This is a genomic window from Paenibacillus sp. FSL R7-0198 (assembly GCF_038000415.1).
Classification (GTDB): Bacteria; Bacillota; Bacilli; order Paenibacillales; family Paenibacillaceae; genus Paenibacillus.
In genome coordinates this window covers 5,478,790-5,709,475 of record NZ_JBBOCB010000001.1, presented here as the reverse complement: position 1 = coordinate 5,709,475, position 230,686 = coordinate 5,478,790, and the positions used below count along the sequence as shown (strand labels likewise).

Sequence of the window (230,686 nt, the reverse complement as noted above, 5' to 3'; positions counted from 1 at the left end):
ATCAGAAACCACATTTCCTGGGTGGCAAATATACGACTATGATTTTGCAGCATTACGGTGGATAAGGAACTACCACTGCGGGGAACACATAGTAAGAAAACAAGTCCGTTACCTTGAGCGTCGATCAATGGCAGCCTCTCCTCTGTTCATTAGTATCAATATGTAGCTGGGATAGACCAGACTCTACCTTTGTGTTTGGCAAAACGAGTAATATGCAAGCTATAGGTCAGCATTTTGCAATATTCCGTCGGAAGCTCCCCCCGGAATGAGGCAAAACACATGGTTACATTCGACAACTCTCAGATACAATATGTATTTATAGTTTTACTCTATGATACAAAATGTATCATGTCAATCTTTTATTTTCACCTTTTCATAAATTCATACTCTTTCACTGTATTCTGCTGTCTGTCATTTAAGCACTTATTCATAATCAATTATGTTCTGATTGCACAAACGCGAATAAGCTCCAGACATGTTCTGTGAGGAACAATGCCTGAAGCCATACGTAATCCGTTGAGAAACTTAATATGAAAACGGGTGAACAACCATCAGGTAAACCTTACATTTGAACTCCTCCCAGGAGCTCCAGCGCTACTATTTCGCTCTTCTTCCTGATCTGCCCGTGTAGCATCCTGCATTCCCTCCTGTACCTTCACGGTTAACAATACGGCAATACCCGCGACGAAAAAGAAAATTAACGACAGAATACCCCAACGTGTGGAACCTGTTATTTGCCCAACATAACCAAACACAAATGGACCAAAGATCGAAGAGAATTTGCCTGTAATATTCACAAAACCAAAATACTCTCCTGTTCTGCCTGCCGGCATCAGATTGCTAAATAGGGAACGCGCTGTGGATTGACTCACACCCTGCACAACACCAACCAACCCGGCGAGCACATAGAAGTGGATCGCTTGTGTCATGAAATAACCGAGAATTACAATACATATGTAGACCGATAAGCTAACGATTAATACCTGCTTTGCTCCCCAACGCTGTGCCCATGCTCCCAGTAACAATGTACACGGGAACCCGATGAACTGGGTTAACAGTAGCGCGAGCATCAGGTCGGCTGTGCCTATGCCTATACTTGTCCCATAGATCGTAGCCATCAGAATGATGGTATTAATGCCGTCATTAAAAAACCAGAAAGCCACCAGCATGCGGATTAACTGGGGAAAACGCCGCATCTGACGAAAGGTTTGCCGCAGTCTGCGCACGCCCACCGCAGCATACCCTTTCCACGTTACGGGAAAATCCGGTGAAGCAGGCCGTCTCGGAGCATGACGAAAGATCGGTATCGAGAACAATAACCACCACAGCGAGACGGAGATAAATGCAAGTCTTGTGCCTGCCAGTGTATTGCTCATCCCGAACCAGCCCGGTTGCTGAATCATCAGCAGGTTCATCGCAAGCAGCAAACCTCCTCCAATATAACCATAGGCATAACCTTTGGAGGATATCATGTCCCTTCGTTCTACAGGTACCAGATCCGGCAGCATTGCATCGTAAAAGGTATTACCACCCGCAAAACCAATCGTAGATATGACCAGCAACGCGGAAGCAAGGAACCAGTCCCCTTCACCGATTGCGCTGAATCCCAATGTGGCAAGGACGCCTATAATTGCAAATACACGCAGGAAGTCGCCTTTCCGTCCAGACAAATCAGCCAGCGTGCCTAGCAACGGTGTTAGCAGAGCTACGCACAACATGCCAATGGAGTGTGTATAAGCCAGGTAGGAGGCGGCGGTATCCGTATCCAGTGTTGCGGCAGCCACCGAAGCATAGAATACGGGCAATACTGCCGCCAGTACTGTTGTTGCATAAGCCGAATTGGCCCAATCATACATAATCCAAGCCTTGATCGCCTTTTTATTCACATAAATCCTTCCTTTTCATGCATCTCTATAGTCTGTGTTCAGAAAGTGTAATTGGCCTTTTTAAACAACCTCTATCAGATGCCAGATCGATGTCTTTCTCCTATTGTAAAGGAAGGATATCACACTTGTTCACTGTTTCTGTAAAAAATGGAGCAGTTCTGTTCTTACGACACACCTTACCTCTGAGGTGAACTTGCGTAATTGTATCATTTTATATCCACTCTCATCACATATCGTCCTCGCCCGTGAATATACTTAATTACCGACAGGCCAAACTGTGCCGCGTAATAAATGGGGGGTGCCTACATGTCAAATTCACACCAGCCTTACTCGTTCGTCGTGTCGAAGGAAGATTGGTCGCTTCACCGCAAAGGGTACCAGGACCAACAGCGCCATCAGCAAAAGGTGAAAGATGTCATCAAGCAGAATCTGCCTGATCTGATTACGGAAGAAAACATCATCATGTCTGATGGAAAACAAATCATCAAGGTACCAATCCGCAGTCTGGATGAGTACCGTTTTGTGTATAACTACCAGAAGCAAAAACATGTCGGTCAAGGAGACGGTGACAGTCAGGTCGGAGACGTCATCGGTCGTGATCCCTCTGCTTCGCAGAAACCCGGCAAAGGCGAAAAAGCTGGCGATCAGCCTGGTCATGATATTGTGGAAGCCGAAGTTAGTATTGAGGAATTGGAAGATATGCTCTTCGCTGAGCTGGAATTACCCGATCTGAAGCAGAAAGACAAAGACCTGATTGAGACACATACCGTAGTTTTCAACGATATTCGCAAAAAAGGCATGCAGTCCAATATTGACAAGAAACGTACCATTCTGGAGAATCTGCGTCGCAATGCAACGACCGGTACGCCAGGCATCCATCACATCAGTCCGGATGACCTGCGCTACAAGACATGGGAAGATAAAATCATTCCACAATCCAATGCCGTTATCATTGCCATGATGGATACATCCGGGTCCATGGGTTCGTTTGAGAAATACTGCGCGCGCAGCTTTTTCTTCTGGATGACCCGTTTTCTACGCCGTCAGTATGAGAAAGTTGAGATTGTTTTCCTCGCCCATCATACGGAAGCCAAGGAAGTAACCGAAGAAGAGTTCTTTACCCGTGGCGAGAGCGGAGGCACCATCTGCTCCTCTGTATATATGAAGGCACTAGATATTATTGACAGTCGGTATCCACCTTCAAGCTACAACATCTACCCTTTCCACTTCTCTGACGGGGATAATCTGACCTCGGATAACGAACGGTGTGTGAAGCTGATCGGCGAGTTAATGAAGCGTAGCAATATGTTTGGATACGGCGAAGTGAATCAGTACAACCGCAGCAGCACACTGATGTCGGCTTACCGTCATATCAAGATGGATCAGTTCATGTATTATGTGATCAAAGAAAAAGGCGAAGTGTACAAAGCTTTGCGCAGCTTTTTCCAGAAAAGGGAAGGAGGCAGCGTTAGATGACAGATGAGATCCGCGACCTAGAATACGCTATTGCCGAGATAATGGAGATTGCCAATGGTTTTGGCCTGGATTATTACCCCATGCGGTACGAAATCTGCCCATCGGATATTATTTATACATTTGGAGCTTATGGCATGCCGACCAGATTCAGTCACTGGAGCTTTGGTAAAACATTTCATAAGATGAAAATGCAATACGATTTTGGACTCAGCAAAATTTATGAGCTTGTCATCAACTCTAACCCTTGTTATGCCTTCTTGCTGGATGGCAATTCCCTGATTCAGAACAAATTGATCGTAGCCCACGTATTGGCACACTGCGATTTTTTCAAAAACAATGCCCGCTTCTCCAAATCCAACCGTAATATGGTCGAAAGCATGGCCGCTACGGCGGATCGGATCAGCAATTATGAGATGGAGTATGGAACGGAAGCCGTTGAAGCATTTATCGATGCCGTGATTGCAATTCAGGAACATGTAGACCCACAGCTGATTAAACCCCGTCATTTGGACAAACAACGCTATATGGAGATGAAAATGCGGGAGCAGCGCGGTGAGAAAGCACCACGGCCGGAAGGTCGCTATGATGATCTGTGGTCACTTGATGACGTGCAGACCGAAGAAGCACCCGCGGAAGGTATTCAGGTTCATCACTTTCCACCTGAACCGGAGAAGGATATCATGTGGTTTATTCAGGAGTTCTCGGAAGTGTTGACCGACTGGCAGCGGGATATCATGAGTATGATGCGTGAAGAGATGTTATATTTCTGGCCACAGATGGAAACCAAAATCATGAACGAAGGCTGGGCCTCCTACTGGCATCAACGCATTATCCGTGAACTCGATCTCAACAGTGAGGATACCATCGAATTTGCCAAACTCAACTCCTCCGTGGTGCAGCCATCCAAACAAAGTCTGAATCCGTATTATTTGGGATTGAAGATTTTCGAGGATATTGAACGGCGCTGGGATAACCCAACCCGTGAAGAACAGGAACGCTGGGGCCGCAAACCGGGCCAAGGTCGTGCCAAAATGTTCGAGGTGCGTGAATTCGATTCCGATACCTCCTTTATCCGCAATTACATGACCAAACAATTAACCGAGGATCTGGACCTCTACGTATTTGAGAAAAAAGGCCCGGACTGGAAAATCACCGACAAGTCCTGGGAGAACATACGGGATCAGCTCGTATTTTCACGTGTCAACGGCGGCTCTCCTTACTTAGTCGTGCAAGATGCTGATTATCTGCGGACCGGGGAACTCGTGCTCAAACATCAATATGAAGGCATCGAGTTGGATCTGAAATATATGGAACGTACCCTGCCTTATCTGTATCGCCTCTGGGGACGCACCGTACATGTGGAGACACGTGTCGAGGATAAACCGATCTGGTTTACGTATGATGGCAAGAAACACCACCGCAAGTTTTTGTAAGGTTCCAACAGCCCTTTCCCTTTTAAAAAAGAGAACCTTCGTATCACGTATGAAGGATGGCGACATACCATAAAAAAACAAAAAAAGCGGCAAGCTCCCGACATACACGGGGACTTGCCGCTTGGCATACATAAAATCAGGATGGTACCGGCGGTGTACCATTACCCTGCAATCGCAACGGCACAAAAAAATCATGCTCCACTTCACTTGCCGGCAGTGGGCGACTGAAATAATATCCCTGAATCTCGCGGCAATCATTCTGCATCAGAATATCCAATTGGCCTTTCGTCTCAATGCCTTCGGCAATCACTTCCATCTTGAGATTCTGTGCCATCGATATAATGGTCGCCACAATGGCTTGATCACTGTGACTCTCTGTAATGTCCGTCACAAACGAACGATCAATCTTAAGCTTGTGAATCGGGAAATGCTTCAGATAACTGAGTGAACTGTATCCCGTACCGAAATCATCCAGGCTGATCTTGACACCCAGTGCTGTCAGTTCATTAAGAATCGCCGTGGATACGGCTGCATCCATCATCATGCTCTCTGTTATTTCCAACTCCAGATATCGAGCATCCAGCCCTGTCTCCAAGAGTGCATTCTTGACCTGTTCTACCAAGTTGGATTGGTGGAACTGCTGGCTGGACAAGTTAACCGATACCGGAATGAGTGGTCCGCCGCTGGCATGCCAGAGTTTCATCTGCCTGCATGCTTCCCGCAGCGTCCAATTGCCAATCTCATAGATCATGCCTGTCTCTTCTGCAAGCGGGATAAACACATTGGGTGCGAGCAGACCTTTGAGTGGATGGTTCCAACGTATAAGAGCCTCTACACCAATCATGCGGCTATCCTCGGTACGAATCTGTGGTTGATAGTACAGGACCATCTCATCGCGTTCCAAAGCTTTACGAAGATAACCCTCCAGCTCAATGCGTTCATATAGTTCGGAATCCAGTTGGGCAGTGTAGAATTGGAAACCATTTTTGCCGTTTTTCTTCACTTCATACATGGCGGAGTCCGCATGTTTCAGCAAAGCATCCACGCCCACTCCATGATCCGGATACATCGCAATTCCAATGCTGGCGGTTACGTAAAAGTCGTTCTCCTTCAGTCGATAAGGTAACTGAATGGCCTCAACAATCTGTTTTGCAAGTTCTGACACTCGTACTTCTGTCGCTTGATCCTGGGTCACAACGAGTGTGAACTCGTCACCGCCCATGCGGGCCAGCATGACATTCTCCATAGCCAAGGGATCAGAAGCTTCTATGGCTTTCATGATCCGGCTGCTGACTTCTCTTAGAAATACATCTCCAATGGAATGTCCCAGCGAATCATTAATCATCTTGAAACGATCTATATCCATCACCATAACGGCAAAAGTATTCCCTTTTTCTGCTGAATCGTGAATCGTACAAGCCAGCACATCATCCAACTTGCGCCGATTGGGCAGCCCCGTCAACGGATCATGCAAAGCTTGGTGACGAATCTTCTCCTGAGCCTGTTTCTCCTCCGTAACGTCTTTGATCAAAATGTGACTTCCCACATGTCTGTCATCAATGACAACAGGAACTACAACAATACTAAGGTCCAGAAGTTCACCCTGCACGTCTCTCATTTTGGCCATGTAGTGCGCCTGCTCCAGCCCATGATCATTCCAATCGATGGAATCAAATTCACTTATCCACTTTATATCGATTTGCTGAGCAATCTCATCAATGGAACGATCCATGACCCCTTTTTCAGGATATCCGGTGATTGTTGTTACAGCAGCATTAATCCCTTTGACAATACCTTCCTTATTCACTGAAATAATAGCATCCGAATGGTTATGATACAGGGCCTGATACCATTGCTCATTCTCATGAATCCGTCGATCTTTCTGTGACATTCGCTGATTGATAAATATGCCAAACAACGTCAAGCCCAAAGCAATAAATGTGCCCGATGCAATCAAGTAGGCGAGAATGCCTGGCTCAATCTGCATACCTGAACTTGCCATCGAGCCATGTGAATGATGGAAATGTGCAGCTGACATCCCGGTATAATGCATACCAGAGATTCCAACACCCATAATGAGACCGCTGCCCATCTTGTAAACCCAGGTATGTCTTGATTGATGATAACGGAAGAAAAACATGAGCCACAATGCCGCAAATGAAGCAAGCGCTGCAATCAGAATGGATAACACCACTCTGCCTGGTTCATACGTAACCGGAGTCGACATCGCTGCCATTCCTACATAATGCATCGAGCTGATCCCCACTGTCATCAGTACTCCAGCAATCATGAGCTTGCTTATCTTGCCGGATTGTCTACCCGCAATGTTCAAGGCCACCCCCGATGCGACAATAGCAAGTAGAACAGATAAAACAACCTTACCGGTGGAATAGGAGACTTGCGTAGGCAGAACAAAAGCCAGCATACCTACGAAATGCATGGACCAGATTCCCAGCCCCATCGAGACTGCACCGCAGGTAAGCCATACATTCCGCGCCACCCCGCTAGCCTGACTTACACGGCCTGCAAGGTCAAGGGCTGCGTATGAAGCTAACGATGCAATAATATAGGATAAAATAACAAGTTCTAAGTTGTACGTACCATGTAGGTGCTCCACTCACTCTGTCCTTTCAACCGGGAAATGCCTTGTATGTATGCAAAAATGTAAAAAAGAAGCGAGTGCGCTGTCTGGATGACAGGCACTCCCTCCGCATCATTTGACTCGTGACCACAGACTTAGTTGAAGCCGTTGTCATACATTGGAACCCGTTTATTTGAATGTATATAGTCTAAACGTCCCAGCATTTAAAATCAACACTTATTTCCAGATATACGATGTCGAATAGCTAACATTCTCATATTCTAATTCACAACTGAATATTCTATTTGCGAGTCAGTAACAGACTGCCAAAACCGGAAGTATCTTGATAAGAATTACCTGATGAATCGCTCCAGATGGACACACTGCTTCGCTTGCCATCCCCCGCACCATCATCATTAACTTGCAGATCGAATCCAATCCATCTTTGGCCTTCAGCACGAACGCTATCTAGTGGGATTGCCACTTCAACTGTATACCCTCCGCTTGTTAATCGGGTAGCTGATTTGAAGCTTTCTTTCCGTGCATTTCCTCCAAAAGAAGCCTCATTATCAAAATTGACCCGATACTGGGCGTCATCCTCCTGATAGAATGTTGTCTGATCTTTGCTCGGGTCGATAAAAATCTCGATCGAATCCTGCTCATGTGCATTAGAACTTAATTTGCTTCGCAAAGGATCTTTCACATCTGCCAATACGTACAGGAATTTCTCATCCCATAACAGCTGTGCCGTTGCCGTTGCACCGGAGTTTCCGACCACCCAGACATCCGTTTTAACAGATGCAGCGTTTTTCCAGATGTTATCCTTTTTCGCATCAATTACAGGTTTGCCATAAGTGACTTTGGTTTGTTTCAATACAGAACCCAGCTTCAGTTTGCCCCGGTTGGCTGGTTTGTCGGGCTGTTGATTGGAAATATCATTCCAAACGATGGTCGCTGTCTTTCCAGCAGCATATTCATCCGTAATCCGAAAATCCAGAGACAAGACCTGGCCTTCGGTAAGTAAAGTAGCTGACATAGGAAGTGATGCGTATACAACATAACCGGTTTTTGTTTCCTGTACGTTGTAAGTATTTTTGTCTTGGCCTTTACCGCCGTCCCGTTTGAACGTATATTGACCATTTGCAGACGGCGGATTTTTCTTCTTGGCAGACAGATCAGCTTCAGAAGTTGCAGCGCCTGTCCCCTTGACTTCTTCCGCGAGGAAAACCTGCACCTGATCCCCTTTGCGACGTGTGGTATCCTTCACTTCCACTCGTAAATTCACCTTTTTGGCATCCCACATCATACGAGCCTCACCCGTAACCGCAGATGTACCATCTGCCAGATGATTAATTTCAAGTCCTTTCACAGCACCCCAAAGAATATCTTCCTGTCCTTTGTGATTCGGGAAAGAAGGGCTGGCCTTCAATGCTGTCCATTCATTACGATAGATCGGAAGGGTGGTAGGGTCCACCAGTGCCCAAAATGCCGGTTTTGCTTTTAATTTACGATCAAATAACAATGGTGCATCTTTGCGTCCTTTGACTGGATGATTATCAAGCCATGTACCATCATCCGCAAGTCCCCATACTGTAACACTGTCCATTACGCCGCGTTTTCCCAGCTCGTCGAACAGGTCGAACAGTTCACGATAACGGTAAGCTTGTTGCAGCATTAATTCATCTGTGACAGGCATCTCCAGTTCAGAATTACTCGAATAGATCGAAACGTCCAGCTCTGTAACCTGTACATTTACACCAAGAGCGATCACTTTCTCAAAAGCCTCACGAATAAGCTTTACATCCGGTCCGTACATGGATACATGCATCTGGAATCCAACCGCATCAATCGGTGTTCCTTTGGCAAGCAGCTTCTCTACAAGCTTCACCATATCATTCACCTTGTTTCCATTGCCCTCCATTCCATAGTCATTAATCACCAGTACAGCATCAGGGTCAGCCTCACGTGCATATCGGAAAGCCAGCTCAATGTAATCACTGTCATCTCCGTCGCCATCCACATCCCCAATAATATCTCTCCACTTGGAATTACTGGCCTCATTCCGCAAGCCGCCTCCGTCTGAGATGACTTCATTGACGACATCCCATGTATGAACCTTTCCTTTGTACCGGGTCACGATGGTTTGAATATGGGTTTTCATCCGTGCAAGCAACTGTTCCCGCGTGGCAGGTTTCGATGCATCATTTGGATCTGTAAAGAACCAGTCCGGCACCTGACTATGCCATAACAGCGTATGACCTCTGATTTCCATGTCATTTGCTTCGGCAAACTTCACCAGGCGATCTGTCTCTGACCAGACAAACTGTCCTTCCTGAGGTTGCATCGCATCCATTTTCATAAAGTTTCCAGCTGTAATACTATTAAAATGTTTCGTCAACAGCTGGGAATGCGGATCTTCCGCATCCAGTGCAGACTGGTCGATAGCCGCTCCCATTGCATAGTGTTGTCCCACAACATCCACGAGATTCGGAATGTTCGGCTCTATTTCAATTTTTTCGGCTTCCGTAATCAGAACATCATCCACGTAAAAAGTAATCGTATCCGCCGGCGTCACTTCCGCTGACGTCTTCCAAGGTGTCTCTGCATACATGCGGAATCCGGTGATGCCGCTATTTTCTCCAGGGATCACCACATCTGCCTCGATTTTTTTCCACTGTCCTTTGTTCAGCGTTGCAGAGGCAAACGTAGCATATTCTCGACTTGAAGCGTCGTTATTGTACTCTTTCTCCAGTGAACCGTTAATGACCTGACTGTCCGGTCCTTCATCGTACATGGCCCAAAACGAAATATGAACCGTGCTGCCCTTCTCTACATGGTCTATTACTTCAATTAAGGGTCCATGAAACGTTTCGGTACGGGAAGAGGTTCTCAGGCTGCGTGTACTGTCGTGACCTACTTGCGTTACGATATCAAGCTTTTCACTCGCACGTGGACGCCATTGTCCCAACACACCATCTTCAAAATTAGCCTCGAACAGTACTTCATCCTCGCCAGTCTTAACGTCCGCAGCCGCAGCACGTGTCCCTCCTGTTCCCACACTTGGGAACAAACTGAAGATCAATACAGCCGATAAGCACAAGCTCCACCATTTTCTCAAATGCATCCGATCTCCTCCTTGGTTCGTTGTTTGTGAAGAATAACCTTTACTCTGCCATGTGCCAGCCCTTTACAAGATCGTTATACAGGATGGATAGATGCTAATGGACAGAAAATTGTAAGCACTTTCATTATACGATTGCCAGTAAACTTTGTTTACCCGTTAAACTATAGGACTTGCACCACTCCATAAACCATATGTTTCCAAATGAGATATAGAACGACAAAAAGCACAGCTTATTAGCTGTGCTTCGTGTAAACATCTTTACTATTTACGTTTTTAGGCTTTTAAGGGTGCTGTCGTCTGACGAATGACCAGATTGGAAGGTTCCGTCACCACAGGAGGAGAATAAGATGGATTCTCGATCATGGCAATCAGATATTCGATGGACTTAATGCCAATGGAATAGATATTCTGATTCACCGTGGTCAACCCCGGTTTGAATACCTCAGCATAATACGTGTTATCGAACCCGACAACCGAGATATCTTCTGGTACACTCAATCCATGCTTTTCAATTTCATGAATCGCACCAAAAGCAGACATGTCTGATGCACAGACAATTCCCGTTGGTTGATCCTGAAGTGCCAGCAATCGTCGGGCAGCCTTGCTTCCTCCGTCGAAGGAATAATCGCAGACTTCCAGATATACCGTAGAATACGGGATGCCGCATTCTCGCAGCCCTTCCCGATATCCTTCCAATCGCAGATTAGCTACGGCAGGTCCTAACGTCCCTGAGATATAAGCAATCTTGCGATGTCCTAGCTCATACAGATGTTTGACACTCATTGAGATCCCGTTCGCGTTATCCGTAGTAATGTAACCGGCACGCTTGCCCAACATATCCGTGTCGATAAACATCGTTGGAATCTCTGCATCCACCAGTTCCTGAATACTCGCGTTTTCTCTGCCTTCCCCGAATACCACAACGCCATCCACATTACGACTGCGGCAATGTTTGATGAACGAGTACGCCGGATCATCGAATCGAGTAGACAACCGGACCAGATCATATCCACTGTTCTCCAGCGCTGTTTTGATCCCTTCCAGCAACTCCGACACAAAAGGGTTCGTAAACGGAACCGTTAACAGCACTCCCACCGTCCATGAACGGCGTTTGACAAGTCCACGTGCGACCACATTGGGTTGATATTTCAATAATTCGATGGCTATATTGACTTTTTTGCGTGTTTTTTCACTTACATCAGGATAATCGTTTATCACTTTGGAAACGGTTGCAACAGATACTCCCGCTTCCTTGGCTACATCATGGATAGAAGCCATCTGATCACCTCAACCTCTTTCAAATCCCCTGTCTCCGGCTGCTTTTCTATAACATCGGCAGGTTTGTCTACCCATTATAGCTTAAAACAGCCTGAAACGGTATGGAAGGTTCCTAATGCTTTTAAGCTCTATTCCTGCTGTTCCAGATTCTTCAAATCCAGAGACAGTTTCTCCATTGTTGTTGCAAATACAGCGAGTTCAGCCGAGCGTGAAGCTTGGCTACGTGCTCCGCGAGAGGTATGATCTGACTCCTGCTGCACACTGCTCAGTTTCTTCATGATCTGCTCCAGATTAGACTGAATTTTACCCTGGGCGTCCCGAGAACTGGCTGCAAGCTTGCGCACCTCACTGGCAACCACTTCGAAGCCACGTCCGAACTCTCCTGCATGAGCAGCTTCAATCGCTGCATTCAGACCGACAAGATGACTCTGATCCGATATCTCCCGAATGAGTTCACCCATTTTTCCGATCTGCTGGATCTCCCCTGTTAATTCCGTGAGCAGAACTTGAGCCTGATCCTGAGAAGCCGCTGTTTCTTTGGCTACACTCGATATAGCCATTGCACTCTCATTTAATTCACTAATCATGCCTGTAAGCTCTTGGGTAATCTGCGTAATCGCCTGTAACGTATGTTGTTGGTCATCGGCAAGCTGATGTAACTTTTCTTTTTCTTTCTTCTCATAGGCTTCAAGGACAAGCTGTGAATCCAGATTAAACATTTTGCTGAGCGCTTGAATGACAAGATGCCAGGAATCAGGGATAACCTGTTGGAATATGCTCGTTGCAATATCCAGGTAGACCATATAGGTACCCAGATAATAATCTTCAGACAGACCAATCCGTGAATGCACAAGTCCAATCGCAATCCGTTGCTCAATATATGCGTCATCCACGATTCCGTCAGTCATTGATAACCAGTACATCTTCTGTGTTTCTTTTAGACGATCAATGGTAGAGAATCTTGCGATCAGATCTACCAATTCAGGATAATTTCCCACATGATTGTAGAAATGATCTACCACTTCATTAACGACTTTTTTAAAAACAGGCCGATGATCGGCAAGCAGTTTTAGATCCCCTGCGGTTAATCCCATGTAATCAAGTTGCTTCTGTCTTGTTGCGGAAATACTGCTCATATCTGGTTCAGTCAGCTCCTTAATAAACACTAAATTACTTTAAATTGTAAATATATGTATTGATTATAGACTAAAATACCTAAATATACATATACCATTAGAACTAATTCTCTTTAAAATTAACCTTATTTGTCAGCTTTTTTAGATTAATATGACCTTCATGTAATTAAAAAGGCCCTGACCCTGCTGTGAAGGAGCCTCACAACAGGCATCAGGAGCCTGATCCGGAATGGTTCGTTGCCGATTAGCGGTTAAGCAGACTGCCCACATAACGTAACAGTTCATTCGCGCTGGCTGCGGTGTATCCATGTTCCTCAATTAAGCGTTTAATGACTTCATTCATACGTTTCAATTGGGTTGCATCCGGTGTTTTGGTTGAGGTTGTGATCTTGACGATGTCTTTCAGATCGGTGAACAACTTCTTCTCAATCGCTTCACGCAAACGGTCATGGCTGCTGTATTCGAACTTGCGCTCCTTGCGGGAGTATGCCGAGATTCGGATCAGAATCTCTTCTCTGAACGCTTTCTTTGCATTCTCGGAGATCCCGATCTGCTCCTCAATGGATCGCATCAGACGCTCATCCGGGTCCATCTCTTCATCCGTGAGCGGGTCACGAATCTTGGACCAGTTGCAGAATGCTTCAATGTTATCGAGGTAATTCTCGAATAGCGTTCTTGCGGATTCCTCGAATGAGTACACAAATGCTTTCTGTACTTCCTTCTTGGCCAGTTCATCATACTCCTTGCGTGCAAGAGCAATAAAGTTCAGATAACGCTCCCGCTCTTCCTTTGTGATCGAAGCATGTTGGTCCAGACCGTCCTTGATGGCCCGCAGAATGTCCAACGCGTTAATGCACTGAAGATTTTGCTTGATCAAAGCACTGGAGATCCGGTTAATGACATACCGTGGATCAATGCCGGACATCCCTTCATCCAAATACTCATTTTGCATCTCGCGCAGATCGGCTTCTTTGTATCCTTCCACTTCTTCACCATCATACATGCGCATCTTTTTAACGAGATCCATGCCTTGTTTTTTCGTTTCCTTCAAGCGGGTAAGTATGGAAAAAATGGCTGCAGTCCGCAGTGCATGCGGTGCAATATGAACATGCTTCATGTCACTTTGCTGAATGAGCTTGGCATAGATTTTCTCTTCCTCGGACACTTTCAGATTGTACGGAATCGGCATGACAATCATCCGGGATTGCAGTGCCTCATTCTTCTTGTTGGAGATAAAAGACTTATACTCCGATTCATTCGTATGCGCCACAATCATCTCATCCGCACTGATTAAGGCGAAGCGTCCTGCTTTGAAGTTCCCTTCCTGCGTGAGCGACAGGAGATTCCATAAAAATTTCTCATCACATTTCAACATCTCCTGGAACTCCATTAACCCACGGTTCGCCTTGTTCAACTCCCCATCAAAACGATAGGCACGTGGATCGGATTCGGAACCAAACTCGGTAATGGTGGAGAAGTCGATACTACCCGTCAGATCGGCAATATCCTGTGATTTCGGATCGGATGGACTGAATGTTCCTATCCCCACCCGATTATCTTCGGAAACAATGACTCGTTCCACCGGCACCTTGCTGATATCACCACCATATTCGGTACGGAGTCTCATCTGGCAGGATGGGCAAAGGTTACCCTCAATACGGACTCCAATTTCCTTTTCCACTTCAGGACGAAGCTCCAGTGGAATCAGATGCAGCGGTTCCTCATGCATCGGGCATCCATCAATGGCGTATATGGCACCTTTCTCTGTCCGCGAGAACTGTTCAAGCCCCCGCTTCAGCAGCGTCACCAGCGTCGATTTCCCTCCACTTACGGGACCCATCAGGAGCAAAATCCGTTTACGTACATCCAGACGACGTGCTGCCGAGTGGAAGTATTCTTCAACCAGCTTTTCAATCGAACGATCCAGTCCAAAGATCTCCTGTTCAAAAAACTTGTACCGCTTATGCCCACCTACTTCTTCCACCCCAAACGATTCAATCATCTCATACACTCTGGCGTGAGCCGTCATTGCCGGAGTCGGGTCCTCTCTCAGCAGTGCAATATAATCTTCAAATGTTCCGTTCCATGTCAAACGGTCACTCTCTGCCCGATGTTCCGCAACGCGTTCAAAAATATTCATGCTTGGTACCTCCCATGGCTCCTTTAGTGTGATTGTCAACCATTCCGAATGGTATGAAGAAATCAATAGAATTGCGGCTCCTGCTTGAATACCAATCTTGCGGTCCTGTGTAGTCCCGCCACCCTCTGTCCAAACGTCTTGTTTTGTTGTGAAAAGTGTATTACATACCTATGCGGCAATTCGGATAAGTTGACCTCTTTTTTTCAATCAACCGCTTCGAATTTTGGCTTTTCCCTGTTCTATCAGACATCTTGTGCCTTCAGAAAAAAAAGAACGAATATGATATAATGAGGGTTCTAAATTCAGGAAACCGGACAACACATGGTCAGAGACAGGCCACTTCAGGAAAGGAGCACGGACGATGGCAGTGCAATACGAAACCGAATTATATTCGCCTGTGAAGGCTTTCTTCGAGCAGCGCGGCTTCGACGTCAAGGCGGAAGTCAGACATTGTGACCTCGTCGGAGTCAGATCGGACCAGGACGAACCACTGATTGTGGAGATGAAAAAAACATTTAACCTCTCCCTGTTGTTGCAGGGCATGCAGCGTTTGAAGCTTAGCCCGTTCGTGTATCTAGCCGTCGAGCGCAATCGCAGCAAACGCGGTGCCGTGAACCAACGCTGGAGCGAACTGACTGCACTATGCAGACAACTTGGTCTGGGGCTGCTGACTGTCACATTTTACAAAACCAAAGCCCCCCTGATTGATGTACTGTGCGAACCTTCCGCCCAGACGCCCCTTACTAGCGCCAATCAATTTGCCCGCAAAAGCGGTGTTCGGCGGAAACGATTGCTCAAAGAATTCGACGAACGCAGCGGAGACTACAATACGGGAGGCAGTACACGAAGACAGCTGGTCACAGCATATCGTGAGAAGGCTTTACGTGTCGCATCCGCTCTACGAACGAACGGAGAAGCCTCCCCGGCCAACCTTGCCAGACAGACAGGCGTAGGTTCTGCAGCAGCGATTCTGCAAAAAAATTATTATGGCTGGTTTGAACGCCTCTCCCGTGGAAAGTATATTTTGACGATTAAGGGAGTACAGGCGTTAACCGAGCATGCACACATGCTTGAGGATAATGATATGATCGAACGAACCATTAATGAACTTGATGTAACGTATTCTGTATCTGGTGAAAATAACGACGACCTTGCACACATTGCTGAAGCAGCGGAGTTTTACTTAAAAAATACAGGCAAGATCTGAACCGAATCATCTGAAGTAACGGATGTGAAAAAAATGAGAATGCAAAAAACACCTGTAATCTCCACTGGAGACTACAGGTGTTTTGATGTGTTCTATATAGAAGAGTGTTATTAGAATTTTACTGCTACTTCAGAAGCCAATTTCAGACCTGCAGTAACGATTTCTTCAGCACGATCTGCAGAAGCGTTATGTCCTTCAACGATAACCACTTCAGGGTTTTGAATGCCCCACAAGCCGATAACTGTTTTCAGGAAGTTCAGGGACATTTCAGCAGCTGCCATTGGGCCTTCGGAATAAACGCCACCACGTGCGTTAAGCAAAGCTACTTTTTTGTCGCCAGCAAGTCCTACAGGACCTTCAGCAGTGTATTTGAATGTTTTACCAGCTTGGCTCAGGTAAGCAATGTAGTTTACCAATGGAGCTGGAACAGTGAAGTTCCACAGTGGGAATGCAAATACAACTTTGTCAGCTGCCAGGAATTGATCTTGCAATTGTGCTGCAAGTGAAGCTGCTTTTTGCTCGTCAGCTGTCAGTTCAAAACCGTTAGCTGCTTTGTAAGTACCTGTGATAGCAGTGTTACCATAGAATGGGAATTCTGTATTGTAGAGATCCAACTCAGTAACTGTGTCACCTGGGTGGGACTCTTTGTATGCGCTCAAGAATGCATCGTACAATTTAACGCTGACTGCTTGATCTGCAGGACGGTCATTTGCTTTAACAAATAAAATATTAGACATGTTGAATTTTCCCCCGTTAGATAAAATATATGAGTGCTTTTTCTGAACTGGCCACCATTGCAGCTTATATAAAGAAACCAACAACTCATTAATTCATATTATATATAAAAATGTTAGTGGATGCAATAACGTAATCACTTTGGTCATGAACCAATTTTAATTTTTGCTACAAAATCTAATTTTGATCTGACTTAGCTACGAGCCGTAAATTCGGAAATGGCTTCACTGATCAGGTTCATGCCGAGCAGCAATTCATCACGGCCCGGATGGCTAAAGTTCAATCGAATGTAACGTTGATCCTGTACACCTGTGGAGCATAGTGATCCAGGAAGAAAAGATACACCTTTGGGCAAAGCCGCCTTAAGCAGAGCGCCACTATCTAATCCTTCCGGCAACTGTACCCACAGATACATTCCGCCCTCAGGGATATTGTACTGACACCCTTTCCAGCCCGGTCTTTTCAACAGTTCAAGCATCAGTTTGAGTCTTGTCTTATACTCCCGATTCAACATGGATAGGTGATCACTCCAACGAAAAGGGGAATGGGCAAGCAGTTGATATAACAGCCGCTGATTCATCGGACTAGACTGACCATCTGCAATCCGTTTAACCGAGGCCATTGCCTGAATCAGCGCAGGATGTCCAGCGGCCCATCCGGTTCGAAGAGCGGGCGCTACCGTTTTGCTAAATGAACCAATGTAGAGAACATGTCCACCCTGATCGGCAGTATCCAGTGCAAAGAGTGAAGGATATTTACGATAGAATTCCGTTGGCTCAAGGCCATCGAAATGGAGCTCTCCATAAGAATCATCTTCCACAAGCAGTACACCATAGCGCGAACACAGCTCAAGGACAGCCTCCCGCCGTTCCATACTCCACAAAGCACCGGTCGGATTCGAGAAACTGGGTGCAGCAAAAAGCAGCTTCGGTCTAACCTGCTGCATGTGTTGCTCCAAAAGGTCTGGCAATATGCCGTCCCGATCACCCATTACGGGCACAATCTTGGCTCCTTGCATCTCCAGAACCTCAAGACAGCCTGGAGATGTGGGATGTTCAACCAGTACAGAATCTCCGGGCTCAAGTAATAGACGCATCACCAGATCGATGGCCTGCTGGGTACCAGTGGTCAACAGAATCTGCTCGGGTACCGTTCGTATGCCTTTGCGTGCATTCCAGTCTTTGTTCAACCACTCTCTTAGGGGCGTATAGCCTGCTGGCTCTCCATATTGCAATGCGGAGGGGCCTGAACTAAAGACAGACACGGCTGCTTCTTCCAACAATTTGAAAGGAAACAACTCCTCCGCAGGCAATTCTTCTGCCAGAGAAATGAAATAATCCCTGCCAGACATCTCACGTATATCCCTCAGTGGTGATGACAAAAGCCTGTTGGTACGGGAAGCAAAGAAATATTTCATCGATCCGTTCCCCTTTCGTCCCTATTCCGAAACTGTACTCGCAGTCCGCAGCCCTACAACCTATTCCTGCGCGCCATCGAATATGACCGGATGCATACCGAACTGTTGTGATCATGGGAAGAACAAACCTGTTTCGTCAGGATCCCGTCTTCACTTGTCTTGCATGCAAGGCATAACGTTCAATGGCCTGTGCTCTACTGCTGACTTCCAGCTTCACGTATATTTTACGCAGGTAATTATCAATGGAACGTCTGCTAACGTTGATCTCATTCGCTATTTTATCATAGGTTACACCCTGAACAATTCTTTCCATGATAAAAGTTTCGGTTTCTGTTAATTCAATGACACGTGCTTCTGTCGGAGACTCCACAGGTTGCGCCCACTCCGCACTGTTTAACCACGACAATGGAATGGACACATGGCCCTCACGTAACCCAGAGATCAGATGAATCAGCTGGCTAGGGGAAGCCTGTTTGGATAACATGCCGCTTGCACCAAGACTCATCAGATGACGAAACAACTTCACATTGTCTTCATCCGTCAAAATGATGATGTGACTGTGAGCTGACAGATTCTTCATCTGGGCAATATATTGATCTGCCTGACCCTCCGGAAGACGATAATCCATAAGAATCAGATCAGGCTGGTGAATATTCACCAGTTCGAGCCCTTCTGTTCCGGTCGAAGTCATGCCACGTACCGTCAGATCTTGCTGCTCTTCCAAAATCAATTTTGTACCGAGCATGCTGGTGGGGTGGATATCTATGATGACCACCTGCCATACTTTTTTCATTGTTGTTCCCCCTGTTATGTATTGGACAAATAACTTCTAGCTTCTGTCATGATAATTCCATTGTCTATGCGACAGTCCGAGTATAGAAGAAGCATAGGTCGGATTATGTCGAAAAACAGAAAAATACAGGAGGAAGCCGATAAAAAAGCTCTATTTTCACTGTATTTTGTTATAAAAACACCATGACGTCCCTCTTCCCATCCCCGGAAAGGTCAAAATATAGTATAAATTTCCTGCATTTCTATCTAAAAAAGTCGAAAAACCTGCCCAAAGTTCCTACTTATTGCATCTATAAGAAATTGTATCCTAGGACTTCCTTCCGATGCAATCTCTTTTTACTCTATTAAGTAAAGAATTTCATTTTTGCGTAATCAATAGGGGCATGATAGAATGAGGACTGGAAATTTTTTTGTACCTATAAATGACCAGGAGTGATGATATGAAACCATCTGCCCCGTCCTCTGACATCCATCACACCCGGAGCGCCAAAGGCAAGGCTGGATCTTCAATCAAGCTGTTTCTGGTAATGTGGATTGTCCTCATTGCACTAGGAGTAGTTGGAACCTACTATTATAGTAACCATCTCCAACAACAGATGATTAACCAGCTTCAAGCCCATAATCAGCAGCAGATTGCAGCGCTAAAAACCGACTACGAAAATCAGCTAACAACGATATCCAAGGAAGTAGAAGACCTGCAGGGACAGGTTCAATCCTTCAATGAATTGCTGACTTTCACCAAGGATAATGCAAGTGACAAAACGGATAACAGCAACAAACTGTATACCCAGCTGAGCGAAGTCAAAAAACAACTGGAGACACTCCAGAAAAAGATGGACCTGCTCAAATGATTACACCCGTCAAACAGGTTAATCGTTTTTTTATGCTTGCACTCGCTCCTTTTGTTGGATTGATATTATGCCTGCTGCTGCTTCGTCCCCCACTTGAACCCGGAGGTTTGATGCCTACCGAACTGTCAGAGGATACGATTACACCCCGGACCCAAGCAATTAGCCAAGAGCTTGCGGGGGCAAAAGATGCTGCTGTCCAGACTTCTTCTTCTATTAAAAGAACGACACAGCTCTATAATAAAACAACAAGTACGATGTCTACACTTGTGCAGAAGGCTTCCGCCCAAGCGGATCGTCCGGAAACGATCTACAACAAACGGATTTCATCCAAGCTTGGCGTTCCATTTGAACGGGTAGACAGTGACCGGCTAACGATTGAAATGTACAGAGTGAATCCTGGCAGCTATAAGGGCTATGCCATGAAGATCAAGCTAAAAGACCCTACGGCCATGCAGATGGCTCTAGACAGTGAGCCTGGGCGTTCTGAGACGACCATGCAGGCTGTGAAGCGTAACGGCGCAATTGCCGGGATCAACGCAGGTGGATTTGCTGACAGTGGCGGCAAACGTTATCCACTTAGCACAACCGTCATGGATGGGAAATACGTGAACGGTTTCCAGGCCAGTTTCAAAGATCTGTTTTTTGTAGGACTTAACGATGCCGGCAAACTGGTTGGAGGCAAGTTCTTCGACAAAAACTCACTGGATCGCCTGCAACCACAATTTGGGGCTACGTTTGTACCCGTGCTGCTACAGAATGGACGTAAAACCGCAATTCCCGACAAATGGAAAGTATCACCCAAACGAGCACCACGTACAGTCATTGGCAATTATAAGGATGATCAGTTATTGATTATTGTAGTTGACGGATATAATGAGGGCGGAAGTTCCGGTGCTACCCTTGAAGAGTTGCAAGGGCGGTTGTACAAGCTTGGGGTGATCGACGCCTATAATCTGGATGGCGGTGGATCATCCTCGCTTATTCTGAATAATCGGGTCGTTAATAACCCTTCAGATGGCAGCCTCAGACCGGTGCCCACACACTTTTTATTTTACAAATAATAGGGTGAAGCATTTCTTTTCTACCTATAATGGTTATAATAGAAGAAAATGAGCTTGTGCAGGAGGTGCGAAGGGTATGTCATTTTCACTGACATTCTGGATTATTGCAATCGTATTGACTCTCTTCATTACAGGCATTCTCACTTCATCCTACAACAATGACAAAACAAAAGGCTTGTAAAGGCCAAGCCTCTCTCCGGAGAGGCTTTTTCTATTGCTTCATCCTCGAAATAGCAAGAGACAAGGCTTAAAAGAATGATTCAATTCTTCTAAGCCTTGTCTCTTGCTGTATTCGGGATCAATAGCTAACCGCCCGGTCATTCCGCATAGATATAACCGAATCAGATGGAATAGGCCCACTCACCGACCCACCCTCAACTAATGTCACATAAATTCGTTCATGATCGACGGGTTCTCCAGCAATAATTTTGATCAATTGTTCAGCAGCGAGTGATCCCCACTTGCGTTTGGAATAATCAATGCTTGCCAATCTCGGCTGGACGTACTTGCTCAATTCAATATTGTCGAATCCGATGACGTCAATCTCCTGACCAACGCCAAGTGTACTGTCTGCCAGACGATCACACAAGCCAATAGCCATCTCATCATTGAGGCAGAATACCGCTGCGGGTCCATCATACACCTGCACAATCTGATCTGCGGCTTGTTCTCCACCACTCTTTTCAAAATCTCCCGTAATCTCAATCCATTCCACATCGGCTTCACGTTCAGCAACCTGTCTCACAGCCTTTAACCGCTGCACAGAGTCAAACGAACCTTCCGGTCCGGTCACCACGTAGATTTTCTTATGTCCCTGTTCAATCAGATGTTCCATCGCAAGTGTCGCCCCGGCTTTGTTATCCAGCAGAACCTGATTAATGTTGGGATGATCCATCTCACGGTCCAATACAACGATTTTGTGCCCACGATCGGCATACTGCATTAGTTCCTCACTTGCAAACGTATGATCCAGAATGATCGCACCATCAATCATTCTCTCTGGAAGCATGCGATGGGATTGTTTACCACTGCACACGATCAGGTCATAACCTTGAGCATTACATACGGCTTTCATGCCACTCAGCAAGTCTCCGTACACATCTCCTCTAAAATCGGTCAAGAATACACCTAGAATTTTGGATTCCCTCTTCTTCAGTGTTCTTGCTGCGGCATTTGGAACATAGTTCAGTTCTTTGGCAATGGCCAAAATTTTGGAACTCGTCTCATCGGTCACTTTGTTGCTGCCATTCAGCGCATATGACACAGTAGAGATGGAAACTCCCGCCTGTTTGGCGATATCCTTGATACTGACCACATTCTTCGCTCCCCTGTTATGTTTATCAGGCCTTTCATAACAAAAGGCCTGACACATTACTCTTTCCATTCACCGGATTAAACAAGTCTGAATGATTTCTTCTGAGTATCCCGACTGTTTGCACCCACAAGAATATGGAACTCGCCTCGATCACTGCGGTGGCTTAAGTCGGAATGGTGATAACGAAGCTGTTCTTCATTTAACGTAAACGTCGCTGTACCACTCTCGCCTGGCGCCAGTGCAAGCTTCACATATCCTTTCAGCTCACGCATCGGACGAACGACTTCACCTGTTACATCACGAACGTACAACTGAACGGTCTCCACGCCTGCGCGCTCACCCGTGTTTGTTACACGTACTTGAATGCTCAGGGACTCTTCGGCAGTCATCTCATTACTTGACACTTCAAGATCACCATAAGAGAACGAAGTGTATGAAAGACCATAACCGAACGGAAGCAAAGGTTCATTCGGGCTGTCAATGTATTTGGATACGTAACGTTCTTCCGTCTTCTCCGGGTTCAGTGGACGACCTGTATTGAAACGGTTGTAATAGACCGGAATCTGACCTACGGACTGCGGGAAGGACATCGTCAGACGTGCGGATGGATTCACTACACCTGTCAGAACATCTGCGATCGCTGCTCCGCCTTCACTACCTGGGAACCAGGCTTCAAGAACGGCATCCGATTCATCGATTACACCATGCAGATCCAATGGACGGCCGTTGAAAATAACGGTGGCAATCGGTTTTCCCGCTGCTTTGAGCTGTTTAACCAATTCCAATTGGGCTGCTGGCAGACGGATATCCGTGCGTGAGCCACCTTCTCCGCTCATCTCAGAGTCTTCACCCAGAGCGAGAACAATCAGATCTGCTTTGCTTGCCACTTCCAGGGCTTCGGCAATCTGCTCAGCTGTAATCGTATGAACATTACTGCCTTGAGCAAATTGAACTTTCCCACCTGTCAGGCGCTCTTGCAGAGCTGTTCCCAGCTTAACTGCATCTTCCTTAACCCCTTCACAGGACCACCAGCCCAGAATGTCTGGACTCTGTGCAAAAGGACCAATGAGGGCTACATTAGCTTCCGGTTGAAGTGGAAGAACATTGCCATCATTCTTCAAGAGGACAGCTGATTTTGTTGCCAGTTCATACGATACCTGACGGTGCTCTTTGGAGAAAACAATTTCGCGCTCACGTTCCGGATCGGCTGCACGCAGCGGATTGTCGAACAATCCCAGCTTTTCTTTCAGTTGCAAAATTCGCAGAACGGCTTCATCAATGAGCTCTTCTTCCACTTCACCGCTCTCAATCAGCTCAGGCAAATGATGAACATAACACGGTGTCATCATCTCCATATCTACCCCTGCACGAATGGCACGATATGCCGCTTCACGATCATCTTCTGCAGCACCATGTGCAATCATCTCGCGAATGGAAGCCCAATCCGAGATTAATACACCATCAAAGCCCCACTCGTCACGCAAAATGCCGCGCATTAACTTCTCATTGCCACTTGCCGGAATACCGTCAACCGTATTGAACGAAGTCATGACCATCTCCACGCCCGCATCCAATGCTGCTTTGTACGCTGGCAAATAGTACTCACGCAGGTTACGCTCAGACATGTCCACCGTATTGTAATCCCGACCACCCTCAGCCGCCCCATACGCCGCAAAGTGTTTAACACAGGCTGCAAGACGATCTGGCTCATCCTTCAAACTATCGCCCTGATATCCACGTACAAACGCAGCCGCAAACAAACTGTTCAGATAAGGGTCTTCTCCTGTCGTTTCCATCACACGACCCCAGCGTGGGTCACGAACCAGATCCACCATAGGTGCAAAGGTAACATGCAAACCGGATACAGCTGATTCACGTGCTGCAATTTCAGCACTTTTCTCAGCCAGTTCTGTGTCCCATGAACAACCGATCGCCAGTGGAATCGGGAAAATGGTTTTGAATCCATGAACTACGTCAGCCATGAACAAAAGCGGAATGCCCAAACGGCTTTTTTTCATATAAGCTTGCTGTACATCAATGATGGCCTGCGCACCGGACAACCCCAGAATGGACCCACTGGCATCCACGGACTGCTCCGTAATTCCCATCTCTTCCATCGGCCCTGTGATCTGACCTTCAACATTTGTTCCTTCATAAAAGTTGGCAGTCAACTGAAGAAGCTGAGCTGTTTTTTCCTCCAACGTCATCTGTTTTACCAGATCTAGCAACTGCTCGTTATTCATCTGATCGTATCCTCCACTATAAGTTGTTGAAATAAAGAACCCGGCTGCGTTCGGGGAGAGACCGCGCACCGGGTTCAAAATGAATTACTGAATGATTACTAGAATTTATCGTTTAGCTCATCCAGATAAGGTTGAACCAGGGACATTTTACTGTTTACCCATTCTTTCCAGTTCGCCTCTAGATCTCCGTTTTTGAGGATCAAGTTGGCATATTCGTTCTGGTAGTCGAATGAAGCCTGACTCTTAGCTTTGGAATCGTACAGGTTGACATCCCAATCGTATGGTGCAAGCGATTTGCCTTCTGTACCAAGTTTTGCTTTTTCTTCGAACAATTTCACGGCTCTATCACGGTAATCTTTTTTGATTGCAGGGTTTACAACACTGAAGTCGTCACCGAGCAGATACAGACCTTCGAAACGTGCTGGGTATTTATCTTCCAATACCGTTCCTTCTGGCAACAAGCTAACGAGTTCGTTGTTTTCATCATATTTCCAATCTTTTCCTTCAAAGCCCATGTTGATGAGCAACTGTCCTTCTTTTGTTGCAGAGTAATCGATCAGATCCATGATCCGTTCGAATTTCTCGTCACTGATGTCCGGATTGAAGATCAATGCAGACCAGAAGTTGGCTTGCTCCATGTTACGGTATTTCCCGTCATCGCCTACTACGATTGCTGTGTGTACCAGTTCATCACTATCTACACCCAGATTTTTTTTCATATCGGAATCCAGACCTTGTCTGTACGAAGCCAGTCCGCCCAGACTTGTTACAGCAGCTGTACCTGTTACTTTGAAGTTGTTTTGACCTTCATTGTTTTTCCATGTGTAGAACTCAGGATTGAGCAGTCCATCTTTATAGGCTTTTTGCATCAATTTAAGTCCTGTCAGCGTTTCAGGATCTGCTGGTCCCCAGTGGAATTGGCCATCTTCACCTTTGTAGAACGGAGAGTCAGTCATGGCATGCACACTGTTAGGCATAATCATGTTTGTCATGGCATCTGCCGCATTATAGGACAGAGGTACAAGTTTGTTACCCACTTTGCCTGGATCTTTTTCTTTCACTAGCGCAGCATATTCGTTCAATTCGGTTGTTGTATAAGCATCTTTCAGTTCAAAACCAACCGCTTCAGCCCAGTCTTTACGAAGCGCAATGACACCAATTTGGTTCGTCAGTGGGTCAGCTGGTTTGTTCTCGAAATAGATTGGTCTAGGCAGGACGTATGTTCCACCTGTCAATTCTTCCAACTTGTCTCCAAGACCCGTCAAATTGTAAGCTGCTGCCACGTTAGGCCAGCGTTCTTTCCAGTCATCCGGGAATTTGTAGAACAAACCTTGTTCAATACTGTTAATGGCATCGCCATGTACGTAGTTCCATACCGCTACATCCGGCAAGTCGCCAGAGTTGATCCACAGACGAAGCTTCTCGCCCCATGAATCCCAATCGATATAGTTGTAGTCCCAAGTTACATTGAATTTGTCTGTCCAGAACTTGTGGAAGTCATTATCCAGGTTCCCGTTTTTGATTTCTGTCAGGTTAGCTACAGAGATGGTCAGGTTGTCTTTGTAATTTCCCTCTGCATCTTTTTCGTTACCACCTGAAGCTCCTTGGCTGGAACAAGCGGTCACCATCAGCATAACTACACTAAGCGTGATGGCAAAGAGAGCTCTTACTGACAACTTTTTGTTCGTTTTCATGTTTTACCCCCATGTTTTTAGTAGAATTTTATTGCAAAATCCTATACGTATAATCAGGTCTTGATTGCCCCTGTTAATACCCCTTTGGCAAAGTGTTTTTGCAGCATTGGGAAGAAACACATAATTGGTACCATGGTGACAAATACGGCTGCCATCTTCATGCCCATTGAGAAGTTGCTTGCCTGGGCAGCATCCACACTGGATGCATTGGATGCATTCGTCGTAGATGTCACGATAATATTTCGGAGTACATTCTGGAGCGGTAACTGATCCGCTTTTCGAAGGAATATCATCGCATCATACCAACTGTTCCAGTAAGCTACACCGTAGAACAACGTGATTGTAGCCATAATTGGTGTAGCCAGCGGAAGAACAACAGAGAACAAAATTCTCCACTCTCCGGCTCCATCCAGTCTCGCCGATTCCATCAGCGATTCAGGCAAGGTGTAGAAGTAGTTCATCATCAGAATCATGTTAAAAGCACTAAAGCTTCCCGCCAGGATAACAGACCACAGCGTACCAGTAAGATGAAGTGATTTCATGATCAGGTACAGCGGTACGATACCACCATTAAAGATCATGGTGAACAGTACCAGGAAAAATATAAATTTCTTAAATGGAAATTTGTTGCGACTAAGGCCATATGCCATGCTTGTTGTCAGGAACAAGCTGAGTGGCAAGCCGATGACTAGCAAAATAATTGTATTTTTGTACCCCGACAGAATCGTTCCGTCAGCGAACAATGCCTTATAGGAATCCAATGTCCATTCTTTAGGGAACATCAAAAATGGATTGTCAGCATATTCTTTTTGTGTTGCAAACGAGATCATGATGACATTCCAGAACGGAATCAGGATCATCAGGGCAAGCACTAGTAATACGGCAAAGATAATGTAATCGAGAAGTGTCATTTTTTCTGTACCAATTCTCGGTTTTTTGTTAGCTTTCTTGCTCATCTCATTTTTCCTCCTCTCTTATCGGAACAAACCGTCTCCGCCAAGCCACTTGGCAAATCTGTCAGCAAGAAGCAGCAAGGCCATATTCACCAGGGAACGGAACAAGCTGACCGCTGTCGAGAATGAGAAATCGGTTGATGACTGGAACGTAATCCGATAGATGTATACATCGAGTACTTCCGATACATTTTTGGTAGCGGCATTTGCCAAGTTGAAGATCTGGTCAAACCCGGAAGACATCAATCCACCAACCGACAGAATAAACATGATTGTGATGGTTGGAAGGATGTTCGGTAAAGTAATTTTGAACATCTGTTGCATACGAGAAGCCCCGTCAATCTGTGCTGATTCATACTGATCCTGATCAATACCGGAAATGGCAGCCAGGAATATAATCGCGCCCCATCCACTTGATTTCCAAATATCAGTCAACAGCAACATTGGTACAAAGTTGGATTCGGATCCCAGGAAGTTAATCGTTGGCAATCCGAGTAATCCGAGCGCGCTGTTTACCAGTCCGTCATATGCCAGCACATTGATGACCACCCCGGATACGATGATCCAGGACAGGAAGTGCGGGAACGTAAGAACGGTTTGGAACAATTTTTTCCCTCTGCGCATCCGCAATTCATTCAGCAACAACGCCAGAATGATCGGGAATGGGAACTGAATAATCAGTTTCAGAATATTGATGTACAGCGTACGCCATACTGCGTCGATAAAGGTTGGATCACGGAAAACATATTTGAAGTTCTCGAATCCGCTCCATGGACTTCCCCAGATGCCCAGGTTGGCCTTGTAATCTTTGAATGCCAGAGACAGGCCACCCATCGGCATGTAGGCAAACAGGATTAGCCAGACAAGCCCCGGAATAAGCAGGGTGTATGTCATTCGGTGCTTCCAGATTTCAGTCCAGAGCGAATTGCCCTTCACGTTTCCCTTCAGCTTTTTGCTAGGTCCTTCGGCTGCAGGTTTCACATTGCATCTCCTCACTCTACTTTGGTCTTGTCGTTGTACAGAAAATCAAACATCGTTCTCAGGTGGTGCTCCCAAAATCTCCATTCATGAGCCCCTGGCGTCTCCACATACCGAAAATCAAAGGCAGTCCCCTGCATGTATTTCGCATAGTCGCGATTCATCTCTACGAAGGGGTCACTATCGCCACAGCAACTGAGGATATCCGGTAAAGGAACACCCTGTTCCAGCAGCTTGGCCGACAGTGCGTAAATATCCTGATCGGCTTTTACCTGTAAACGTTCTCCAAAAACCGCTTTCATTTCCTTGATCATGGTCGCTGGCATATGGGGATCATGAAGTCGTGTCTGGATATCCGTTACGCCGGATAGAGACACGACTTTGCGATATCGCTCTGGATAAGTTAGTCCACATTTCAGTGCACCATATCCACCCATGGATAAACCGGCGACGTACGTTTTCTCCGGATCAGGATTCAGATTGAGTAGACGCTTGCATACTTCAGGTAACTCCTGAGTGATGTAGTGGAAGTAATTCAGGCCGTATTCCATATCCGTGTAATAGCTTCGATTCGCTTCCGGCATAATGATGGTACAGCCATATTGGGCTGCATACATCTCAATTGTGGTTAACCGCTGCCAGGTACTCGCATTATCGCCTGCCCCGTGCAACAGATATAGTGTACCGCCTGAAGTCTCTCCGGAGTCACTGGACACAACATGTATGCTGGTATTCATGCATAAGGTTGGCGATCCAGTTTCGATCGTTATATGTGCCATAATGTAACCCCTCTCATCATCGCCTGCTGTCTTACTCATTCGTTTCTCTGGCGTTGGATCGCAGGCTGTTGTAGATTCCCTTGTATTACGATGGGTTATCGAAACGATTTTCTCGAATCGTTTCAAAACATAGCCAACGTTGATTCACATGGACTTCATTACAACACTTTTAATGTGGAAGCGATTTCTTCGAATCGTTTCGAATAAATCATAAGCCCGATGAGTAAATCCTGTCAATAACCTTTTTACAAATTTCGCGTTTTTTTCTCGAAAAAATGCTGTTTCAAGTCTAAATTTGCGTCGAAAGACACTATTATTACGAAAAAATGAAAATTTAGTCAGTGCTATTACAACTTTAATTGACACCAAACCAGGTTTATACTAACATGGGTTCTGATTTTGCATTCGAATTACGGAAACGTTTCACCAACCGATTTTACTCAGGTTTCACCTGATATTAGGGAGGTTAATATGTCTGAGCAACTCAAAGGATTCATTCATACGATTACTGAGCAACAATTGAACGTTTTTTCCATTCGCATATTACAAAAAGGGCATCTGCTTGCCCATTGGGACCGGGATAAGGATCAGCGCAGGGTACAACATTCCATCAGCAAATCCTTCACCTGTATGGCCGTTGGACTTGCGCTTAAAGAAGGTCTGTTACATCTGGATGCGACACTTGGTGATTATTTCTCTTATGATCATGTACTCATTGCACAGCACAATCTCCCCTCTCCACGGGAATTGAAGTTACGTGATCTGCTCCGAATGTCTTCGGGCCATGACTCTCCCCCTCTTTGGGCTGATGAACGAGCTTCATTGACCGAAAAGGACTGGGCGAAATATTATATGTCTCTGCCTCTGGACCGGGTACCTGGAGAACAATTTACATATAGCAGTGGGGATACATTTATGATCTCAGCCATGCTACAGGCTGCTACCGGCCAAACCGTGAAAGATTACCTGACTCCACGATTATTTGATCCACTTGGCATCCATGATGTAGAGTGGGAAACCTCTCCACTGGGGGTAACTCTTGGCTGTGCAGGTCTTTGGATAAGCAATGAGGAACTGAGTCGGTTTGGACAGTTACTGCTGCAGGAGGGCCTTTGGGAAGGCACACAGCTTGTACCTGCAGATTGGATCAGACAGGCTACGTCCCAGCAGATCGAAACGACTGGAGACGGAGATTGGGGAAAAGGCTACGGCTATCAGTTCTGGATGTGTTCTCATGGCGCTTATCGCGCCGATGGAGCCTATGGTCAATTGTGTATCGTAATTCCCTCAAAGGAAGCTGTCATAAGTATTAATAGTGAGGAAGAAAATATGCAAGGCATCCTGAATGCTGTATGGGATAAGATTTTACCCCTTTACACCCGGCGTTAGTCTACGTATTTTATCTTTTTTTCAATTTGCAATTATGCCATCCACTTGAGAATAAAACAAAAAAAACGCCACGGGGTTAATAAACCCCATGGCGTTACTTCTTATCCGTGTTGTGGAAGCTGAGTCATTTCATCTAAACATTGTGCGCATATGTAACGCTCTTTGAACTCGTTGACTTCCTCGATGGATCCGCAGAAAATACATTTTGGACGATATCTCTCCAAGATAATATGGTCCCCTTGTACTAAGATTTCTACAGGATCTCCCTCATTCATTTGATACCTTTTACGCAAAGATTTAGGCAATACGATCCTACCTAATTGGTCAACTTTGCGAACTACTCCAGCTGGCTTCATAGCTACGGCACACCTCTCCTATCTTACTCTAAATTTCTAGGTACATTTGTACTATGTTTATAGATTCGCCAAGATTTTGTCGAATCCTGCTGGAAATAAACATTTTTTGTCCTTTTTTTTGAAAAATGTTTTTTTACCGAATTCTAGCCGTCATTTATACCCTGAATCTATCCTTCTAATCCTGGGAAATTGAGCTGGCGTAACGCTTCATATACAATAATTGCTGCCGAATTGGACAGATTTAATGATCTAACGTCACCAGTCATTGGCATTTTCATGCATGTATCGGGATTCGCAGCAATTAATTCAGGTGGCAGGCCTTTAGTCTCTTTACCAAAAACGAGGAAATCTCCATCCTGAAAATTAAAATCACTGTATCGGTTCTTGGCCTTCGTAGTTGCGTAGAAGAAACGACCTTCCGGATATTTGTCCTGAACCTCAGCAAATGAGTCGTGGTATTCAATATGAACAGCATGCCAGTAGTCCAGCCCTGCACGTTTCAATGTAGCATCATCTGTTCGAAATCCAAGTGGACGTACGAGATGCAGATGGGTCCCGGTTGCCGCACAAGTACGCGAAATATTGCCTGTGTTCGCCGGAATTTCTGGTTCAACCAGAACGATGTGTAAAGCCATATGTGTTCAATCTCCTTTTCATTTCATGTTGACGACAACCCTCTAATCTTAAAGAAAAGCCCTCCACACGTCAATGTGGAAGGCTCTGGTAAGGCACAGGATTAGACACGAAGGTCCATTACACCGTACCTATACTAATTATCCATTTGTCTTCTGGAAGTGGCTCATGAAGTCTGTCAGTGCCTTAACACTCTCATAAGGAGCAGCATTATAAATGGAGGCACGGAGACCACCCACACTGCGATGTCCTTTCAGACCTACAAATCCTTCTTCCTCCGATGCCTTGATGAACTTTTTCTCCAGTTCCTCAGAAGCAAGACGGAAGGTTACATTCATAAGGGAACGATCTTCTTGTTCAACACAACCACGGTAGAAATCACCGGAAGCATCAATTGTGTTATAGAGCAATTCCGCTTTTTTCGTATTTTTTTGCTCAATACCAGCCAGTCCGCCCTGTTCTTCAATCCATTTCAATACTTCATTCACCATATATACCGAGAAGGATGGCGGCGTATTGTACAGGGAGTTGTTATCAACATGTGTGCTGTAACGAAGCATAGTTGGAATCGTTTTAGGCGATTCGCTCACCAGTTCCTCACGAGCAATTACAACTGTAATTCCGGATGGACCCAGGTTCTTCTGTGCACCCGCGTAGATCATGCCGAACTGATTAAGATCAAATGGTTTACAGAAAATATCACTCGACATGTCCGCAATCAGAGGTACTGAACCGGTATCCGGGAACGACTTGAATTGAGTACCTTCGATCGTTTCGTTGGAGGTCAGATGTACATAAGCCGTACGTTCTGGCAAACTCAGATTCGAAACATCCGGCAATTTCATAAACTTCTCTGCTTCTGAAGATGCAGCAACATGTGTCTCGCCGATCAACTTCGCCTCAGACAGAGCCTTTTTGGCCCAGCTGCCAGTCATTACGTAACTAGCTGTCTGTCCTGCTCCGAGCAGGTTCATTGGCAACATCGCGAACTGAGTGCTTGCACCGCCCTGCAGAAAGAGAACCTTGTATCCTTTTGGATTGCCTAGAAGCGACAACAACCGCTCCTGAGCTTCATTATGTACAGACTCGTACACCGCTCCACGGTGGGACATCTCCATAATCGACATGCCTGTATTACGAAAATCTACAAATTCCGCCTGTGCACGCTCCAGTACCTCAAGTGGTAACGCCGCAGGTCCTGCATTAAAGTTATACGCTCTTTTTGTCACAAAATCCCCCGCCCTTTCCATCCGTAACTCTGACATACAAACAGCATTTTACACAATTCGATTAGAATCGCTCACGGGTATAAGATATAGACAAATTGAATCATTTTGATCTATATCTTACTTATTGAAAGTCGCTCTATGGATTTGTGCAAAATGCACTCAAAGTAAATATTATCGCTATGATATCAGTATTCTCTATCTGCTTCAAGGGCAATATGCACTGAAGTATTGAATTCAGGTCATCAAATTCCTTTATCACCCTGCAAAGTTAAAGCACTACATTGTTTAATTCAAGGAAAAGCCTCCGAGAGCGTGTCCCGGAGGCTTTAAGTTGGAACAAGAACTGTTCCGACCCCGACCGATTAGCAGTCGAAGTAAAGGCTGTACTCGTGCGGATGAATGCGGATCGCTACTGCTTTTGCTTCATCACGTTTGAGGTTGATGTAGTTTTCAATGAATTCTTTTGTGAATACGCCGCCTTCAGTCAAGAACTCGTTATCAGCTGCCAATGCATCAAGTGCTTCTTCGAGGGAAGCTGGCACACTGCGGATGTTTTCTTTATCTGCATCAGACAGGTCATAGATGTTTTTATCGAGAGGACCATATCCAAGCTCAGTTGGGTTGATTTTGCGTTTGATTCCATCCAGACCAGCCATCAACATTGCGGAGAATGCCAAGTATGGGTTAGCTGTGGAGTCTGGTGTACGGAACTCGATACGACAACCTTTTGGTGTCACAGCTGCAACTGGAATACGAACTGCTGCGGAACGGTTACCTTTGGAGTAAACCAGGTTTACTGGTGCTTCGTAACCAGGTACAAGACGTTTGAATGAGTTTGTACTAGGGTTAGTCAAAGCGATCAGTGCCGGAGCATGGTACAAGATACCTCCGATGTAGTGCAGTGCCATTTCACTCAGGTTAGCATATCCCGCTTTGTCATAGAACAATGGGGAATCGCCATCAAAGATGGATTGGTGAACGTGCATTCCGCTACCATTATCACCGAACAATGGTTTTGGCATGAATGTTGCTACTTTACCATATTGACGTGCAGTGTTGTGCACGATGTATTTGTATGCAAGCAGGTTATCTGCTGTTTTCTTCAGTGTATCAAAACGGAAGTTGATTTCGGCTTGACCCGCTGTCGCCACTTCATGGTGATGACGCTCGATCGACAGGCCTGCTTCTTCCAAAAGACGACACATTTCGCTACGAATATCTTGTTGTGTATCCACTGGCGCTACTGGAACATATCCACCTTTAGTGCGAACTTTGAAGCCCAGGTTACCGCCTTCTTCTTTGCGGTTGGTGTTCCATGAAGCTTCTTCGGAATCTACATAGTAGGAAGAGCTGTTCGTTCCGCTCTCATAACGTACATCGTCGAAGATGAAGAACTCGGATTCAGGTGCGAAGAATGCCGCTGTACCTACACCGCTCTCTTGCAAATAAGCTTCTGCTTTAACAGCGATGCTGCGTGGGTCACGCTCATAACGCTCGCCATCCGGAGTGAAGATGTCACACATAACATTCAATGTAGGGTGTGCAGTGAACGGATCGACATAAGTCGCTTCAGGGTCTGGCATCATAACCATATCGGACTCTTCAATTCCGCGGAAACCTTGGATAGAAGAACCGTCAAAAGCTACTCCATTTACGAACGTGTCTGCATCAACAGCCGAAGCTGGCAACGAGATGTGATGTGCACGACCAGCTAAATCTACAAAACGAAAATCTACCCACTCGATGTTGTTCTCTTGAATTGATTTCAATACGTTTTCAACCGACATGTATTCGTCCTCCCAAATATTCCGAACATTAAACAACCCCACTAAGAAAATGTCTAAATTCGAATTTTTTTCTGTCGTCATTATAAATTTTAAAACCTGACATCGTCAATACTTATGTAAGGTATTTTTTGCGAGTATGTTAGCTATACTCACATTTTATAAATAACCTAAATTCATATAACAACTATAATTTTAAACATTTAACTGGTTTAATGCGGTAAAGCGACCCCTTTTTTATCCTAAATCATGGGAAAAACTTCACATCATAAATGTTTCTTATCACCATTGATTAATAAATACGTTCAAAACTGCAAAATATGCAAAAAACCGAGCATCTATCTGATTCCGTTGCAATGAACGAGACCAGAGGAGATGCCCGGATGATGATCCAGACCTTGCCTATGAAATTCTTATTATACGCCTACACGTGCCGGGAAAAATTCTGCCGGTTGTTTGGCTGTGCTGAATGATTTACCCACGATTGGTGCCAATTTCTCCAGATCCTGCAACAGGTTGGCGAATTGGTCAGGGAACAAGGATTGCACACCATCTCCTGTCATGGAGTTATCCGGATCAGTATGCATTTCAATGATCAGGCCATTGGCACCCGCAGCAACGGAAGCTTTTGTCATCGGTTCTACCAGTTCACGGCGTCCAGTACCATGGCTCGGATCGGAAATAACCGGCAAATGGCTCAGAGACTGCAGAACAGGGATCGCTGACAGATCCAGCGTATTCCGTGTGTAGGATTCAAACGTACGAATACCACGCTCACACAGCATAACATTTGGGTTACCACCCGCAAGAATGTATTCAGCCGCATTCAACAATTCATCGTATGTCGCACTGAAACCACGTTTCAACAATACCGGTTTGCCACACTCACCCAATTTGCGGAGCAGGTCAAAGTTCTGCATGTTACGTGTACCTACTTGCAGAATATCGGCGTACTCGGCGCAAATATCCACATATTCGGGTGTCATGACTTCTGTAATGGTCAGCAGATCATGTTTCTTTCCTGCTTCCGCCATCATGATCAATCCCTCTACGCCCGTTCCTTGGAAGCTGTAAGGACCCGTACGAGGCTTAAATGCTCCCCCACGTAACACTTGCCCACCAGCAGCTTTCACAAGCCCGGCAATCTCATCAATCTGTGCAGCGGATTCAACCGCACATGGTCCACCCATGACAACAAGTTCTTTTCCGCCGATATCTACACCCTTGATGGAGATTACCGTATCTTCCGGATGGAAGTCACGGCTTGCCAATTTGTAGGACTTCGAGATTTTAACGACATTCTCGACACCTTTCATTTGGCGAAGATGCTCTTGCATTTTAGGTTCAACTTTACCAATCAAACCAATGATGGTACGATCCTCTCCGCGAGAGATATGCACCTGAAGCCCTTCTTTTTCAATAACTGCAACGATATCCTGAATCTGTTCCTCCGGTGTAGCTTTGCCTGCAATAACGATCATATTAATTCCCATCCTTCCTTGTATGAGAGCACCATAATTTCTTAACGTGCGTCTGATTAAATATAAAAACTCTGTCGCGCTTAAACGCTTGTTCGCTTTTAAGCTTTTATCCGTTAAAGTGAATATACCATAGTTATCTTATTGCGTCAAGGTACACATTCCTTATCCATATACAAAAAGAACCCTGCTCCACAAGCTCCGACATTCGGATCTGCATAACAGGATTCTTCTCATTCACATCTCGTTTATAATTCACATACACTTAGACTTAGGCTTAGGCTTACTTTTACATTAGCCGTGCCCTACGGTGTACGTGTTTTTTCTCTAACTGGAGGCAGCAGTTTGCTCATGTTCACGGTACGTTTGATCTCCCACGTCTCCGGCTTGTCATGTTCATACTGTTCCAGGTAAAGGATGACTTCCTTCGTGATCGGTGTTGGTGTTGATGCACCCGAAGTAACCGCCACCTTATTTACACCTTTCAGCCATTCTTGCTGAATCTCGGAGACATCGGATACACGGTAGGCCGTAACCCCGGCGATCTCCTCCGACACTTGTGCCAGACGGTTAGAGTTATTGCTGCGAGGATCACCCACCACGATAACCAGGTCCGCTTGACCTGCCTGTTCCGCGACAGCTTCCTGACGAACCTGAGTAGCGAGGCAAATCTCATTATGAATCTCTGCGCCCGGAAACTTCTCCAGCAGACGGCTCATAATGTGTTTGATATCCCACTGGCTCATCGTTGTCTGATTTGTAATAAGGATTTTGCCTGGAGATACGTTCAGTTCTTCGATCTCTTCTTCCTTCTCAATCAGATGAACGAGATCCGGTGCAACACCTACGGCACCTTCTGGTTCAGGGTGATTCTTTTTGCCGATATAGATGATCTGATAACCCTCTGCCGTCTTCTCCCGAATGAGATCATGGGTCTTGGTGACATCAGGGCATGTTGCATCCACTGTTGTCAACCCTTTGTCCCGTGCCAACTTGCGCACTTCAGGAGATACACCATGAGCTGTGAAAATAATCGTGCCACTCTCCACTTGGCTCAAAATATCCATCCGGTTCGGACCATCCAATGTAATAATACCTTCATCTTCAAAGGAATCCGTCACATGTTGGTTATGCACAATCATACCCAATATATAAATAGGTCGTGGTAAATCCAGATTGCGTGCCGCTTGACGCGCGAGCACCATCGCATCCACAACGCCGTAACAATATCCACGCGGCGAAATTCGTAGTACTTCCACTTGGTTGCCACCCGCTTTCTTTCTCGGCAACGTTGCCGATGTAATTGCAGTCCTGTCTATTATACCTTTATTCGATAGGCGGAGCAAAGACAACCGGCAACCAGATAATAAAGGTGGTTCCTTCTCCACGTCTGGTCACAACCTCAACCGATCCATGGTGTTCCTCAATAATCCACTTTGCAATCGAAAGTCCCAGACCGATGCCCGGTGTAGCCCCACGGGATTCATCTGCCCGATAGAAGCGATCAAAGATGAACGGCACTTCGTCCCGATCCATCCCAATACCGGTGTCGCTGATGCGTAGTCCCACCTGACCTTTGTATAATACGGCATCCAGCGTCACAGAGCCTTCAGGTGTGTATTTAAACGCATTTTCGATGAAAATAAACAACATCTGTTGCAGATAGTCCTTGCTACCGTTCACATAAATGCCGTTAAGGATGGAAAAATCTCCTGGAAGCCAGTCTGCCTGACGATCCAGAAATTTTGCTCTGCGTGCCACTTCCTGTACGAGTATCTGCAGCGGGATCGGATTCAGTTCAATTTTCTGACCCGTATCCGCTCTCGCCAGCGATAACATGTCGCTGATCAGCCTGCTCATACGTTTTCCCTCGTCCGCCATGTCTTCAATGGCTTCCAGCGACATTTGTTTGACAGTCTCCTCATCCAGATTCGGTCGGTCGGTTCCCTCCTGATCCCATAACTTCTTCAAGAAGTCTACGTTCCCGCGAATGGTGGTCAGCGGCGTACGCAGTTCATGTGATGCATCGGATACAAAGCGGCGCTGGGCAGCATTCGTCTCCTCTAAACCACGGAATGACAATTCTGTACGTTCAAGCATATTATTCACCGTTTCAATCAGACGCCCGATCTCATCCTTCGGCCCAGCATATTGAATACGTACACTTAAGTCATCTCCAGATTGAATCTGATTGGCGGCATCAATGACAGTCACGAGCGGACGCATCGACTTGCGAGCCAAGACGAGACCTGAGGTAATAGCGAGGGCCATCGCTACCAGCCAGCCAAAAACCAAAATATTAAGCAACGCCTCCAGCAAGCGCTCCTGTGAACTTACATTCGCACCTACCTGAAGAATCCCACGTACTTCATTGGTTCCCTGAAGAGAAAGGGGAAGCTGATTCACCAGAAAGGGTGTACCATCCACATAGATCTTGGATATGCCTCGCTTTTCAAGAATTTCATTGGCTTTTAATACCGGAAACTGAATCTCCAGTTTTTTCATATTGCCGGAAATTATGCCTGAGCGACTCTGATAATCCCAGAGTTGAATGTAAATTTGTGCCTCCTGAAGCTGACTCTCTGTAAAGGGGTCCAGATCCAACGACTGTGAAAGAGGATTAACACCAATCTGTTCCGTAATCCGGGTACTCTTCACCTTCAATTGCTGTTCGACTTCCTGATAGGAGTTAAAATACACAAAGGCATAGATTACAACACCCCAAAAGATAAGAACAGCCGCCAAAATGCCAGAATACCATGCGGTTAGTCTTAACCGGATGGACATATCAAGAGTCACCTCTCAGAATATAGCCGGCTCCCCGGATGGTCTGGATTAGACGCTTGCCACCGTATTCTTCGGTCTTCTGTCTGAGCATGGCAATGTACACTTCGAGCACGTTAGACTCACCGCTGTAATCATAACCCCAGATTTTGTCCATAATCAGATCACGGGACAGTACCCGTCTTGGATTTTGCATGAACAGATTCAACAGTTCGAATTCTTTGGCAGTCAGCTCCAGCCGCTGCCCATCTCGCAATACTTCACGTGAGTCATTGTCCAAAATGATATCTTCATACATTAAGCGGTTGTCCGGCGTACCCGTACTATCTGACTTGCGGCGCAGCAATGCACGGACACGTGCCAACAATTCTTCCAGTGCAAAAGGTTTTACAAGGTAGTCATCGGCTCCCGTGTCCAGTCCGGTCACCCGGCTCTGTACTTCATCCTTGGCCGTCAGCATCAGCACAGGCACTTTACTGCCTGCTTCTCTCAATCTGCGACATACCTCAAATCCGTCAATCTGCGGCATCATCACATCCAGCACAACGATGTCCGGCTCCTTGTCCATCAGTTTGCTGAGGCCTTCGGCTCCATTGGAAGCCGTCTGTACCTCATATCCTTCAAAAGCCAGCCCCCGGCGGAGCATGGATACAATTTTTTCGTCATCATCCACAATCAAAATAGTTGAGCGCATGGTGGTCTTTCTCCTTTATCCTAACGTTTTATCCCATTGTAACAGGCAGAAGCACAATCTGCATCTTCAAGTAGGCGTCTCCAATCCGTCCTGGTCCATTGTAACCTTGCTCCATCAGGGCAAAAAAAACGGAAGGGCCTTCAAACCCTTCCGTTCTGTTAATCCTTGCCCGATATTTATGGTTGCTGCTGTTGTGTATCTGTTGTTTGTGAAGTATCAAAATCATTTTTGTTGCCGATTTTGATTTTCAGATCCATCTTCTTACCGTCACGTACCACGTTTAATGTCACTTCACTGCCGATTTCCTGTTTCTTGATAAAATCAATCAGATCTTGACTTGTCGCGTACGGCGTACCGTTGGCACCTGTGATGATGTCATATGCACGAAGATCTGCTTGGTAAGCCGGTGATTGGAAGATCGTGCTGGCTACGACAGAACCTTCGGTAACGTCTGTTCCCATTTGTTTAGCAACTTCAGGCGTGAGAGCCATCAGAGACGCACCGATAAAGGGTACTGGCTCTTTGGGAACTTCTTTGTTTTCTTTAAGATATTTAACAGCTTCAGAGATGACGCTCGACGGGATTGCAAAACCAATACCCTGTGCATCTGCGCTTACTGCAACGTTCATTCCAATAACTTCCCCATTTAGGTTAAGCAACGGACCACCGGAGTTACCCGGATTAATGGAAGCATCTGTTTGCAGCAAGTGGCTGTACTCACGTGTTTTTCCTGTTTCTTCATCTGGAATGCTGATCGTACGTTCTTTGGCACTCAATACACCTGCTGTAACCGTGTGTTCGAATCCTTCAGGGTTACCAATAGCTACAAGCCATTCACCGACTTGAGTACTGTTGGAATCACCCAGTGGAGCTACAGGGAACGCATCGTCACCACTGTTTTTCTCAATTTTCAATACAGCCAAATCCAGATCAAAGCTACTTCCCAGAAGTTTAGCTTCATAAGGTTTGCTGTTGTTCTCCAGGGTTACCTGGATTACGTCTGCACCCTGAACCACGTGTTGATTCGTCAGGATATATCCTTCTTTGTCAAAAATGAATCCGGAACCAATGCCCATAGGCACAAGCTGATTACTACTTTGTGGTTGCTGGCTTTGGCCTTGATTGCCTTCTGTTCCGCCGCCATTACCGAAGAAGTATTGGTACAGCGGATCACTTGTATTTGATCCACCCTGACCCAATCCTGTACGTGAGGACTGCTTCGCGAGTGTTTCAATTTTGACGACAGCCGGACTTGTACTTGTTACTACGGAAGACACATCTTCTTTGCCTGTTGGCAGTAACGACGCTGTGACATTGTTGCCTCCGCCTGTGTTTGTGGACGCTTCCTGTCCTGAACTTTGATTTTCCGTGTTCGTGAGTGCCGTCTCCGGTGTAAACATGTTTGTTCTGTCAGCTGTGTACATGAGAACTGTGATGACCAGCATACCGGCAATAAAGGAAAATAGAAGTGATCTTACGGAAGAGCGTGGCTTGCGGTTATTATAGTTCCAGTTGCCTTTGCCACCATTCCCTTGATCTCCACCGTTACCTGAGCCGTTTCCGCCGCCTGCTGATGATCTTTTCGCTTGTTCGGATGATTCACTGTTATAGTAAGTAGGTACGGGTCTCACCGGATCAGGTTTTGTAATCTCTACATTTCCTTCTTCACGCTGATTATTGCTTCCCATGTGATTTGCTGTATCTTCCTGATTCACGGACTGAAAAGGTCCATAAGAATAATAATAGGAGGATTCGTCCGTTCCGGAAGAATTGCGGTTCTCCGTTTGTTTGGTTTCGTTTTCCTCGTCTTGACGGTTCGATCTATAGTTGCGTTCGTCCATGCCTCTCTACCTCCCAATCTCTTATTCCCAAGAGATATTCTTTAACTGTCCTTATTTTGTACTTTAAACCTTAACCGTACCTTAAAAACAATTAAAAAGGAGATAAAAGCACGTAAGAATAGACTCTTTTCCCCGTCATGACAGCATTTTACCCTTTCGTTTTCACCCATCCCTGACGATGCGCATAGATTGCCAATTGTGTACGATCGTCCATCTCACATTTCATCAGCAGGTTACTCACATGTGTTTTGACGGTTTTGATACTGATATGTAATTCTTCTCCAATGTCTTTGTTGGTCTTCCCCTCTGCAATAAGCAGCAGCACTTCCTTCTCCCGTTCAGTCAGACCCGATTCACTCTCTCTCGCTGTACGTTGTCTGATTCCCCGGGTTAACGCCTGCGACACATCACCTGTCATAACAGGCATGCCTCTATAGGCCCCTTGCAGAGCATAGATCAGTTCTTCAGCAGAGACTGTCTTCAGTACATAACTTACCGCACCCGCTTCAATCGCTTGCACAACCAGATCATCCTCCAGGAAACTGGTAAGCATCACAATTTTCATCCCTGGAAATTCAGTCATAATGGCTTTTGTTGCTTCAGCGCCATTCATTACCGGCATCATCAGATCCATTAGAATCAGGTCCGGCATTTCACTATCATTTAACTTACGTAACTGATCAAGTGCATCCTGCCCATGGCCCGCTTCTCCCATCACATGAAAAGTAGGTTCCAGCATTAGATATGTTTTCAACCCCATGCGCACCATATCATGGTCATCCACAATCATCACGTTTACTTTACCACTCATTCCGTCTCCCCCTCTGGTTCACTCAGGAACGTTCGGGAATTTCGGGATCAATACCCGCACCGTCGTTCCCGCTCCCGGTTTCGATATAATCTGAACTTGCCCCCCAAGCTTCTCCGCCCGTTCACGCATGGTAGATAACCCGTATGAACCCGGACGCTCCGCTTGCTGCAAAAATCCCTGACCATCATCGCTGATGCTCATGCTGATCTGATGTTCACTCTCCCGTATGGACAGACTAACCACTCCCGCCTCTGCATGCTTCACAACATTGGCAACTGCCTCCTGAATAACAAGAAACAGCTGGTGCTCAATGGCATCCGAGATTCCGCCATCCAGTTCCAGCTCTTTCACACCTTTAAGACCATTCTGCCTGCAATAATCAGGAAACCAACTATCCAGTGCTGCGGTGAGGTCACGCCCTTCCAGCTCCACCGGTCGAAGTTGGGCAATCAGTCCTCGCATCTGACGCTGTGCAATATGTGACATCTGGATCAACTGGTCCAGTACTTTACCACCATGTTCCGGATTCATCTCCAGCAGTCGCGGTAAGGACGAAGCCGACATATGCATGGCAAACAGCTGCTGGCTAACCGTGTCATGGAGGTCCCTTGCCATTCGTTTGCGCTCTTCAAGCACAGCCCGCTCCGAGGCTTGCTCCTTCTCAATGACTTCCTGCTCACCGAGGCGCTGAAGCAGTCTCATCTTTTTCTCAATTGAATCCATCATGACATTGAACTCCTGATAGACACGACCAAACGAAGCGTCATCCGCTTCAGGCATACGCACTGCCAGATTACCCTTGGATACTTTTAACATGTTGAGATCTAGCAGGTCGATCTTGCGCTGAAGCCGTAATGCAGCGATATATCCGGTAATAACGGTGGCCAGCACAACAACGGCTACATAGGTCCATGCCCGCTGACGACCAGCCCCCATCAATACCTCTCCATACAATAGATAGAAGCCGCCCAGCGTAATCAGACCAGTTAGCGCAAAATACATCATCAGTTCCCATTTATTGGCCTTGAGAATTGTTCGAATCATGCGTTAACCCACCTTATTCACTTTGACGTCTCCGATAAACACACTTACAATAACGCGTACCTTTTTGCTTGCTTCACGATAATGAGCCGTTTCAGCTTGAGCACTGCTCAGGAATCCGCCGCGTTTCTGGTTCAACAGTGACATATCTCCAATGAAGGAATTTGTCGTCACCGTCACACCCAGATCCATATCTTCTGGAACAAATACTTTCACATCCCCAATAAATGAAGAAATGACAATCTTCGTCTCCCCATAAGGAATCTGTGCCTTGGTCAAATCAATTACAGTATCTCCGATAAAAGCCGAGATGTTCATTGGTTTCAACGAGAACACTTCCTGCCCCATGTACAGATCACCAATGAACGCCGATTTGTTAATGGTATTGCCACTGCCATAATCCCCATAACCATTTCCGTAGCCATCATCATAATGTTCTCCATATCCGATATCGTTAGAGTTATACGATTGATGTTTCTTCTTATATTGATGCCCTTGTGATGATGAATCCGTTGATCCTGTGAAATGAGGGCCATGTGGATCGTTCTTCTGTTCCTGTTTTGGTTTGCCAAATGTTTTCTCGAATTGTTCGTCAAACGACGACGGCATCTCCAGATCCTCAGGGGACAACGGTTTATAAGGTTGCTCAGGTGCTGGAGGTGGCTGCATCTTGTCATGATGTTTCCGATCACGACGTCGTGGCCCAATCAGTACAAACAATCCTCCGCCAATCAGCATAACCGGGATCAGATAACGAATGAACTCCCCCATGGAGTAATCAATCCATCCCAGGTTACGGGCAAGAAAGTAACCACCTATCGCCAGTACAATTACCGGTCCAATAAAGGCGTAACCCCCGTTGCGACGAATCTCGGATATTCCTTTGGCCCCCCACCAGATTAGAAATAACGGCCAATATGTTCTGAAAATATATCCTACATCAATGTCATATCCCAATTGTCTGAACAAGATCATCGCACCAATAGCAATAAGAGGTATGCCAACCCACCAGCGGTCACGCGTCGATCGTTTCATCGCTCATGTCTCCTTTGTCTGTATTATGTATCCAGTGTAACTCAGACAAGACAATGCGAACAGCGGCGGCAGATGGAATTCATCTCGGTCTCGAGACTGAGATGGGAGGATATTAATGTAAAAAACTTCGCATATGTAAAACACCCCGGAGCTGCTGCTCCAGGGTGCTGAATCATCATTTGATTAATGAATCTTCAATTATTTTTTGTATTTTGATGCTTTGCCTTGACCTTGGCCAGTTTGGCCTGTGTTTTCTACACCGAACTCGGCATTGTATTTTTCATCAGGTGTTTGGAAATTATCTTGTACTTTGTTTTGAGCGGATTGCTTCACTTTTGCTGCTGCATTCTCTTCTCCAAACTCTGCATTGTACTTCTCGTTTGGCGTTTGGTACCCTTGTGATTTCTTAGCCACAACGAATCACCTCTCTCTTCATATTTACGATGCATTGCTGCACCGCGGGGTTCGTCCCCAGTCAATATTATGTGGAGAGAGCACTTCTGTTATTCATGTTCACATGTGAAATTAAATGGCTTTGTCCAGCCAGGAATCCGGTACAGATTTGTACACATCGATCGCATCGGCCAACTCGCTGAGCATCTTTTCTGTACACTTTCCAGCGCCTTGCCTGATCACCTGTACCTCCACATCCTTTTTGCCCCACTCTTTGTACACTTGCTTGGTTGTCGGGAAATACAGATCGATTTTATTGCCTTTGATCGCTGAACCCGTATCTGCAACAATTCCGTAACCATAGCCCGGAATATACAGAATGGAACCCATTGGGAATAATTTTGGATCAGCTGCAATCGTGGAAACTGTTTCTTTATCACGGCGTACTTTGACACCGGAATACGTAATTCCGTATTGAGGATGTTTGGGTCCTTTTCCTGTAGACTCCACACCTGCCGTATATCCCGTTGCTGTAACCTTTTGTGTACCCAGAATTTGTTCTGAACGCGGAGCAAGCACCGGCATAGAAGGATCTGCCACTTGTTTTTCTGGAAGCTCAGGTCTTGGAATGACCATTGGTTGTGGTGACCACAATAAAGCCATATACACCATGGTTGTCAGCTGGGCCTCATCGCTGTATTGATGGCTGACCTGTTCCGGAAATTCTTGATCAGACTTGCTCGAAGTTTCAATCATCAGACCTTCACTGCCGCTGCTCTGACTCTCGACATGCAGTACTGTACTTTCCTCTTCAAATGTATAGGCATTCGCCTGATTCAGGTTAATCATCATCCCGGCGAACATCACACAGCCAACCAATAAACCCCGTATATGTTTCTTTTGAATTGAGAATTGCTTTTTCATTGTATAACCTCCCCCTCACTGCAAAGGTTTTCCAAAAAGCAATTAATCTATACTTTTTACTGCAAACACTACGAAAAAACGCCTGGATAACATAGGTCAATCCCATGTTATCCAGGCGTTATGCAGATGATCAGCGCAGCTTATGCGCTGGTTATCTGATAGATCATTTGTTCATTTATACCAAACGTGTTGCAATTTCTTCTTTCAATTGAGCAATAATTTCATCAACCGGTTTCATGCCCAGATCGCCTTCTCCACGCTTACGCACGGATACTGCTTCTGCATTACGCTCATTCTCACCAACAACAAACATATAAGGCATTTTCTCAAGCTGCGCCTCACGGATTTTATATCCAAGCTTCTCATTCCGCAGATCGGCTTCAGCAGAGATTCCCGCACGTTTCAGCTTCGCTTCCACTTCACGCGCATAATCGTCGAAGTTTCCGGATACCGGGATCACTTTAGCCTGAACCGGAGACAACCACAGCGGGAAAGCTCCTGCAAAGTTCTCCAGCAAGAATGCTGTGAAACGTTCCATTGTACTAATTACACCGCGGTGAATAACGACCGGACGATGTTTCTGTCCGTCATCTCCCACATATTCAAGTTCAAAGCGCTCAGGCAACAGGAAGTCCAGTTGAACTGTAGACAATGTCTCTTCTTTGCCCAGGGCTGTTTTGATCTGCACATCCAGCTTCGGACCGTAGAACGCCGCTTCACCTTCAGCTTCATAGAAAGGAAGGTCAAGTTCTTCCACAACTTCACGCAGCATGCGTTGGGACATCTCCCACATCTCGTCGTTCTGGAAGTATTTCTCGGTATCCTTCGGATCGCGATAGGACAGACGGAAACGATATTCGTTGATACCAAAATCCTTGTACACGGTTTGAATCAACTCGATAACACGAGCGAACTCTTCTTTGATCTGATCCGGCCGAGCAAAAATGTGTGAGTCGTTCAGTGTCATTGCACGTACACGGTGCAGACCTGTTAACGCCCCCGACATTTCATAACGGTGCATCATGCCAAGCTCCGCAATACGGATTGGCAGATCACGGTAGCTGTGCATGCTGGACTTGTACACCATCATATGGTGAGGACAGTTCATTGGACGGAGAACAAGTTCCTCGTTATCCATTACCATTTTCGGGAACATATCTTCCTGGTAGTGCTCCCAGTGTCCAGATGTTTTGTACAATTCCACGTTACCCAGAACTGGTGTGTATACATGCTGGTATCCCAGGCTTTCTTCCAGATCCACAATATAACGCTCCAGAGTACGGCGCAGCTTCGCACCGTTAGGCAACCAGATTGGCAAGCCTTGACCGACCAGTTGGGAGAATGTGAACATTTCCAGCTCTTTACCCAACTTACGGTGATCCCGTTTTTTAGCTTCTTCGAGGAAGTGCAAATGCTCGTCCAGCTGTGCTTTTTTCACAAAAGCCGTACCATAGATACGTTGAAGCATTTTGTTTTTGCTATCTCCACGCCAGTAAGCACCAGCAACATTCATCAGTTTGAACACTTTGATTTTGCTAGTCGATGGAACGTGAGGGCCACGACACAAGTCGAAGAATTCACCTTGCTCATAAATCGTGATCACGCTGTCCGCTGGCAAATCACGAATCAACTCAAGCTTGTAAGGATCGCCCACTTCTTCAAACGTTTTGATCGCGTCCTCGCGGCTAACTTCCTTACGTACAATTGGCAAGTTCTCGTTTACAATACGTTCCATTTCCTTCTCGATCTTTTGCAGATCTTCAGGATTAAGCGGGTGTTCGAGGTCCATATCATAGTAGAAACCATCTTCGATGACAGGGCCAATACCGAGGCGTACCTCTTTGTTACCATATAAACGTTTCACTGCTTGAGCCATCAAGTGAGCTGTACTATGACGCATCACTTCAAGTCCTTCTGGTGAATCCAGAGTTACGATCTCCACCAATGCTCCCTCATGAAGTGTTGTGGACAAGTCCACCACGATACCATCCAGCTTGCCGGCTACGGCATTTTTGCGCAATCCGCTGCTAATCGAAGCGGCTACGTCCTCAATGGTGCTGCCATCCGCGTACTCACGTACCGAACCATCCGGTAGTTTAATGTTCACTGCCATTTGTCTCATTCCTCCTGTTAATGTAACCTTCGTGTCCAGATATTTATGGACTGATTATCTATTGCTGTTCCAGTCATTTTGCAAAGGAACGCAAAAAACACCCGTCCCGGCAAAGGGACGAGTGTTATATACTCGTGGTTCCACCCTAATTCAGCTGATTCATCCTATTCGCAAATACAGCCCTCATTGGCATGACGATAACGGGCATGACCCGGCAGATCCTTACTCGCGGATAATCCCCAATAAAGGCGATATTCTAACTCCACTTTCAAAATTGCAGCTACAAAGGGGTAAACCATACGTGATATCCGGAGGAAATTTCAGCCTAGGTTCCTCTCTCTGCACTGATCTAGCGTGTGGTCATTGTCTTTGTCAACGCTTTTGGTTCAATGGTTCACATGAAAAATTCATGGATCAACAGTTATTATAATTGCCGAGATCACTTGCGTCAAGACCTGTCAACAATCCTGAGCGCAGCACTTCGCATTCCGGGCAATGATGACATATTTGCACTTTGTCTTCAAAGATCTGGCATATGGTCGAGATGATTGGCAGATCCGGGGTACGTGTATGAAGCATGACTTTCTCAGGAGAGATAGAGATGAGTGTACTTACAATCATATCTTCAATATCCATCTCCAGTTCCAGACCCGGCATTTCCACAACAACCTGTTCATCCTTTTGCACGGGTAACAGATTAAGTCCAGCATCCAGCACCTGAAATTCATGCATTCCCTTGTGTACAAGATGGACCAGAGGTACTTTGGCTTCTTGAAAAAACACAAAATATTTCAACAGCCCCATAAACTCTTCATACTGCCGATCCATCCAGAACTCATCGAGCGCATACTCCACTAATTCCTGAAGCTCCTGCTTATATGGCCGTATGCGGAAGTTGATAATGCCTTCAAGGTGAAAAAAGTGAACATCCTCCAGGTCCTGCCTTAGTCCACTGGCTAATGTAGTACGTCGGCGCTCCCGAAGTCCGGGCTGATCCAGATCACCATTTAATAGAAGTGGCATGCAGATTCGATTGACCTTCTCCACCTCATGCTCATCCATGACAGAACATGCCTTGGCGATCATATCCTCCACCATGTTCCGTTCTTGTGTCTCCATAATGAAGTCGGCGAGTCCAAGGGAGAGCAGATCACTGATCCGGGGAAGCCATTGCTGGAAGTCTTCGTGATTCTCATTCCCTCTGCATACCCAGGTTGCTCTTCCATCATTATGTTTGAAGGTGAGCCGAAATCCTCTTTTACTTATATGTAAACCTTTGGTTTTTTCCTTGACACAACGATAAAATTGATCCGCTTCCTCTTGCCCCGATACATCGGTCCATACAGCAAACAGTTCCACAAGAATCACTCCTTTCCTTCCTGTTCAAAGTATATGGCAAGGCCGATGGGGATATACGAAGCGGATTGATGGAAAGCGTGTCATGATTTCTCAGTATATTATGAAGAGGTTTGGAGTTAAGACAAAAATGTGTTATTATTTTAATAACAGTATGTTTCACGGAAAAGGAGGGAAGCCAAAATGAGACAACAACCTAGAATACTCCACTACACTATCATTATCATTTTGTGCGTTTTCCAAGCCTTGTGCTTCCCTATTCCGATGCAGTCCGAATCTGCCGTTGGGGTGTCTGTTGACGCAACTTCCAACAAGGAAGTGCTGTCGCAAATACCCGAATCCCAGCAGAAACCTGTTATTCGCAAATACCCACAAGTTATGTCCAAGCTGATTGCGGTTACGCATAATAAGCCTGTCTTTCTTGTCCTCGCATTGTTATTGATGCTGCGAATCCCTACAACGGGTCTGTCCTTTAAACCGTGGTATTGTCTGTTTAAACGCAGATTATTTCTGCTACCTATTAAGTTTACCAGCATGTATGTATCCCTCACCCCTATAGCACCAAAATACGTGAACGCTCTTCACTAGCCGTTACACCGTATTTACAGGTTGCTTTTGCATGGAGACACCTCTGTATTTAAGACGGTGCGCTTGTGCATAACTTATAACCCTTTTAGCACACGTTAGATAAACCAATGTTTACGACAGTACCTATTTTTGTTGTACCCACATCGACAAATTCAAATCATATGGCTGTGTCAGGAATTTCTGGCTCTGTTTACCCGCATCTTTTGATGTTCCTTTGAGCAGCAGATTTATCATTTTCGGGAAATAAGCCTGTCTTCTGTGGCCAGCCCCTAATTATAAGGAGGCAACAATCCATGGATGTACGCGAAACAGACTTGCCGGGAATCGGCAAAAAATTTCAGATTGAAACAAGCAGCGGTGATAAAATTGTCATTATTATTCACGATGACGGTCGCCGGGAAATGTACCACTTCGAGTATGATGATCCCGATCAAAGCATCTCGATGATCACACTTGACGATTACGAAGCACGACAAATTGCTGCTATTGTTGGTGGATTAACTTACAAACCAAAGCAGCTTGAAAATATTGAAGTAACGTTTGACGACCTGATTATCGAGTGGTACAAAATCGAACCTTCCTTTGGGAGTATCGGCAAATCCATCGGTGAATTGGACGTGCGTCAAAACTCTGGGGCAACGGTTATCGCCGTTGTAGAGAAAAATCACAAAAAACATATCAGCCCAGGTCCGGAGGTAGTTATCAGTGCAGAATCCACGGTAGTAGCCGTTGGCGAACGCAATCAGCAGAAACTGTTTAAATCCCTCCTCCTGACTGGAAGGGGGTAAATAGATGGATCATTTGATATTCGAAGTAGGTCTGGCCCTTGTGCTCATTGCGGCAGCCGGCCTTTTATCGGCAAAACTAAGATTTTCGGTCGTTCCGTTTTATATTCTGATCGGGATGGCCGTTGGGCCACATGCCATGAAAATCTGGCATCTGGACTTCCGCTTTATTGAGAGTCAGCCTTTTATTGAATTTATGGGTCGGATCGGTATCCTGTTCCTTCTCTTCTACCTTGGACTTGAATTCTCGGTAGGTCGTTTAATTAAATCGGGTCGCTCTATTGCAGTTGGCGGCTCGATCTACATCGGGATTAACTTTACGCTGGGATTAATATTCGGATTTATGTCCGGTTTCCCAGTTGCAGAAGCACTTATTATCGCAGGTATAACTACCATCTCTTCCAGTGCCATCGTGGCCAAGGTACTCGTTGATTTGAAACGAACGGCCAACCCGGAAACAGAGATGATACTCGGTATTATTATGTTCGAAGATGTATTCCTCGCTGTATATATCTCGATCTTGTCCGGACTTGTGCTTAGTGATTCATCCTCCATCGGAGGCGTCATCATGTCCGCACTTATTGCCCTCGGATTCATGCTTATCGTGATTATCCTTGGACGCAAAGCAACACCACTACTAAACAAATTGCTTAAAATTCGATCGAATGAGCTATTCTCTCTTGTTGTATTTGGAGCCTTGTTCCTGGTAGCCGGTTTCTCTGAAACCATTCATGTTGCCGAAGCGATTGGTGCATTACTGGTTGGACTGGTGCTTGCTGAAACAGAACACGCGAAGCGGATTGAGCACTTGATTCTGCCGTTCCGTGACTTCTTCGGAGCCATCTTCTTCTTCAGCTTTGGATTGTCCATTGATCCGTTGTCCTTGGGTGGCGAAGCCGTATGGTTAGCTCTGATTGCAGTTGTTATTACATTGTTCGGTAACTTCCTGGCAGGTATGATGGCCGGACGCAGTGCAGGACTATCGCCCAAAGCATCGGCCAATATTGGATTAACCATTGTGTCACGGGGTGAATTCTCCATCATCTTGGCCAACATGGGTAAAGCAGGAGGACTGCTGCCAATGATTCAACCGTTTGCCGCACTGTATGTCCTAATTCTGGCCATTCTGGGTCCTTTATTAACCAAAGAGTCCAAACATGTATTCCGTTTATTGGATAAAATATTTAAGTTCAAAGATCCTCGGAAAAAGAAAGAAGAACCGAAGGTTCTGCAGAAAGAAGGATAATCCCTATGTCTGTGCAGAACAGACATACTATCGTACTTCGCGGCTCTACGCCGATCTTTCTGTGACTAACCCAGGGGGATGGCTCGAAAGCCGCACTAAGGAGGATGACCTATGAAAGCACCTCTGATATCGGCTAATCCGGTGCCAAACACCGCCAAGACCAGAATCTCGTCTTCCCGCCGCTGGTTAAACCTGTTACTTGTGATTGTCGGTGGAATTCTGGCCTCCGTGGGACTTGAATTGTTCTTACACCCCAATAAGATCATTATTGGAGGCATTACAGGCATTTCCTCCCTGTTCGCCCACTGGACCGAAATGAGAATTGGATTATTCCTATTTTTATTCAATGTTCCGTTTATATTTCTGTCCTACAAGATTGTGCAGAAGAAATTTGTACTGGTTACTGTTCTGGGTCTGGTTGTCTTTTCGATCGGTGCCATTGTGCTTCATCCCATGCCGCCACTTGTAGAGCATCCGCTGGCTGCCGCCATGTTTGGCGGATTATGCCTCGGACTCGGAATTGGGCTCGTCGTGCGGTATGGTGGGACACTGGATACGCTGGAAATCGGTGATCCGTCTTCCCGCCCACCTGAACGTGTATTTAGCGGAAAACGGATGCTTATCGAAAAAATAATCATGCTGCTTAATTTGTTGATACTGACAGCTGCTGGTGTTGTCTTTGGTTGGGACCAAGCGATGTATTCCGTAATCGCCTATCTTATTGCTTATGAAATGGTGTACATTGCGTTCAGGGGTTTCTCTTCCAAACGCAAAGTATGCATTTTGACCACACAAAGCTCTCAAGTTGAAAAAGCTGTACGCAAACGGCTGCGCCGTGAACCTGGAACGCTGGAAGCCACTTCTGACTCAACACAACTCGCGATGGCGGAAGGATGGATCAGGCAGATCCCGGGTGCACTTTATTATGAGGTACATGTTCTGGAGATGATCTGGTTGAAGTCCATTGTGCGTCACATTGATCCACATGCGGGTATTGTGACAAATCCGGAAAAATAATAGCTCATGTAAGTTGAACTAAAGATATTTACACTGACACTACGATGACAGAACAACCTTCCAATCGCTGTTATCCCCAGATTTTTTCAATTCCCTTTTCTGAAGGGAAAAATCCGGGGATAGCGTATGCTTTCGAAGCAGCTTTCTTTCAGAAATCTTTCAGGCGAACGCTTCGCTTTTTCAGGTTTTTTCTGTCCTCTTCGTTATCGTGTAATTTTAATTCAACTTACAAAAAACGCTCTCTTCCCCTATGGATGGACAGTATTGTCCACCAAGGTCAGAGAGCGTTTTTTTCTGTTATTATAATTAATTGTTATTATAGTTCAACAATGGCTTTAACGACATGTGAATCTGGCAATAGCCATTGGTCTATTGCAGAAGGTAACTCCTTAAAGTCCACTCGGTGTGTGATATACCCATCCATGCTTAATTTCTTTTGACGCAAGGTCGACAGGACCTGTTCAAAATCTTCACGGGTTGCATTTCGACTACCCAGGATACTCATCTCCCGCTTGTGAAACTCAGGGTCATGAAAGGTAATATCCGCTTTCACCAGCCCTACAAAAATGAGTTGACCACTATGCGCCACATATTGAATGGCATCATTCATGGAATTCACGTTACCTGTTGCATCGAAGACAGCTGTAGCATAGTCGCCTCCCGTGATGTCAGCCACTTGTTGTACAGTATGTTCATTGGCCTGTACCAGGTCATCGGCTCCAGCCCAAGTCCGGCTAAGCTCCAGTCTGTCCAGATTACGATCAACGGCGATAACACGTGCTCCCGCCTGTTTGGCAAATGCCATCACACCCAATCCAATGGGGCCAGCTCCAATCACAACCACATGCTCACCTGGCTTGATTCCCGCTCTCCTGACTGCATGGGCTCCAATGCTCAATGGTTCAACCATTGCTGTCTCATCCAGTGTCAAACCTTCTGCTGAGAGCAGATGTGAGACAGGCACGCTGATTTTTTCTCTCATGCCTCCGTCTACGTGCACACCCATGACTTGCATGGACGCACAACAATTGGTTTTTCCACTGCGACATGCAATACAATGACCGCAATGCAGATACGGAATAATACTTACCTGATCCCCTGGCTGTAGCCCTGCATCGTTCGGACCGATCTCTTCAATAACAGCCGCCAGTTCATGACCGAGTACGCGAGGGTAGGTAAAGAATGGCTGATTGCCTTTGTACGCATGCAGATCCGTTCCACAGATCCCAATTCGTCGAATGGCAACCAATGCCTCCCCTTCTGCTCGTTCCGGTTGAGGCAGATCTTGCAGCTCCAAACGGTCTATTTGTTCACATACAATGGCTCTCATCCTTGTTCCCCCTTAGACGCTTCTGATGTCATGTTGTTATTCTTTGTATTATTATATTCAGGACGTCCGCTTGACCACGTCTCGTTATGCAATGGAGCCAGAATGCGCAGCACTTCATCCAGCAGATCCTGATCTATCGGTTCCTCTATCCAGGCTGCGTTATTAACAATATTGCGCTGGTTGGCACTGCTCACCAGTGTTGTTGGTATACGTTCATTCGCCGTTGAGAATTGCACGGCCAGCTTGGCAATGTCACTGCTTTGTTCTGCACAGAAGCGGGCAGCCTTCAGGCAGAGCTCTTTCACACGATCATCTGCCGGATGCCAGGCAGGAGCACCTCGGGTACTTAACAAACCCATAGAAAGAGGCGAAGCATTCACAAGGCCAATTTCTTTTTTTTCTAACAGCGGTAACAGCGATAACAATGAAGTATCATTTAATGAATAATGACAATACGAGATGATGGCATCTGCATCGATCTGTGGCAGAACCTTCTCGAACAACGGCAAGGGCAATCCACAAATGCCCGCATGTCGTATAACTCCCTGCTCTTTCAAACGCAGCAACGTTGGAAAAGCTTCTTCGATAATAATCTCTGCTGGCACAAATTCAATATCATGCAGGAACAGAATGTCGATATAGTCTGTATGCAGTCGATCCAGGCTCTCTTGCACACTATCCAGAATCCGCTGACGTGAAAAATCAAACTCATTTTCCCCATACCGTCCGGCTTTGGTTGATAACATATATGAACTACGCGGCAAGCTACGGATGGCTTCACCCAACACCGTCTCTGCCTTTGTCAGTCCGTAGTAAGGCGAAACGTCTATGTAATTCATCCCCGCATCTACGGCCGCATGTACAGTGCGAATCCCTTCGTTCCGGTCAATGTCACGAAATACAGAACCGAGAGAGGATGCTCCAAAGCTTAATACAGGTACGTTCAGTTCTGTCTTGCCAAGTATTCTTCTCTTCATTGGTTTACCCCTTCCAGCGTGTCTGACTACACAAGTTCCCTTTCATTGTAACAGTTCAATTTCAATATAAAATATCGCCAATTGCGTAACATGTACTGTTTGATGACCTCGAACCACAGAAAGAAATCAAAAAGCCCGCCGTCTCTCCAAACGGAGTAGTCAGCGGGCTTGGCTTCATAAATACTTATCTAACGATCAAAGTTTATAAAGAGTAGTATTGAATTAATTAGAATTAGTTCTGCATTACGAAATCTTCATGCACGGAATTTTCTTCGTCGAACATACGAACGATGTCATATCGCGTGTTACGTTGTGCCGGAATATAACCGGACTCCCGAATCAAACGCAGAATGGATTCAATGTTAACTTTGTAGGTTGCACCAGCAGCAGATACTACATTCTCTTCAATCATGGTGCTACCGAAGTCATTGCAGCCAAATTCAAGCGACTTCTTACCAATCTCAGGACCCATCGTTACCCAAGAGGATTGAATGTTCTTGATATTATCCAGCACCAGGCGGCTGATGGCTACAGTCTTCAAGTACTCTTCCGGAGTCTGACGCTCCAGCTTCAGGTTGGTATTGTCTGGCTGGAAAGTCCACGGAATGAACGCCAAGAAACCTTCGGAATCATACTTGTTCGCAATACATTCGTCCTGAGCTTCACGTACACGGAGCAAGTGCAATGCACGCTCTTCCATCGATTCACCAAGGCCGATAACCATTGTTGCCGTGGTGTTCATACCGATGCGGTGTGCAGTTTGCATAACGTCCATCCAATCACGCCATGAACCTTTCAAACGGCTAATCTTCCGACGTGTGCGGTCATCCAGAATTTCAGCGCCGCCACCAGGCAAGGAATCCAGTCCAGCTTCGTGAATGGCACGAACAACCTCTTCCAATGTAAGGCCATCGGATACTTCAACCATTTTCATAATCTCCGCTGGGGAGAAAGAGTGCATCGTGATGTTTGGGAAACGCTCTTTGATGGCTTTCAACAGGTCTGTATAATAGCTGAAAGGCAAGTTTGGATTCGTTCCACCTTGCATCAAAATCTCGGTACCATTCACATCTTCCGTTTCCTGAATCTTCTGGAAAATAACTTCGTCCGGAAGCACATAACCTTCATCCGAACCAGGTCTGCGGTAGAAAGCACAAAAACGGCAGTACACATCACACACGTTTGTGTAGTTGACGTTACGCCCAATTACAAATGTTCTGTATGGTTCAGGGTGCATGCGTTTCATAATGACATTAGCAGCTGCCCCGATTTTGTCCACTTCATTGGATTCAAATAACTGAATCGTGTCTTCCAAGTCCAAACGTTCGCCCCGAAGGGCTTTATCTAAGATACGGTCTACCGTACTCATCGTAAAAAAGCCTCCCTCATGAAGAGAAATTATATAACGATCCGTCCCAACTTGTTCAAGAGAAGCAAGTTCTGGTGGCAACATCGTATTTCTGTACTCCACATATCGTAACACAGGTTACATGTGAAAAAAAGCACCTTATGTTCAGGTGCTTTAAAAATAAGTAAAAATTTTTACATATGGAAAAGAATTAGTTCGAACTTAAGTGATACGCATCGGCGTATTCGGGCATCCACTTTTGCTAGGATTCCTGAAGTGCTTGCTCCAAATCTACAATGAGATCTTCGATATCTTCCAGACCTACGGAGAAGCGCAGCAACCCGTCTGTAATGCCACGGTCACGGCGAACCTCAGCTGGCATTGCCGCATGAGACATCATGGCTGGGTAGGACAGAATACTCTCCACAGCTCCCAAGCTTACAGCAACAATAGGTAGCTTCACCCGGTTAAGAACTGCTTTTGCGCGATCACCTGAACCGACGTCAAATGAAACGACAGCTCCATATCCTGTGGATTGACGCTCATGTGCCTCGCGGCCCGGATGATCCTCCAGTCCAGGATAAAAGACAGCGGTAATATCACTGCGCTCATTAAGCCATGCCGCAAGTTTAGCTGTGCTCCGTTCACTATGAGCCATACGAGCCCCCAAGGTTTTCATCCCGCGCATCAGAAGCCAGGATTCTTGTGCCCCGAGTACAGTTCCGAGTCCATTTTGCAACTGTTTCAGTTGTACGCCAAGTGATTCCGTGCGAGCAACTGCTAACCCCGCTAACACATCACTGTGACCTCCAAGAAACTTGGTAGCACTATGTACAACGATATCCACGCCAAGCTCAATTGGACGCTGATAGTACGGTGTCATAAAGGTGTTATCCAGAATCGTGATCAGGTCATGTTCCTTCGACCAGTCAGTCACTGCAGCGATATCCGTAATACGCAGGGTTGGGTTGGATGGTGTTTCCATATAAACTGCCTTGGTGTTTGGCTTGAGCGCCGCTTTTACTTCATCTATATTGGTCATGTCCACAAAGGTCGTCTCGATCTGCATACGGCTTAATATGGAAGTAAGCAAACGATACGTTCCTCCATATACATCTTCCGTTACAATCATGTGATCTCCTGCGGAGAACATCATGAACACGCTGGAGATCGCCGCCATTCCCGATGAATAGGCGAATCCCCGTGCTCCGCCCTCCAGCAGTGTGATGTAATCTTCCAAAGCCTGGCGTGTCGGATTACCAGAACGACTGTAATCATGTTGAGGCGGATTGAAGATATCAAAATGATGGAAGGTTGAAGCTTGATAGATTGGTACACTGGAGGCTCCAGTTGTTTTGTCGATCTCATCACCAAAATGAAGCAATTTGGTATCAAATTTCAACTCGGAATTCGGCTTGTTGTTGGACTCACTCATGAGTGCACGCCTCCTTCAACTTCCTGTTGTGCAGCAGTAAGAGCATTGCCAAGATCTGCAATCAGATCATCCGCATGTTCAATGCCTACGGAGAACCGGAGCAGTCGATCATCCACACCTACAGCATCACGAATTTCAAGCGGAATATCCGCATGCGTTTGTACCGCTGGGTAGGTCATGAGGGATTCCACTCCACCGAGACTTTCGGCAAAAGCAATCAGTTTGATATGACGCAGCAATGGTTCAACATAACGTGCATCCTTCACTTTGAAAGAGAAGATACCTGTGTTACCCGTGGATTGTTTATTCTGCACCTCATACCCCGGATGATCCGACAGGCCTGGATGGTACACTTCACCCACCGCTGGATGCTCAAGCAAATATTTGGCAATGGTAAGCGCATTGTATTCATGACGCTCCATGCGAAGAGCCAGCGTTTTCATACCTTTCATCAACTGGTAGGAGTCACTTGGTGACAATACCGCTCCAATGGAATTATGCAGGAATGCCATCTCTGCAGATAATGCCTCACCCTTAGTTATAATTAGTCCGGCCAGCACATCATTGTGTCCGCCCAGATATTTGGTAGCGCTATGAATGATGATATCGGCACCGAGTTCAATCGGACGTTGGAAAAATGGAGTCAACAACGTGTTGTCAACAATGGTCAACAGGTTGTAACTTTTCGCCCAGGAAGCAACAGCTTCCACATCAGTGATCATCATCAGTGGATTGGTTGGTGTTTCAATGAATACAGCTTTGGTATTCGGCTGACGAACCTTCTCCAATGCTGCAAGGTCATTTGTGTCCACATAACTTGCAGTTACGCCGAAACGGGACAAGATGCGTTCAAGCAGACGATAGGTTCCACCATACAGATCCAGCGATACAATCAGATGATCCCCTTGACCAAACATGGCAAAGATCGTTTGCAGTGCGGCCATACCCGAGCTACAGGCGAACCCTGCATCACCGGACTCCAGCGCTGCAGCCGCTTCTTCCAACACTTTACGGGTTGGATTAGTTGTACGAATATAATCAAACCCCGTGCTTTGTCCAAGCTTCGGGTGGCGAAACGCAGTGGATTGATAGATCGGAAAGTTAATGGCGCCTGTTACCGGTTCATTGATGGACCCAATTTGTGCTAAGCGGCTTTCGATTTTCAACTTGTTGTTGTCTTCCATTGCTGCATCCTCCTGTAATCTCGATTAGATTTGCGGGCCAATATCGTAAGGTGTTTCTTGATACACATAGTAATTGAGCCAGTTAGAGAATAATAAGTTGGCATGAGCGCGCCAAGTAGCCGGTGGCACACGGGAAGGATCGTCATTCGGATAATAATGTCTAGGCAATGCGATATCCAACCCTTTGGCTGTATCCCGGTCATACTCCCACTTTAATGAGAACGGGTCATACTCGGCATGTCCTGTGGCAAAAATCTGTTTGCCGTCTTTGGTAGCAACCAGGAAGATCCCCGCTTCCTCGGATTCAGCCAAAATCTCTAAATTCTCATTCTTTTCAATATCTTCGCGTCTCACTTCCGTATGACGGGAATGTGGAACGTTGAATACTTCATCGAATCCACGCAACAACGGAACATGTGGTTTATTGATGGTATGCGGGAAAACGCCAAAACACTTTTTATCCAGTGCAACCTTAGGTACGTCAAAATGATGGTATAAACCTGCCTGGGAAGCCCAACATATGTGGAGGGTTGAAGTCACATTGGTTTTGGTCCATTCGAAGATTTCCTGGATTTCATTCCAATAGTTCACGTCTTCGAAATCCATCTGTTCCACCGGGGCACCCGTAATGATCATTCCATCGAAACGACGGTGCTCAATCTCATCAAAGGTTTTATAGAACAGATCCAAATACTCCTGAGACGTATTCTTCGACGTATGGGATTTGGGATGTACGAGAACAACATCCACCTGAATAGGCGTGTTTCCCACCAGACGAAGCAATTGTGTTTCGGTCGTTTCCTTTGTGGGCATCAGGTTTAATATAGCGATACGGAGTGGACGAATATCCTGCTGATATGCAGAAGTTTCATCCATGACGAAGATATTCTCTCCTTCAAGTACTTCTTTTGCTGGTAGAGTATCGGGTATTTTGATTGGCATGGTAAGTCTAACTCCTCCTTGTGCATAGATAGATGCAGCCACCTCTGGCTTGATGTCTTCACATCAATACAGTTATAGTCTGCCTTGAGCTTGTAAAAACATTGAATTGCTCTTTCATCCAACGTTACAAACAACCTCAAGTTCCCTTAGCGAAAATCACTGCTGAGAAGTCGGGGCATATGACAAAGACCTTCCTCGGATTTCGAGAAAGGTCATATGTAAATAGATATGCGCCTCTCTCATCTCTCAGTTACAACAGTGCCACTTGACACTTGGTCGCTGCAAGAATTAGCACCGTGCGGTATACCGCCGGTTGCCGGGTTTCATCGGGCCAGTCCCTCCACCTACTCTTGATAAGATTTCGCTGTATTAGATTGTAATTTAATATGGTTCACCGTCTACTTTATTACATTAATGCCCTCACGTCAAGTTGCAGTTCTCCGTCTGCTGTCCAGATCGGAACCGTTCATCATCCGTTGTCATACACTGCCTCAGGGCGCGAAATAGACACATTTTTGCGCTTGAAAGCACCTTGTACCAGCGGTATACTAAACAAGGTGTTATAAACCCTTATGTGAGAGGTGACATATTAAATGGATGGCGACCCGAGGCCTGACTGGCAGCCGAATTCCGACAAACTGCATAGAGAATTGACATCAGCATGCCGGCAGCGGGACGTGACTTCCGTTTGATTATATAGTGAACGCAGCCCTGATCTCCAGGCTCCGCTGCCGACCGGCTGATTTGTTCTTTTTGCGCCCATAATGATAATATCCGCCAAGTTGGCGGGTGCAGAAGGAGTAGATTAACGATGAAAATCCGGTTGGTAAACAACGGTGTATTTATTCCGGTGGACGACATTCAGCAGGCGCTGACTCCACCAGCGGAAGGATTTTACTGGATTGATGCAGACGTAGACGATTTGGCGGTACTTCAGCCGCTGTTCTTGATGCATGATCTGGCTGTGGAAGACTGTCTCAGTGACGAAGAACAACGTCCGAAGATTGAAATTTATGAGAACCATTATTTTATTGTAATTAATAGTATCCGTTTCGATGATGAAGAAATATTTCTACGTGCGGTGAACTTGTTCCTCGGCAGACATTTCATTATTAGTGTTACAAAGCAAAAGGTCAGCGAATTGCGTACACTGAAACCAATCCTGTGGGAACAGGAAATCAGTACACCGGATCGTCTGCTGTATTTGCTGGTTGACTTGATTGTTGATAATTATTTCACCGTAGGTGACCGAATTGAAGCACGGATCGAGAAGCTTGAGGAAGACATTCTGATGCACACCAAAAAGTCACATCTGAATGAAATCATCGGGCTGCGCAGTGAGATTCTGTGGCTGAAGAAAGTGCTCGGACCTCAGAAAGAGGTCATTAACACCCTGAACAAAAAAGATCTGCGTCTCATCGATGATCAACTGCAAAAGTATTTCAGTGACATCTATGAGAATGCTGTAAAAATATCTGAAACCTTTGAGACTTATCGCGACCTGATGGGCAACTTGCGAGAAGCCTACCAATCCAGTATTGCGAACCGGGCGAATGAGATCATGCGTGTATTTACCGCCATTACCACGGTCTTCATGCCGCTGACGGTCATTACCGGTATATACGGCATGAACTTTACGAATATGCCAGAGCTTAACTGGAAATACAGCTATTTTGTTGTGATTGGCCTGATGGTTACACTGGGCCTCAGCATGTTCTTCATTTTCCGCAAGAAAGACTGGGTATGAACTCGTATGAAATAACAAAGACGAAGCGCTCCTCCGGGAGAAACGCCTCGTCTTTTTTCATTTCTAATCATTAACCAACATTCTTCTCTGTCTCTGCGTGCCGACGGAAGCGGATTCGAATCATGCGCAGTCTTTCATAGACCTGCTCCAGACTTCCTCCATCGGGTTTCTCTCCTCCATACACCTTATGTAATACTGGCTTCAGGAACGTATCTCCCAGCTCCTCATACGCACTCCATACGGCCTCTTGTTCGTTCTCTGGCATCACTGCCAGCTCCACATCAAGTAGACAATCGGTGTCATAACCTTCGTGATCCAGTGCCTCTAACAGCTCAACCAACTCGCGTCGGGATAATCCGGATCGATTAACAATCTCCTCTAAAGTATACCCTTCCTTCATTCCTTCAAGCACCTGCTTACGCGTGGTGAACTTATCAAGTTCCTGCTTGTACTTCTGCTCTCTCTGCTTGTATAACCAACTCTCATACTCTTCTTCCTTCAGCGCCGTGTATACCCAGTCCAGCGGGAATGTCGTTGAACGCTCCAACCCGTTTGTAATCTCCATCCATTCCGTACCGTACTCAGTCGCTTTGCTCTCTCCTACGCCCGGCAGTTGCATCAGTTCATCCAGCGATTGCGGAACAAAAGCACTGATCAAACGCAGCAGACGATTCGTTGCAATAAAATACGGTGCCTTCCGGTCAGACACAGCTCTCTTCCTGCGCCATGTGCACAGATCCGTATATAATTGCTCATTGCCGTATAACTCACTGTAACAATGGAGCCGCTGTCCACCATAACTGCGTGATTTCAGATCATCATTCTCATGAAATAACCCCTGCAACTGCGGTCGGTACCCCTCACTCATCTGTATGGCAAGCTGATGACGGTAAATATGAAGCAGCTCCTCCCAAGAAGTCCCTTCATACCAGATGCTGTCCTCACGCTCTCCTTCCTCGTAGCGACTCCAACCCAGCTGCCAACTATCTTCCTCTTCCCCAATCCATAGCTGTGCATACTCTGCATTCTGATCTGACATTCTGGACAATCTGTTCATGAAAATGACTTCCATTTTCGTTCCCTCCCTTTGAATATTCAGCTTATACGAGTTAAAGATACTACCTATAGGCAGCACAAAAAAAACACCCCTCCTGCAAAATCCATGCAAGAGAGGTGCTTCCTCATTAACCGTACTATGCTGTTGCCCATATCATACCACAATGGTAAAATTCGTCAATCCCTTAATGAACTACTTATTCAATGCCAACTTGGCAAGCGCCAGCGAACCACACAGACCCGCATTGTCACCAAGTCCTGGTGAAACAACATACTGGTCAATGTCGGATTGAAGTGCCGGATGCTGAACGTATCCAGCCAGCAACTCCTGCAGTTTGCTACGCACCATCGGGAAGAGATGCTCCTGCTTCATTACTCCGCCACCCATGACGATTTTCTGCGGAGAGAGAATCAGAACATAGTTCATCAGTGCATGTGCCAGGTAATGTGCTTCGATCTCCCAAGCTTTATGATCTGCCGGCAGTTCATAAGCCGGTTGCTCCCAACGTTTGTTAATGGCTGGTCCTGCTGCAAGGCCTTCGAGGCAGTCACCATGATACGGACAGAAACCCTCGTATGTATCCTCCGGATGTCTGCGTACAATGATATGTCCCATCTCTGGATGTGACAATCCATGGACCATTTTACCGCCAACCACAGCACCTGCACCAATACCTGTACCCACAGTGATGTACAGACAGCTCTCAAGACCTTGTGCAGCGCCCCAGGTTGCTTCTCCAAGTGCCGCACCATTCACATCGGTATCAAATGTCATCGGCACATCAAAATGCTCCTTGAGCTTGCCAATCACGTTATACTGTCCCCAATGTGGTTTTGGTGTTGTTGTGATATAACCATATGTTGGGCTTCCTTCAATCGGATCAATCGGACCAAATGAACCTACACCCAGAGCTTCAATGCCTTTGCCTTCAAAAAATGAAATCACTTGAGCCATTGTCTCTTCCGGTGTTGTTGTTGGAAAACTTACGCGTTCCAGAACTTCTCCGTTTTCTGTGCCAATACCACATACAAATTTGGTTCCGCCTGCTTCAATTGCGCCTAAGATCGTCATGTTAGTCACACTCCCAAGTTAGTTTAAAAAAGGAATTCGGATTATTTTACTTGATGACACTATAATTACCCTGCTACTTGTTCTCCAGCTTGGACAATCGTTTCATTAACGTTTGCCTCCAGCTGTCTGACAGCGCAGGAATGGCCAGCAACGCCTGGATACCATCGACATTTTCTTTCCCCTGATGCATAATTCGATTGGCTTCAAGAACTGTCATTGATGTTGGATCGGTGCTGATCCGTCGAAATATCGATGAAGGCCCTACCTCACCTTCTTGCAGTACACGAAAGTAAAAGCCGGTATATCCACTCTCCTGAAAATAAACAGGCAGCTCCTTATAGTCATACCTCGCACCCAGCTTGAAGCAAGGTTGTCTGGGCTGACTGACCTGCACTGTGGCTTCGCCCAACTCGTACACATCACCAATCCGTACGTCTTCTTCGGCACAGCCTTCAACCGTCAGATTTTCTCCACAAGCTCCCCAATCCAGCTTGCGATCCATCAGTTGTTCCAGCGCCGGATAACGACTGTAATCGTATACACAAACGGCTTTGTCAGGGCCGCCATGATGCACCAGATCCGCCTGCGCGTCCCCTGTCATTCCAGTGAATGACAGGAAAACCACGTCGGATACAGGATGTTTCACAATGCCGCTCAGCACTTCACGCTTCTGCCCAGGGAGCGGCTGCGGCAGGCCTACATTAATGGCCAGAACAGCTGTATCGCCCTCCCCTGGCTTTCGATCAGATGCGAGTGTCATTTGCGTCATACCTCCCATAATCACTTTCTTTTAACGCACAGAGCCGCCAAATACGAGTGTATTACTCAATAACCGACCTGGAGAAGTCAGCATTTTGCCCCCGGCATACATACCCGAGGAAGCACCGCCATCCAGATTCATGGCCTGTTTGGCACCAAGCTTCTGCATCACCGCTGCCCACTCCTTGATTGTTGCTCCGGAAACGGTAGCCAGCATAACAGAACCGTCCGTCATGATTGCAATACCACTTCTGGCTCCGGAAGCATTAAGAATCTTGGCATCCTTGAAACCTTCGCTCGTCGGATTTACAGCTACCTTGCCGTCTTTCACCAGACGTGGTCCTGCCCCAACAGCAGTCACTACATCTTGCCAAGGGATCTCTTTGCCTGCTGCGTTCGTATACTTATAATTCATTTCTACGGTCGAACCAACGGTGAAACGATCCGAAGAAGACTTCTGATTACCTGTGAAGACCAACACCGAGCCATTCTTAGGAATCGCTACATTTGTATTGGGCACTTTTTTGGTCACAATACCTTTCTCCATGACTACTGCAGTACCACCTTTGAACCCAACTGTGGCACCTCGTTCAGGCGTATACAGCATCGTAATGCTTGCATTCGCAGAGGGTGTTCGATTAATAAATGTCGCATACCAACTGCGTGATTTGCCTTTTGTATCCGTTACTTTACCTGTTAAACTCACCTGAAGTGAATCCATAATCGCCGAGCCATCTTCCTTAAATCCGATGGATGTTCCGTATCTTCCAATATGTATGACCTTACCATTTGCTATTAACATACCGTATGGATCTGGTGCTCCGTTATATGCTTCAAAAAATGCTCCGTTAATGGCTGCTTGTGCACCATAGGCTTTCACAATCGATGGCAATGTTGCCGTCTGGCCAACTTGCTTCTTCGCGAGTCCCACGGTAACCGGTGTTCCCTTCGGAATTGAAACGGTCTGTACGGTAAAATTACGTCCTGCTGCTTTTACTTTCTGTACTTTGGTGCTGATTGCTGCTTTGGCATCCACTGTCTGTGGTGCACTTACTGCTCCCGAAAGAATTACGGGCAAGGCCAGGACGAGGGCCATAGCCCCTGTCCACCACTTTTTGCCTGTTCGTACGTTCTTCATGTTGCTCACCCTATTGCCACTCCCATCCAAGAGCCAAGGCTCTTCATCTCAAGTTGTTCAAACTTGTCCATCACCATATCCGGATCAAGACGCAATTCACAGATATCCAGCGCACAGGCAACCGGAACAGCACAATGAATCTCTGCCAGTTTGCGGGACAGATGAAGCATGTCCAGATCATTTTCAATCTTGTTACGCACCGAAGGGGTCAGTTTATCCATGTTGCTCAAAATCCCTTCAATGGAGCCGTATTCCTGTACAAGCTTCAACGCTGTTTTCTCACCAATTCCCCGTACTCCGGGATAATTGTCACTGGCATCTCCCATCAGACCCTTCATGTCAATCACTTGACGAGGTGTCAGTTGTTTCTCTGCCATCAGCGTTTCAGGGTTGTACACCATGTAGTTGCCATGGCCTTTTTTCATAATAATGATACTCGTGCGGTCATTGATCAGTTGCAACATGTCGTGGTCACCCGTCAGCACCATAACATTCATATCGGTCTCTTCGGTATAATACTTCGCAAGCGTCCCGATGCAATCATCGGCTTCGAATCCTTGTGCACCTATATTGGGAATACCCAGGCTATCCATAACTTCACGAATCAGGGCAAACTGGGGAATCAGGTCATCCGGAGCTTCGGCCCGGTTGCCTTTGTAGGCTGCATATTCTTCACCGCGGAACGTCTTACCGCCCATATCCCAACAACATACGACATGACTTGGCCCAAAAGTCTGAACCGCATCCCAGAAATAACGGATAAATCCGTAGACTGCGTTGGTAGGCAATCCTGCCTTTGTACGTCTGATATATCCGCTTGCAGATGTCGCATAAAAAGCACGGAACAACACCGCCATACCGTCTACCAGCAACAAAGTAGGTTCATTACGTTGATTCACTTGAATTTGTTCTCTCCTGTCCTGATTCTATAGAAATTAAACTAAAGTATATTTACACTTACCATTCCGATGACAGAACAACCTTCTGATCGCTGTTACCCCCAGATTTTTTTGATTCCCTTTTCCAAAAGGGAAAATCCGGGGATAAAGGCGAACGCTCCGCTTCTTCAGGTTATTTCTGTCCTCTCCATTTTCGTGTAAATCTTTAGTTCAATTTCTATAGCAAATAAAATATCGAACTAATTCTATCATTATAGCATAGTTCCGCCAACCATCGATCAGCCAAAAAAGCCCTGAATTTTGAACAATTCAAGGCTGATATTCAGCGCGTTTACGCGTTATTCCATTCCTGCTCGTACGTTTCTTCCTTGAATCCAACCGTCACCTTTTCTCCATCCGTAACGATTGGACGTTTGATCAGACGACCATTGGAAGCCAATAAACGAATCTGTTCATCAGCTGACATTCCCGGAAGTTTGTCCTTCAGTTGTTGTTCTTTGTACACTTCCCCACTCGTATTAAAGAACTTCTTCACTTCCAGTCCACTCTTTTGGATGAGTTCTGTTAGTTCAGATTCTGAAGGCGGTGAGTCAAAAATAGGGATTAACTCCAGCTCATGTCCCTGAGCTTCAAGCCATTTTACAGCTTTGCGGCATGTGCCGCATTTGGCATATTGATATACTTTTAAGTTACTCATTGATTTTCCTCCTAGTGTGTGGCTCCGGTTTCGATTTCTCGCTTCCCTTGGTTTGCTTCGCAAATCCAAAAGTCGCTCCAAATCGATACCATCGCCATGCAACTTTACTGACTTTTGCGAATGAGATCAAAACACATTCGCTATATTTTTTGGATCAAGACCTTACTACTTTAATATTTTTCAAAGCTTAAAAAATTAATAAGCTTAAAAGATTTAACATGAAAATGCTAAACACCCATACATGAAACCATACAACCATAATGATTAGCCTACGGCATATTGTTCGGGTGCAGGAAGCATTCCTCGCACCACATCAAAACCAGTGTTGCTGCCAAGCACGACGGGCTGTGCAGAAAGCTGCGACACACGGTTCATATCTAAGGAAATCTAAGAGCCCCGTCGCAGCTTCCTACAGTTCTTCTCTGGGAGCTGCCTCATCATTCAAACGCTGCTCTAGCGCGGCCATATCCACTGGAAAAGGAGCTTGGAACGTTATGCGTTCCTGTAGAATTGGGTGTTCGAACGTCAGCTCACAGGCATGTAATGCCTGGCGTTCGATCCAGGTATCCCGTTCCTCACGAACAGCCATGGTTTGCTCATCGATCTCATGCACAGGTAGTGTCTTGTACATGCGATCACCTATCAACGGGCATCCGATAGAAGTCATATGTACCCTGATCTGATGGGTTCTGCCACTTTCCAGCTTGAGACTTATCGCGCTGGCACTGCCCCCTGACCAACGTGTTACGGTCGTGTACAACGTTCTTGCAGCGTAACCATTAGGTGTTACGATTCGGCGGTGTGGCTCTTCTGGATCGCGGTCAATCGGTCCATCTACCGACCCTTGTTCCGGGGCTGGGCTGCCGTGTACAAGTGCAATATATTTCTTATCCACTGTTCCCGCGATCATCTGTTCAGACACATGCTGATGCACATAAGGGTTCTTGGCTATTGCGAGCACACCTGACGTTTCCTGATCAAGTCGATGAATCGGTCTGAACCGGAAGCGCTCACCCTTGGATTTCCAATAATGAACAACGCCATTTGCCAAAGTACCCGTGTAATGTCCATGTGTCGGATGAACGATGATGCCCGCATCCTTGTTTACAATAAGCAAGTGCTCATCTTCATACAGAACGGTAAATGGAATAGGTTCAGGCAATATATCATCCGATTCCTCTTGCTCCATCCGAACTTCAACGACATCACCCGCAGCTACCTTGACGCTAATGTACACGCGCTCTCCATTAAGCATGACACCTTGCTCCGTCAGCTTGATTTTGGACAAAAGCTTACGTGACACCAGCAGCCGGCGCTGAAGCACGGTCTTCAGCAGCCAGCCATCTTCTTGTTCGGTCACCGTGTAGACAATCGGCGAATAATATTGGCTCATTCTTTGCGGCGGAAGACTTTTTTGCTCCGCACATATTCAATATCCGCCACCTGTTGTCTCGCGTTGGCCGTCCGTGCAACCACGAAGAAGTAATCAGAAAGTCGGTTTAGATACCGTCGTACAGACGGGTTAATGTCCGTATGTTGTCCGAGTGTTACCGTGCGACGCTCTGCGCGACGACATACAGTACGGCACACATGAAGAGCAGAGGACAGCTGACTGCCACCAGGAATAATGAACCGTTCCACTTTTGGATTCTCTGCATCATACTGGTCAATCCATTGTTCCAGACGTGTGACCATTTCATCTCTCACCTTATATCTGGTCTCACTAATCTTCACGAAGGCCAGATCCGACCCGCAATCAAACAGTTCCTGCTGAACTTCCAGCAGATGTTCACGCAGATCTTCAAATTCCCCTTGAGCCGAGTCAATAAGGCTGATCGCCTGGCCTACAAAACAGTTCAATTCATCAATCGTGCCATAAGCCTCAACTCGGTCATCATCCTTGATGACGCGTCCACCGATGACCGAAGTCTGTCCTTCGTCACCTGTTCGTGTATATATGCCCATCGTTATCCCTCCAATTGGTAATATAATAATGAATACGGGAATGCCATTTTTTCAGAAACCCGTCTATCGCTTTACACGTATATAAGAATTGGTGTGCTCTGCCGAGTATACGACAAATCGAAGGAAACCAAAAGTAAAGGAGACGATTATGCAAAACTGGATAACCGATTTCATGGAACAATACGGCTACATAGGCATTGCACTCATTATTGCTCTTGAGAACGTATTTCCCCCGATTCCATCCGAAATCATTCTACCGTTTGGCGGATTCATGACCACCTATACCAGTCTCACTCTTCCAGGAGTTATTATCGCCGCAACCATTGGTTCTGTCCTTGGTGCTGTTCTCCTGTATGGTATTGGTCTACTCATTGACGTCGAACGCCTTGAGAAAATTGTGGAACGCTGGGGACATGTTCTGCGCATCAAAAAAGAGGATATTCACCGTGTCGATGCATGGTTTGACAAATATGGCATGTGGACCGTATTATTCTGCCGAATGGTTCCCCTCGTCCGTAGTCTTATCTCCATTCCCGCAGGCATGTCCAATATGAAATTTGGTTTATTCCTTCTCTTTACAACCATTGGTACATTGATCTGGAATGTCATTCTGGTCTGCGTTGGTGCTGCGCTTGGCGCATCATGGGAGAGCATTTTGCACTTCATGGACGTCTATTCCATTGTAGTGTACGTCATTCTGGCCATCATTGTCATCGGATGTATCATCTGGTGGATCAGACGTAGCAAAAAGCAGAAATAAAAAGGATAACTTAATAAATAAAGCCTCCTCGCCACCAATTCGTGGTTAAGGAGGCTTCTTTATGTCACCCGTTTATGTCATCTCGCTATCGTTCATCTTCATTTCGCATGCCCTGACTCTTCAGATCGATAGCCAGACCAGATACCAGCAAGTACATCTTTTCAGCATGTATCTGCAGCATCCGATTAACCGAAGCCATTCTCGCTGTAAATATTCGTTCTTCCTCGGTAGGATGCAATGTGCCATGCATTTCATTGGTAATCACAAGCAACTTCCCCTGATAAGACAATAAAGCATCAAGCAAAAGCTGTGTCTCTGAACGCTGATGATCCAGATCCTCTGTTGCCCTGAAACCGGCAGCCATCCAGGAGGTCAGACTGTCTACAATTACAATTCGCTGATCCGCCAAAAACAGATTGGATTCCCGATTAATCTGGGTGATCACCTCTGTCAGATGCTGACCGTTCCCGGCATGAATGGCACGATAATGAGCGGATGGCAATTCGGGAATAACGGGATCATGATCACCAGTGGATAAATATACACCCTCCCGGCTAATCCCGGCTGCGTACTTGAGGGCAAACCGGGTTTTACCACTACCTATGCCGCCTGTGACCGTAATCAACAATCCGCTTCCCTCCTTCCATAGCCATTCTGAATTTTCTTTACTCTGTCAGCGCCTTCAGCACTTTTTTGGATTCTTCGACATTGGAAGATGACACTGGAATGGTGGCGAACAAATTGCTCGCAGCATATTCTACATCTTTAAACATTTTCATATCTTCGAGTGGAATGCCGTAAAGATGTGTTTCTTGCTTGAGATCTGAACCTCCATCTCCTTCACCCTTCTCTACCAATACTCCCCCCTCAAATACACCCCGTTCAAACTTCTTGGGATCAAAAGTATCATCCAGCGGAACATTGGAGCCATTACTTCCGTATTGTTTCATGTCGGACTCAGGCAAAATGAAGATATCATGTCCTCCAGCCGCATATTCTACCATAATTTTCTGAACATCATACATTGCACTGGTAATCACTTCCACCTTGGGTTCCTCACCCAGTTTCTGTTGCAGATTGGCCTGTAACTGCTCTGAGATTACAGATGGATTTCCTTGGTTATCAATGATGAATATGGAAAAACCATCTTTACCTCCACAACCAGCAAGCAGAAAAACGATAGAAATGATTGCAGTAAGCCCCCAAAATCTCTTCATTCCAGTTCCCCCTTTAGTCTCCTATGTCCAATATATCACAATTGTTCCACGCAAAAAAATAACCTGGCTTATCGGCGGATCACCCTGCCTTTACACACAAAAAAAGAAGACCCTCTCTCAGGTCTCCCTTTTTAATTCCGATTAATGAAACGTTTCACTCCAGCATAAACGTTATTTTCCTTTAATCGGGTTAGCCTTCATATATTCATTAATCTTTAAATCAAGCAAACTGCTGATTTCAATTACAATATCGGATGTGAATGATTTCTCTTCGAGGAAGATCTGTTCCATCTTGCGACGAAGCATATGAATTTCATCTTCCAAGGAAATGTCATGCAAAGATGCGTTATCGGGTTTCACCGACCATCGGTCGCCATGATCGCCTTCTGCCAGAACGTGCCCACGATTCGTCGGTAAATCATATTCAACACAAAACAAAGCTAACCCCTCCTTGGAAAAATGGTTTCCAAATTTATGAAAACTTATTTCAAATTGAAATTATATCACATTATTTTGTAAAAGAAAGTTATTTTTTTCCAATGATAACAATGTCACATTTGTAAAAAGATTCTACTTTAGTATTAACCCTCTTTTTGAAGTTTGTAAACAAAGTTTCCGATTCGTTCCAAAGCTTCATTTAATTGGGTTACGGAAGTAGCATAGGAACAACGCAAGAAGCCTTCACCCTGAGGGCCAAAAACATTGCCCGGAACAGCAGCCACTTTATTCTCCGTTAACAATCGCTCAGCAAACAGGTCGGAACTCATACCCGTCTTTTGAATGCTCGGGAATGCATAGAATGCTCCCTGAGGTTCATGACAATCGAGTCCAATATCTCTGAATCCCTGCACAATTAAACGTCTACGCTGATTATATGATTCTACCATCCGATCTTTCTCACCCAAACCATTTGTCAACGCCTCAAGTGCAGCAACCTGACCCATGGCCGGCGCACACATTACCGTATACTGATGGATTTTGAGCATGGCTGCAATAAGCTCAGGATGACCACACATGTAACCGATCCGCCAACCTGTCATTGCAAAAGCCTTTGAAAATCCGCTTACGAGAATAGTCCGCTCCTTCATGTCAGGGATAGCTGCAAAACTAACATGTTTTTGCGTATACGTCAATTCAGCGTAAATTTCATCCGCGATCACAATCAGATCATGCTTTTTAATCACTTCAGCAATAGGCAGCCACTCTTCATACGTCATGATGGCTCCAGTCGGATTACTCGGATAACACAGAATAACCACTTTCGACTTCGGTGTGATACCAGCTTCAAGTGCTTCGGCCGTTAACTTGAACTGATCTTTCGCGTAGGTTTCAACACCAACTGGTATACCGCCACCGATTGAAGCGATTGGTGAATACGCCACGTACGAAGGTTCAGGAATGAGAATCTCGTCGCCAGGTACGATTAATGCGCGCAAAGCCAGGTCAATCGCTTCACTGCCACCCACGGTAACAATAATCTCATCCTTGGGATCGTATTTGGTATCAAACTGAGTATCCAGATATTCACTGATGGCTTCTCTCAACTTCGGCATACCTGCGTTGGATGTGTAGCTGGTCATACCTCTTTCCAGCGAGTATACACAAGCTTCACGCATATGCCAAGGGGTAACAAAATCAGGTTCACCTACACCCAATGTGATAATATCCTTGTTGTCTCCAACCAGATCAAAGAATTTACGAATTCCGGATGGAGGTATCTGCTGCACGAGGGGTGCCAGATAAGATGTCATTTTCTTGTTGTTCCCGGTTGTCTGTTCATTCACTATCATGACACATCTTCCTTTACGGCGAGATCATGAGACGGTTGTCTTCCTGATGGTCTTCAAAGATAATCCCGTCCTGCTTATATTTTTTAAGAATAAAATTCGTTTTGGTTGACAGTACAGAGTCTATCGGAGACAGTTTCTCCGACACAAAATTAGCGACTTCACGCAGGTTGCCACCTTCCACTTCAACGAGCAGATCGTATGCACCGGACATGAGATATACGGACTTCACTTGCGGATAGAGATAAATCCGTTCGGCAATCCCTTCAAAACCACGACCACGCTCCGGCGTGATCTGCACCTCAATCAGGGCCGTTACTTTTTCATCATCTATTTTGCTCCAGTTCACGACGGTTGCATATTTCACGATGACGTGGTCTTGTTCTAGCTGTGCCACGGCGTTCTTGATCTTGTCTTCCGACTCCCCCAGCAGCGTCGACAGCAGTGCGGGAGTCCTTCTCGCGTCTTCCTTCAGCAGATCCAGAACTTTTAATTGCAGATCGTTCAAATCTTTCATGGTTTTCCCTCCAGCGTCATCCAGGTTCCTGAAAATGAATTAATACTTATATTACATGAATTTGACGTTGATGCATAGACAAAAGACCGCCTGCCCTGAATTCAGGCAAGCGGTGGTATGGTCCTTTAACGATAGGTGCTTCAAACCTCTTTTGCAAAGGTTACATGTAATAAGGGTTACCGTAATTCGGTTGATGCTGAGGCACATTAGGAGCTTGGCTATATGAACTGTTCTGCGTATTCTTTTCCTGAATGAATTGCTGACACTTTTGTTGGGTCTGGTGGGCGGACTGAATTTGTTTGTCCACATCCTGACGAAGTGCCTTGGACGAGACAGAATACATGTTGTTTTGCTGCATCAGATTGAACAGTTCCCCTTGTAATCTTAGGGTATCGTTCGTCAGGTCTGTGAACATCCGACGTGTCATGGGGCAGGAAGCTTCCGTTGTCGCAGTCGTATATTCGCGCGAGGTTCGTCTTAAATCTGCAAGAATCGACTTCAACAGATCCTGCTCCTGCATAAAAGCGCCATTAGATGATAAAGATTGAGAATACATGCGTTTTCCTCCTATACAGTTAGAGTTGTCTCAATTACTGACTTGCGCCGGTGCAAGAGACTGATGTTGCTGCAGTGCATTGACAAGCGTGTTCAGATGCTGTTCATGTGAGCGAACATAGTGATTCAGAGCTTGTTGAATTTGTGGATTATGTGTGATGGAAGCTGTGGCTGCACACTGCTTAATCAGCAGTTCTTCATTGGTGATCGAGTCCGCAATGTAGTTCAATTCCTTGGGACTCAGCGCTTGCATAGTATGATTCTGCATGTTTCGATGGCCTCCTCGGCATAAAGTTTATGCGCAATTATTGTTAACCCGGTCACACAAAAGTATACAAATTTAAATTATAAAGGAGATGTTTCTAATGGATCTGGTCTATGGCACACCTTTCTGGCCCTCCACTTTCAATTCAACATTTAATTATTCTGCACTACAAGAAGACATCTCTTGTGACTGCCTCATCATTGGTGGGGGCATGGGGGGCGCATTGACATCTAAACTACTCACGGAACAAGGTGTCAACACTGTTGTGATTGATAAGCGAGACATTGCCCACGGCAGCAGTTCTGCCAATACAGGTCTTTTACAATACACCAATGACAAGACACTAACCTCATGTATCCACACTTTTGGTGAAGCAACAGGCGTACGTTTTTATGAGCTTTGTCGTGAAGCCATGAAACAACTTGCTCAAATTGCAGACAGCCTGGATACAGACCCTTGGTTTATCCCACGAACAAGTCTTTGTTTTGCAAGCAGTGAAGATCATGTAGCCCTATTGGAGGAAGAATATCAGACCTTGAAGCGTTATGGTTTTGAAGCTGAACTGTGGGATGCCGACAAAATAAGCCAGCATTTCCCCTTCAGCAAACCCGCTGCACTGTACACAATGGGAGATGCGGAAGTGAATCCCTATCGTTTTGTTCATGCCTTGTTTGAATCCGCAAATAAGCGTGGCGCACGAATCTATGGTCAGACAGAGATGATACATTGTGAATACGATGAAGATGGTGTAATCTGCCACACTGCCAACGGTAAAATCCGTGCCAAGAAGGTCATATTTGCTGCCGGTTACGAGACACAGGACATCAAAAAGGATCGCGGAGCCTATCTGAAAACGACCTACGCGATTGCTACCAAACCGTTGTCTGATCTTAGTGCATGGTTTGAACACAGCATGATTTGGGAGACAGCTCGTCCATATTTGTATATGCGAACAACACCGGACGGAAGAATCATTGCAGGTGGTTTGGATGAAGAAACACCTCGAGAGGATCAACGTGAAATACGTTCAAAACACCGGGGAGACACACTCCTGGAAGAGGTCCGTTCCTATTTCCCTTTAGATGATCTTGAAGTCGATTATGCCTGGGGTGCTGTGTTTGGTAATACGAATGATGGCCTGCCTCTGATTGGTACACATCCCGATTATCCGCATTCATATTTTGTAGAAGGGTATGGAGGTAACGGGACCGTATACAGCATGATTGCTGCTTCCTTAATTGCGGATGCTATTACTGGCAAACAAAACCCTGATATGGATCTGTTCTCTCTCACACGTACAAGTAAACCATCTCCTGTATAACATCAAAATAAATCAATACAAACAGGGTACAGCACACGGAAAGTTCTCTTTCCCGCCGCTGTACCCTGTTCTATATATTTGGAAGCCTGCTAAGCCGAGGGCTCTTGTCCTTCCGTTCGGTTCAATAACTTGCGCATAAAGATCCATCCAATTAGCGGAGAAGCACCAAGGACAATAATAAGCCAGGTCAACATGCGTAGAGACGGAGCATTTAAGACCGTCACAATAAATATGGCCAACCCACATAGTCTGCCAAGCATCAGGCATAACTCTCTCAAAACGACAAGTTCAACCCTTTTCTCCACATTTTCGCCACTTGTGCCCATCATGTCGAATCCCGCTGATATCATCGGTAGTACATATAACGGCATCGCAACAGCACTCCCAATCCCCATGATTAACAGCGTTCCATAGGTCACTTTCCAGAGAAGAGGAAGAAGCACAACGAGCAGAATGAGGGCTCCGATGAACATGCCTTTTGATCTATACTGTGGTTTGAACCATTTCCCAGCTGCCCAATAACTTACTAGTGCCACAGCTGAAGTGATGAGTGAGAACTGCCCCAATTTGTACTCCTGTGCGGTGGCTAAATATACAAGTAGTGCAATCAGGAAGGCAAAGACACCTTCCCTTGCGCCCTGAGCGAACAAACCCACGGCTAGGGTCCTCCAGGGACTCTCTGGCTTGGATAGCTGTATCCAGGGTTCAGCCCAGCGGTATGTACCGCTCACCTTTCTTTTTTTCAGAAAAAAACTGAAGACTACCGCTATGACATAAATAACGAGTGATACCGTGAAGATGAGCCGATATCCTGTGTTGTCTGTCATGCGAGTAATAATCAGACCGGAGAACCATGGACCTATAATTCCTGTCATCGAACCAAGTAACCCAACCCAGCCATTAAATAGATCCCTGTTTTCCCGATCCGTTATTTCAAAATACACAACATTAAATGCGATCCAGAATAGCCCCAGGGAACAACCCAGTAGTATACCCAGAGGCCATATCCAGTCTACAGCTTTGGAACCAGCCCAGAGGACTATCATATAAAATATACCTGACAGCGCAGTACCTAATCGTAGTGCACTCATTTTATTGTGTTCCTTGACCCATTTGCCAGCAAGCCAGAATGTCAGTCCAATGGCCAGTTGCTGGCTGAGAGTGAACCACCCCAACATGGCATAATCCGGACGGCTTTTCCACAGAAACACATTCAAAAAGGTTCCCGACAACGCTCCGGCTAACGCAAACAATCCATTCACGCCCAAAAGCAGAATGGATTGTCGGCCTAAAGTAATCTTCATCTGCTCCTCCTTCATCCACCTGAAGTGAACTGTGTACAGGTAGGTCTCAGGGTTAACGTGCCCCAAGCAAGAGGAAAACATGATGAATCTTCAGGATTGCTATGAAATTGGTTAGAATCTCCGAAATGTCTATTCCTGCGTACTCAGGTTCTTGATCAGACGCAGACGATCTTCCTCAGACAGACTGTATTGAACTTGGAAACATCCCGAACATACATAGGTCAATACCTTAAAAGGTGGTGACAATAGTGACCCTTCGCCTGAAGCTGCGTTAGCAACTGGCACGAAGTTATCCTGCGTTGCAGCTTGCGTACCTGCGAGAATCATGAATTCCCGGCAATTCGGGCACTCCGGCACTTCTTCCTGATGATCAAGTTGCTTCTGGACACCTTGTTCATACTGAATGAGGTCATTACCTTCATCCGCATATTTGGTTAACGTTCGCAACTCCGGCAATTTGAGTTCGACTTCATCCCCCCACAGATCAGAAAGATCCGTAGTCTGTTTCTCGTTCGTTACATCGTCTACATCATAGATGTCGTCCTCAGCTTCATCGTTCTCTTCATCATCGATGTTGATGTTGAGTGTACGGTATCCTTTTAACTCATTGTGACAATAAGGACACTCTTCTTCAGGACCGAGTTCCTCATCCCATACAATCTCCGTCTGACACCAAGGGCATACTGTTGTTTCCATACTGATCAACCTTTCTCTTTCATATAATCATGTATTCATTACATAGATGACACCGATGGCAAAAAACACGATCGATGCCGCAAACAGAATCCGTATCAATATCTTCATGACCGGTCCCCCTAGATAATGCTCGCGCCAATAACAAACGACAGCGAGACTGAAATAATCATGGATATCAATCCGACAGCTCGGTTATCCGATTCGATCTCCTTATCAATGGAGAACACGGGTGTCAGGAATTCGAACAAAAAGTAGGCAATGAGCAGAAGGATAAACCCTACAAATGACCACGTCATGGCTTCATACACCGAAGATTTCGCTTGTATGCAGAACCGCAATACGTTGCAGATCCCGAAGATCTTACCTCCTGTAGCCATCGCAACGGCCACATTGCCCTTCTTGATCTCCGTCCAGCATTTATACTTGGTCACCAGTTCGAAGCAAGCCAGAAATACAAGCAGCTCCATAATCGCTACCGAGAAAAAACCGAGTACCATCCCCAAGGGATGAGACAGCAATTGGTCAATGCTTTCTATCACGCACCGTTCCCCTCTCCCCATCTGCGACCTTCATGAATAAGGTCACAGAATATCATTGATTCATGGACCGGCTATTCCAATTCTGCGACGGTCACACCGTTCCCGCCTTCTCCGTAATTGCCCAGCCGGTAGCTTTTAATATGTTTATGCTTACGCAGGTAATCCTGAATACCGGAACGTAAAATTCCTGTACCTTTACCGTGAATAATATAAACTTGACCCAGGTTGGCAAGGAAAGCTTCATCAATGAACCGGTCTGTCTCCATCAGGGCTTCTTCCAGGTTGGTACCACGCAGATCCAATTCACTTTTCACATTGTCATCACGTGTGCGCTTCATACCCGTTACCGGTTTTTGCTTTGGTTTGGCTGCGGGAGCCGATTGCTGCAGTTCCAAGTCATCCAGGGATACTTTCATTTTCATAATCCCCAGTTGTACCATAGCGTCTTTGCTGCCCGCCATCTCTACAACATGGCCTTTTTGATTCAAACTATAGACAAGCACTTCATCACCAGGACCGATGGCACGCGTCTTCGGCGCTGTTGCCGTCTTCTTGACCGTTTTCCTGCGTTTCTCAGGTTCTGCCTCGTCCAACTGTTTGCGGGCAGCAATGAGTTTGTGCTCCTTCACGGAAGCACCTTCTTCCATAGCCAACAGGCGAAGATCTGCTATAATCTTCTCCGCTTCCGCGCGAGCCTTGTCCACAATGCTGCGTGCATCTTCTTCTGCTTTTTCAATCCGGCGATCACGCTGCTGTTCCAGCTTCTCCAGTTCGGTCTGATGACGACTGCGTAATTTCTCCATATCCTGGCGCAAGCTCTCTGCCTTCTCACGCTCTTGTTCAGCCGTAAGACGGTTCTCTTCAAGAGAAGCAATCATGTGCTCAATCCGTTGATCCTCTTCCTTCACTTCGCCACGGGCGTAGTCGAGAATGTAACCCGGCAGTCCCAGTCGCTCTGCAATGGCAAATGCATTACTTCGTCCAGGTACACCCACCAGAAGGCGATAGGTTGGACTCAGTGTGTTGATGTCAAATTCCATGCTGGCATTAATGACACCTTTACGCTCATATGCGTATGCTTTCAGTTCACTGTAGTGAGTGGTTGCAACCATGCGACATCCCGTCCGGTGCATATGCTCCAGCATGGAGATCGCCAGTGCGGAACCTTCAGCCGGATCTGTCCCTGCTCCAAGTTCATCGAGCAATACCAAACTTTTCGGCGTCATGTTTTTCAGAATACGAATGATGTTGGTCATATGACTGGAGAACGTACTCAGATTCTGCTCAATACTCTGCTCGTCCCCAATGTCTGCATAGATCGCATCAAATACACATAGCTGACTGCCATCCTCAGCCGGAACAAATAAACCGGACATAGCCATCAGGCTCAGCAATCCAATCGTTTTGAGCGTTACCGTTTTACCGCCCGTATTCGGACCTGTCACGATAATGGATGTGTAATCATTGCCCAGCTCAATGTCGATTGGAACCACGTTTTCGATCGCAATCAGTGGATGCCGACCTTTTTTAAGTTTGAGGAACCCACGATCATTCATGCGAGGCAATGTTGCTTTCAGTTCACGAGCCAGACGTGCTTTGGCAAAGATAAAATCAAGTGATCCCAGCAAGTCGACATCATACAACAGCCACTCTCCCTGCTCACTGACAAGTGCGGTCAATTTCTGCAAAATAATTTCTATTTCGCGCTCTTCCCGTATCCGGGTTTCGCGTAATTTGTTGTTCATTGCAACAATCGATTCCGGCTCAATGAACAATGTCGCACCCGAACCGGATTGATCGTGCACAATCCCGCCAAAGTATGAACGATATTCAGCTTTCACCGGGATAACAAAACGGTCTCCTCTGATGGTGATGAGCTGATCCTGAAGCATCTTGGATACGGTAGAGGATCGTATCATGGAATCCAGTTTTTCGCGAATCCGTGCTTCTCCGCCTCGCAGCTCACGACGAATCTGCGCCAACGTTACGCTTGCACTGTCGGCAACCTCTGCATTATCGTCAATACAGATTTTGATGGCATCCTCAAGCGTTTTTTGCTCTGACAGTTGATCACTGATATAGAACAAGGATTCGATGGGCTCATCTTCATGCAAAGTACCAATTTGACGTTTCAATCGCCGCGCCGCAAAGGTTGTATTGGATATTCCCAACAGTTCGTGAGGGTTAAGTGTGCCTCCAATTTCAGCACGTTTGATGGAAGCCGTAATATCGACAATTCCCCCAAACGACGGTGAGCCTTTCAGGCGATCAAATGTGAAGGCTTCATCGGTTTGCTGCAGCAACCGCTTCACTTCTTCAAGTTCACTGCTTGGTTCAAGTTGCTCCGCTTTCTTTTTTCCCATGGTTGTCTGGGCAAAGCTAAGCAATGTATTTAAAATTTTGCGATATTCCAATGTGTGTAAAATTTTCGTGTCCAAGTGTACAACTCCTTCCAAACTATATCTGTATTATAACGAAAGAAACTTTCTTACGCTATTTAACGAATCCTTCCACACATAACTTCAGCCATAACACCACAAACTACAGGTGTCAGGATTGTGCAACCTCTCCATCCCCTTGGAGTTGCCCTGCTCAGTTCAATCCGAATAAAAGGAGGTATACACCATGAATTTCCTGGGACATGTCGTGCGATTTATCATCGCCGCAATTGTATTAATGGTGGTTAGCTGGATCGTTCCCGGATTCGCCGTTGGTGGCTTCTGGAGCGCCCTGTTGCTTGCTCTCGTCATTGCCCTGCTCGGCTGGATCGTTGAAGGTATCTTCGGCAAAAGAGTCAACCCGTTTGGTCGCGGTATTGTCGGATTTATCGTTAGCGCACTGGTGATTTGGCTTGGTCAATATGTTGTAGATCATGTTGAAGTCAGCCTGCTCGGTGCCATTCTCGCTGCGCTCGTTATCGGGATTATCGATCTCTTCATCCCGGTATCCACCCCTTTTGATGCCGGACGAAGCTCCAAAAGTTAATCTCCACTTCACCTTAACATCCCCATGAATTTTCCTAAACCTCTGAAGGCCCTGGGCCGGAAGGGGTTTATTTCATTCGGGCAGTATGCACGCTCTGACGTACACGTACAATTTTCAAAAAAACGACATACGCAGCGTGTACAGGCATCCACATATTGCGGTATGATGACTGGAGCAATCATTCAAATTTTATCCATATCACGCTTTAAGGAGGCACATGATGAAGAAAGGCATAACATGGCTTGCTGCCTGTATGTTAATTCTGGTCCTCACTGCCTGTGGAGGGGCGAAACAGTCCGCAGAATCTGGCAGCAATGGATCCGATGCTGAAGTTACAGCCAGTGAAGAACTGGTCATCAAGGCAAGCAACTATGAATTCGATCAACCTGAGTACCATCTTAAAAAAGGCGTTCCGGTTAACATTGTTTATGAAAATGAAAACGGAAATCACGGTATCCTTGTGCCTGAGCTGAATCTTCAACTGGATACCAGAAATAGCTCCAAAGTCATAACCCCGGACAAAGTTGGTGAGTTTGAAATGTCCTGTTCTGTCTTCTGTGGTTCAGGACACAGCAGCATGATCTCCAAAATTATCGTTGAAGAATAGTATTCAAGACAAGGAGCCCCCGCAGCGACGGGAGCTCCTTCTTTAGTATAACAAATTGTACCAGAGTACGTTGCCCACGAACCAGTTCTGCTGCATTCATTCCGCTAGGTCTGGTCCTGTTCAATCAATTCAATCCATTCGTTATATTCCGTCTGCAATTTCGTATATTCATCATGCAACTGACGATATTCCGTGTTCAGCTGCTCTGCCTTTTCCTGCTCCATTTCACGTTCAACCTGTAACAAACGTAATTGATTGGCCGCTAGTTCGTAACGCTCCCCCATCTCAAGCAGTTCAGTTTCCATGATTTCTTTCTCTTGGGTCGCTTCTGCACGTAACTTGTCCAGCTGCTGTCGTTCTTGCTCCAGTCCCTCCAGCAACTCACTACTTGCCGCACTTTCGCTCTTCCAAACCGTCAGTTCATTCTCAAGTGCAGCCCAGCGTTCCTGCCAGGATTGTTCCTGAGCCGCCCATTCATCTGCACGGCGTTGCCACACCTGGTCGTTCTGCTCTGCTTGTTCAACGCTGGAGCGAAGTTCTTCTTCACGTCTTGTCAACTGCTCCAGACGGGATGCCAACTCGGCCTGTTTGGCTGACAGTTCTTCGTGTTTGATCTGCCACTCCAACGCTTCTTCCTCAGTCTGGGCTAGCCGGCTCTCTTGCTCCGAGTAACGCTCGGAAAGTTTAGCCGAAGACTGTCTCGCTTCTTCAAGTGCGCTCACAATCTCTTGCTTCTCCTTGCTCAATTCATCAATCTTGGAACTGTAATTCTCTTCCCGTTGTAATGCATCACTGTAATCATTACGGATTTGTTTATAGTTATCCTGAAGTCGGTTCAGCTCTTCCCGAACAACATTCAGCTCAACTTCAAGTTGATTGCGTTTCTCTTCCAAAAGCTCTGCATCCTTCTGGTATTGCACAGCCTCTTCATGGTTGAAACGAGACTCTTCCTTCACCACGGACAATTCATCATGAAGGGATTGCACACCAGACTCCAATGTTTCATTCTGTTCAGCAACTTCAAGAATCTGATTCTCCAGGTCTCCGATCTCAGCCAATCGCTGCTCAGCAAGGTCCTTCCAGGACTGCTCACGTTCCGTAAGCGTGCCGATCTCATTCTGCAATGTACGCACCGCGGCATGAGCCTGTTCAAGCACCTTATGCAACCTGCGCTGTTCCTCTTCCGACTTCACTTCAGCCTCACGAAGCTTTTGCACTTCCTGTTCAAGCTGTGCATGCTGCTCCTGAAGTTTGCGTAGCTGTGCTGTGAGAGAGGTTTCTCTATCCACAGTTTCATTATACTTCTGCTTCCATTGTTCCTGTGAATCACGGGATTGCTGGGCAGCCTGTTCCGTTTCACGCAGAAGTTCCTGCAACTGGGAACGGTCCTCTTTCAACTGCTCCAGTTGTTGCTCCAGTTCCGTAATTCGGCGAGTCTGAACTTCCTGCTCCTGTTTACGGACCCCATGCTCATGACGTAACGATTCCAATTGACCGCGCTCGTGCTGAAGCTGCTGTTCTTGCTCTGCAACCATGTCCTGTGCACTGATGAGCTGGGTCATTACTTCTTCCAATTGTTCTTCGACATCTAATAGTCGAGTCTCCGCCTGTTTACGTTGTTCCTCAAGCTGCTGCTTGAGCTTGCCCTGTTCTTCTTGCAATAAGGCCTCTGCCGCAGCTTCGGCTTCTTTCGCCTGGGACGCTGCTGCTTCCTTGGCTTGCTGCAATTGTTCCTCGAGGGCTGCTTCTTTCTCCATCCATTCGAGTTCCAACTGCTCGGATAACGTCTTGAACTCCGCATTCAACTGATTTATCTCAGTCAGGCGCTTCTGCTCCGCTTGTTCCTGCAAGGCAGCCCGCTCCTGATTCGCTTGATCCGTCAGAGCCTGGGTCTGTTCCAGCGCTCTTTCTTCAGCCTGCTGGAGCCGAAGTTCCATCTGTTGCTGAAGTTCGTTATATTGCAGCGCTGCTTCTTCCTGAGCTTTCTTCAGGTTGTTCTCAGCCTGTTCCAACTCTAACAGAATGGCGGACTCGGCTTCTTCCTTGGCTGTCTGAACCTGCTGTGCAGCCTTGGCCTCAATTTGTTGACGTTCTGCAACGGCACGGCTTTCGGCTTCTTTTAATTGAGCTGCAGTCTTGTCCTGCAACTCTTTATATTGCGCCGCAGCTTTGGCCTGCGCCTGCTGCAATTCGGCTGCAGAACGGTTCTGAGCTTCTTTGAGCTGGGAAGCAGCCTGTGCCTGTGCATTTTTAAGCTGGTTAGCCATCTTCTCTTCCATTTCCTTCAGCTGTTTCGTTCCCTTGGCTTCTGCTTCCTTCAATTGTGCCGTCGCTTGGGCCTGCAATTTCTGCACTCGCTCCGTTGCTTGGGCGCGTTCTTGCTCGAGCAGCGTATTCAACTTGGCTATCTCTGAATTTTTGTCCGATTCGGACTTTTGCAGCGCCTGCTCTGCTTCAATCTTCAGCTTTTGCAAATCAGCAAGAGCCTGGTCACGCCGTTCCAATTCTTGTTGATGTTCATTTTGTATGGCGTTTAACCGATTCAATTCGTTTCTCAGTTCTGTACGTTCTCCAGTAAGCATCTTCAGTTCATTACGGATTTCCTGAGTCTGAAGAGACTGTTCAGCCATATGTACAGCCGCCAGTACCGCAATACGCGGAGTATCCAGACGGGAATTTTGCTTGGAGATCGCGCTCATACGCTCATCTACCAGGTTAGCTACTTGTTTCATATAGTCGGCACTGCTGCCAACCAGTTTATAGGAAGTCCCGTAGATCTCTACGGTGACGCGTGTACGATCAGGTGTAGTCACAGTTGTGCCCTCCTTCAAGTCTGTATGTTGATTCTAAGCTGTAATCACAAAAAAGTCACATCGATCCTCTAATGCTAAGGATTCGATGTGACTTCAAACAATTCCTGCTAATCTTTGTTCAAAAAATCTTCTTCTGTCCTATTTACGCAATTCCGCTCCGAATTGCTCTTCCAGACGAGCCACTACACGGGCATGAACTTCAGTAACTTCCTCATCGGTAAGTGTACGTTCACGATTCCGGTACACCAGGGCCATTGCCACGCTTTTCTTGTTTTCACCCAGTTTACTGCCAGTAAACACATCGAATACCTGTACGTTTTGTAACAATTCACCCGCCGATTCACGAATGGCGCGCAGCATATCTCCAGCTTCAATATCTTCATTCACAACAACTGCGATATCACGTTCCATAGCCGGGAAACGCGGAAGTTCACGATAACGAATATCAGCGTCCGCTTCACTGTAGATTGATTCAAGTGCAATCTCTGCGATATACACATCATTCAGATCATACTGCTGTTGCAGTTCCGGATGCAATTGACCCAATGTACCGATCAGAGTGCCTTCCCCGCCATCTTTGCCTTCCAGGTAAACCGATGCGGAACGTCCCGGATGGAATCCTTCAGGGCTGTTTGCTACCAAGCGAATGCGTTGTTCCAGACCTACATAAGCGAACAGTTGCTCAAGGGCACCTTTCAGATCGAAGAAGTCTACTTTCTCCGCTCCAACATTCCACTGCTGGCTTGCACGATTCCCGGTGAGCAGCAGCCCCAGTACTGGGATCTCATGCGGTTGCTTGGTCAACTGATCTTCTTCGGTGAAGAACACATTGCCCACTTCAAATACAGCCAGTGAATCCTGTTTACGGTTCATGTTATACACCGCTGCATCCAGCATTTGCGGCAAAATACTCGTACGAAGCACACTGCGGTCCTCACTCATAGGCATCGCGAGTTTCACGGCTTTACTGCCTTGTGTCAATGCCGGGAACAATGTCGCTTTATCCGGGTGTACAAAGGAGTAACTGATCATTTCCTGCCAGCCACTGCCTGAGAGCAATCCACGAATGGTGCGACGCATCGCTTGAGAGCGTGTATATGCCCCCGGAGTTGTCGGTCCTTCAATCCATGTGGTTGGAATGTTGTCGTATCCGTACAGGCGTGCAATCTCTTCAAACAAGTCTACATCGAGCGTAATATCCCCTCTGCGTGTTGGCACTTCCACATCCAGCAATCCTTGATCAGCATCACCACATGCAAAGTGCAAGCGAGCGAAGATCGTTTTCACCTCAAGCAAAGACAGATCAGTTCCCAGATAACGATTCAGTCTGTCCAGCGACAATTGAATCACACGTTTCTCCGCAGCTTCTGCTCCAGCTTCCACGATTCCCTGGTGCACATCACCTTCAGCATAACGCTGAATCAGTTCAGCCGCACGATCCAAAGCCGTAATGACCGCACCCGGGTCTACTTCCTTCTCAAAACGCATGCTTGCTTCGGAACGCAGCCCCAGTTGGCGCGACGTTTTCCGAACGGTTCCGCCGTCGAACTTGGCGGACTCCAAGAGCAGATTCACCGTGCCTTCCGATACCTCGGAATTCTCGCCACCCATAACCCCAGCGATGGCTACAGGTTTCACGCCGTCCGTGATGAGCAACATGTGCGGCTCCAGCTTACGCTCCTGGCCATCCAACGTAACAATCGTTTCGCCTTCGTTGGCCATCCGCACTTCAATATGACCCTTTTCCAACTTATCCGCATCGAATGCATGTAGCGGTTGACCGTATTCCAGCATGACATAGTTCGTGATATCAACGATGTTATTGATTGGGCGAACACCTGCCGCCATCAGACGGTTTTGCATCCACAGCGGGGAAGCCCCCAGCTTAATGCCGGTTACATAACGAGCTGCATAGTGACTGCATTGCTCCTGTGCCTTAATCTCTACAGAGATATGATTCGCAGCTGCATCTCCAACTTCAACCAGTTGGTCTTTGGGACTCGGCAGCTTCACTTCACGACCCAGGATCGCCCCCACTTCATAAGCCGCACCACGCATGCTGAGACAGTCGGAACGGTTTGGTGTCAGGTCCAGTTCAAGCACATGATCGTCGAGACCAAGAACCTGGCTGATTGGCGTACCAACCTCTGTTTGTTCTGGCAGAACGAGAATACCTTCCTGCTGATCTTTCGGCAGCAATTTGTCGTTCATGCCCAGCTCTTTGGCGGAACAGATCATGCCAAGGGAGACAACACCGCGCAGTTTGGCTTTTTTGATATCCAATCCACCAGGGAGCTTCGCTCCAACCAGGGCTACGACTACTTTTTGGCCTGCATCCACATTTTTCGCACCACACACGATCTGCAGATCTTCTTCCTGGCCGGCATCGATGACACATACATTCAGTTTGTCTGCATCGGGGTGTTTCTCCTTGCTCTTCACATAACCTACAACAACTTTATTCACGCCCTTGTTGCGGTTCTCCACTACATCAATCTCGACACCCGCACGGGTGATTTTCTCCGCCAATTCTTGTGGCGTCACACCTTCAAGGGAAATATAATCAGACAGCCAATCTGTCGATACTCTCATGGACGTTCACTTCCTTCATCTATAAATTGGTGTTCCCGGTTCATTCGCTTGCTCTATATGGTTAATCTTTCTTGTCTTAAAGTTACAGCCGTCCGAATTGCTTCAGGAAGGTCAGATCGCTATTGTAGAAATGACGGATATCATCGACTCCATACTTCAGCATCGCGATACGCTCTACGCCCATTCCGAATGCAAAACCACTGTATTTCTCCGGATCATAGCCGCCCATTTCCAGTACTTTCGGGTGAACCATACCGCCGCCCAGAATTTCAAGCCAGCCTGTTTGCTTACATACCCGACAGCCGCTGCCGCCACATTGTACACAGGTTACATCCACTTCCGCACTTGGCTCCGTGAACGGGAAGAAACTTGGACGAAGACGAATTTCCGTATGGGAACCGAACATTTCGCGCACGAATTGCAGTAGGGTTCCTTTCAGATCGCTCATACGAATGTTTTCGCTGATGACCAATCCTTCAACCTGGTTGAATTGGAAAGAGTGCGTCGCATCGTCGTCATCACGGCGGTATACTTTACCTGGGCAGATGACTTTAACAGGCACTTCGCCCTTCATGCTCTGCATGGTACGTACTTGAACCGGAGACGTATGGGTACGCATCAACAAGTCTTCGGTAACATAGAAGGAGTCCTGCATATCCCGCGCCGGGTGATTCTTCGGCAGATTCAATGCTTCAAAGTTGTAATAATCCATTTCGACCTCAGGACCTTCCGCAATGCGGTATCCCATGCCGATGAAAATATCTTCGATCTCCTGTACCACTTTGGTCAGTGGATGCAGTCCGCCTTGGCGTCCACGACGTCCTGGCAGAGTTACATCAATTTTCTCGGATTGCAGACGCTTCGCTGTCTCTTCCTTCTGGAACTGATCCTGCTTGCTGTCGATAACTTCCTCTATGGCAGCCCGAACATCATTGGCTACTTGACCAATAACCGGACGTTCCTCTGCACTAAGTGCACCCATACCTCGCAAAATCTCAGTCAATGCACCCTTTTTCCCCAAATACTTTACACGCAGATCACCGAGCGTCTGCGGATCATTCACACCAGACAACTGCTCCAGCGCTTCGATCTTCAATGCCTCTAAACGTTCTTTCATGTGTAATTGCCCCCTTTTTGTGGTGTTTTTGCAACAAAAAAAGGCCTTCTCTCCCCTGAAGGGACGAAAAGACCGTGGTACCACCCTTGTTAGACATCCATTGCTGCGTGGCCCTTCTGGCCTGCAACCGGTTCTGTCTCACTTTGTACGGAATAACGACCGTTAACCGTTTGCCCCTACTGTTGCCTCTGTGTCTACACACAAACAGGTTCAGGGAACCGCTTCGGAGTGAATTTCGGCAGCCTTGTTCTACAGAAACGCTCTCAATCTACGGCGTTTCCTCCCTGTACAGAGGCACTGCTTACTTATCTCCATCATCACGTTTGTTTAGTTTACCCATATCGATGTAATCATCGATGATCGTTCATAATTATATGCAAAATAGATTGAAATAGCAAGCCGTCCATCTTCTAATTTATGCTTGCACCCTTATCTTTCAATTGTTTCAGGCGCTGCTGGATTTCGCGAATCTCAGCTGCCTCGACTGCTCGCTCATTCGAATGCTCGGGCTGTGTCAGACTGTCTTTTCCAGCAGTGCTTACAGGAGACAGCAACTCCGATAGTCGCATCTCCAATCGTAACCGCTCATCATCGGATTCCCGGGTCTCCAGCGCCACCTCCCGAAGTTTGGTGGACTGCTCCCAATCCGACACACCTCCTTCAAACAGAGTTGCTGTGCCACCAGTCTCCAGATCGCATAACCGATTCGCGAGTGTCTTTGTCAGCATCCGGTCATGGGATACAAGCACCAAAGCACCTGAAGCCTGTTTTAATACATTCTCCATGACTTCCTGGGTATCAATGTCCAGGTAGTTTGTCGGTTCGTCCAACACCAGCAAATTCGCTCCGCCAAAATACAGTCTCAGAAATGCCACTCTACACTTTTCCCCCATGCTCAAATCCCCAATGCGCTTGAACACATCATCTCTGGAAAATAGGAAACATCCCAGAATGGTACGTGCCGCACTTTGTGTCATGGATGGAAGGGTAAGCAAGCTGTCCAGCAGCGTCAGGTTCTCGGGTAGCCCTTCCAGCTCCTGTGAAAAGTAACCGATTCTCAGCTGTGGATGCCGTGTGACCTTGCCTTGCGAAGGTTCCAGCTCACCAATCATCAACTTCAACAGTGTTGTCTTGCCCGTTCCATTAGGGCCTCGTACGGCAAGCCGATCTCCACGTTCCACAGTAATTCGAAGATCACGCAGCAATAGTTTTTCTCCCGTATATGAAAAACTCACCTCTTCCAGCGCAAGCAGCTGGCGTGCAGCCAGTGGATTCATCTGTAATTCCATGTTCAACTTTGCAGCTTCACGAGGTTTATCCACCCGTTCCCGCTCCAAACGTTCCAGCTGCTTTTGTTTCGCATGGTAACGTGAAATATTTTTGTTGGCTTTGGCTTTGTAGAAGCTCTGGGTGATCTTCACCTCCACATCAGTCGCCGAATTATGCGCTTTATGGAACCATTCCTGATAATTTCGAATCGTTTCTTCCAGCGCCTTACGTTCCAATTCCTGCCTGCGGTAGATCGTTTCCTGTTCGCGTAATTCACGCTCTTTGTGGAGCTTGTAGTCGGAGTATCCGCCCTTGTATTTGGTCAGGGCATCTGGACTGAACTCAATGACGCCTGTTGCTACCTGATCAATAAACGTACGATCGTGTGATACAAATAACAGCGTACCTTCATATGAGGATAACCACTCTTCAAGCCAGCGCATGCTTCCCTCATCCAGATGATTCGTAGGTTCATCCAGGATCAGGAATTTGGGTTTGCTGACAAGCAGCCCCGCCAAACGAGCCTTTGTTTTTTGTCCACCGCTCAAGGAATGATAGGGTCTATTCCAATGCTCTGCGGATAATCCAAGACGAGTCAGTACTTTCTCTACCTCAGTCTCCCACATATAACCGTTCAACTGTTCATATTGCTCCATCACTTGTGTATAAGCTGCAAGCAGTTCTTCATCCGCTTCAGTGCTGATGCTCAGACGTTGTTCCAGTTCTTCCAAGTTCCGTTTTACTTCATAGATCTGACCGCTCTCACGCCGGACCGCATCCAGTACATTCATCCCGGCCTCAATCTCCGAGCGCTGGCGCATGAACCCCCATTCCTGCTGAGGGATATGACGTTCTATCCGTCCGCCACCATGCTCCTCACCCAAAATGATGCGTAACAACGTTGTCTTGCCACATCCGTTTCGACCCAAAATGGCGAGTCGTTCGCCCTCATTAATCTCCAAATTCAATCCTGTAAACAATTCATTACCGTTCCACTCTTTTGATACTTCATGTAAGCGTACCAATGTCATCATGAGGCCTCATCCTTCCTGCATCCTTTTTGCTGAACAAAAAAAACCGCTGGCATCAGCCGGCGGTTTGGCAATTCAGGGTTGGATCAAGCATTCAAAGACAGATCTAAGGTAAGCTACGGCATGAACAAAGAAACCCAAAATACAGGGTACACGTAAACCTTCAAGGCTTACTTGCTCCATACCTTTTCCCATAGCTGAATTTGGACACACGAATCCCCTCATTGCTCAGCCGCTCTGGCTGACTGCGTTATAAAACCGTCTGCAGTTAACTGGGGTTCAATTCATGTGTTTTACTTCATGGGACGTATGGTTACCTCTCATTCATGTGTAGTATCAATTTCTCCGTTATTGTAACAGATCATTGTAAAAAAGCAAAGGGTATATAAATTACACTAAAGAATACTTACTACTCGTAACTACGAAAACAGAACAACCTTCTGCTCGCTGTTACCACGGGATTTCCTTTAGCGCAATAAAAAAAGCCCTTGCATCGCAAGGACTCCGGTACTACTTCGTTAAGCGGGTGATGGGAATCGAACCCACGCTATTAGCTTGGAAGGCTAAAGTTCTACCATTGAACTACACCCGCATGATTGAACATTTAATTGTTAAGTTCCTTAGGAATTTAACAATGATTTTACAAATAATAATATACCATGATCCTCTATAGCATGCAAGTCATATTTCCCATTTTTTTCATTACGCACCCATCTTAAAAAAGCAGGAGTACCCTCGCACCCCCGCTGTTTCCTATCCTGTAGGCTTATCCACATCTCTCAAAAACTGCTTTTCAAATTCAGCGGCTTTAATCGGTTTGCTGAAGAAATAACCCTGAGCCTCGTGACAGTGTTGATTGCGAAGAAAGACCATCTGATCTTCGTTCTCCACACCCTCAGCTGTCACTTTCAGTTGTAAATGATGCGCCATTGAAGTGATGGTAGATACGATCGCAGCGTTATTGCTGTCCTCCATGACTTCATTGACAAATGAACGGTCAATCTTGAGTCGATCAATCGGCAGATCCTTCAGATAGTGCAACGAGCTGTATCCCGTTCCAAAATCATCAATACTGATATGCACACCAATTTCTTTGATTTTGCGCAATTGTTCGAATGACCGATCTTTATCAAATGTCATGCTCTCTGTAATCTCCAGTTCAAGCCATACAGGCTCTAGTCCTGTCTCTTTGAGAATGCCATTGATATTGTCCAACAAATGGGAGTGTCTGAATTGTCTCATCGACAGATTTACCGAAACACACAGTTTACGATAACCGGCTTCCTGCCACTGTTTGTTCTGTGCACACGCTTCACGAAGCACCCATTCACCAAGTGGCACAATGAGCCCACTCTCTTCTGCCAGAGGAATAAATTCCGCCGGAGATACCGAGCCTCGCTGCGGATGCTGCCAACGCACCAATGCTTCCATGCCAACGATTAGCCCACTTTGCAGATTAACCTGCGGCTGGTAGACCAGGTAGAACTGACCTCGATCCAACGCCTTGCGCAGATCATTCTCAAGCTGCAAACGCTCCTGTGCCTTCATCTGCATCGCATGGGCAAAACGATTCAGTTCCATTCCTTGTTCCTTTGCACTGTGCAGAGCCGTATCGGCATTCTGAATAATCTCCAATGGTGACTCACCATCATGTGGGAAAATGGCCATCCCGATCCCAAGTGTAAGATGATACTCATTGCCATCAACCAAGACGGGTTTCTCAAAAAGTTGCAAAATGGATCTTGTCCGACGCAACGCTGTATCGGTTGAACTGAAATCTGTCATCATTAATGCAAACTCATCTCTTCCCAATCCAAAGACTTCTTCTCCTGGAAGTGACGAATGTTTCAGTCGTTGACCTACCTGACGCAAAACCCGGTTAGCTGCTTGCTGTCCGAGCGAATCATTAATGGTCTTGAATCGATTAATATTCAGGACCAGTACACCAACAAGCTGTTCCTGCACCACGGCATCATCCATCATCTTTTTCAACCGCTGTGAAAGGCGACGACGGTTTGGAAGTCCCGTTACATCATCATGATGAGCAATATAGTTCATCTTGGCTTCCGCGACCTGCTGTTGCAGGAAAGGTGTGTCCACTACGGACGTATACAGCCCTTTTTGAATGAAAAAATATGCCATACAATTACTCAGCAATCCTAACAGCAAATTGAGGTCGTTCACCCCAGTTGCTGAAACAAAATAACATTCACCAAAAAAGAAACACAGAATGCCACACAGAATGGTTGGTAGATCACCATCTTTGGTTTTTTTCCATTGTACAAACAAAAGAACTGCAATCATGCCATAGAGCAATCCAACCATAAAATGAACGCGGGTGAAGATTCCACCAAGCACATCCCCATCAAGCATACTAGGCAACATACTCCATTCCTGAATAGCCAGTATGTACAAAATAACAAAGGTACCCAATGTCCCACTGAACAGTAAGAATTTGCGTGGTAATGCAATTTCTTTCTCATTTAAGGTATACACGAGCAGTAAACCTACGGAACATACCAAAGATCCCATGGTTGACATCATTAAGGAGAACTCCGATTCCATCATGGCTCCATTTGGAATCTCTTCTGCAAATGAAACGATATGAACCAGTTCAAACAGACCAATCAATAAAAAGAGTGTTGTCAATAATGTTCTCCGAAGAGTTAGCTTCTGTGTCCGAAACAACCAGCTTTGATTATAGATGCCGATACAAGCTGCTGCCGCAGCAAATCCACCCAAGAGTGTCAAAACCGGGTAACCCGATATGGTCAGATCAGAGCTTGAAGAAGAACGAAACCATTGACTTGCGAGGAAACACAATAAGCCGCATACAGCGACCCAACTTATTTTTCTCTGATCTTGCAGATTAACCTTCATGCCGTGTTTTCCTTCCCGGGATCACCTATCCTGAATTACATTAACCAAACTTAACAGCTTACTACACGATTCGACAAAAAAACATATTAACCAACGTTCAATTCACATGCATACACATGCTATCTGGTACATAATAACATTTAATTTTGTATACGTGAACTAAAAAATAGTCACTCCTAGGAATATTTATTCATAAATATAGAGAAAAACAAGGCATTAAGAACTAAAAAAACATGGATCTCCCGTTAGAGTCCATGTTTTCCTATTTTGCAACTGTATTTCAGACTATATTACTTATCAAAATTCACTTCTGGTGTTGTTAATTTATCATAGAAATCAACAACCTTATCCTTGTCTTCCGATGAGCGAATCGCCATCGCTGAACGTGGATGCTCGTCCAACGCACCTGTAATCATGTAAGGCAGAATGTAACCCCATTCTTCTTTTTCTCTCAGTGGAACCATCAACTGTTCCAATACACCAAGTACTGGACGCAGATTGTATTTTGTTCCTTTCAGATGAGCTACGAGCAATTCGGTTGGACAGTTACCTGCCGCACGGCCCATACCATACACAGAAGCATCAAGCAGCTCAACGCCAAGTTCCGCCGCAACCAATGTGTTAGAAAACGCAAGTTGCATATTATTATGTGTGTGAACACCAAGACGTTTGTTAGGCAAGTGAGTCTTGAACTTCTCTACCAGATATTTCACATCATTATGGTCCAAGCTACCGTAGGAGTCTACAATGTAAACAACATCCACAGCGCTTTCTTTGATCAATTCAAATGCTTCCAGCAATTCATTCTCCATAACATTGGAGAGTGCCATAATATTAAGTGTAGTTTCATATCCACGATCGTGGAATGTTTGAACCAGTGCAAGTGCCTTGTCCACATCTTTGCTGTAGCAGGCAACCCGGATCAGATCCAGCATGCTCTCGCTGCGAGGCAAGATATCATTTTCGTCCACACGACCTACGTCAACCAGAGCAGACAGTTTGGTATTTCCTTTTTGAGGAATAACTTTACGCAGGAAATCATCGTTCAGGAAACGCCATGGTCCTGCTTCCTCGGCGCCTTTAAGCAACTTCGGAGAGTTTTTATATCCAATTTCCATATAATCAACGCCAGCTTCATTCAATCCAGCATATAGCTGTTGAACAAAGTCCACGCTAAAGTCCCAATTATTCACCAATCCGCCATCACGGATCGTACAATCTACAATTTTGCAATGATTTGTCTTCATTAATGTCTGCTCCTTTTCTGACCAACTTGTGTATTCCTCTCATGATACTTGAACGTGACAAGAAAAGTAAAGGGATTCCGGACTTATTTACTTCGATAAGATCTCCAGATTCGGTCAATCTCAACCATATCGGAACGATCGGGAGCTTTCTCTCCATAACGGACGGCATTATACGTATCTGGCAATCTCGCAGACAGCTCATCTTCTTCTACCTTCACACCATTCTGAATAATGGTCTGTGCAGCCTCCAGTGGAGTGTGCGTGCCCTGTATTTCCACGCCTCGATGAGCGGCTCTTTCAATCCAAGTCCGGTAGTAATAGCGAACACGTTCAGCATCCTGCGCAGGTGGCGCTTCTTTTTTCCGAAACCAATTCTTTCGGACTTTTGCTGGCGCATCAAGCGTCTCACTGACATCGATATACTCCGTCCGTGGTTCTGCCTTCTTTTCACCTGGTTGTAACATCCCCTTGAATCGGTCCATAAGTCTGTTTATCGTTTTTTGTCCCAACCTCAGAAGCAGCCACAGGATTGCTCCTGCTACAGCACACATCACTACCCAACCGAGGATGTTCCAAAAGATTGAGGGCTCGGATGGCGGCTCTCTCCAGTCATTCGGTAAATTTAACGGCTGATTGGGGTTGTCCATTGGTAATCGAGGCTCCTCACCGGAAATCGCACCAAACCATCCCCTGATCCATGCAAGCAAGCGGTCACGTAGCGGCCCCAGCCAGGCAGCCAGGCTTGGGAAAGCACCGATTGCAACGATAACAATAAACATCCACATGAACCGCTGATGATTCGCACGTGCAAAATCTCTTAATACCAATCTTCTCTTGCCGTCATTGAGTATTGCCTGATCCAGTTGCAGCATATATCGTCCCACCAGCCAAAAGGCAAAGCTGATCACTCCCGCAACATAGATCCATAGGGTATAGGTTCGTATCGGCTGCATGAATTCCAGCGAGTTCGAAGCAATCATAAGCACGATCGCACTGATTACACCCATAATCTGCAAGCGCCATAACAACACAGAATGAAAGACTGGCTGGAAGGTCAGACCTGCATAAGCCGAGATGACTCCACACAGTACCAATGTGATGATATCCGGCAACGGGAGAATGAGGCTCATCCCAACAACGAGTGCGAAGAGAAATCCTATGAAGAGTGCCGTTACTCCACGAATGAATGTACTCTTCTCGCTAAAACCTGGAATTTTATGCTGAATGAACTGTCCCAACCAACCTACAAAAACGACCAGGATGAATAATGTGAACAGCAAATGTTCCATTGCGTAGAATGAAGTGATCGTAAATATGGGAAAAAGGTATATGCCCGCCATCAAGACGGCAAGCATCGCTATGAGTCCTTTGGTCGTCGCTTCCTGTCTGCTCCTCATGCACTCACCGCCTTTGTATTACCCTTCACTTCCTCTACCGGGAGAATCGTTACACGATGTCCTTGTTCGTGCAGACGTGCAATCTCGTGCTCCATAGCGGCAGATACATAGGATGTAATCAGCAGATAGCTGCGGATTTGCTGCGCTTCTTCATTCAGACGTACTTCATCATTCAGGAATTGCTCCATGGGCACCATGCATTTCAACTCTGTCTCAGCCATAGCTTCCAGTAACCGTTCCAGATGGGGCGTGCCATAATCCGGCTCAATCCGAAGTGTATCGCGGCCTCCACCCACATGATAACCATTATGGGCGAAGCCTGCCGGCAACCCTCTACCGATGGCATCCACTGCAGCCGTGGCAGCGTATCGGAGTGCACGTTCAATCTTTTCCGGTCGAGTAACCACACTCCACATATCTGCTGATTCTTGAATGTTCACTACAATCCAGGATTGCGGATCAGCCGTCCATCCCTGTTTGTAGACTTGTAATTCACCTGTACGTGCACTCGCTTTCCAGTGAATACGATTCATGGGGTCGCCTGCACCATAAGGCCGAACACCCAGGATCAAGAAAGGATCTTCAACGATCCATCGTGATACTTCCACTTCTCCCTGCCATACTTGATAAATTGCAGGAAGATCCTCTGCATTCACTAATGAAGGATACACGATCATCGACATTTGCAAAGGAATCGGTTTGGTGGAACGCCACACACCAAAGAGATCCCCACCTGTCATCGTTGCTGTATTTAATGGATAAATCCCACGCTGAGTACATGTAAAAGGATGCTTGCGCGTAATACGAGTAAACGGTTTTAACGTAAAAATACTCTTATGGTTCTGATAGATTTCTCCTTGACTAATATCCATTCCTGAGCCGGAACGAAATACAAACGACACTGGCATCATCGATTCAAGTCTGAGCCACGGTACGGAGACTCGTTTCTCATTCGATATCGTCTCCACCATCTCAAGTTCATCTCCAGCGTAACAACGCAGCTTGCTGAATTGTCTGCTGTACTTGAGTTTTCGCAGTGCAGGTCGTCCAAACCACACACCATGTATAACAACGACAATGCCTCCAACAAGGACAAGCCATAATAATGCCATAAGATTAACGCCCGCTTGTAGCGAGATTCTCCGTAGGCACTTCTGTCTGATTCAGAAGTTCCTGGATGATACGCTCCGCCAAGCCCTCTTGTTGTCTGATCCGATTACGAAATACCAGTCGATGGGCCAGCACAGGTTCCGCCAGAACTTTAATATCATCAGGCAAAACAAAGTCTCTGCCATGCAGTGCAGCCCAGGCCTGACTTGCCTTAAGTAATGCCTGAGCCCCTCGTGGACTTACGCCAAGCGAGAGCTCGGGATGTTGCCTTGTCGCTTCGGTTAACTGAATGATATATCGTAACAAATCTTCGTTGATTTGCACTGTTTTATACGTATCCTGCGCCTTCAAAAGTTCTTCACGACTGATCACTGCCGAGAGATCATCAACAGAACGACTGGCTACCGTACGTCTCAAAATTTCTACACTCTCTTCACTGCTTGGATAACCCATACGAATTTTCATCATAAAACGATCCATCTGAGCTTCAGGTAGTGGAAAAGTTCCCTGGTTATCTATAGGATTCTGGGTAGCAATAACGATAAATGGCCGTTCCAGTTGTCTCGTTGAACCGTCGATACTGATCTGGCGCTCTTCCATGCACTCCAGCAAGCTTGATTGTGTACGCGGTGTAGCCCGGTTAATCTCATCGGCTAGTACAAGATTGGCAAACAAGGGGCCGGGTCGGAACTCAAAATCCCCTTCTTTTTGATTAAAAAAATGAATCCCTGTTAAGTCCGAGGGCAGCAAGTCCGGTGTGAACTGTATCCGTTGGAATGTGCAGTCCAATGAAGAGGCTACCGATTTGGCAAGCATCGTTTTCCCGGTACCCGGTACATCCTCCAGCAGCACATGTCCTGACGCTATGATCGCTGTCATCACCAGTTCTATGGTATGCTCTTTTCCCACAATCACTTGTCCCACGTGATCCATCAATTGTTGATTCATTCGTTCCATTCCTTGGATTTCCATCTGCATCTCATCCTTCCGCTATGGAGCTTATGTATTCGCATTCATTACTAACTATAACCGTTATTGGCAACATAAAACAAAGGAGTTGGCAAATGACCAACTCCTTAACTCCCCGCTTTTCTCAATATACCAAGGGTAACATAATCATAAACCGCGTGCCTTCGCCCTTTTTGCTATCCACAGAGATGGTGCCTCCATGGTTCTTGATGATTCGGTAACTAACCGAGAGTCCAAGCCCCGTTCCGCTCTCCTTGGTCGTGAAGAATGGATCAAACAGACGTACAAGCGTGTTATGGTCCATCCCATGACCGTTATCCGCGATGGAGATCTGCACGAACTTGTTTTCCGTGGCGGTAGATATTCGAATTAGACCCGTATGTTCTTCGCCGACTTCCTCAATGGCATCCATTGCGTTTTTCACCATATTCAAAATAACCTGCTTAATCTGTTTGACATCAATGGACACATTCAACGGGGCATCCCCTTCATCCAGTACGATCTCGCATCCCTTCATCAAACCTTCGCTTTCGGTCAGCAAGACCACCTCTTTGAGCAAAGAGTCGACGGATATCACGGTCTTCTGTGGAGCTGACGGTTTGGAAGAATTCAAAAATTCGTAGATGATGTCATTCGCCCGATCAATCTCCGTCAGTATGATTCGAGCGTACTCGTCTTTGCCGAGCTGCAGCAAATGGGGCCTGAGCAGTTGGATGAACCCACGGATTGCAGTCAACGGATTACGAATTTCATGAGCAATAGATGCTGAAATTCGCCCCAGCATCGCAAGTTTGTCATTTTGATAAGCGGTCTGTTCAATTTGTTTATAATCAGATACATCTTTGACGCTGAACAAGAAGTCGCCATCCATCTGATCACCGTACGTCACAGTAACCAGCCAATGCCTTCCGTATTCATCAATCAATTCATGATAGCGCTTACGGTGAAAAATGGTTTCCCGATAGATTCGTAAAATTTTCTTTTTCTTGAATCGGCTCATCTGTGGATGATGCAGCATTTGCATCAGGGTGCAGCCGCTCAACAGACTTCTTGGAAGTTCCAACAACTTTGCCATCTGAACGTTAATAAACGTCAATACACCGTGACTGTCAAACAACATAATACCGCTATCCAGATGTTCCAGTACATTCTCGTACTTGTTGTTATCCAGATGCACAGGCGGGAATCCATCCGTTGGTTGAGGCACTGTATCCTGAAATTCACTAATCATGTCAGGTTCCTCCTTTTCACGTAAATGATAAACTTGCCATTCGGACATCATATCATCACAGAAACAGGAAGGGCCGATTTTATTTTTCATTACCGGTGCCCTTTCGTTGGGGGGCTGAGCCGAAAATATGGATGGCATGGCCGGAACTCAAGCTGGTCTATTCCCGGTAACCAACAGTCGATCCGGAAAATCATATACGTTTGTCCCATTCTGACCTTCTCCTATTCCCAAACACGAACATTTTTTGCTCCGCCTCTTTTGCAAGTCTGTTTTTATCATAGACAAGTTTATAGAAGAGAGTCAATCGGAGAAAGTGTCGAATGGAAATTATTTTAAAAAAAACCTCGAATTAGTTCCAGAATACAGCACAAAAACGAAGCCGTTTCACCCAATAGGCAAATCAGCTTCGTTTTTAATATCTTTAATTGGTGATATATCCGAGTTCATCTATAGTCCGGTCTTATTATGCTGAATTTTCAGTCTGCGCTGACTCATCACAGCTAATCGACGTTTAAGTTCGCTTTCCCACTTCTCGTCTTTGGTTTCTTTGGCGAGCCTGAGCAAATCCAGAGCCATATCAATCTGGCGCTGCACAATGACCATGGCATCCTCGCTCTCACGGTTTACACAGTTTTCAAAAATCGCATCTTCATCTTCTGTCACATAATCTTGAAAATCGATCTCGGATGCACCGTCTCCATGCGCATATTCAGCCAGAATTTCGTATTCGTTTTCCACTTTATAATGCACCTCAACCCGATGACACACCGGGCAAAACAGCAGGGGAACATTATGAACCTGGGTGCGGTAATGCTTCAGCGTGCCCTTCGTTCCAACCATACTTGCCCCACAACAGTAACTCATTTTTGTTCACCCTCCTTATTACGTGCCGGGACTTTTTTGTTAAAATGCCATCCCGTACACTTCCAGCACTTCCGAAAAGGAATAGTTCCATCAGTGTATCACATTCATGTACAGATTATAAATGCAGAGCACCGGAATATTTACCGGGTTTCCATACCCTATTCGCCTTTAAGGCCATCAATTCCTCTTTCAACAGATAAAAAGAAGACTTTCTTCTAATATATTATTAACACGCTTAGCTGCTTGTTCAAACACTTTTGATTAACTTCGTAATAACTTTTGGCAAAAGGGTGCAAAAAGCCCTCAATCCCTAACGGGATGAGGGCTTGAACAAAAACCGTTCAAGTTAACCTGGCTTACAGGTTAGTGTCGCCTGGTTTCCAGTTCATTGCACACAATCCGCCGGATTGCAGTGCTTGCAGTACGCGAAGTGTTTCTTCAACACTACGGCCTACATCGTTGTGGTTAACCACTTGATATTTCAATTCACCTTCTGGATCGATGATGAACAAGCCGCGCAATGCTACGCCTTCTTCTTCGATCAGAACGCCGTAATCTTTAGCCACTTGCTTCGTGATGTCAGAAGCCAGCGGGAAGTTCAATTGACCCAGACCATTGCTGTCTACAGGTGTGTTGATCCATGCTTTGTGGCTGTGTACGGAGTCTACGCTCACGCCAAGGATTTCAGTATCCAAAGCTTTGAATTGCTCGGAAGCAACGCTCAAAGCTGTAATTTCAGTTGGGCACACAAATGTGAAGTCCAAAGGATAAAAGAAGAATACAAGCCATTTGCCACGATAATCGGACAGTTTAACGGAACCGAAATCTTGTCCGTCTCCCGATACTGTTTCCATTGCGAAATCCGGTGCTGGTCTACCAACCAAACGTTCTGCCATAACTAAAAATTCCTCCTTTGGGATTATGTAAGCATCCTTGCGGATTGCTCATCATCAAGAAAAACGCGAACGCTTTTCCTGTAATTAAAATGATTTGATACTTGATAACAAGTACAAGTAAAATGTTATCATCCGGACTTCCCAAAGTCAAGATTATAAACATTATTTTTTTATAATAATTATAAATAAGGATTTTTCGTGGCAAAAACGATAAAGGAACAGCCCTCTGTACATTCCATAACTGGAAACAAAGGGCTGCCTGTAGTTGATAATATAATTACGCCTGTTTCTGAATAGCCGCTACGATCAAATCGCCCATTTCGGTCGTGCTGATCGCTGTACTCTTGTCTACAGCAATATCACTTGTGCGGTGTCCTGCGTTCAATACATCCGACACAGCTGCTTCAATAGCATCCGCACCTTCTGCATAACCAAAGGTTGTGCGGAACATCAATGCCAAAGATAGAATGGTTGCAATCGGATTAGCGAGGCCTTGACCTGCGATATCCGGTGCAGAACCGTGTACCGGCTCATAGAGTCCAAAGCTGCCCTCTCCCAGTGATGCAGATGCGAGCATACCGATGGAACCTGTCAACATCGCTGCTTCATCACTCAAGATATCTCCGAACATGTTTTCCGTTACGATGACATCGAAGCTAGACGGACGACGCAGCAATTGCATCGCGCAGTTGTCTACCAGTACATGCTCCAGTTCAACATCCGGATAATCCGGTGCTACCCGGTTCACGACTTCACGCCAGAGACGGGAAGTTTCCAATACGTTGGCTTTGTCTACAGAAGCCAGCTTTTTGCGACGTCCTTGCGCAATTTCGAACGCCTGACGAACGATCCGCTCCACTTCCGTTACATTATATGCACAAGTATCTACTGCCTCTTCGCCCTGTGCACTTTCACGTCTGAACTTCTCTCCGAAGTAGATACCACCTGTCAACTCACGTACCACCATCAAATCTGTACCTTCAAGTACTTCCGGCTTCAGAGTTGAAGCATCCTTCAGGCAATCAAATACGACAGCCGGACGAAGGTTGGAGAACAATCCGAGTGCTTTACGAATACCCAGCAGGCCTGTTTCCGGGCGAAGCTCCTTACTGTTGTTATCCCATTTTGGACCGCCAACCGCTCCAAGCAGGACTGCATCTGCACTTTTACATACAGTCAATGTTTCTTCAGGAAGAGGTGTACCCTTCTCATCAATTGCGATTCCACCAAACAGCGCATGCTCTGTCTCAAAACGATAACCGAATACTTCCTCCGTACGTTTAAGCACTTTCTCAGCCTCAGCTACGACTTCAGGGCCGATTCCATCACCAGCAATAACTGCAATTTTTTTCACGTCTGCCATTGGGTTGTCCACTCCTTATATTTCATTCATTAATTATTCATAAAGTAACGTCTCATATTAACTCTCTCTTTTGTATCATATTCCAAGGTCATTTGACCAAGATATACAATCTATGACTTTAATAGATTTTACCTATAAGCTAATAGAGATTGGCCTTTCCAAGTTGTTCCTGACCTCCCGGTGGGGTAAAATATAGCTGAATTCAAATCAGGTACGCAGGAGGGATAAGCAACATGCAATATTCGTATTTGGGTAAATCAGGCCTCAAGGTCAGCCGAATCTGTCTCGGTACTATGAATTTCGGGCCTGCTACAGATGAAAAAGAAGCTTTCCGCATTATGGACGCAGCACTTGATGCAGGCGTGAACTTTTTTGATACCGCTAACATCTACGGCTGGGGTGAGAATTCCGGTCTTACCGAAGAAATTATCGGACGCTGGTTCAATCAGGGCGGGGGCAGACGTGAAAAAGTGGTTCTGGCCACCAAAGTCTATGGCTCCATGCATGATGATACAGATGGCCCCAACAACGAAGCTGGCCTTTCCGCCTACAAAATCAGACGGCATCTGGAGGGTTCCCTCCGCCGCTTACAGACCGATCATATCGAGCTGTACCAGATGCACCATGTGGACCCTGCCGTATCGTGGAACGAACTGTGGGGCGCATTTGAGAATGCCGTTCATCAAGGTAAGATCGGTTATGTAGGATCGAGTAACTTTGCTGCATGGCAGATTGCAATCGCTCAAAGCGAAGCCAAGAATCGCCATTTCCTCGGCCTGGTTTCCGAACAACATAAATATAGTCTCAACTGTCGTTTGCCTGAATTGGAAGTACTGCCCGCAGCCAAAGAGCTGGGCCTCGGCGTCATTCCATGGAGTCCACTGGATGGTGGATTACTGGGACGTAACGCTCTGCAGAAGCTGGAAGGAACACGCAGTGGCGGCATCGCTGGACGGATCGAGCAGCAGCAGACTCAGCTTGAAGACTTTGCCGCACTCTGTCGTGATCTCGGTGAACCACAGGATACGGTGGCTTTGGCATGGGTTGCAGCCAATCCGGCAGTGACCGCCCCGATTATCGGACCGCGTACGCTGGAGCAGTTTGAGACCGCACTCAAATGTCTGGACGTGACTTTGGATGAAGCTGTGCTCAAACGTCTGGATGAGATTTTCCCGGGTCCAGGTGGACATGCACCTAATGCATACGCGTGGTAATAGCTTGATAGCGTAAGCCAATGCAATAGGTAAGCGTAGAAAATGTACTGTATTTCACTGCCATAATTATATAAATCAGCATTTTGCATAATTCGAATTATACCGCTCACGGGTACAAGATATAGACGAACAGAATCATTTCGATCTATATCTTGCTGATTGGAAGACGCTTAGAGGATTTATGCAAAATGTTTAAATACAAGCAAAAGAGTCTGACCCTCCACAGGAGAGTCAGACTCTTTACGTCCCTCACTAAACGTAACAAAGCAAGCCGAAAGATCTACCACATCAATTCAGATCAAGATAGATCTTCCTGGCAGCGTACATACGTCCCAGCTTAAAGTTCAGTTCAAAGAAGAGGGCGTGCTTCTTTCATCGGAGCCTACAGGTTAACGTTTACACGGTTCGTATATGTTTTGCGTTTCTCAATCAATTGGTTCAGACCGTCCACATAAGCACGTGCACTTGCACCAAGTATATCCGTACTTACACCACGTCCTCGTACCGACACCTGATTTTGAGTCAACACAACATGTACTTCACCCAATGCATCCTTACCATGCGTTACCGATTTGATGGAATAGTCAGACAACGTTACGTCTTCCCCACTCACCTGGTCAATCGCGTTGTAGATTGCATCTACCGATCCGTTACCCTCTGCTTGCTTCTCGATCGTATCCCCGTCAAGCGTCGCAATGCGGACTTTGGCCGTTGGTACCGATTCATCTCCGTACGTTACGAAGATGGATTCCAGTTTATACACCTCAGGTGCATCCTGCAATTTCTCTTCAATTACAGCGAGCAGATCTTCATCAGTAACTTCTTTTTTCTTATCAGCCAGATCTTTGAACTGAGCGAAAGCACGATTCAATGCTTCTTCTTCCAGCTCATACCCCAGATCAATCAACCGTTCACGGAAGGCATGACGACCAGAATGTTTACCCAGTACAAGTTTGCTTTCCTTCAGACCGATGGACTCTGGAGTCATAATCTCATACGTTGTTTTTTCCTTCAACATGCCATCCTGGTGAATCCCGGATTCATGTGCGAAGGCATTCGCCCCAACAATGGCTTTGTTTCCGGGCACAACCATCCCTGTCAAACGGCTAACCAAACGACTGGTCCGTGCAATCTCAGACAACTGCAGCGATGTTTTCGCTTGGAAAAATTCCTGACGTGTCTCCAGCGCCATAGCAATTTCCTCGATCGCCGTGTTCCCGGCACGTTCACCAATACCATTGATCGTACCTTCGATCTGATCGGCTCCGTTGAGAATGGCTGCAAGTGTATTGGCCGTCGCCATACCCAGGTCATTATGACAGTGGGCACTCAGCTGTACCTTTTCAATGCCGTGTACATTCTCCTTGAGATGTTTGAAAATGTTTCCGTATTCATATGGGCTCAGGTAACCAACCGTATCCGGAATATTCACGACGGCTGCACCTTCTTCCACAGCCATATTCACCATTTCCACGAGGAAATCATACTCGGTACGACCTGCATCCTCAAGTGAGAATTCAATCTTCGAGAATGTTTTCTTTGCATAACGAATCGCGGAACGAGCTGTATCCAGTACCTGCGCTTTGTCCATGCGCAATTTATGTTGGCGGTGAATAGGTGAAGTTGCCAGGAAAACGTGAATGCACGGGTCCTGTGCACCTTTAAGTGCTTCTTTAACCGCATCAATGTCTTGCTCTCTGGAACGGGACAAGCCAATTACAGTCACATTTTTGACCGCATTTGCTACTGCATTGACAGCTGCCAGGTCACCTGGAGATGCCGCCGGGAAACCCGCTTCCATCCGGTCAATGCCCAGCCGCTCGAGCTGATGGGCAATTTCCACCTTTTCACGAGTGTTCAGATTGACTCCCGGGGATTGCTCTCCATCACGCAGCGTTGTGTCAAATACATAGATTTTACGCACGCTTCGCACCTCCTGTACTTGTTATTATATGTTTCTCTGAACCAGCAATAGCGGCTCACGCATAAAGCACGGCCGCTATTCCCAGTTAAAGCTCTAAGTTTACTTGAATACCTTAAAGTACATGTTCTAGAAGTTAATGCTTACTTCTTGATCCAGTGCATCATCTCACGCAATTGTCCGCCAACCACTTCGATTGGGTGTTCAGCTTCGTTACGACGAGTTGCTGTCAAGAATGCACGTCCGGATTGGTTTTCCAGAATGAAGTCGCGTGCGAATTTACCTTGTTGGATATCCGTCAGCACTTCTTTCATTGCTTTCTTCGTATCTTCAGTTACCACGCGAGGTCCAGTTACATAGTCACCGTACTCAGCTGTGTTACTGATGGAATCACGCATGCTTGAAAGTCCGCCTTCATACATCATGTCAACGATCAGCTTCAGTTCGTGCAGACATTCGAAGTATGCCATTTCAGGAGCGTAACCCGCTTCTGTCAATGTTTCGAATCCAGCTTTTACCAATGCACTCACACCACCACACAGAACAGCTTGCTCACCGAACAGATCTGTTTCTGTTTCTTCACGGAAGGAAGTTTCGATAACCCCTGCGCGTGTACAACCGATACCTTTAGCATAAGCCAAACCGATTTCTTTAGCTTTACCCGTTGCATCTTGCTCAATCGCGATCAGGCCTGGTACACCAAAACCTTCCACATAAGTACGACGTACCATGTGACCAGGGGACTTAGGAGCTACCAGCAATACATCGCTGTTTTTTGGAGCAACGATTTGACCGAAATGAACGTTGAAACCGTGTGAGAAGAGCAATGCAGCGCCTTCTTTCAGGTTTGGTTCGATTTCGTTTTTGTATACAGAAGCTTGAGTTTCGTCTGGCAGCAAGATTTGAACTACATCTGCGCGGCTTGTTGCTTCAGCCGGGGACAGAACTTCAAATCCGTCATTTTTTGCAGTGTCGAAGGATTTACCTTCACGAAGTCCGATGACTACGTTCAATCCGCTATCACGAAGGTTTTGAGCTTGGGCGTGGCCCTGGCTACCATAACCGATTACCGCGATCGTTTTTCCTTTCAATACGTTAAGCTCTGCATCCTGTTCATAATAAGTAGTTACTGGCATGTTTATAAGTCCTCCTTTGTATTGTAAAGAACCCTTCATTAATGAGCGGGTGTCTCAAGGGACCGACTCACTTGGCGTATCAAAAGCATCTCTGGTCTGATCCGATCCGTTCAGACACCCGCCCATTAATGCGGGAATGTAGCTATATTTTCAAGCGTTACATCACTAAAATGTTAAATTACAACTGTTAAGGGACTGACACTCACATAAGATCAACTGTATATGTTAGCTAACCGTCGTCCCTCTTCATTCATTATAGCTTTATACGTTGCCGCGTACCAATGCAGTTATGCCTGTACGGGACAATTCGCGAATGCCATATGGCTTGAGCAATTCAATCATAGCATCAATTTTGTCCGTATCTCCGACTACCTGCACAATCAGGCTGCCTGGACCTACATCTACAACGGATGCGCGGAATGTTTCTACCACACCCAGAATCTCAGGACGCTCGGAAGGCTCTGCTTTCACTTTGATCAAGGCAAGTTCCCGGGCTACCATCGGTTTCAGGCTGAAATCAACCACTTTAATAACATCGATGATTTTGTACAATTGTTTCTCAATCTGCTCCAGCGTTTTATCGTCACCAATGGTGACAATAACCATCCGGGAGAGTCCAGGTTCTTCCGATTGACCTACTGTAATACTCTCAATGTTAAATCCGCGTCGACCGAACAACCCTGATACCCGCTGAAGGACGCCAGGCTGATCGTTTACCAGTATCGAGATCGTATGTCTTATCATTCGTCAGCATCCCCCATCAGCATTTGATCAATTGTCGCTCCTTGCGGAACCATTGGATATACATTTTCTTCCTTGCGTACTACGAATTCAACAACGACTGGTCCTGGTGTATCCAAGGCTTCCTGCCAAGCACGCTGGGCTTCTTCCTTGTTGGTTGCACGCAATCCTTTTACGCCATAAGCTTCAGCCAGTTTTACAAAATCCGGACTTCCTGCCAGATCAATATGGCTGTAACGGTTCTCATAGATGATCTCTTGCCATTGGCGAACCATTCCGAGTACCTGATTGTTAATGATTACGATTTTTACCGGTATATTGTTAATGGCACAGATCGCGAGTTCTTGGGAACACATCTGCATTCCGCCGTCACCGTTAATGGAGATAACGAGTCTGTCCGGATTGGCCATCTGAGCACCTATGGCAGAAGGGAATCCAAAGCCCATCGTTCCGAGACCACCCGAAGTTACCCAGGAACGCGGTTGATTAAATTTATAATATTGTGCTGCCCACATCTGATGTTGTCCCACATCCGTAGTTACAATCGCTTCACCTTTGGTTGTATCATTCAGCATTTCAACAACCCACTGGGGTTTCAGCACTTCGTCTGAATCCGTGTAACTGTAAGGTTTCTCTTGTTTCCACTGTTTGATCTGGTCTCTCCATGCATCTGCACGCTCTGCACGTCCAACTTCTTTGTTGGCTATTTCCAGTACCGTCTTCACATCACCAACGATTGGAATGTCGGTTGCAATGTTTTTACCAATCTCAGCCGGATCAATATCGATATGAACGATTTTGGCATGTGGAGCGAATCCATCCAGCTTGCCTGTTACCCGATCATCGAATCGTGCGCCGATATTAATCAGCAGGTCCGCTTTTTGAATAGCCTGATTGGAAGTGTACGTTCCGTGCATACCTGGCATACCCGTCCATAATTCATGACCGCTTGGGAATGCGCCTAGACCAAGGAGAGTAGTCGTAATTGGAATGCCTGTCTTCTCAACAAACTCGAACAGTTCTTCATGTCCTCCCGAGTATACCACACCGCCACCAGCCAGAATCATTGGGCGTTCTGCTTCCTGAATGGCTTGGGCCAAACGGTCAACCTGCAGTTTGTTTGGTACTGTCCGTGGATTGTACCCTCTCAATATAACAGGTTCAGTTGTTGGTTCAAACAATGTTTTGTTCGCTGATACATCTTTTGGAATGTCGATCAGTACAGGACCTTTACGACCGGTATTGGCAATATGGAATGCCTCATGAATTACGCTGGACAGATCTTTTACATCTTTCACCAGGTAACTGTGTTTGGTGATTGGCATTGTAATCCCCGTAATATCCGCTTCCTGGAAAGCATCTGAACCGATCAAGCTTGAAATAACGTTCCCCGTAATGACTACGAGTGGTACTGAATCCATATACGCTGTTGCAATACCTGTAACCAGATTCGTTGCTCCTGGTCCGGAAGTCGCGATGCAGACACCAACTTTGCCGCTTGCACGTGCATATCCGTCAGCTGCATGTATTGCACCTTGTTCGTGACGAGTGAGAACGTGTTTGAAATCCTCGAAACCATACATCGCATCGTAAATGTACAACACTGCGCCGCCCGGGTAACCAAATACGCACTCGACACCTTCAAGTAACAAGCTTCTCAGCAGAATTTCGGATCCGCTAATGACCTCCGGCTTCATCCATTTTTCACGTAATTCATCTGTTGACCGTACTTCTGGAATTTGAGCTCCCATCAGTCATCCTCCTCTCGAAATTTACACCATTCTGACATTTAAAGTTACAAAAAAAACCTTCCATCCCTGCAAACAAGTTCATGCTTGCGAGGGACGAAAGGTTATCGCTTCCGTGGTACCACCCAACTTTGCCCGAAATTTCGCAATAACGGACCTTACCAGGTACAACAAAACGAATAGCTCAAACGAACATAGTCGTTTCCCATACCTGTTGTCTGTAACGCAGACATACGATTTTCCCTAATACGCGAAAGGAGTGACATCCAGTGCTTTTCAGGAAAACAGCTCCGAGGTGAGCTCGTATATAAGGGATAATGGTGGTGGTTTCAGCAATTCCAGCCACTCTCTGAGCAAAAGAGCCCTTAAAACTTCGTCCTCTTCATAGCCGATGAAATATTCTCGTTAAATGTTAGGAACATTATATGATTCCTCCAACCGATAAGTCAATACCTGTTTTGCATAAAAATTCAGAGAACCTTCCTTCCTCCCTCTTCAGCCTATAAGGTTGCCCTAATCCCAGCGCTTCATTCAGTCACCTTTTATCTTGCTTCGGGCATAGGATATACGAGCAGCACGACTGGTCCTGAAAGGAGGCTCCGCATGGTGATTCGGCAACGCACATCCAAGCTGGATGATGGCGCCATCATGAAGCTGATTGACACTCAACTTGTTCCTTTATCCCATATGAGCGAAAAGGAAATTAATAAAATCCGCAAAGAAATACCCCTGCGAATGAACAGGGGCATGACCTTTGTTGTCTCGCCGGAGCCAGACAAAGCTGCTGTGGCATTCATCCATTTTCTCATGCATGGGGAATTGCTCTATGTCGATATGATGGCCGTTAGTCCGAAAGAACAACGCAAACGTTACGGGCAAACTTTGTTGCTCAAAGCAGAGAGCTTTGCGGCATCCCGAGGTTGTCGAAGATCTAAAGTAATGGTGGATGAGGGCAATACCAAAGGGCTTCAGTTTTATCAAAAAAATGGATACAGCGCGATTCGATACATCATGATAAGCCGCTGCTACGAATTGGAAAAAACATTATAGAATGTCCTAGAAAAATCCTGGTGGGCGTGGACCTGGACCATAAGGGCCGAATCCAGGACCAGGTCCATATCCGCCACCAGGTCCTCCAGGTCCATATCCCGGTCCGTAGCCTGGACCATATCCAGGGCCTGGTTTTGGTCCAGGTCCATATCCGGGACCGAAGCCGGGACCACCTCCATAAGCATAAGGCAGTGTGGCAATAGCGAGCAGATCAAACAATACCAGTGGCAGAATCGCTTTTGTACGTACTTTTTTCCCATTCAGACGCTTCAGTACCAGTTTGTTGCCCGATACTTTCAACAGCTTTCCCGTAACCCGAGTGCCGTCTTTTTTGATTGCAACAATATTTTTGCCTATTAATTTCATCGCTTCATCACGCGTAACTTGTTGTTTCATACTTTCCCCTCCTCCTCGGATCGTTCAAAACAGTGTATTCGTCCATCACTGAATTCGCCTGTTTCTTTGTCCCTACCTGAAAATATGGGTATCTGCACGAGAACCAAGTTAAGCATGTAAAAGTCGATGGGCGTTTAAGAAAACAAAAAAAGGCCCGCACAAGGCGGACCCTTTATCAAAACTCTGAATAGCTAACCTGATATGGGAAAGGTTGTTACCTTTTACCCGGATCATATGCTTCACCGAGTGCAGACGGAGCCGAAGAACGTCCAACCGCTGCAACGAGAACGATGATGGTAAGCAGGTAAGGCAACATAAAAATAATTTCCTGGGGAATACTTTGTGACCACTCAAACAACTGTACATAGTTTCGGATCGCTTGTGAGAATCCAAAGAAGACAGCCGCACCAAAGGCACCAATCGGATTCCACTTACCAAAGATCATAGCTGCAATGGCAATATAACCTTGGCCGGAAACCGTATTGTGTGAGAATGTACCCGTAGTCGTCAACGTAATCGCAGCTCCACCAATGGCCGCAAGCGCACCACTGATCATAACGCCAATATAGCGATAACGAAGCACTTTAACACCAACCGTATCAGCCGCACTTGGATGTTCACCTACAGAACGAAGGCGTAGACCAAATGGCGTTTTGAACATGATGTAATACGTCAGGAATACGAACAGAATGGCCAGATATGTCGTTGGATATACGTTCTTGAAGAAGGCTTCTCCAAGCAAAGGAATGTCTTTCAAGAATGGCACATCAAACTTGCTGAAGCCTTGAACCAACGGTGAATCACCAGAACCTTCAAACAACAGTTTAACCAAGTACAACGTACTTCCTGCTGCCAAAAAGTTAATGACGATACCACTGATAATCTGGTCTGCCTTAAATGTGATGGACGCAACGGCATGAATCAGCGATACCAGTACGCCCAATACAATCGCGAGCAAAACCCCCATCCAGGCCGATGTCGTTCCACCCATGCCCGCTTCTTGAGCATAATGCGCCCCGATTCCAGCTGCAAAGGCACCAAAGACCATAAAGCCTTCAAGTCCAAGGTTTGTTACACCTGATTTTTCCGAAAAAATTCCGCCGAGTGATGCAAAAATCAATGCCGTAGCAAAGACAAGCGTCGTATTGATAATTTGCCCAATTGTCAACAAGTCCATCTACAACACCTTCTCTTTCTTACGCTTCGAATAGAACGGTTTAAGTATCCAGCGCACGATGCCTTGTGCCGCAATGAAGAAGATAATCGAACCGATCACAATCCGAATAATCTCAGGCGGAACATCCGCAGCAAAACTCATACCTGCAGATCCGTACGTGAGGGTACCGAACAGCACTGCACCCAATAACACTCCAAATGGATGATTCAAACCAATCAGTGCAACCGCTATTCCGTCAAAGCCTGTACCTGGTGAACCCGACATTACGGTCTGGTAATGGAACACACCAAGAACCTGGAAGGCACCACCAAGACCGGCAAGCATACCACTGATAAACATCGCTTTTACGATATTCCGGTTAACATGCATACCTGCATATTCAGCCGCATTAGGGTTGTAACCTACCGCGCGGATTTCATAACCTTGTTTTGTTTTCCACATATAGATATAAAAGAGCACAGCCATCACAAGGGCAATCAACGTCCCCATGTGTACACGGGAATTGCCCATCAGTTCAGAGAGCCATGTCAAACTAATCGACGCCGATTCGCTGATATCCACGGAACGATTCTCGCCCTTCAACAGCAAGAATTGGCGTACGATAAGGTTGGCCAGATACAGACCAATCCAGTTCAACATGATACTACTGATAACTTCATTGACCCCACGTGCCGCCTTCAGATAACCAGCAATAGCGGCCCACAGACCACCAAACAATGCACCGGCAATCAAAGCCAGTGGCGCATGAAGGTAGATCGGCAAACCTGCAAATTTAACACCAACAAATGTTGCAGCGGTCATACCAACGAGAAATTGACCTTCTCCCCCGATGTTAAACAACCCTGCACGTGATGCAAATGCAAATGCAAGTCCAGTCATAATTAGTGGTGTCATTTCCCGTACTGCTTCACCAAAGTTGTACATGTCGCCAAATACCTTGGTGAACAATGCACCATAGGCTTCAATTGGATTGTAGCCACCAATCAGCATGACAACTCCACCGAGAATAAGACCCATAATAATAGCTACTACAGGCAAAATAAATGAATCTCGGGTAAACCATTTCAATACGTTATTCATGCGCAGTACCTCTCTTTTGGGTGCTGCCCGCCATCATCAAGCCGAGCTCCCTGTCATTGGTTTCTTCCGGCAGCACCTCGCCAACGATCTGTCCTTCATAAATAACTGCAATTCGGTCAGATACATTGATAATCTCATCAAGCTCAAATGAAATCAGCAGAACAGCCTTCCCTTGGTCGCGCTGTGCAATCAGTTGCTTTTGCACGAACTCAATAGCCCCTACATCCAAACCACGTGTTGGTTGCGCAGCGATAAGCAGTTCAGGGTTTTTATCTACCTCACGGGCGATAATGGCCTTTTGCTGGTTCCCTCCGGACAAGGACCGAGCTTTGGTCTCGATGCTTGGTGTACGCACGTCAAATGCCTCAACAAGCCGCTTCGCCTGCTGTTTGATGGCATCGAAGTTAAGGAACCCTTTACGGGTGTATGGTGCTTTATAATACGATTCCAGAACGATATTTTCACTCACTGAAAAATCAAGTACAAGTCCGTGTTTATGTCGATCTTCCGGAATGTGGGCTACACCCGATTCCGAGATATGGCGAGGAGAATGATTGGACAGCTCCTTGCCCTCCAAAAGAATCGAACCACTCTCTACTTTACGAAGTCCGGTAAGAGCTTCGATCAGTTCACTTTGCCCGTTACCATCCACGCCTGCGATTCCGACAATCTCTCCTGCACGTACGTTCAGGTTAAGTTGGTTCAGAACCGAAATACCTTCTTTATTTTTGGCCGTTAATTTACTGACTTCGAGCACATTGGCTCCAGGTGTAGCCGGCTTTTTGTCCACTTTGAATGTGACATTCCGCCCCACCATTTTCTCTGCCAGCTCATTCGGATTGGTTTCCGATGTTTTAACCGAATCAATTACTTTACCCCGACGAATAATGGTCACCGTATCGGAGATTTCCATAATCTCTTTCAGTTTGTGTGTGATCAAAATAATGGACTTTCCTTCAGCAGCAAGCTTCTTCATGATGATTATCAATTCTTTAATCTCTTGAGGAGTCAATACGGCTGTAGGCTCGTCAAAAATCAGAATATCTGCACCGCGATACAACGTTTTAACAATCTCTACACGTTGCTGCATTCCGACAGAAATATCATGAATTTTGGCATGAGGATTCACCTTCAGTCCATACTGTTCGGAAAGACGCTGAACTTCAGCGGCTGCTTTTTTATAGTTAATATTGAGACCCTTCGTTGGTTCAGATCCCAAAATAATGTTCTCTGTTACCGTGAACGGCTGTACAAGTTTAAAATGCTGATGCACCATGCCTATGCCAAGATCGATCGCTCGGTTAGGACTGTCGATGATGACAGGCTTGCCATTCACTTCAATGGAACCTTCATCTGGCTGATAGAGACCAAAAACAATATTCATCAACGTTGACTTACCAGCGCCGTTTTCGCCCAGTAGCGCATGGATCTCGCCTTTACGAAGCTGAAGGCTGATGGCGTCGTTGGCAACAATGCCTGGGAAACGCTTCGTAATTTGTTTTAACTCAACGACGGGGGTTGCTGCACCCATGTAATCACCCTTATAACTGATATAGTGTGGTTCCGCAAACGTAAAAAAAAACGTCTATCGACGTACTTTCAAAGAAGACAGACCTCGCTTAGCTGAAGTTTTTCTTGCGATAATCGAATGGTGCAACTCAATTAAGAACATATACATTCCATTATCTTAAGAAAAGCTCCTACCGGAGCGTTGGTGCACAGTGTGACCTTGTACAATTGTTATGATGACTTGATCAAATGTTCCTGTTCTTGCAATCATAAGGCCGGTCAAGACCGGCCCCAATGATTATTCTTTTGCAACGAAGATCAAATTACTCTGTAGGAACTTTGATTTCGCCGCTGATGATTTTTTCTTTGTACTCGTCCACTTTTGCAAGTGTATCAGCAGAAACATTTTTCGTGGAAGTATCAGCGACACCTACACCGTTGTCTTTCAAAGTCAGATTCTCAGCTCCGCCTTTGAAGGTACCATCGATGATTTCTTGGTTTACGCGCTTAACAGCTTCGTCAACTTTTTTGATCATGGAAGTCAAAGTGATCTCATCACCAAACTCAAGAGATTGGTCTTTGTCAACACCAATAACCCATACATCTTGACCTTGTTTCTTGCGAGCACTTGCTTCGATAAACACACCGTTACCTGTTGCGCCAGAAGCGTGGAAGATAATATCTACGCCTTCATTGTAAAGTGTTGCTGCTGCTGCTTTACCCAGGTCAGGTTTATCAAATGCACCTGTGTAGTTAGAAATGAATTTAGCGTCAGGGTTAACTGCTTTAACACCTTCTCTGAATCCAACTTCAAACTTTTTGATCAGTGGGCTTTCCATACCGCCAACAAAACCAATTTTGTTCGTTTTTGTTGTCAGACCCGCAACAACACCAACCAGGAAAGAGCCTTCTTCTTCAGCAAAAGTTACGGATTTAACATTAGGGGAATCCACTACGCTGTCAATGATCGCGAGTTTGGCATCCGGGTTTTGGTCAGCAACCGTTTTGATTGCATCAGCCAATTGGAAACCGATACCCCAAGTCAGATCATATCCACCTTTAACGAATTCGTTCAAGTTAGGAATGTATTCTTCATCGGATTTACTTTGCAGGTATTTAACAGCAGCACCTGTTTCTGTTTCAGTCGCTTGCAGAGCTTCCCAAGCGGATTGGTTAAAGGATTTGTCATTAACTCCACCTACGTCAGTAACCATACCGATTTTGAGGTCGGATTTCGCTTCAGTGGATGTGCCACCTGTATCTCCTCCGGCATTTGTTTCTTCTTTCGGTTTGCTACCGCAACCTGCGAGCATAACCGATACCGCCAGCAACATTACCAAAGACAAGCTGAGCATCTTTTTCATTTCTCTTTTTCCCCCTTAATGATATATCCCTCATTCCAATCCAGCCTACAATTGAACGGTTAACAGATAGCAGGAATGACTTTTATGCAGAATGTATGGTTTCTTCGACATTAAAAGCGCATTCTCACCCTTGAAGCATCCTATCATCTGTCGAAAAACCGAACATTATGACATGGAGAGAAAAATCTAGGACTAGCCTACTAGAGGTGATTATACAATCAACCAGTGTTAAAATCCAGATGTTTCATCACCAAATATCACATATTTTTGTTCTTTTTTTATTGAAAACGCTTAATAATTTAGCGATTTAACACACTAACGTTACAACGATGTGATGTTATATAACAAAAACATATCGTGAACTTTAGTGCTAAGTGGAATTTACCTGTTTTCTTTTGTATTATTTCACCGTTCGTATTTTATGTATTGCCATGGTCTGTTATTCAACCAGTTATCTGGTTTCATTGTTCCCTTCCAGACCATAGCCTATTCGCCTACTCTTTCAGAGATTGGGCTTCGGATTTCTTCCAAGCCGTAAAAAAAGCCGCCATATAGGTACGGCGGCTTGTATCATACAATTTAAGCGTTAATTTTGCCTTTAGCTACAGTAGCCAAAGAGTTGAACGCATTGATGTCGTTAACGGCCAGATCAGCCAACATTTTGCGGTTCATGTCTACTCCAGCAAGTTTCAAACCATGGATCAGTTTGTTGTAAGACAAACCATTCATACGTGCTGCAGCATTGATACGAACGATCCACAGTCTGCGGAAGTTACGTTTCGTGTTGCGACGGTCACGGTATGCGTATACCAGGGATTTCATTACTTGCTCGTTAGCTGTTTTAAAAATACGGTGTTTGGAACCGAAATAACCTCTTGCCAGTTTCAAAACCTTTTTATGACGACGACGTACTACAAAACCGCCTTTTACTCTTGCCATATTAAAGAACCTCCCAAATAAATATAAATGTATCCGTGGTATGTGTACGGCCGTAGCCGATACCCCATACGGAATGTACTAATTAGAATTAGCCTTTCAAGTTAGCCAAACCTTGTTTCAAACGTCTAACATCCCCGGCAGCCATAACTGGGTTACCGTTCAGAACGCGCTTAGCACGTTTAGATTTGTGGGAAAGCAAGTGGTTTTTGTGAGCTTTGTAACGAAGGACCTTACCGGAACCGGTAATTTTGAAGCGTCCTTTCAAACTGCTGTGTGTTTTCATTTTAGGCATTTTGTGTTTCCTCCTCCAATGTTATCAGGCTTTAGGAGCCAAGATCATGATCATACTGCGGCCTTCCAATTTTGGTTGACGTTCAACAGTACAAAGTTCTGCAACTTCTACCTTAACGCGCTCCAAAATCCGTTGACCAATCGCGGCATGTGCAATTTCACGTCCGCGATAACGAACAGAACATTTCACTTTGTCGCCTTCGTTCAAAAACTTAACTACATTACGAAGCTTCGTTTGATAATCGTGCTCCTCAATATTGGAACGGAACCATACTTCTTTAATATCAACAATTTTCTGGTTCTTACGGGCTTCTTTATCTTTCTTTTGTTGCTCATAGCGGAATTTGCCATAGTCCATAATACGACACACCGGCGGTTTAGCCTGTGGTGCCACATTGACCAGATCCAAATTCAGGTCAATCGCCATTTGCAGTGCTTCGCGAATGGGCGTAATCCCAATTTGTTCTCCTTCAGCTCCGACAAGGCGTACTTCCTTCGCCCGAATCTCATCATTAATCATGTGATCTTTACTAATAATCGTCCACCTCCAGGTCATTTTGAATATCCAGTTAAACAAAAATAAAAGGGATGCCGGTCAAGCTACCGACATCCCTGTAATCAACACAATTCTTCATGAGTATACACTTCATAAATTATTGGGATCGTTGACCAGCCAACATGTTTGTTGATCAGGTGAGAAGTCGGACTTCTGCTTGTGATTCCATTGCTATTCGTTTTAAGGCACTCAAATACTATATCATCCACAAAACATATTGTCAACATCTTCACAACTTTTTTTTGTAAATTATACATTTGTTATATCAGATGTCAACAAAGTCTCATATGCATGTTCCTTACCCTTGTTTGCTCTGCACCTCATCCAACCGTACAACACGTGTATGTTGAGTATGGCTCCACTGTTTGTTGTTCTGCGTAAAGAAAGCGTAGAACGTAATCGGGTACCAAGACAGCAGGTAGATCGGGAACAAAATCAGATATAGATAAACTTTGGCAAAGGTAACCTTCTCCAGCGCCATGGACAGTAGGAACGTCAGAATGTTCAAACCAATAGCCACGAACCCAACCCATAACGGGAAGTATCCATAAATATTAGCAATGTGCGGACCGCTGAATACAGCCATGTCTACCCACATCACAGCCGTCATCAGGAACGTAAGCAATACCACATAGACATTGGCTCCATAGATAGCAAGGTCAAATTTCACCAGGCTTCTTTCCTTTATGGACTGCCAGAGCAGCGGGAAGAAGTATCTACGTGCAACTGTAAAGTGACCTTGCATCCAGCGCAGACGTTGTCTCGCTGAAGCTTTGAATGTCAATGGCTTCTCATCAAATACTTTGGCGTCATAGTTGAAAACAGGATACACATTACGTTGCACACTGCGCATCGTAAACTCCAGATCTTCAACCAGACTTGTTGCACCCCAGCCAATTTCCTTCAACAGGTTGGTCTCGAAGCACATTCCGGTTCCTCCGAGGAAATTCGCCATATTCAAGTTATGACGAGACAACTGCCACAGACGGTTGATGTACCAGTAAGATACACCGTAAGCTGCAGTAATCCAGGAATCCTCCGGATTTTTCGTATCAATGTATCCTTGGATAACACGCGAACCATTGTTCAAGTCATCATTCATCTCAAGCAAGAAGTTACGGTCAACCAGGTTATCCGCGTCAAACATAACAACTGCGTCATACTGACGCGGCAATTTCCACAGGTACTTAAGCATCCATTCGATGGCATACCCTTTACCTCTTAAATCGGCATTGGTACGTACACATGCGTTTAATCCATGCTCTCTGACAATTTGAGCCGTTCCATCCGTACAGTTGTCACAGATGACAAACACATCGTACAGATCTTCCGGATAATCAAGTTGTTTCAAGTTCTCCATCAAGGCACCAATGACTTGTTCCTCATTGTGTGCTGCGACGAGTACAGCGAATGATTTTGTCGCCGGATAATGTTTCTTTTTCTTTTTCTTAATCAGACCGAACAGCGAAAACGTGAATTGGTACACGGCTAGCAGTGCCAGAATGACCTGCATCGTGACGAAAATAGCGTCCAACATCGTTCTCTGTTACCCCCTTTTTTTCAAAACCCAGTTTACTCAAGCATTTCTCTTCCTGATTCTGCAATTTATTTTTTTTTGATCTGCAGAATATGACCCTGTTCTTTTGTGTACTACGTGATTATATCAGGCAATGTTTCAAAGCTTGGTTGCTATCAGTTGGCTGCTTTATCGATTCTGTATCCTTTTCAGTCATTTGTCAAAACCCCAATTCCACTTTCTGAAGCAGAAATGTGATCTTTAAACGCTGAATAGACACTTCGTGATACCACAACCTCGCATTCATGCCTGTTATATCTTATTTTCAGCCGTTTACTTGATTTTTATTTCTAAAGTCCCTGCTTTTTTCATCAGCATGTTATTCTTCGTCAGAGGCTCTATAACAAATAACGCAAACAGACCTCAAAAAGTTTGAAACAGAACTCACATTTTTTTACCTCATTTCAGCCATGTTGAATCATTGTATCTTTTTTGGCTGACCCAAGTCAAAAAGTTAAGATGGGTATATATCCACTCTTTAACATGAATTTCACGTTCTTTACATGGGTTCTTCTTGAAAAGGACAACATTTAAAAATATGATAAACATATACCTGAAATAACCTCAAGTTCATGAAAAACGGTTATATACTAATCAGGACGAAACCGGATGCAGAAAATCACCGGAAATAATGCCGCCATTACGGGCGGCCTGACTGGCAGGAGGCCAATATGAGCCGTTTATTCTTAAAGTTTCAAGATTATGATCGAAATGTTTTTATGTGGATCAACGGCCGACTTCATAATCGTTTTATGAATTTTTGGCTGTATTATTTCACCCATCTGGGTGGAGCAACTTCTTCTATTGCAATATCACTGTTAATCTGGCTGCTTGCTCCAGCTCCATGGAGCACAACAGGACTCCAGGCATGTATCGCCCTTGCGGTCAGCCACATCCCTGTAGCCATCGCGAAAAAATTGTATCCCCGCATTCGACCTTACCTGGCCTTGCCGGATACAATTACGTTCCGTAATCCGCTGACAGATCACTCGTTTCCTTCAGGGCACACAACTGCCATTTTTTCGGTCACGGTTCCCTTTATGACCACTGATCCGATCTTATTGCTAATATTGTTGCCTGTGGCCCTTATTGTCGGATTCTCTCGAATTTATCTGGGGTTACACTATCCTTCCGATGTTCTGGCAGGTGCCACAATAGGTACTTTAGTCGCACTTGCAACAGTTGCATTCTGGTCTTAAAGCCGATATGTTAGACTCAGAAAAACCTAGCAGGAACAGGTGAAGCAAGCGTGGAGAAAAAAAGAGTATTACTATTATCTGAAGGCTTTGGTACGGGTCATACTCAAGCCGCCTATGCATTGTCCAGCAATTTGCGAAAGCTTTCGCCAGACGTGCAGACAAAAGTGCTTGAACTGGGAAGTTTCTTAAATCCAAAGGTTGCACCTCTGATTATAACAGCATACAAAAAAACGGTTACCAACCAACCCAAACTTTTCGGATACGTATACAGACACCAATATAAAAAATCATTGAACAGGCTGACAACACTGGCGTTGCATAAATTGTTCTATACACACACACGCAGCGTTGTGCGCCAGTTACGTCCCGATGCGATCGTCTGTACACATCCGATTCCAAGTGCTGTCATATCCAGACTGAAGCGTCTGGGTGTACAGGTTCCCCTATGCACAGTCATCACCGACTATGATGCACATGGGACGTGGATTAACCGTGAAGTAGACCTTTATCTGGTTTCTTCAGATGAGGTTAAGTCCAAACTAATGCTACGCGGCGTACCTACAGACAACATTCGAGTCACAGGCATTCCGGTGCATCCAAATTTCTGGGAGCATCCCGGGCGAGAAGAGATTCGAAGCAGATTCAACCTTAAGAACATGCCTACTGTACTGGTGATGGGTGGCGGCTGGGGAATGCTCAGCGACAAGCTGGTCCATCCGCTGCTGACACGCTGGCATGAAGATATTCAGATCATTTTTTGTCTGGGTCGCAATGATAAAGCACGGATTAGCATGGAACAGAACCCCATGTATCGTAAAGAAAACATTCATATTATGGGGTACACCAACGAAGTGGACAAATTAATGGAAGTATCCGACCTGCTGATTACCAAACCTGGGGGAATGACATGCAGTGAAGGTTTGGCCAAAGGAATTCCAATGTTGTTCCACAACCCTATACCTGGTCAGGAAGAAGAAAACGTCCATTATTTTACGGCAAGAGGGTTGGGAGAACCCATAACTTCGCCCGACGTAGTGGTTAAATGGATGAACAAGCTGTTGCATCACTACCCAGATGTTGTACGTAAACGCAAACGTCATCTGGCGGAAATCGCCAAGGTTCATCCGATGCAGAGCGCTCAAAGTATTATCGATCTGCTGGAGGACGTTCGTCCTTCATCCGCAGAAGAGGCCCGTTTATGAATTTATCGAATAAGGTGCTGCTTCCCGTATTCTTCGTCCAATCACGCCTCTAACCAACGGCTTCAAACAAGCCTGCAACCACATTGAAAAGGTGCCTTCGAATTTGAAGGCACCTTTTCTTTATGAAGAAAAGTACAAACTATTGAATGCCTGCTGACTTCAAGTACTCCTGCCACTGCTTGGTGTATTCTGCCTGAATTTTTTCCAATCCTGCTTGTTTAGCCTTCTCCATAAATGTGTTCAATCCAGCCTCTACGTCTGCCACCAAACCTACATTAAGCGGATACAGATATTGTTTTTCCACTTGCTCCAATGCAGCCTTCTCGGCTTGGTACGGAGTCCAGTCTTCAGCAAATCCGGTATAAATATCAGGCTTTTTGATTTTGTCCAGATCTTCAAACATGGTCAGGACATCATCAAAGGTTTTATCATAGAGCATGAATTCCGGATTACGCCAAGCCCAACCATTCATACCCTCACGTGGGAAGCCGTTTGTTTGTGCGTCACCCACCATTTTGTAGTATCCATTGTCCACCTCGAAGTTTTTGCCCTCCACGCCATATTCAGTTAACCAATTATATCGTTTGTCTGTCACCAGTTTCTCATAAAATGCCAATGCTTTTTCCGGGTTTTTACTGCTACGCGGAATCGCAAAACCATTGTGGATCGGGTGAACCGGTTGTGCAAACCCTTTCGCATTCGGGTATGGGAAATAAGCCAGTTTCCAATCTGGATGCGTAGACTGCACCTTGATTACATCTGCATTAAATTTGTTCGGGTTTTCCCCGGACAGAACAACAGCCGCTTTTCCATTTTGCAGCAACGAGTTGGATGTATCCTTTACATTCAGTACGTTTTTCGGGAAAAATCCTTTGTCCATCCAACGTTTGTATGTTTTCAGGTCTTCCAGGTGTTGCGCGGATCCCCAGTAGGACGTCACGGTCGATGGTGAGTCATACATAATATCCAGTCCATATGGAAGTTGACCTGCTGTATTAACCAGCTTGGATGTCAATTGACGAATACCATGGGTATGGTTGGCATTGCTATCCGCAATCGGAATCATATTGGGTTCGTTGGCTTTGATGCCCTCCAGATACGCTTCGAGCGTCTCCAAGGATTCCGGTTTCGGAAGATTGTACTTCTCACGCAAGTCCTCACGGTAAGCAATCCCCTCGGTTACATACTCAATCCAAGTTGATGGAACAGTATAGATTTTGTCATTGATTTTGACAGCATTCCACATGTCATCAGGTACATGAGCTTTCAGTGCTGGCGCTGCTGTAGGCAGCATTTCATCCAGTGGCAGGAACGCGCCCTTCTTCGCATAGGACTGGTAGAATGTCCAATCCGCTGTGAAGATCAGATCGATCGGCTGTCCGGAAGACAGCAACAGTTTATATTTTTGATCCCAGTCGGTCCATGAGGTGTAGTTGAATTTCACATTGACGTTCAGATCAGTCTCAGCCAGCTTATTGATCTCGGATTCAATAACAGGCAGATCTTTCGGAGCATCCCCAAGCATGTAAAATTGAAGCGTGACTTTCTCGCCTTTGTTCCCGGAGGTTCCTCCCTGCTCACTTCCTTGCGTCGATCCCCCCGAACCGTTATTACATGCGGCAAGTACCCCGGCGAACAACATCAGGGCAAGTACCAGAGACAGGTGCCGAATTGTTTTGTTACGCATACGCATCCTCCCTTTTTGTGGTGAACCTTTATATGTTAGCGCAGACTCGCCATGTTTCAGACCGGAAATGATGCTAATGGCCTAATACCCACAGCGTGCTCACGTTCTAACCTTTCACTGCACCAATGGTGAGTCCTTTGACAAAATAACGTTGTACAAACGGATACAGAAACAAAATCGGTCCCGTTACAACGATCGCCATTGCCATCTTGGTTGATTCGGTAGGCACATCCTGACTGAGCGTGATCCCTGTGCCAATCGCCATCTGGTCAATGAATGTAATCGTGTTCATCGTGTTGTAGAGATAAAATTGCAGTTGGTACATATCCGGGTTGTTAATGAAGAGGGATGAGGTAAACCAGTCATTCCAGTAACCGAGTGCCAGGAACAGACCTACGGTGGCGATACCAGGCATCGCCAGTTTCAACACAATGCTGAAATAGATGCGAAAGTCATTCGCTCCATCAATTTTGGCGGACTCAATCAATTCATCCGGCACTGCCGAGCGAATGAAGTTTTTCATCAGGATAATGAGGAATGGCGTCATCAACCCCGGAAAAATAAGCACGGTGTACGTATCTGTGAGATTGAAGTAGTTCGCCAGCATAATGTACCAAGGCACAAGTCCCCCACCAAATAGGGTTGTGAAGTAGATAAAAAACGAGAACGTGTTCCGATATTTAAAATCCTTACGCTGGAGCACAAATCCGGCCATCGTGATGAGGAACAGCCCTAGCGTAGTCCCCACCACCGTTGTAAAAACCGTTACCCCATAAGCCTTGAGTACCTGAGTCGGGAATTTGAACACCATTTTGTAACCTTCCAGGGAAAAGTCCGTTGGAAAGAGGTGATAACCATCCCTCACAATGGACTCGTTGCTGCTGAATGAACCGGATAGAATCAGCAGAAACGGTAGCAAGCACATGATTGATAAAATGATGATGAAGCTGTAGGAAATCAGTTGAAACATAAAAGTGAATTCCGAATCTCTGAGACGAGTATTCGTACGCGTGTGAGTATTCATTGGAGTGTTCATGATCGTTCTCCCTCCTGCCCTGCGGGCGTTCTAGAACAAGGCGTAGTCCTCATTTACTTTGCGAATAATATAGTTGACAGTCATGATCAAAATGAATCCGAATAACGACTGATACAAACCAGCTGCCGTTGCCATCCCGATATCAAACGTTACTTTCAGTGAACGATACACATACGTATCAATAATATCTGTAGCGTTGTACAGCACCCCGTTGTTACCTATCAGTTGATAGAACAGATCAAACTGCCCCTTCATAATGCTGCCGAGCGAGAACAACAACAATATGACAAAGGTTGGCTTCAGCATCGGTACCGTAATGTACCAGATCCGCTGAAATATATTGGCCCCGTCGATTCGGGCAGCTTCATAATACTCGTCACTGATACCCGTTATGGCGGCCAGATAAATGACCATGCTGTATCCAAGATTTTTCCACAGATAAAAGATGATGATCAGGAACACCCAGATCCAGGGTGTGTTATAAATGTCGACCGGGCCGGCCTCAAAACGTTTGAGCACCGTGTTCACGAAGCCCGACTCGTAGTTAAACATGTTGTAAGCGATTACACTTAATAGTACAAATGAGATGAAATACGGCAAGAACATGACGGATTGCGTGATTTTTTTGAATAACCTCCCCCGGATTTCGCTAAGCATGATCGCACAGAAGATCGCCAGACCGTTTCCTAATATAATGAAAGCAAGATTGTAACCCACAGTGTTGGTTGTGAGCTTCAGCAGCATTCCGGATTGCCACAGGAACTTAAAGTTCTCCAGACCGACAAATGGACTACCAAATAATCCGCCTTCAAAATCATACCGGGTGAACGCATAATAGATGCCGACCATCGGAAAATACGAGTTAATCAGAAAAAAGATCAGCGTGGGCAACAGCATCAGAAACATGATTTTGTTTTTGTTCAATTCTTTGAGCATGGCTCGATCCCTCCCGAATTTCTTGCGGTGCTGCGTGGTGGAGCTCTCTTTTTATTGTAGATGCTCTCTTCGCTCACGGATACTGAAGCTTCCCGTCAGAAAATGAACGATTCTGCGAAATGAACTATGAACAAAACAAACGAACTCTGAAATGAACAGACCTTCACACACATCCGTTCACAAATATTGATATCGTGCATAGGCTACACCTAGTGAACAATCCAGCGAAAGTTGAACTTTATGTAGACAAAACAGGTGAAATGGCTTGTCCAGCATTGATGTAAACGCATACATAATATATAATTCAAGATACTCTTGCTCTTCTGCTCATCCATATATGAAATCTAGCGTATGTATATGAAGTTCTACGTTGTTCACCCAAAACAGGAGGTCTGAGGGGGAAGAAGAATGCGTAAACGTTCAGAGGACAGTCAGAAGGTCTTCACACGGATTCTGATCGGCATTATTATCAGTACGGTCGCTACCTTACTTGTGGCTTCTTCTATTTTGTACGTCAACTATAATCGGATTGCTCTTCGCCAGGTGTATCGTACAGATATGAACAGTCTTACACAAACCAGCCGTGAAGTGGCGAAAATGACCGAGACTGCGAAATCATTGTCATATCAGATCTATCAGGACTACACCATCTCTTCATTACTGCTTTATTCCAAACCAAATATCTATGAGATCACATCGGCGATGGAGCAGCTAGACAACTACCGTATGTCCCTTCCCTTTATCGAATCCATCTATGTATATAACTCCAAAAGTAATGAATTCTTCATCAGTTCCAACGTGCGCAATGGGCAGCAGTCCATCTCGGAGATCGATGATCAGGGGATTACAAGCATCCTCCAACGCTTCCATGACTATAAACCTTTTGTGCCCATCCCGCGTACATATCAGGTCGGGTCTACCGAAGCAACAGAGGTTAACAGCTACACCTATCTCTGTTATGACACGATTAATGATAACGCGAAGCTAAACTATGCTGTCATCGTTAATATCAAGGATGATTGGCTCAGTCCGAATATGAATGCTGTGGATCAACCAGGCAAGACCTTTATCGTGAATGAGAATGGAGACCTTTTATCTGACTTTGGCGACCGTGCATTGATGAAAAATCTCTCCAGCGAAGCTTTTATGAAGCCAATTATGCAGGATACGGAGCAGTCAGCTTACTTTACCGAGAAGGTCGACGGAGAAAAATCTCTCATCACCTATACCGCTCCCGATGACCTGGGTTGGCGTTATGTGAGAATAACACCTTATGATCTGATTACCTCAGATATACGGAGTATGCGCACACATACCGTTCTGTTTTGTGTTGGACTTCTCCTGGCAGGGTTACTGCTCTCTTACCTTGTGTCCCGAAAACTATATCACCCTATTGATAAGGTGCTTGTTCGTTTACGTGTGATGGAAGCAGAGCGACGTGGCAGTCTTCATTTGTTACGGCAGGATTTTCTGCGGGGGGCGCTGCAGGGCCGTGAAACAGTAACTGGAGGTATGCTGGAAGAACGAATGAAGTTCTATGGTTCCTCTATTGACGTTCAGCGTACATCCAGGCTGGTATTGCTGCGTATTGACCATTTTACCGAATTCTGCGAAACGTACCGTGATGAGACCCAGCTTGTAAAATACGCCATGATGAACATATGCACTGAGACAGCCGATCTCCACTACAACGCAGAAGCTGTGGACATGGGCGGTGATCTGATCACACTCATCTTCAATGAAAAAGCGGAAAGCCATGAACTTGGGCAACCTGGTCATAACCGGATCGAAGAGCTGCTACGTATGATGCAGGCAGCTGTAATGACCCATTTGAAATGCTCCATCTCCTGTACGATCGGCACGGAAGAAGATTCATTGGAAGACAGTATTGCATCCTATACCAGATCAGCCGAAGCCTCACTGCATCGCTTGTTCATGGGACCAAGTTGTCTGATCTATACCGCTGACATCATGGCTTATCACGCCAAGGAGTACGCATTTCCAGCAGGTAAGGAAAGACAACTTGTCGATCACTTAATGACAGGTAAGACACGAGAAGCAAAACAAGTCTATGCAGATATCGTCGGCGAAACAGCTGCATATCCGTTTACCGTCTTCCAGCTAGCCTTATCCCATCTGACGATGACACTGAACCATGTACGAAATACCCTCAAGAAGAATAATCAACTCACGCTTGATTCAGTCTCGGATGGTCTAATGCTGCCTGTCAAAGACGCCGAAGACATCAGTGAAGTACATGAACACTTCTATCGAATGTTTGATGAGCTTGGTTCCAAAGTTGAGGAGAAACGTACACTGAAGCACGAAGAGTTGATTCGTAAAATCAATGGCATTATTGAGCGGGACTATGCGGACCCCAATCTATGTCTAACTTCTATCGCAGATGAGTTGGGCATGTCGCCCATTTATGTAAGCAGGCTCTACAAACAGCTCACCCTGAAAGGGCTCACGGACGTGATTAACGAAACCCGCATAGCCAAGGCCCAGCATCTGCTGGTGGAGACAGAAAACTCCGTTGCCGATATTGCCGAGAGAACCGGATTCTCCAACAGTTCATATTTCTATCGCATGTTCAAAAAGTTCAACGGTGTTACACCAAACGATTATCGCCGCAAAGAGTTTCATTCAGAGAACTTTTGAAATCATCCCTGACTTGAGTTTATGGAGTATTGCACATCGATTGTTAATGCAAAAAAAAGAGCGACCTATGAGAATGAATCATTCACCTCATGTGTCGCTCTTCTTTAATGAGTTTAAGTTAAATTTCGATTTATTCCTGTTCCTGATCTTCGCCGGACTCATCAGAAGCTTCACGAACTTTATACTTGTCCAGTCGTGTCTGCTGATACTCACGCAGGGCCTCTTCGCCCACGATCACTTCAACCCGGTGAATGTTCATACCTTTACCCATGAATTTCTGCTCGTACTCCGTCATCACATGTTCTTCATTCAAACCATCACGATGCAGATTCAAAGAAATATTGGTCATTTGCAGGCCGAAGTCGGCAATAGCATTGAGCGAGAAATCAAACAGCGTCTCCGAATCGGTTTTGAAATGAATCTGACCTTTGGGATTAAGCAATTCCGTGTATTTCTTCAGGAAGCGCGGGTGCGTCAACCGACGACGTGCATGCTTTGCTTTTGGCCAAGGGTCACTGAAGTTCAAATAAATGCGCTCCAGTTCTTCCGGTTCAAAAACTTCTTCGATCTGTTCGATATTTGCCAGCGCAAGCTTCAGGTTAGGGGGTGTCTCCACATCAGCCTGACTCCACGCATTACGAGCTTTCTCACTGGCACGACGCACCAGTTCATCATACATATCAATACCGATGAAATTAAATTCCGGATATTTAAAACTCATTTGGCTGATAAATTGACCTTTACCCATACCAAATTCCACGAAGATCGGGTGATCATTGCCAAACAGTTCAGACCATTTTCCTTTATGTTGCTTGGGGTCCAGTACAACAAGATCAACTTGTTGCTCCAGATTTTCTCTTATCCCTTTTCTGCCACGTAAACGCATTTTATTCCTCCGTTTGTCCCATACTTGTCTCAGACTTATTTTGCCGAAGAACTGGCAAATTGTAAAGAGCAATGAAAAGGGAATCTTCGGATCTGCCACTTTGGGCAAATCTCAAAGATTCCCTCTTCGATTTATTTGGAATTGGGGTCCAACTACTTTAGTAGTTCATAGTCTACCTTATCTTGGTGTGAAAAATCAAATGTCTTTTCGAAAGCATCGCGAACTTTTTGTCTTGCAGCCGCTTTCACTTTCGGATTTCCATTAAAACGAACACCTGTTAAAGCCAGTGCTTCTTCTGCCGTCAATTCAACAGACACATGATTCAATTCATTGTTTTTAACTTGGGAATTCATTCATATCACCTCACGGTATAGTATGGTCCATGACGTCAATCTTGATTCAAATGCTATGATGAATAATACCCACTAGATGGTGTCTGACGCTGATTTAAATATAACATAAGGTGTAAACTATAGCAAGGAGAAAACCTTGATTTTACGGCCTATTTTTGCGTTTCGATTCCCTTTTTTTTTAGTTTTTTGATACAATGATAAAAGTTCATGAAGACATCTATAATCGCTATCAATCGTCTATGACGGAAATCGCATAGCGCTTCTTCTTTTGTTCACGTATGATTACTGTAATTCGACAGCCAAAGGAGTACCCTGAAGATGAATGCACCTGCATTACAGTCCCCTCTGTTGTGGGGAGATAAACGATTCCATACCTGGAATTATGAGATGCGAAATCAATTTAACAATAAGGTTTTCAAAGTGATGCTGGATGCTGGATTCACCTGTCCCAACCGCGACGGTTCCATTGCCAAAGGTGGTTGCACCTTCTGCAGTGCGCGTGGATCAGGCGATTTTGCTGGCAGCAGACGTGAAGATCTAGTCACCCAGTTTAATACAATTCGAGATAAACAGCACCTCAAGTGGCCTACAGCCCATTATATTGGCTACTTCCAAGCCTATACGAACACGTATGCTCCGGTTGAGGAGCTGCGCGAATATTTTGAAGAAATTCTTGAGCAACCCGGTGTTGTTGGTTTATCCATCGCCACTCGCCCGGACTGTTTGCCAGATGACGTTGTTGATTATTTGGCTGAACTGAACGAGCGAACCTACCTGTGGGTTGAGATGGGGCTTCAAACCATCCATGATTCCACATCAACATTGATTAATCGGGCGCACGACACAAAGTGTTACGAAGAAGCGGTTGAGAAACTGCGCAAACGGAATATACGTGTGTGTACACATATCATATATGGTCTGCCTCAAGAGACACATGAGATGATGCTGGATACTGGACGTGCCGTCGCCAACATGGATGTGCAGGGCATCAAGATTCACCTGCTGCATCTGATGCGTAAAACGCCGATGGTTAAGCAATACGAAGCCGGGCTTCTACGTTTTTTGGAACAGGACGAGTATATCAAACTGATCGTGGATACGTTGGAGATGCTTCCACCGGAAATGATCGTACACCGTCTTACAGGGGATGCACCGCGTGATCTGTTGATTGGACCGATGTGGTCCATGAACAAATGGGAAGTGTTGAACTCCATTGATCGTGAGCTGCGAGAGCGGGATTCATGGCAAGGTAAGTATTGGAGGCGAGCATAGATGGGCTTTCTTTCAGTTCTCAGCTGTGCACATCAGTGGATTGCTTCCCGTCTGCAGCCAGGTGATCTGGCCATAGATGCAACGGTGGGTACAGGAGCAGACACACTATTTTTGGCACAACAAGTAGGCAGGCGTGGTCAAGTCATTGGATTCGATATTCAAAGTGAAGCCCTCACGCTGGCACAGGCCCGGATTCGAAAACAAAACGATGAAGCCAAACTTGGCTCCATCTCCATGCTTCAACTAAGCCATGCTCGAATGGCAGAAGCGGTTCCTGAGTCATGGCCTGGTGCGGTTGGTGCAGTTATGTTCAATCTGGGGTACCTGCCTTCAGAAAGTGCAGATTCCTCCATCATAACCGAGACTGACAGCACGATTGCTGCACTCGAGGCTGCACTCGCTTTATTACGCCCTCGCGGAATCATTACGGTTGTGCTTTACCCTGGTCATAACGGAGGCGCACAGGAAGCAGCAGCCGTATTGGAATGGTCCTCTGCCCTGCCGGTGGAACAGGCACAGGTTGTGATGTATCGCCAATTGCAGCGAGAAACTTCTCCTTTTCTGATCGGAATCGAGAAAAAATAATTTCCTTTGTTCACCAAATACAATAAACTAGACACAATCGCAAAGCGAGCTATTAACGGCTTTTTCTTCCGGCGATCTGTGTTCTAAATCTACATATGCAAACGTATTCACTTGTTTGTTCATGGCGATTACACGCCCATGACTGATTAAAGCGATCCACCATTTCATATACTAGAGGAGAGATTACTGATGTCTACGCCATACCCATTACAATTCCAACCTGAATTCAAAGAACGTGTATGGGGCGGTCGTGCGCTGGAGCAATTCGGCCTTACGCCCCCTGAAGGACATATCGGAGAAGGATGGATGATTGCGGATCATCCAAACGGTACAACCAAGGTATTAAATGGAGCACTGGCTGGCAAGGGTCTGGATGAAGTTCGTGAACAACTCGGCACCGAATGGCTTGGAACCAAAGGCGTTTCCGAAAAAGGCGGCCGTTTCCCCCTTCTGATTAAGCTGCTTGACTGCAACGATGACCTGTCCGTGCAGGTTCATCCAACAGACGAGTATGAGGCACTTCCTCCTGGCGAGCTTGGCAAAACAGAAATGTGGTATGTACTCGATGCAAAACCGGGCGCACACATCATCTATGGCTTGAATGAAGGCGTTGATCGGGCAACATTAAAAGAAGCATTGGAAAACGGAACGGTGATGGATACCCTTCGTCAGGTACCTGTAGAAGCTGGTGATACGTTCTTTATCCCTGCCGGAACAGTACATGCGCTCTGTGCAGGTGTCGTTGTCGCTGAGATTCAGCAAAACTCGGATACGACGTACCGAATTTACGATTACAATCGTCCAGGGCTGGATGGCAAACCACGTGAGTTGCATGTTGAAGACTCATTAAATGTTACCGCCTATGAGGGCGCAGGTGCCTCAACGATGAAAACAAATAACGCTACTCCTAGTGAATGGCTCAAGCTTGCGGAATGCCCTTATTTTGTGGTGGAAAAAGGGATTGTGACTGAACGGTGGGAACTCTCCACCAATCCTGACAGCTTCACGATTCTCGTTGTCTGTGAAGGCGAAGGAACACTTTCGTGGGCACATGCTGATTCAGACAACATTGAATTGAAAGCTGGACAATGTTATCTCTTGCCAGCCAATCTGGGTTCTTATACATTAGATGGAAATACCACTGTTCTTCGCTCTTATCTGCCATAAATCAAGCTTATATGTAACCTGTGAAGGAGGAATTACACGAGATGCAGGAATCTACCTTTGCCTTGGTCGCTAGTGAAGGTACCCGTATTCATGTGTACCGCTGGCTTCCCGATCCGGAATGCAACGTTAAAGGTGTAGTGCAAATTGCACATGGCATGGGCGAGACGGCAGCCCGATACGCAGAATTTGCCGGCATTCTTACCCAAAATGGCTATGCGGTTTATGCCAATGACCATCGGGGTCATGGCAAAACTGTGGAGAATGCCAAGTTGCTTGGTAATGCTGGTATCGATGCCTTCCGCTGGATGGCGAGTGATATGATCAATTTGGGCGAAGTAGCCACCAAGGAGAATCCTGGGGTGCCCCTGTTTCTTATGGGACATAGCATGGGCTCATTCTTGGTACAACATCTCATGTACGCTGGTCATGAGCAGTACCATGCCTTTATTTTATCCGGGACAAACGGCAGACGCGGTCTGCTCCGATTTGGAGAGAAGCTGGCCTTCTTGCAGTGCGGCATTCAGGGCGCTACCCACCCCAGCATGCTGCTCAACGCAATTGTATTTGGTGGATTTAACCGCTCTTTCCGCCCTGCAACGACACCATTTGATTGGTTGTCCCGGGACTCACAAGAGGTTCAGCGATTCATTGATGATCCCCTGTGCGGAGCAGTCTGTACAGCAGGCTTTTTCCGCGACTTCTTCAAATTGCTGCTTGAAGTACATCTTCCACACAATATGGAGCGCATACCCAAACACAAACCCGTTTACCTGTTCTCAGGTGAGAAGGACCCTGTCGGACTTCATGGCAAAGGCGTTCTTAATCTGGTCTCCCAGTATAAGAAGCTTCAGCTGGAGAATATTGAGTATCGCCTGTATCCGGATGGACGCCATGAAATGCTGCATGAGATCAACCGAACAGAAGTCGCTCAGCACGTTGTAGACTGGCTAGAGCGGAATACACCTAACTCTAGTGAACACGACGATGCAGTGAGCCCTGCTGAGATGGCTGACTCTATATAATAGAGTCGGAGATAACATACCAAAATCCAAAAGAAACCCCTGAATCGGATGGACAGCTCACGCTGCGCTCCAGTTCAGGGGTTTTCTTGTTAAGCGATATGAATAATAGCTATAAACAAACTTTATGGGCTAACCTTCAATTAACAGGGATTCCGGGTCTTCAAGCAGTTCTTTTACGGTCACGAGGAAACGAACAGCCTCACTACCGTCGATAATCCGGTGATCGTAGGATAACGCGATGTACATCATTGGACGGTTCTCCATCCGTTCTGCATCAATCGCCACTGGACGAAGCTGGATCTTATGCATCCCCAGAATACCCACTTGAGGCGTATTCAGAATTGGCGTAGACAACAAGGAACCAAATGTTCCACCATTGGTGATGGTGAACGTTCCACCTTGCAGATCAGATAACGCCAGCGTGTTGGAACGAGCTTTGGATGCCAGGTCCGCAATACTCTTCTCGATCTCGGCAAAGCCCAGACGATCGGCATCACGTACAACCGGTACAACCAGTCCTTCCTTCGCTGATACGGCAATGCCGATATCATAATACTTTTTGAGAACAACATCTTCGCCATCAATCTCTGCGTTAATTGTAGGGAATTTTTTCAGAGCTCCCACAACCGCTTTAGTGAAGAAGGACATGAATCCCAGGTTAATCTCATGTTTCTCTTTGAACTTGTCCTTACGACGTTTACGTACATCCATGATCGCAGTCATATCAACTTCATTAAACGTGGTCAACATCGCTGCTGTCTGCTGCGCCTCTACCAAACGTTTGGCAATGGTCGCACGGCGACGAGACATGCGTTGACGCTCCACTGGTTTGGTATAGGTAGAACTTCCAGCTGCCGGAGCACTTGGTGCTGCTGGAGCTTTACTCGCAGGTGGAGCAGCAGGAGCAGGCGCCTGATTGTTATGGCTCTTCACATCATCCTGGTATACCCGTCCAATCGGATCTTTGCTCTGAACCTGATCCAACTCGATACCACGTTCACGTGCAAGCTTGCGGGCAGACGGTGAAGCCGTCTTGGCACTATCGGATGACTCCGGTGCTGCCGCAACAGGTGCTGGTGGTGGTGTTGGAGCTTCAGGTGCAGGAGTAACGGCCTTTTTCTCTTCAGCTGCTGGTTCGGAAGCGGGTGCACCGCTTCCTCCTCCAGAACCAGCTGAGAGTGTACCGATCGTTTCACCGATCTCGACCGTCTCTCCTTCCTGACGAATGATCTTCTCCAGCACGCCACTTTCTTCTGCGCTGATTTCAATATTTACTTTATCCGTTTCCAGTTCAAGAAGCACATCACCCTGATTAACGGTATCCCCTTCTTTAACCATCCATCTGGATACAGTTCCCTCAGTTATTGACTCACCCATTGCAGGTACTTTAATTTCACTCACAGCTGTTACCTCCCCAGTGGAATATTATTCTTCGTCGTTTGTTTCAACGCAGATGTAATAATCTGTTGCTGTTCCATACTATGCACAAGCTGATAACCGCTGGAAGGACTTGCGTGTTCCGGGCGACCTTCGTATCTAACGGTTGTGCCTTCCGGAGCAACTTCACGAAGACGAGGCTCCATGTATGTCCAGGCACCCATGTTTTTGTTTTCTTCCTGTACCCATACCAGTTCTTTTACATTGCTGAAACGTGCGAGTATACGTTTGATCTCTTCTGCCGGGAAGGGATATAGCTGTTCTACGCGAATGATGTGAAGCCATGACCAATCTGCTTTATCTTTTTCAAAAGCATCTTCCAGGTCAATGGCAATCTTGCCACTGCACAAAATAATGCGCTCTACGCGATCCGGCTGTGTACCCAGTCCAGCTTGCTCCAGCACAAGCTCAAACTTGCCTTCACTGAATTCGACTGCCGGTGAAGCAACACGCGGATTCCGAATGAGACTTTTCGGTGACATCATCACAAGTGGACGAGCATCTTCCGTTTCAGTCAACGAAGCTTGACGACGCAACAAGTGGAAGTACTGAGATGCACTCGACAAGTTGGCAACCGTCATGTTGTCTTCTGCACAAAGCTGCAGGAAGCGTTCAAGACGAGCACTTGTATGCTCAGGTCCCTGACCCTCATTCGCATGTGGAAGCAACATAACCAGACTGGATTTCTGAGACCATTTGGCGCGACCCGCTGATACAAACTGGTCAAATATAACCTGTGCACAGTTGGCAAAGTCACCGAATTGAGCTTCCCAGATGACCAGTGTATCTGGTGAATATACGTTATATCCGTATTCGAATCCAACAACGGATTCTTCAGACAACGGACTGTTATAGATTGCAAAAGATGCTCTTGCCTGTGGCAAGTGATGTAATGGGCAGAACTTTGCTCCATTCTCCGAATCGTGCAACACCAGATTCCGATGAGCGAATGTAGCGCGCTCGGCATCCTGTCCACTAATCCGAATTGGCTTACCATCTGCCAGAATGGTTGCAAATGCGAGTGTCTCCGCAAGGCTCCAATCCACTTTTTCCCCTTCGTTCAGGGAAGTGCTCCGGCGTTGCAAAATCCGCTGTAACTTCGGATACACGTTGAAGTTCTCAGGCCATTTCAGCAGATCGGCATTAATGCTGCGCAGATTCTCCAGTGGTACCGCAGTCGGAGTAATCGTAACAGCCTCCGGCTCACTGATTTTCCGTTGGTAATATTCATGTACTTCATTTTTCTTCATCTGGTCATAAGCTTCTTTTAATTTGTTCGTTACTCCATCGCGAATGCTCGTAATGGATGCATCATCGATAATCGATTCCTCTTTCAACTGATCCTGATACAAGTGGCTTACCGTTGGATGGTTTTTCACCTTGTCATAAACGATAGGTTGAGTTGTTTCGGGATCATCGGTTTCGTTATGGCCGTAGCGACGATAACCGATCAAGTCGATCAGGAAATCCTTTTTGAAACGATTGCGATACTCGGCTGCCATACGAATGGCTGCAATACAAGCATCCGGATTGTCCGCATTCACGTGTACAATCGGAATCTCGTACCCTTTAGCAAGGTCACTTGCGTAGTACGTTGAACGGGAATCACTGCTATCTGTAGTGAAACCCAGACGATTGTTGACGATAATATGGATGGTTCCACCATTCTGATATCCTGGCAGAGCTTTGAAGTTAAGCGTCTCTGCAACGATCCCTTCTCCAGGGAATGCTGCATCACCATGCATCAAAATGGTAGCTGCCTTCGTCACGTCTTGCTTCGGATATCCAGGGTCACGACGGTCATCCTGAGCCGCACGTGCAAACCCTTGTACAACCGGATTAACGTATTCCAGATGGCTCGGGTTATTCGCCAGAGTAAGGCGTGCCTGTACAGTTTCCCCGTCTTTTACAAAACGGTTGGCACCCATATGATATTTGACATCCCCCGTCCAACCGTAGTTGATTCCAGTCGATCCTTCCGATGGAACCAAATCTTTGTTCGGAGCATGATGAAATTCAGAGAAAATTTTGCTGTACGGTTTGCCCAAAACATGAGCCAGTACATTTAACCGTCCACGGTGGGCCATACCCATCAGAATGTGGCTTGATCCGGCTTCTGCCATGATGCGAACAGCTTCATCCAGCATCGGTACAAGCACATCGTTACCTTCGATGGAGAAACGTTTCTGCCCAACAAATGTTTTGTGAAGATAATCTTCAAATTGCTCAACTTCAACCAAACGTTCCAGCAAAGCCTTACGTTCTTTCGGCGTGAGTGGAGCCGGTGATGTCCGGGATTCCGCACGACGATTCAGCCACTCACGCTCTTGAACTTCGTGCACATGACTGAATTCATAGGCCATGGGTCCAGTGTAAATTTGACGCAAGCGTTGGATTGCATCCCATCCGGTTGCTGTCTGCCCATCTGCACCTTCCCAGATCAGGGAAGCAGGTAAAGCTTTCAGATCTTCTTCGTTTAATTCAAAATGCTGAGGTTCCAGCAAAGATGTGTCTGTATCTTCACTGATTCCAAGCGGATCTATATCTGCAGCAAGATGACCATAGGTACGGATGTTCCATACCAGTTTACCCGCTGTAACCGCTTTCTGTAATAGTTGAATGTCTACGCTTCCGGAAGCCGATTGGGCGTTGCCGGAATTCAAGGTTGTGCGTGCATCCCTGCCAGACATCGGCGGTGCACCCCATTGTTCAAATAGTTCACGATAGGCCGGTGTAACCGAACCAGGGTCTTGAGTGAATAATTCATATTGTTCCTGTACGTATCCCATATTGGGGCCATAGTAACTTTCCCAGGGCTTCTTGTTGCCTTCCACGATCGTCATCGACGTTCCCTCCGTCTTGATTTAGTCATAAGTTTTTGACGGAAATCATTGACTAAGCCGTAATTTGCGTTCGTTCAACATTTTAAGCTAAATTTTTCATGAAGTCCAATAATCGTGCTGTTGGTGGTAGTAACGTTAGTCCGACGCTCCCGTCAAGGTTTGTCTGCGTTTTCAAAATCAAAGTAAAACAATGATTGTATATACCGTCGCACAGATGTCGAATACTGTCCTGATCCGTTCGAAGGTTACACTTTCTCCTCTTCTTCAAGTGAAGTCCATGTTCTAATATCTATTCTATAAACTTTTACGCTCAGGAGCATTTCCTATTTTTAGTTCAATTGATGCATAAATTAGATGAATCGAATAAATCGGTCAATATGGATAGAACAACGAACACTTAATTACAACAAAATAGGCATACGATCTCCCATTTTACCTCCTTAATTGAATTGTGGTCCATTATGTTCAAAAACAAACGTCAAGTTAAACATTAACCATTTGACGTCACATTCAACAAATAATTGGGGTTTTCTTCAAAAGACCAACAGTAAAAAGCTGGCCCAGACATGAATTATCCGAGCAGCTTCTTTGGATATAGCAAATTTAATCTCAGCAAATACTTCCTATTTATCTTCATCCTCTGTAATAGCATCCAGATCTATGGCCATACGGATCATATCTACACAGCGAATACCATCCTCTATAATCTCTTCCTCATAATGCCTCACAAAGAAGTCACGATCAACCCCGATAATGCGGAAACCGCAACGTTGGTATAACTTCAATTGATGAAAGCTGGAGTTGCCCGTCCCAATTTCGAGAATCCGGCAGCCCAATCTACGTGCAGCTTCCATCGCTTCCTTAATCATGTGTTTGCCTACACCTTGTCCCTGCAGTTCTTCCTGTACGGCAATATTAACAATCTCCGCAGTCTCTGGACGAGTCTTCAACAATACGAACTCCCCAACCATCTCTCCTTCATACTCGGCAATAAAACAAACACCCCGACTCAGGTACTCATCCACAATTGCTTTTGAAGGATCAGCCATCAATAAAAGTTCGTATGGTCTCTCTTCTTCCCAGTCCAAAATCCGGAACGACAATTTCATGCCAATCTCCACCTTTTCATCGTACAATATTCATTTACGTCCTGTTTGCAGAAGCCTATGTATGGCAAATCCACAAATATATCATTCTTCATTTCAACAAACTAGTTTTCTCAATCTATTAGTCACACACTATTACCCACAGACTAGTCATCTCCTATAAAAATAGTAAACTTCATTATATCATAATATTTGGATATAAATATATAGATATGGATGATACATTATGAGGCATTATTTTTATCCTAACCCAAGCTTAAATGCTCATGAATTAATTTCCATTCCCCATCAAGCCCAGCAACAAATACATTCGTGGCCCGCCCCTTGCCATAAGCCGGCTCTCCCTGATAAATTCCCTTCCAGTGGTAGGTATAAATACAAACGGCCTGCTCTTTGCTAGTTGTAATCCACTTAACATCTTCAGCACGATACACTTCTTCCTTGACTGTCTCCCAAGCGTTCTCAAAATAAGCCCGAATTTCGTTAGGGGTAGTACAGGACGTTCCCGTAAACCAATATACGGCTTGTGGCGATAACCATTTACTGACTTCATCAAACTGATGTGTATTTGTCGCCGCAATGTAGCTTTGCAGGGCATGCTGGTATCCCATGATTTTTCCTCCTTCTGACGATTTAACTTATCGGATCCCACTCTGTTCAAGTACCGAATCGCTATACACCATAAATGTCTCTTGCAGTGTACGTCCGGATGACTTCTCCCAGATCACACTCCGCTCAAAAGTGCCTTTTTGGAAAAAACGCGGGAGACGTTCAGCAAACCAATCCTGCATAGGCAACTCAAAAACCCGCTTCATAGGCACCCATAACAGTTCGCCTTCGGGCGGATCTTGCAATAACTGACCCTCGAATGAAGTCGCCAAATAGTTAAATACCATGTACCGCAATCCTTGTTCGGGATCACAGAACTCATCAAGCCCTTTATACGTAATCTCATTGACCGCTAGCCCCGTCTCCTCCAGAACCTCCCGCACGGCACCATCCACGATACTCTCCGGAAAGTCTACCTTCCCCCCAGGAGCGATGTATCCCGGAAATCCTTTGCGATCCGGCCGATTCATTAGCAACACCTGATCATTCATTTTGTCCCATACCATACACATCGTTAATATCTCTATTCTAGTATCCATATCCGTCCTCCTGCTAACATGCGCTTCTCTGCTGTACACTAACATTTCTGGGAATAACCTGTGTTTCCCTTCTTTATTCCCACTCTGATTCATTGGTATTTTCACCGGTCTCACAGTATAGTCTATGATGATATATATGCATACGAAAGGCGGACGCCCTGTACACCTGTACATAGAAGCCCGCCTGTTTTGTGATATTCTATGCTGCTCTGTACTCAAGCTTGGAGTTTCCAGTTCTCAGTTCAATTCCGTAATCAACACCCGGCGTTCCTTCCATTCAGCCCGGCGATAAGCCTGTTGCATACCAAATTTGCGGATACTTGCCTTTGGCACCGATTTATAAGGCAAAACGACCGTAAAGTCCTCATCAAACGGAAAAAAAGACAGGCCTACTTTTTCATTGGATAACCACTCTGCCTGAATTGGTTGTCTGGAACAGGCATCAAACGTACAACTGAGCCCTTCTGCAAAAAAATCATAACGCGCAGCAGGTGTTCCAGGTTCCTCCATACAGAGAAACAGACTGAGCTGATCACAGAAAAGCATGATCTCCACATCACTTTGCAGCCTCTGTTTCACTGCTTCAGCATCACCACCAAGCTGTTTCTCCCAACTCAACTGACGTTCGTGTTCTTGCTGCAGATAATCTCGGATTTCATCATCATCCTGAGCATTGGCCCCCAGATTTTTCTGAAACAGTTCCGTATACATCAAGCTACACAATAATCCGGCGTAAAGGTTTTTCTGACGAACTTCTTCAATCCCTTTATGGTAGAATACAAAACGCGGACGCAATGGAAAGTCACGAAACGAATACGGCGATTGACTGTAATCATTCCAGAACGGAGATGAATCCAGTTCAATCCAGCCACGGTCATGTTCCTTGGCCGCTAGAATCAATTCATCCCGATGCACAGCATCGGCTAATAATTCATTTTTCCAGTGGGAAGCCATCTCTCCGGCTACTAATCCATGCTCATGCTGTGCGGTCAAAACAAAATCATGCTCTCTCTCATATACGATCATTTGCTGTCACCCTTCCGCATGGTATACGTTGACTTTAACATAAATTGGGTTAAACTTTCCTAGTAAGTTGTTTTTCGCTCCATTTTGACGAAAGGCATTATGAAAGGCACAATGTAAAGGTGTTGTCAGTTTCCTGAAATTTGATACACTAAAGGTTGTGTCCACAATTATATTACATACAGAAAGCGGGATCTCATGAATTTATACTCTCCTTACATCGAGTTTAACCGCAAGGAATGGGCTGAACTTAAAGAACATCAGACCACTCTTCCACTGACGGAAGCCGAATTAGAACAGTTAAAGGGATTGAATGAAGAGGTATCGATTCAAGAAGTCGAAGATATATATTTGCCTCTGACCCACTTTATTGACCTATATGCAAGAGTTTCACGAGAGCTGAATCAACTGACGGCCTCCTTTATGAAAAAAGAAGCCCTCCCCACCCCCTACATCATTGGAATCGGGGGAAGTGTTGCCGTGGGCAAAAGTACAGCGGCCCGCTTGCTACAGGCACTGCTCGCCAGAGGTAAGAATAGCCCGAAGGTTGACCTTGTCACAACCGACGGTTTCTTATATCCCAACGCCGTGCTGCAAGAGAAGGGCATTATGAACCGCAAGGGATTCCCTGAAAGCTATGATATCAAATCCCTGATTCAGTTTATGGGTGATGTAAAATCTGGCAAGCCCGAAGTGAAAGCACCCGTCTACTCTCACCTCGCCTACGATGTCATTCAAGGGGAAGAGAAGCAGATCTGTCAGCCCGATATTCTCATTATTGAAGGCATCAATGTACTTCAGATCAAAAAGGAAACGCCTTTGCTGGTTAGTGATTTCTTCGATTTTTCCATCTACATTGATGCGGAAGAAGAGCATATACGACACTGGTACGTTGAGCGTTTCAAGCTGCTCCGCAATACAGCGTTCCAGAACACGGATTCCTTTTTCCATCAACGATTCGCCAATATCGATGAAGAAGAAACCGTGCGTACGGCCAACCAGATCTGGCAGGATATCAATGCCAAAAACCTGCATGAAAACATTTTGCCAACCAAAGGGCGTGCCAGACTGATTCTGAAAAAGGAAGCCGATCACTCCATTGGGCAGATTCAATTGCGCAAACTGTAGACAACATTCGTGCAGTACACTTTGATGTTATATCTAATTACCCTTAAAAGGAGAGAAAAACACATTGCAAACCCTGATTATACTCGGCAGTGTTATGATGTTCCTGGCTGTTGCATTGGGTGCTTTTGGTGCACACGCGCTCAAGCGCAAACTATCCGCTGACATGATTAAAATCTATGAAACCGGTGTTCAATATCACCTCATCCATGGACTTGGCATCATCCTGATCGGACTGCTGGCAGATCGTCTTGAATCCTCTTCACTTGTCATGCTTGCCGGGTGGCTGATGTTCGCCGGAATCATCCTGTTCTCCGGCAGCCTGTACACTTTAAGTGTAACGGGTGTTCGCAAATTGGGAGCCATTACCCCACTTGGTGGAGTCGCATTTTTGGCTGGATGGGTTATGATCATGATTGCCGCATTGTAAATATGCCCCGTGGATCAACGAAAAGAGTGTTCTGGCTGATGTAATATCGCTGGAGCACTCTTTTGCTGTTTAATCTGTCCAGATTCTGCGAATGGTGGACTGCCCTGCATCTGGCCGTTGTCGCTCCAGCACATACACATCCGGGTTAGACAGTTTGGTCCACTCTTCATAACCAAAGGATGGTTCATACTCACGAATAAGCAGTGATAACAAGTTCCCATGTGTAACCACGGCCCCGTGCTGTTCCGGTCTGCTCCACAACTCTTCCAGTAGTGCCAGCCCCCTTGCAGCCGCGTTTCTCGAAGATTCCCCGCCTTCTTCCACCCAATCCACATCATCGTATGTACGTTTCAGTACATCCATCCAGTTTGGCAGATCAAGAGAGCTAAGTATCCTCTCCTGGAGACGTTCATCCGTATGTATATGTTGCAGCGTTGCTATGCCCAGGGGCATAGCCGTCTGAACTGCCCTTTTCCATGGACTGGAGACAATATACGTTATGGAATGATGAGCCAGGATATCTGCAAGTTTTTCGGCCTGCCTGATCCCTTCATTTGTAAGCTCTGCATGGGGTTCCTGCCCTGTGGCCTTGGCATGACGGATAAGATAAATGGACTTCATAGCTATCACCTCCTATGGTGTAACCTACATGGAGTTCTGCTTAAGATATTGGAGTGCACTGTGCATCTTCTCCTGCTCTTCCGGTCGGCCTGATGAACTGAGGAAAGTGACCTGTTCCCCTGTTCTGTCTCCATGCTGAGCCACCAGTCCAAGCCGCTGCTTCAGATGGTTCACCGTACCTGTACTGCCATCAATAATTTGTATATGATCTGGCAGAACCGTGCGCAGAATGGACGTATAGTATGGATAATGCGTGCAACCAAGCACCACTGTGCCATACATATGAAGATCAAGATCTGCCAGCTTGAACCGGAAATAATCAGCGATTTTGCCCGGATCAAAATCCAGCTGTTCACACCACTCCACAAGTTCCGGCAGCGCAATGGAATCCACACTGTGGTGATCATCAACACGCGATACCAGTTCGTTATACTTGGTTTGGCTCAAGGTGAGGGCCGTGGCAAATACAAGCACTCTCTTCCCACTATCACGATTCATCTCCACGGCTGGTTTCACCGCAGGCTCCATGCCAATGATCGGGATATCGTATTTGGCGCGCAGATCCTTAACAGTCAGACTTGTTGCTGTATTACAAGCAATCACGATTGCCTGGACATCCTCCTGAACGATCGCTTCCACACAATCAAAAATATGTCCTCTAACCTCATCCGCAGACTTGGTTCCATACGGGACATGTAAAGTATCCGCGTAATACAGGAATTTTTCTTCCGGAAACTGTTGTAATGCCTTATGCAAAACGGTTAAACCACCGATACCTGAATCAAAAAAAGCAATTTTCTTATTCAAGGATTTCACCTCTATAATGTATTCTTTCGGGTTCCAAGAACCTCTCAATGCTGCTCATGCTGACTGGAGGTGAGGTTTGTACTTCCGGCTCATCACACACTACAGTGCTTGACGGCTTGCGGGAACCATTCCGGTTACGGATCGTTCTTCTGATCGCTGTTGTCTCCAAATTTTCTTAAATAACCTTATAGATGTATAAATTCGGAGACAAAGGCGAACGCTATCGCTTCTTCAGAATCGATTCCGCCCCCTCCATTACTTCCGCTAAGTCAGGTACTATAGAGAAGATAAGCCATTATTCTACGCTCATTTTATACTGTCTGAGCCAGTCCTTGCCACTATGCCACGCCTCTACAGGGTTAAGCTCTCCAAGCAGTTCAGTACTTGCCTGAGCCATGATCCATTCCTTAAGACCATTATCCGGACTGGATTCGAGCTGCTGTAGTAGCAGATTCAATCCTTCCTCACCCGTATTCAAGATGTTGTCGTAAGCCTCCCGGTTACCAGCAATATAATCATTCGGATTGCTGCTGGTCAGGAGGACAGGGTCGCTAACCATCTGCTGCAGGTTGCTTTCAATTGTTGCTGATAATGCTTGGTCTTCTGTCCGAGTCGAACATGCTACTACCGTCAATGCTGTGCATACGGATAACAAACCCAGAATCAGTCTTCTGCGATTCACTGTACCACTCCTTTCAACAACGAGTTAACACAACAGATTCGGCTTTCAAGCTCAAGCCCCCGGCCAACTACAGAACAAGTTCCCATTGTTCTTCGGTAAGCTCCTGACCTGACAACATCTGCTTGCGGACTTCCTTCACTTCAAAGCCCACAGATTGATATAATCTACGCGCGCCAATCAAAGACTCATTGGTCCACAGGATCACGGATGTGTAGTCATTTTCTTTTGCAAAAAGAATTGCCTGTTCGATAAGCTTCACGCCCCATCCTGCGCCACGTGCTTCCGGTTCGATCAGAAACCAGCGCAGTTGAGCCGTATTTTCATTCACCTGAGTAAGTCCTATGGAGCCGGAAGCTCTCTGATCTAACTCAACAATCCATAACATCTCCCTCGCGTAATTGCCCGTAACTCCAAACGAATTCACCGCATGGGTGATAAATTCAGCAAAGCTATGATCATAATTATACTCGTTTCGATAGATTCGGATATGCGCTTCAATGACATACTGCAGATCTTTTTGTACGAAAGTGCGGATCATCAGACGTCACAGTCCTTCCTCAAATCCACAGTTGTGATACTGAAATCCACACCGAACTGAATTAATCCGAGTTTACGGGCAACTTGCTGTGAAGCGAGATTATCCCAAGATGTACTATAGATTGGCACGCGTCCACGCTCCTTGACATAATACTGCCAGCACTTTACCGTCTCCGCTGCATATCCATGTCCTCTATAACCCGGTGCTGTATACAGACTCGCTTCCGCCCCATGATCGGAGAGCCTTGCGGAGCAGCACACTGCCACAGCAGAATCCCCAATAACATAAGCGGCAACAGGGCTTTTTTCATGCAAGTGATCCGTTAATTCCGGGAAATGCTCTGCCAGCATATAACGCTGCTCCTGACCAATCAACTGAACCTTCTGATTCCACTCGTGAGATAACTCAGAAAAAGCATAGGCGGGTCCCATCCACACACGGTTAACGAGCTCATAGGTTTCCACCTTGCGAATCAGTTTCGGAATATCCAACGGAAGCTCGCAATCCTTACCCAACTCATTCATTAGATTAGGCGGTAACTGCTCATGGTAATAGATCAGTGAACCAGCAGAAGTCATGCCGATAAAAATGGCTGGAGCTTGCCCACCACCTGGCTCGTTGATGCTTAATAGACGCTGCTGCTCGTTGATCGTATATAAAGTACTCACCTGTATTTTCAACATTTCCATAGACGACAGGTTTGATTTCGGGACCATAACTATGAAGTTAACCTTTGCAATAATCGTTTGCCTTCACTGCCTTTACCAGCTTCCTGCTGCTCCAGAAAATCGGATAATTCACGTAAATCAGACGGGCGATATCCAGCCCCGCACCCGCAATTATGAAAGGTATAACCATGGCGATACAGAATCATCACTTTGGTCCATTGTTTGGTATCATTTTGTTTAGGTGCCTGGAAATCCTGTCCCATGCTAACCATAGACGTGGCACATTGCGGGCATTTATATTCAAGTTGTGCCACCACCTCAGGGCTTAGGTCATGTCTGGAAACTTGTTTAAATGATTTGCGACAATTGAAACATGCATAGATGTCTTTATATGGTCCTGACATGGCATATCTGCACATCGTCTGCACCCCCTTAATAATTTCCATTATACGGGATTTCACACACACATACGAATGGATTTTGCATATTTGCGAAAATTACACCGATCCACTCATTTACCTTGCATGGCAGCTTGTTTCCAAGCCTCACCAAGTTCCACAATCGTTGCGTACCGCTGGGACCGATCAGCACTGACTGCACGTATCACAACCTGATACAATGCTTCTCCGGCATCCCATCTCTCATAGGAACGATCTTTCTCCCCGCCAAGCAACGCAAACGCCATTGCCCCCATGTTGAATACATTGGTAACCACATCTATGGGCGCGCCTAGCTCAAACTCTTCGGGAGACATAAAGCGGGAAGATCCCCACATACGCCCCATGGTATTGGTAAAAGAACCCTTCCGATACAGATCGATATCGCAAATTTTCATGAAGTTTCTGTCAAAATCATAGATCAGACTGCCATCATATAAATCAACAGCCACATAACCTCTCCGTTCCACCTCGATATGAAAATCCAGAATCTGTTCCATCGCCCGAATGCGTGTCTCCACTGGAAGCTGTCTGAACCGATAATAGGGCGAACGTGGATCTTCATACTTGGCTGGAGGCGGAAAATACCAGTGGGAATGCAGACACTCCCCCTCTACCCAGTCGAAGACACAGGCATAGCCCTCTTCCGTTGCAAAATGATCCGTTAGTCGAATCAACGTGTCATGTGCCAAATCTTCATAAACGGGAACAGATGATTTCAGATTACGAATGGCTTCCGGGGGACTTCCCGTATGATTCGCATGAATTGTATGTGCTCCCGCATACTTTACAAACAATCTCTTTCCATCCTTTTGCATAATACCGAAGGAGAGATTCCCTGAATCTTGCTGATCGAATACGCGAAAGACCGTACCCAAGGGCTGTAACCAATCGAAAGAATGAGACTCTTTTAAGACAAAGGAAACACCATCGATCTCAAGTTCAACATAGTCTGTCATCGGACTCCTCCTGTGGTGATATCATCATCCAATCTTGAGGGCTCTGTATAAAAGTAATTCATATGCGCCTCATCATATCCCTGACCGTTGACTTCCAATGCGTTGCGCTCGATGCCATAAACTTCAAATCCATATCGCTCGTATACACGTCGGGCTGATTCATTCGTTGTCACAACACTCAGATTAATCTGCTTGATGCCCTCCAGATGTCTTCCCCGATCCAGCACCTCGCGGAGCAAACGCGAAGCCAGCCCACTTCCCCGATATGGCGGAGCAACATAGACGCCCCAGATCATGCCTTTGTGCCTGAGTTTCAGGCCGTGTTCCCTTTTGAAACCCATCATTCCAGCCAGTGTTCCTTGTTCTGAGTATGCTCCCAGAATGTAATCATCCGGTTCATTATGTATACGTTCCTGCACTTCATTCATGGGGATCTGAACGGACAACTCGAACGAAGCCCCGAAGGCTTCAGGGTGTGTTTTCAGTGCCTCCAGTCGAAAAGGCCAGTAGATGTCTGCTTCATCCCGCTTAATATTACGAATGATATAGGTCTCTTGCTTTCGATCTTCATTCATTCTTCGACCACTCCCTGCATTTCATAAGGATAATCGATCTGAATTTTTACATTCGCTGCCGCTTCCTGTCCTGCAAGCAACCCAACAACATAAATCCCCAGATCAATGGACGTGGCTACTCCACCGGCCGTAATGACATTTCCATCTTTTACAATCCGCTTCTGAATCACCTCATCGACATACGGCTGAAGCAAATCATATACATAGGGATGTGTTGTTGCTTTTTTACCGGATAAAAAACCAGCTGCACCCAGCAGCAGAGATCCTGTGCACACCGAAACCTTCAAAGGTACAGACGCAGCCTGTCTCAGCCAACCTACAAATGCCTCGTCATATCGAAGCTTGCGCGTTCCCATGCCCCCGGGGATGAACACGAGATCATATTCCGACAGGTCTGGCTTCACTCGATCCACTTTCAACGTTAGACCAGACTCATCCGTGACCTGATCTGTCATTGCACAGGTTTCCCACGTCGTTCCTTTGGTAGGTTCAAAGAAATTCAACCGATTGATCACATCATAAAACCCTGCAAAATCAAGGAAAGTCAGTCCATCAAACAAAACGAATGCAATTTTCATTAGTAACCTCCGCGTTTTAATTTGGAGCATCCTGATTATGTTTCTGATTCCGATCACGTTCCATTGCTTCCTTCACCCGGTCACGCGCTGGCAGCTTGCTATTGATATGAAAGAGCAGACCCACAATCGCAAGAAGTAAAATAATGACGATGAATTCGAATATGGCTAACCCCTCCCTTTCGGAAATTCTGCAATCGTGAATCGTACCTTATCTCTATTTTAATCCACGGGCAATGATCCACTCCAGCCACTTCCAGGGTAACACGGCTTTGCCTATGATGAGCACACGCGAACCTTTTCCCAAAGCATATCGAAGCCTTGGTGCACGCATCCGGGCAATTCGGCCGATCAGATCAGCAACCTCCTGTGGATCAGGTGCCGTCTCGCTTGCAAGTTGGGAATAACGAAGAACCGCATCCAGCTTATGCTTATACGGGGAGTCCTCGCTGCGGTGAATCTCACCCAAACCTTTATTCCAGATCGGCGTACGATAAGCGCCGGGTTCAACTAATACCACACGAACGCCAAACGAAGACATCTCATGCCGCAGGCTTTCCGTGAATCCCTCCACAGCGAATTTGGAGGCAGCATACGGAGCATATCCTGGAAAACCGGATAACCCGCTGACGCTGGACAAGTTAACAATTAACCCCTGCTTCTGCTCACGCATCACAGGCAGGACCGCACGTGTCACGGCAATTAACCCAAACAGATTCGTTTCCATCTGGCGCCGCCAATCCTCCATTGACACTTCCTCAATGAACCCGCCAACCGCAAATCCCGCATTGTTCACCAGCATGTCGATTCGGCCACTATTAAGAAGTACGGACCCCACAGCTTTTTGCACCGATTCAGCATCGGTCACGTCCAGTTGCACATATTGCAAACGTTTAGCTACCCCCGCCTGTTCAGCGAGCTTCACCAATTCTTCTCTTCGACTCAGATCACGCATTGTAGCAACAACGCGATACCCCTGCTTGGCAAGGGTGATTGCGGTGAGCATACCAAAACCACTGGAGGTACCTGTAATTAAGGCCACCGGAGCGTTATCTCTCTCCTTTGTCTTACTCACTGAATCAAGACCCGTATTAATTCGTCCTTGCTCGTCCTCTGTTAAGTGTTCATCAGCTGTCACGGTGTGTCCTTCTTTCCTCGGTAAATTACTTACTTCCGTTCCTACCTATACCGCACGGCCCCTGCTGCTTAATCCGCCACTCCGTTATCTTTTCTCTCCACCCTGCGCAGCTTCGTGATTCCCGGTTCGAACGTATACGGAACAAATCTGATCTCAGGTAAGGTGCATTCCAGACGCTCTCCCAGCTTCATCAGCTCACTCCGTACATCCGTCTCGACCTGCTCCAGCACTGCGCTCCCGCCAAGCCGAAGGGATACTTCCATTGTTCCGTCTCCTTGCTGCACCACACGATAATGTTCAATATCCGGCGAAGCCGCAATGACCGAACGGGTAACGAAATCCGGAAAGACTGGTACCGCCTCACCCGTATGTAGTTGTGTAAAATAAAGCGTGTCATCACAGCGGCCTTCAATCCGCTCAATGGCGGTAAACGGGGAACCACAGGCACATGGCAGCGCCGCCTCGGTCAGAATATCATTCAACCGATACCGGATGATCGGCTGTGATGTTCTGGAGAAGTCCGTAATAATGGGTACGAACCGCCGGGTGGCGGGATCAATGAACTCTTTTTCAATATGCACGATATCTTCATTCAAATGCAGTGTGCCATAACGACAGGTCGCACCCAGAAATCCTTCCGTACACTGATAGACTTGATGAACGGTCTGTCCGAAGACCTGCTCCAGCACCTTGCGATCCAGGGGGTCCAGCACCTCGGCAACAGAGATGATTTTATCCGGTACAGCGGTCAGGTGGCCTGCCACATAGGCGTCCGCCAACAGACGCAGCATGGATGGGGGAGCCACCCACACGGTAGGTTGGTAGGTTTCCAGCCGATTCACCAAGGTCTCCACACGCTCCAGCAGATCAAAATACTGAAACTGCAATTTGCCACGTTGCACCGATTCATACAGATTACTGTTGGCCCGCAGGAAAAACGCAATCTTGGCAGGTTTCCACAGTCCACCAGGCAGCAACTTGGCCAGCACCGTGCCCGTCCACGCATCCTGCTCCCGATCACTCACCAGAAATATACCCCGGTTTCCTGACGTGCCAGAAGACAATCCAACCGTCACGCCTTGAATGGAAGGTTTGAAGTCACGCGTTTCTTCACTTTCGCCTGCAAGAGCCAGCGCTTCGTCCTTGGTAATGCCCACCGTGTTCAGTGTATCGAAATGTTCCATCATGATCGATTTGTCAATCAACGGAAATCTTCTCCAGTCGGATGCGTTCACGCCGTCCCACCACTTCCGGTAAAAGGGGGATCGGGCACGGATCTGATGGACATGCCGAATAATCCGGCGCTCTTGCCAGCGCTCCAGTTGTTCTCGCGTTTTCCATGTTCGCAGCCCACGTGCGAGTGCATAATGAACCACAATACGAAAGGTACTACTCATCGTTTCGTCCCTCCTGCACCCCAAGCGTCCAGTACCTCTCGGCAATGACTCGGCACAATACGAATGTGTTGAAACTGCTGATGCAGCTGAACCAGCTTGTCAAAGTTACGATGGTATTCCTGTCGATTCGACATAATGATCCCAGCAAGAATATGAGGTCTGCGCTCTTCACGAAAGGCCCGACTCGACCACACCGCATCCGCGCAGAGGAAATAGTCATGTTCTTCCGTACGCAAAAGTATTCCCATCATGCCTTCTGCATGACCGGATACATCCACCCCCAGCAGACTTCCATCACCAAAGATATCGTAGACCTCATCAAAAGGGAACTCTTCCCCCGCTCTCGTCCATCGCTCAGGCTGACACATAACAGGCAATGATCTGGCCTTAAAATCCTCGGGCAACAACCCGGCAAGAAAACCTGCCTTTACAGCCGCAATTGGACCGAGTGAGCGCACAGCATCATAGGCTCTTGGCAGATAGATGAATTGTGCCTCCGGGAAATCACGTACACCCGCGATGTGATCGCCGTGAAAATGCGAGAGGATGATATACCGAATATCCGAAGCTTTCAGTCCAATATGAGCCAAAAAATGAACGGCACTATCCTCTTCACGATAGACCACAGGTGTAATATGACGATACAGTGCGTTAGGCAAATGAGCCGTTTCCTCGAAAAAGCAGGAACTATATCCCGTATCCAGCAGGATCGGTCCATGTACGGGATGAATGATGCAGGCAAACCCTGCCGGGAAAGGTACTGGACTTAATCGACCACCACGCAGCGTCAGAAACTCTGGATGTGTACAGTAACCCGCCGCACCCAAATATAGTTTCACCGGAGTTGTTGTCAGCATGATTCAGCCCTCCACCAGTCTGCAAATTGTTGCAATCCCTCTTCAATGGACACCCGAGGGACGTACCCCAATTGCTCCCTTGCATCCGTAATATCCAATGTCTGTGGGATGGATAAGGAGCCGACTGTATACCGTGTCAACGCAGGTTCACCCAACGCAGGAATAAAGCCATGAACTCGCTCCAGCAACGCTGCCACACCATAGGCCGTCCGATAAGGAATATTTCGACGACGCAACGGCATATCCAACATACCAAACAAACTGCTTACCAATTCAATGAACGCCCTTGGATCGCCATTGGAGATATTGTAAGCTTTGCCGAGCGCTTCATCAGAGGCATCGCGGCACAACAACAAGGCATCCACCACATTATCCACACATGTCAGATCGATTACCGACTGTCCACCACCAATCATGGGCACGCCCGATTTTGCGTTTGCTGTGACAATTCTGGGAAATAACGTCTGATCATACGGACCAAAGATCGCTCGCGGTCGAATCATGATCGACGGAAGTCCCTTCGCATGCCCCTCCATCACAACCTGCTCAGCGAGAAGCTTCGTGGCTGCATAATGATTGGCTGGTTTGGATGGCAACGGGTCATTCTCATGTACGTTATATCGCGGGTTGTAGTTAAAATATATACTTGGAGTTGAGACATGTATGAATCGCTGTACCTCATTATGCAGGCAGCCATCAATGAGGTTTTGTGTCCCTTCTACATTGCTGCTGTAGAAGTCACGATATTTTCCCCATGGCGATGATAGTGCCGCACAGTGAAAGATCATATCCTGCCCCGCACACGCTTCGTTTACTGAAGCCTCATCCCGTATATCTCCATTCAGGAATCGGATCCCTGCCAACTCAAGTTCTGCACCAACTTTGGACTGTCGGCCCATGCCAGTGACTTCCCATCCCTCTTGTGCAAGTCGTATCGCGAGATGCCTGCCCAGACATCCCGTAGCTCCTGTAACCAGTGCTCTATTCATTGTTGTTCACCGTTCCATTCTATGTCGTGAGTCAAAGCTTCAGTCAGCGAGAACTTCTGTGATCTTGACAGACGCCATGCGGCTAGCACCACTGCAAATTGTTCAAATACAGGCTGGATATCCTGCCCTCCATAGACCACATCCCTGGCTCCACGCCACGCAGCTATCCATGCACGGAGTTTCCCTTTGCCAAAGATCTGCTGTACTCCACTTCCCAACATGGGAAGCATGAGCATGGCTTTGCTACCCCGAGCGGGCGTGATCATTTTTCTTTCTTTGACCAACGTCTCCGGTTCAGTCAATGCACGCACCAAGTCATCTCCGGGGTGAAACAGATGAATCCCACTCGTTGCCCTCGGATTACACTCAATCGCGTACACTCGCCTGTCCTGACCTTCTATAAAATCAAACCCAATCTGTCCACTAAAACCCGTTGCCTGGGCAAATTGTCTCACCCACGCAAGAGCACCTTCATGTTCCACCTGTTCAAAAAAAACACTGGCTCCCACACTACCTGTACGATAGCGGCTGTCGTAAGTGGCATGCGCAACCAGTTTCCCTTCATGCGCTATGCTGTATGTACATAACATCTGACCAGGAATGTAGGCCTGTGCAACCCAAGGTGAAATAGAGGATAATTCCCCTTCTTCGGGTGGGTCGTTACGGATATGTCGACGCTTCTTTTCACTTACGTTTCCTTCCTGATCCGTCCCTGCCCTAGCCTCATCGTTCATGAGTGTTGGCATGCGAACTTTGGCTGCGAAGCGGGAATACACCGGTTTCCACACCCAATCTCCTACTTTTCCCAGAACAGACTGGGCTTCCATCCATTCCTGCCGACTGTGGATCAGGTGTGTATCCGGAACCGAAAGACCGAGTGACCCTGCAAGCTGGATAAAATCATATTTATGGTGCAGCACATGCAGCTGCTCCAGAGTTGTAACCAGAACACGGCAAAATGCACGCAGTCTGTCTGCCCCTTGAGCAACATAGAATACTTCTTCACACATCGGAATCAACAGGTCGATCTGCCAATCCTGAACCAACCGTTCCAGCTCCGCCAGATACGCACGTGTGTCATGACGTGGCGACGGGACCACAGCGCACTGTTCCACTGCACTGGATAATCTGGTCAGATGCCGTGCAGCACTCTCCGCAACATAAACCCGATGGCCTGCCCGATGAAGCATGCGTGCCAGATCGAGTGTTACGGGAGCCCTTCCGCCTGTAAGCAGCACACGGAGAGAAGCAGCTGTACGATGTCTGGTTTCCCCAGATCTAGTAGTCAAAAATGAGTCCTCCCAATGATAATCCTGCAGCCGTGCCAATCATCAACACCCGATCTCCCCGCTGAATACGCTGTTGTTTAATCGCTTCATGCAGACCCATCGGGATCGAAGCCGCAATTGTATTGCCGTGATTTCGTGTGATGTCCATAAACCGATCTTCAGCAATGCCAAGCTTCTTGCGAATCAGTCTCATCGCCATTGCACTTCCCTGATGAGGAATGACCAATTGGAAATCCTCCATTCGATTCCCAGTCGCTTGCAGCATATCGCCGATGAATCCAGGCAAAAGTCTGGAAGCCATGCGGAAGATCGCCTGTCCATCCATATGAAATAGGTAGGGTTCAGGCTGATCTACCTTATAATTAGAAGCATGTAGCCGTGTACCTCCACCTGCAATCTCCGAGAAGCGAGCACCTCGGCTGTAGGTTCGAAGGGAAGCATGTGCAATCTGTGAGGATGACCCTTCAGGCGAACGCTCAATAATAACAGCGGCCGCTCCATCTCCGAACAGGGCCGCACTTTCTTTATCAGACCAATTTAGTCCCGCTGAGGCAATCTCTGTGGCTACAAGCAGTACTCGCTGGTAACGTCCGGCATCTACCATATAGGAGATCACATCGAGTCCGTTCAGGAAACTCAGGCAGGTTGCATCCATGTCAAAGGCAGGTACGCCCGAATCTTGCTGCCCCATGGCCTGCTGGATAAATACCGCCGTACTTGGCAACGGTTGTTCCTTCGTGCCACTGGTACACACCAGACAGTCGATATCACTGAATTGTAATCCTGCGTCCGCCAGTGCAGCTTCCGCAGCCCGCGCGCCCATGAAAGAGGAGGTTTCTTCACCCGAAGCATAATGGCGTACACCTACACCTGTGGCTTTGCTGACCCAGCCCGCAGGCACGTCCAAGCGGCGATCCAGTTCCTCATCGGTGACTTCCTGTTCAGGCAGGTACTTGCCTGTTCCTGTGATCCTTACTCTTCTAAGTTGCATTTCCCCAACCTCTTTCTGTTCATCTGACTGATATAAATGAAATTTACACCTCACCTTGAATGGCGAAACCCCAACAAATAGAAGCTTTGAAATATACAATAAAAGGGCAGATACCTCTGCCCTTCCTGTTGTGTTTTCTTTTGTATGAAGTGTCATTTCTTCTTATTCAGAATCTCGGCAAGTGCGGTATCCAGTGTACCGTATGTGAAAGTAAATCCTTCCCTCTCCATTCGCTCGGGAATCACCCAACGACTTTTGAGCACCAATTCAGTCTCGGTCTGAATGAACCGTGCGCCCACTTCAAGCATCCAGCGAGGAGAAGGCAGTCCGATCCGAACACCCATCTGTTCTCTCAGACGTGCCATGAGCTCACGATTCGTAACCGGATGCGGAGAGGAGGCATTGAACACACCATTCAAGTGTGGATGCTCTTGCAGATAGATTACCATACGGAAGAGATCCTCGATATGAATCCAGCTGAACTGCTGTGTTCCTGCGCCTTGCGATCCTCCCAGTCCAAAACGGACGAGGTTTGTCATGGGCACCATCACACCACCCTCGCCCAGCACAATGGCAATCCGCAGTGCAATCTGACGCGTAGACGGCAGACTGAATTCAAAGAAAGCCTGTTCCCATGCCTTGGCAACGTCGACCGAGAATCCGGAGCCAATCTCGCCCTCTTTTTCCGTCATGGGACGATCTTCAGCATGTCTGTATATGGTTGCTGTACTCGAATTAATCCATAGTTCGGGAGGAAGATTACAAGCCAGGACGGCTTCGCCCATAATGCGCGTTGTACGGGTTCTGGATTCCAGAATGACTTTGCGATTCTCCTCCGTATAACGGCAGTTCACCGATTTACCTGCCAGGTTAATTAACATCTCTGCTTCTTCCAGTGCCTCTACGATTCCTGCACGATCCTCCCAAGCAATATGACCGGGCTGACGCGAGATAATTAACACCTCATAACCCTGCTTCCTGAATCTTTGGGCAAAATCCTGTCCGACAAATCCCGTTCCACCAGCCAATACAACCTTCTTCACGGTATCCCCTCATTTCCCATACTGGGTAAAGAATTCGTAAGATATAGATTGGAATGTTTCTATGCATGCAAAATGCAGATATTAGCTTAAACACCGCCGGTGACCCGTTAGTTTGATTTATTTCGCACCCAGGGAGGCGTACAAGCGATCCCGCTCGTCGATAGCCCATGCGTTTGCAGGGTTTTGTTCCAGCTGATATCGGAGTTCATCATAAAAATCATGGATCATGAATCCGTCTGGCAGATTGCCAAGCATGGCTGTAAAGTTGTACTCGGGCAGTGTTCTCTTCCCTTCACTGATCTGCTTCAGCCAATCCATCCACTTTGCAAGCGTAAGCACTTCCTCCTGCCATAATTCAGCCTGTAACCCAAGCGCATCCTGAAGTTGCTCGTACGCCAATGGATCGACGAAGGCGCGGCAAGCCTGAACAGCCAGTTCATACAACTCGGTCACTGCACGGCGTACCTCATGCTCAAGTTCGACCTCCAAGCCTCCCATGTAATCCTGAACCTGAATGCTCTGTCCATCATCGTATAATAGCGGTGTCTGGGACAACAGGCGTACAATCTCTTCCATCTCGTGCATTGAAACTCGCTTCTGCTCATAGAGAGCAGGTAATTGATATGCTGTAATGATCATTCACTCCTACATCGTTCTTCTATTAATGACCTATATTATAACATGGTTTGGCAATCATCTATCAGGATAACTTGACTATCCACTACAAGTTGTAGTAGTTTATACGTACTACGTAGTGTAGTAATAAGATCGTTATGGACGCATAACGATGTTAAGGAGTGTTCACGGTGAACCAGATTCAAAAATTATCCGAAACAGAAATGGAGTTAATGGTCGTTATATGGTCATGCGATCCACCCGTCACTTCAACAGAACTATTAGACATATTCGCTGAGAAGGGGAAAGCGTGGAAAGCGCAGACTATGTCTACTTTTTTGTCACGGTTGGTGGATAAAGGCGCACTTACCGTCACGAGACGTGGACGAACCAATGATTATGTACCTCTTCTACAGCCCGAAGATTACAAACTACAGGAAACGCAGCATGTTCTTGATGGACTCTATCAAGGTTCAGTCAAGAATTTGGTTTCGGCCATGTATGATGGCGACAAGCTTTCAGACGATGACATTTCAGAACTGAAAAAATGGCTTTCGGAAAAGTAGGTGCAGATGATGAACATCTTTTTTTGAAATTCTGTGCAGCCTGACCGTGGCGGGAAGTATCGTTTCTGTTTGTATTTTGGCACTACGACTTATACCCGTATCTGTTTTTCCGACCAAGTGGCTCTACAGACTCGGTAAACTGGCTATCTTGTTTTATCTGTTCCCGGTATCTCTTGCCCTTTCATGGCTTTTGGATATTGCCTTCCAAACGACATCAACTATACCGGGTACGGAGAATGCAGCATCTTCGGGAGGACTTGCAGGAACGTTTATCCCGGAACAAACCATCTCGGTAACCACAGCCTGGTTCTTGTTATTCGTATGGGGCATTGGAGTCATAGGTTTTTCTGCATGGCAGGTGTACTGTTATCGAAGATTTTTGAATGAACTATCTCGTACACGTACGCCAGTCCTCCGTCATAGTGAGGCAGCTATACAGCTACCATTAATCCAAGAGGCTTTGGGTCTCAAACGCAATATCACGCTTGCTCACAGCACCATAGTACGAAGCCCTATACTGGTTGGCTTGTTTAAACCAACGATATATCTGCCACCCGAAAATACGGTGAAAATGGACATCAGCATGGTAATTCATCATGAGTTGGTACATCTAAAACATAAAGATCTGTGGGTCAAGGCTTTGACATTGGGCGTTAATGCACTGCACTGGTTCAATCCCCTGATTCATATGATTCGCCGGGACATTCATACCTGGAGCGAGTTGGCCTGTGATGAAGATGTGGTGAAAGAGATGTCCCATGAAGAGCGAAGACGATATGGTGAGACAATTTTAAATGTGATGGCGGGAACCAAGAAAATACCTGCTCAATTTTGTTCGTCCCTATCGGGTGAAGGCAAACAATTAAAAAGGAGATTGATGATTATGTTTAATGTAAAGAAACTGAAAAAGAAACATTGGATGATAGGTATGGGAGCCCTCCTGCTTATTACAGGTGTAAGTACGTCCACCGCAGTATGGGCATCAAACCATACGGTTAAAGTAGAGGCTGAAGCTTCTGAAACTGTGCCTGTTCCTTCTACTGATGGATCTTCTGAAATCGTAGCTTCTCCCAACAAGGTCGGAATTTCCGAAGCTGTAACTGCTCCTTCTACTTCCGAAACTCCTGAAATCGTGGCTCTCCCTGAGGATGAAGTTTCCGAAGCTGTGCCAGTTCCGTCTGCTACTGTACCTTTTACTACTAAACCTTCTACTACTAAACCTTCTGAGGCTAAAGTTGTAGAAGCAGCAACTGTTCCTTCTACGGGTGGATCTCCTGAAATCGTATCCGTCCCTTCCGAGGCCCAGGTCACCAAAGCTGTACCTGTTCCTTCAGAAAAATAACCTATCTTTAAGGAGTAATAGCCATCCTTATATGCAAACAGGACGAAGCATAGATCATAGATCTCCGCTTCGTCCTGTTTCCGTTTTTCTGTCATGTGCATTAGATAAATGTTTTGATCGTAGCAAAATATTCACGGATCATGTTGATGGGCTTCAGATATCCCGGTGACGGGGCCGATATGCCGTATTCTGCCGCATAACCGTTCTTGGCGGCGATGTATTTGGAACGGAACATATGATAGTCACTGGTGACAATCATGATCTCGGGGTGCTCTAACCCGGATTCAAGAATGATTTTTTTGGAAAAGGCCAAATTCTCCTGTGTACTTGTGGAGCGATCTTCCATAATGAGTTGCGCGGGGCTAATCCCCTGTTCAATTAGATAGTTTTTCATGGCGAGCGCTTCGGGAATGGATTCTCCAGGTCCCTGCCCACCCGATACAATGACCGGTGTCTGAGGGTGACTTCGAATGTAGTCCAGACTGGCATCCAACCTTTGCTTCAGGGTTAATGACAACTCCGTTCCACGGATGCCTGAACCCAGAATAATGACATAGTCCGCTTCTTCCGGATCATTCGCACCAAGCTGTGTGAATACAAGTGCTTCAATAATGACAAAAGAGACGGCAACCACGCCAAATCCGGTAAGGATAATCCGTTTCAGAATAACATGCTTCTGATAGTCAATCCGTCTTAGCACGATAAAAGCCACCGTGATCATTCCAAAAAACATGACTGCAAACCTTTGGCCCCAGAAGGCCAGAAATGCCACAAAACATGCCAACAGGACAAGATCAATGATCAGTCCATTTTTTTGTAAGAACTTTTTTATCAAATCCGTAGACACTCCTTCTTGTACCCACTATTCCGCAAATCACTTATTATTCAAGCTGTTATTATCGTTAATTTCGGCCATTGTTCCTGCCAGCGCTTCTTCTGTACTCTCTGATTATAATAGTCAGCATCCGTGAAGAACGGACTTTTGCGGACTACGAGTTGATACAGATCATGCAAACCATGCGGAGCACAGATGTTCACCCGATCCTCTTCATCCAACTGTACTCCTATGGCAGTCACAATTTCTGGCCAATAGCGAAGCGCATCTTCAGTAGAACGATAAGGAACTGTGCCATTGCGCAGATGCATTCTCGCCTGATTTTTGACCGACCACTTGGCATTACCTGTCAACTCACGAAGCTGACGCTCCAACTGGATGTCTCGTTCCTCACGCAGGTCTGACGCATCATAATAGACAACATCGATATCACTGTGAAGTTCACGAAGATCATATCCATGCAGAACATCCCAGATATAATTACGAATATATCCTGCACCTATGTAACATTGTGGCAAATGGAGACTACGAACTCTCCGCAGGTCATGCATTAATTCCTCGTGATCCATAATCGCTTGAAAGAATTTCTCCTCATGCAACATATCTGCCTCCTGCGGTTTACCTCATTGTCCTCTTATAGCTGTTAACCTTCATTCCAATATATCATGTTTACCTGGCTGCAATAAAATGAACAACGCTTGAACATCCTCTGTACGACTTCGAATTTCTGTCCAAACACAACCAAATAACCCATAAACAGCTTCGGTTATCCGAGTGTTTACGGGCTACATTTATAACATTTGAAACGGTTAAAATTTATTTAATTGGTATCCAGATTTGTGGCGGCTGATTGGGCCCCGGGTATACTTCCAGCTCCGGCATATATGCGTGCTCATAAGGGTTGGATGGAAACCATTCCGAAATAATCCGTTTCCACAGAAGCTGCATGCTCTCCGGCATCGGGCCTTCTACTTCAAATACACTCCATTTGGAAGCAGGCATGGTAAAGCTTGATAATCCTTCCGGTACTTCACCATCGTAAGTCGTAGCAATCCAGTATTGCATCTGTTTCTCCTGAATTTCGCTCTGATCCACAACGACACCGAGTAAACCTGGAATATCCCAATTGTTCAGTTCAAACAAACGATCCTCTGTACCGCTCGTCCACGCTTCCTGCCACATGTTTCCGATGCCTTGCAGATGTTCTCCATCTGCATATGAGAAAGTTTGCTCTACTCCGACCAACGTAAATTCGGGATGTTCAACAATTTTATATTTCATCGGTTCTGCTCCTTTTAGACTTACTTGAATAACCAGACGATTATACGATTGGACAGAGCTACTATTCTTGCGTGCCTCGCTTGGTGCGATGTCGTGTTGTCTCCGGAATGCTTTGGAGAAAGATTCGGGTGTGTCGTAACCATACTTGTGCGCCAGATCAATGATTTTGTGATCACTTTGCAGAAGTTCATGTGCCGCCAGTGTCAATCGTCTGCGTTTTATGTACTCAGCTACAGTAACATCTGTTAACAGAGCAAAGGTACGTTGAAAATGAAAAGGAGAGATATGGGCCTGCGCTGCAATCTGCTCCATCGTCATATTTTCGAGCAAGTGGTCTTCCATATATTGAATAGCGACCTGTAATGCGTTGATCCAGTTCATGTAATAATCACTCCTTGATGTCTAATATAACGGATAAACCACCCAAAAACCTGTCATGTTGTGCTTTCATTTGTCCGGTTCAAGCGCACAAGACGAGATAAGCCACAAAATTTGACAATGTAAACGATTTATTATAGCCTACCAGTATAATGATCGTTCTATCTTATTTTGAAGGGAGAGTATCATTGAATATGAGCAGCAAAAAGGAAATGCTCTTGAACGTAGCTGAAGAATTATTCTACCTTCACGGTTTCCATTCCATCGGCTTGAAGCGGATTATATCAGATGCCGGGATCGCCATCATGACGTTATATAACCATTTTGAGTCCAAGGATGATCTCATCGTCCAGGTGCTTCTGCGGCGCGAACAGCGTTATTTAGAACAGCTCAGGCAATATGCAAACAATACAACTCAACCCATGTTCCTCAATCTGGCTGAAGGACATGCAACCTGGCTGAAAGAACACGAATCAAGAGGGTGCTTATTTTTGCGCGCCAAAGAAGAATTCGGTGGTCATGCAGACCATATCATCGTGCAGACAGTGAATGCGCATAAAAGACATATGAGAACGTTAATCCAAACATTGGCGCCTGCTGCAAGTGATCGAGATCTATTGCAATTCTCCCTGCTGCTGGAGGGTTCCACTGCACTCGCCGAGACAGAAAATGTAAATAACGTCTGCCGCGAACTGATCCATATGACGAAGAATAGTTTCAAGTAATGCCATTAAGGGTGAGTTAGTAGTTCAACTCACTTTTTTATTTAATGATAAATATAATGATCGTTCTATCTAAAAGGCGGTGGATCTAATGAAAAAAATTATCTTTCCAGGCATTGCACTAATCGCTGTCTGTTATGCATTCGGGCGATTCAGTTATGGATTGTTTATGCCGGAAATTTCAGAAGCTTTACAACTGAACGATGCAGCGTCAGGTGCGATTAACTCCGGAACCTACATTGCTTATTGCTTGTCCCTTCTAAGTGCACCGCTGTTAATTAATCGCAAAGGGCATCATTATGTCATCCAATTGGCCGGGATCAGCGCTGTGCTCGGATTAATCGGGATTGCTCTTGCTCAGAATGCATGGGTCCTTGCATTCAGCGTATTTCTCGCCGGTTTGAGTACAGGATGGGCCTCTCCAGCACTCGGTAACACGGTTAACGCCGAGCTTGCACCCGATCTGCAAGCAAGAGGCAACAGCTGGATTAACACTGGAACCAGTTTCGGAATCGTTATATCCGGTCCACTCTACTGGCTGTTCACGGATTACTGGCGTCTAACCTACATCCTGTTTGCTGTAATCGGTGTTGTTGTTCTGGTGTGGAACAGACGTGTTATTCCACCTACAAAGACACTGCCTTGTACCAAATCCATCTGGACATGTATGAAACCAACCAGAGCGGGTTCTGCTTTGCTGATGGCTTGTCTGTTAACTGGTGTTAGTTCAGCGATCTACTGGACCTTTGCCCGAAACTTCCTCACAGACGAGAAAGGGGCCTCCGATTCGGAAGCCGTGTTGTTCTGGATTGTGATGGGGATTATGGGGATACTCGGTGGATGTGCTGGTCGCATTATTGAACGTATTGAGATTGGGTGGTCCTACCGAATAGGCATACTGTTATTGGCGATCTCGCTGGGGGTAATCCTTCTTCCATCCATGACTGCCAGTCTCATCTCTGCGATCATATTTGGCAGCACATATATTTTCCTGACCAGTGTATTTATCGTTTGGGCAACGAGACTATTCAGGCCAAATGTGTCCATCGGAATTAGTCTTGCCTTTCTTGCTCTGGGTGTTGGACAATTCCTTGGCTCATCCATGGCAGGTTACACGATTGAAATGTTCTCCAATACAACAGCATTTCTGTCCTTTGCTGTACTCGGCCTGTTCGGAATGTTAATTCGGGTGAAATAAATGACAGAACAACCTTACGGTCACTGTTATTCTACCCGGCGAACACTTCCGGTCACCCCATGTTGAAGCTGTACATCTGTAAAAGTAACCGTGGTCCCTTGCCCAATGGGGGATTGGGCCACAATGCCAACTTTGATCTCTTCCGGGCAGTCGAGGCCGAAATAACGAACCAGCTTCCACTTCTCTCCATCCTGAGAATAATGGAAAGCAAAGCTGTTGCCTGCCCGGGCTACACGTAAATAAGGCTTGTTAACGTCTACAGGTGCTGATACACAATCATCCGAGTTACCTCGAGTAACAACACTAAGAATAGACGGCTGTTCTTCAAAATACTCAAAGCAAACTTTAGCCCAATTCGTATCGTCCACCCTCACCATCAGGCAGCCCGAATCATACTGTTCTTTCATGTCCACCTGTACTCGAGTGACGATGCTGAAATCTCCCTTGACTATCGTATGTAAAAATGGAGCTGAGGCTTTCACCGGGTCACCTCCCGGATCAATGAAAAAGTCACTGATTGGCGAAACGGTTATCGTTACTTTTCCGTCTTCAATGGACCAATCTGCTGGCTCGTTCAGCCATCCCAGGTTGGCAGATAATGTTTGACCTGAACAATGTTCGAATAGATTCGTCATATGGCACACCCTTTGTCTGTGATTTTGAATTCGCTGAGTTCTCTGTTGTATTCGTGAAATAACGGAATTATCCTTTCTGATCAGTAAAAGGAAAAAAGCGACTCACATGAGTCGCTTGTAATCCTTATATACATAATCGTATTCGGTATGTCATCTCAATAGCACGCTATACCGGCAATACATCGGATGCACATCTAAAACCGATATGTCCGGTGGATGTGTCCGGCGTATTTGGAATCCGTGCTGCCACTCTGTACCGATTGCAATAGGAACGGTGGCAAAGATAGGAACCGCCTTTTAACACCTTGCGAACTTCATCGGGAGTAGTAACAGTCTTAGCAAGTATAAACTTTTCATGATCCGTAACATAGTTGTCAGCGCACCATTCCCACACATTGCCTGACATGTTGTACAATCCATATCCGTTGGCAGAAAAGGATCGGGATGGAGCTGTACCCGCATAACCATCTGCGGCATTATTTTGAGTCGGAAAGATACCTTGCCATATGTTGCACTGGTGTTGTCCATCCGGCCTCAGAACGTCGCCCCAGGGATATTTCTTCTGGATTAATCCCCCTCGGGCTGCATATTCCCACTCGGCTTCTGAGGGCAGGCGCTTACCCGCCCAGCCACAATACGCATTGGCATCGTTCCAGGAGATATGGATAACGGGATGGTCAGCCCTGTCATTCACATCAGAGTCAGGTCCTTCGGGATGAGACCAGTCCGCACCTTCAACAACCCACCACCAGGGAGTTTGCTGCACCACAGTACGAACATGAGCAGCCGTTTGCGAAGAAACGAATAAATGAAAAACAAAGGACCAGCCGAATCGCTCGGCCTCTGTTCGATACCCGGTCTCCCTCACAAACTGTCCAAACTGCGCATTGGTCACCGTGCATTCATCCAGATAAAAGGAGTCCACCTGGGTTTCCCGGACTGGCCCTTCCCCATCACCTGCAAAAGCTTCCGGATCATTGGTGCCCATAAGGAACCTTCCACCTTCAATCCATATGCGGTCCCTGTCGTTTCGCCCAGCGATGTATCCATCATCTCCTCGCAGCACACTAAGCGGTAGGCGGTCAACGGAAAGTGGAGATGCATGGTCAGACGCCACACTCACCTCACGGGAAGCCGTCAATTCTGGCGTGTCCTCTGATTGAATTTTCACCTTCATCCTGCCGCTTCGGCTTGCAGAACAACAGCAGGAATTTTCCTTTTTGGATATCTGACCATGCATCTGAAGCATCCCCTTCCCTTGGTTTAAGACTCATGATCCCCATTGTACACGACGGGAAGAATGTTCGGGACGGTTGGTGTTGTTATTCCTTCACCCAGATAATAATCCGTCAACAAGGATTGCATATATCCTTTTACCGCTAGCCCATTGCGGTAGGCCGGGTTATGCGGCAACGTGTAGATGCGAGCATCGGATGGTATCGTTGTTGTATACAGACGCAATGCTGTGAAATCACTCGTTTCATAGAGAATTTCCTCTCTCCAATCCCCCAGCAGATCGCCATAGAGCACAGGGGCATTCCTGGAATTCACGCGAACATCATCGGCTGTAAACAGACGTGCCGTCGTGTTCTGCTGCCAGTCCCACTTTTCCACAAAGTTCTTATCCAGCAGCTCGCCGAGCACATCACCATCCCACCAAATTCTGAAATTGGTTGAGGGCTGAACTGAACTAATCACTTCGCCATCCACATTGTAGATATTGCCTGAACTGGACCACATCTCGAGCCCTCTGTGCCGTGGATCAATATCCGCCAATGTCCCCCTTGCCACGTCCTGGGGCACTTCTCCCGTACGAATGATCTCACCCGTCGCTGCATCCGCGTAGAACCAAGGAAATTGATTAAAGTTGCCGTTCTCCGCCTGCTGAATTCCGAACTGCTCCAGCCCCGGCCGATCCGGATCAATATCCGTAATGTGAAAACGATCGCCATGGACTACACCCGGCAGACTGTATAAGGTCTCTCCGTTATCATCCAGCGCCCAGCCTCCGAATGACACCTCATCCTTCCCATCCTTGTCAAGATCCAGTATACGAATCTGATGGAAAAACTCACCGTCAGCTCCCGCATGTCTCCATCGCTCAGTCAGGACACCGCCTGCATAGTTATAGGCTGACGTCACATATTGAAAGTTGCGGCTGAGCGCACGATTTTTAAGTGCCGTAATCAGGCTTGGATGTTCACCATCCAGATAAGCAATGCCAAAGTGCCCACTGAGCGGACCATCGGATGCATAATCATTGGTTATCGTTGTGCGAGCCGCTTCTGTTCCCGTCCATCCATCCACGACAGACACATATTGTGCACGCTCCGTTGTCGCAGGAACGACCTGGCCATCCGCAAACGTTACCCCTTCAAACGTACGTAGCAGCACCTCAGCCTTCCCGTCACTATCCAGATCAAACACTGTAATATTGTCGTTGTCACGCCATCCCCCAAGTCCAGCCACTCCAAATTCACTGACAGAAGCAGGTGGCGCATTATATGTATCTATCGTTGTGACACTGTATGGGCCCAGATTAATCCGCCACAGGAACCCTTCGGTCAGGCTGTAGGCTTCCACATATTTATTGCCTCCGTTCACCGGAATGCGGGTGACCACGTATTCATATTCCCCATCGCCGTCGAGATCCCCAGGCCAGCCATGCTGCACAAAATAATCCGACGGATTGGATGTTATATTTTGCAAAGGAATATTGAAATAATTGCGGATCGCGGGATTGGCTGCCAATACAACCTCGGCACTCTCATCATGTAATCTACCGTCCACATAAGACTTCACGATATACGTATGACTCTGGGTTACATCTACATTCGTGTCCGTATAATTGGTTCCATGCGTCAAAGGCTGGTCATTCAGCTTCACCTCTTCTGTACCCGTCCTACGATAGATATCAAATGTAACCTGCTGCGATTCGGTCCCAAGCAGACGCCAGCTCAGATATACCTTGTTCTCTCCCAGATATATCGCAGTAAGGCCTCGTCCCAGATTTTCAACCAGACGTGGTGCAGACCCTTCTGCGGCATCTGCCTGAAGGACTCCCCCTCCCGGTGAAACAATGCCTGTCCATCCAATAACGCCACTTAACAGCAATGTGAATAGTGCTTTTGTTCCTTTGACCACAGTTGATTTGGTTTTCATTTACAATTTCCCTCCATCGATTGGCAAGTATATGCGTACAAAAAAAGCAAAGCCGGTTATCTCTGTCCCCACGAGCCAATCTAATGAGATCGACTGATCTGGTTCAGCAATAACTGCTTTGCCTCCGGATGCCCGGTCAACATGGTCTATCTACCGCTCTAACGGCTTGGTTCCTCCACGATCATAGAAAAAGGGGCCTTTCGCCCAACTGACAGCCAGATGCATCAGCAGTTCGGTCTTTAGTTGCTCCCGAATTACAGCATGCTGATCCTCATCATACAGGTTCGTCCACTCATGAGGGTCAACCGTGAGGTGATACAATTCCCCCTTCGTTTCATGCACTCTGGATGCAGACTCTGCGGCAGAACCTTCCAGGTACAGAATGAGCTTCCACTCCGTGGTCCGCCACATATAGGCCGGAGCCGAATGAGGCGCCGTTACCCCCTTTCCATGAAATTCACAGAACGTTCCGCGATGCCGGAGATCGCCCAGCAGATCGACACCAGGCAGCATCGGATTCGCTTGAAGTCCGGCTGCACGCGTCAAAGTGGGTACCAGGTCCACCAACTCCGCAGGCCCCTGATCAATCGTTCCGCGCTTCTGCTCCTCAATGTGGGTACCAGACAAGATAAGTGGCACCCTCACGCTGCTGTCATACAGATTATATTTGGTGAAGCGAAACTGTCGTTCCCCCAGCATCTCTCCATGATCCGAGACAAATATAATCAGCGCGTTCTCCAACCTCCCCTGGTTCTCCAACTTCTCCAAAGCGAGTCCAAAGTAATGATCGAGCCAGGAGCAATTCGCCCAGTATCTTAACGTAGTCCTCCTCCGCTCCTCCGAACTGCGTTGGTCCCATACCTTCTTCTTGTCGAGATACGACTGTCGACTATTCGAATTCAATTCATCGGAAGCTGCCAGGTGAGTCTGCATTTCATCCTCCCAAGGCGGTTGCGGGATATCCGGTATATCTTCCAGCCTGTACAGGTCTTCAAATGCTTGGGGTACATTGAACCCGGCATGTGGCTTCAGGAAAGACAGATAAAAAAATAATGGGCGCTCCGGGTCGATCCCTTCATCCAAAAACTGCAGCGCCTGCTCGGCTACCCACCCATCCCGATGCTGATTCATCGGAATCTGACTCGTAAGCCCTGTATAACCATTGACATTTTCCTCACCGCTACCAAAATGCTTCGTCTCCTCATGGTATGCTTCCAGTGCTTCGGGATGGGAGTCACCCATCATTGTCGCTCCCTGTTCATAATGACCACTTTGACGAGAAAGTCCGATGGATCTTACTTCGAATCCTCGTGTTGAAGGCTCATCTATGCCCTCGCTATGGTTCCAATGCGTTTTTCCGAATCCGGCTGTCTGATACCCTGCGCGGTGCATCAACTCCGGCAAAGGTTCGGAGGGCAGCTTGTCTTCCTCGAACAATCCGCCATAATTCGTTCGAACCCCAAGCTGTGACGGATAATATCCCATCATCATGGAGCTTCGGCTTGGCGCACACATTGGCGATTGGCAGACCGCATCGTGGAACGTGATTCCCTCGGCTGCAAGTTTATCGAGATTCGGTGTATGAATATGTTCATTGAACGTTCCAATACAGTCCCATCGTTGCTGATCTGTCATGAGAAAAATAATATTTGGCTTGTCCTGTGACACGTCTCATCTCACTCTCCTTTGGGCTGAAAACTAAGGCGTGATTTAAACGGAGCGGTTACCCCTATTGTGCCCGGTATGCTTGTGAATGTCTTCCCGGTAACGACTTGGCGTCGTTCCCTCACTTTTTTTGAACAAACGATTGAAGTAGCTGGGCTGATAGCCCACCTGCTCCGCAATTTCACTGATCTTGACGTCTGTTGATTCAAGCAGCTCTTTGGCCCGATGGAGCCTTACCTCAGTCAGATAGTCCACAAAATTCTGCCCAAATGCCTGCTTGAATGCCCGGCTTAATGTGTAGGAATGAATCCCGTGAAGATCTGCCAATTCATCCAGCGATAACGCTTCTGCATACTGTTGCTGCGCATGCTCCTTCATCTGATGAACCGCCATCTGTATCTGCTTCTCTTCCTTGCCTGTGAATTCCTCTACACATACGTGCACAATCCGTTCTCTGAACCACAGGAACAGTTCATCCAGGTCTTGCAGTTGCAGCACCTCTTCATACATCCCTACCCCAAACAATTCGACCGGATCTTCCCCTAATTGCAAAAGGGTATGTTGTATGCGTGCCAGCAGTTGGAACAAGGAATGACGAACGTGCTCTTCTGGCGATTCTGTTCCGGCATACATACCAATAAATATGCTGAACTGTTCCAGGGCAGAGTCCTGTTCACCACTGCGTAACGCTGAGATGATGGACTGCTCCAGCTCAAGCGGATAAGCGCCCTGCGCATTCACAGCCTGTTCTGCCTCCTCATTCATATCAATGATGGTCGCATCGGCTGAGAAATGTCTTTTCCTCAATAAAGACCTTGATTCTCTGACCAGCTGTGGGATATGAGAAGCATCTGATGTAAGTTTGCTGATTGAAACTGTCATGCGAACGTTCCATTCCGACTGCACAGTTTCAATCCAATGTTGGGCCATCCGAGATAATTCTTCTCTGAATTCAGGTGTCTCTGGCTGGACCTCTGGAGGGACAGCGAGCAACAGCGCAATGGACATGTCATGGTAATTGATCGTTTCAGCCCGGTAAGGAAGTTCCACCAACTGCCTGTTCAGAATGTCGGTTGCGGCAAAACTGATCCACTCCTGAGATTCACTCCGATTTCGCTCCTTAGCCCCATATAGAAGAACTGCACTCGGACGAATGTGAGCAAACAGGATGATAAACCGCTCATCCCTAAGAACCCAACCCAGCTGTGCCAGACGTTGCTTCCATTCATGGTCGGATGACAGTAACAGATGACCCAACGTGAGCTGAATCAACAAGCTCTCCCGGGCGAGTGGAAGTTGCTCTTCCAACCGTTGCTGCAACGATTCTCTCTCCTGATTAACGCCAATCCAGCGCTGTTCAATATGCTTGATTTCATCCAGTTGTACAGACCCATTTGAACGAGTAGAAGCTGCGTACGACAATTGAGGAGAGGATGACACTTCTGGCGCTATAGCATCGACCGGTGCTCCAGTCACGGTAAATATTCGCAGTAATTTCGTAAACGGTTTATAGAGCTGGAGCGAACCGACCCACGACAGGATCAGAGCCAGCAAGAGTCCAGATCCGTTGATGAGAAGAACGATTCGGGGTACAGACACAATCGGAGCTACAATTTCATTGAGGGGAACCGCGGAAACGTAAGTCCAATCGGTACCCAATCTGCGGAAGGTGCCCGATTGAACCGAGTAGGTCAGTCCCTCATATTCCATCAGGAATGAAGACAGATTACCTTCCAGGTTCAACAGATGTTCACGGACAGCATGCTGTAATCCACCAAGTTCTTGCGCTTGTGGAAGCATGGGCTTGCCCTGCTCATCCAACAAAAAAGTCGTCCCTCCATTATACGGAGACAAGGTCTGCAGCATGTTGCTCAATTGCTTGTTATCCAGCGTGACCGTTAGTGCACCCAGTCCATCGTCGCTTCCACCCGGAAGTCGATTCACCATCATCATGGACTTGCCATCCATGGAGCGGGACCAATATATGGCCTGGGGCTGGTGAGTCAACCGTTCATACTTCTCGATCTCCCCAGCGTCTTTGATAAAATCATACCGTTCAGAATCCATCTTCACGGCCTGGGGTTCCCCCAGATACAACTGAACTTTGCCGATCAGTGTATTGGAATTCTGAATCATCAGCAGCAATCGGTACAGTTCATGAACCTGTTTATATTTGAATACAAAATCGAGCTCTTTCAGACGGTTATCAAAAACCGGATCGAAGGCCCACTGCGAGAAGGTCAATTCAAGCGCATCCAATTGATCGCCAACCCACACGGTACGTTGTTCAAACTGATTCAGATGCGTTTGCTGCAAAATCTTTTCCATTTTGACGGTGACCCAGCCATACAACAGCACACCTGTAATGACTCCCGGAATGCAGGCGATAAACAGAATCATCATCAGGCTGCGCCTGAAATAACGCCCTTTGGGTAATGGGTCTGCTGTGCGCTTGAATATCATCTGTATGGCCCTCCTATCCGGGAATACCCGCCTGAATGCAGATTTACCCTTTGACCGAGCCGATCAGGGCTCCTTTGGCAAAATGCTTTTGTATAAACGGATACACTACCAGCACTGGCAAAATGGCTACAATGATCGCGGCCATCTTCAACATTTCTGTCGGCGGTGTCTCCACCTGCTGTCCAGGCGCAACCAGATCGATATTGGATGCGTTCAGCAACATGTTTTGCAGTAATACTTGGATAGGCCACTTGGCAGAATCATTCAGGTATAACAGTGCCGCGAAGAATTGATTCCAATAGCCTACAGCGAAAAACAATCCAAAAGCAGCAAGCGCAGGCATCGATAAGGGCAACACAATTGTGTACCAGGTTCGGATGGCACTACAGCCATCAATGGATGCCGCTTCGCTGATCTCTGCCGGCAGGCTGTCGAAGAAATTTTTCATCAACAACACCGTCCAGCCATTGGCGAGCGCAGGCAGGATCAGTGCCCAGATATTATTGATCAGCCCCAGTTCCCGTACCAGCAGGTAATTTGGGATGATGCCCGGGCTAAACAAGATGGTTAGCACAATTAGGAACATCAGTATTTTTCTGAAGTGGAATCGCTTCTGGGACAGCGCATAAGCCAGAGAGGATGATACAGCCAGGCTGCACACCGTGCCGACGGTTGCCAGAAATGCACTGTTCCCCAGCGAGCGTGCAAAGGCAGGCGTGGATAACAAATACGTATAGGCTTCAACAGACCAGCGTTCCGGAAAGAGTACAATTTTCTTTTGCAAATATTCTCCAGGGTCCGTGAATGAAACGACGAAAACATAATATAGCGGGAAAAACATAACCACAGCCAGTAGTCCAAGCGTAACCACATTCAGGGACTGTCCAATCGGCTCACTCCATTTCATGCGATGCATTCGAAACCTCCTCTCCATTGATTAATGGCTGGCCCGGGTATGGGTAGGTACCGGAACAAATTAGTAGACGCCTTCCTGACCCATGCGTTTTACCACACGATTTGCGACAACGACCAGCACCAGACCAATTACGGATTTGAACAGTCCCACCGCTGTACTGTAGCTAAAATCGCCCTGCTCGATCCCTGTGCGGTATACATAGGTGTCGAATACTTCGGCCACTTCAGATACAGCACCGTTGTACATGAGGAAGATTTGCTCAAACCCCACCTCCATGATGTCTCCGAGTCTTAAAATCAAAAGCACGATGATGACACTGCGGATGGCAGGCAAAGTAATATGCCAGATCTGACGCAATCGTCCCGCTCCATCCATTCGTGCCGCCTCATACAGCTGAGTATCCACACTCGCCATGGCAGCCAGAAACACAATCGTGCCCCAACCAGCTTCCTTCCACATCGCTTGCAAAGTGACCATGATCCAGAAGCTGTCCGGGTTCGTCAATATATCCACGCGGGGCCATCCCCATAAAGTGAATAACTCGTTAATCAGTCCCGTTCCTTTGGCGAACAGCAACAGTGTTAACCCGGCAATGATCACCCAGGAGAGGAAATGCGGCATGTAGATAATCGTTTGAATCAGTCTCTTATACGCCAAACTTCGCAGTTCATTGAGTCCCAGAGAGATCAGGATTGGAAAAGGAAAGAAAAAAATTAGATTAAGCATGCTGATCGCAAGCGTATTTCGGAACAACAAGGCAAAGTCCGGATTACCAAAGAGTGCTGTAAAGTGCTGCAAGCCAACCCACTCACTGCCCTGAATCCCCCGAAAGGGCGAGTAATCCTGAAACGCAATGATGATGCCCCACATCGGGATGTATTTGAAAATGAGGAAGAACAATACGCCCGGCAGTGCCAGCATATATAACGACCGGTCACGCCGAAGTGCGGACAGCAGGTTTAACCCTTTCTTTTTGGATGAAGTCTGCTTCCCCTTAACCGTACTCATTCGTTGCTCATGGGTGCTCATGGTTTGCAGCTCCTTCCCTCAGATTCACTGTCCATTTCTTTTCTTGTAAGCTTCAGTCATCTCATCACTCATGGCCTGGAAATTCGGATCATTCCGCAAGGTTTCCACAAAGGCATCCCAAGCTTCAATCGGCTCCCGGCCAAGAATAATCTTTGCTTTTAAATCCTGGATCTTCTTGTTGAGTTCAGGTAGCACCTTCTGCCCGGTCTCGGATTGAAGGCCAGCGGCCAGATCCGCCACGCTCGTTTTGTCTCGCTCTGCCTCCACTTTTTTGAACAGTTCATTGGCCTGTGTCTCTTCATCCGTTTCACCCGTGGTATCCCAAGGTAGGTCGATGACGTTAACGATATGATTGAAATCCGACGCGTTATCCGCCGTCAATTTTTCACTACTCGCTACCTTTTTACCATCCACCACTTCATAATGCGTACCTTCAATTCCGAACTGCTGAATTTCAAATACTTCCGGATTCATCCAGGTATCAACGAGTTGGAGAATTCGTTTCATCTTCTCTTCCGACACACTGGCAGGGATCGCCAGAATACCGTTGTATCCCGAACCTTTCGGATTATATCCATTCAGATTGGTCAAAGGATAGAAATCTGTATATTTAAAAGAAGGATCGACTTTCTTCAGGTCATCGGCATAGATTTTGCGCATCGTGCCTGTCTTGTCCACGATAATGCCCGCCTGATTGCGCTTGAACAGTTCTCTGGCCTGCGTCAGCTTGAGCGAAAGCAGATCTTCCGGCATCATGCCGCTGCTATAGGCTTTGGTTAGATATTGAAGGGATTCTTTGACCTCGGGCAACAGCTCCCTGTAGACCAGCTTCCCCTGCGACTCATCCCATTTCCAACTGCTATTGGTTCCGATAAAAGAATTCTCAATGGCACCGAGTACTGGGCCGATATTACCTCCCCAACCGAGATCATCAGGACTGATATAAGCAGCAAGTGCGGTGGTATCTTTGGTTCCGTTACCATCGGGGTCCTGCTCCACAAAAGCCTCCATCACATTGAACAACTCATCCGTGGTCTCTGGCACCTGCAAATTCAATCGGTCAAGCCAATCCTTGCGGATGATAAAAAAAGAATCTCCAGTGACCGGGCGAGGCCGCGGGATCCCATAATTGTTGCCATCTGCTGCCTTGGTTGTATCCCAAGCAATATCGGGAATGCCTCCGCTGAGGTTCGGATAGTCCTTGATATAAGGGGTGATATCCCAAAAAGCACCTTGTTTGACCATCTTGGTGAAGGTACTTCCAAATGGATCATTAATCATGATGAGATCAGGTATATCCCCGGAAGCCAGGGTCAGATTGAGCTTGTCACCGTAGATATTGTTGGAGACCCACTGGATATTCATTTTGGAGTTAGTCGCTTCTTCAATGGCGCGTTTGATTACATTATCATCAGCAGCAGGGACGGCACTCGGCGTGATGGTCATAATACTGACTTCCAACGGATCGTCGGCATTGCCGCTGTTGCCACTTACCTGTCCTTCTTCTTTATTTCCGCATGCACTAAGCACCACGGACATGACCATAACAACTGATATGATCCAGGCCAGATTACGGGTGTTGCGTTTCCCCACTTTTTGCATAGGCTTTCCCATCCTCCTTAGTCTCTTAAACCTATAGTCTTAATCGGATTAACGATTAAAAAAGGGGCTTTGACAGGCTCTTGAAGAAGATTCTTCCTGACCGGTCAAAGCTTTCACTCACTATAACGAAAACCCGTATTTCCTGCAATTGCACTTTTTTGCACCTGTTAGAAACGTTAGAAAATGCGCCCTAAACCCGCTCATCTCAACAATAGGGTCTGACAATGCGCTCATCCCATACTTGTACTTCAATATATCGTTCCGGGCCTTGATCGCCTTGACGGTTCCATTCTTGAGGCCAACCATAGGCCTGAATAATTTCCAGAATTTCGTCTTTGGTGTATATCTGCTTACGGTAAGGTTTATCATCCATATATCGCATTGTTGGAAAGAGATCTCCATACGTGAAGCTCACAACTTTGGCAGACAGATCTTCCCACGGAATCATCACTTGATCCGGTTCGTTATACCAAGATGACAGCCATTCACATGCACCAAGGGTCAGATAGTGGGGATATCGATTGGTGGGGGTTCCTCCCTTGGCCTTAAACTGCTCGTACGCTTGATGTTCAAGTGCTCTACGGATGGTCATATAATCCGCTGATCGCTGACTGGCAAAATTCCGGCCTTGATCACGGATTTGTTGGGTAACTGTTTCGGCTTCTTCATTAGACAGGCTGGAGAGATTGCGGAAAGGTCCAAGACTTTGTTCAAAATAATGATACGCCTTCAAATCCGTCATAGGAATCTCACCACCTCCAACAAATCGTTCCGTATCCATATTCGTTAGTCATAGTGTACATCATGCCATCATTTATGGAAATATCTGTAGCAAATTATTCATTGTGGAGATAAGTTACACTTGGGCACTTCACTGCACGGGGGAAATCCACTATTATTAAGGAAATATTAACCAATAAGTGGTAGACTAATAAAAGATATTTATCTTCAGAGGGCTTAAAGGGAGGTCATCTTATGTTTGGTGTTAACGTGAAAAAAATAGAAGATCAGCTGGTCATCCGGTGGCAGTTTTCCAAAATTGAAATTCCTATCGCACATATCACATCGGTCACCCTGGATGATACGTACGGTGGCAGCGAACCATCCGCCATTCGGATCGGTCCAGTCAATGGCACAAGCGAAAGGATTCTGATCCGCACGGTTAATCAATCGTATATTTTATTCACTTCCAGCGTGACTTTACATACCAATATCCAAGCTATGTTGCACCCGTCAAACTAGATTGTTGTTCAACTTCTCATGTTTCAGGGATGAGGCGTTCCATTGACATATGTGCGCTACCAACAAATGAAGCGTTAATATTCGCATGAATTCTTACAGCGAATACTAACGCTTCATTGATTCCAATTCAAGTTGGAAGCGAGATGCTTATAGCCAACTCCACTTCGGTAACTGATCGAGCGTAATAACCTCTGCGCTATGGTACACTTCCTTCAAAAATGCCACATCATTATGCGTCCCGTCTCTCAGGAATCCACCTGTCCAGGTACAGAACCAACTCCAGTGTACATCCTGCTCCTTCATCAACTTAGGGTCCGGGATGGAGCCGTTCTCGGCCAGAGCAATGATTTTGCTATCCTTCACAAGCTCACTCAGGTTGGTGTAACGCGCAGCCAACGGGCTGTGATCTCCTGCTTCAGGGTATACATCCACACTGACAATATCCACGACATCATCACCGGGATACCATTCCGGTTTTTCCGAGTTCCAGACCCAGATAAGATTGTGCAGCTGATGTTCTTGAACCAATCGATCATACAACAAACGGTATAACTGTTTGGCAGGTTCAGGACCTTTCGCTCCCCACCAGAACCAGCCACCTTCTGCTTCATGAAGTGGTCGGAATAATACAGGTACACCCGCATCCTTCAACTCTTGCAAGTGGGCTGCAATCGCATCGATATCCCGAATCAATAACCGATATGCTTCCGATTCAGTATCAGCTAGCGCGGAGGCAAGATCATAGTTGGTCGCATCCGTATAGAACCCCCGCCACCACTCTTTACCTGGTTCATCGATCAGATCCGTTGGTGCGTTCCAGTGCCAGCATAGCGTCACGATTCCACCTTGCTGGTGCCATGCAATCGCATCCCGAATCTCCTGGGAGACCGCGCCGCGTTCTGTTCTTGAAGGGGAATATTCCATGAGATCAAAGCCAATCACAGCTGGCTTTCGGCCTGTATTTTCATTAATCCAGTTAAGATTGCTGTAATCCTGCTGGCCTGCCAACATCCCTTTTTGATAACGCTCGACCAGGAACGCCATCAGTTCTTTTGCTTCGGGAGTCGCTGCTTTATTCACCGGAGCACTGTTGATCGTACGCACCGTCATCACTAACACCTCCAATTGGATTTACCATGTTAACCCACTACACCAGAACGTTCGATACTCTCCACGAAATAACGTTGCACGAACAGGTACAGAATGATCAGCGGTGCAATCGCCAGCAAAATGCCTGTATCCACGATCATGGCCACATAGTTCGGATCAGCCTTGATACCCGAGTTCGAACCAAAACCCATCAGCTGCGGAATCAATTGGTTCGCCTGAGCCGGTAAAGAAGCCACCTTCAGTGAGATCAGTGGACTTTCACTCATGAATAATGCCGAATAGAAGGTATCATTGTACTGCCAGACAAATGAAAACAGAATAACCGTAATTAGTGGCGAGATCGCATTGGGCAACATGATTCGGGCAAACGTTTTGAATCCACCCGCACCATCAATCAATGCGGCCTCCTCGATTTCCTTCGGCATGCCCTTGAAGAACTGACGGAAGATATAGATGAACAACCCCGCCTTCAGTCCTCCCGCTGTAGCAGCCGTAATCATTGAAGGCCAATACGTATTCAGCAGATTGATGCCATTCTTTCCCGTGAACAACTGGATGATGCCTATAAAGTCAAAGCTGCGGAAATGCAAATACATCGGCACCATGAGCGTACTGGTCGGCACCAGAATCGTAAGAATCACCAGCACAAAGAGCACATTGCTACCCGGAAACGAAAACCGGGCGAAGCCATATCCGGCAAGTGCACAGGATATCGCTGTCAGAAGCGTTGTGATGGTAACGAACAATAACGTGTTCGCCAGCAGAGGCAGGTAATCCATCACTTGCGCCGCAAGCCGAATATTATCCAATGTAAAATGCTGAGGAATCATATAAATCGTCGGATTGTAAATATCCTGCTTATCTTTGAACGCAACTGACACTTTGAGAAATAACGGATACAAAATAATAAATGAAATACCGATGACCAGTGCATATCTGAATATGGAATAGAGAAGGTCCGATGTTTTGTTTCGCACCCGATGCATGTGATAATTCTGCTTCGGAACTACCACCATGCGATCTGTCCCTGATGCAGCCATAATCTGAAGCCTCCCTTAATGTTAACCGTCAGTTGTAGTGAACCCGCCGTGACAAGACCCAGCCCACTACGATCAGTACAAGGCCAATCACCAGTGTATACAGCCAGGACATCGCCGAGCTTAAGCCAAAGTTCTGGGTTTTGAATGCAGTCTGATAGATAGCCTGTGTGACCGGACTTCCGGCAAATGAATCAATGATCGTATAGATGACATTTGTCAGAATCAACGGACTGACCATAGGAAATGTAATTTTCCAGAATGATTCATAGGCTGTCGCCCCTTCGATCTTCGCAACCTCATACATCGATCCCGGCACCGATTGCAGAGCGGCGAGGAAGATCAGAATCTGAACGCCAGAGCTGCTAATAATCTCATAGATCCGCATGATGGCTTCTACAATGTAATCCACATAGGCCATCGGCAATCCCACATCCGCCAGCATCCGAACAATGGATACCACGTTGAACGAAGCACCGCCATCGGCTGATGCATCCACCGCACTCGCATCCCCCATCAGATTGATTAATCCCGCAGACTCAGCTGCTGCAACTGCACTGGAAGCCAGAATAACCGGTAAAAAGAAGATTGCACGTGCCATCGTTCTGCCTCTGAACTTCTGGTTGAGCAATGTCGCCGTAAACAGACTGAAGAACAAAATCATCGGCACATTCAGCAGCATCGCTCCAACGGAGTCGACCAGAATCCGGTTGAATGTAGCGTCAACCAGAAGTGCATCCTTGAAATTTTTAAAACCAACGTATTCCAGGACGTATCCGCCCGGAGCAACAGACAGATTACTCAGACTGAATCGAATCGATTGCAGGAGCGGTGTGGCAAAGAGGAAGATGAAGCCGACCAGCCACGGAGAAATAAATGCAAGTCCAAGCAACGCTCTCCGTGACTTCAATGATAATCGAATGGTTCTCATCGGCTCACTCCCTCCACCACATAGTCCGTCCCGCCAACCGTTGTTCCATCCACGTTTAATGCATCCGCATTGTAATTCACAAGGATGGATGTACCGCCAGTATAGGTGATCCTGACCACGCCATCCTGGATGCGTTCATGCTTGAGAATCTGCTCATTCGCCAGATTTCCCAGCACTTCATTGGCCTGCTTATACAAGGTAACGGCTTCATCCACCCAATAGCTGTACTCCGTTGCGTATGCCGAATCATAATTCGTCAGCTTCAGCCTGGATGATGGTTCATAGGTCCATTGAAAAAATGGAGCTGCCCCAAGCTCCAGGCTGCGCAGTAACTGTTTGCGGAGATCCTGATCCCCCGATGTGTTCATCGGAGATGCCGCATAGTTCATGTATCCATGAATGACCATCGCATAAAACGGAACTTCTTCATCGGTAATATTGAACCGACTCGACCCTGCGGGTACATTCACAACATGTTGTGCACTACCCCAAGCGTAGCTATTTGCGGCAGATATCATCAGGTTCGGATAGGACTGTGCCAACTTGCCAAGTTGCTCCTTCACAATGTTCTTCGCCGTCTCCCGATGAATCACCCGACTATCTCGGTAATCTGAAGTCAGGACCTGCCCGAGATCACGAAGGGATAATCCGCCGAGGTCCAGTTGATTGAATTTGTCTGCAAACCCACTCACCACATAAGGAAGCTTGGCCGCTGAGAGCAAATAATAGCTGTCCCTACTCTGATCCATGCGATTAAGCGCAGGATTGTATGGATACAGTTCTGCTGTCTCCTTTGTGACAAACCGCGCCGCATCCGAGGAAGGAGCAAAACGCATATCATCGTGATAAATGTGCTGGAAAGCCACATCCGGGAACAAAGCTCCACCCGACTGCTCCAGCTTAGCGGACAACGCCTGAAGTTCGGAACGACTGCCTACTTCACTGTCCAACTTCACCCGGGTTGGCGTATGATGGCTGATGCCACCGCCGAACCACCCCTGATACCGCATTTGTACGCGGTTCACACCATCCTGCTGTAACTTCGCCGCCATTTCGGCAGCCTGTTCGTACGTAGTCATGGCTAAAGTGGTCCGATAGGGCACGCTTAGGAACGAAGCCTTTTTGTCCACTGCACCAAGCACATCCACATAGAACGGCAACTCCGTCTGTTCTGCGAGTGGCTTCAGTACATCCTGCTTGATCAACTGCTGCTGATACAGGCGGGCCATACCCGAGTAACTGGCATCTTCTCCATGAAGGAAATGATAACGGACCTGAATGTCTCCACGGAAAGGTTCTTCGCTAAGCAGCTGGATCTCCTGCATTTTCTGCGAGGTGTACATCTCCAGCTCATCCTCTCCGCGCAGAGAGAAGGTCGCGTGTACATGGTTGTAGCTATTCTGTCTGCCTCCAATATCCGCGGAGATACTGGCAATGCCATCCCCTTTTTCAATGACTGCAAACCAGGCATTCTCCCCGTTCTTCAGACCAAACACAGGCATATACGCGGATTCACTAACCTGAGGACGACTGAGCGAATTATCATTTGGGTCTGTGCCATATACACGCTGTACATACTGCTCTTCCTGGGTTTTTCCGTTGTTCAGATGGATCAGGCTGCCTGAACCGTCGGGCACGAGCATATAACCCTTACCCTTCGTATCCGCAGCACCAAAGTAAGCGAGCAAATCAATATTCCGAATGCGGTATTGCCCACTTTCCTCTACCTGGCTCAGAGGCACGGTCACAACAAGTGCTCCCTGCTCCAGTCGGTATTCCACTGATATGACAAAGCTGGGCTTATCGGATACACCCCCGCCTTCGACTCCATTCTCCTGATTGTCAAAAGCCAGATCGTCCGCCGTGTAACCCGCCGTCTCAAAGGCACCCAGCATCTTGTTCAGCACAAGTTGCTTCGAAATCTGTCCATCCAGCCGTTCCAGAATATCCGGATTGTTCTTGGTTGGATAATATCGGGCAGATGTGTACCTTGCGACAGTAGCATCCAGCTTGGAAAGAACCTTCTCTTCCAATCGCTGCTTGCTGATCAACTTCGGTAGTGCATCAATACCAAGTGATGTATCACCAAGTGTATAGTTCACCCGAATCCCTTGATCGATCTGACCCACTGTGAATTGTTTGTTGCTTATACTCGAACTGAAATTTGGAAAGTTCTCCAGTGTGCCCATCGAATCCCGGAAAGACACGTTCAACTGGGAGGACAGCACATCTTTTTCATATGCAGAAGCAAGACCATCCTCAGCCCGTTCTTTCGGATTGCTGTACCAGATCTCTCCACTTTTCCCGTCCCGTACTGCAATTTCCGTTGTCTCCTCGTTATAGTACAGGGCCAACCCCTGATCCTCGGCGACCAGCTGCATACCAGGCACACCCTGCGAAGAGTCGCTAAGGAACTGCAACGGGTCCTCCGTGACGGGCATGGCCTGGGTTGTTGTATCCAGATAAGCCGCGGCTTCTACGGCAGGAATTCCCCTGTTGTTTATATACAGCAGCCCGGCTGTAATCATGATTACAGCTGCACCACCAGCCAGCACCGTATATAATCGTTGCCTTTTGTTCACGGATGCCGCCTCCTTTAGGTCCGAAAAATCAACTCGCGGTAAATGTTATAACCGAATTCGTACAGCTGTTGCAGCATGCTAAAGACCAGTGCGCCAAGGAATACAATAATGCCCATCACAATGAGTGTCAGCACCATCGTAATGATCGTTCTAATCACCGTGTACTGGTGTACCGTCATCATACCAATGAACAGAAGCAGTACAAACCAGAAAAACGCGATGCTATTGAACAGATAATAAAAAGCAGTCTCCTCCTGCACCATGAACCGGCTGATCACGATCATTGGGGCATAGATCAGAATAACCGGAATGAGCGAGTAACCTGTCGCCAGAACGATTTCCCTGAACTTGCCTTCCCCTTCCATCAAAGTCGTTACTGCCCAGTTGGCCATGCACCATAGAAAGAAAGGTACTGCAACCGTGGCGATCTCGATGATGCTGTTAATCGTACGAGGATCGATGTAATTGACGAGAAATCCTGCGTACTGCTTTTGCAAAATCATCATGACAATGGTAAGCGCCAATGCTGCAAAAGCAACAAGCAGCCGTCCCCGGTTATCCGACTTGAGGTCCCAGAATGCATCAATGGGGTGAAAAATGAGATGCAGCGGAAACTTAATGAAATCCTGCTTCACGATCAACCTGCCTCCTCCGTCTCCATTTAACCGCCACCCGGGTCAGGATCAGAATGACAATCAGCGCGATTGCAGCGGTCAGGAATGTACCAAAATGTTCCTTCATCATCTCCCGCCGATGCCTCTTGAACGCCACAGAATAACTCTTGCGATCCATTCCAAGTTCGAAGTAACTTAGCGCTTCCTCGTTTTTCTTCTCCATTAATAAGGACTTGCCGATACCGATATAAGCGATGTCATAGTTGGCATTCAGCTTCAGCACTTCTCTCCATATATTCACGGCCTCTGTGTCCTCGCCCCGATAGTGGAGTGCCACCGCTTCATTCACACAGGCACCAAAACGGGTTGGCTCATAGACGACAAGGTTGTTCTTGCCTCGATCCAGAACCAAGTGATGCTCACCCGATTGTTCAATCGCGACAGGTGTTTTGAGCGTGCCCACCTGATTTCCTTTGCCACCATATATGTAGAGCAGATGACCTTCATCGTCGTACGTGAACACCCGGTTCTGTGTCGCATCCAATACACTGTACATGCCGTCGCCCAGCACTTTGACATCAATCAGCTTGGAGGGACCCGGATTGTTGCGGAACCGGATATCGCCTTTGACATCGTAATAACCAAACCGCTTAAGTACATCTTCGCCAGACGGGTTAAGGCGTTTGATCGGTTCATTTGAGCCAGGATCAATATTCGTTGCATACACGAATCCTTTGTGGTCGATATCCGCATTGGAGAACTCCGTCGGGACAAACAGGACCATCTGTGCGCGCTGGGCTTTGGTTGATAACATGCGCCAGATATATTCGCCGTAGTCCCGCTCCACTTTGTTGGTACCGACGTATCCGATAAATTTCCCACTCTCGTCAAACTGCATAATGCCTTCGTAGACCCCCTGTGCCACAACGTAAACTCGGCCTACATGGTCCACCGTCAGTTTCAAAGGCTGAAACTGGAATTGGGTCGACAGGATATCCGACTCGGGCTTTGTAATGGTTTGAATCAGCGTCCCCTCTCCATCAAGGACAACCACTCGACTGTTGCCCGTATCGGCGACGTATATGCGTTCTTCTTCATCTACAAACAATCCACCTGGAAGGTTAAAGGTCTCCTTGCTACCATCCATCATGAATCCATCGATGACGCGCAGCAGCTTAAAGCCTGGGTCCAATACAACAATTCGGCCGTTGCCGCTATCCAAAATGTAGATCAACCCGGAGGGAGAAACGTTCACATCACCGGGGTCTTTGAACTCACTAATGCCGAGGTCACGGCCTGATAGAGTACGCTCGGGCAGATAGGCATCCGGTGAAGGTACAGCCTCTTTCCAGTAGTTGTAGTTATAACTCTCATACGGCGCCGGGGAGGCCGCCGCAGGCACGGCATTCACCAGCAGCAGAGATACTGCCGCCAGGAGAACAAGCCATCTTTTCACTGTGCGTGCCATATCGTTCCCCCTTAATCCTTCATGCCCGAACTCGCCATCGTCTCAATGATTCGGCTCTGAGAGAAAATAAATAGCGTGATCGGCACACTCATCAAAATCAGTGCTACCGCAGCACCCGCTCCTGCCCGGGATATTCCGCCCTGAATAATCTGACCTGCAGCATAATGCAGGGTCTTGAGCTGCTCGCTGTAGATGTATCCGTTACCATCACTGCCCCATAACATCTGGAACAGTAGAATGATCAATGTAAGCCAGGCTGGCTTCACATTGGGCATAACAATGGACCAGAAGATCCGGTATTCACTGGCACCATCAATTTTGGCCGCTTCCAGCAGCGCATCCGGGATCTGCTCCATGAACTGCTTCATCAGATATAACCCGAGTGAATAGGCAAATGCCGGAATAATAACGGCCCAGTAGGTGTCGATCCATCCGAGCCATGACATGATCATATAGTTCGGAATTGCCGTCACCGCAGGTGTGAACATCAGTGACAGTACGACCACTTGGAACATGAATACTTTGCCCGGAAACTTGTGTTTGGCAAGCGGGTAAGCCGCTGCGGAAGCTAGCAGCACATGGCCTACGATACCGATACCGGTTATAAACACCGTGTTGAATATATAACGTGAGAACGGCACCCACGAGTCACTCAGCAGGTTCAGCAGATCTGTAAAGTTGCTGAACGTCGGATTTTTGACAAACAGCGTTGGTGGAAAGGTGAAAATCTCATCCAATGGTTTGAATGCATTGTTGATTGCATAGATCAGCGGCAGCACCATGAAGGCACCAAATACGAGCAGAAGGGCAAACAGGGAGAGACTTCCCGATAGCGAGCGATTCACCCGCTTTTTGCCTGTCGCAATTGCAGCCATAGCTATTCTCCCACCCTTCGAAGCAGTTTCTGTACCAGCAAGTTGGTGCCCACCATAATCATGAACAGTATGGTGGCAATCGCCGATGCGTAGCCCATCTCAAACCGTGTTGTACCGAAGTCGATCAAGTGGGTGACCACCGTCTCTGCCGCATAGTTCACGCTTGGGAACCCGGCCAGTGCGATCGACACATCGGCCACGGCAAACGAGGTTGTCAGCTGAATGACTGCGCCGAACATCAACTGTGGACGCATCGAAGGCAGGGTAATGTACCATAGTTCCTGCCAGCGATTCTTGATGCCATCCACCGCTCCCGCTTCGTACAATGTCCGGTCCACCGTCTGCAAACCGGCGATAAACGCCAGAAATCCAGTTCCGAGACTCAGCCATAGCTGCACGAGAATGAGAATAGGCATAATATAAGCTTCTGTCTTCAGCCATTGGATCGGCTCCAGCAGAAAACCCCATTTGATCAACAGCCCATTGGCAATACCATAACGATCTCCCGAGAAGATCATCAGCCAGATAAAATACACATTGCCCGAGATGGAGGGCGCGTAGAAGATCAGCGTCATGAACGCTCTCCATTTCGGTGTTAACTCATTAATGATCCACGCGAAGACAAAACAGGCAATATAACTGATCGGTCCGGTAATGATGGCAAACAGCAGCGTATTCTTGATCGCAATCAGGAATACATCATCCTCCAGAAACAGGCGAGTGTAGTTCTGCCAGCCAATAAACCGCGGGAATTCCAGCATGTTAAAGTAGGTGAAGCTGAGTATGATCGAGATGACAACCGGAATCACGGTAAACATGAGGAACAGGAGCATATAAGGTGCAAGCAGAACATAGGAATGTTTGCTGGCCTTCATTTCCTGGAGCTTCCAGCTCCACCACGATTTCATGCCCATCCTTGACGCTTTCTCAGGAGGACTGTTTTGTCCGTCTCGGAGTGATATTTGTGGCACGATTAACCCTCCCTCTGCTTACGGAAGACCAAATTCATTACGTTTGACGCGAATCTCGTCCTGAATATATTGGGTATAATCCATAATGGATTCCCTGGCTTCCACTTGGCCAACAACGGTTTTGTAAAATGCATTGAACAGATGGCGGCCTGTAAAATAACCACCAGGTACTTCAGGAATGCCCTTCACCGTTTCGAATTGTGCCTTGAGATTGGCGTAATCCTCCGCAGGCCACGGCAGGGAATCCAGTGCCTTGATGTTGGCCGTTGGATAACGGGCAGCTGCACCCATCAGTCCTTCCATCTCCCGCCCGAATTCAGCTTGAATCGGTGTACTGGTCCACCACTTCATGAACTCCCACGCCGCATCCTGATCCCTGGCACCCTCCAGCATCATGACTGCGCTGCCTCCACCCGGTACGTCCCGATTCAAGGTTCCATCCGCCTGAACGGTTCCCGGGACAGGAACGAATCCCCATAGTCCCCGAATTTCCGGTGCAAATACGGACAACTGGTTGTACATGGTGTAATCCGTTAGTCCAATAGGCATCTGTCCTGTCCGGAAACGGTTGGCAAAATCATATTCCCGCTCCAGCTTGTAATCGGTATAAAACTCCGTCCACTGCTTGAACGTCTCGATTCCGATCCGGGAATCCAGATCCGATTCCTTGTCATCGTTACGATAGAAGGCGCCACCGTTCTGGAGCAGCATCGTGGCATACTGCGAGTTCGGCGGAATATTGACACCCTGCATATTCGCCTGAGTCACGATCGGCATGCCAAATTCCATATGATTTTTGCTCAGAATCGCGAGTAGAGCCTCGACATCCTCCCAGTTCTGAGGCACTTCAAGTCCGAGTTCTTCGAGCACGTCTTTACGATAAAACAGCATGTTAAAGGTCTGTGTTTCCGGCAGGGCATATACACCTGAATCATAGGCATACGGCACGATCGCGCTTTCCCTGAACTCCTGTTCCACGGTGCTATAATCACTGAATTGCGTAAGATCTACAGCCGAGTTCCGCATCGCAAAGTTCACCGGCAGATCATTGCCGATCTGCATGGCAACATCGGGTCCTTCACCGGACAACGTCGCTGGTAGCAAGGTTCCCATGTTGACCAGCTTCAGATTCACGTTAATGCCACTGTCTGGTGTGAAGGTCTTGTCAATCATCGCTTTCATCGTATTCGCCTGGTCACGTCCGCTACCAATCCAGACGGTTACCGTACGCTGATCTTCCGATGTGGCTACATTGCCGATCTGGTTATAATCAATGAAGAACGAATGATAGAATATCTTCGCTTCATGACCAAGCTTGGCAAGTGGCCCCATACCTGTTCCGGGAATATCTTGGTCAATCGAAGTGACGTACAGTGCGTCAATCTCAAGAGGCTGCTCTCGTGCCTGTTGCACCCATGTGCCGAGACCGCCTGTGTTGGTTTTATAAGCCGCAAGCCGTCTTGGAATGGTATCTGGCTTGTCAATCATCTCGTCCAGTTGCAGCGCCATCGTCTTAATCAGTGCTTCCTGATCGCTGGACTGGCCTGACAGGAGACGAAGCTGTGCGGCCACGTCTTTGAGTCGTTTACTTTCCCCACTGAACACTTCCAGTAGGTTCGGAATCTGCTTTTCCACCCGGTAATCCCGGAATTCATCAGGCTTGGTACCTGTAATCATCAGAATGCGTCGGTACATGGAGTTCAAGTTGTACAGACTGTCCTCCACATTGCGGATAAGGGGTGCAAAGTCACCGAGGCTGTTCTCCAGCCGTAGCACATGTTTTCCTTTTTCCAGATGAAACTTGTATGCTTCCTTGCCGCCCATGACGTCAATGCGATAGTCGCTTTGGTAATGGAAAGGTGCTTTCGCCATCTCTGCAAACGGAACTTCACCATCAATGGTCAGTTTGCGTGTAGAATAGATGCCTTTGACAAAATTCTGCTGTGCGGTAAAACCGATATGATAAAGTCCGCTCTCCGGCACATCCACTTCCCATTCAATCCACTGCCCTGGCAGACGCCAGTTAAAGCCGCCAATCGTATTGATGCGTACCTGGGAAGCGCTATAAGGAGATACAGCAGAACTTGACCTTTCGCTGGTCGGGTATAACGTAGGTGAAGATTTGGCAATTGCGGCTTCTCCTTCAATGCGAATAAGTACATCCTTAGGCTGCCCGGAAGTATCCGACTGTTGTGCACCCGCAGTCTCTGCGTAAGGAACGGCTGTCTTCTCATTGAAAAGACGAATGGACCGGATCACCATGGGTTCACGCGATGATTTTAGCGTTAGCGTGTGTTCCCCTTTTACCAAATAAAACTTGAATGGAGCCTGTTCGTACCCGTCGGAGTCCTGAAACGTTTCTTCCATCCAGCGAGGTTTCTCCACTTGTCTCGGGCGTAAGTCATTGCCTTGATTGTCCTGCTCCACAACATCTTTCTCATTCGCCCATACCCGGTCAAACTGCAAATAGGCGGCTTCCGCAAAAGGAAGTTCACCATCAATGTACAATGCACGCTCAATGGCCGAACTCTTGCCTTCAACGGGAAAATAGATTGCGGACAGATTATACAGCCCGGTCTCCGGCACGCTAATTTTCCACTCGACTTGTCCTGTCTCTCCGGTATGGAGAGATACACCATCCATTCCCTCATAATTCGTCAGTTTGCGGACGTTTTCACCTTCGGCTTTTATGTAATCTCCTGCTTCAATGGTGATGTCCACACTCGGCTGTGTAGCCTGATCCGTTCCGGATCGATACTGTTCGTATCCCTTTTTCTGCCGGGTCTGCTGCAAGATTGCATCCACTTCAATGGCAGGCAGACTGCCAGGTGGAATGTCTGCACTCTTCCCATCAGCGCCGGAAGTTACATATAGAATGATGCAGGCTGCCGCCACGATGATTACTGTGGACAATACCCATGTCTTACGTTGTAGAATTCCAGCCATCCTAAGAGTCCTCCTCATCAAGGCTGATGCCAGCAATGCCGATTTGGTGGTTCAGGAAAAGGGGCTCCGTGCAACATTGCCGACACGAGCCCCTGCCTGAATCGCTTGCTGGTGTTAAGTTCTTATTGTTTACCGAGTTTATCAATGGCAGCTTGTGCCTGTGCTTTGTATTTCTCGGCTGTTGCCGTCACGGAAGCATTGTTTTTGATGATATCGTTCACAAAATCCCCGAACGGGTATCCTGTGTAGGCATCATCCAGTAAAATGCGGCCCGTTCCAGCGATGTGCTCGCGAATGATGGCGATATCCTTCTCGTCGGTATAACGACTCTCCAGATAATCCTGACCTGGATACTCTTCAATCTGCGGGATGTCGAAGGTCTCTTCATAGATTTGGTAGACGATCTTTGGATCCTCCACACCTTTTGGAATGAACTTCGCCGATGCCGCGTTGTTTGCATACGTTACCTCTTTGCTACCCTGTGGCCCGTTCGGAATCGGCACAACACCAACTGCAAAGGTGAGATCGCCCAACTGCCATTCAGCAGCGGTGAACAGAGCTACATCTCCATCTTTGAACGTATTGCTTTCCTCCCAATTGGTTTTGTCGCCGGTTTTGACCTTCACGACATTTTCCACGTTATACAGGCGTTTGACGAATTCGGCAGCTTCAATCGTTTTCGGATCGGACAATCCTTCTTTGCTATTGGTATCATCCACGATCGTTCCACCATTGGCTGCGGTAAAATGACGAACGACATCAAGCGCCCAGCCAGAAAATCCGTATACGTCAGTTTTGCCGTCGTTATTGGTATCTTTGGTTGCCTGTTTGGCAAGTTCCATGAATTTATCCCAATCCCATTTGTCTTGGTTATACAATTCTTGAGGATCAGGCAAAGATAATTTTTTGAACAAGTCACGGTTATAGTGAAGTCCCAGACCAATGCTGGTTGGAGATTCGAAGGCGTATTCGTTGCCTGCAATGGCAGGAAATTTTGCAATCAGGTTAGCCTCTTGGTTGATGTTATTCTCAGGTGTAGTGAATTCGGAGATGGGCAATAGTTGCCCTTTGAGGATGGCAGGTAGTGCGGATTTGTACTCCATCTGAACGATGTCGGCGAACGGTTCGCCAGCCAGTGCAGACGTTGTGAATTTGTTCATGTATTCTTCGAAAGGTACGTTAACAAACTCCAGTTTCACGTTGTATTTCTTCTCGACCTCTGCAATTTTATCGAGTCTGGCCTTATCGGAGGCCGTCTCTCCCGCTGGTTTCAAGTCCCACCAGGCCGCAACCTTAATGACACGCCCACCCAGATCAGGCACATTAACCACAGCTTCTTCCGCTCCGCCCTCTTTCTCTGTCTCAGCGACTTCGGTGCTGTTACCTGAGTTCGTTGTTCCCTCTGCTTCGGTCCCCGTCTGCGCTGTCCCCCCACCACTGCAAGCGGATACAAAAAGCATCACGGCCAATAACATCAGAGGTAGAACATTCCATCTTCTCATCATGATTTTAACAACCTCCCCGAATGTGTATACCAATCATGGTTCACCCTAAATCGTTAACCCCATTCACCAACCAATCGAAAATAAAAAACCACCACCATTTGTTATTTTCTTGTTTGTTTTTAACAAACAAAATTTAACACAGCAAAATGTAAGCGTCAACATTTTTGTTGTTAACATTTTCTAATTATTCTGATAAAATGCTGATAAAGCTGTAATTTATCTGTATCACAGCTTATTCAATATCCTGGATTCTAAGTACAAACTTATTAAAACATGATTATAACTTTGTTTATTTTGTTATTTTTATAAAATAACAAAATAATAATTTAACAGACAAAATTCGTCATTCTATCTGAAAATATGCTTACCGTCACGTTGAACGTTCATCCTAAAATACTGTGCATCACTAACATTTTGAATTCTCTGTCCGTTATTAGATTAAGAGAAATACATCATGTTATACTAGGAACAGTTGGATATCGCTCCAAATAAGGAATACGGCAGAACTACGAGTGTAAGGATGGTATGATGAAGACAAAGGTAACAATTCAGGAGATTGCACATTTTACGGGTTTGTCGAAATTCGCGGTGTCACGAGCTTTGTCTGGAAAATCGGGAGTTAGCGATCAAACGAGGGATGTCATTCTCAAGGCCGCTGGCAAACTTGGATATTTCAAAGATAACAGCATGTTGTCTGGTGAACTGTATAACAACAATGAATCTCAGGAACCAAAGAACACACGTTCAAGCGGAACGATCTTGATTTTGTTTCCCAATGTTCGGTACCAAAATCAAGACTCCGTATACTGGGGACCCGTCTTTAACGGGATCTCTTCCAAGCTGAACCAAAAAGGGATTAATATTCTGACCTTGACGGAACCCTCGGCAGACCAGCTATTTACCCTGCTCAACCCGGATGCCATTCGTGGAATCATTACCGTTGGCTCTATTTCGACCCCGATTCTGCTTGAAATCAAACGTCTCAGTATTCCGGTTGTGATGGTGGATCACCTGGACCCTGTTTTTCACAGTGACAGCATATTCACCGATAACTTTGCATCCATGCGAGAGATCATGCTCTATTTGCTCCGCAAGGGCTTCAAAACCTTCCAGTTTGTTGGCAATATCGGGGATGCTCATAGCTTCTATGAACGCTGGATTGCATACACTTCTGTGCTTATGGGCCATGGGATGGAAATACATCAGATTCCTGAGCTAAGTAATCAGGCATTGGATGAGTTCCGCCAGACGTTCACTTCGGTGATCAATGAGGATAACCTGCCTGAAGTGTTTGTATGTGCGAATGATTTCTATGGGCTATACACCATAGAAGCCCTTGAGAGTATGGGTATTCGTGTACCTGATCAGTGTGTTGTCACGGGATTTGATAATCTATACGACAATATCCCATTACTGGCTACAGTCAATGTGAACAAGGAATTGCTCGGTGCACGTGCAGTGGATCAGATGTTATGGCGCATTGCGAATCCAGAGAGTAACGTCGAGAAAAAGTTAATTCTTGCTGACGTCGTTATTCGTGAACAGTTTGGCAGGCATAGTGGATAAAAGCATATATGGATAAAGCTTATGTCCACACAGAACAGCACGCCAAACACCCCTTTAACCGTATTCGTGCGGCTATAGGGGTATTTGCATTGTTGTATGTTGTGTAATGTTTATTGTTTATTTACAGTAGGCCGTCACATCATCCCGTTCTACGTATCTGTACGCACATCATCCCACGCCTGATCCAGATAACAGATCAGCCAGTTCAATGCACGGTGACGTTCATAAGCCACTCCACCATTCAGTCCAGCGGGAGGTGTTTTGTCATTCACACGACTATCGACACACACCCAGTTATAACGGTAGATCAGATCTGCTTCATCCAGAATCTCGCTCTTGTTACGCAGAGATGCATCCGAGAGAAAGTCGGTAAAGCTATCCTTCTGTTGCAAATAACCGACATCCTTCCCTACGTTACATAACTCCGCTGGTGCACCCAATTCCTTCACATAACCAAGCGCCCACAACATTACGTGGTACGCTTCATATCCCCAAGAGAAGGAGATGATCTCCTGCTGCTCTGCTCCGTGCTGGTCGATAAACCTCTTCTCTACGGGTGAGAAAAAGGATTCAGCCTCATACTTGTCGATCACTTCCTGAACCAGTGCTGCGGTATCATCCGCACTTTCGCCTGCTCCCAGACACTCACCCTTAAGCGCGGCAAGACATAGGGCAACCGCACGGCGCGCAACTTCCTCTTTACTCCGAATCGTGGTGTGCTCGTCTCCGGCCCTTGCAGGCAAGTTTACATTATACGGAATGCCTTGTTCAGTCAACCGTTGCTCTGAACGCGCTTTACGTTGAATGCCCGACTCCGACTGGGGTCTGTTACCGTCAAGGAGACTGGTGTGCGCTGTCACCGTGTAATCCTCCACCTCAGATTCTCCATTCACATCCAGCAATAGCTGGCCTTGTGCGTTCAGCAGAGATCCACCTCCCCAGAAGATAACAGCATCCAGAGCATCAGCCAATCGCAATAACTCGCCGAAGAATTCTTCCGAAATATCCTCTTCCGTCTCAATACCAATCACCATATTAAGCGTGGAACATTTGATCAATACCTTTTCCTGAAGCGAAGCATTGCGCCCTTTAATCTGACTCAAAAATCCAAGCATTCCCTGAATCATTGTCGTAAATTCCTCAGGATGCGTCTGGCCGGTCATGATATTAAAGCCTTTGGTTTTCTTACTGAGCCACTTCTTCTGAGTCACTTGAATATGGGTCTTGTCTTCCCGGCGTTTAATCGTACCCTCAGGATAAATGGATTGAATCACTTCAAACAGCTGATCCAGGTCAAACTGAGAGCTATATATCGCACAATTTCTCATGAAGTTCACCCTCTCTCTATATATAGTTCAACTAATGAATATTTACACTGGCACTCCGATGGCAGAATAACTTTCCGATCGCTGTTATCCCCAGATTTTTTTATTACTTTTTTTGAAAGGGGAAATCCAGTGATAGCGTATGCTTCCGATGTAGCTTTCTTTAGAAAGCTTTTAGGCGAACGCTCCGCTTCTTCAAGTCATTTCTGCCCTCTCCGTTATCGTGTAAATGTTCAGTTGAACATATATGACTAATCCTTATACGGATCGAATTCATTACCTCCGGCCATGGCGACACCAACAGGACGCAGCACATGGTTGATTTTCAGCGTATTCGCATGTGCGTTCAGTACGTCTTGCAGTTTTTTGTACACAAACGGACTTTCGTCTGTGCCCGCTCCCCGTAGCTCGACACCATAGGCACGAATCGCCTCATGCATCTGTGCTTCGCTAATCTCGCCGCCCATGCGTGTGCGCAGCTTGTAATTCATTTTGCCAGCCGCCTGGGTTCGGCTCATCGTGCGCCCTGCCCCATGTACGGTGCTGCGGAATGACTCGGTATTCTCCTCGCTGTGGATCCCTTCCACGATTACCGAGATATCCCCCATACTGCCTCCGACAAAACCGAGTTGCCCGGGTGCCAATGGCGTTGCACCTTTGCGGACCACAACTACCTCTTCACCCATGTGTTGTTCTTTCCAGGCAAAGTTGTGATGATTATGAACGGCGTATTCAGCACTTGCCCCAAGAATTCCAAGCACCTGTTCAATGACATAATCACGTCCTGCATAGGCGTATCGGCCCGCCAAAGTCATTCCATCCCAATACATATCACCCATTTCGCTGTTCAGGTCAAACAACGTAGGCGGTTGATCCATCGATTCGCCCGGCGCTTTGCCACTGAACTGACGCCCTGCGGCAAGGTTAAGGAACCCACTGGCCACTTTGTGACCGAACCCTCGGCTGCCAAAATGATTTGCAATCCACACCTTTCCCGTTGCCTCTTCTACAAAAATATCCACGAAATGATTACCACTACCTACGGTTCCAAGTTGGTTGCGTGCGAGTGTCTTCAGCTTATGTTGTAATCCCGGCTCAATGGTATCAAACAGCTTCCAGCTCGCGTCGTCGAACAGTTCATGATCCACGGGTGTTGGATTGTTGCGACCCACGCCGAAAGATATGGTCGAATTGATGTCATCCATAATAGCTACAATCTGATCCCGAATATCATCCCACATCAGATTTGTGCGCACAGCTTTGTTGCCACAGGCGATATCATATCCGACACCTGACGGACTGATCATATTCCGATAAGCGACAACACCACCGATGGGTTGCGAGTATCCTTTGTGATGGTCGGCCATCAGAGCCACACCCAGTACATCTCCATATTGCGAGCAAGTCACCGCCTGACTTACGGCGTTCTCCAGCGGCTCCCCCCAGACTTTAATGTTATCTACGATCCGCATGATTGTGTTAACCTCCTATGTACTTTTTTTGAAAATACATCTTTTATTTCTATACTGTTGTTCTCATTAGTTTAACAAAGATTAGCGTGGCTCGAAACGTCGCCTTACTTTAGATCACCAATTATTTACGCATAAAAAAAGAGAGCTCAGCTCCCTTTTCTCACGGTTGGTTCCTATTCACTTCTTGCTAATCTTAAACTTGAACGCCCAAGTCGCTGTGTTACCAGAATATCGGCCTCTGTTCTCGGTCACCACCACGGAAAGTGTCTTGTTGGTTGATTTGGAGAACGAAGATAGTTTGACGTTGGCGCTTTTATCCCCGTAATCGGGAATTTTGTCCTGTTCTTCGGCGATGGCCTCCAGTTTCAATGTACCCGTGGATTTCAGGTTTAAAGTGACTGACGAACCCTCCTCCAGATCTTTGCCGTTCACACTTGCTCCGATGGCCCACTCATTACCGACAGAGTTATTCTCGACAAGTTCTGCGCTCACCAGCGTAACGGTTACCTTAACCGTTTTGGCAGCAGCATAGGAGGTTGGGGAACATACGGCGAATACCAGGCTCAGAACCATGAAAACATTAGCCCATTTTTTGAACACGAGAGTGCCTCCCTCTTATTCGTTTCTTTTGTTAAGACTATGCCTTATTCGCCATGTTCCTTAAGTAATCCTTCCACTTGTGTAAGAAATTCTCTCTTGAACTGTCTGTTAAAGATGCTTACGGTAACCCTGAACCTTCTCATCCTTGAAACCCAGCTTCTCATAAAATATATGTGCTTCCTTACGCTGATCGCCAGACACCAGAATCATGTAATCACAACCCATATCTTTTGCAATCCGCTCAATCTGGAGCATTAACCTCTGCCCAATACCCTGCCTGCGTACCTGATCCGATACAATCACATTCTCCACAACCATGAACGGTTTGCATGGCCCCACCAGATCCATACACTCGATCCCCATAACGGACCCAACCAGTTTGCCATTGTAAAATGCCCCAAGCACATGATAATGACCATTCTGCTGTATGTAATGAAACATCTTTTTCATCTGCTGTTCATTGGTAGGCATTCCCATCAACTCATGGTATAGCTGGCTTAGTGCCGGTAAATCTTCAAGTTCGATTCCTTTAATGGTAACCATTATAACCCTCCTGATTTTGTCCTATTTCGCATGTTTTGTCTTAAGTGAGGTCCTTTTTAAAATAATAATGACTGTGTCCAGTCGGTGCATTCTCGATCGTTGTGATCAATTGGTAGCCATGTTTCTTGTAAAATTCCGGTGCTTGATAGGAGAAAGTGTTCAACATAACAAAATCACAAGATTTCTCTCGCGCCATTCGCTCAACTTCAAGCAACAACCGGGAACCATATCCCCGCTGCCGTTGTTCCGAATCCACCCAAAGAATATCAACCTCCAGCCAGTTCCAGCAAAGTGTACTAAGCACACCTGCAACAATTTCGCCGGTCTCATTTTTGATATTAAAATTCAATTCTTCGTAACGATGCCTTAATTCCTCGCTCACATGGGTCGCATTGTATGCGACTAATTGCTGGCGAACATACTCTGAATCTTGCTCGGTACTTGGGGTTATATTTCCTTTAGACATCTCCTAATCACTCCTTTTATCTCAACAGTTTATAATTTACGATAATGTAATTCATTCCGGATAAGAGAGTAACGCCTGTTGCACCCCATAGTAATACCACATCCACTCTGATATCAGTCAGCAAACTAAACGGAACATTATTCAACAAAATGGCAATGATCACTGCCACCTGAAGCACCATTTTGATCTTGCCATATCGATCGGCTGCAAGAGCAATGCCCTGCTCTGTGGCTACCATTCGTAATGCAGTAATGACAATTTCACGTCCTATAATGATTACAGCGATCCATGAACTGATCATATTCTCCTGAACCATCATGACCAGCGCTACCGCAATCAACAGTTTATCCGCCAGTGGATCAAGCAACTTTCCCAGATTCGTGATCTGATTATATTTTCTCGCCACATATCCATCCAATTTATCCGTACCTGCAGCTACTGCAAATATAATTAGTGCAATCATCACGCTTTGTTTATTGAGAAAACAGATCATAAACAATGGAATCAACGCGATTCTAGCTAACGTGATTTTATTTGCCAGATTCATTAGATATCTATTCTCCTCTCAATCCATGTTGGCTAAGTGACCTTTTTTCCATTTACGAATTCGGGTCCGAAAAGATTTAAAAGGGGCTACCGAATTAATCTGGATCCACTTCACCATAGCCCATCCGGGCTTGGTACCCGTCCACTGTCTCATCGCCTGTACAAATAACTCTTCTTCACTCAGTGAGTCAATCCAGTTCTGCCACTGTTGCTCTGTCTCCCGAAACAAAGAGCGCAGCTCCTCCAGCGTATAATCTGAATATTTTACGTAAAATGATTCATTTAACGGCCCCAATTGGTTCCATTTATACCCTGGTGCAGGCATATGACATTCATTTCCCAACTGCTCTTCTCTTTCCCAATCCATCACCAGGTTCATCCATCCTAACTGGTAGGCGATCATCTGGGCAGGGGTCTTATCCACATCTTCAACCCACTTATCTTTGTCGCTGTTATGGATGTCATTGAATTCAACCTCAAACAATACATAGGTGCGTCGAATCGTCTCACTTAATTCTTTCTTCGAGGCATATAGAACTCCAGGCAAGTTACTCCTCTCCCCTCGTTTCACCGTTATACATGAATCAGAAGCATGGACTCTATCATCATTTCGACTCAATTCCATAATCATCCTTTTTTTCATGAGGCATTATACTTAGAAAAAGAAAAAAGAGCAGTCTGTAATCATTACAGCCGCCCTTTACTCAACCTATTTTGCTATATCAGCATACTCCTGATCCCAATTCTACAAAGCTTCCTTAATCACCCGTTTATAGTACCACACAGACAACAGACCAAAAATCGAATATAACAATGTATAGACAATCATAACAATGACCGTAGGTGTCGCCAGCTCCGTACCAAAGAAGAACCAACCTGATTTCACGGCAAAGTAACTATGACTCAATCCCACCACAAGCGGAATACCGAAGTTAAACAACTGCTTGATCTGAATTCCACGCAACAGATTGCCTTGCGTAAAGCCGAGTTTTCGCAGAATGGTATAATTCCCCTTCTCCTCTTCGCTCTCGTTCATTTGTTTAAAGTACAGGATACATCCCGATGTGATCAAGAACGTCAACCCCAGGAACCCAACAATAAACATAATCAGTCCCATATTATTACGTTGGTTATTTCTAAACTCAATCTGGGAGAAGCTCGGTGCTTCCAACTGCAGCTCCTTATATACGGCATATGCCTCTTCAGCCTGCCCCTCGTTCAGAATACGTACACCATAGTAATCAGCCCACTCGGATTTTTGCAGCTTGGGATTGAGATCCTGCCGCAGCTGCTGGTATACCTTCTCATCTACCACCGCTACAGGCGTGCCCCCAGTATAATACGTGGGAAGAACTCCAAGTTTGGTTGTTCCGATCAGTTGTTGTGCCAACGTATGTTTCAACCCGCTCAAGACGATTGGACCTTTCTCCTGAATGGAAATTAACTGCTGAAGGGCATTTCCATATCCCATGAAGACCACTTCACCCGCTTGCAAATCAATGTTATCTACCATGTTGTCACTCAACACACTACTGAACAGGTACTGTTCCGTCATGGACTCATCCATCACTTTGTGAGCATCAATTTCAATATAAACAGGCTCTCTGTGCTTCTCTTCATATGGTATCTGTTTGTGTTTCAACTCGGCTAGAAAGCGATCTTTCACATTTACCTGAGCAAAAGAGAAATCCTCTGGCAAGCTTTCCTTCGCCTGAGCCTCTGCCGAATAATACGAAATGTAACTGAGTGACAGCATGCCAATAGCAAGTGCCGATACGGTTGTAATAATCGTGAGCAGCAATGCATTGGATTTCATGCGGAACATGATTGAAGATAACGATAACACCTCATGAATGGATAGGTAGCCGTTTTTGCTTTTGCGAACCAGATTAAAAATAAAACTTACCGAACCCTTATAGAACAGGTATGTCCCCAGTATGACCGAGAACAGAATCAGGATCATCGTATACATCAACTGCTGCATATCCATTGCCTCACCGCTGAACAGCCGTGCAGACATGTAGTATCCATACACAATCAGAGCAATACCCAAGACGCCGATAATCATCTGTCCGACAGACATCTTCTGCACCTGCTGCTCCGTAGTCGCCGACACCCGAAAGAGCGAGAGAATACTCTGTCTCTTGATAAAAGTGTAGTTCATCAGCATGATAAGCAAATACATTATCGTAAAAACAATCACCGTTTGCATCAGTGCCATCGGAGAGAAATACAATTTCGTAATCGCATCCACACCGAGAATTTTGAACAATATCATCAATACCAGCTTGGACGCAAGAAACCCAATTAACACACCAATAGCCATGGAGCCAAAATAAAGAATACTGTTCTCCGCACTCAAAATACCAAAAATTCTGCCTTTCGTCAGTCCGATCAATTGAAATAATCCAATTTCTTTGCTACGCCGCTTGATAAAGATCGTATTGGCATAGAGCAAAAAGATGCCGACAATGACGATTAACAGTACCGAAGATGCGCCTATAGCCGCCGCACCTTTCGTTGAAGCAGCCACCTCATCCATGGAAGGATCATACTGTAACGTCACAAAGGAAAAATATAAGGCCACACTGAACACAAGCGCAAATACATAGAGATAATAATTCTTTAGATTTTTCCTGAGATTGCGGAAGATAATATAATTCAAGCTCATTGCTGTACACCACCCAATACGCCTTGGGTTTTGATAATATCGTTGAAGAACGATTGCCGTGACTCGTCTCCTTTATTCAGCTGGGTGTAGATCTGACCGTCTCGAATGAAGATCACTCTGCTGCAATAACTTGCGGCAACCGGATCATGGGTAACCATAATAATAGTCGCCTTTCGTGCGCTGTTCATATCACTTAACTTGCCGAGCAGATCCGAAGCGGACTTGGAATCCAGCGCTCCTGTCGGCTCATCCGCAAAAATGATACTCGGCTCGTGGACAAATGCTCGTGCTGCCGAAGTCCGCTGCTTCTGCCCCCCTGAAATCTCAGATGGATACTTGTCTTTCAATTCGTAGATTCCCAGTTCACGTGCGATCTGTTCAAACTTCCGGTGTGCCTCCTGCTTTGGAATGCTCGTAATCGAGAGCGGTAATAATACATTTTCCTTCACCGTAAGGGTATCCAGCAGATTGTATTCCTGAAAAATAAAGCCCAGATGATGTTTGCGGAACTCAGCCAGTTGTTTCTCCTTCATTCCGGTGAATTCCTTGCCTTCAATATCAATCGTGCCCTGACTCACCCGATCAATGGAGGAAAGTACATTAAGCAGCGTCGTTTTACCCGAACCCGAAGGCCCCATAATACCAACAAACTCTCCCATACTTACCCCAAGATCAATCCCCTTCAGCACTTCCTGTTTATTCAGTTTATTCCCATAGACTTTATGAATTTTTTTGGCTTCCAGTATCCACATATCCCACTCACTCCTCTTAGATCTTCTGCAAATGCTCATGTCTATATCATAGGCGGAATGTGCAGTGTTATCGTGTGATTCACCGAACAAAACCAAAAAGCATGTGACATTGTTGTCACACGCCTGCAAGATGCACCATGTCGTTTTTTCGCGGAAAAGTAAGTGTGACGATTGTGCCCTCGCCAAGAGAAGATTCTACATGAATGTTCATATGAAGCGTCTGGACAACCTGACGAACCAAATATAGTCCCATCCCGGTAGCCGCCCCATCCATTCTGCCTCGGGTGGACGTAAATCCTTTATCAAATATACGCGGCAGATCTTGAGTCTCAATCCCTCGCCCGTGATCCTGAATCATGAGTATGATGTGTCCATCCTGTTCCCGACTTTCAATGAGGATATCCGATGAATCACTATATTTCACCGCATTACTCAACAATTGGCGGAGGATGAAGCCTAACCATTTGCTGTCTGTGAGCACGCGCGATACCATTAAAGACATATCAAAGCCAATGCCTTTGGAAATGCACCACGATTTCAACGCTCGTATCTCGCTATTCAATACTGGTTCAAGTTCCGTCTCTTCGATGAACAGATCATTATGCATAAACGGAATACGCTTCTGATGAAGCTGCTGATCCAGCAACTGATGAATTCGTAACCATTCATATGTCATTTGGCTCTGTAACTTGTCATCTGGCAAGCGCTCGATCATCAGTTGCAACGCAGTCAGTGGGGTCTTCACCTCATGAATCCAGGACAACATCTCGTCCTTCTCCTGTTCCAGAGCGATAAAATGAAGTGAAGACTCCTTACGATACCGCTGTGTCTGGGAACTGACGGCCTCATGTACAATCTGCTCATATGGACTTTCGGCGATGTCGAGTTCTCCCAGATCATAGGTATGATCCCAGGTGCTCAATTTTTTATAGAAACGGGTTTCTTTCAGGTATCTCGCCCAGATAAAAACAAGACATACCACCACATTCAGTCCTACGATATACGCCACAGATTGGAATGGAATGGACGAGTCCAGGTAGGCCACCAATAAAATAATAAGTTGCATGCTTACCAGTAGCCATAACCAACTAGCCCTTTCTCGTATGTACTTTCCGATCATGCTTCTGCCTCTTCCGTTGCCATGTACCCCTGACCTACTTTGGTTTCAATGTAACGCTCCAAGCCGATGGGTTCAAGCTTCTTCCGTAACCGATTAACGTTAACCGTCAGCGTATTGTCACTCACGAAATGCTCATGATCCCACAAGCTCCGTATGAGGTCCTCACGGGTAACAATCTGATTTTTGTGCTCCACCAGCACTTTAAGGATAAACATCTCATTTTTCGTTAACAGGACAGATTCATCCCCGCAGGTCAGTGTATTTTTCACATACTCAATAGTGGCACCGCGCCAGGTTCGAAGTTCAATATGCTCTGTATTATAGTTATACACCCTCCGCAAAGTCGCTTGGATCTTGGCAATCAATACATCGAAATGAAAAGGCTTCTGGATAAAATCGTCTGCCCCCAAATGCATGGACATAACCATGTCCGCAGGATGATCCCGTGAGGACAAAAAGATTATCGGCACATTGGAGTGCGAACGAATTATCCGACACCAATGGAACCCGTCATATTGGGGTAACTGAATATCAATAATGACCAGTTGCGGCTGAATTACACTGTACTCCTGCAATACCTTGCCAAAGTCCTGCACACCATACACGTCATACGACCATTGGGACAAACGTTCCTTGATTTCACTGAATAACGATTCGTCGTCTTCAATGAGCATAATTTTAAACAAGAGACTTCACCACGTTTCTGATCTTCTAAGGTTGAAAAAGGTAATTAGACTCCGTTGTTGCAGGATCACCTTTACCGTTACGAATCGTTCTTCCGATCGTTGATTCCAGTGTACAGGGAAGTTGGGCTTATATCAAAAGGTATCCATGCTTTGTGAAGAAAACGATCCGAAATACATATATCATATTAGCTCTCCATGGTGTGTATAACATGGCTTGCATCACTGTTTTCGTCCATCCGCTCGATCAACTGCATCGCTACGTCTCGTGGCGATCTTAATTGTCCTGCTTCATATACTTGATTGAACATACCTGCAAGGGCGAATTCCTCTGCACTTTTGCCTCGTGCAACAGCCTGCAATTCCGTATCGACCATCCCCGGATCAAAAGCAATAATCTCAACAGGGTTCTGTTGGCCCGTTTGTTCCAAAGATACGCATTGGGTGAACATGTTCATGCCTGCCTTGGATGTACAGTACACTGCCATTGAAGGCGCGGGATAACTGCCCGAACCCGATGAGAGATTAACAATTTTACGTCTGGCGGACAGGTGATTTGTTTGTTGAATAAAAGATGAACTCAATATCATTGGCGCTGCGAGGCTGATGTTGAGACTTTGACTTATCTCTGCCGCACTGCACTGATTGATAGGTTTTAGAGGCTCCAGCATCGCTGCATTATTAATGAGTCCAATGAATTCAGCTTCCTGAGACGGAATTTCGTCCAATACACGTGTAACCAAATCATCAAGCCCCGTCAGATCGGATAAATCGTACTGAACATGGCGGTAACGCCCCCTCCATTCCTCGCCTGATTCCAACAGATCCGAACTCCCTCGTGAAATACCGTAAACGTAATCCCCCTTAGCCAATAATAACTCTGCAAGTTGTAAACCGATCCCTTTGGATGTGCCTGTAATGATAAAGTGTCTTCTTCCTGTTTCTGTTCCCATTTCGATAACACTCCTCCTCTATTTTCAATGCATGTTAATTCCACTATTCTTACGAGTTTTTCTTTCTCCACAACGTGGCCCACAGAAAAGGTACACCAAAACATGGTTCATGCTGCTCCATCGCCTTCATTGCACGGAACTCCAAACATTCAAAGCCATCTTCCAGCATGTAGCGAAGCTTCTCCTCCGTGAACGCAAGACCACCTCGCATCGACTTCTCTTGATACACCTGCCAATCATTCATAACGATCTCAGGTCCACCAATATCTCCAAAACCAGGAGCAAAACAAGTCATTCCAAAGTATCCTCCAGGCCGGAGTGCATTGTGGATCATCTCTATGTAGGGGATACGCTGATGTGGTAACAGATGATGCAGACAACCCGAGTCGTAGACAAGATCATATTCTTGCTCTGGGGTCAGTTCGAACACGGAGCGACATTCAAAATGCACGTCCAGTTGCTCCTCTGCCGCCCTCTCCTTAGCCCAGGCAATCGCTGTCTCCGAAAGATCATAAGCATCTACCTGATAGCCTTGGCGGGTTAAATACAACGCATTTCTGCCCGGGCCACAACCCAGTTCCAATGCCTTGCCACCTGTCAGCAGACCTGCATTCACATGCGTTACCAGATTCTCATCCGGTTTGTTTGGGAAAAAGGGGATGGGTCTGTTCCGATCCTCATAGAATGGCTCCCAAAATTGCTTGGCAGATCTGAAGTCCGCATCGAGCATATCATACAGATCCTGTACACTTTTAATCGTCTTTTCCACAACCACATTCCTCCTTCAATGCTCCATCCAAACCTTCATTTCTGACTATTCATTCCTCATCATTTTCAATAAATCAGCCACACTCTATTATAACATTTTTACCCAGTAGTTCTCTATTTTTCTTGTGTTTTCTACTTAAAAAACAGAAGCTTTTTCCCAACAAAAAAACGACCGACATGAATGTCGATCGCTTACAATCGTTGGGGTTTTGTGTTGTAACTTACTTCGCCCGTTCCAAGACTGCAAAGTAATTCCCTTCATTATCAGCAAAGTTGAAGACACGCCCGGTGGGCATCTCAACAATCTCTCCAACCGTTACATGTTTACCAGACAAGTCGGCATATAACTGATCCAGGTTTTCGGTGAAGAACATTAACGAAGGTGTGCCCAGATTTACACCCGCCGACATCCGCTCCACAAACTCCTTGTCATGAAGAATAATGCTTGTCTGCGAATTTGGGGTAGGCGCAATCTCAATCCATCTCATACCCTCGTCAAGGTTTACTTCATCCACAATGTGGAATCCTGCAACTTCCGTCCAAAATGCCAGTGATTCATCCTGATTGTTGACATACAACATAACCTGTCCGACTTTGCTAAACATGGATCAATCACTCCTCTGATCATCTAATCTCTTAACATCCTGCTTATCATTCCTCAAATTCCAATAGAGTATAACATGCGGGACAGCTTTTTTATCATCTTTCTTTGCAAGTACATGCAACTTAAACTGAAGTACACTTTTATGCTTCCACTACAATTAGTTTTTTGAAGTCCCCTTATAATGTTTTAACAAGTGAAAGTCTATGAAACCCCGAGGTATAATAATTCATATCGATACTTTCCTTTTGAAAATTCATTCGTTCATAAAATACAAGCGCTGCTTCATTTTCTTCATGATCAAGTGTGTAAAGCATGACATCACTACATCCAAATTCAGCTATTTTTAAACATATTTTTGTAATCAGTGTACGTGCTACTCCCTGTCGAAGGTGTGATTTGCTTGTAACAACGCCAACGATTTCATACCGGTTAACAGTAGGCTGAAAGATATAACCAGCATGACCTATGACAACATCTGCTTCGTCAACCATGACATAATAAGCACTGATACGTTCATCCGTCATTTTTAAAAATGAATCCCAGCGCGCAGGATACTGATCGCGTATAAACGAAGGAAATTGAAAATCATGATCCGTCATCATTTTCAGCACTGCTGGCTGATCAATCGCTTGAAAAAGGCGAATAGTCATCTTTTTATCCCCTACCTCTTAGTGTACATGTAGACATCTTTTAAGTTACCAGCTTCATAATATGGATACTCTAGTTTTTGCTGAACTTGAAGGACGATCTCCGTAGACGTTAACATTTCGACCAAGTATAGAACCAGGTCAATGGAAGCCGTAACCCCCGCGCCAGTTACTGTATTACCATCACGCACTACACGCGCTGAAATTACTTCTGCACAATAAGGAGTCAATAAATCATAAGCAGATGAGTTGGTAGTAGCCCTTTTTCCATTCAGGAAACCTGCTGCCGCCACCAGTCCTTTCGTTCCCCTGAAGAATAAATAAAGTGTTTGATCAAAAGATCAAACACTTTGCCCAGGCGTACGGCATATAATATATGTGCTTCCTCGTGGTTCACTTCACGTTTACGCCAGTCACACATAACAGATATTTAACAACTAGTATACATGACATCTTTCATCACTGTATATATATGAAAATTATTGCGCGTCTTTTAACTTCTTCGTAAGATAAAGTACAACATCGTCGTCCATAATCGTTTCTTCACCCGGCTGAATGTAATGATCATGCTTGTGTACACCGTGACCGTCTGGTATGTACCCGCGATGGGCATATAGAACTTGCGCTTTGCCATAATCAGAAAATACACCTACACCAATGCCTGCTACATCCGTTCGTTCCAGAATAACTTCCTCTGCTCGGTCCATCAACCGTGAACCAATACCTTGGCGCTGGAACTTCATCAGTACATTAAAATCGTTAATTTCGGGAATGCCTTGTTCCCTGAAAAACGGGTAGCTGGAATTCCACAATACATTCACGTATCCGGCAAATTCTCCATTTAACTCGGCTACCAAGGTTACGCGCTCCCCATTCTGTTGTTCAGCCAAGTAACGAAGATACTGCTCAGCGAATCTCCCCCAACCCTGCTCCTGAAACGCCTTTGATATGATTACAGGATCGCTCTCATTTAATAGTCTGATATGTACACTCAATGATGAATCCTCCTTAAAAAGATATTTCTTCTTGCTATATTCCCAGTCTATCCCGAAGCGATGTGATGTGAGAAACATGGTGTTTGCCATGCCAAGCATACATGCCCAGATTATAATCCAGTCTTGTCGTTTCTTCCGATGAGGGATGATAAAACTGTTTGGCATAATCTGCATCTGTCAGCGCGTTTAACAGAAACACCCAACGACGATGGAGCGCATCCAGAATCTGAAGCGAGAATTCGACATCCAGGTCCCTTGAATCACTCAATTCAGCCCAGCGCTCTTCATAATAAGGCCGAATCGTTGGTGTATCCTCTGTCAGTGCCAACTTGAAACGAATCATACTGTTCATATGGCTGTCTGCCATATGGTGAATGACCTGTTTGAGCATCCATCCACCTTCTCGATACGGCAGACTTAATTGCTCTTCACTCAATCCCTTTACCGCTTCTCGTGCGCGTTCAGGCAACTCAGCAATGTCCTGAATCCACTTCTCCCGCTGTGCCAAAGTAACTTCACCCGTGTGTACAAATGGTCCTATCGGAAATCTTTCATCCATCCATTATTCCTCCTTGTTTCTATGATTCAAAATAACTTTTAACATTATCTAAGGAGCATATTCCATAAGCCAACAGTCTCTCATCTGTCCTTCATGCTGCTCATGTTTCTCCAACAGTTTAATCTTTTGGAAACCACATTTCTCGTAACAGGATATCGCTCGCAAGTTCCAGGATTGAGGGTCCATCACCACTTTACGGGCTTGTTTTTCATTAATCAGATAAGCCAGCATGGATTGCATCAACTGTGTACCCATGCCTTTATTCCAGTAGTCTACCTCACCAATAAACTGATCTGTTCCATAGATGATCTCATCCGTGTCTCCATAACCATACTCCGTTCGCTCTTCTTCCTCAAGCTCATAGAACTGAATGTATCCAATCGGATGTCCTCCATACTCAACGATACAACGAGTAGCATCATCTTTCTGATTGTAAAAATGTTCTCTCACTTGCTCCAAATCATGCGGCCGATCACGTCCTTCATAGTATTGAAGAACTTCCGGGTCTGACAGCCACTTCACCAGATGTCGTTCATCTTCTGTTTCCAAGAAACGTACGGTGATTTCATTCGATTCATATACATTCATCATTCTGATTACTCCTTATTGATCTCCAGATTCTCACCCGTAACCCAACTCAGATCCTTCCCTAACAAATGCTCGTTGTGAACATAATACACCATTGGATTCTCAAGCGGCTGAGTCGTTCCATCCAAAGATTTGAGCGTTAACCGCAACTTGTAGCTCCCTATCTCATCAGGTATCGCAAATCCTATCAGATTATCAGTTGATTTCATGGTTTTCCCCTGCGCCTTCAGATACTTTTCCAGAATGACTTGATCCAAATAGGAGCTGCCAACAGACGAAGGCATGTACCACGCATCATCTTGTTCCTCAGTGAATGTGACCCCTTCCCATCCCGGGACGACGGGATACACCATATGTTGATCCTTGTCTTCTCTTTTTCGCGTTATCTCTAACTCTACCTCAACTGCATCCGTATCAATCTGCCTGATTGTGCCTGCCATCACAACATCCTGTGCACTCACACTTGGAATTACATAGCTGTATATGAGCAGAGTCACCAAGAGAATTATGGCTATTCCCGTAAGCCAAAATATTGTACTTTTACGCATCGGTCTGGTCCTCCCGTCTGGTTATTCATACTTCCGGAGCAGCTCCTTCTCTGTTAAAGATTGCGTTAACCCATCCAACTCGGGTGAAGCCGTCCAATCACTGGAGGTATTCAATCCATATTTGATGGTATGGATCGCTACAATAATAACTGCCATCTTCTGCGATCATTTTATATTTCTGTTCCCCGTTCGCCATCTGCTCGAAGCTGGTTTTGACACCAGTCTCACCATATTTCTGTTCTGAAAATTCTGTGTTCAATCGCCTTCATCTCCTGACAAAAAATCCCTTTATTCTAACATTCGACATCGGCTAGGCGAATCTCCTGTTTGGGTATGCGATATATCTTTGCTAAAATTTGAAACGCTTCTCTTCCGGCTTCCGTATTAAGGTCGAAGTCGTATGTATCCCCTATAATAAAACCATCTGATCTGGAGGTTGAGCGCATGTCATTTTTTAAGAAAATGTTAGCCAGTGTAGGTGTTGGAGCAGCCAAAGTAAATACGGAATTGCATACACCAGAGGTCACACCTGGAGGAATCATCTCGGGGGTTGTGTACATTGAAGGTGGAGATGTGGAACAGAATGTAGATCGAATCTATCTTTCAATCAAAACCCATTACATACGGGAGCGCGATGATCGCAAAGTAAAAGAAACAGCTGTTATAGCCAAATATTTGCTCACCGAAGGATTCACCTTACAGCCTGGAGCCAAATTGGAGAAAGACTTTTCATTTGACCTCCCAGAAAATCTGCCAATTACACTGCATCGTGCAGAAGTATGGGTAGAAACAGGCCTCGATATCTCAAGCGCCGTGGACCCCTCAGATCGGGACAGACTGCATGTTGTTCCTAGCAAAGACATGAATACCGTGCTCGATGCAATTGATATCCTTGGTTTCAAACTGCGTGAAGTAACCAATGACTACGCACCAAAGCTGGGCGGCAATCTGCCATTTGTACAGGAATTTGAATTTGTACCAACAAACAAGTTCCGCGGGCATCTGGATGAGTTGGAAGTGCTGTTCTATCCGATGGGCGATTCGCTTGAGCTGCTATTACAGATCGATCGCCGCGCTCGTGGGCTCAGTGGAATATTCTCGGAAGCGATGGGCACGGATGAAAGTTTTGTGCGCCTGCATCTGTATGAAAGACATCTGGCGCGGGGTGCGCATTCTGTCGCTCAAGGACTGGAAGAAGTCATTTCCAAACATATCTAATCTATAGTTTGTGTAAACGAATAAAAACCGTCCTCTATCAGACAAATCTGATGAAGGACGGTTTTTCCCTTTTTAATATGAGCAATCAAAAAATCTGGGGATAACAGCGATCGGAAGGTTATTCTGTCATCGGAGTGTCAGTGAAATTATTAATGAGTGAATATATATATTAATACACTTCGGTACTTTTCAGACTCAACGTTTCGCATACAAGTTGGGCAAACGCATCGAAGCTGCCGCAGGATCGCAGGCTTTCCAGCTGTTCCTCCTGCCGGATCATTTCTACAAACAGATCATAGATCCCCATTGCCTGTTCGTAATCCTCTTTGCAGATAGATAACATAAATACAGCATGTACTTCATTCTCCTCATCCCACGGAATCGGCTTCTCGAGCAGACATACCGATACAGTCGTACGGGTTGAACTCAGCTCCATGGGATGCGGAATCGCCATGCCTCTTCCAAGCGCGGTTGAAGCCATCTTTTCCCGTTCCTGCACAGCGGGCCAGAATTGCTCGGTTACAATTCCCTTCTCCAACAGCGCCCCGCTCATCTCAGCCATAAGTGTCATTTTGTCAGGCTGATCCGACCGAAACATGAACAACGCTGGATCAAAGTAACGCAGCAGCGTCATTTCCTCCTGCTCATCACTAGTTCGCACCAGATGCGTGATCGTTGCCATGTCGCGTTCCGATGGAATCGCAGCAATGACAGCCGACGGCTTGCCTTTGGACTCGCGTAAACGGATCGTGGAAATGACCAAGTCTTCGGGTACACTCCCCATCTCCTCGTACTCTCTTAGTGAAACTACACGAGATACCTCCAGCTCGGCAAATAAAGAGCGTAATCTCGATTCAAGAATACGGGCTGTGCCGTATCCTGACCCACAGACGAGTAATACGGATTTCCGTTTGCGATGAGGAATCTGGTATTTACGTTCCAATGCTGCACCAATATGAAGCGCCAAGTAACCAATCTCACTGTCATTGATCTCATGAGGTACGTATGTCTGTAGCTGTTTCACTGCACTGATCGTAATCTCATAGGCCAGTGGATAATATTTACGTATATGTCCGAGCAGTGGATTCCGCATATTCATACCATGTTCCAACCTAGTAATCATGGGCTTCAGATGGGCATACAGATCATTCGGCAAGCGTTCATCATCACGCAGATCATAGGTGTACCGATCATAGATATGACCCAGCATCTGCTGTACAGCAACATATAATGGGTCACTTTGTAGTCCATTCCAATCGGTAGCGGTCATTTTTTTGCTAACAATATGAAGCAACAGATAATCTCGCTCTCCAACTGGACAATGAATGGAATATAACGACTCCAGATCCTGAATAATCTGCTGCGCAAGTTGCTGATCCTGAACATTCGCCTCCACTTTCTCGAATTGGTCCAGTTCATGTCCCTGCTTAATACGCAATACCATAACCGCCAGATGTGTAATCAGATCTTTCAGTGCCACATCTGCAATACGAACATCCTGTTGGCCTACATGGCGAATAACGATCTCGCGGATGTGCGCGGGTTCAATTGGATACAACAAACGTTCCTGTGCAGCAGTCATTCCTTCGAGACCCAGTTCTTCATCTCGCGCATCGGCGTACTCGGCAAGGCAATAACGGAACCTTTGCTCGTCTCCGACGACCTTCACACCATGTCCTGGCTTGATCTGAAGCTGAAGCTGATAGTTCTCCAGAATCTGACGAATAATCTTCAGGTCATTGTTCATCGTCGCACGGCTTATAAACAGCTGATCAGCGAGGTCTTCCATCTTGATATGACCCGGTTCACCAAGCAGCTTGAACAATTCATAACGGATACGCTCATCCGGTGACCCAGGTACGGGCGCACCTTTTTGCCGATCATCCTGTCGTTCCTCCAACAGCTCATCATACCGCTTTGCATCATGCACACGAATGGAATATCCCCGTCCACGCTTGGACTCCAGGCTCCCGCCATGCCCCTCTAGGATATGATCCAACTTTTTCAGATCATCCCGAATGGTACGCACGGTTACCTCCAGCTTGTCTGCAAGTGCTTGGCTCGTCCAAGCCTGTTCCTGTCCTTCACCATGAATGAGTTGGAACAGCTTTTTCAACCGTTTTGTTGGAAAAATCATACCGATATCCGACCTCCCTTCTGATCAGGATTGTGTATAACTAAAGCTCACTTTATATCGATACAAGTACAGTCATCAATTTGCAATGTGCAAGCTCCGGCAAACGAACGACCTCTTCTCCATCGGTTAACTTCTGCTGATGCTCCAATGGTTGTTCCGCAAGGGATACACGCTCTGCATGTACAGCCTGATTGAAGTGCATGTTCACGTTAGCAGACTGTGACAGATACGGATTGAAGACACGTACAATGTATCCGTCACTCTGCTCTGCTTTCTTGAAGCTGCTTAACACCACGTTGGAATCGTCGCTGAACGACATCAGGCTGTAGTCTGTATCAAGAACACGTTCCTCATCGCGGAAAGCAAAGATCAGTCGTCCATTCAGAAAGTCGCATAGCTGATAACTGCTGATCGGTGTCAAATATTCACGCGCAGCACGGGCTACATTTGCTTCGTCGAATCCAGAAGTCTGGATATGTAGACCAAAGGTAAAGGAGAGCTCGCCAAGCAATTGCGCGTCTGGCGTTGCTACAATTTTCTCACCGGAAGCCCGTCCGGGACGATACAACAGATTTTCCTTACCCATGAAACCGAATGTACGGAACAAGGTCAGGGCAATGGTGTCCATTTGCTCCCCAACAATCTCGTACTCACGTACACCTTCCGTCATCACAGCCATACCATGCGAACCGTTGTTCAACCCGGCATAACTCTGCATCGCTTCAATGGTGATTGGTTTCTCCTGCCATTGTTCGCGCTCCCATACCTCCACTTCTGGCAATGAGGTTGGACGAGTAATCACACCGAAAGGCTGATCTGCAATGGATAGAGCGGAAGCAATCCCTGTATCAAAAAGAACACGCAGACGGTGGCTGAATACCTCATTCTGCACCTGAACTTGGAAGCGTATCAGCTTCTCTCCTTTGCGAAGAGATATCTGCACCTGCATTGGCAATGCTCCCGACGTGATGCCTGCGGCGCGCTCTTCCAGATCGTAGGGAACATCCAGCGTGAAACGCAGGGATAGTGTCTGAGATACGGACGTTTGGGTAGTAGTCGCACTCATCTGGCTACCTGCCGAAGAAACAATCAGATCCCGCTCAGGTGGAGAATAGTTGTAGGAATCTCCGTCATCCCCATTATCTTCAAAGACCATTTGATCTGCATACACTTGGCCTGATCGCTTGTCCGTAATTTGCAAGGTGCCGTTTGCTTGTAGCGCGATGGTGAAATGTTCATTTTCAATCGTGTCTCCGTTACGCCGCTCAATAACAGGTGCAGCGCCCTGACTGAAATCAAACACAATCTGGGTGTAACCCATTGCCGGGACTTCTTGCAATGCCACCAGCAGCTTCGCGCGATATACGCGTTCCGGCAGATGCACTTTGCGACTTGGATTCAGATCAATGTGTTGTCCAAGCACATAATCGGTCTGATCTGCTTTTTCCACAATGGTGTAGGCCAGCTCGCGTCCCTTCGTATCCCGAATCACAAAGGATTCTTCCGGAATATAAGCTTCAATCTCCGTAACCCCGCCTCGCACATAAGGTAACGTGTTGAACAGGGTGAACGCAAACGTCTCCTCCTGCTGAATCGTTGAAGCAATCATCCGCATATGCAGGTCAAGCAGATTCAGTGCGATATCATAGGCCTGTTTGTAACGGAACGCAACGTCCTGATTCGTTGTGTCACTGTTACAGCCACCGATACTGTCATGTGCCGCATTCTCAAACAACAGCTTCCAGATATCCTCAACAGTGCGATGCGGGTAGTCATGCCCGAGAGAATGGCTAATGGCAAGCACCGGTTCTAGCGTGTTAGCAATCAGATTCTCAATCCGGTTATTCTGTTGTTTGAGATCCGCACGGGTGGAAAAAATGGACTTGTGAATCCGCATGTGCTTGGCTTCCATTAATTCACCCCGAAGTACAGGCAGATCCTGACTATCCGCTTCGATCTCCGCCAGAAAACGTTCCGGTTCATTCATCACATATTCGCGTTCTGTATCCAGCGCATTGAAGCGTTCAATCATTTCCGGCAGGTTCAACCGGACAGGCGCCTGATCAAACCCATTGGGGAAATAGATATGCCTGGTGGAGGCTTTCCGTTCAAGCGCACCAATCTGTTTCTCCAGATAAGGGATCAGATCTTCTTCATTTTCCGGAATGTTACCGCCGTAGTAATACCCGAACGGCATCTGCACAGCAAATACACGACTACCGTCCGATCCTTCCCACGTAAACTCGGTATGTGGATTCGTATTATCTGATACGCCTCTCCAGAACAGGAAACGTTCGATGCCGAACTCCCGATAGATCTGCGGCATCTGTGCCGATTGTCCAAACGCATCCGGGACATAACCAACCTTCATCGCATGTCCGTACTTTTGTGCCGTTTTCATACCATAATACAGGTTTCGGACCATGGATTCACTGGAAATCACCAATTGATCCGTCTGTGTATACCAAGGTCCAGTCATCAGTCGTTTGGCTGAAACCAGTTGGCGGATCCGTTCCTCATCTTCGGGACACCAGCGGATGTAATCATCCAGCAGCGAGCCCTGTGCATCCAGCAAGTAATAATGAAATCCTTCAATATTCTCCAGTGCGTTCAATACTTCCTTGACGTGTTTGACAAGATACACTTTGGAACGGGAGGTCGTAAAATACCATTCCCGGTCCCAATGCGTATGTGGAATCACATGTACTTTGGTACGATTGCTCTTACTCATATCTCTATATCCCTCCAGATGCCTTTTTAAAGGTTGTTCAAAAAAGTCCGCTTTTGATTACGAGGGATGCCTGTTGGCATCATCAGCATCGAATATGGAATTCAGCCGAAATGTCCGTTGCTCACGTAGTTTCCCCTACGCTCCGCTACTCCATTTCTACCTTCATCCCATCTTCTCGATACTGAAAAACGATCTTTTTGAACACGTACTTTTAGTCAAAAACGAGTTCGATTTCTTCCCCGTTTTTCTTCGCCGAAGCTTCCTGAGTCTTGGCAGGCTGTTTCTCTTCTTCATCACGGAAGTTCACCAGCATAGTACCCCCCGCCACGATCAATGCGCCGACGATGCCTCCGGCAAGGTACGCGATTGGGGTACCTACCGATACAGCTCCATATAAGCCGCCGATCGGTGGCATGATGATATGTGCTCCCAACAATGCAGTCAGGGCAGCGCCCGTTGCACAGGCAAACATGTTGACCAGAATCATCTTGGCAGGGTTACGCAGTGTGAACGGAATAGCACCTTCCGTGATGCCGATCACGCCCATAATCACTGCACCTTTGCCCGCTTCCTGATAGGTTTTGGAAAAACGTTTCTTCATCAGCAATGTCGCCAAGCCATAACCAAGCGGCGGAATGCAGATGGCAATGTTAATGAAAATATTCGGCAGATAGACACCGGACAGGAACAGGGCATTACCTGCCATCCATGCCGCTTTGTTGACAGGTCCGCCGAGATCAAATCCGATCATCGCTCCCAGAATAATCGCAAGCACAACGGTATTAGTTCCGCTTTGGCTCATGTTTTGAACCCAAGCAATGAGATACTCATTCAGCGCGCCCAGCGGACCACCCAGAATGACCGCCATCAGAAATCCGGTTAAACCGACGGTAATCAGCGGTAAAATGATTAACGGTACCGAGCCAGCGGCCGGACCTGTAATTTTAACTTTGTTTTTAACCCACAAGGTGATGTATCCGGCAAAGAAGCCTGAGATCAACGCGCCGAGGAAACCGGCGTTGGTCTGCTGTGCCAGCACCCCGCCGATCAGACCTGCGGCCAGCGCAGGTTTGTCGGCAATGGAGTACGCAATGTAACCGGACAGGACAATCGTTAATAGTCCGATGCCGCTCCATCCTACATTTTGCACGAGATATAAAATATGCAAGAATCCGCTTCCATCTTTGTACGGATCAAGATCAGTAATGCCCATTGATAGTGCGATAATTTTACAGATGGCAACGACCAGGGAACCCGCGATAATGACCGGCAGCAGATAGGAGATACCTGTCATTAGATGTGTTTTTGCTTCACCAAACCATTTTCTCATCGTACTCTCTCCTCATGTGGAAGGTGGGGTTAAGCTTGTGCGTTCACAGCCTCAACGGCTTTGGTTAATACCGCTTCTGCCTGACTTACGGCATGACCAATTTTGACACGTACGACTTTTTTATCGCCAAACCGATCCATGTCCTTCACCGTTTGATCCGCTGCAATCAGGACAAAATTCGCTGCAGCAATATCTTCTTCCGTCAGCTTATTGACTTGTCCCATAGCTCCCTGCTGTTCCACTTTGATCTCATATCCCAGTTGCTGAGCTGCTTTCTCCAATGCTTTGGCGGCCATCGGGGTATGGGCTAGACCTGCGATACATGACGTTACACCTACGATTTTCATTATGACACCAGTCCTTCCGTATATTGATGAAGCAACGTATATACATCTTCCGGCTGCACCGCTTCTGCGATGGCCTCTTTGAATGAATCTTCCAGCAATAAGGTGGCAAGTGAAGAGATGATTTGCAGATGGGATACGTCTACATGACCCTTAGGCACAAGGATGGCAAAAATATATTTTACCGGCTTGCCGTCATGAGATTCCCAATCAATGGGCTCCCGTAATCGAATGACCATCACTGCCGGACGTGTTACAACTTCACTCTGGGTATGGGGAATCGCAAAGTGATCCTGAAGTCCGGTGGAGTAGACACGTTCGCGTTCCCACAGATCAGCCGCAAGTTGTGCACGGTTTGTAGTGATGCTGTAACGCTCTGCCTCCGCAGATATAAAATCAAATACGTCCTCTTTGCTATGCAATGTCTGATCGAGATAAATCTGATTGGTTGTAATCATGATCTCTGTCTCTCCTCCTCTCTCTATCCAAAACGATAAGCGCTTACAAGATCATTGTAACGGATTCTTCCTTGACCTTGGATCTAGAAAATTTCCCCTTCGAAGCGGAAAAACATTAGCCATAGCAAAAACCCTGAGTCTAATAGACTCAGGGCCGTTGTCATTGAGTTTTAATTCATGTGCTGCAAAGGCAGCGTAAGGAACATGTATCCTACTTGGACAATACTTCAGGAACGCTGTGTCCAGCGCTGCATTCCTGATCGAAGACCATAATATGCTGCGGCGAGCAAAACGAATCCGGCAACAGCTATGATCATGGATGTTATATCCCACCGAACCATAGTTCCAAAAGCAACCTTGGATTGCAATGGGGTACCAGAAGAAGCGGTGTTCATCAGATCAGGTACGTAATTCATGGTCATGATCATGCCTTGAATGACATTCCAAGCTGCAAAACCGATGATGAATAACAAGGTAACCAGAACGGATTCCATCGCTAATCGTTTGTTCATGCTTGTCATTTACCTCCTCAATTATGGTTAGGAAGGATGCCTTTATACGAAGTCTCTTTCCATTTAATTGGACAAGATGTGCTGCATCTCCTGTTTCAAACGATCTTTATTTTCGTCCACATACTGATACAGCATGTCGAAGCTTTCTTCATTATCCGATTGCATGCTCAAATTCGCGGCTTCCAGTTCAATCTGCTGCAATACCTCATGAATCTGTTCCCCGTGTGTTTGCAGGCTTGTCGTGATGTCGTCTTCGGACAGGCCATTCACATTATCTCGTAATTGCCCGTGCGTTACGCCGCTCTCGGACAACATCTGCTCTATCTTCTTCAAGATCAAGGAATCTGCATCATTGCCGATCCGCTCCATAGCTGTTATCGTCTCACCCAGATACTGTCCGCTGGCATTCTCAAGGAAACCGGTCATCCCGTTCATGGACAGCTCGGTATCCAGATCAATGATTAGAATGATATCTCGCAATACTTGCGGAAGTTCCGACCCACTCTCTCGAATCGTAGCGAACTCAGCCCGATAAAGGTCCATGGCAACACTCCCCACCACTTCTTCACCTGACATCTCCTCAAGCTGATCGAGTGGTAACAACTCCTGCAATTCTTCTTGTAACTTGTTCATCTTTCTCTGCCTCCTGTATCTCTCTGTCTAAATAGTTTGAACGTGTTTTTTACACTGGACCACTACGCGGTCAGAATAAACTTCCGATCGCTGTTATCCCCAGATTTTTTCAATCCCTTTATTAAAGGGTAAAATCCGGTGATAAAGGCGAAGTGTATGCTTCCGAAGCAGCTTTCTTGCAGAAAGCTTTTAGCTCCGCTTCTTCAGTTTTTTTCTGCCCTCTCCGTTATCGTGTAAATTTCAAGTTCAACTACGCCGACACGTTATTACATCATATCAGAATACGCTATATAAGTTGAACTTATGGAAGTTGGTATAGTATATCCTTTAACAATTTACAGGGAACATCGTCAAGTTAACGCGCACTTGACCTCGGGAAAATGTTCCGCTGTTATGATCTTGGCATCACGAGTCTTGGGAGGGGTAATGATGCGACTGGCCTTGTTCACAGACACCTATCTTCCGGAAACCAATGGTGTTGCTGGCACGCTCCACCGCTTGAGTAACCATCTGAACCGCAGAAGAATTGAACATCTGCTGTTTACGCCGAACTCCGTCATTGAAGGAAGCCATGAGACTCAAGTCCGATCGGTTGTCAACATCCCTTTTTTTCTGTATCCCGAATGCCGCATTGCTCTACCCAACAGAGCAGACACACACCAGCAGCTACACACCTTTCAACCCGATCTGCTGCATATCGCCACGCCTTTTAATATGGGGTTGCTTGGTCTGAGGTATGCGCTCAAACACCATCTTCCGCATGTTGTCTCCTACCATACCCACTTCGATCGTTATCTCGAATACTACCGGTTGAAAAGTATGATTCCTCTCTATTGGAAATATATCCAATGGTTTCACCGTGCCTGTGATGCAACCCTAACTCCATCACAGGAAACGTTAAACACCCTTCAAGTCCAAGGCATTCAGCGTCTGAAGCTATGGTCTCGCGGGATTGATTGCAACCTGTACTCCCCTGATAAACGCAGCTCGGATATCCGTGAACGATACCACATCACCGCTCCCCTTATTCTACTCTACGTTGGACGCATTGCCCCGGAAAAAGATATCGCTACACTCACGACTACCATGCAGCAGCTGCCCCAGGAAATGCAGTCCCGTGTACACTGGATTATCGTTGGCGACGGCCCGTCTCTCCCGAAAATGCGTCTGCAAACCCCACCCAATGTCACCTATACAGGGTATATGCATGGGGAAGAACTTGCTGTTATGTATGCTTCGGCAGATCTGTTTGTGTTTCCTTCCTCTACGGAGACATTTGGCAATGTGGTACTGGAAGCGATGGCTTCAGGACTCCCTGTGGTGGCGGCCAATGCTGGAGGTGTAAAGGATCTGATATCCCCTCACCGCAATGGTGTGTTATTCGAGCCAGGTCAGGCTGATGCACTGATTCGAGAGATATGTCTCTGGGGAAATCACGGGAACCAATTGAGGATGATGGGATTGGAAGGCAGAAAGCTGGCTGAGCAGCGGTCGTGGGAGCATATTTTTGACACACTGATCAGGGATTATGAGGAGGCTATAGAACATCGGAATAGACGAACGAAAGATCGAATTATTACAGCGTAGTCAGATGTCTTGAGGTTATGCCAACAACCCATAACAACCGCCACTGTCCTATGCAAAATTAAACCGGTTCGCTCGTTCAGGCTGCCATAGCATTTACACTCTGCTACGGTCAGCCTGAAACATGTTTCCAATACGTTTCATAACAAACCTCCTTCTTGGATTGGGTTGAGCTATTCACACGGTATGCAGACATTTAGAAGCCTAAGTTATTGAAATTAATTAGAGTATTTTGAATGATTGCATATATAGAAAAAAGACATGATCTCATTGACTGGATCATGCCTTTTATTGCATACCATCTATGTGTTGAATTTACTGAACGGGACTTTGATATCTACAAACCCTTTAGCGTAGGGTGCAACCTCATAAGGATAGAATCGGATGACGATGCCTTTGTCATATAAAAAGAATTCAGATGTTTGATCAAGCTGAAAATCATAAATATTTTCTTCAAAAATAGAAACTCCTGCATTATACATGGCTAATAGACTGTTGGAGATTGATTTCTCTACCTTCTCCATCTGAATATCGTCTTTGACATACTCGCTTAGCTTTAGTTCTTTACCTGTTCTTAAATCATAGTTATATGATTTTGTCGCATCCATTCCATGTGCTCCGCCAGTGTACACATGATCTTCATATACCACAGATAACTTTTCTTTTGCATTGTATTTTACACTGGCCATGGTAATGTAGAAATAATTTCTGTTTGATTTCTTTTCTTCTTTGTCCAGGCGAGCTGCTTTCACTGCGTGGAGTTTAAATGTCTTGTTCAGCTTATCCGTCACAGATTTATTTCCACCTGTTAGATGTATGTATGGCTGTCCTTTGTAATATTGGACCTTCGTTTTCACTGTAATCGTGCTGCCTGCCTCTACATGACTACTCGGAAGAATGATAGCAATCAGTACAGTGATCAACAGGTAATTTATCCATCTCAATTTTTTTCTTTCCATTCTATATTTCAACATTATCGATTAACCCCCTTTGGCTCAAATGATATCGTTTCTTGCATTCTGTTCCATATTACCTGTGGAGTGCCCCTTAGGTCTGTTCCGCTCTGAACGTTGCCAATCCAGATGTCTTCTGCGCCTGGATGTTGTAAATAGTGCCTGAGCGTTGCTTTGATCAGAATAGACGAGTGTAAGTCCAGTACCTCATCCAGCGGTATCCAGAATAACTCTCCTTCATCTGAGGACACAAAATGTCGATGCGTAGTCTCTCCGAAATATACAAACTGCTGCCAAATCTCACCACTATTAACTTCCAACAGAATATATCGAAGCCGAAAATGTTCGACATCCTCTTGCTTGAACCCGGTCTCTTCTTCAATCTCCCGATAGCTGGCGCTCATGGGTACGTTCAGTTCCCCTTGTTCCAGATGTCCGCCAATGCCACCCCAGAATTCAAAATCAAACAATCTGCTGCCCGCCTTCTTCATCATCAGCATGTCTGAGCCATTGCTCAAAAACGCTGTAGCCATCTGTCTAATCTCCATATGTTCCTCGCTTTCCAAACTTTGTTTATAGTAATCTTTATCTATATAAACTGAACTAAAGAATATTTACACTAGCCACTCCGATGACAGAACAACCTTCCGATCGCTGTTATCCCCAGATTTTTTGATTCCTTTCCTAAGGGGAAAAATCCGGGGATAAAGGCGAGGTGTATGCTTCCGAAGTAGCTTTCTTTCAGAAAGCTTTTAGCTTCGCTTCTTTAGGTTATTTCTGTCCTCTACGTTTTGTGTAAATGTTATATTCAATTTATATAACCGTCTTCTAAAGCAGTTTCTTCAACTCACTTAGATGTTCAATCGTATGTAAAGGACCCGACGCAATGCTGTCTTGCCACGGCTGGTTGACCTTCATCCAGATGGTGCTCATGCCTACGCTTGCTGCTCCTTCAATATCGTTCACGGGATGATCGCCAATGTAGATGCATTGCTCTGGGCTTAGACCGAAATGATTGAGCGCAAGCTGAAATATGCGTGGATCGGGCTTTTTGACTCCAGCCTCTTCTGAAACAATAATATGGTCGTAATCCTCCCGGATACCGAGTTGATCGATTTTTCCATACTGAATATCGGTCTGCCCATTGGTAATTAACCCGGTTTGATATTTCCCCCGGAGATGCTGAACCACTTCTCGCGCCTGTTCCATCAGAACTGAACTTCGCACATACTCTCTCCCATAGAACTCCATCAGTTCTGCATGTGGCGGATGTTCTGCCCAAGGCAGTTCATGCAGCAACTCGTTGAACAGAAGGGGTTTGTCCTTATAACCATCCTGGTCGAGTTCAATAATTCGTTTACTTATATCTTCGGTTGACTCAAGGTGACCAAAATATGTGTTGATTAAACGCTGCGTGAAGCCGTCAAAGGTCATCGTTCTGTTCAGAATCGTATTATCCAAATCAAAAATAACCGCTTTAATATGATCCATCTTCCTTCTCCCCCAATTCCAGTACATGCGTTATCTTCTCCATACTCGTCACTTCTCTAAATCCCAAGTTGTGATAAAAAGATCCAGCAACCGGTTGATCCGTGTACAGAACCAGTCGAGCGTAATGATTTTCCGCTTTTTTGAATAACCGCATCCATCAGCCTGCGCCCAACCCCATGTCTTCGAAATTCTCTCATCACATAAAGCCTGCGAATTCTTCCGGTATCCGTCATTTTAGAATAAGGATCTCTGTTCAGACCGCAGATCCCAACAACCTTATCGTGCATTCTGCATTCAAAAAGCGCTTCACCTTCTTGCTCAAATGTATTGATTCCTGTCTCATATTCATGGATTACTCGCTCGATATGTCTGAACCCCTCACTGGAGCTTTCAGCCAGCATCGGCACTAATTCGTCATGATTCCATACCGATATCTCCTGAATCCGCATGGTGTAACCGCCTCCAACATGTTAAATCAATGGTACACATGCAAACCCAACCATACATTGAACGATGGCTGGGTTTATCTTGTAAAAGCTCATTCTCATTTTTTCTTTTTGTGATAGTGATAACCCGTGCACAGACCCTTTTGCTTGGATTTGGCTGAACAGTTATGTCCACCGTTCTTGTCCAGTCTGCCTGGATGAGCATAAGCGGAAGAAGATACACCAACAAGTACAACAAGAGACAGGATTACGATAACAACCTTTTTCATAAGTCACCCTTCGATCAACACCCTATGCTTTAGGGCTTAATACGTGCTATCTCATTCTACACGAAAATCCACAATTTGGATATAATTCATCTTTTTAGCCGATCCATTCTCATAAAATCTTAAATTGCTTCAATGCATGGGTGACTCCATCTTCACTTGCCCGCAGGGTGACATAATCGGCGCTTTTTTTAATTCGTTCTCCGCCATTTCCCATCGCAATTCCGATTCCCGCATACTCTAGCAGATCCACATCATTCTCCCCATCACCAAAGGCCATTGTATCCTCTCTGGATATCTTCAGGTAGTCGAGAACTCTCTCTGCGGCTATGCATTTGCTGACTTCGCTCGCTTCCAGCACATTTACTACATACGGATGGAATCTCACGAATCGTAAAGAAGGAAATCTGGATTGGAACTTCTCCGTTTCAGCCTCATCCGCATATAAACAAATGCAATATACGTCCTGTTCCAACGTGCTGATTTTCTGCGGGAAATCCATGAGTCCAAGCGTATCACTTAAGGCTTCAGTAACACGACCATCTGCTGTACACAACCCGTTCGTCTCAAATGACTCTGTAAAATATGAAATACTGTGCCCATGCAACTCGGCAAACTCACTGAATGCTCTAACCATCTGTGCTGAAAGTACAGACTTATGTATCACTTCATCACCTGCTTTGATCAATGCCCCATTAGCCGAAATGATCGTATCGATTCCGAGATTTCTGAATTCTTCGCATAAATTATAGGGCCTGCCTGTGACGAGTACAACTTGAACGCCTTTACGAATCAATTCCCGGATCGACTCAGCTGTACTCGGTGATAAACTCCGATCTATTTCGCTCAGCAATGTACCGTCCACATCAAAGAACACAGCTTTCATCAAAACGTTCTTCCTCCTCTATTCTGGCTTCCTGGGAATTCAAGTAAAAAGAGCAAGTACAGAATAACCTGATGTGGTCTTCCTGCACTTGCTCTTGCGATTAACGGGTCTGAACATCTTGGGTACGTCCCATGTACCATGATTGAAATGATTCCGCCGTATTCAGGGGAATGTCATGTGCCCGATGGTGCAGAACAGGTTTGGCACGGTTTACGGTATGAATGGAAGCCACACCAAACCAACGCTGTAACACATTACGGGTGATCTGCACTTCGATGACTTTCTCACGTTTGGAGATGAAGAGTGTTGAAGTAAACGCACCGGTTCGAAGTTGAATGAAATTCTGATGCAGAATGTATCGGGTATGGAAAAAGTCCATCACTCTGCATGTTGCAATCCATACGAGGAGAATCGCAGAAATCATCCACCAGGCATGTTTCTGCCCAAACACCAATGGTTTGAAATACCACAATAAACCCGTGATCATGATCCACCCCCAACTTGGTTTGAGCAGGCGTAGCCATAGCGATATTCGTGGAAGTTTTTCCATCTCCTGCGTAACCCGATAGGATGGCAGGATCTCCTCAATCAGGGTATAGGCTTGCTTCACTGGCAAGAAAGGATAGAGCGAGTTGACCTCCTGCTCGGACTCCCCCAGACTACCCGCAGTGGTCAGTTCTACTTCTGCTAATCCAAGCAGCCTTTTCATCGGTGACTGTGTGATTTTCACGGCCTGGACTCGCTCTTTCAGGATTGAAAATGACGTTTGCTCCATCATGCCCTTCGAGATATAGATCCGTTTGGCATCCGAGGTGATCTGGAAATTTCCATACTTTACGAAGGTTCTGACTATGCCCAGAGCAATAGATATGATCAACAAAACCAAAATCATCAAACCGGCAATCCACCAGGAATCAAGCCAGGTTAATAACAAACTTTCCGTTACTTCTTCATCAGGGAAGAAGTCCTTCACCCAGGAATAGAGCGTAGCCAGGACTGGAATCAGTACGAGAAAACTAAGCGAGGTAAAGGATGCTTTGAATATGTCCTTGCGGGTGGAATGATAATGAACAACCCGTTCCTGTTTTTCTTTTGCAGGCAGAGACATGGCTTCATCGGTTATATCGGGGTCGGATTGCGTCTCTCCCTCTCCCATAACCTGAACTGCATCCAACGTATCATGTTCCTCTGTTTTCCCTGCTGATTCTGCATCCTCTGCCAGATAACCCGCTACAATCTTCTCCAACTGTTCTGCTTCGGAAAGTGAAACAACGTGTAACTGAAAGGTAGCATCTTCTCCCTTAATCCCGGTCTCGAATCGGATCGACGTCACGCTGAACAACCGATGAAACAACGTTGTATGCCGGTTCACGTTCTGGACCTTGGTATACGGTATCGTTCTTCGAGTACGGTTGAACACACCACTGTAGATGTGAAAGGCCTTATCGTCTGCTGTATAACGAGAAGTAAACCACTTCCAGATAATCGCCACGATGCCGATGGAAATCCCTACATAAAAGGCGATCCTTCCATAGAAGAGCCATTGGGACTCTGAGCCCTGACGGAAAACAAACAAAAACAGGATGATCGCGAACGAATTCTTCACCAGTTTCCACAGGCTCCACAGCATGGTTAATGGATGATGTCGCTTCATATCGATCATTCATCCACCTCGTTAATCCGCGCATAGGACGCAATCTGATGACGAAGTGCAAGCGCGACTTCCTCTGGCAATGCCGGGATTTCATGTGATGAACCCATCGTGCCAACCGATACGGAATAGAGTCCATATTTTCGCATCAAAGGTCCCTGATTCGTTGTAACCGATTGCACTTTTGCCATGGGGATGATCTGATGTACCTTGGTTAGCGCCCCACGCTTCAGTTGCAGGAACTCCTCATTCACATCATAGTACCAATGCTTGTATAACCATGACGGCTGGATGAAAATATCCCACACCGCATAGAGCACCGATATGGCCGTAACGCCCCACAAAATCCAACCAATCCACGTCTTCCATCCATAGATGGAGTCGAGTATTAACAGTACGGCAAGGATCAGGAAACCTATTACATTCCATATGATGGCGCTAATTCTCCACAAGTTTACCGCATGAGGGGACAGCCGTTGCTCGGGTGTATTCCACTGTATTGACATATGTTCACTCCTTTTTTTCCATCTACATCAAAACACACATGATACACTGTACGAATAATCGTCCACGATTGATGCAAAAAGATAAAGAGATGACCCCTATACAATACAGGTCGTCATCTCTTTTGTTCATTTCATTTTACTTTAGTGCATGTTCAAAAAGACTGATTTTCAGTACCGAGAAGATGGGATGAAGCTAGAAATGGAGTAGCGGAGCGTAGGGAAAACTACGTGAGCAACTGCAATGTTTCCTCAGGAAACATACTTCGTAAGCCTCCCGCTTATTTCGGCTGAATTCCATATTCGATGATGATGATGATGACACTAGGCATCCTTCGTAATCAAAAGCAGGCTTTTTGAACAACCTCTATAAAATCCTGTACTTCACACAGCCAAACCATATGGTCAGTTCCTTCGCCCCAGTAGTTCTTTGCCACGACATAGGGTTCACCGAATTTGCGTTGCCACTTCTTCTGTGCGATCTGGTAACCGCTATCCAGGCAGAATTGCTGAATTCCCAGCCGTTGCAGTTCAGTAACCAGTGCAAGAATGAGCGCCGAACCAATCCCCTGACCTTGAGCATCGGGCAACACGTACAGGCTACCCAGTTCTCCGATATCGTTCAGCCGGCCATCTGTACATTCTCGAATCTCCTCACCACAGGTCCATACGAGATTATGCCTACAATAACCTCCCCCATTTTGGCGACGAGGAAAAATATACTTGGTTCTATGTTGTCCTTTGCTTGCAATGCCGTGTGAATCATCGCTTTTTTGTGTGTTATTTCATCCTGAATATCATCCAGAAGCGAGCCTATTCCCTCCTGATCAAATGCTGCGGGAATGGTTGTCTCGAACACCTGATACGCTCCATCTGCATCTGATTGCGTCAAAGGTTCAATGGTAATTTTGTCATCCACAGGTTCTTCTCCGTTCCATCTACCTTCTTAATCAGTACGTCTCTGAATCAGTCTTCTTAGTTGATTCGAATCCTCAAGAGGAATACTATACCCTGTGTGAGAGTCTTCCTGGTTTACTAACAGGCCTTGCATCTTGGGATCCATTCCTAATGAAAAATCATACCGTGTTATCGAACTGTCCGCATTTGTTATGCTCATGACGTACTCTGTACCATAATCAAGAATGCCCGGCAAACGCACAGCCTTATGTATGGCCTCCATCATGATCCGAATCTCGTCAGATCGATCAAACTCAACATCTTGGCATGGTTCCATGGTGAGGTTTGGATTACAGGTTAAGGTGATCAGCATAGGAAGCCCCTCTTTCACGTTCGATTCATTCGGTTTGCTGCACCCTGCAATGAACGTGACAATGACAAATACGAGCAACACTCCTACATATTTCACCATACTGCATGCCTCCCTAACTTATTAGTAAATAGACAAGTAATGGGTAGAGAAGTAATAAATACAGCATCTAGTGACTCAACTGCACTAACTATCTATATTCATATCAAGTTACGTAACTCCGGGTCCCATGAAGACAACAAAGTGATCAGTCGTTCTACGGTCTCTTCCACAAATACCTGAACTCTCTCACCCGTGATGAACTCAGGAGTAATTCCCGGTTCTTCCCCATTTAGAAAAGAAAACGTGTGGTCCCGCCAGCGAACAATCTCATCCGCAGTTAAACGATCCGCCATGTCATAGCCTGATGAACCGTTAAGCACCTGCCACACTTCTTCACTCCAACTTGAGCCTTGATAGAGATTAAAATCGATCTGGTCCGTCTCCTGGTAATATAAACGCGCTAGTTCATCCTTCGATCTGCTACTTCCTGTATATTGATCTACCTTGTTGACCCGTTCGACGAATTCAGGATACACACTCCGGAACCAGTAATAGTCTGTCATCACATGCATAAAGTACCCACGAACAAACCACTTCCACCCTTCATCGGTACGTTGTTGCATATAAGATGAATAGAGTTCCTTCAGTTCACCAACGTAATCTCCATCATCTTTCGGGTTAAAATGGGTGTATTCCTTATCCTCTCTGGTTGTACCTTCACGCATATGTATGGAATCCGGGGCGATGTTCCCCAGATAGAATGAACCTTGTGCAGCCTGCATTTGCAGCGAGTCTGCAATTCGATTAGCGATATTGAGATGAACCATAGGTAACGGCATAGAGTTGATCTCCTTTTTGTCGGCAAGTATTCTACCATACTTAGAAAAAATGATATAACCTACTGCTGCAACGTACAGATCGCTTAAATAGTGAGACTCCGTTATGCTAGTCCTTTTTCATCGTAATTGCGTAATTAACCCTGTGTTCTCTCCAATTGCATTCGGTCAAACAGCTGCTCCAGATCCGTATGGTACTCCGGGTGCTCCTCCACAAGCAGACTAATGTATTCCGACCCACATTCATAGAATACTAGACGATTAAACGGAGCAGTATCTCCAAAATGATTGCTTTCCTGCCCAAATTTTGCCCGAATCAGATTCTCAATATAACGCGCGTAACCCTCGTTCCATTCCAACCAGCTCCAGTACTCGGCTTGTTCTTCATTTAATGAAGTGAACAACGCTTTTCTAGCTGTGTGTACTTGTGTCAGGTCTTTACTCTTCAAAGCAGTCAACAATGAGTTAATCCGCTCCACAACAATTTCATCTTCATACGGAAATTCATAATCTAGTTCCCATGTCACGCGCTTCAGTTCGTCCATTTTATGCTTAATCTTGAGACGGTTGACGATCCGTTCATCATATTTCTCATATACATAACAATGAACATATTCGTGGAACAGATAAACTTTCTGCTCCAGATCTTTGAACGCTGTATCCGTTACGATCGCACACATTCGTCCGTTCATATGATGCACCGGCATCGCAGCAAGGCATTCATCTGGAATATATAAATCGTCCGGAACCGTCTTCACCCACTCATATTGCTGCGTTTTGGACGAATAATCATAGATATATAATAAAGCTTCATAGGCTACAACCACTGGATAATGTTCTGCAAACAAAGGATGTAGGCTGACCAAGTCTTTCTGAAGCTCGTTTAACTCGTTAATTTGCTCTAAAAAAGCATCCATGTCATTAACCCTCTCTTTACTGGATTGATGCGTTAATCATACTAGATTAGGAAAGATAAAACACTGAGAGAAAAATGATAATTCTGTTCGAGTGTGAGATGGTGAATGTTAGAAAGGTGGAAGATTTATAATCCGGTATACAGTTTCCTAAGTTCGTTCACCACTGACTATATGCCAATGCTGATGCTTCGAGTCTTGATAACTGCCCAAGTTAGTTACAATCTTCGATGAGCCTGTCTGAGCTAACAAGTCAGCAGCTACTTTTTTAATAACCTGCATCATTTCTAAGAGCAGCTCATCATTATTCTCTTCCTCTTCTTAAATGAAGGATTGAATATGAATCTTCGGAATAACCACGATATGGTGTTCGTAGTATGGTCGAGTGTGATGATAAGCCATAACGTTATTTGTTTCCATGACAACTTTGACTTGCGTTTTACCACTCAGCACCTCATCACAATAGAAGTCCTGTGTCATAATACTCCTCCTTCTTACTATTAAGTTCTAATATATCCTGCCTTCTTCAACACATATTCCGTAAACGGATTGATCTCAGGGATCGGCTGATTCAGATCAAAATATCGGAGTTCCAGCCCTTCATCATCCATAATGGTTGGGCTGCCCTGGATACCTGCAGCTTCATAAACAGCCATGACGTTGTATACTTCATCACCGTGTGGATACTGATAGTACATGTCCTCACCTGAAAAAATGCTAATGAGTTTGAATGATCCCGCTCTCAGTCCGGCCTCTTCATACAATTCCCGCGCAGCTGTTTCCTCCAAAGACTCCCCGGGTTCCATGGATCCCCCAAGTGTCCCCCAATCCAAGCTATCTGTACGTTTTTGCAGCAGCAGGTGACCTTCCTCATTGAACACGAGTACACATGAGCCCGCCATAATTAAAGGACGCGGGCCTACCAATTTTCTTAGCTCCATGATATATCCCATCCATGCTTCTCCTCCATCTTCAATGTGCATACGTTAAAACGTATCCTTATGATTTGGTCAAGATTCCCTGATCCACGGATTTCTGAATAAGCTGCTGCGCATACTCCCACAATGTTTCGGAACCGTTTGCAATTTCACGGTTTCTGTTTAACACCTGTTCACTTGTAATGTTATATTTTTGCCACGTATCTCCCTCATTCTGATGATTGTGGATAAGAGGCTGCAACCGATCAAGAGATGAGGCAAATTGTGCTTCAGGCGTCTGCTTGGCTTCAAACTCTAACCATAACTGGAGTAGTTCTTCAGCCTGTTCCTTGGGCAACATACCAAACAGCCGATGAGCCGCTTTGAGTTCACGATCATATTTATCCGTATTCCCCACCGCATCGTAGGCAAAAGTATCACCAGCATCGATCTCAACCAGATCATGAACGAGAAGCATCTTAATGACTTTAAGCATATCCACATCCTTGTTGGCATGACTCTGTAAAACCAAAGCCATCATCGCCAGATGCCAAGAATGCTCTGCATCATTTTCAAGTCTCTCACCATGCATAATTCTCGTCTTTCGTTCAATCGTTTTGAGTTTATCAATCTCAATGAGAAATTGAATCTGATCCTGTAATGATTTGCTCACAGCACACCCTCCTTCATGTCAGAAATCAAACCTAATATTCATAGATTCTCGTCTCTTCATCATCAAGCAGATATCCTTTACCGATATAGGCCCAGTTATTTTTCTCATAATAATCAGTCAGATCAGTACACAATATCAATAATTTACAAACTGTTAATCTCCCTTCACTTGGATCTGATTCAACATATATTCCGCATACTCCAGAAGTAATGCATCACTCAAATTCACATTCTCCAGTTCACCATTGTACTTTGCAAGACATTGCGAGATGATATCCTTGTATTTAGTGGGAAGGTTTGTAAGTGCCCATTCTCCCGCTTCTTGCTTGGAGTGAATGACTAAATCTTTCACGTATATAAGAACCCGGGACAGGTTTAATACATAGTAAACTGGGTTGTCCACAATTTCTTCCATAGCTGAACTCGCGTCCGATGTAATTGAAGCAATCATATGTTCACGATTTTCCGGTTGGAACAGATCCTTAATGGGTTTACCAGCCAGCACAATACCTCGATCATAGATGACCGCCATATGTGCTACCAGATCCGGATCTTCATATCCACCACATAGATATTGCTCATCCGTTCGATATTTCTCCCGGTGATAAGCAGAGTAATGAAATTCGAAAGGAGTAGGGTATGCCATGGCAACAATCGCAGTTTCCAGTACGATACTGAGTTCAAAACCTTTCGTAATGTGCATCTCATCTTCAATATGCATTAACTTTTGTGCAATGCTTCGATAGGTGTCGGCAGGTCTCTTTTCCCGGCTAACGACCAATATATCGATATCACTCTGATTTGGATGAAAGCATCCCATGGCCATAGAACCGTGTAGATATATCCCCACCAAGGCATCCGTTAATTCTTCTTTCAAAACACGAGTAACGCTATCTAAAACAGTCTTTTCATTCAACAAGAGCAACTCCTTTATGTATATGTTCAGCTGTCCAATTCAACATTCAGTTCACGCACAAAAACAGCTGTCCCCTTCATTCTGACATCCATATCCTCACCATCCCGAATCACACTCACTTGAACCTTTCCATCTCTACCAATCTCATGCCCTTGTTCTATCACAAACTGTACCTCATCGATCTCCGGTTTCACATAAGTTAAATAATAAGCACCCATCACCCCGGAAGCTGTTCCAGTCACTGGATCTTCCGTCGTACCAGAGTAAGGTGATGAAAAATGTCTGGCATGCATCATGGCATCGGAATCACGGGTTTTGAAACAAAAGGGATGTAGGGAAGCTTGGGGATTCTCAATTAGAATTCCTGGGAACAGGGAAGAATCCGGTTTCATTTTCATAAAAGAGTTCAATTCACGAATCGGGATTAATAACGTCCACGTTCCCGTACTCCCATAAACGATTGGCGTAGAAAGGTCGACATCATCCAGAGTTAGGTTTATGGCACTTACCAGCTTCTCAATATCCCCCTGGAACGGTATAAACTGCGGCTGATCCTGTTTCATTTCCATGTAAATGGTGTCGGCATTGCGCTCAAATCGTATGGGTAATATACCTACATTGGTTTCAATCATGATTAACTCTTTGTCACCCAACATACCGCGCGTCTTCAAACCATACAGTGATGCCATTGTGGCATGACCACACAGATTAATCTCATGGCCCGGCGTAAAATAACGTAGTCGGACATCTGCAACTTCAGAGTTCAACACAAATACCGTCTCATTAAAACCAACTTGATAAGCGATCTGCTGCATCTCCGTCTCACTGAAATGATTCGCATCAAAAACCACTCCTGCAGGGTTACCTTGACCAGGAACTGTAGAGAAAGCATCATAATGATAGACCTTAATATTACTCATCAACAGACCCACTCTCTCTGTAATCTATGAGACGCACATTTCCATATAACTCTACGCTTTCACCATCAATTACAAGACCGCCACCATCTTGGCACGCATAAACCGCCGTACGATTAACACGGCT

General features: G+C 46.3%; 213 protein-coding genes, 1 tRNA gene, 1 pseudogene and 2 riboswitches (2 of these 217 running past the window's edge). Of the genes and pseudogenes, 34 read left to right on the top strand and 181 right to left on the bottom strand.

The window, feature by feature from the left end; all coding sequences use genetic code 11:
* Positions 1-128, bottom strand: partial view of a sulfotransferase family protein gene (locus tag MKY87_RS25035; RefSeq protein WP_340966664.1) — the beginning only. 1,141 nt of this gene lie to the left of the window's left edge; only the first 128 of its 1,269 coding nucleotides appear in the window; its start codon is at positions 126-128; its stop codon lies beyond the left edge, outside the window.
* A 423-nt stretch (positions 129-551) separates the two neighbouring features.
* The gene (locus MKY87_RS25030) at positions 552-1,886 is read right to left on the bottom strand and encodes an MFS transporter (RefSeq protein WP_339784911.1); all 1,335 of its coding nucleotides are present in this window, start codon (positions 1,884-1,886) and stop codon (positions 552-554) included.
* A gap of 306 nt (positions 1,887-2,192) precedes the next feature.
* On the opposite strand from MKY87_RS25030, the gene yhbH reads away from it, so the two are divergent.
* Together yhbH and MKY87_RS25020 are read left to right on the top strand one after the other, a co-directional pair.
* Positions 2,193-3,362 carry a sporulation protein YhbH gene (gene yhbH, locus MKY87_RS25025; RefSeq protein ID WP_036609998.1) on the top strand — a complete coding sequence of 390 codons (1,170 nt, stop codon included), beginning with the start codon at positions 2,193-2,195 and terminating at the stop codon, positions 3,360-3,362.
* Entirely contained in the window at positions 3,359-4,795 is a 1,437-nt protein-coding gene (locus MKY87_RS25020; protein WP_289391852.1) for a SpoVR family protein, read from the top strand. The genes yhbH and MKY87_RS25020 overlap by 4 nt, the downstream gene beginning before the upstream one ends.
* 136 nt (positions 4,796-4,931) lie before the next feature.
* On the opposite strand, the gene MKY87_RS25015 is transcribed toward MKY87_RS25020, so the two are convergent.
* From MKY87_RS25015 to MKY87_RS24995, 5 genes are all read right to left on the bottom strand, one after another.
* Positions 4,932-7,412: an EAL domain-containing protein gene (locus tag MKY87_RS25015; RefSeq protein WP_339784915.1), complete on the bottom strand. Its 2,481-nt coding sequence runs from the start codon at positions 7,410-7,412 to the stop codon at positions 4,932-4,934.
* Positions 7,413-7,677: 265 nt separating this feature from the next.
* Positions 7,678-10,500, bottom strand: coding sequence for an endo-1,4-beta-xylanase (locus MKY87_RS25010; RefSeq protein WP_339784916.1), 2,823 nt, complete (start codon positions 10,498-10,500; stop codon positions 7,678-7,680).
* A gap of 273 nt (positions 10,501-10,773) precedes the next feature.
* The gene (locus MKY87_RS25005; protein WP_338593054.1) at positions 10,774-11,778 is read right to left on the bottom strand and encodes a LacI family DNA-binding transcriptional regulator; all 1,005 of its coding nucleotides are present in this window, start codon (positions 11,776-11,778) and stop codon (positions 10,774-10,776) included.
* Positions 11,779-11,906: 128 nt separating this feature from the next.
* Positions 11,907-12,914: a globin-coupled sensor protein gene (locus MKY87_RS25000; RefSeq protein ID WP_047842288.1), complete on the bottom strand. Its 1,008-nt coding sequence runs from the start codon at positions 12,912-12,914 to the stop codon at positions 11,907-11,909.
* Positions 12,915-13,158: 244 nt separating this feature from the next.
* Positions 13,159-15,054: a PrkA family serine protein kinase gene (locus tag MKY87_RS24995; RefSeq protein ID WP_036610009.1), complete on the bottom strand. Its 1,896-nt coding sequence runs from the start codon at positions 15,052-15,054 to the stop codon at positions 13,159-13,161.
* 361 nt (positions 15,055-15,415) lie between these two features.
* On the opposite strand from MKY87_RS24995, the gene MKY87_RS24990 reads away from it, so the two are divergent.
* Positions 15,416-16,261 carry a DUF2161 domain-containing phosphodiesterase gene (locus MKY87_RS24990; RefSeq protein WP_340966661.1) on the top strand — a complete coding sequence of 282 codons (846 nt, stop codon included), beginning with the start codon at positions 15,416-15,418 and terminating at the stop codon, positions 16,259-16,261.
* 110 nt (positions 16,262-16,371) lie between these two features.
* On the opposite strand, the gene MKY87_RS24985 is transcribed toward MKY87_RS24990, so the two are convergent.
* The 3 genes from MKY87_RS24985 to MKY87_RS24975 all read right to left on the bottom strand — a co-directional run bounded on the left by MKY87_RS24985 (position 16,372) and on the right by MKY87_RS24975 (position 19,206).
* On the bottom strand, positions 16,372-16,998 hold the full coding sequence (locus MKY87_RS24985) for an FMN-dependent NADH-azoreductase (protein WP_074094326.1): 627 nt from the start codon (positions 16,996-16,998) through the stop codon (positions 16,372-16,374).
* Between the two features lie 191 nt (positions 16,999-17,189).
* The gene (locus MKY87_RS24980; RefSeq protein ID WP_338593042.1) at positions 17,190-18,413 is read right to left on the bottom strand and encodes an aminotransferase-like domain-containing protein; all 1,224 of its coding nucleotides are present in this window, start codon (positions 18,411-18,413) and stop codon (positions 17,190-17,192) included.
* Between the two features lie 136 nt (positions 18,414-18,549).
* On the bottom strand, positions 18,550-19,206 hold the full coding sequence (locus MKY87_RS24975; protein WP_338593040.1) for a response regulator transcription factor: 657 nt from the start codon (positions 19,204-19,206) through the stop codon (positions 18,550-18,552).
* Between the two features lie 439 nt (positions 19,207-19,645).
* Between MKY87_RS24975 and MKY87_RS24970 the strand changes: the two genes are divergently transcribed.
* Complete coding sequence (locus MKY87_RS24970) at positions 19,646-20,056, top strand: uroporphyrinogen-III C-methyltransferase (RefSeq protein ID WP_017689578.1); 411 nt, start codon at positions 19,646-19,648, stop codon at positions 20,054-20,056.
* Positions 20,053-21,117, top strand: a complete 1,065-nt coding sequence (locus MKY87_RS24965) for a phosphodiester glycosidase family protein (protein WP_091032697.1) — start codon at positions 20,053-20,055, stop codon at positions 21,115-21,117. The genes MKY87_RS24970 and MKY87_RS24965 overlap by 4 nt, the downstream gene beginning before the upstream one ends.
* Before the next feature lie 298 nt (positions 21,118-21,415).
* Here MKY87_RS24965 and MKY87_RS24960 read toward each other — a convergent pair whose 3' ends face one another.
* The 6 genes from MKY87_RS24960 to MKY87_RS24935 form a co-directional block, all read right to left on the bottom strand.
* Positions 21,416-22,432: a LacI family DNA-binding transcriptional regulator gene (locus MKY87_RS24960; protein ID WP_340966660.1), complete on the bottom strand. Its 1,017-nt coding sequence runs from the start codon at positions 22,430-22,432 to the stop codon at positions 21,416-21,418.
* A gap of 77 nt (positions 22,433-22,509) precedes the next feature.
* Positions 22,510-24,675 carry a beta-glucosidase BglX gene (bglX, locus tag MKY87_RS24955; RefSeq protein WP_340966659.1) on the bottom strand — a complete coding sequence of 722 codons (2,166 nt, stop codon included), beginning with the start codon at positions 24,673-24,675 and terminating at the stop codon, positions 22,510-22,512.
* Positions 24,676-24,773: 98 nt separating this feature from the next.
* On the bottom strand, positions 24,774-26,369 hold the full coding sequence (locus tag MKY87_RS24950; RefSeq protein ID WP_307538221.1) for an ABC transporter substrate-binding protein: 1,596 nt from the start codon (positions 26,367-26,369) through the stop codon (positions 24,774-24,776).
* A gap of 53 nt (positions 26,370-26,422) precedes the next feature.
* Positions 26,423-27,325 (bottom strand): carbohydrate ABC transporter permease, encoded by a 903-nt coding sequence (locus tag MKY87_RS24945; RefSeq protein WP_289391845.1) that lies wholly within the window; start codon positions 27,323-27,325, stop codon positions 26,423-26,425.
* 18 nt (positions 27,326-27,343) lie between these two features.
* On the bottom strand, positions 27,344-28,303 hold the full coding sequence (locus MKY87_RS24940) for an ABC transporter permease (RefSeq protein ID WP_017689585.1): 960 nt from the start codon (positions 28,301-28,303) through the stop codon (positions 27,344-27,346).
* Positions 28,304-28,314: 11 nt separating this feature from the next.
* Positions 28,315-29,079, bottom strand: a complete 765-nt coding sequence (locus MKY87_RS24935; protein ID WP_145319748.1) for an alpha/beta fold hydrolase — start codon at positions 29,077-29,079, stop codon at positions 28,315-28,317.
* Positions 29,080-29,550: 471 nt separating this feature from the next.
* On the opposite strand from MKY87_RS24935, the gene MKY87_RS24930 reads away from it, so the two are divergent.
* On the top strand, positions 29,551-30,468 hold the full coding sequence (locus MKY87_RS24930) for a serine hydrolase domain-containing protein (protein ID WP_339784925.1): 918 nt from the start codon (positions 29,551-29,553) through the stop codon (positions 30,466-30,468).
* Between the two features lie 101 nt (positions 30,469-30,569).
* Here the strand turns inward: MKY87_RS24930 and MKY87_RS24925 are convergent, their stop codons facing one another.
* The 16 genes from MKY87_RS24925 to MKY87_RS24850 all read right to left on the bottom strand — a co-directional run bounded on the left by MKY87_RS24925 (position 30,570) and on the right by MKY87_RS24850 (position 48,943).
* The gene (locus MKY87_RS24925) at positions 30,570-30,824 is read right to left on the bottom strand and encodes an AbrB/MazE/SpoVT family DNA-binding domain-containing protein (protein WP_036610032.1); all 255 of its coding nucleotides are present in this window, start codon (positions 30,822-30,824) and stop codon (positions 30,570-30,572) included.
* A gap of 167 nt (positions 30,825-30,991) precedes the next feature.
* Positions 30,992-31,459, bottom strand: coding sequence for a tRNA (uridine(34)/cytosine(34)/5-carboxymethylaminomethyluridine(34)-2'-O)-methyltransferase TrmL (gene trmL, locus MKY87_RS24920; RefSeq protein ID WP_339784927.1), 468 nt, complete (start codon positions 31,457-31,459; stop codon positions 30,992-30,994).
* A 138-nt stretch (positions 31,460-31,597) separates the two neighbouring features.
* Entirely contained in the window at positions 31,598-32,686 is a 1,089-nt protein-coding gene (gene serC, locus MKY87_RS24915; RefSeq protein ID WP_074094319.1) for a 3-phosphoserine/phosphohydroxythreonine transaminase, read from the bottom strand.
* A gap of 362 nt (positions 32,687-33,048) precedes the next feature.
* On the bottom strand, positions 33,049-34,473 hold the full coding sequence (gene glnA / locus MKY87_RS24910) for a type I glutamate--ammonia ligase (RefSeq protein ID WP_074094318.1): 1,425 nt from the start codon (positions 34,471-34,473) through the stop codon (positions 33,049-33,051).
* Between the two features lie 413 nt (positions 34,474-34,886).
* Positions 34,887-35,951: a 3-deoxy-7-phosphoheptulonate synthase gene (gene aroF / locus MKY87_RS24905; RefSeq protein WP_036610039.1), complete on the bottom strand. Its 1,065-nt coding sequence runs from the start codon at positions 35,949-35,951 to the stop codon at positions 34,887-34,889.
* Positions 35,952-36,253: 302 nt separating this feature from the next.
* Positions 36,254-37,207 carry a 4-hydroxy-3-methylbut-2-enyl diphosphate reductase gene (locus MKY87_RS24900; protein ID WP_091032713.1) on the bottom strand — a complete coding sequence of 318 codons (954 nt, stop codon included), beginning with the start codon at positions 37,205-37,207 and terminating at the stop codon, positions 36,254-36,256.
* Between the two features lie 67 nt (positions 37,208-37,274).
* On the bottom strand, positions 37,275-38,735 hold the full coding sequence (locus tag MKY87_RS24895) for a sensor histidine kinase (RefSeq protein ID WP_340966652.1): 1,461 nt from the start codon (positions 38,733-38,735) through the stop codon (positions 37,275-37,277).
* A gap of 1 nt (position 38,736) precedes the next feature.
* A complete protein-coding gene (locus tag MKY87_RS24890; RefSeq protein WP_340966650.1) occupies positions 38,737-39,426 on the bottom strand; it encodes a response regulator transcription factor in 690 nt (229 codons plus the stop codon).
* A gap of 176 nt (positions 39,427-39,602) precedes the next feature.
* Positions 39,603-41,267, bottom strand: coding sequence for a S1C family serine protease (locus tag MKY87_RS24885; RefSeq protein WP_340908669.1), 1,665 nt, complete (start codon positions 41,265-41,267; stop codon positions 39,603-39,605).
* A 148-nt stretch (positions 41,268-41,415) separates the two neighbouring features.
* A complete protein-coding gene (locus tag MKY87_RS24880; protein WP_017689597.1) occupies positions 41,416-42,078 on the bottom strand; it encodes a response regulator in 663 nt (220 codons plus the stop codon).
* A gap of 18 nt (positions 42,079-42,096) precedes the next feature.
* Positions 42,097-43,122 (bottom strand): HAMP domain-containing sensor histidine kinase, encoded by a 1,026-nt coding sequence (locus MKY87_RS24875; protein WP_036669825.1) that lies wholly within the window; start codon positions 43,120-43,122, stop codon positions 42,097-42,099.
* Between the two features lie 3 nt (positions 43,123-43,125).
* On the bottom strand, positions 43,126-44,154 hold the full coding sequence (gene liaF / locus MKY87_RS24870; RefSeq protein WP_340966648.1) for a cell wall-active antibiotics response protein LiaF: 1,029 nt from the start codon (positions 44,152-44,154) through the stop codon (positions 43,126-43,128).
* Between the two features lie 198 nt (positions 44,155-44,352).
* Positions 44,353-44,568 (bottom strand): hypothetical protein, encoded by a 216-nt coding sequence (locus MKY87_RS24865; RefSeq protein ID WP_036610057.1) that lies wholly within the window; start codon positions 44,566-44,568, stop codon positions 44,353-44,355.
* 111 nt (positions 44,569-44,679) lie between these two features.
* Positions 44,680-45,219, bottom strand: a complete 540-nt coding sequence (locus tag MKY87_RS24860) for a 3D domain-containing protein (protein ID WP_081595013.1) — start codon at positions 45,217-45,219, stop codon at positions 44,680-44,682.
* A 427-nt stretch (positions 45,220-45,646) separates the two neighbouring features.
* Positions 45,647-47,584: a threonine--tRNA ligase gene (gene thrS, locus MKY87_RS24855; RefSeq protein ID WP_340966646.1), complete on the bottom strand. Its 1,938-nt coding sequence runs from the start codon at positions 47,582-47,584 to the stop codon at positions 45,647-45,649.
* 414 nt (positions 47,585-47,998) lie between these two features.
* Positions 47,999-48,943, bottom strand: a complete 945-nt coding sequence (locus MKY87_RS24850; RefSeq protein WP_340966645.1) for a putative sporulation protein YtxC — start codon at positions 48,941-48,943, stop codon at positions 47,999-48,001.
* Between the two features lie 180 nt (positions 48,944-49,123).
* Here MKY87_RS24850 and MKY87_RS24845 point away from each other — a divergent pair, with 180 nt between their 5' ends.
* The 4 genes from MKY87_RS24845 (at position 49,124) to MKY87_RS24830 (ending at position 52,576) form a co-directional block, all read left to right on the top strand.
* Positions 49,124-49,528 (top strand): hypothetical protein, encoded by a 405-nt coding sequence (locus MKY87_RS24845; RefSeq protein ID WP_339784935.1) that lies wholly within the window; start codon positions 49,124-49,126, stop codon positions 49,526-49,528.
* Positions 49,529-49,821: 293 nt separating this feature from the next.
* The gene (locus tag MKY87_RS24840; RefSeq protein ID WP_036610059.1) at positions 49,822-50,316 is read left to right on the top strand and encodes a cation:proton antiporter regulatory subunit; all 495 of its coding nucleotides are present in this window, start codon (positions 49,822-49,824) and stop codon (positions 50,314-50,316) included.
* 4 nt (positions 50,317-50,320) lie between these two features.
* A complete protein-coding gene (locus MKY87_RS24835) occupies positions 50,321-51,559 on the top strand; it encodes a cation:proton antiporter (RefSeq protein ID WP_076289901.1) in 1,239 nt (412 codons plus the stop codon).
* A 111-nt stretch (positions 51,560-51,670) separates the two neighbouring features.
* Positions 51,671-52,576: a YitT family protein gene (locus MKY87_RS24830; RefSeq protein WP_340966644.1), complete on the top strand. Its 906-nt coding sequence runs from the start codon at positions 51,671-51,673 to the stop codon at positions 52,574-52,576.
* A gap of 316 nt (positions 52,577-52,892) precedes the next feature.
* Here the strand turns inward: MKY87_RS24830 and MKY87_RS24825 are convergent, their stop codons facing one another.
* The 6 genes from MKY87_RS24825 to metA form a co-directional block, all read right to left on the bottom strand.
* Entirely contained in the window at positions 52,893-53,906 is a 1,014-nt protein-coding gene (locus MKY87_RS24825) for a zinc-binding alcohol dehydrogenase family protein (protein WP_340966643.1), read from the bottom strand.
* Positions 53,903-54,883 (bottom strand): aldo/keto reductase, encoded by a 981-nt coding sequence (locus MKY87_RS24820; protein ID WP_340966642.1) that lies wholly within the window; start codon positions 54,881-54,883, stop codon positions 53,903-53,905. Before MKY87_RS24820 ends, MKY87_RS24825 begins: the two co-directional genes overlap by 4 nt.
* A gap of 232 nt (positions 54,884-55,115) precedes the next feature.
* Positions 55,116-56,252, bottom strand: a complete 1,137-nt coding sequence (gene mqnC / locus MKY87_RS24815) for a cyclic dehypoxanthinyl futalosine synthase (RefSeq protein WP_124113707.1) — start codon at positions 56,250-56,252, stop codon at positions 55,116-55,118.
* Positions 56,253-56,493: 241 nt separating this feature from the next.
* Positions 56,494-57,666 carry a trans-sulfuration enzyme family protein gene (locus MKY87_RS24810; protein WP_036669808.1) on the bottom strand — a complete coding sequence of 391 codons (1,173 nt, stop codon included), beginning with the start codon at positions 57,664-57,666 and terminating at the stop codon, positions 56,494-56,496.
* Positions 57,663-58,850, bottom strand: a complete 1,188-nt coding sequence (locus tag MKY87_RS24805; RefSeq protein WP_253432814.1) for a PLP-dependent transferase — start codon at positions 58,848-58,850, stop codon at positions 57,663-57,665. Before MKY87_RS24805 ends, MKY87_RS24810 begins: the two co-directional genes overlap by 4 nt.
* Positions 58,851-58,874: 24 nt before the next feature.
* Positions 58,875-59,792 (bottom strand): homoserine O-acetyltransferase MetA, encoded by a 918-nt coding sequence (metA, locus tag MKY87_RS24800; RefSeq protein WP_340908695.1) that lies wholly within the window; start codon positions 59,790-59,792, stop codon positions 58,875-58,877.
* 236 nt (positions 59,793-60,028) lie between these two features.
* A riboswitch (SAM riboswitch) is annotated at positions 60,029-60,152 on the bottom strand.
* A gap of 451 nt (positions 60,153-60,603) precedes the next feature.
* On the opposite strand from metA, the gene corA reads away from it, so the two are divergent.
* Positions 60,604-61,539 (top strand): magnesium/cobalt transporter CorA, encoded by a 936-nt coding sequence (corA, locus tag MKY87_RS24795; protein ID WP_062833460.1) that lies wholly within the window; start codon positions 60,604-60,606, stop codon positions 61,537-61,539.
* A gap of 70 nt (positions 61,540-61,609) precedes the next feature.
* Here corA and MKY87_RS24790 read toward each other — a convergent pair whose 3' ends face one another.
* From MKY87_RS24790 to MKY87_RS24755, 8 genes are all read right to left on the bottom strand, one after another.
* Entirely contained in the window at positions 61,610-62,611 is a 1,002-nt protein-coding gene (locus tag MKY87_RS24790) for an HRDC domain-containing protein (protein ID WP_047844208.1), read from the bottom strand.
* A 177-nt stretch (positions 62,612-62,788) separates the two neighbouring features.
* A complete protein-coding gene (locus MKY87_RS24785; RefSeq protein ID WP_047842269.1) occupies positions 62,789-63,667 on the bottom strand; it encodes an ROK family protein in 879 nt (292 codons plus the stop codon).
* Positions 63,668-63,740: 73 nt separating this feature from the next.
* Positions 63,741-64,427, bottom strand: a complete 687-nt coding sequence (locus tag MKY87_RS24780; protein ID WP_340966640.1) for an MOSC domain-containing protein — start codon at positions 64,425-64,427, stop codon at positions 63,741-63,743.
* A 30-nt stretch (positions 64,428-64,457) separates the two neighbouring features.
* Complete coding sequence (locus tag MKY87_RS24775; protein ID WP_340966638.1) at positions 64,458-65,564, bottom strand: phosphodiester glycosidase family protein; 1,107 nt, start codon at positions 65,562-65,564, stop codon at positions 64,458-64,460.
* A 5-nt stretch (positions 65,565-65,569) separates the two neighbouring features.
* Positions 65,570-66,463, bottom strand: coding sequence for a 5'-3' exonuclease (locus MKY87_RS24770; RefSeq protein ID WP_017689620.1), 894 nt, complete (start codon positions 66,461-66,463; stop codon positions 65,570-65,572).
* A 331-nt stretch (positions 66,464-66,794) separates the two neighbouring features.
* Positions 66,795-67,160, bottom strand: coding sequence for an arsenate reductase family protein (locus MKY87_RS24765; RefSeq protein ID WP_017689621.1), 366 nt, complete (start codon positions 67,158-67,160; stop codon positions 66,795-66,797).
* Positions 67,161-67,569: 409 nt separating this feature from the next.
* On the bottom strand, positions 67,570-68,553 hold the full coding sequence (locus MKY87_RS24760; protein WP_340966637.1) for an RluA family pseudouridine synthase: 984 nt from the start codon (positions 68,551-68,553) through the stop codon (positions 67,570-67,572).
* Positions 68,550-69,125 carry a cob(I)yrinic acid a,c-diamide adenosyltransferase gene (locus tag MKY87_RS24755; RefSeq protein WP_340966636.1) on the bottom strand — a complete coding sequence of 192 codons (576 nt, stop codon included), beginning with the start codon at positions 69,123-69,125 and terminating at the stop codon, positions 68,550-68,552. Before MKY87_RS24755 ends, MKY87_RS24760 begins: the two co-directional genes overlap by 4 nt.
* A gap of 148 nt (positions 69,126-69,273) precedes the next feature.
* On the opposite strand from MKY87_RS24755, the gene MKY87_RS24750 reads away from it, so the two are divergent.
* The gene (locus MKY87_RS24750) at positions 69,274-69,885 is read left to right on the top strand and encodes a DedA family protein (RefSeq protein ID WP_091014720.1); all 612 of its coding nucleotides are present in this window, start codon (positions 69,274-69,276) and stop codon (positions 69,883-69,885) included.
* An 85-nt stretch (positions 69,886-69,970) separates the two neighbouring features.
* Here the strand turns inward: MKY87_RS24750 and MKY87_RS24745 are convergent, their stop codons facing one another.
* The 7 genes from MKY87_RS24745 to MKY87_RS24715 form a co-directional block, all read right to left on the bottom strand.
* Entirely contained in the window at positions 69,971-70,513 is a 543-nt protein-coding gene (locus MKY87_RS24745) for a bifunctional adenosylcobinamide kinase/adenosylcobinamide-phosphate guanylyltransferase (RefSeq protein WP_017689625.1), read from the bottom strand.
* Between the two features lie 37 nt (positions 70,514-70,550).
* Complete coding sequence (locus MKY87_RS24740) at positions 70,551-71,102, bottom strand: hypothetical protein (RefSeq protein ID WP_338592944.1); 552 nt, start codon at positions 71,100-71,102, stop codon at positions 70,551-70,553.
* Positions 71,103-71,273: 171 nt separating this feature from the next.
* Positions 71,274-71,495: an aspartyl-phosphate phosphatase Spo0E family protein gene (locus tag MKY87_RS24735; protein WP_176872852.1), complete on the bottom strand. Its 222-nt coding sequence runs from the start codon at positions 71,493-71,495 to the stop codon at positions 71,274-71,276.
* 188 nt (positions 71,496-71,683) lie between these two features.
* The gene (locus tag MKY87_RS24730) at positions 71,684-72,892 is read right to left on the bottom strand and encodes an aminotransferase class I/II-fold pyridoxal phosphate-dependent enzyme (RefSeq protein WP_036610094.1); all 1,209 of its coding nucleotides are present in this window, start codon (positions 72,890-72,892) and stop codon (positions 71,684-71,686) included.
* Positions 72,893-72,905: 13 nt separating this feature from the next.
* Complete coding sequence (locus MKY87_RS24725; RefSeq protein WP_024628343.1) at positions 72,906-73,406, bottom strand: Lrp/AsnC family transcriptional regulator; 501 nt, start codon at positions 73,404-73,406, stop codon at positions 72,906-72,908.
* Positions 73,407-73,566: 160 nt separating this feature from the next.
* A complete protein-coding gene (locus MKY87_RS24720) occupies positions 73,567-73,962 on the bottom strand; it encodes a spore coat protein (protein WP_062833450.1) in 396 nt (131 codons plus the stop codon).
* A 30-nt stretch (positions 73,963-73,992) separates the two neighbouring features.
* On the bottom strand, positions 73,993-74,229 hold the full coding sequence (locus MKY87_RS24715; RefSeq protein WP_036610100.1) for a hypothetical protein: 237 nt from the start codon (positions 74,227-74,229) through the stop codon (positions 73,993-73,995).
* A 97-nt stretch (positions 74,230-74,326) separates the two neighbouring features.
* On the opposite strand from MKY87_RS24715, the gene MKY87_RS24710 reads away from it, so the two are divergent.
* Positions 74,327-75,547, top strand: a complete 1,221-nt coding sequence (locus MKY87_RS24710) for an NAD(P)/FAD-dependent oxidoreductase (RefSeq protein ID WP_340966633.1) — start codon at positions 74,327-74,329, stop codon at positions 75,545-75,547.
* 89 nt (positions 75,548-75,636) lie between these two features.
* On the opposite strand, the gene MKY87_RS24705 is transcribed toward MKY87_RS24710, so the two are convergent.
* The 4 genes from MKY87_RS24705 to MKY87_RS24690 form a co-directional block, all read right to left on the bottom strand.
* On the bottom strand, positions 75,637-76,851 hold the full coding sequence (locus MKY87_RS24705; protein WP_339784958.1) for an MFS transporter: 1,215 nt from the start codon (positions 76,849-76,851) through the stop codon (positions 75,637-75,639).
* Positions 76,852-76,980: 129 nt separating this feature from the next.
* Positions 76,981-77,547, bottom strand: coding sequence for a hypothetical protein (locus MKY87_RS24700; protein ID WP_338592927.1), 567 nt, complete (start codon positions 77,545-77,547; stop codon positions 76,981-76,983).
* A gap of 119 nt (positions 77,548-77,666) precedes the next feature.
* Positions 77,667-78,107, bottom strand: a complete 441-nt coding sequence (locus tag MKY87_RS24695; protein ID WP_082219034.1) for a DUF350 domain-containing protein — start codon at positions 78,105-78,107, stop codon at positions 77,667-77,669.
* Positions 78,108-78,157: 50 nt separating this feature from the next.
* Entirely contained in the window at positions 78,158-80,524 is a 2,367-nt protein-coding gene (locus MKY87_RS24690) for an endonuclease MutS2 (RefSeq protein WP_338592923.1), read from the bottom strand.
* Positions 80,525-80,711: 187 nt separating this feature from the next.
* On the opposite strand from MKY87_RS24690, the gene MKY87_RS24685 reads away from it, so the two are divergent.
* Together MKY87_RS24685 and MKY87_RS24680 are read left to right on the top strand one after the other, a co-directional pair.
* The gene (locus MKY87_RS24685; RefSeq protein WP_017689637.1) at positions 80,712-81,071 is read left to right on the top strand and encodes a phage holin family protein; all 360 of its coding nucleotides are present in this window, start codon (positions 80,712-80,714) and stop codon (positions 81,069-81,071) included.
* A gap of 220 nt (positions 81,072-81,291) precedes the next feature.
* A complete protein-coding gene (locus MKY87_RS24680; RefSeq protein WP_339790727.1) occupies positions 81,292-81,678 on the top strand; it encodes a cytochrome C oxidase subunit II in 387 nt (128 codons plus the stop codon).
* A 104-nt stretch (positions 81,679-81,782) separates the two neighbouring features.
* On the opposite strand, the gene MKY87_RS24675 is transcribed toward MKY87_RS24680, so the two are convergent.
* From MKY87_RS24675 to leuB, 14 genes are all read right to left on the bottom strand, one after another.
* Positions 81,783-84,491, bottom strand: coding sequence for a hypothetical protein (locus MKY87_RS24675; RefSeq protein ID WP_340966630.1), 2,709 nt, complete (start codon positions 84,489-84,491; stop codon positions 81,783-81,785).
* A gap of 138 nt (positions 84,492-84,629) precedes the next feature.
* Positions 84,630-87,083, bottom strand: a complete 2,454-nt coding sequence (gene pheT / locus MKY87_RS24670) for a phenylalanine--tRNA ligase subunit beta (protein WP_340966629.1) — start codon at positions 87,081-87,083, stop codon at positions 84,630-84,632.
* An 82-nt stretch (positions 87,084-87,165) separates the two neighbouring features.
* Positions 87,166-88,200 carry a phenylalanine--tRNA ligase subunit alpha gene (pheS, locus tag MKY87_RS24665; RefSeq protein WP_124113690.1) on the bottom strand — a complete coding sequence of 345 codons (1,035 nt, stop codon included), beginning with the start codon at positions 88,198-88,200 and terminating at the stop codon, positions 87,166-87,168.
* A 410-nt stretch (positions 88,201-88,610) separates the two neighbouring features.
* Positions 88,611-90,503: a ribosomal protection-like ABC-F family protein gene (abc-f, locus tag MKY87_RS24660; RefSeq protein WP_340966628.1), complete on the bottom strand. Its 1,893-nt coding sequence runs from the start codon at positions 90,501-90,503 to the stop codon at positions 88,611-88,613.
* Between the two features lie 518 nt (positions 90,504-91,021).
* Positions 91,022-91,092, bottom strand: a tRNA-Gly gene (locus MKY87_RS24655).
* A gap of 161 nt (positions 91,093-91,253) precedes the next feature.
* Positions 91,254-93,380 carry a bifunctional diguanylate cyclase/phosphodiesterase gene (locus tag MKY87_RS24650; protein ID WP_338592911.1) on the bottom strand — a complete coding sequence of 709 codons (2,127 nt, stop codon included), beginning with the start codon at positions 93,378-93,380 and terminating at the stop codon, positions 91,254-91,256.
* Between the two features lie 290 nt (positions 93,381-93,670).
* Complete coding sequence (locus MKY87_RS24645; protein WP_047842252.1) at positions 93,671-94,627, bottom strand: aldolase catalytic domain-containing protein; 957 nt, start codon at positions 94,625-94,627, stop codon at positions 93,671-93,673.
* An 83-nt stretch (positions 94,628-94,710) separates the two neighbouring features.
* On the bottom strand, positions 94,711-96,024 hold the full coding sequence (locus MKY87_RS24640; protein ID WP_339784963.1) for a DUF4129 domain-containing protein: 1,314 nt from the start codon (positions 96,022-96,024) through the stop codon (positions 94,711-94,713).
* A complete protein-coding gene (locus MKY87_RS24635) occupies positions 96,021-97,136 on the bottom strand; it encodes a DUF58 domain-containing protein (RefSeq protein ID WP_339784964.1) in 1,116 nt (371 codons plus the stop codon). Before MKY87_RS24635 ends, MKY87_RS24640 begins: the two co-directional genes overlap by 4 nt.
* Positions 97,137-97,140: 4 nt before the next feature.
* Positions 97,141-98,106, bottom strand: coding sequence for an AAA family ATPase (locus MKY87_RS24630; RefSeq protein WP_340966625.1), 966 nt, complete (start codon positions 98,104-98,106; stop codon positions 97,141-97,143).
* Positions 98,107-98,227: 121 nt separating this feature from the next.
* Entirely contained in the window at positions 98,228-99,334 is a 1,107-nt protein-coding gene (locus tag MKY87_RS24625; RefSeq protein WP_338592902.1) for an ATP-binding protein, read from the bottom strand.
* Positions 99,335-99,781: 447 nt separating this feature from the next.
* A complete protein-coding gene (locus MKY87_RS24620) occupies positions 99,782-100,198 on the bottom strand; it encodes a hypothetical protein (RefSeq protein WP_017689649.1) in 417 nt (138 codons plus the stop codon).
* Between the two features lie 356 nt (positions 100,199-100,554).
* Positions 100,555-101,094: a peroxiredoxin gene (locus MKY87_RS24615; protein ID WP_036610146.1), complete on the bottom strand. Its 540-nt coding sequence runs from the start codon at positions 101,092-101,094 to the stop codon at positions 100,555-100,557.
* Positions 101,095-101,371: 277 nt separating this feature from the next.
* Positions 101,372-102,457 carry a 3-isopropylmalate dehydrogenase gene (leuB, locus tag MKY87_RS24610; protein WP_133384120.1) on the bottom strand — a complete coding sequence of 362 codons (1,086 nt, stop codon included), beginning with the start codon at positions 102,455-102,457 and terminating at the stop codon, positions 101,372-101,374.
* A 233-nt stretch (positions 102,458-102,690) separates the two neighbouring features.
* Here leuB and MKY87_RS24605 point away from each other — a divergent pair, with 233 nt between their 5' ends.
* Positions 102,691-103,671 (top strand): aldo/keto reductase, encoded by a 981-nt coding sequence (locus tag MKY87_RS24605; protein ID WP_221822893.1) that lies wholly within the window; start codon positions 102,691-102,693, stop codon positions 103,669-103,671.
* Between the two features lie 382 nt (positions 103,672-104,053).
* On the opposite strand, the gene MKY87_RS24600 is transcribed toward MKY87_RS24605, so the two are convergent.
* The 4 genes from MKY87_RS24600 to ilvB all read right to left on the bottom strand — a co-directional run bounded on the left by MKY87_RS24600 (position 104,054) and on the right by ilvB (position 109,220).
* Positions 104,054-105,595 carry a 2-isopropylmalate synthase gene (locus MKY87_RS24600; RefSeq protein WP_340966621.1) on the bottom strand — a complete coding sequence of 514 codons (1,542 nt, stop codon included), beginning with the start codon at positions 105,593-105,595 and terminating at the stop codon, positions 104,054-104,056.
* Between the two features lie 140 nt (positions 105,596-105,735).
* Positions 105,736-106,728 carry a ketol-acid reductoisomerase gene (ilvC, locus tag MKY87_RS24595; protein WP_036669754.1) on the bottom strand — a complete coding sequence of 331 codons (993 nt, stop codon included), beginning with the start codon at positions 106,726-106,728 and terminating at the stop codon, positions 105,736-105,738.
* Positions 106,729-106,989: 261 nt separating this feature from the next.
* Positions 106,990-107,472, bottom strand: coding sequence for an acetolactate synthase small subunit (gene ilvN, locus MKY87_RS24590; protein WP_024628317.1), 483 nt, complete (start codon positions 107,470-107,472; stop codon positions 106,990-106,992).
* A complete protein-coding gene (gene ilvB / locus MKY87_RS24585) occupies positions 107,469-109,220 on the bottom strand; it encodes a biosynthetic-type acetolactate synthase large subunit (protein WP_091032851.1) in 1,752 nt (583 codons plus the stop codon). Before ilvB ends, ilvN begins: the two co-directional genes overlap by 4 nt.
* Positions 109,221-109,823: 603 nt before the next feature.
* Here ilvB and MKY87_RS24580 point away from each other — a divergent pair.
* A complete protein-coding gene (locus MKY87_RS24580) occupies positions 109,824-110,267 on the top strand; it encodes a GNAT family N-acetyltransferase (RefSeq protein ID WP_237176231.1) in 444 nt (147 codons plus the stop codon).
* A gap of 6 nt (positions 110,268-110,273) precedes the next feature.
* On the opposite strand, the gene MKY87_RS24575 is transcribed toward MKY87_RS24580, so the two are convergent.
* From MKY87_RS24575 to MKY87_RS24535, 9 genes are all read right to left on the bottom strand, one after another.
* Positions 110,274-110,663 (bottom strand): hypothetical protein, encoded by a 390-nt coding sequence (locus MKY87_RS24575; protein WP_047842246.1) that lies wholly within the window; start codon positions 110,661-110,663, stop codon positions 110,274-110,276.
* A gap of 214 nt (positions 110,664-110,877) precedes the next feature.
* Positions 110,878-111,840, bottom strand: a complete 963-nt coding sequence (locus MKY87_RS24570; RefSeq protein ID WP_062833426.1) for an ABC transporter permease — start codon at positions 111,838-111,840, stop codon at positions 110,878-110,880.
* Complete coding sequence (locus MKY87_RS24565) at positions 111,841-112,920, bottom strand: ABC transporter permease (RefSeq protein ID WP_074094292.1); 1,080 nt, start codon at positions 112,918-112,920, stop codon at positions 111,841-111,843.
* Positions 112,913-114,451: an ABC transporter ATP-binding protein gene (locus tag MKY87_RS24560; RefSeq protein WP_127544457.1), complete on the bottom strand. Its 1,539-nt coding sequence runs from the start codon at positions 114,449-114,451 to the stop codon at positions 112,913-112,915. The genes MKY87_RS24565 and MKY87_RS24560 overlap by 8 nt, the downstream gene beginning before the upstream one ends.
* Before the next feature lie 301 nt (positions 114,452-114,752).
* The gene (locus tag MKY87_RS24555) at positions 114,753-115,793 is read right to left on the bottom strand and encodes a BMP family lipoprotein (RefSeq protein ID WP_339784970.1); all 1,041 of its coding nucleotides are present in this window, start codon (positions 115,791-115,793) and stop codon (positions 114,753-114,755) included.
* 579 nt (positions 115,794-116,372) lie between these two features.
* Positions 116,373-116,732 carry a 50S ribosomal protein L20 gene (gene rplT, locus MKY87_RS24550; RefSeq protein WP_017689664.1) on the bottom strand — a complete coding sequence of 120 codons (360 nt, stop codon included), beginning with the start codon at positions 116,730-116,732 and terminating at the stop codon, positions 116,373-116,375.
* 88 nt (positions 116,733-116,820) lie between these two features.
* Positions 116,821-117,024 (bottom strand): 50S ribosomal protein L35, encoded by a 204-nt coding sequence (gene rpmI, locus MKY87_RS24545; RefSeq protein ID WP_017689665.1) that lies wholly within the window; start codon positions 117,022-117,024, stop codon positions 116,821-116,823.
* Positions 117,025-117,048: 24 nt separating this feature from the next.
* Complete coding sequence (gene infC / locus MKY87_RS24540; RefSeq protein WP_017689666.1) at positions 117,049-117,543, bottom strand: translation initiation factor IF-3; 495 nt, start codon at positions 117,541-117,543, stop codon at positions 117,049-117,051.
* Between the two features lie 334 nt (positions 117,544-117,877).
* Complete coding sequence (locus MKY87_RS24535; protein WP_340966617.1) at positions 117,878-119,116, bottom strand: glycosyltransferase family 2 protein; 1,239 nt, start codon at positions 119,114-119,116, stop codon at positions 117,878-117,880.
* Between the two features lie 710 nt (positions 119,117-119,826).
* Between MKY87_RS24535 and MKY87_RS24530 the strand changes: the two genes are divergently transcribed.
* Together MKY87_RS24530 and MKY87_RS24525 are read left to right on the top strand one after the other, a co-directional pair.
* A complete protein-coding gene (locus tag MKY87_RS24530) occupies positions 119,827-120,354 on the top strand; it encodes a phosphatase PAP2 family protein (RefSeq protein WP_017689668.1) in 528 nt (175 codons plus the stop codon).
* A gap of 50 nt (positions 120,355-120,404) precedes the next feature.
* Positions 120,405-121,556, top strand: coding sequence for an MGDG synthase family glycosyltransferase (locus MKY87_RS24525; protein ID WP_338592867.1), 1,152 nt, complete (start codon positions 120,405-120,407; stop codon positions 121,554-121,556).
* A 139-nt stretch (positions 121,557-121,695) separates the two neighbouring features.
* On the opposite strand, the gene MKY87_RS24520 is transcribed toward MKY87_RS24525, so the two are convergent.
* From MKY87_RS24520 to MKY87_RS24510, 3 genes are all read right to left on the bottom strand, one after another.
* Entirely contained in the window at positions 121,696-123,249 is a 1,554-nt protein-coding gene (locus MKY87_RS24520) for an ABC transporter substrate-binding protein (RefSeq protein ID WP_445259847.1), read from the bottom strand.
* A gap of 100 nt (positions 123,250-123,349) precedes the next feature.
* On the bottom strand, positions 123,350-124,213 hold the full coding sequence (locus MKY87_RS24515) for a carbohydrate ABC transporter permease (protein ID WP_370511436.1): 864 nt from the start codon (positions 124,211-124,213) through the stop codon (positions 123,350-123,352).
* 96 nt (positions 124,214-124,309) lie between these two features.
* Complete coding sequence (locus MKY87_RS24510; protein ID WP_017689672.1) at positions 124,310-125,215, bottom strand: ABC transporter permease; 906 nt, start codon at positions 125,213-125,215, stop codon at positions 124,310-124,312.
* Between the two features lie 408 nt (positions 125,216-125,623).
* Between MKY87_RS24510 and MKY87_RS24505 the strand changes: the two genes are divergently transcribed.
* On the top strand, positions 125,624-127,876 hold the full coding sequence (locus MKY87_RS24505; protein WP_340966615.1) for an AraC family transcriptional regulator: 2,253 nt from the start codon (positions 125,624-125,626) through the stop codon (positions 127,874-127,876).
* 130 nt (positions 127,877-128,006) lie between these two features.
* Here the strand turns inward: MKY87_RS24505 and trmB are convergent, their stop codons facing one another.
* Positions 128,007-128,762 carry a tRNA (guanosine(46)-N7)-methyltransferase TrmB gene (gene trmB / locus MKY87_RS24500; RefSeq protein ID WP_091032872.1) on the bottom strand — a complete coding sequence of 252 codons (756 nt, stop codon included), beginning with the start codon at positions 128,760-128,762 and terminating at the stop codon, positions 128,007-128,009.
* A gap of 152 nt (positions 128,763-128,914) precedes the next feature.
* Positions 128,915-129,115 (bottom strand): hypothetical protein, encoded by a 201-nt coding sequence (locus MKY87_RS24495; RefSeq protein WP_036610190.1) that lies wholly within the window; start codon positions 129,113-129,115, stop codon positions 128,915-128,917.
* Positions 129,116-129,433: 318 nt separating this feature from the next.
* Here MKY87_RS24495 and MKY87_RS24490 point away from each other — a divergent pair, with 318 nt between their 5' ends.
* From MKY87_RS24490 to MKY87_RS24475, 4 genes are all read left to right on the top strand, one after another.
* Positions 129,434-130,387 carry a TIGR01212 family radical SAM protein gene (locus MKY87_RS24490; RefSeq protein ID WP_340966612.1) on the top strand — a complete coding sequence of 318 codons (954 nt, stop codon included), beginning with the start codon at positions 129,434-129,436 and terminating at the stop codon, positions 130,385-130,387.
* Positions 130,388-130,972 (top strand): class I SAM-dependent methyltransferase, encoded by a 585-nt coding sequence (locus MKY87_RS24485; RefSeq protein ID WP_338592847.1) that lies wholly within the window; start codon positions 130,388-130,390, stop codon positions 130,970-130,972.
* Positions 130,973-131,161: 189 nt separating this feature from the next.
* Positions 131,162-132,139, top strand: coding sequence for a type I phosphomannose isomerase catalytic subunit (locus MKY87_RS24480; RefSeq protein WP_340966609.1), 978 nt, complete (start codon positions 131,162-131,164; stop codon positions 132,137-132,139).
* A 41-nt stretch (positions 132,140-132,180) separates the two neighbouring features.
* On the top strand, positions 132,181-133,161 hold the full coding sequence (locus MKY87_RS24475; RefSeq protein WP_340966608.1) for an alpha/beta hydrolase: 981 nt from the start codon (positions 132,181-132,183) through the stop codon (positions 133,159-133,161).
* Positions 133,162-133,290: 129 nt separating this feature from the next.
* On the opposite strand, the gene odhB is transcribed toward MKY87_RS24475, so the two are convergent.
* The 6 genes from odhB to MKY87_RS24445 form a co-directional block, all read right to left on the bottom strand.
* Entirely contained in the window at positions 133,291-134,562 is a 1,272-nt protein-coding gene (gene odhB / locus MKY87_RS24470) for a 2-oxoglutarate dehydrogenase complex dihydrolipoyllysine-residue succinyltransferase (RefSeq protein ID WP_091032882.1), read from the bottom strand.
* A gap of 5 nt (positions 134,563-134,567) precedes the next feature.
* Positions 134,568-137,441, bottom strand: a complete 2,874-nt coding sequence (locus tag MKY87_RS24465) for a 2-oxoglutarate dehydrogenase E1 component (protein ID WP_047842236.1) — start codon at positions 137,439-137,441, stop codon at positions 134,568-134,570.
* Between the two features lie 623 nt (positions 137,442-138,064).
* A complete protein-coding gene (locus MKY87_RS24460) occupies positions 138,065-138,550 on the bottom strand; it encodes a GNAT family N-acetyltransferase (RefSeq protein WP_338592835.1) in 486 nt (161 codons plus the stop codon).
* Between the two features lie 242 nt (positions 138,551-138,792).
* Positions 138,793-139,158, bottom strand: a complete 366-nt coding sequence (locus MKY87_RS24455; protein WP_340966605.1) for a YybH family protein — start codon at positions 139,156-139,158, stop codon at positions 138,793-138,795.
* A gap of 27 nt (positions 139,159-139,185) precedes the next feature.
* Positions 139,186-139,695, bottom strand: a complete 510-nt coding sequence (locus MKY87_RS24450; protein ID WP_339784991.1) for an 8-oxo-dGTP diphosphatase — start codon at positions 139,693-139,695, stop codon at positions 139,186-139,188.
* A 237-nt stretch (positions 139,696-139,932) separates the two neighbouring features.
* Entirely contained in the window at positions 139,933-140,721 is a 789-nt protein-coding gene (locus MKY87_RS24445; protein WP_340966602.1) for a DUF3891 family protein, read from the bottom strand.
* A gap of 195 nt (positions 140,722-140,916) precedes the next feature.
* Between MKY87_RS24445 and coaA the strand changes: the two genes are divergently transcribed.
* Positions 140,917-141,846 carry a type I pantothenate kinase gene (gene coaA / locus MKY87_RS24440; RefSeq protein ID WP_036610217.1) on the top strand — a complete coding sequence of 310 codons (930 nt, stop codon included), beginning with the start codon at positions 140,917-140,919 and terminating at the stop codon, positions 141,844-141,846.
* Positions 141,847-141,910: 64 nt separating this feature from the next.
* A complete protein-coding gene (locus tag MKY87_RS24435; protein ID WP_340908781.1) occupies positions 141,911-142,273 on the top strand; it encodes a DUF423 domain-containing protein in 363 nt (120 codons plus the stop codon).
* A 69-nt stretch (positions 142,274-142,342) separates the two neighbouring features.
* On the opposite strand, the gene MKY87_RS24430 is transcribed toward MKY87_RS24435, so the two are convergent.
* From MKY87_RS24430 to MKY87_RS24350, 17 genes are all read right to left on the bottom strand, one after another.
* Complete coding sequence (locus MKY87_RS24430; RefSeq protein WP_340966599.1) at positions 142,343-142,894, bottom strand: histidine phosphatase family protein; 552 nt, start codon at positions 142,892-142,894, stop codon at positions 142,343-142,345.
* Positions 142,895-142,918: 24 nt separating this feature from the next.
* Positions 142,919-143,701, bottom strand: a complete 783-nt coding sequence (murI, locus tag MKY87_RS24425) for a glutamate racemase (RefSeq protein ID WP_340966597.1) — start codon at positions 143,699-143,701, stop codon at positions 142,919-142,921.
* Positions 143,702-143,996: 295 nt separating this feature from the next.
* Positions 143,997-144,383, bottom strand: coding sequence for a hypothetical protein (locus MKY87_RS24420; protein ID WP_339784997.1), 387 nt, complete (start codon positions 144,381-144,383; stop codon positions 143,997-143,999).
* 67 nt (positions 144,384-144,450) lie between these two features.
* Positions 144,451-144,921 carry a GNAT family N-acetyltransferase gene (locus MKY87_RS24415; RefSeq protein ID WP_339784999.1) on the bottom strand — a complete coding sequence of 157 codons (471 nt, stop codon included), beginning with the start codon at positions 144,919-144,921 and terminating at the stop codon, positions 144,451-144,453.
* Positions 144,921-145,637, bottom strand: a complete 717-nt coding sequence (locus MKY87_RS24410) for a GNAT family N-acetyltransferase (protein WP_340966594.1) — start codon at positions 145,635-145,637, stop codon at positions 144,921-144,923. The genes MKY87_RS24415 and MKY87_RS24410 overlap by 1 nt, the downstream gene beginning before the upstream one ends.
* 2 nt (positions 145,638-145,639) lie before the next feature.
* On the bottom strand, positions 145,640-145,993 hold the full coding sequence (locus MKY87_RS24405) for a hypothetical protein (protein WP_340966592.1): 354 nt from the start codon (positions 145,991-145,993) through the stop codon (positions 145,640-145,642).
* Between the two features lie 107 nt (positions 145,994-146,100).
* Positions 146,101-146,985, bottom strand: a complete 885-nt coding sequence (locus tag MKY87_RS24400; protein WP_340966590.1) for a serine/threonine-protein kinase — start codon at positions 146,983-146,985, stop codon at positions 146,101-146,103.
* A complete protein-coding gene (locus MKY87_RS24395) occupies positions 146,982-147,560 on the bottom strand; it encodes a GNAT family N-acetyltransferase (RefSeq protein ID WP_340966588.1) in 579 nt (192 codons plus the stop codon). Before MKY87_RS24395 ends, MKY87_RS24400 begins: the two co-directional genes overlap by 4 nt.
* Complete coding sequence (locus tag MKY87_RS24390) at positions 147,557-148,138, bottom strand: DJ-1/PfpI family protein (RefSeq protein ID WP_340966587.1); 582 nt, start codon at positions 148,136-148,138, stop codon at positions 147,557-147,559. The genes MKY87_RS24395 and MKY87_RS24390 overlap by 4 nt, the downstream gene beginning before the upstream one ends.
* Before the next feature lie 214 nt (positions 148,139-148,352).
* Positions 148,353-149,273, bottom strand: a complete 921-nt coding sequence (locus MKY87_RS24385; protein ID WP_445669433.1) for an SDR family oxidoreductase — start codon at positions 149,271-149,273, stop codon at positions 148,353-148,355.
* A gap of 68 nt (positions 149,274-149,341) precedes the next feature.
* The gene (locus MKY87_RS24380) at positions 149,342-150,670 is read right to left on the bottom strand and encodes a F390 synthetase-related protein (protein WP_340966584.1); all 1,329 of its coding nucleotides are present in this window, start codon (positions 150,668-150,670) and stop codon (positions 149,342-149,344) included.
* On the bottom strand, positions 150,667-151,527 hold the full coding sequence (locus tag MKY87_RS24375) for an MBL fold metallo-hydrolase (protein WP_340966582.1): 861 nt from the start codon (positions 151,525-151,527) through the stop codon (positions 150,667-150,669). Before MKY87_RS24375 ends, MKY87_RS24380 begins: the two co-directional genes overlap by 4 nt.
* Complete coding sequence (locus MKY87_RS24370; protein WP_340966580.1) at positions 151,521-152,516, bottom strand: NAD-dependent epimerase/dehydratase family protein; 996 nt, start codon at positions 152,514-152,516, stop codon at positions 151,521-151,523. Before MKY87_RS24370 ends, MKY87_RS24375 begins: the two co-directional genes overlap by 7 nt.
* Positions 152,513-153,805: an ATP-grasp domain-containing protein gene (locus MKY87_RS24365; RefSeq protein ID WP_340966578.1), complete on the bottom strand. Its 1,293-nt coding sequence runs from the start codon at positions 153,803-153,805 to the stop codon at positions 152,513-152,515. The genes MKY87_RS24370 and MKY87_RS24365 overlap by 4 nt, the downstream gene beginning before the upstream one ends.
* Positions 153,795-154,796 (bottom strand): beta-ketoacyl-ACP synthase III, encoded by a 1,002-nt coding sequence (locus tag MKY87_RS24360; RefSeq protein ID WP_340966577.1) that lies wholly within the window; start codon positions 154,794-154,796, stop codon positions 153,795-153,797. The genes MKY87_RS24365 and MKY87_RS24360 overlap by 11 nt, the downstream gene beginning before the upstream one ends.
* A 152-nt stretch (positions 154,797-154,948) precedes the next feature.
* Entirely contained in the window at positions 154,949-155,839 is an 891-nt protein-coding gene (locus MKY87_RS24355) for a TIGR01777 family oxidoreductase (RefSeq protein ID WP_340966576.1), read from the bottom strand.
* Positions 155,840-155,956: 117 nt separating this feature from the next.
* On the bottom strand, positions 155,957-156,478 hold the full coding sequence (locus tag MKY87_RS24350; RefSeq protein WP_340966574.1) for a hypothetical protein: 522 nt from the start codon (positions 156,476-156,478) through the stop codon (positions 155,957-155,959).
* A gap of 167 nt (positions 156,479-156,645) precedes the next feature.
* Here MKY87_RS24350 and MKY87_RS24345 point away from each other — a divergent pair, with 167 nt between their 5' ends.
* A complete protein-coding gene (locus MKY87_RS24345; protein ID WP_076209251.1) occupies positions 156,646-157,020 on the top strand; it encodes a BlaI/MecI/CopY family transcriptional regulator in 375 nt (124 codons plus the stop codon).
* A gap of 76 nt (positions 157,021-157,096) precedes the next feature.
* The gene (locus MKY87_RS24340) at positions 157,097-158,362 is read left to right on the top strand and encodes a M56 family metallopeptidase (protein ID WP_340966573.1); all 1,266 of its coding nucleotides are present in this window, start codon (positions 157,097-157,099) and stop codon (positions 158,360-158,362) included.
* A gap of 100 nt (positions 158,363-158,462) precedes the next feature.
* On the opposite strand, the gene MKY87_RS24335 is transcribed toward MKY87_RS24340, so the two are convergent.
* From MKY87_RS24335 to MKY87_RS24325, 3 genes are all read right to left on the bottom strand, one after another.
* Positions 158,463-159,197, bottom strand: a complete 735-nt coding sequence (locus MKY87_RS24335) for a YdcF family protein (RefSeq protein ID WP_340966572.1) — start codon at positions 159,195-159,197, stop codon at positions 158,463-158,465.
* A gap of 50 nt (positions 159,198-159,247) precedes the next feature.
* On the bottom strand, positions 159,248-159,799 hold the full coding sequence (locus MKY87_RS24330) for a nucleotidyltransferase family protein (RefSeq protein ID WP_340966570.1): 552 nt from the start codon (positions 159,797-159,799) through the stop codon (positions 159,248-159,250).
* A gap of 214 nt (positions 159,800-160,013) precedes the next feature.
* On the bottom strand, positions 160,014-160,859 hold the full coding sequence (locus MKY87_RS24325) for an AraC family transcriptional regulator (RefSeq protein ID WP_340966568.1): 846 nt from the start codon (positions 160,857-160,859) through the stop codon (positions 160,014-160,016).
* Positions 160,860-161,050: 191 nt separating this feature from the next.
* On the opposite strand from MKY87_RS24325, the gene MKY87_RS24320 reads away from it, so the two are divergent.
* Positions 161,051-161,581: a TetR/AcrR family transcriptional regulator gene (locus MKY87_RS24320; protein WP_091032943.1), complete on the top strand. Its 531-nt coding sequence runs from the start codon at positions 161,051-161,053 to the stop codon at positions 161,579-161,581.
* 88 nt (positions 161,582-161,669) lie between these two features.
* Positions 161,670-162,776, top strand: coding sequence for an MFS transporter (locus MKY87_RS24315; RefSeq protein WP_340966565.1), 1,107 nt, complete (start codon positions 161,670-161,672; stop codon positions 162,774-162,776).
* A gap of 26 nt (positions 162,777-162,802) precedes the next feature.
* Here the strand turns inward: MKY87_RS24315 and MKY87_RS24310 are convergent, their stop codons facing one another.
* From MKY87_RS24310 to MKY87_RS24270, 9 genes and pseudogenes are all read right to left on the bottom strand, one after another.
* Positions 162,803-163,411 carry a DUF1349 domain-containing protein gene (locus MKY87_RS24310; RefSeq protein WP_340966563.1) on the bottom strand — a complete coding sequence of 203 codons (609 nt, stop codon included), beginning with the start codon at positions 163,409-163,411 and terminating at the stop codon, positions 162,803-162,805.
* Between the two features lie 166 nt (positions 163,412-163,577).
* Positions 163,578-164,420, bottom strand: a pseudogene (locus MKY87_RS24305) (formylglycine-generating enzyme family protein); the annotation flags it as partial.
* Positions 164,421-164,674: 254 nt separating this feature from the next.
* Positions 164,675-166,573, bottom strand: a complete 1,899-nt coding sequence (locus tag MKY87_RS24300; RefSeq protein ID WP_340966562.1) for a rhamnogalacturonan lyase family protein — start codon at positions 166,571-166,573, stop codon at positions 164,675-164,677.
* Between the two features lie 150 nt (positions 166,574-166,723).
* Positions 166,724-168,241, bottom strand: a complete 1,518-nt coding sequence (locus MKY87_RS24295) for a sulfatase family protein (protein WP_340966561.1) — start codon at positions 168,239-168,241, stop codon at positions 166,724-166,726.
* Between the two features lie 42 nt (positions 168,242-168,283).
* On the bottom strand, positions 168,284-170,701 hold the full coding sequence (locus tag MKY87_RS24290; protein WP_340966560.1) for an AraC family transcriptional regulator: 2,418 nt from the start codon (positions 170,699-170,701) through the stop codon (positions 168,284-168,286).
* A gap of 43 nt (positions 170,702-170,744) precedes the next feature.
* The gene (locus MKY87_RS24285) at positions 170,745-171,617 is read right to left on the bottom strand and encodes a carbohydrate ABC transporter permease (RefSeq protein WP_340966559.1); all 873 of its coding nucleotides are present in this window, start codon (positions 171,615-171,617) and stop codon (positions 170,745-170,747) included.
* 60 nt (positions 171,618-171,677) lie between these two features.
* A complete protein-coding gene (locus tag MKY87_RS24280; protein ID WP_340966558.1) occupies positions 171,678-172,625 on the bottom strand; it encodes an ABC transporter permease in 948 nt (315 codons plus the stop codon).
* A 45-nt stretch (positions 172,626-172,670) separates the two neighbouring features.
* Positions 172,671-174,248 (bottom strand): extracellular solute-binding protein, encoded by a 1,578-nt coding sequence (locus MKY87_RS24275; RefSeq protein ID WP_340966557.1) that lies wholly within the window; start codon positions 174,246-174,248, stop codon positions 172,671-172,673.
* A gap of 205 nt (positions 174,249-174,453) precedes the next feature.
* Positions 174,454-174,990 carry a hypothetical protein gene (locus MKY87_RS24270; protein WP_340966555.1) on the bottom strand — a complete coding sequence of 179 codons (537 nt, stop codon included), beginning with the start codon at positions 174,988-174,990 and terminating at the stop codon, positions 174,454-174,456.
* A 233-nt stretch (positions 174,991-175,223) separates the two neighbouring features.
* On the opposite strand from MKY87_RS24270, the gene MKY87_RS24265 reads away from it, so the two are divergent.
* Positions 175,224-175,490, top strand: a complete 267-nt coding sequence (locus tag MKY87_RS24265; protein WP_133384083.1) for a SunI/YnzG family protein — start codon at positions 175,224-175,226, stop codon at positions 175,488-175,490.
* Between the two features lie 147 nt (positions 175,491-175,637).
* Here the strand turns inward: MKY87_RS24265 and MKY87_RS24260 are convergent, their stop codons facing one another.
* The 10 genes from MKY87_RS24260 to MKY87_RS24215 form a co-directional block, all read right to left on the bottom strand.
* Positions 175,638-176,600, bottom strand: a complete 963-nt coding sequence (locus MKY87_RS24260; protein WP_340966553.1) for a glycosyl hydrolase — start codon at positions 176,598-176,600, stop codon at positions 175,638-175,640.
* 29 nt (positions 176,601-176,629) lie between these two features.
* Complete coding sequence (locus MKY87_RS24255) at positions 176,630-177,640, bottom strand: carbohydrate ABC transporter permease (protein WP_339785048.1); 1,011 nt, start codon at positions 177,638-177,640, stop codon at positions 176,630-176,632.
* Positions 177,641-177,668: 28 nt separating this feature from the next.
* Entirely contained in the window at positions 177,669-178,568 is a 900-nt protein-coding gene (locus tag MKY87_RS24250) for a carbohydrate ABC transporter permease (protein ID WP_076327086.1), read from the bottom strand.
* Entirely contained in the window at positions 178,565-181,150 is a 2,586-nt protein-coding gene (locus MKY87_RS24245; protein WP_340966550.1) for a DUF5696 domain-containing protein, read from the bottom strand. Before MKY87_RS24245 ends, MKY87_RS24250 begins: the two co-directional genes overlap by 4 nt.
* Positions 181,151-181,164: 14 nt before the next feature.
* The gene (locus MKY87_RS24240; RefSeq protein ID WP_133384080.1) at positions 181,165-181,785 is read right to left on the bottom strand and encodes a YIP1 family protein; all 621 of its coding nucleotides are present in this window, start codon (positions 181,783-181,785) and stop codon (positions 181,165-181,167) included.
* Entirely contained in the window at positions 181,766-183,232 is a 1,467-nt protein-coding gene (locus MKY87_RS24235) for an NHL repeat-containing protein (RefSeq protein ID WP_340966548.1), read from the bottom strand. Before MKY87_RS24235 ends, MKY87_RS24240 begins: the two co-directional genes overlap by 20 nt.
* A gap of 11 nt (positions 183,233-183,243) precedes the next feature.
* Positions 183,244-184,107: a carbohydrate ABC transporter permease gene (locus MKY87_RS24230; RefSeq protein WP_017689719.1), complete on the bottom strand. Its 864-nt coding sequence runs from the start codon at positions 184,105-184,107 to the stop codon at positions 183,244-183,246.
* A 2-nt stretch (positions 184,108-184,109) separates the two neighbouring features.
* On the bottom strand, positions 184,110-185,021 hold the full coding sequence (locus MKY87_RS24225) for a carbohydrate ABC transporter permease (protein ID WP_133385912.1): 912 nt from the start codon (positions 185,019-185,021) through the stop codon (positions 184,110-184,112).
* 75 nt (positions 185,022-185,096) lie between these two features.
* Positions 185,097-188,024 carry an extracellular solute-binding protein gene (locus MKY87_RS24220; protein WP_340966545.1) on the bottom strand — a complete coding sequence of 976 codons (2,928 nt, stop codon included), beginning with the start codon at positions 188,022-188,024 and terminating at the stop codon, positions 185,097-185,099.
* Positions 188,025-188,146: 122 nt separating this feature from the next.
* Positions 188,147-189,526 carry an ABC transporter substrate-binding protein gene (locus MKY87_RS24215; RefSeq protein ID WP_339790734.1) on the bottom strand — a complete coding sequence of 460 codons (1,380 nt, stop codon included), beginning with the start codon at positions 189,524-189,526 and terminating at the stop codon, positions 188,147-188,149.
* A gap of 528 nt (positions 189,527-190,054) precedes the next feature.
* Here MKY87_RS24215 and MKY87_RS24210 point away from each other — a divergent pair.
* Complete coding sequence (locus MKY87_RS24210; RefSeq protein ID WP_310333732.1) at positions 190,055-191,095, top strand: LacI family DNA-binding transcriptional regulator; 1,041 nt, start codon at positions 190,055-190,057, stop codon at positions 191,093-191,095.
* A gap of 149 nt (positions 191,096-191,244) precedes the next feature.
* On the opposite strand, the gene MKY87_RS24205 is transcribed toward MKY87_RS24210, so the two are convergent.
* The 21 genes from MKY87_RS24205 to MKY87_RS24105 form a co-directional block, all read right to left on the bottom strand.
* On the bottom strand, positions 191,245-192,423 hold the full coding sequence (locus MKY87_RS24205; RefSeq protein ID WP_340966543.1) for a DUF4272 domain-containing protein: 1,179 nt from the start codon (positions 192,421-192,423) through the stop codon (positions 191,245-191,247).
* Positions 192,424-192,671: 248 nt separating this feature from the next.
* The gene (locus tag MKY87_RS24200; RefSeq protein ID WP_340966542.1) at positions 192,672-193,892 is read right to left on the bottom strand and encodes an RtcB family protein; all 1,221 of its coding nucleotides are present in this window, start codon (positions 193,890-193,892) and stop codon (positions 192,672-192,674) included.
* A 177-nt stretch (positions 193,893-194,069) separates the two neighbouring features.
* Positions 194,070-194,492: a hypothetical protein gene (locus tag MKY87_RS24195; protein ID WP_076252533.1), complete on the bottom strand. Its 423-nt coding sequence runs from the start codon at positions 194,490-194,492 to the stop codon at positions 194,070-194,072.
* A 108-nt stretch (positions 194,493-194,600) separates the two neighbouring features.
* Positions 194,601-195,035, bottom strand: a complete 435-nt coding sequence (locus tag MKY87_RS24190; protein WP_340966541.1) for a GNAT family N-acetyltransferase — start codon at positions 195,033-195,035, stop codon at positions 194,601-194,603.
* A 40-nt stretch (positions 195,036-195,075) separates the two neighbouring features.
* On the bottom strand, positions 195,076-195,501 hold the full coding sequence (locus MKY87_RS24185; protein WP_340966540.1) for a GNAT family N-acetyltransferase: 426 nt from the start codon (positions 195,499-195,501) through the stop codon (positions 195,076-195,078).
* Between the two features lie 16 nt (positions 195,502-195,517).
* On the bottom strand, positions 195,518-196,048 hold the full coding sequence (gene pgsA / locus MKY87_RS24180; protein ID WP_340966539.1) for a CDP-diacylglycerol--glycerol-3-phosphate 3-phosphatidyltransferase: 531 nt from the start codon (positions 196,046-196,048) through the stop codon (positions 195,518-195,520).
* 18 nt (positions 196,049-196,066) lie between these two features.
* A complete protein-coding gene (locus MKY87_RS24175; RefSeq protein ID WP_340966537.1) occupies positions 196,067-196,594 on the bottom strand; it encodes a ClbS/DfsB family four-helix bundle protein in 528 nt (175 codons plus the stop codon).
* A 198-nt stretch (positions 196,595-196,792) separates the two neighbouring features.
* On the bottom strand, positions 196,793-198,718 hold the full coding sequence (locus MKY87_RS24170) for an ABC transporter permease (protein WP_340966536.1): 1,926 nt from the start codon (positions 198,716-198,718) through the stop codon (positions 196,793-196,795).
* Complete coding sequence (locus tag MKY87_RS24165) at positions 198,715-199,470, bottom strand: ABC transporter ATP-binding protein (protein ID WP_340966535.1); 756 nt, start codon at positions 199,468-199,470, stop codon at positions 198,715-198,717. Before MKY87_RS24165 ends, MKY87_RS24170 begins: the two co-directional genes overlap by 4 nt.
* A gap of 115 nt (positions 199,471-199,585) precedes the next feature.
* Complete coding sequence (locus MKY87_RS24160; RefSeq protein WP_340966534.1) at positions 199,586-200,590, bottom strand: sensor histidine kinase; 1,005 nt, start codon at positions 200,588-200,590, stop codon at positions 199,586-199,588.
* Positions 200,587-201,276, bottom strand: coding sequence for a response regulator transcription factor (locus tag MKY87_RS24155; protein WP_036610298.1), 690 nt, complete (start codon positions 201,274-201,276; stop codon positions 200,587-200,589). The genes MKY87_RS24160 and MKY87_RS24155 overlap by 4 nt, the downstream gene beginning before the upstream one ends.
* Before the next feature lie 185 nt (positions 201,277-201,461).
* The gene (locus tag MKY87_RS24150; protein WP_338592710.1) at positions 201,462-202,226 is read right to left on the bottom strand and encodes an SDR family NAD(P)-dependent oxidoreductase; all 765 of its coding nucleotides are present in this window, start codon (positions 202,224-202,226) and stop codon (positions 201,462-201,464) included.
* Positions 202,227-202,275: 49 nt separating this feature from the next.
* A complete protein-coding gene (locus tag MKY87_RS24145; protein ID WP_340967543.1) occupies positions 202,276-202,956 on the bottom strand; it encodes a class I SAM-dependent methyltransferase in 681 nt (226 codons plus the stop codon).
* Between the two features lie 259 nt (positions 202,957-203,215).
* Entirely contained in the window at positions 203,216-203,599 is a 384-nt protein-coding gene (locus tag MKY87_RS24140) for a VOC family protein (protein ID WP_315936834.1), read from the bottom strand.
* Between the two features lie 175 nt (positions 203,600-203,774).
* Positions 203,775-204,248 carry a GNAT family N-acetyltransferase gene (locus MKY87_RS24135; RefSeq protein WP_340966532.1) on the bottom strand — a complete coding sequence of 158 codons (474 nt, stop codon included), beginning with the start codon at positions 204,246-204,248 and terminating at the stop codon, positions 203,775-203,777.
* Positions 204,249-204,259: 11 nt separating this feature from the next.
* Positions 204,260-204,538 carry a DJ-1/PfpI family protein gene (locus MKY87_RS24130; RefSeq protein WP_340966530.1) on the bottom strand — a complete coding sequence of 93 codons (279 nt, stop codon included), beginning with the start codon at positions 204,536-204,538 and terminating at the stop codon, positions 204,260-204,262.
* Between the two features lie 52 nt (positions 204,539-204,590).
* Positions 204,591-204,672, bottom strand: a riboswitch (ZMP/ZTP riboswitch).
* Between the two features lie 52 nt (positions 204,673-204,724).
* On the bottom strand, positions 204,725-205,240 hold the full coding sequence (locus MKY87_RS24125) for a GNAT family N-acetyltransferase (RefSeq protein WP_340966528.1): 516 nt from the start codon (positions 205,238-205,240) through the stop codon (positions 204,725-204,727).
* 34 nt (positions 205,241-205,274) lie between these two features.
* On the bottom strand, positions 205,275-205,799 hold the full coding sequence (locus MKY87_RS24120; RefSeq protein ID WP_340966525.1) for a YfiT family bacillithiol transferase: 525 nt from the start codon (positions 205,797-205,799) through the stop codon (positions 205,275-205,277).
* 48 nt (positions 205,800-205,847) lie between these two features.
* Positions 205,848-206,387, bottom strand: coding sequence for a GNAT family N-acetyltransferase (locus MKY87_RS24115; RefSeq protein WP_340967542.1), 540 nt, complete (start codon positions 206,385-206,387; stop codon positions 205,848-205,850).
* Positions 206,388-206,395: 8 nt separating this feature from the next.
* Positions 206,396-206,935, bottom strand: coding sequence for a hypothetical protein (locus MKY87_RS24110; protein WP_249911333.1), 540 nt, complete (start codon positions 206,933-206,935; stop codon positions 206,396-206,398).
* A gap of 97 nt (positions 206,936-207,032) precedes the next feature.
* A complete protein-coding gene (locus MKY87_RS24105; protein WP_340966523.1) occupies positions 207,033-207,194 on the bottom strand; it encodes a hypothetical protein in 162 nt (53 codons plus the stop codon).
* A 185-nt stretch (positions 207,195-207,379) separates the two neighbouring features.
* Here MKY87_RS24105 and MKY87_RS24100 point away from each other — a divergent pair, with 185 nt between their 5' ends.
* A complete protein-coding gene (locus tag MKY87_RS24100; RefSeq protein WP_338592693.1) occupies positions 207,380-208,153 on the top strand; it encodes a sporulation protein in 774 nt (257 codons plus the stop codon).
* Positions 208,154-208,322: 169 nt separating this feature from the next.
* Here the strand turns inward: MKY87_RS24100 and MKY87_RS24095 are convergent, their stop codons facing one another.
* The 7 genes from MKY87_RS24095 to MKY87_RS24065 all read right to left on the bottom strand — a co-directional run bounded on the left by MKY87_RS24095 (position 208,323) and on the right by MKY87_RS24065 (position 216,298).
* Positions 208,323-210,290, bottom strand: a complete 1,968-nt coding sequence (locus MKY87_RS24095; RefSeq protein WP_340966521.1) for a BglG family transcription antiterminator — start codon at positions 210,288-210,290, stop codon at positions 208,323-208,325.
* Between the two features lie 52 nt (positions 210,291-210,342).
* The gene (gene mngB, locus MKY87_RS24090) at positions 210,343-213,021 is read right to left on the bottom strand and encodes a mannosylglycerate hydrolase (protein ID WP_340966520.1); all 2,679 of its coding nucleotides are present in this window, start codon (positions 213,019-213,021) and stop codon (positions 210,343-210,345) included.
* A 211-nt stretch (positions 213,022-213,232) separates the two neighbouring features.
* A complete protein-coding gene (locus tag MKY87_RS24085; protein WP_340966519.1) occupies positions 213,233-214,351 on the bottom strand; it encodes a PTS fructose transporter subunit IIC in 1,119 nt (372 codons plus the stop codon).
* A gap of 29 nt (positions 214,352-214,380) precedes the next feature.
* On the bottom strand, positions 214,381-214,698 hold the full coding sequence (locus MKY87_RS24080) for a PTS fructose transporter subunit IIB (RefSeq protein WP_017689749.1): 318 nt from the start codon (positions 214,696-214,698) through the stop codon (positions 214,381-214,383).
* Positions 214,698-215,153: a PTS sugar transporter subunit IIA gene (locus MKY87_RS24075; protein WP_076209284.1), complete on the bottom strand. Its 456-nt coding sequence runs from the start codon at positions 215,151-215,153 to the stop codon at positions 214,698-214,700. Before MKY87_RS24075 ends, MKY87_RS24080 begins: the two co-directional genes overlap by 1 nt.
* Positions 215,154-215,380: 227 nt before the next feature.
* Entirely contained in the window at positions 215,381-215,665 is a 285-nt protein-coding gene (locus tag MKY87_RS24070) for a hypothetical protein (protein WP_340966518.1), read from the bottom strand.
* A gap of 63 nt (positions 215,666-215,728) precedes the next feature.
* Positions 215,729-216,298, bottom strand: a complete 570-nt coding sequence (locus tag MKY87_RS24065) for a DMP19 family protein (RefSeq protein WP_339785102.1) — start codon at positions 216,296-216,298, stop codon at positions 215,729-215,731.
* Between the two features lie 426 nt (positions 216,299-216,724).
* Here MKY87_RS24065 and MKY87_RS24060 point away from each other — a divergent pair, with 426 nt between their 5' ends.
* Positions 216,725-217,885: a glycosyltransferase family 4 protein gene (locus MKY87_RS24060; RefSeq protein WP_340966516.1), complete on the top strand. Its 1,161-nt coding sequence runs from the start codon at positions 216,725-216,727 to the stop codon at positions 217,883-217,885.
* Between the two features lie 299 nt (positions 217,886-218,184).
* Here the strand turns inward: MKY87_RS24060 and MKY87_RS24055 are convergent, their stop codons facing one another.
* From MKY87_RS24055 to MKY87_RS23965, 19 genes are all read right to left on the bottom strand, one after another.
* The gene (locus tag MKY87_RS24055) at positions 218,185-218,856 is read right to left on the bottom strand and encodes a DUF3298 and DUF4163 domain-containing protein (protein WP_340966515.1); all 672 of its coding nucleotides are present in this window, start codon (positions 218,854-218,856) and stop codon (positions 218,185-218,187) included.
* Complete coding sequence (locus MKY87_RS24050) at positions 218,856-219,368, bottom strand: NUDIX domain-containing protein (RefSeq protein ID WP_340966514.1); 513 nt, start codon at positions 219,366-219,368, stop codon at positions 218,856-218,858. The genes MKY87_RS24055 and MKY87_RS24050 overlap by 1 nt, the downstream gene beginning before the upstream one ends.
* A 295-nt stretch (positions 219,369-219,663) precedes the next feature.
* Positions 219,664-220,326, bottom strand: a complete 663-nt coding sequence (locus tag MKY87_RS24045) for an HAD family hydrolase (RefSeq protein ID WP_340966513.1) — start codon at positions 220,324-220,326, stop codon at positions 219,664-219,666.
* A gap of 56 nt (positions 220,327-220,382) precedes the next feature.
* Positions 220,383-220,775, bottom strand: coding sequence for a GNAT family N-acetyltransferase (locus tag MKY87_RS24040; protein WP_340966511.1), 393 nt, complete (start codon positions 220,773-220,775; stop codon positions 220,383-220,385).
* A 95-nt stretch (positions 220,776-220,870) separates the two neighbouring features.
* Positions 220,871-221,041, bottom strand: a complete 171-nt coding sequence (locus tag MKY87_RS24035; RefSeq protein ID WP_094030640.1) for a YHYH domain-containing protein — start codon at positions 221,039-221,041, stop codon at positions 220,871-220,873.
* Positions 221,042-221,150: 109 nt separating this feature from the next.
* Complete coding sequence (locus MKY87_RS24030; RefSeq protein WP_340966509.1) at positions 221,151-221,927, bottom strand: Cof-type HAD-IIB family hydrolase; 777 nt, start codon at positions 221,925-221,927, stop codon at positions 221,151-221,153.
* Positions 221,928-222,024: 97 nt separating this feature from the next.
* Positions 222,025-223,587: a PH domain-containing protein gene (locus tag MKY87_RS24025; protein WP_340966507.1), complete on the bottom strand. Its 1,563-nt coding sequence runs from the start codon at positions 223,585-223,587 to the stop codon at positions 222,025-222,027.
* Complete coding sequence (locus MKY87_RS24020) at positions 223,584-224,081, bottom strand: PH domain-containing protein (RefSeq protein ID WP_047842183.1); 498 nt, start codon at positions 224,079-224,081, stop codon at positions 223,584-223,586. Before MKY87_RS24020 ends, MKY87_RS24025 begins: the two co-directional genes overlap by 4 nt.
* A 338-nt stretch (positions 224,082-224,419) precedes the next feature.
* Entirely contained in the window at positions 224,420-224,668 is a 249-nt protein-coding gene (locus tag MKY87_RS24015; protein WP_340966506.1) for a hypothetical protein, read from the bottom strand.
* A 32-nt stretch (positions 224,669-224,700) separates the two neighbouring features.
* Positions 224,701-224,997, bottom strand: a complete 297-nt coding sequence (locus MKY87_RS24010) for a hypothetical protein (protein WP_340966504.1) — start codon at positions 224,995-224,997, stop codon at positions 224,701-224,703.
* 27 nt (positions 224,998-225,024) lie between these two features.
* A complete protein-coding gene (locus tag MKY87_RS24005; RefSeq protein WP_338592647.1) occupies positions 225,025-225,447 on the bottom strand; it encodes a hypothetical protein in 423 nt (140 codons plus the stop codon).
* A 98-nt stretch (positions 225,448-225,545) separates the two neighbouring features.
* Positions 225,546-226,226, bottom strand: a complete 681-nt coding sequence (locus MKY87_RS24000) for a zinc dependent phospholipase C family protein (protein ID WP_340966502.1) — start codon at positions 226,224-226,226, stop codon at positions 225,546-225,548.
* Positions 226,227-226,360: 134 nt separating this feature from the next.
* Entirely contained in the window at positions 226,361-227,140 is a 780-nt protein-coding gene (locus tag MKY87_RS23995; RefSeq protein WP_340966500.1) for a hypothetical protein, read from the bottom strand.
* Positions 227,141-227,458: 318 nt separating this feature from the next.
* Complete coding sequence (locus MKY87_RS30780; RefSeq protein WP_445669432.1) at positions 227,459-227,617, bottom strand: HIT domain-containing protein; 159 nt, start codon at positions 227,615-227,617, stop codon at positions 227,459-227,461.
* A 20-nt stretch (positions 227,618-227,637) separates the two neighbouring features.
* Positions 227,638-228,090, bottom strand: a complete 453-nt coding sequence (locus MKY87_RS23985) for an NUDIX hydrolase (protein ID WP_338592639.1) — start codon at positions 228,088-228,090, stop codon at positions 227,638-227,640.
* Between the two features lie 46 nt (positions 228,091-228,136).
* Positions 228,137-228,727 carry an HD domain-containing protein gene (locus tag MKY87_RS23980; RefSeq protein ID WP_340966499.1) on the bottom strand — a complete coding sequence of 197 codons (591 nt, stop codon included), beginning with the start codon at positions 228,725-228,727 and terminating at the stop codon, positions 228,137-228,139.
* Positions 228,728-228,880: 153 nt separating this feature from the next.
* The gene (locus MKY87_RS23975) at positions 228,881-229,642 is read right to left on the bottom strand and encodes an aminoglycoside adenylyltransferase domain-containing protein (RefSeq protein ID WP_340966498.1); all 762 of its coding nucleotides are present in this window, start codon (positions 229,640-229,642) and stop codon (positions 228,881-228,883) included.
* 26 nt (positions 229,643-229,668) lie between these two features.
* Positions 229,669-230,562: a PhzF family phenazine biosynthesis protein gene (locus MKY87_RS23970; RefSeq protein WP_340966496.1), complete on the bottom strand. Its 894-nt coding sequence runs from the start codon at positions 230,560-230,562 to the stop codon at positions 229,669-229,671.
* Positions 230,555-230,686, bottom strand: the 3' end of a protein-coding gene (locus tag MKY87_RS23965) for a Type 1 glutamine amidotransferase-like domain-containing protein (protein ID WP_339785142.1). It continues 534 nt past the right edge of the window; the window shows 132 of its 666 coding nt (coding positions 535-666); its start codon lies beyond the right edge, outside the window — the gene reads right to left on this strand; the stop codon is at positions 230,555-230,557. The genes MKY87_RS23970 and MKY87_RS23965 overlap by 8 nt, the downstream gene beginning before the upstream one ends.

Excerpts from the sequence above, each read along its gene's own strand:
- MKY87_RS24805 (WP_253432814.1), bottom strand. The coding sequence starts at position 58,850 with ATGGAAGACAACAACAAGTTGAAAATCGAAAGCCGCTTAGCACAAATT.
- liaF (WP_340966648.1), bottom strand. The coding sequence starts at position 44,154 with ATGAAACGATCGACGCGTGACCGCTGGTGGGTTGGCATACCTCTTATT.
- MKY87_RS24150 (WP_338592710.1), bottom strand. The coding sequence starts at position 202,226 with ATGGGAACAGAAACAGGAAGAAGACACTTTATCATTACAGGCACATCC.
- MKY87_RS24980 (WP_338593042.1), bottom strand. The coding sequence starts at position 18,413 with ATGAAATATTTCTTTGCTTCCCGTACCAACAGGCTTTTGTCATCACCA.
- MKY87_RS24050 (WP_340966514.1), bottom strand. The coding sequence starts at position 219,368 with ATGGCTACAGCGTTTTTGAGCAATGGCTCAGACATGCTGATGATGAAG.
- MKY87_RS24615 (WP_036610146.1), bottom strand. The coding sequence starts at position 101,094 with ATGGCAGAACGTTTGGTTGGTAGACCAGCACCGGATTTCGCAATGGAA.
- MKY87_RS24510 (WP_017689672.1), bottom strand. The coding sequence starts at position 125,215 with ATGCTCAAAGAATTGAACAAAAACAAAATCATGTTTCTGATGCTGTTG.
- MKY87_RS24210 (WP_310333732.1), top strand. The coding sequence starts at position 190,055 with ATGATGAAGACAAAGGTAACAATTCAGGAGATTGCACATTTTACGGGT.
- rpmI (WP_017689665.1), bottom strand. The coding sequence starts at position 117,024 with ATGCCTAAAATGAAAACACACAGCAGTTTGAAAGGACGCTTCAAAATT.
- MKY87_RS24680 (WP_339790727.1), top strand. The coding sequence starts at position 81,292 with ATGAAGAAAGGCATAACATGGCTTGCTGCCTGTATGTTAATTCTGGTC.
- MKY87_RS24250 (WP_076327086.1), bottom strand. The coding sequence starts at position 178,568 with ATGAGAACCATTCGATTATCATTGAAGTCACGGAGAGCGTTGCTTGGA.
- MKY87_RS24965 (WP_091032697.1), top strand. The coding sequence starts at position 20,053 with ATGATTACACCCGTCAAACAGGTTAATCGTTTTTTTATGCTTGCACTC.
- MKY87_RS24755 (WP_340966636.1), bottom strand. The coding sequence starts at position 69,125 with ATGGGCATATATACACGAACAGGTGACGAAGGACAGACTTCGGTCATC.
- MKY87_RS24630 (WP_340966625.1), bottom strand. The coding sequence starts at position 98,106 with ATGGAAATCCAAGGAATGGAACGAATGAATCAACAATTGATGGATCAC.
- MKY87_RS24055 (WP_340966515.1), bottom strand. The coding sequence starts at position 218,856 with ATGTTGAAATATAGAATGGAAAGAAAAAAATTGAGATGGATAAATTAC.
- abc-f (WP_340966628.1), bottom strand. The coding sequence starts at position 90,503 with ATGATGACATTGGTACGCTTACATGAAGTATCAAAAGAGTGGAACGGT.
- MKY87_RS24570 (WP_062833426.1), bottom strand. The coding sequence starts at position 111,840 with ATGGACTTGTTGACAATTGGGCAAATTATCAATACGACGCTTGTCTTT.
- MKY87_RS24085 (WP_340966519.1), bottom strand. The coding sequence starts at position 214,351 with ATGAGAAAATGGTTTGGTGAAGCAAAAACACATCTAATGACAGGTATC.
- mqnC (WP_124113707.1), bottom strand. The coding sequence starts at position 56,252 with ATGAGTACGGTAGACCGTATCTTAGATAAAGCCCTTCGGGGCGAACGT.
- MKY87_RS24775 (WP_340966638.1), bottom strand. The coding sequence starts at position 65,564 with ATGAAGAACGTACGAACAGGCAAAAAGTGGTGGACAGGGGCTATGGCC.
- MKY87_RS24020 (WP_047842183.1), bottom strand. The coding sequence starts at position 224,081 with ATGTCAATACAGTGGAATACACCCGAGCAACGGCTGTCCCCTCATGCG.
- MKY87_RS24885 (WP_340908669.1), bottom strand. The coding sequence starts at position 41,267 with ATGGACGAACGCAACTATAGATCGAACCGTCAAGACGAGGAAAACGAA.
- MKY87_RS24445 (WP_340966602.1), bottom strand. The coding sequence starts at position 140,721 with ATGATCGTATATGAGAGAGAGCATGATTTTGTTTTGACCGCACAGCAT.
- MKY87_RS24990 (WP_340966661.1), top strand. The coding sequence starts at position 15,416 with ATGGCAGTGCAATACGAAACCGAATTATATTCGCCTGTGAAGGCTTTC.
- MKY87_RS24620 (WP_017689649.1), bottom strand. The coding sequence starts at position 100,198 with ATGAGTTACTGTTGTGGGGCAAGTATGGTTGGAACGAAGGGCACGCTG.
- MKY87_RS24260 (WP_340966553.1), bottom strand. The coding sequence starts at position 176,600 with ATGACGGTGCGTACGATCAACAGTGCTCCGGTGAATAAAGCAGCGACT.
- MKY87_RS24360 (WP_340966577.1), bottom strand. The coding sequence starts at position 154,796 with ATGCAACTTAGAAGAGTAAGGATCACAGGAACAGGCAAGTACCTGCCT.
- MKY87_RS24935 (WP_145319748.1), bottom strand. The coding sequence starts at position 29,079 with ATGGCACATATAACGATCGAAACTGGATCGCCAACCTTATGCATGAAT.
- MKY87_RS24290 (WP_340966560.1), bottom strand. The coding sequence starts at position 170,701 with ATGATATTCAAGCGCACAGCAGACCCATTACCCAAAGGGCGTTATTTC.
- MKY87_RS24785 (WP_047842269.1), bottom strand. The coding sequence starts at position 63,667 with ATGACGATCTTAGGCGCAATTGAAGCAGGCGGAACCAAATTTGTATGT.
- MKY87_RS24825 (WP_340966643.1), bottom strand. The coding sequence starts at position 53,906 with ATGAGAGCCATTGTATGTGAACAAATAGACCGTTTGGAGCTGCAAGAT.
- MKY87_RS24375 (WP_340966582.1), bottom strand. The coding sequence starts at position 151,527 with ATGCTGACAACAACTCCGGTGAAACTATATTTGGGTGCGGCGGGTTAC.
- MKY87_RS24045 (WP_340966513.1), bottom strand. The coding sequence starts at position 220,326 with ATGGATCATATTAAAGCGGTTATTTTTGATTTGGATAATACGATTCTG.
- trmL (WP_339784927.1), bottom strand. The coding sequence starts at position 31,459 with ATGGCTTTACACATCGTTCTGGTTGAACCAGAAATTCCGGCGAACACA.
- MKY87_RS24135 (WP_340966532.1), bottom strand. The coding sequence starts at position 204,248 with ATGACTATTCGCCTTTTTCAAGCGATTGATCAGCCAGCAGTGCTGAAA.
- MKY87_RS24860 (WP_081595013.1), bottom strand. The coding sequence starts at position 45,219 with ATGGTGTATATGGCTTTATTGTGGTCACCACAACCAATGGTCATTCCA.
- MKY87_RS24080 (WP_017689749.1), bottom strand. The coding sequence starts at position 214,698 with ATGAAAATCGTAGGTGTAACGTCATGTATCGCAGGTCTAGCCCATACC.
- MKY87_RS24725 (WP_024628343.1), bottom strand. The coding sequence starts at position 73,406 with ATGAAAGATTTGAACGATCTGCAATTAAAAGTTCTGGATCTGCTGAAG.
- glnA (WP_074094318.1), bottom strand. The coding sequence starts at position 34,473 with ATGTCGGTTGAAAACGTATTGAAATCAATTCAAGAGAACAACATCGAG.
- thrS (WP_340966646.1), bottom strand. The coding sequence starts at position 47,584 with ATGGCAGTGAACATTAAACTACCGGATGGTTCGGTACGTGAGTACGCG.
- MKY87_RS24065 (WP_339785102.1), bottom strand. The coding sequence starts at position 216,298 with ATGAACAAGTTACAAGAAGAATTGCAGGAGTTGTTACCACTCGATCAG.
- MKY87_RS24160 (WP_340966534.1), bottom strand. The coding sequence starts at position 200,590 with ATGATCGGAAAGTACATACGAGAAAGGGCTAGTTGGTTATGGCTACTG.
- MKY87_RS24215 (WP_339790734.1), bottom strand. The coding sequence starts at position 189,526 with ATGAGAAGATGGAATGTTCTACCTCTGATGTTATTGGCCGTGATGCTT.
- MKY87_RS24325 (WP_340966568.1), bottom strand. The coding sequence starts at position 160,859 with ATGAACTGGATCAACGCATTACAGGTCGCTATTCAATATATGGAAGAC.
- MKY87_RS24370 (WP_340966580.1), bottom strand. The coding sequence starts at position 152,516 with ATGAATAGAGCACTGGTTACAGGAGCTACGGGATGTCTGGGCAGGCAT.
- MKY87_RS24695 (WP_082219034.1), bottom strand. The coding sequence starts at position 78,107 with ATGGGGAGAGGGGAACGGTGCGTGATAGAAAGCATTGACCAATTGCTG.
- MKY87_RS24925 (WP_036610032.1), bottom strand. The coding sequence starts at position 30,824 with ATGAAGCCAGCTGGAGTAGTTCGCAAAGTTGACCAATTAGGTAGGATC.
- MKY87_RS24740 (WP_338592944.1), bottom strand. The coding sequence starts at position 71,102 with ATGAAGAGATTTTGGGGGCTTACTGCAATCATTTCTATCGTTTTTCTG.
- ilvB (WP_091032851.1), bottom strand. The coding sequence starts at position 109,220 with ATGGGAGCTCAAATTCCAGAAGTACGGTCAACAGATGAATTACGTGAA.
- MKY87_RS24230 (WP_017689719.1), bottom strand. The coding sequence starts at position 184,107 with ATGGCTGCAATTGCGACAGGCAAAAAGCGGGTGAATCGCTCGCTATCG.
- MKY87_RS24220 (WP_340966545.1), bottom strand. The coding sequence starts at position 188,024 with ATGGCTGGAATTCTACAACGTAAGACATGGGTATTGTCCACAGTAATC.
- MKY87_RS24410 (WP_340966594.1), bottom strand. The coding sequence starts at position 145,637 with ATGGTCCCGAAATCAAACCTGTCGTCTATGGAAATGTTGAAAATACAG.
- MKY87_RS24515 (WP_370511436.1), bottom strand. The coding sequence starts at position 124,213 with ATGTTTCAACTGATTTCCTACAGCTTCATCATCATTTTATCAATCATG.
- MKY87_RS24985 (WP_074094326.1), bottom strand. The coding sequence starts at position 16,998 with ATGTCTAATATTTTATTTGTTAAAGCAAATGACCGTCCTGCAGATCAA.
- MKY87_RS24025 (WP_340966507.1), bottom strand. The coding sequence starts at position 223,587 with ATGATCGATATGAAGCGACATCATCCATTAACCATGCTGTGGAGCCTG.
- MKY87_RS24460 (WP_338592835.1), bottom strand. The coding sequence starts at position 138,550 with ATGAAATTGTCGTTCCGGATTTTGGACTGGGAAGAAGAGAGACCATAC.
- MKY87_RS24555 (WP_339784970.1), bottom strand. The coding sequence starts at position 115,793 with ATGAAAAAGATGCTCAGCTTGTCTTTGGTAATGTTGCTGGCGGTATCG.
- MKY87_RS23985 (WP_338592639.1), bottom strand. The coding sequence starts at position 228,090 with ATGGGATATATCATGGAGCTAAGAAAATTGGTAGGCCCGCGTCCTTTA.
- MKY87_RS24520 (WP_445259847.1), bottom strand. The coding sequence starts at position 123,249 with ATGCGTATGCGTAACAAAACAATTCGGCACCTGTCTCTGGTACTTGCC.
- MKY87_RS24635 (WP_339784964.1), bottom strand. The coding sequence starts at position 97,136 with ATGGCATTATTATGGCTTGTCCTTGTTGGAGGCATTGTCGTTGTTATA.
- aroF (WP_036610039.1), bottom strand. The coding sequence starts at position 35,951 with ATGATCGTTATTGCAGGCAAAGCTACACCGGAGGAACAGATTCAGGAT.
- MKY87_RS25005 (WP_338593054.1), bottom strand. The coding sequence starts at position 11,778 with ATGGCTTCTATCCATGATGTAGCCAAGGAAGCGGGAGTATCTGTTGCA.
- ilvC (WP_036669754.1), bottom strand. The coding sequence starts at position 106,728 with ATGCCAGTAACTACTTATTATGAACAGGATGCAGAGCTTAACGTATTG.
- MKY87_RS24645 (WP_047842252.1), bottom strand. The coding sequence starts at position 94,627 with ATGAAGACAAATCATTGCAAAATTGTAGATTGTACGATCCGTGATGGC.
- MKY87_RS24730 (WP_036610094.1), bottom strand. The coding sequence starts at position 72,892 with ATGATAGTGAATGAACAGACAACCGGGAACAACAAGAAAATGACATCT.
- MKY87_RS24400 (WP_340966590.1), bottom strand. The coding sequence starts at position 146,985 with ATGACAGACTATGTTGAACTTGAGATCGATGGTGTTTCCTTTGTCTTA.
- coaA (WP_036610217.1), top strand. The coding sequence starts at position 140,917 with ATGAATTTATACTCTCCTTACATCGAGTTTAACCGCAAGGAATGGGCT.
- MKY87_RS24880 (WP_017689597.1), bottom strand. The coding sequence starts at position 42,078 with ATGAGTGGTAAAGTAAACGTGATGATTGTGGATGACCATGATATGGTG.
- MKY87_RS24575 (WP_047842246.1), bottom strand. The coding sequence starts at position 110,663 with ATGAAACAACAAGTTACGCGTGATGAAGCGATGAAATTAATAGGCAAA.
- MKY87_RS24000 (WP_340966502.1), bottom strand. The coding sequence starts at position 226,226 with ATGCCGTTACCTATGGTTCATCTCAATATCGCTAATCGAATTGCAGAC.
- MKY87_RS25000 (WP_047842288.1), bottom strand. The coding sequence starts at position 12,914 with ATGAGCAGTATTTCCGCAACAAGACAGAAGCAACTTGATTACATGGGA.
- MKY87_RS24275 (WP_340966557.1), bottom strand. The coding sequence starts at position 174,248 with ATGCAAAAAGTGGGGAAACGCAACACCCGTAATCTGGCCTGGATCATA.
- MKY87_RS24705 (WP_339784958.1), bottom strand. The coding sequence starts at position 76,851 with ATGAAGATTACTTTAGGCCGACAATCCATTCTGCTTTTGGGCGTGAAT.
- MKY87_RS24415 (WP_339784999.1), bottom strand. The coding sequence starts at position 144,921 with ATGATCCGCACTTTCGTACAAAAAGATCTGCAGTATGTCATTGAAGCG.
- MKY87_RS24875 (WP_036669825.1), bottom strand. The coding sequence starts at position 43,122 with ATGATTCGAACAATTCTCAAGGCCAATAAATGGGAACTGATGATGTAT.
- pgsA (WP_340966539.1), bottom strand. The coding sequence starts at position 196,048 with ATGAATCTGGCAAATAAAATCACGTTAGCTAGAATCGCGTTGATTCCA.
- MKY87_RS24450 (WP_339784991.1), bottom strand. The coding sequence starts at position 139,695 with ATGGATACTAGAATAGAGATATTAACGATGTGTATGGTATGGGACAAA.
- MKY87_RS24495 (WP_036610190.1), bottom strand. The coding sequence starts at position 129,115 with ATGAATTCCCAAGTTAAAAACAATGAATTGAATCATGTGTCTGTTGAA.
- MKY87_RS24505 (WP_340966615.1), top strand. The coding sequence starts at position 125,624 with ATGCGTAAACGTTCAGAGGACAGTCAGAAGGTCTTCACACGGATTCTG.
- MKY87_RS24765 (WP_017689621.1), bottom strand. The coding sequence starts at position 67,160 with ATGAGTAACTTAAAAGTATATCAATATGCCAAATGCGGCACATGCCGC.
- MKY87_RS24820 (WP_340966642.1), bottom strand. The coding sequence starts at position 54,883 with ATGAAGAGAAGAATACTTGGCAAGACAGAACTGAACGTACCTGTATTA.
- MKY87_RS24475 (WP_340966608.1), top strand. The coding sequence starts at position 132,181 with ATGCAGGAATCTACCTTTGCCTTGGTCGCTAGTGAAGGTACCCGTATT.
- trmB (WP_091032872.1), bottom strand. The coding sequence starts at position 128,762 with ATGCGTTTACGTGGCAGAAAAGGGATAAGAGAAAATCTGGAGCAACAA.
- MKY87_RS24720 (WP_062833450.1), bottom strand. The coding sequence starts at position 73,962 with ATGTATTCTCAATCTTTATCATCTAATGGCGCTTTTATGCAGGAGCAG.
- MKY87_RS24895 (WP_340966652.1), bottom strand. The coding sequence starts at position 38,735 with ATGTCCATCCGGTTAAGACTAACCGCATGGTATTCTGGCATTTTGGCG.
- MKY87_RS24285 (WP_340966559.1), bottom strand. The coding sequence starts at position 171,617 with ATGCATCGCATGAAATGGAGTGAGCCGATTGGACAGTCCCTGAATGTG.
- MKY87_RS24225 (WP_133385912.1), bottom strand. The coding sequence starts at position 185,021 with ATGGGCATGAAATCGTGGTGGAGCTGGAAGCTCCAGGAAATGAAGGCC.
- MKY87_RS24685 (WP_017689637.1), top strand. The coding sequence starts at position 80,712 with ATGAATTTCCTGGGACATGTCGTGCGATTTATCATCGCCGCAATTGTA.
- MKY87_RS24205 (WP_340966543.1), bottom strand. The coding sequence starts at position 192,423 with ATGAGAAATTGTGCGATATATAGCTCTCAGTTTGACCTGGATCAGCTG.
- MKY87_RS24835 (WP_076289901.1), top strand. The coding sequence starts at position 50,321 with ATGGATCATTTGATATTCGAAGTAGGTCTGGCCCTTGTGCTCATTGCG.
- MKY87_RS24650 (WP_338592911.1), bottom strand. The coding sequence starts at position 93,380 with ATGAAGGTTAATCTGCAAGATCAGAGAAAAATAAGTTGGGTCGCTGTA.
- MKY87_RS24945 (WP_289391845.1), bottom strand. The coding sequence starts at position 27,325 with ATGAGCAAGAAAGCTAACAAAAAACCGAGAATTGGTACAGAAAAAATG.
- pheT (WP_340966629.1), bottom strand. The coding sequence starts at position 87,083 with ATGAGAGTATCGACAGATTGGCTGTCTGATTATATTTCCCTTGAAGGT.
- MKY87_RS24040 (WP_340966511.1), bottom strand. The coding sequence starts at position 220,775 with ATGCGGATTCAGGAGATATCGGTATGGAATCATGACGAATTAGTGCCG.
- MKY87_RS24170 (WP_340966536.1), bottom strand. The coding sequence starts at position 198,718 with ATGAGCTTGAATTATATTATCTTCCGCAATCTCAGGAAAAATCTAAAG.
- MKY87_RS24320 (WP_091032943.1), top strand. The coding sequence starts at position 161,051 with ATGAGCAGCAAAAAGGAAATGCTCTTGAACGTAGCTGAAGAATTATTC.
- MKY87_RS24185 (WP_340966540.1), bottom strand. The coding sequence starts at position 195,501 with ATGTCTAAAGGAAATATAACCCCAAGTACCGAGCAAGATTCAGAGTAT.
- MKY87_RS24465 (WP_047842236.1), bottom strand. The coding sequence starts at position 137,441 with ATGACGATCGTGGAAGGCAACAAGAAGCCCTGGGAAAGTTACTATGGC.
- MKY87_RS24390 (WP_340966587.1), bottom strand. The coding sequence starts at position 148,138 with ATGAAAATTGCATTCGTTTTGTTTGATGGACTGACTTTCCTTGATTTT.
- MKY87_RS24140 (WP_315936834.1), bottom strand. The coding sequence starts at position 203,599 with ATGTTTAGCAAAGTCGGACAGGTTATGTTGTATGTCAACAATCAGGAT.
- MKY87_RS24300 (WP_340966562.1), bottom strand. The coding sequence starts at position 166,573 with ATGAAAACCAAATCAACTGTGGTCAAAGGAACAAAAGCACTATTCACA.
- MKY87_RS24605 (WP_221822893.1), top strand. The coding sequence starts at position 102,691 with ATGCAATATTCGTATTTGGGTAAATCAGGCCTCAAGGTCAGCCGAATC.
- MKY87_RS24265 (WP_133384083.1), top strand. The coding sequence starts at position 175,224 with ATGTTTGGTGTTAACGTGAAAAAAATAGAAGATCAGCTGGTCATCCGG.
- MKY87_RS23995 (WP_340966500.1), bottom strand. The coding sequence starts at position 227,140 with ATGGATGCTTTTTTAGAGCAAATTAACGAGTTAAACGAGCTTCAGAAA.
- ilvN (WP_024628317.1), bottom strand. The coding sequence starts at position 107,472 with ATGATAAGACATACGATCTCGATACTGGTAAACGATCAGCCTGGCGTC.
- corA (WP_062833460.1), top strand. The coding sequence starts at position 60,604 with ATGAAAATCCGGTTGGTAAACAACGGTGTATTTATTCCGGTGGACGAC.
- MKY87_RS24255 (WP_339785048.1), bottom strand. The coding sequence starts at position 177,640 with ATGGCTGCATCAGGGACAGATCGCATGGTGGTAGTTCCGAAGCAGAAT.
- MKY87_RS24060 (WP_340966516.1), top strand. The coding sequence starts at position 216,725 with ATGATGCGACTGGCCTTGTTCACAGACACCTATCTTCCGGAAACCAAT.
- MKY87_RS24560 (WP_127544457.1), bottom strand. The coding sequence starts at position 114,451 with ATGGGTGCAGCAACCCCCGTCGTTGAGTTAAAACAAATTACGAAGCGT.
- MKY87_RS23970 (WP_340966496.1), bottom strand. The coding sequence starts at position 230,562 with ATGAGTAATATTAAGGTCTATCATTATGATGCTTTCTCTACAGTTCCT.
- MKY87_RS24075 (WP_076209284.1), bottom strand. The coding sequence starts at position 215,153 with ATGATTACAACCAATCAGATTTATCTCGATCAGACATTGCATAGCAAA.
- MKY87_RS24190 (WP_340966541.1), bottom strand. The coding sequence starts at position 195,035 with ATGGTTACCATTAAAGGAATCGAACTTGAAGATTTACCGGCACTAAGC.
- rplT (WP_017689664.1), bottom strand. The coding sequence starts at position 116,732 with ATGGCAAGAGTAAAAGGCGGTTTTGTAGTACGTCGTCGTCATAAAAAG.
- MKY87_RS25010 (WP_339784916.1), bottom strand. The coding sequence starts at position 10,500 with ATGCATTTGAGAAAATGGTGGAGCTTGTGCTTATCGGCTGTATTGATC.
- yhbH (WP_036609998.1), top strand. The coding sequence starts at position 2,193 with ATGTCAAATTCACACCAGCCTTACTCGTTCGTCGTGTCGAAGGAAGAT.
- MKY87_RS24530 (WP_017689668.1), top strand. The coding sequence starts at position 119,827 with ATGAGCCGTTTATTCTTAAAGTTTCAAGATTATGATCGAAATGTTTTT.
- MKY87_RS24165 (WP_340966535.1), bottom strand. The coding sequence starts at position 199,470 with ATGTGGATACTGGAAGCCAAAAAAATTCATAAAGTCTATGGGAATAAA.
- MKY87_RS24380 (WP_340966584.1), bottom strand. The coding sequence starts at position 150,670 with ATGAGTAGTACCTTTCGTATTGTGGTTCATTATGCACTCGCACGTGGG.
- MKY87_RS30780 (WP_445669432.1), bottom strand. The coding sequence starts at position 227,617 with ATGACACAGGACTTCTATTGTGATGAGGTGCTGAGTGGTAAAACGCAA.
- MKY87_RS24480 (WP_340966609.1), top strand. The coding sequence starts at position 131,162 with ATGTCTACGCCATACCCATTACAATTCCAACCTGAATTCAAAGAACGT.
- MKY87_RS24780 (WP_340966640.1), bottom strand. The coding sequence starts at position 64,427 with ATGACACTCGCATCTGATCGAAAGCCAGGGGAGGGCGATACAGCTGTT.
- MKY87_RS24830 (WP_340966644.1), top strand. The coding sequence starts at position 51,671 with ATGAAAGCACCTCTGATATCGGCTAATCCGGTGCCAAACACCGCCAAG.
- MKY87_RS24405 (WP_340966592.1), bottom strand. The coding sequence starts at position 145,993 with ATGTCAGGACCATATAAAGACATCTATGCATGTTTCAATTGTCGCAAA.
- MKY87_RS24710 (WP_340966633.1), top strand. The coding sequence starts at position 74,327 with ATGGATCTGGTCTATGGCACACCTTTCTGGCCCTCCACTTTCAATTCA.
- MKY87_RS24845 (WP_339784935.1), top strand. The coding sequence starts at position 49,124 with ATGAGACAACAACCTAGAATACTCCACTACACTATCATTATCATTTTG.
- MKY87_RS24715 (WP_036610100.1), bottom strand. The coding sequence starts at position 74,229 with ATGCAGAATCATACTATGCAAGCGCTGAGTCCCAAGGAATTGAACTAC.
- infC (WP_017689666.1), bottom strand. The coding sequence starts at position 117,543 with ATGATTAATGATGAGATTCGGGCGAAGGAAGTACGCCTTGTCGGAGCT.
- MKY87_RS24975 (WP_338593040.1), bottom strand. The coding sequence starts at position 19,206 with ATGAAAAAAGTATGGCAGGTGGTCATCATAGATATCCACCCCACCAGC.
- MKY87_RS24395 (WP_340966588.1), bottom strand. The coding sequence starts at position 147,560 with ATGAATGAAGATCGAAAGCAAGAGACCTATATCATTCGTAATATTAAG.
- MKY87_RS24455 (WP_340966605.1), bottom strand. The coding sequence starts at position 139,158 with ATGGGATACCAGCATGCCCTGCAAAGCTACATTGCGGCGACAAATACA.
- pheS (WP_124113690.1), bottom strand. The coding sequence starts at position 88,200 with ATGAAAGAACGTTTAGAGGCATTGAAGATCGAAGCGCTGGAGCAGTTG.
- MKY87_RS24035 (WP_094030640.1), bottom strand. The coding sequence starts at position 221,041 with ATGAAAAAGGTTGTTATCGTAATCCTGTCTCTTGTTGTACTTGTTGGT.
- MKY87_RS24280 (WP_340966558.1), bottom strand. The coding sequence starts at position 172,625 with ATGAGTACGGTTAAGGGGAAGCAGACTTCATCCAAAAAGAAAGGGTTA.
- MKY87_RS24005 (WP_338592647.1), bottom strand. The coding sequence starts at position 225,447 with ATGGTGAAATATGTAGGAGTGTTGCTCGTATTTGTCATTGTCACGTTC.
- mngB (WP_340966520.1), bottom strand. The coding sequence starts at position 213,021 with ATGAGTAAGAGCAATCGTACCAAAGTACATGTGATTCCACATACGCAT.
- MKY87_RS24115 (WP_340967542.1), bottom strand. The coding sequence starts at position 206,387 with ATGAATGTATATGAATCGAATGAAATCACCGTACGTTTCTTGGAAACA.
- MKY87_RS24970 (WP_017689578.1), top strand. The coding sequence starts at position 19,646 with ATGAAACCATCTGCCCCGTCCTCTGACATCCATCACACCCGGAGCGCC.
- MKY87_RS24625 (WP_338592902.1), bottom strand. The coding sequence starts at position 99,334 with ATGATTAGTGAATTTCAGGATACAGTGCCTCAACCAACGGATGGATTC.
- MKY87_RS25020 (WP_289391852.1), top strand. The coding sequence starts at position 3,359 with ATGACAGATGAGATCCGCGACCTAGAATACGCTATTGCCGAGATAATG.
- MKY87_RS24315 (WP_340966565.1), top strand. The coding sequence starts at position 161,670 with ATGAAAAAAATTATCTTTCCAGGCATTGCACTAATCGCTGTCTGTTAT.
- MKY87_RS24110 (WP_249911333.1), bottom strand. The coding sequence starts at position 206,935 with ATGCGTAAAAGTACAATATTTTGGCTTACGGGAATAGCCATAATTCTC.
- MKY87_RS24535 (WP_340966617.1), bottom strand. The coding sequence starts at position 119,116 with ATGTTGGACGCTATTTTCGTCACGATGCAGGTCATTCTGGCACTGCTA.
- MKY87_RS24890 (WP_340966650.1), bottom strand. The coding sequence starts at position 39,426 with ATGCGCTCAACTATTTTGATTGTGGATGATGACGAAAAAATTGTATCC.
- leuB (WP_133384120.1), bottom strand. The coding sequence starts at position 102,457 with ATGGCAGACGTGAAAAAAATTGCAGTTATTGCTGGTGATGGAATCGGC.
- MKY87_RS24565 (WP_074094292.1), bottom strand. The coding sequence starts at position 112,920 with ATGAATAACGTATTGAAATGGTTTACCCGAGATTCATTTATTTTGCCT.
- MKY87_RS24145 (WP_340967543.1), bottom strand. The coding sequence starts at position 202,956 with ATGCTCGATGCGGACTTCAGATCTGCCAAGCAATTTTGGGAGCCATTC.
- MKY87_RS24330 (WP_340966570.1), bottom strand. The coding sequence starts at position 159,799 with ATGTTGCATGAGGAGAAATTCTTTCAAGCGATTATGGATCACGAGGAA.
- MKY87_RS24995 (WP_036610009.1), bottom strand. The coding sequence starts at position 15,054 with ATGAATATTTTTGAACGCGTTGCGGAACATCGGGCAGAGAGTGACCGT.
- MKY87_RS24760 (WP_340966637.1), bottom strand. The coding sequence starts at position 68,553 with ATGAGCCAATATTATTCGCCGATTGTCTACACGGTGACCGAACAAGAA.
- MKY87_RS24750 (WP_091014720.1), top strand. The coding sequence starts at position 69,274 with ATGCAAAACTGGATAACCGATTTCATGGAACAATACGGCTACATAGGC.
- MKY87_RS24100 (WP_338592693.1), top strand. The coding sequence starts at position 207,380 with ATGTCATTTTTTAAGAAAATGTTAGCCAGTGTAGGTGTTGGAGCAGCC.
- MKY87_RS24490 (WP_340966612.1), top strand. The coding sequence starts at position 129,434 with ATGAATGCACCTGCATTACAGTCCCCTCTGTTGTGGGGAGATAAACGA.
- MKY87_RS24235 (WP_340966548.1), bottom strand. The coding sequence starts at position 183,232 with ATGGCACGCACAGTGAAAAGATGGCTTGTTCTCCTGGCGGCAGTATCT.
- MKY87_RS24700 (WP_338592927.1), bottom strand. The coding sequence starts at position 77,547 with ATGGAAACAACAGTATGCCCTTGGTGTCAGACGGAGATTGTATGGGAT.
- bglX (WP_340966659.1), bottom strand. The coding sequence starts at position 24,675 with ATGAATAACGAGCAGTTGCTAGATCTGGTAAAACAGATGACGTTGGAG.
- MKY87_RS24950 (WP_307538221.1), bottom strand. The coding sequence starts at position 26,369 with ATGAAAACGAACAAAAAGTTGTCAGTAAGAGCTCTCTTTGCCATCACG.
- MKY87_RS24485 (WP_338592847.1), top strand. The coding sequence starts at position 130,388 with ATGGGCTTTCTTTCAGTTCTCAGCTGTGCACATCAGTGGATTGCTTCC.
- MKY87_RS24930 (WP_339784925.1), top strand. The coding sequence starts at position 29,551 with ATGTCTGAGCAACTCAAAGGATTCATTCATACGATTACTGAGCAACAA.
- metA (WP_340908695.1), bottom strand. The coding sequence starts at position 59,792 with ATGCCAATCAAAATACCCGATACTCTACCAGCAAAAGAAGTACTTGAA.
- MKY87_RS24200 (WP_340966542.1), bottom strand. The coding sequence starts at position 193,892 with ATGCGGATCGTAGATAACATTAAAGTCTGGGGGGAGCCGCTGGAGAAC.
- MKY87_RS24840 (WP_036610059.1), top strand. The coding sequence starts at position 49,822 with ATGGATGTACGCGAAACAGACTTGCCGGGAATCGGCAAAAAATTTCAG.
- MKY87_RS24430 (WP_340966599.1), bottom strand. The coding sequence starts at position 142,894 with ATGAAGTCCATTTATCTTATCCGTCATGCCAAGGCCACAGGGCAGGAA.
- MKY87_RS24350 (WP_340966574.1), bottom strand. The coding sequence starts at position 156,478 with ATGATCATTACAGCATATCAATTACCTGCTCTCTATGAGCAGAAGCGA.
- MKY87_RS24120 (WP_340966525.1), bottom strand. The coding sequence starts at position 205,799 with ATGGATGAAAGATTTCCGATAGGACCATTTGTACACACGGGTGAAGTT.
- MKY87_RS24070 (WP_340966518.1), bottom strand. The coding sequence starts at position 215,665 with ATGAACAAACGATTAGCGATGGAATCCGTTCTGGTTACCTTGTTATTC.
- MKY87_RS24810 (WP_036669808.1), bottom strand. The coding sequence starts at position 57,666 with ATGAGTGAGTCCAACAACAAGCCGAATTCCGAGTTGAAATTTGATACC.
- MKY87_RS24790 (WP_047844208.1), bottom strand. The coding sequence starts at position 62,611 with ATGGAAGTCATTTTCATGAACAGATTGTCCAGAATGTCAGATCAGAAT.
- MKY87_RS24310 (WP_340966563.1), bottom strand. The coding sequence starts at position 163,411 with ATGACGAATCTATTCGAACATTGTTCAGGTCAAACATTATCTGCCAAC.
- MKY87_RS24095 (WP_340966521.1), bottom strand. The coding sequence starts at position 210,290 with ATGATTTTTCCAACAAAACGGTTGAAAAAGCTGTTCCAACTCATTCAT.
- MKY87_RS24640 (WP_339784963.1), bottom strand. The coding sequence starts at position 96,024 with ATGAGGAGCAGACAGGAAGCGACGACCAAAGGACTCATAGCGATGCTT.
- MKY87_RS24270 (WP_340966555.1), bottom strand. The coding sequence starts at position 174,990 with ATGACGGATTTGAAGGCGTATCATTATTTTGAACAAAGTCTTGGACCT.